General features: G+C 71.3%; 199 protein-coding genes, 1 tRNA gene, 3 pseudogenes and 1 riboswitch (2 of these 204 cut by a window edge). Of the genes and pseudogenes, 74 read left to right on the top strand and 129 right to left on the bottom strand.

The features are described from left to right. Nucleotides 1-253, bottom strand: the 5' end (the start) of a protein-coding gene (locus tag FHS39_RS10160) for a heme o synthase (protein WP_184348517.1). The gene continues 695 nt to the left of window position 1, outside the view; the window shows 253 of its 948 coding nt (coding positions 1-253); its start codon is at nt 251-253; its stop codon lies beyond the left edge, outside the window. A 401-nt stretch (nt 254-654) separates the two neighbouring features. On the opposite strand from FHS39_RS10160, the gene tkt reads away from it, so the two are divergent. From tkt to pgl, 5 genes are read left to right on the top strand one after another with little or no spacing between them, the layout of a single operon-like run. Further along, complete coding sequence (gene tkt, locus FHS39_RS10155; protein ID WP_184348515.1) at nt 655-2,736, top strand: transketolase; 2,082 nt, start codon at nt 655-657, stop codon at nt 2,734-2,736. A 35-nt stretch (nt 2,737-2,771) separates the two neighbouring features. Then, complete coding sequence (gene tal / locus FHS39_RS10150; protein ID WP_184348513.1) at nt 2,772-3,887, top strand: transaldolase; 1,116 nt, start codon at nt 2,772-2,774, stop codon at nt 3,885-3,887. A gap of 1 nt (nt 3,888) precedes the next feature. After that, the gene (gene zwf, locus FHS39_RS10145) at nt 3,889-5,412 is read left to right on the top strand and encodes a glucose-6-phosphate dehydrogenase (RefSeq protein ID WP_184348512.1); all 1,524 of its coding nucleotides are present in this window, start codon (nt 3,889-3,891) and stop codon (nt 5,410-5,412) included. Continuing rightward, the gene (gene opcA, locus FHS39_RS10140) at nt 5,409-6,449 is read left to right on the top strand and encodes a glucose-6-phosphate dehydrogenase assembly protein OpcA (protein ID WP_184348510.1); all 1,041 of its coding nucleotides are present in this window, start codon (nt 5,409-5,411) and stop codon (nt 6,447-6,449) included. Before zwf ends, opcA begins: the two co-directional genes overlap by 4 nt. Next, a complete protein-coding gene (gene pgl / locus FHS39_RS10135) occupies nt 6,446-7,225 on the top strand; it encodes a 6-phosphogluconolactonase (RefSeq protein ID WP_184348508.1) in 780 nt (259 codons plus the stop codon). Before opcA ends, pgl begins: the two co-directional genes overlap by 4 nt. Nucleotides 7,226-7,297: 72 nt before the next feature. Here the strand turns inward: pgl and pgi are convergent, their stop codons facing one another. From pgi to FHS39_RS10070, 13 genes and pseudogenes are all read right to left on the bottom strand, one after another. Beyond that, nucleotides 7,298-8,950, bottom strand: coding sequence for a glucose-6-phosphate isomerase (gene pgi / locus FHS39_RS10130; RefSeq protein ID WP_184348862.1), 1,653 nt, complete (start codon nt 8,948-8,950; stop codon nt 7,298-7,300). A gap of 129 nt (nt 8,951-9,079) precedes the next feature. Continuing rightward, on the bottom strand, nt 9,080-9,415 hold the full coding sequence (locus tag FHS39_RS10125) for an RNA polymerase-binding protein RbpA (RefSeq protein ID WP_079110552.1): 336 nt from the start codon (nt 9,413-9,415) through the stop codon (nt 9,080-9,082). A 187-nt stretch (nt 9,416-9,602) separates the two neighbouring features. After that, nucleotides 9,603-9,839 carry a preprotein translocase subunit SecG gene (secG, locus tag FHS39_RS10120; RefSeq protein ID WP_184348506.1) on the bottom strand — a complete coding sequence of 79 codons (237 nt, stop codon included), beginning with the start codon at nt 9,837-9,839 and terminating at the stop codon, nt 9,603-9,605. A gap of 110 nt (nt 9,840-9,949) precedes the next feature. Continuing rightward, the gene (gene tpiA, locus FHS39_RS10115) at nt 9,950-10,726 is read right to left on the bottom strand and encodes a triose-phosphate isomerase (protein ID WP_184348504.1); all 777 of its coding nucleotides are present in this window, start codon (nt 10,724-10,726) and stop codon (nt 9,950-9,952) included. Between the two features lie 6 nt (nt 10,727-10,732). After that, on the bottom strand, nt 10,733-11,944 hold the full coding sequence (locus FHS39_RS10110; RefSeq protein ID WP_184348502.1) for a phosphoglycerate kinase: 1,212 nt from the start codon (nt 11,942-11,944) through the stop codon (nt 10,733-10,735). Nucleotides 11,945-12,092: 148 nt separating this feature from the next. Next, nucleotides 12,093-13,097 carry a type I glyceraldehyde-3-phosphate dehydrogenase gene (gene gap, locus FHS39_RS10105; protein WP_184348500.1) on the bottom strand — a complete coding sequence of 335 codons (1,005 nt, stop codon included), beginning with the start codon at nt 13,095-13,097 and terminating at the stop codon, nt 12,093-12,095. Between the two features lie 257 nt (nt 13,098-13,354). Beyond that, a pseudogene (locus FHS39_RS10100) lies at nt 13,355-15,613 on the bottom strand (M14 family metallopeptidase); the annotation flags it as partial. Between the two features lie 152 nt (nt 15,614-15,765). After that, the gene (gene whiA / locus FHS39_RS10095; protein WP_071964484.1) at nt 15,766-16,773 is read right to left on the bottom strand and encodes a DNA-binding protein WhiA; all 1,008 of its coding nucleotides are present in this window, start codon (nt 16,771-16,773) and stop codon (nt 15,766-15,768) included. Continuing rightward, nucleotides 16,764-17,807 (bottom strand): uridine diphosphate-N-acetylglucosamine-binding protein YvcK, encoded by a 1,044-nt coding sequence (locus FHS39_RS10090; protein WP_184348488.1) that lies wholly within the window; start codon nt 17,805-17,807, stop codon nt 16,764-16,766. The genes whiA and FHS39_RS10090 overlap by 10 nt, the downstream gene beginning before the upstream one ends. Beyond that, nucleotides 17,804-18,736, bottom strand: a complete 933-nt coding sequence (rapZ, locus tag FHS39_RS10085; RefSeq protein WP_184348486.1) for an RNase adapter RapZ — start codon at nt 18,734-18,736, stop codon at nt 17,804-17,806. Before rapZ ends, FHS39_RS10090 begins: the two co-directional genes overlap by 4 nt. 94 nt (nt 18,737-18,830) lie before the next feature. Next, complete coding sequence (gene uvrC, locus FHS39_RS10080) at nt 18,831-20,804, bottom strand: excinuclease ABC subunit UvrC (protein WP_184348484.1); 1,974 nt, start codon at nt 20,802-20,804, stop codon at nt 18,831-18,833. 135 nt (nt 20,805-20,939) lie between these two features. Further along, nucleotides 20,940-21,803 (bottom strand): hypothetical protein, encoded by an 864-nt coding sequence (locus FHS39_RS10075; RefSeq protein WP_184348482.1) that lies wholly within the window; start codon nt 21,801-21,803, stop codon nt 20,940-20,942. 4 nt (nt 21,804-21,807) lie between these two features. Then, a complete protein-coding gene (locus FHS39_RS10070; protein ID WP_184348480.1) occupies nt 21,808-22,437 on the bottom strand; it encodes a papain-like cysteine protease family protein in 630 nt (209 codons plus the stop codon). A gap of 239 nt (nt 22,438-22,676) precedes the next feature. Here FHS39_RS10070 and FHS39_RS10065 point away from each other — a divergent pair, with 239 nt between their 5' ends. Further along, nucleotides 22,677-23,615 (top strand): hypothetical protein, encoded by a 939-nt coding sequence (locus tag FHS39_RS10065; RefSeq protein WP_184348478.1) that lies wholly within the window; start codon nt 22,677-22,679, stop codon nt 23,613-23,615. A 19-nt stretch (nt 23,616-23,634) separates the two neighbouring features. Here the strand turns inward: FHS39_RS10065 and FHS39_RS10060 are convergent, their stop codons facing one another. Further along, nucleotides 23,635-24,066, bottom strand: a complete 432-nt coding sequence (locus FHS39_RS10060) for a Rieske (2Fe-2S) protein (protein ID WP_184348476.1) — start codon at nt 24,064-24,066, stop codon at nt 23,635-23,637. Nucleotides 24,067-24,174: 108 nt separating this feature from the next. On the opposite strand from FHS39_RS10060, the gene FHS39_RS10055 reads away from it, so the two are divergent. Next, entirely contained in the window at nt 24,175-25,095 is a 921-nt protein-coding gene (locus tag FHS39_RS10055; protein ID WP_184348474.1) for a PfkB family carbohydrate kinase, read from the top strand. A gap of 74 nt (nt 25,096-25,169) precedes the next feature. Here the strand turns inward: FHS39_RS10055 and uvrA are convergent, their stop codons facing one another. After that, on the bottom strand, nt 25,170-28,202 hold the full coding sequence (gene uvrA / locus FHS39_RS10050) for an excinuclease ABC subunit UvrA (RefSeq protein ID WP_184348472.1): 3,033 nt from the start codon (nt 28,200-28,202) through the stop codon (nt 25,170-25,172). Between the two features lie 201 nt (nt 28,203-28,403). On the opposite strand from uvrA, the gene FHS39_RS10045 reads away from it, so the two are divergent. From FHS39_RS10045 to FHS39_RS10035, 3 genes are all read left to right on the top strand, one after another. Then, nucleotides 28,404-29,090: a maleylpyruvate isomerase family mycothiol-dependent enzyme gene (locus FHS39_RS10045; protein ID WP_184348470.1), complete on the top strand. Its 687-nt coding sequence runs from the start codon at nt 28,404-28,406 to the stop codon at nt 29,088-29,090. A 9-nt stretch (nt 29,091-29,099) separates the two neighbouring features. Then, nucleotides 29,100-29,756, top strand: coding sequence for an MBL fold metallo-hydrolase (locus tag FHS39_RS10040; protein ID WP_184348468.1), 657 nt, complete (start codon nt 29,100-29,102; stop codon nt 29,754-29,756). A 172-nt stretch (nt 29,757-29,928) separates the two neighbouring features. Beyond that, nucleotides 29,929-31,212 carry an MFS transporter gene (locus tag FHS39_RS10035; RefSeq protein ID WP_184348466.1) on the top strand — a complete coding sequence of 428 codons (1,284 nt, stop codon included), beginning with the start codon at nt 29,929-29,931 and terminating at the stop codon, nt 31,210-31,212. Between the two features lie 46 nt (nt 31,213-31,258). Here the strand turns inward: FHS39_RS10035 and FHS39_RS10030 are convergent, their stop codons facing one another. The 4 genes from FHS39_RS10030 to uvrB form a co-directional block, all read right to left on the bottom strand. Continuing rightward, nucleotides 31,259-32,260: a TerC/Alx family metal homeostasis membrane protein gene (locus FHS39_RS10030; RefSeq protein ID WP_184348464.1), complete on the bottom strand. Its 1,002-nt coding sequence runs from the start codon at nt 32,258-32,260 to the stop codon at nt 31,259-31,261. Nucleotides 32,261-32,364: 104 nt separating this feature from the next. Beyond that, the gene (locus FHS39_RS10025; RefSeq protein ID WP_184348462.1) at nt 32,365-34,251 is read right to left on the bottom strand and encodes a TerD family protein; all 1,887 of its coding nucleotides are present in this window, start codon (nt 34,249-34,251) and stop codon (nt 32,365-32,367) included. 127 nt (nt 34,252-34,378) lie between these two features. After that, nucleotides 34,379-34,957 carry a TerD family protein gene (locus FHS39_RS10020; protein WP_184348460.1) on the bottom strand — a complete coding sequence of 193 codons (579 nt, stop codon included), beginning with the start codon at nt 34,955-34,957 and terminating at the stop codon, nt 34,379-34,381. Nucleotides 34,958-35,099: 142 nt separating this feature from the next. Continuing rightward, the gene (uvrB, locus tag FHS39_RS10015) at nt 35,100-37,253 is read right to left on the bottom strand and encodes an excinuclease ABC subunit UvrB (protein WP_184348458.1); all 2,154 of its coding nucleotides are present in this window, start codon (nt 37,251-37,253) and stop codon (nt 35,100-35,102) included. Between the two features lie 243 nt (nt 37,254-37,496). On the opposite strand from uvrB, the gene FHS39_RS10010 reads away from it, so the two are divergent. From FHS39_RS10010 to FHS39_RS10000, 3 genes are all read left to right on the top strand, one after another. Further along, nucleotides 37,497-38,513 (top strand): glycerophosphodiester phosphodiesterase, encoded by a 1,017-nt coding sequence (locus FHS39_RS10010; RefSeq protein ID WP_184348456.1) that lies wholly within the window; start codon nt 37,497-37,499, stop codon nt 38,511-38,513. A gap of 87 nt (nt 38,514-38,600) precedes the next feature. Next, on the top strand, nt 38,601-39,179 hold the full coding sequence (locus tag FHS39_RS10005) for a methylated-DNA--[protein]-cysteine S-methyltransferase (protein WP_425507761.1): 579 nt from the start codon (nt 38,601-38,603) through the stop codon (nt 39,177-39,179). Nucleotides 39,180-39,224: 45 nt separating this feature from the next. Then, nucleotides 39,225-39,500, top strand: a complete 276-nt coding sequence (locus FHS39_RS10000) for a DUF6343 family protein (protein WP_184348454.1) — start codon at nt 39,225-39,227, stop codon at nt 39,498-39,500. 10 nt (nt 39,501-39,510) lie between these two features. Here the strand turns inward: FHS39_RS10000 and FHS39_RS09995 are convergent, their stop codons facing one another. The 4 genes from FHS39_RS09995 to FHS39_RS09980 all read right to left on the bottom strand — a co-directional run bounded on the left by FHS39_RS09995 (nt 39,511) and on the right by FHS39_RS09980 (nt 43,756). Further along, nucleotides 39,511-41,664 carry a TIR domain-containing protein gene (locus FHS39_RS09995; protein ID WP_184348453.1) on the bottom strand — a complete coding sequence of 718 codons (2,154 nt, stop codon included), beginning with the start codon at nt 41,662-41,664 and terminating at the stop codon, nt 39,511-39,513. A 700-nt stretch (nt 41,665-42,364) separates the two neighbouring features. Next, the gene (locus FHS39_RS09990; protein ID WP_184348451.1) at nt 42,365-42,685 is read right to left on the bottom strand and encodes a hypothetical protein; all 321 of its coding nucleotides are present in this window, start codon (nt 42,683-42,685) and stop codon (nt 42,365-42,367) included. Nucleotides 42,686-42,710: 25 nt separating this feature from the next. After that, entirely contained in the window at nt 42,711-43,409 is a 699-nt protein-coding gene (locus tag FHS39_RS09985; protein WP_184348448.1) for a hypothetical protein, read from the bottom strand. Between the two features lie 35 nt (nt 43,410-43,444). Beyond that, nucleotides 43,445-43,756 (bottom strand): hypothetical protein, encoded by a 312-nt coding sequence (locus FHS39_RS09980; RefSeq protein WP_184348446.1) that lies wholly within the window; start codon nt 43,754-43,756, stop codon nt 43,445-43,447. 116 nt (nt 43,757-43,872) lie between these two features. Here FHS39_RS09980 and FHS39_RS09975 point away from each other — a divergent pair, with 116 nt between their 5' ends. Further along, nucleotides 43,873-44,217: a hypothetical protein gene (locus FHS39_RS09975; protein WP_184348444.1), complete on the top strand. Its 345-nt coding sequence runs from the start codon at nt 43,873-43,875 to the stop codon at nt 44,215-44,217. Nucleotides 44,218-44,220: 3 nt separating this feature from the next. Here FHS39_RS09975 and coaE read toward each other — a convergent pair whose 3' ends face one another. From coaE to rpsA, 3 genes are all read right to left on the bottom strand, one after another. Further along, on the bottom strand, nt 44,221-44,835 hold the full coding sequence (coaE, locus tag FHS39_RS09970) for a dephospho-CoA kinase (protein WP_184348442.1): 615 nt from the start codon (nt 44,833-44,835) through the stop codon (nt 44,221-44,223). 25 nt (nt 44,836-44,860) lie between these two features. Then, nucleotides 44,861-45,805, bottom strand: coding sequence for a PAC2 family protein (locus tag FHS39_RS09965; protein WP_184348440.1), 945 nt, complete (start codon nt 45,803-45,805; stop codon nt 44,861-44,863). Nucleotides 45,806-45,982: 177 nt separating this feature from the next. Next, nucleotides 45,983-47,488 carry a 30S ribosomal protein S1 gene (gene rpsA / locus FHS39_RS09960; RefSeq protein ID WP_184348438.1) on the bottom strand — a complete coding sequence of 502 codons (1,506 nt, stop codon included), beginning with the start codon at nt 47,486-47,488 and terminating at the stop codon, nt 45,983-45,985. A 355-nt stretch (nt 47,489-47,843) separates the two neighbouring features. Between rpsA and FHS39_RS09955 the strand changes: the two genes are divergently transcribed. Both FHS39_RS09955 and hrpB read left to right on the top strand, forming a co-directional pair. Next, the gene (locus tag FHS39_RS09955) at nt 47,844-48,647 is read left to right on the top strand and encodes a methyltransferase domain-containing protein (RefSeq protein WP_184348436.1); all 804 of its coding nucleotides are present in this window, start codon (nt 47,844-47,846) and stop codon (nt 48,645-48,647) included. Nucleotides 48,648-48,687: 40 nt separating this feature from the next. Then, the gene (gene hrpB / locus FHS39_RS09950; RefSeq protein ID WP_184348434.1) at nt 48,688-51,222 is read left to right on the top strand and encodes an ATP-dependent helicase HrpB; all 2,535 of its coding nucleotides are present in this window, start codon (nt 48,688-48,690) and stop codon (nt 51,220-51,222) included. A gap of 97 nt (nt 51,223-51,319) precedes the next feature. Here the strand turns inward: hrpB and FHS39_RS09945 are convergent, their stop codons facing one another. The 4 genes from FHS39_RS09945 to polA form a co-directional block, all read right to left on the bottom strand. After that, a complete protein-coding gene (locus tag FHS39_RS09945; protein ID WP_184348431.1) occupies nt 51,320-51,511 on the bottom strand; it encodes a hypothetical protein in 192 nt (63 codons plus the stop codon). Then, a complete protein-coding gene (gene pgfA, locus FHS39_RS09940; protein ID WP_184348429.1) occupies nt 51,508-52,542 on the bottom strand; it encodes a cell envelope lipid trafficking protein PgfA in 1,035 nt (344 codons plus the stop codon). Before pgfA ends, FHS39_RS09945 begins: the two co-directional genes overlap by 4 nt. A gap of 15 nt (nt 52,543-52,557) precedes the next feature. Beyond that, nucleotides 52,558-52,692 carry an SPW_0924 family protein gene (locus FHS39_RS09935; RefSeq protein ID WP_184348427.1) on the bottom strand — a complete coding sequence of 45 codons (135 nt, stop codon included), beginning with the start codon at nt 52,690-52,692 and terminating at the stop codon, nt 52,558-52,560. Between the two features lie 154 nt (nt 52,693-52,846). After that, nucleotides 52,847-55,504: a DNA polymerase I gene (gene polA / locus FHS39_RS09930; protein WP_184348857.1), complete on the bottom strand. Its 2,658-nt coding sequence runs from the start codon at nt 55,502-55,504 to the stop codon at nt 52,847-52,849. A 219-nt stretch (nt 55,505-55,723) separates the two neighbouring features. Between polA and FHS39_RS09925 the strand changes: the two genes are divergently transcribed. The 8 genes from FHS39_RS09925 to FHS39_RS09890 all read left to right on the top strand — a co-directional run bounded on the left by FHS39_RS09925 (nt 55,724) and on the right by FHS39_RS09890 (nt 64,781). Beyond that, nucleotides 55,724-58,009 carry an FdhF/YdeP family oxidoreductase gene (locus FHS39_RS09925; RefSeq protein WP_184348425.1) on the top strand — a complete coding sequence of 762 codons (2,286 nt, stop codon included), beginning with the start codon at nt 55,724-55,726 and terminating at the stop codon, nt 58,007-58,009. A 115-nt stretch (nt 58,010-58,124) separates the two neighbouring features. Beyond that, nucleotides 58,125-58,586, top strand: a complete 462-nt coding sequence (locus FHS39_RS09920; protein ID WP_045934592.1) for a PaaI family thioesterase — start codon at nt 58,125-58,127, stop codon at nt 58,584-58,586. A 39-nt stretch (nt 58,587-58,625) separates the two neighbouring features. Next, complete coding sequence (locus FHS39_RS09915) at nt 58,626-59,015, top strand: hypothetical protein (protein ID WP_184348423.1); 390 nt, start codon at nt 58,626-58,628, stop codon at nt 59,013-59,015. 212 nt (nt 59,016-59,227) lie between these two features. Next, nucleotides 59,228-60,466 (top strand): ABC transporter substrate-binding protein, encoded by a 1,239-nt coding sequence (locus FHS39_RS09910; RefSeq protein WP_184348855.1) that lies wholly within the window; start codon nt 59,228-59,230, stop codon nt 60,464-60,466. A gap of 106 nt (nt 60,467-60,572) precedes the next feature. After that, complete coding sequence (locus FHS39_RS09905; RefSeq protein WP_045934594.1) at nt 60,573-61,505, top strand: branched-chain amino acid ABC transporter permease; 933 nt, start codon at nt 60,573-60,575, stop codon at nt 61,503-61,505. 5 nt (nt 61,506-61,510) lie between these two features. Beyond that, on the top strand, nt 61,511-63,235 hold the full coding sequence (locus FHS39_RS09900) for a branched-chain amino acid ABC transporter permease (protein ID WP_184348421.1): 1,725 nt from the start codon (nt 61,511-61,513) through the stop codon (nt 63,233-63,235). Next, on the top strand, nt 63,232-64,062 hold the full coding sequence (locus tag FHS39_RS09895) for an ABC transporter ATP-binding protein (RefSeq protein WP_184348419.1): 831 nt from the start codon (nt 63,232-63,234) through the stop codon (nt 64,060-64,062). The genes FHS39_RS09900 and FHS39_RS09895 overlap by 4 nt, the downstream gene beginning before the upstream one ends. Further along, nucleotides 64,059-64,781 carry an ABC transporter ATP-binding protein gene (locus FHS39_RS09890; protein WP_184348417.1) on the top strand — a complete coding sequence of 241 codons (723 nt, stop codon included), beginning with the start codon at nt 64,059-64,061 and terminating at the stop codon, nt 64,779-64,781. Before FHS39_RS09895 ends, FHS39_RS09890 begins: the two co-directional genes overlap by 4 nt. 84 nt (nt 64,782-64,865) lie before the next feature. Here FHS39_RS09890 and FHS39_RS09885 read toward each other — a convergent pair whose 3' ends face one another. Next, nucleotides 64,866-65,522 carry an ANTAR domain-containing response regulator gene (locus FHS39_RS09885; protein ID WP_045934419.1) on the bottom strand — a complete coding sequence of 219 codons (657 nt, stop codon included), beginning with the start codon at nt 65,520-65,522 and terminating at the stop codon, nt 64,866-64,868. A gap of 99 nt (nt 65,523-65,621) precedes the next feature. Here FHS39_RS09885 and FHS39_RS09880 point away from each other — a divergent pair. Both FHS39_RS09880 and FHS39_RS09875 read left to right on the top strand, forming a co-directional pair. Then, nucleotides 65,622-65,694: transfer RNA gene (locus FHS39_RS09880), tRNA-Leu, on the top strand. Between the two features lie 112 nt (nt 65,695-65,806). Then, a pseudogene (locus FHS39_RS09875) lies at nt 65,807-66,247 on the top strand (helix-turn-helix domain-containing protein); the annotation flags it as partial. Here FHS39_RS09875 and pyk read toward each other — a convergent pair. Together pyk and FHS39_RS09865 are read right to left on the bottom strand one after the other, a co-directional pair. Next, on the bottom strand, nt 66,244-67,668 hold the full coding sequence (gene pyk / locus FHS39_RS09870; protein WP_184348415.1) for a pyruvate kinase: 1,425 nt from the start codon (nt 67,666-67,668) through the stop codon (nt 66,244-66,246). The pseudogene FHS39_RS09875 and the gene pyk overlap by 4 nt on opposite strands. Nucleotides 67,669-67,825: 157 nt before the next feature. Beyond that, nucleotides 67,826-68,524 (bottom strand): SIMPL domain-containing protein, encoded by a 699-nt coding sequence (locus FHS39_RS09865; protein ID WP_184348413.1) that lies wholly within the window; start codon nt 68,522-68,524, stop codon nt 67,826-67,828. 156 nt (nt 68,525-68,680) lie between these two features. Here FHS39_RS09865 and FHS39_RS09860 point away from each other — a divergent pair, with 156 nt between their 5' ends. Beyond that, nucleotides 68,681-70,489: a 5'-nucleotidase C-terminal domain-containing protein gene (locus FHS39_RS09860; protein WP_184348411.1), complete on the top strand. Its 1,809-nt coding sequence runs from the start codon at nt 68,681-68,683 to the stop codon at nt 70,487-70,489. Here FHS39_RS09860 and FHS39_RS09855 read toward each other — a convergent pair. Continuing rightward, nucleotides 70,445-71,872 carry a lysine N(6)-hydroxylase/L-ornithine N(5)-oxygenase family protein gene (locus FHS39_RS09855; protein ID WP_184348409.1) on the bottom strand — a complete coding sequence of 476 codons (1,428 nt, stop codon included), beginning with the start codon at nt 71,870-71,872 and terminating at the stop codon, nt 70,445-70,447. The genes FHS39_RS09860 and FHS39_RS09855 overlap by 45 nt on opposite strands. Next, the gene (locus FHS39_RS09850; RefSeq protein WP_184348407.1) at nt 71,869-73,287 is read right to left on the bottom strand and encodes a pyridoxal phosphate-dependent decarboxylase family protein; all 1,419 of its coding nucleotides are present in this window, start codon (nt 73,285-73,287) and stop codon (nt 71,869-71,871) included. Before FHS39_RS09850 ends, FHS39_RS09855 begins: the two co-directional genes overlap by 4 nt. A gap of 216 nt (nt 73,288-73,503) precedes the next feature. Here FHS39_RS09850 and FHS39_RS09845 point away from each other — a divergent pair, with 216 nt between their 5' ends. Continuing rightward, nucleotides 73,504-74,043, top strand: a complete 540-nt coding sequence (locus FHS39_RS09845; protein WP_184348405.1) for a F0F1 ATP synthase subunit B — start codon at nt 73,504-73,506, stop codon at nt 74,041-74,043. A gap of 87 nt (nt 74,044-74,130) precedes the next feature. Here FHS39_RS09845 and pepN read toward each other — a convergent pair whose 3' ends face one another. From pepN to FHS39_RS09830, 3 genes are all read right to left on the bottom strand, one after another. Then, nucleotides 74,131-76,626: an aminopeptidase N gene (gene pepN, locus FHS39_RS09840; protein WP_184348403.1), complete on the bottom strand. Its 2,496-nt coding sequence runs from the start codon at nt 76,624-76,626 to the stop codon at nt 74,131-74,133. A gap of 74 nt (nt 76,627-76,700) precedes the next feature. Further along, nucleotides 76,701-77,021 (bottom strand): chorismate mutase, encoded by a 321-nt coding sequence (locus FHS39_RS09835; protein ID WP_045934579.1) that lies wholly within the window; start codon nt 77,019-77,021, stop codon nt 76,701-76,703. 11 nt (nt 77,022-77,032) lie between these two features. Continuing rightward, on the bottom strand, nt 77,033-77,923 hold the full coding sequence (locus tag FHS39_RS09830) for a helix-turn-helix domain-containing protein (protein WP_184348401.1): 891 nt from the start codon (nt 77,921-77,923) through the stop codon (nt 77,033-77,035). 122 nt (nt 77,924-78,045) lie between these two features. Between FHS39_RS09830 and FHS39_RS09825 the strand changes: the two genes are divergently transcribed. Continuing rightward, the gene (locus tag FHS39_RS09825; RefSeq protein ID WP_184348399.1) at nt 78,046-79,863 is read left to right on the top strand and encodes a beta-galactosidase; all 1,818 of its coding nucleotides are present in this window, start codon (nt 78,046-78,048) and stop codon (nt 79,861-79,863) included. A gap of 32 nt (nt 79,864-79,895) precedes the next feature. Here the strand turns inward: FHS39_RS09825 and FHS39_RS09820 are convergent, their stop codons facing one another. Next, entirely contained in the window at nt 79,896-82,970 is a 3,075-nt protein-coding gene (locus FHS39_RS09820) for an endo-alpha-N-acetylgalactosaminidase family protein (protein ID WP_184348397.1), read from the bottom strand. 97 nt (nt 82,971-83,067) lie between these two features. Next, nucleotides 83,068-83,616 carry a TetR/AcrR family transcriptional regulator gene (locus tag FHS39_RS09815; RefSeq protein WP_184348395.1) on the bottom strand — a complete coding sequence of 183 codons (549 nt, stop codon included), beginning with the start codon at nt 83,614-83,616 and terminating at the stop codon, nt 83,068-83,070. Nucleotides 83,617-83,718: 102 nt separating this feature from the next. On the opposite strand from FHS39_RS09815, the gene FHS39_RS09810 reads away from it, so the two are divergent. Then, nucleotides 83,719-84,225 carry a hypothetical protein gene (locus tag FHS39_RS09810; RefSeq protein WP_184348393.1) on the top strand — a complete coding sequence of 169 codons (507 nt, stop codon included), beginning with the start codon at nt 83,719-83,721 and terminating at the stop codon, nt 84,223-84,225. Nucleotides 84,226-84,230: 5 nt separating this feature from the next. On the opposite strand, the gene FHS39_RS09805 is transcribed toward FHS39_RS09810, so the two are convergent. The 3 genes from FHS39_RS09805 to FHS39_RS09800 are packed head-to-tail and all read right to left on the bottom strand — an operon-like array spanning nt 84,231 to nt 85,244. After that, a complete protein-coding gene (locus FHS39_RS09805) occupies nt 84,231-84,785 on the bottom strand; it encodes a maltose acetyltransferase domain-containing protein (RefSeq protein ID WP_184348391.1) in 555 nt (184 codons plus the stop codon). After that, nucleotides 84,751-84,927 carry a DUF6255 family natural product biosynthesis protein gene (locus tag FHS39_RS26025; protein ID WP_221462494.1) on the bottom strand — a complete coding sequence of 59 codons (177 nt, stop codon included), beginning with the start codon at nt 84,925-84,927 and terminating at the stop codon, nt 84,751-84,753. Before FHS39_RS26025 ends, FHS39_RS09805 begins: the two co-directional genes overlap by 35 nt. Next, complete coding sequence (locus tag FHS39_RS09800; protein WP_184348388.1) at nt 84,924-85,244, bottom strand: hypothetical protein; 321 nt, start codon at nt 85,242-85,244, stop codon at nt 84,924-84,926. Before FHS39_RS09800 ends, FHS39_RS26025 begins: the two co-directional genes overlap by 4 nt. A 141-nt stretch (nt 85,245-85,385) precedes the next feature. Here FHS39_RS09800 and FHS39_RS09795 point away from each other — a divergent pair, with 141 nt between their 5' ends. Next, nucleotides 85,386-86,216: a Scr1 family TA system antitoxin-like transcriptional regulator gene (locus tag FHS39_RS09795; RefSeq protein WP_184348386.1), complete on the top strand. Its 831-nt coding sequence runs from the start codon at nt 85,386-85,388 to the stop codon at nt 86,214-86,216. Continuing rightward, the gene (locus tag FHS39_RS09790; RefSeq protein ID WP_184348384.1) at nt 86,213-86,419 is read left to right on the top strand and encodes a DUF397 domain-containing protein; all 207 of its coding nucleotides are present in this window, start codon (nt 86,213-86,215) and stop codon (nt 86,417-86,419) included. Before FHS39_RS09795 ends, FHS39_RS09790 begins: the two co-directional genes overlap by 4 nt. Here FHS39_RS09790 and FHS39_RS09785 read toward each other — a convergent pair. Then, nucleotides 86,406-86,663 carry a hypothetical protein gene (locus tag FHS39_RS09785; protein WP_184348382.1) on the bottom strand — a complete coding sequence of 86 codons (258 nt, stop codon included), beginning with the start codon at nt 86,661-86,663 and terminating at the stop codon, nt 86,406-86,408. The genes FHS39_RS09790 and FHS39_RS09785 overlap by 14 nt on opposite strands. A gap of 151 nt (nt 86,664-86,814) precedes the next feature. Further along, nucleotides 86,815-87,459, bottom strand: a complete 645-nt coding sequence (locus tag FHS39_RS09780) for a LysE family translocator (protein ID WP_184348380.1) — start codon at nt 87,457-87,459, stop codon at nt 86,815-86,817. A gap of 135 nt (nt 87,460-87,594) precedes the next feature. Here FHS39_RS09780 and FHS39_RS09775 point away from each other — a divergent pair, with 135 nt between their 5' ends. Beyond that, nucleotides 87,595-88,092: a cupin domain-containing protein gene (locus FHS39_RS09775; protein ID WP_184348378.1), complete on the top strand. Its 498-nt coding sequence runs from the start codon at nt 87,595-87,597 to the stop codon at nt 88,090-88,092. Here the strand turns inward: FHS39_RS09775 and FHS39_RS09770 are convergent. Beyond that, nucleotides 88,082-88,690 (bottom strand): GNAT family N-acetyltransferase, encoded by a 609-nt coding sequence (locus FHS39_RS09770; RefSeq protein WP_184348376.1) that lies wholly within the window; start codon nt 88,688-88,690, stop codon nt 88,082-88,084. The two genes, FHS39_RS09775 and FHS39_RS09770, sit on opposite strands and share 11 nt — an antisense overlap. Nucleotides 88,691-88,813: 123 nt before the next feature. On the opposite strand from FHS39_RS09770, the gene FHS39_RS09765 reads away from it, so the two are divergent. Beyond that, nucleotides 88,814-90,022: a glycosyltransferase gene (locus FHS39_RS09765; protein ID WP_343069489.1), complete on the top strand. Its 1,209-nt coding sequence runs from the start codon at nt 88,814-88,816 to the stop codon at nt 90,020-90,022. An 18-nt stretch (nt 90,023-90,040) separates the two neighbouring features. Here FHS39_RS09765 and FHS39_RS09760 read toward each other — a convergent pair. Next, nucleotides 90,041-90,469, bottom strand: a pseudogene (locus FHS39_RS09760) (PucR family transcriptional regulator); the annotation flags it as partial. On the opposite strand from FHS39_RS09760, the gene FHS39_RS09755 reads away from it, so the two are divergent. Beyond that, nucleotides 90,434-90,742, top strand: a complete 309-nt coding sequence (locus FHS39_RS09755; RefSeq protein ID WP_184348372.1) for a hypothetical protein — start codon at nt 90,434-90,436, stop codon at nt 90,740-90,742. The pseudogene FHS39_RS09760 and the gene FHS39_RS09755 overlap by 36 nt on opposite strands. Here FHS39_RS09755 and FHS39_RS09750 read toward each other — a convergent pair. The 5 genes from FHS39_RS09750 to FHS39_RS09730 form a co-directional block, all read right to left on the bottom strand. After that, nucleotides 90,726-91,427, bottom strand: a complete 702-nt coding sequence (locus tag FHS39_RS09750; RefSeq protein ID WP_184348371.1) for an MBL fold metallo-hydrolase — start codon at nt 91,425-91,427, stop codon at nt 90,726-90,728. The two genes, FHS39_RS09755 and FHS39_RS09750, sit on opposite strands and share 17 nt — an antisense overlap. An 81-nt stretch (nt 91,428-91,508) precedes the next feature. Then, nucleotides 91,509-92,660: a histidine kinase gene (locus FHS39_RS09745; protein WP_184348370.1), complete on the bottom strand. Its 1,152-nt coding sequence runs from the start codon at nt 92,658-92,660 to the stop codon at nt 91,509-91,511. Continuing rightward, nucleotides 92,657-93,340: a response regulator gene (locus FHS39_RS09740; RefSeq protein WP_184348369.1), complete on the bottom strand. Its 684-nt coding sequence runs from the start codon at nt 93,338-93,340 to the stop codon at nt 92,657-92,659. The genes FHS39_RS09745 and FHS39_RS09740 overlap by 4 nt, the downstream gene beginning before the upstream one ends. Before the next feature lie 86 nt (nt 93,341-93,426). Next, nucleotides 93,427-94,095, bottom strand: a complete 669-nt coding sequence (locus FHS39_RS09735; RefSeq protein ID WP_184348368.1) for a hypothetical protein — start codon at nt 94,093-94,095, stop codon at nt 93,427-93,429. Between the two features lie 285 nt (nt 94,096-94,380). Beyond that, nucleotides 94,381-95,181 (bottom strand): S1 family peptidase, encoded by an 801-nt coding sequence (locus FHS39_RS09730; protein ID WP_184348367.1) that lies wholly within the window; start codon nt 95,179-95,181, stop codon nt 94,381-94,383. Between the two features lie 215 nt (nt 95,182-95,396). Between FHS39_RS09730 and FHS39_RS09725 the strand changes: the two genes are divergently transcribed. Next, complete coding sequence (locus FHS39_RS09725; RefSeq protein ID WP_184348366.1) at nt 95,397-96,272, top strand: hypothetical protein; 876 nt, start codon at nt 95,397-95,399, stop codon at nt 96,270-96,272. Nucleotides 96,273-96,296: 24 nt separating this feature from the next. On the opposite strand, the gene FHS39_RS09720 is transcribed toward FHS39_RS09725, so the two are convergent. From FHS39_RS09720 to FHS39_RS09710, 3 genes are all read right to left on the bottom strand, one after another. Then, a complete protein-coding gene (locus tag FHS39_RS09720) occupies nt 96,297-96,965 on the bottom strand; it encodes a calcium-binding protein (RefSeq protein ID WP_184348364.1) in 669 nt (222 codons plus the stop codon). Beyond that, complete coding sequence (gene wecB, locus FHS39_RS09715; protein WP_343069468.1) at nt 96,962-98,155, bottom strand: non-hydrolyzing UDP-N-acetylglucosamine 2-epimerase; 1,194 nt, start codon at nt 98,153-98,155, stop codon at nt 96,962-96,964. The genes FHS39_RS09720 and wecB overlap by 4 nt, the downstream gene beginning before the upstream one ends. Nucleotides 98,156-98,230: 75 nt before the next feature. Beyond that, the gene (locus FHS39_RS09710) at nt 98,231-99,484 is read right to left on the bottom strand and encodes a glycosyltransferase (protein ID WP_184348362.1); all 1,254 of its coding nucleotides are present in this window, start codon (nt 99,482-99,484) and stop codon (nt 98,231-98,233) included. 527 nt (nt 99,485-100,011) lie between these two features. Here FHS39_RS09710 and FHS39_RS09705 point away from each other — a divergent pair. After that, entirely contained in the window at nt 100,012-101,838 is a 1,827-nt protein-coding gene (locus FHS39_RS09705) for a DUF2334 domain-containing protein (protein ID WP_246470009.1), read from the top strand. Between the two features lie 5 nt (nt 101,839-101,843). Continuing rightward, nucleotides 101,844-102,887 (top strand): glycoside hydrolase family 113, encoded by a 1,044-nt coding sequence (locus FHS39_RS09700; protein WP_221462641.1) that lies wholly within the window; start codon nt 101,844-101,846, stop codon nt 102,885-102,887. A gap of 64 nt (nt 102,888-102,951) precedes the next feature. Here the strand turns inward: FHS39_RS09700 and FHS39_RS09695 are convergent, their stop codons facing one another. From FHS39_RS09695 to FHS39_RS09670, 6 genes are all read right to left on the bottom strand, one after another. Continuing rightward, on the bottom strand, nt 102,952-104,481 hold the full coding sequence (locus tag FHS39_RS09695) for a glutamate synthase subunit beta (RefSeq protein WP_184348357.1): 1,530 nt from the start codon (nt 104,479-104,481) through the stop codon (nt 102,952-102,954). Then, on the bottom strand, nt 104,474-109,024 hold the full coding sequence (gene gltB / locus FHS39_RS09690; RefSeq protein WP_184348356.1) for a glutamate synthase large subunit: 4,551 nt from the start codon (nt 109,022-109,024) through the stop codon (nt 104,474-104,476). Before gltB ends, FHS39_RS09695 begins: the two co-directional genes overlap by 8 nt. Nucleotides 109,025-109,380: 356 nt before the next feature. Then, nucleotides 109,381-110,112 (bottom strand): VIT1/CCC1 transporter family protein, encoded by a 732-nt coding sequence (locus FHS39_RS09685; RefSeq protein WP_184348354.1) that lies wholly within the window; start codon nt 110,110-110,112, stop codon nt 109,381-109,383. Between the two features lie 131 nt (nt 110,113-110,243). Next, nucleotides 110,244-111,104: a prolipoprotein diacylglyceryl transferase gene (lgt, locus tag FHS39_RS09680; RefSeq protein WP_184348352.1), complete on the bottom strand. Its 861-nt coding sequence runs from the start codon at nt 111,102-111,104 to the stop codon at nt 110,244-110,246. A gap of 144 nt (nt 111,105-111,248) precedes the next feature. Next, nucleotides 111,249-111,452 carry a DUF397 domain-containing protein gene (locus FHS39_RS09675; protein WP_246470008.1) on the bottom strand — a complete coding sequence of 68 codons (204 nt, stop codon included), beginning with the start codon at nt 111,450-111,452 and terminating at the stop codon, nt 111,249-111,251. A gap of 98 nt (nt 111,453-111,550) precedes the next feature. Further along, nucleotides 111,551-112,312: a helix-turn-helix domain-containing protein gene (locus FHS39_RS09670; RefSeq protein ID WP_343069467.1), complete on the bottom strand. Its 762-nt coding sequence runs from the start codon at nt 112,310-112,312 to the stop codon at nt 111,551-111,553. A 256-nt stretch (nt 112,313-112,568) separates the two neighbouring features. On the opposite strand from FHS39_RS09670, the gene FHS39_RS09665 reads away from it, so the two are divergent. Further along, entirely contained in the window at nt 112,569-112,976 is a 408-nt protein-coding gene (locus FHS39_RS09665; RefSeq protein WP_184348350.1) for an ATP-binding protein, read from the top strand. Between the two features lie 287 nt (nt 112,977-113,263). Then, nucleotides 113,264-113,938 (top strand): transposase, encoded by a 675-nt coding sequence (locus FHS39_RS26020; RefSeq protein WP_425507760.1) that lies wholly within the window; start codon nt 113,264-113,266, stop codon nt 113,936-113,938. Nucleotides 113,939-114,012: 74 nt separating this feature from the next. Here the strand turns inward: FHS39_RS26020 and FHS39_RS09655 are convergent, their stop codons facing one another. The 11 genes from FHS39_RS09655 to hisI all read right to left on the bottom strand — a co-directional run bounded on the left by FHS39_RS09655 (nt 114,013) and on the right by hisI (nt 133,087). Continuing rightward, nucleotides 114,013-114,648, bottom strand: a complete 636-nt coding sequence (locus tag FHS39_RS09655) for an SMI1/KNR4 family protein (protein ID WP_184348346.1) — start codon at nt 114,646-114,648, stop codon at nt 114,013-114,015. Nucleotides 114,649-114,653: 5 nt separating this feature from the next. Next, the gene (locus tag FHS39_RS09650) at nt 114,654-125,237 is read right to left on the bottom strand and encodes a LamG-like jellyroll fold domain-containing protein (RefSeq protein WP_246470006.1); all 10,584 of its coding nucleotides are present in this window, start codon (nt 125,235-125,237) and stop codon (nt 114,654-114,656) included. A gap of 181 nt (nt 125,238-125,418) precedes the next feature. Continuing rightward, the gene (locus FHS39_RS09645; RefSeq protein ID WP_184348341.1) at nt 125,419-126,201 is read right to left on the bottom strand and encodes a thioredoxin domain-containing protein; all 783 of its coding nucleotides are present in this window, start codon (nt 126,199-126,201) and stop codon (nt 125,419-125,421) included. 65 nt (nt 126,202-126,266) lie between these two features. Beyond that, nucleotides 126,267-127,094: a tryptophan synthase subunit alpha gene (gene trpA / locus FHS39_RS09640; RefSeq protein WP_184348339.1), complete on the bottom strand. Its 828-nt coding sequence runs from the start codon at nt 127,092-127,094 to the stop codon at nt 126,267-126,269. Then, on the bottom strand, nt 127,094-128,338 hold the full coding sequence (gene trpB / locus FHS39_RS09635; RefSeq protein ID WP_184348337.1) for a tryptophan synthase subunit beta: 1,245 nt from the start codon (nt 128,336-128,338) through the stop codon (nt 127,094-127,096). Before trpB ends, trpA begins: the two co-directional genes overlap by 1 nt. A gap of 292 nt (nt 128,339-128,630) precedes the next feature. Further along, entirely contained in the window at nt 128,631-129,440 is an 810-nt protein-coding gene (trpC, locus tag FHS39_RS09630; protein WP_184348335.1) for an indole-3-glycerol phosphate synthase TrpC, read from the bottom strand. A 139-nt stretch (nt 129,441-129,579) separates the two neighbouring features. After that, nucleotides 129,580-129,987 (bottom strand): DUF2752 domain-containing protein, encoded by a 408-nt coding sequence (locus FHS39_RS09625; RefSeq protein ID WP_425507759.1) that lies wholly within the window; start codon nt 129,985-129,987, stop codon nt 129,580-129,582. A 98-nt stretch (nt 129,988-130,085) separates the two neighbouring features. Continuing rightward, nucleotides 130,086-130,325, bottom strand: coding sequence for an HGxxPAAW family protein (locus FHS39_RS09620; RefSeq protein WP_184348331.1), 240 nt, complete (start codon nt 130,323-130,325; stop codon nt 130,086-130,088). A 145-nt stretch (nt 130,326-130,470) separates the two neighbouring features. After that, nucleotides 130,471-131,109, bottom strand: coding sequence for a TIGR02234 family membrane protein (locus FHS39_RS09615; RefSeq protein ID WP_184348329.1), 639 nt, complete (start codon nt 131,107-131,109; stop codon nt 130,471-130,473). 69 nt (nt 131,110-131,178) lie between these two features. Then, complete coding sequence (locus FHS39_RS09610) at nt 131,179-132,708, bottom strand: anthranilate synthase component I (protein ID WP_184348327.1); 1,530 nt, start codon at nt 132,706-132,708, stop codon at nt 131,179-131,181. Between the two features lie 10 nt (nt 132,709-132,718). Beyond that, entirely contained in the window at nt 132,719-133,087 is a 369-nt protein-coding gene (gene hisI, locus FHS39_RS09605) for a phosphoribosyl-AMP cyclohydrolase (protein ID WP_184348325.1), read from the bottom strand. A gap of 72 nt (nt 133,088-133,159) precedes the next feature. Here hisI and FHS39_RS09600 point away from each other — a divergent pair, with 72 nt between their 5' ends. The 3 genes from FHS39_RS09600 (at nt 133,160) to FHS39_RS09590 (ending at nt 135,220) form a co-directional block, all read left to right on the top strand. Continuing rightward, nucleotides 133,160-133,939, top strand: coding sequence for a hypothetical protein (locus FHS39_RS09600; RefSeq protein ID WP_184348323.1), 780 nt, complete (start codon nt 133,160-133,162; stop codon nt 133,937-133,939). Between the two features lie 66 nt (nt 133,940-134,005). Further along, complete coding sequence (locus tag FHS39_RS09595) at nt 134,006-134,638, top strand: TIGR03085 family metal-binding protein (RefSeq protein ID WP_184348321.1); 633 nt, start codon at nt 134,006-134,008, stop codon at nt 134,636-134,638. Between the two features lie 42 nt (nt 134,639-134,680). Further along, nucleotides 134,681-135,220, top strand: coding sequence for a DoxX family protein (locus FHS39_RS09590; RefSeq protein WP_184348319.1), 540 nt, complete (start codon nt 134,681-134,683; stop codon nt 135,218-135,220). Between the two features lie 24 nt (nt 135,221-135,244). Here FHS39_RS09590 and hisF read toward each other — a convergent pair whose 3' ends face one another. Genes hisF through hisD form a run of 8 tightly spaced genes read right to left on the bottom strand, consistent with a single transcriptional unit; the run spans nt 135,245 to nt 140,978 of the window. Next, a complete protein-coding gene (hisF, locus tag FHS39_RS09585) occupies nt 135,245-136,000 on the bottom strand; it encodes an imidazole glycerol phosphate synthase subunit HisF (RefSeq protein WP_184348317.1) in 756 nt (251 codons plus the stop codon). After that, complete coding sequence (locus tag FHS39_RS09580; RefSeq protein WP_184348315.1) at nt 135,997-136,401, bottom strand: RidA family protein; 405 nt, start codon at nt 136,399-136,401, stop codon at nt 135,997-135,999. The genes hisF and FHS39_RS09580 overlap by 4 nt, the downstream gene beginning before the upstream one ends. After that, nucleotides 136,398-137,123, bottom strand: a complete 726-nt coding sequence (gene priA, locus FHS39_RS09575) for a bifunctional 1-(5-phosphoribosyl)-5-((5-phosphoribosylamino)methylideneamino)imidazole-4-carboxamide isomerase/phosphoribosylanthranilate isomerase PriA (RefSeq protein ID WP_184348313.1) — start codon at nt 137,121-137,123, stop codon at nt 136,398-136,400. The genes FHS39_RS09580 and priA overlap by 4 nt, the downstream gene beginning before the upstream one ends. Further along, entirely contained in the window at nt 137,123-137,773 is a 651-nt protein-coding gene (gene hisH / locus FHS39_RS09570; protein WP_184348311.1) for an imidazole glycerol phosphate synthase subunit HisH, read from the bottom strand. Before hisH ends, priA begins: the two co-directional genes overlap by 1 nt. After that, entirely contained in the window at nt 137,770-137,937 is a 168-nt protein-coding gene (locus tag FHS39_RS09565) for a hypothetical protein (RefSeq protein ID WP_184348309.1), read from the bottom strand. Before FHS39_RS09565 ends, hisH begins: the two co-directional genes overlap by 4 nt. Further along, the gene (gene hisB, locus FHS39_RS09560) at nt 137,934-138,527 is read right to left on the bottom strand and encodes an imidazoleglycerol-phosphate dehydratase HisB (RefSeq protein WP_184348307.1); all 594 of its coding nucleotides are present in this window, start codon (nt 138,525-138,527) and stop codon (nt 137,934-137,936) included. The genes FHS39_RS09565 and hisB overlap by 4 nt, the downstream gene beginning before the upstream one ends. Continuing rightward, nucleotides 138,524-139,630, bottom strand: coding sequence for a histidinol-phosphate transaminase (locus tag FHS39_RS09555; RefSeq protein WP_184348305.1), 1,107 nt, complete (start codon nt 139,628-139,630; stop codon nt 138,524-138,526). Before FHS39_RS09555 ends, hisB begins: the two co-directional genes overlap by 4 nt. Before the next feature lie 4 nt (nt 139,631-139,634). Then, nucleotides 139,635-140,978 carry a histidinol dehydrogenase gene (gene hisD, locus FHS39_RS09550; RefSeq protein ID WP_184348303.1) on the bottom strand — a complete coding sequence of 448 codons (1,344 nt, stop codon included), beginning with the start codon at nt 140,976-140,978 and terminating at the stop codon, nt 139,635-139,637. A 183-nt stretch (nt 140,979-141,161) separates the two neighbouring features. Between hisD and FHS39_RS09545 the strand changes: the two genes are divergently transcribed. From FHS39_RS09545 to FHS39_RS26095, 4 genes are all read left to right on the top strand, one after another. Then, nucleotides 141,162-142,766, top strand: a complete 1,605-nt coding sequence (locus tag FHS39_RS09545) for an oxidoreductase (protein WP_184348301.1) — start codon at nt 141,162-141,164, stop codon at nt 142,764-142,766. A 44-nt stretch (nt 142,767-142,810) separates the two neighbouring features. Next, entirely contained in the window at nt 142,811-143,548 is a 738-nt protein-coding gene (locus FHS39_RS09540; protein WP_184348299.1) for an LON peptidase substrate-binding domain-containing protein, read from the top strand. Nucleotides 143,549-143,558: 10 nt separating this feature from the next. Then, on the top strand, nt 143,559-144,059 hold the full coding sequence (ybaK, locus tag FHS39_RS09535; protein ID WP_184348849.1) for a Cys-tRNA(Pro) deacylase: 501 nt from the start codon (nt 143,559-143,561) through the stop codon (nt 144,057-144,059). Nucleotides 144,060-144,155: 96 nt separating this feature from the next. Further along, the gene (locus FHS39_RS26095) at nt 144,156-144,230 is read left to right on the top strand and encodes a 50S ribosomal protein bL37 (protein WP_466319588.1); all 75 of its coding nucleotides are present in this window, start codon (nt 144,156-144,158) and stop codon (nt 144,228-144,230) included. A gap of 3 nt (nt 144,231-144,233) precedes the next feature. Here the strand turns inward: FHS39_RS26095 and FHS39_RS09530 are convergent, their stop codons facing one another. The 4 genes from FHS39_RS09530 to FHS39_RS09515 all read right to left on the bottom strand — a co-directional run bounded on the left by FHS39_RS09530 (nt 144,234) and on the right by FHS39_RS09515 (nt 148,226). Continuing rightward, complete coding sequence (locus FHS39_RS09530) at nt 144,234-144,893, bottom strand: ABC transporter permease (RefSeq protein WP_184348297.1); 660 nt, start codon at nt 144,891-144,893, stop codon at nt 144,234-144,236. A gap of 59 nt (nt 144,894-144,952) precedes the next feature. Then, complete coding sequence (locus FHS39_RS09525) at nt 144,953-145,786, bottom strand: ABC transporter permease (RefSeq protein ID WP_425507758.1); 834 nt, start codon at nt 145,784-145,786, stop codon at nt 144,953-144,955. Between the two features lie 43 nt (nt 145,787-145,829). Beyond that, the gene (locus FHS39_RS09520; protein WP_184348839.1) at nt 145,830-146,801 is read right to left on the bottom strand and encodes an ATP-binding cassette domain-containing protein; all 972 of its coding nucleotides are present in this window, start codon (nt 146,799-146,801) and stop codon (nt 145,830-145,832) included. Between the two features lie 144 nt (nt 146,802-146,945). Then, nucleotides 146,946-148,226 carry an NYN domain-containing protein gene (locus FHS39_RS09515; RefSeq protein WP_184348295.1) on the bottom strand — a complete coding sequence of 427 codons (1,281 nt, stop codon included), beginning with the start codon at nt 148,224-148,226 and terminating at the stop codon, nt 146,946-146,948. A 255-nt stretch (nt 148,227-148,481) separates the two neighbouring features. Here FHS39_RS09515 and FHS39_RS09510 point away from each other — a divergent pair, with 255 nt between their 5' ends. Continuing rightward, complete coding sequence (locus FHS39_RS09510; RefSeq protein WP_184348293.1) at nt 148,482-148,655, top strand: hypothetical protein; 174 nt, start codon at nt 148,482-148,484, stop codon at nt 148,653-148,655. An 81-nt stretch (nt 148,656-148,736) separates the two neighbouring features. On the opposite strand, the gene dnaE is transcribed toward FHS39_RS09510, so the two are convergent. Then, nucleotides 148,737-152,288, bottom strand: coding sequence for a DNA polymerase III subunit alpha (dnaE, locus tag FHS39_RS09505; RefSeq protein ID WP_184348291.1), 3,552 nt, complete (start codon nt 152,286-152,288; stop codon nt 148,737-148,739). A gap of 166 nt (nt 152,289-152,454) precedes the next feature. On the opposite strand from dnaE, the gene FHS39_RS09500 reads away from it, so the two are divergent. The 5 genes from FHS39_RS09500 (at nt 152,455) to FHS39_RS09480 (ending at nt 157,448) form a co-directional block, all read left to right on the top strand. Continuing rightward, nucleotides 152,455-153,111 (top strand): hypothetical protein, encoded by a 657-nt coding sequence (locus FHS39_RS09500; RefSeq protein WP_246470005.1) that lies wholly within the window; start codon nt 152,455-152,457, stop codon nt 153,109-153,111. Between the two features lie 49 nt (nt 153,112-153,160). After that, entirely contained in the window at nt 153,161-154,006 is an 846-nt protein-coding gene (locus FHS39_RS09495; RefSeq protein WP_184348289.1) for a thioredoxin domain-containing protein, read from the top strand. A gap of 99 nt (nt 154,007-154,105) precedes the next feature. Continuing rightward, nucleotides 154,106-154,795: a hypothetical protein gene (locus FHS39_RS09490; protein ID WP_184348287.1), complete on the top strand. Its 690-nt coding sequence runs from the start codon at nt 154,106-154,108 to the stop codon at nt 154,793-154,795. A gap of 57 nt (nt 154,796-154,852) precedes the next feature. After that, on the top strand, nt 154,853-155,713 hold the full coding sequence (locus FHS39_RS09485; protein WP_184348284.1) for a thioredoxin domain-containing protein: 861 nt from the start codon (nt 154,853-154,855) through the stop codon (nt 155,711-155,713). Between the two features lie 82 nt (nt 155,714-155,795). After that, complete coding sequence (locus FHS39_RS09480; protein WP_184348282.1) at nt 155,796-157,448, top strand: alkaline phosphatase D family protein; 1,653 nt, start codon at nt 155,796-155,798, stop codon at nt 157,446-157,448. Between the two features lie 57 nt (nt 157,449-157,505). On the opposite strand, the gene FHS39_RS09475 is transcribed toward FHS39_RS09480, so the two are convergent. Further along, the gene (locus FHS39_RS09475; RefSeq protein ID WP_184348280.1) at nt 157,506-158,138 is read right to left on the bottom strand and encodes a dienelactone hydrolase family protein; all 633 of its coding nucleotides are present in this window, start codon (nt 158,136-158,138) and stop codon (nt 157,506-157,508) included. Nucleotides 158,139-158,223: 85 nt separating this feature from the next. Here FHS39_RS09475 and FHS39_RS09470 point away from each other — a divergent pair, with 85 nt between their 5' ends. Next, the gene (locus FHS39_RS09470; protein ID WP_184348835.1) at nt 158,224-159,327 is read left to right on the top strand and encodes a mechanosensitive ion channel family protein; all 1,104 of its coding nucleotides are present in this window, start codon (nt 158,224-158,226) and stop codon (nt 159,325-159,327) included. 4 nt (nt 159,328-159,331) lie between these two features. On the opposite strand, the gene FHS39_RS09465 is transcribed toward FHS39_RS09470, so the two are convergent. The 4 genes from FHS39_RS09465 to FHS39_RS09450 all read right to left on the bottom strand — a co-directional run bounded on the left by FHS39_RS09465 (nt 159,332) and on the right by FHS39_RS09450 (nt 163,562). Continuing rightward, the gene (locus tag FHS39_RS09465) at nt 159,332-160,924 is read right to left on the bottom strand and encodes a Na+/H+ antiporter (RefSeq protein WP_184348278.1); all 1,593 of its coding nucleotides are present in this window, start codon (nt 160,922-160,924) and stop codon (nt 159,332-159,334) included. Nucleotides 160,925-160,994: 70 nt separating this feature from the next. Then, entirely contained in the window at nt 160,995-161,936 is a 942-nt protein-coding gene (locus FHS39_RS09460) for an RluA family pseudouridine synthase (RefSeq protein WP_184348276.1), read from the bottom strand. A gap of 53 nt (nt 161,937-161,989) precedes the next feature. After that, the gene (gene lspA, locus FHS39_RS09455) at nt 161,990-162,547 is read right to left on the bottom strand and encodes a signal peptidase II (protein ID WP_184348274.1); all 558 of its coding nucleotides are present in this window, start codon (nt 162,545-162,547) and stop codon (nt 161,990-161,992) included. A 76-nt stretch (nt 162,548-162,623) separates the two neighbouring features. Beyond that, the gene (locus FHS39_RS09450; RefSeq protein ID WP_184348272.1) at nt 162,624-163,562 is read right to left on the bottom strand and encodes a TraR/DksA family transcriptional regulator; all 939 of its coding nucleotides are present in this window, start codon (nt 163,560-163,562) and stop codon (nt 162,624-162,626) included. A 451-nt stretch (nt 163,563-164,013) separates the two neighbouring features. Between FHS39_RS09450 and ileS the strand changes: the two genes are divergently transcribed. Beyond that, nucleotides 164,014-167,160 (top strand): isoleucine--tRNA ligase, encoded by a 3,147-nt coding sequence (gene ileS / locus FHS39_RS09445; RefSeq protein ID WP_184348270.1) that lies wholly within the window; start codon nt 164,014-164,016, stop codon nt 167,158-167,160. 140 nt (nt 167,161-167,300) lie between these two features. Here ileS and FHS39_RS09440 read toward each other — a convergent pair whose 3' ends face one another. The 16 genes from FHS39_RS09440 to rsmH all read right to left on the bottom strand — a co-directional run bounded on the left by FHS39_RS09440 (nt 167,301) and on the right by rsmH (nt 185,240). After that, the gene (locus FHS39_RS09440) at nt 167,301-168,467 is read right to left on the bottom strand and encodes a DivIVA domain-containing protein (RefSeq protein WP_184348268.1); all 1,167 of its coding nucleotides are present in this window, start codon (nt 168,465-168,467) and stop codon (nt 167,301-167,303) included. A 61-nt stretch (nt 168,468-168,528) separates the two neighbouring features. Next, entirely contained in the window at nt 168,529-168,813 is a 285-nt protein-coding gene (locus tag FHS39_RS09435) for a YggT family protein (protein WP_086567466.1), read from the bottom strand. Between the two features lie 70 nt (nt 168,814-168,883). Next, nucleotides 168,884-169,492 carry a cell division protein SepF gene (locus tag FHS39_RS09430; protein WP_184348266.1) on the bottom strand — a complete coding sequence of 203 codons (609 nt, stop codon included), beginning with the start codon at nt 169,490-169,492 and terminating at the stop codon, nt 168,884-168,886. Nucleotides 169,493-169,612: 120 nt separating this feature from the next. Beyond that, nucleotides 169,613-170,335 carry a YggS family pyridoxal phosphate-dependent enzyme gene (locus FHS39_RS09425; protein WP_184348264.1) on the bottom strand — a complete coding sequence of 241 codons (723 nt, stop codon included), beginning with the start codon at nt 170,333-170,335 and terminating at the stop codon, nt 169,613-169,615. Beyond that, on the bottom strand, nt 170,332-171,144 hold the full coding sequence (pgeF, locus tag FHS39_RS09420) for a peptidoglycan editing factor PgeF (protein ID WP_425507757.1): 813 nt from the start codon (nt 171,142-171,144) through the stop codon (nt 170,332-170,334). Before pgeF ends, FHS39_RS09425 begins: the two co-directional genes overlap by 4 nt. 38 nt (nt 171,145-171,182) lie before the next feature. Continuing rightward, nucleotides 171,183-172,436: a cell division protein FtsZ gene (gene ftsZ, locus FHS39_RS09415; protein WP_184348260.1), complete on the bottom strand. Its 1,254-nt coding sequence runs from the start codon at nt 172,434-172,436 to the stop codon at nt 171,183-171,185. Between the two features lie 240 nt (nt 172,437-172,676). Continuing rightward, a complete protein-coding gene (locus FHS39_RS09410; protein ID WP_184348258.1) occupies nt 172,677-173,531 on the bottom strand; it encodes a cell division protein FtsQ/DivIB in 855 nt (284 codons plus the stop codon). A gap of 29 nt (nt 173,532-173,560) precedes the next feature. Further along, nucleotides 173,561-174,655: an undecaprenyldiphospho-muramoylpentapeptide beta-N-acetylglucosaminyltransferase gene (murG, locus tag FHS39_RS09405; protein ID WP_184348256.1), complete on the bottom strand. Its 1,095-nt coding sequence runs from the start codon at nt 174,653-174,655 to the stop codon at nt 173,561-173,563. A gap of 6 nt (nt 174,656-174,661) precedes the next feature. Further along, the gene (gene ftsW / locus FHS39_RS09400; protein ID WP_184348254.1) at nt 174,662-176,038 is read right to left on the bottom strand and encodes a putative lipid II flippase FtsW; all 1,377 of its coding nucleotides are present in this window, start codon (nt 176,036-176,038) and stop codon (nt 174,662-174,664) included. A 59-nt stretch (nt 176,039-176,097) separates the two neighbouring features. Then, complete coding sequence (murD, locus tag FHS39_RS09395) at nt 176,098-177,540, bottom strand: UDP-N-acetylmuramoyl-L-alanine--D-glutamate ligase (protein ID WP_343069464.1); 1,443 nt, start codon at nt 177,538-177,540, stop codon at nt 176,098-176,100. After that, entirely contained in the window at nt 177,537-178,601 is a 1,065-nt protein-coding gene (gene mraY / locus FHS39_RS09390; RefSeq protein ID WP_184348249.1) for a phospho-N-acetylmuramoyl-pentapeptide-transferase, read from the bottom strand. Before mraY ends, murD begins: the two co-directional genes overlap by 4 nt. Next, a complete protein-coding gene (locus tag FHS39_RS09385; protein WP_184348247.1) occupies nt 178,601-180,022 on the bottom strand; it encodes a UDP-N-acetylmuramoyl-tripeptide--D-alanyl-D-alanine ligase in 1,422 nt (473 codons plus the stop codon). The genes mraY and FHS39_RS09385 overlap by 1 nt, the downstream gene beginning before the upstream one ends. 65 nt (nt 180,023-180,087) lie before the next feature. Beyond that, complete coding sequence (locus FHS39_RS09380) at nt 180,088-181,803, bottom strand: UDP-N-acetylmuramoyl-L-alanyl-D-glutamate--2,6-diaminopimelate ligase (RefSeq protein WP_184348246.1); 1,716 nt, start codon at nt 181,801-181,803, stop codon at nt 180,088-180,090. A 12-nt stretch (nt 181,804-181,815) separates the two neighbouring features. Next, nucleotides 181,816-183,723 carry a penicillin-binding transpeptidase domain-containing protein gene (locus tag FHS39_RS09375; protein ID WP_184348244.1) on the bottom strand — a complete coding sequence of 636 codons (1,908 nt, stop codon included), beginning with the start codon at nt 183,721-183,723 and terminating at the stop codon, nt 181,816-181,818. 9 nt (nt 183,724-183,732) lie between these two features. Continuing rightward, nucleotides 183,733-184,284 (bottom strand): cell division protein FtsL, encoded by a 552-nt coding sequence (ftsL, locus tag FHS39_RS09370; RefSeq protein WP_184348242.1) that lies wholly within the window; start codon nt 184,282-184,284, stop codon nt 183,733-183,735. Beyond that, on the bottom strand, nt 184,281-185,240 hold the full coding sequence (gene rsmH, locus FHS39_RS09365) for a 16S rRNA (cytosine(1402)-N(4))-methyltransferase RsmH (protein WP_184348240.1): 960 nt from the start codon (nt 185,238-185,240) through the stop codon (nt 184,281-184,283). The genes ftsL and rsmH overlap by 4 nt, the downstream gene beginning before the upstream one ends. A 451-nt stretch (nt 185,241-185,691) precedes the next feature. Between rsmH and FHS39_RS09360 the strand changes: the two genes are divergently transcribed. The 4 genes from FHS39_RS09360 to FHS39_RS09345 all read left to right on the top strand — a co-directional run bounded on the left by FHS39_RS09360 (nt 185,692) and on the right by FHS39_RS09345 (nt 191,174). Further along, nucleotides 185,692-186,240 (top strand): beta-class carbonic anhydrase, encoded by a 549-nt coding sequence (locus tag FHS39_RS09360; protein ID WP_184348238.1) that lies wholly within the window; start codon nt 185,692-185,694, stop codon nt 186,238-186,240. A 157-nt stretch (nt 186,241-186,397) separates the two neighbouring features. Further along, entirely contained in the window at nt 186,398-187,432 is a 1,035-nt protein-coding gene (locus FHS39_RS09355; RefSeq protein ID WP_425507756.1) for an AAA family ATPase, read from the top strand. Continuing rightward, nucleotides 187,432-188,766 (top strand): DUF58 domain-containing protein, encoded by a 1,335-nt coding sequence (locus tag FHS39_RS09350; RefSeq protein ID WP_184348236.1) that lies wholly within the window; start codon nt 187,432-187,434, stop codon nt 188,764-188,766. Before FHS39_RS09355 ends, FHS39_RS09350 begins: the two co-directional genes overlap by 1 nt. After that, the gene (locus FHS39_RS09345) at nt 188,763-191,174 is read left to right on the top strand and encodes a transglutaminase TgpA family protein (RefSeq protein WP_184348234.1); all 2,412 of its coding nucleotides are present in this window, start codon (nt 188,763-188,765) and stop codon (nt 191,172-191,174) included. The genes FHS39_RS09350 and FHS39_RS09345 overlap by 4 nt, the downstream gene beginning before the upstream one ends. An 89-nt stretch (nt 191,175-191,263) precedes the next feature. Here the strand turns inward: FHS39_RS09345 and FHS39_RS09340 are convergent, their stop codons facing one another. The 3 genes from FHS39_RS09340 to FHS39_RS09330 all read right to left on the bottom strand — a co-directional run bounded on the left by FHS39_RS09340 (nt 191,264) and on the right by FHS39_RS09330 (nt 193,238). Beyond that, nucleotides 191,264-191,659: a DUF3040 domain-containing protein gene (locus FHS39_RS09340; RefSeq protein ID WP_184348232.1), complete on the bottom strand. Its 396-nt coding sequence runs from the start codon at nt 191,657-191,659 to the stop codon at nt 191,264-191,266. A 236-nt stretch (nt 191,660-191,895) separates the two neighbouring features. Next, nucleotides 191,896-192,651 carry a methyltransferase gene (locus FHS39_RS09335; protein WP_184348229.1) on the bottom strand — a complete coding sequence of 252 codons (756 nt, stop codon included), beginning with the start codon at nt 192,649-192,651 and terminating at the stop codon, nt 191,896-191,898. Nucleotides 192,652-192,770: 119 nt separating this feature from the next. Next, the gene (locus tag FHS39_RS09330) at nt 192,771-193,238 is read right to left on the bottom strand and encodes an SAV_6107 family HEPN domain-containing protein (protein WP_184348227.1); all 468 of its coding nucleotides are present in this window, start codon (nt 193,236-193,238) and stop codon (nt 192,771-192,773) included. A 196-nt stretch (nt 193,239-193,434) separates the two neighbouring features. On the opposite strand from FHS39_RS09330, the gene FHS39_RS09325 reads away from it, so the two are divergent. The 5 genes from FHS39_RS09325 (at nt 193,435) to FHS39_RS09305 (ending at nt 199,519) form a co-directional block, all read left to right on the top strand. After that, the gene (locus tag FHS39_RS09325) at nt 193,435-194,265 is read left to right on the top strand and encodes an ATP-binding cassette domain-containing protein (protein ID WP_184348225.1); all 831 of its coding nucleotides are present in this window, start codon (nt 193,435-193,437) and stop codon (nt 194,263-194,265) included. Beyond that, nucleotides 194,237-196,390, top strand: a complete 2,154-nt coding sequence (locus tag FHS39_RS09320) for a YhgE/Pip family protein (RefSeq protein WP_184348223.1) — start codon at nt 194,237-194,239, stop codon at nt 196,388-196,390. Before FHS39_RS09325 ends, FHS39_RS09320 begins: the two co-directional genes overlap by 29 nt. A 35-nt stretch (nt 196,391-196,425) precedes the next feature. Then, nucleotides 196,426-197,049 (top strand): TetR/AcrR family transcriptional regulator, encoded by a 624-nt coding sequence (locus FHS39_RS09315; RefSeq protein ID WP_184348221.1) that lies wholly within the window; start codon nt 196,426-196,428, stop codon nt 197,047-197,049. A gap of 305 nt (nt 197,050-197,354) precedes the next feature. Further along, entirely contained in the window at nt 197,355-197,954 is a 600-nt protein-coding gene (locus tag FHS39_RS09310) for a DUF4126 family protein (protein ID WP_184348219.1), read from the top strand. Between the two features lie 35 nt (nt 197,955-197,989). Next, a complete protein-coding gene (locus tag FHS39_RS09305) occupies nt 197,990-199,519 on the top strand; it encodes a phytoene desaturase family protein (RefSeq protein ID WP_184348217.1) in 1,530 nt (509 codons plus the stop codon). 24 nt (nt 199,520-199,543) lie between these two features. Here FHS39_RS09305 and FHS39_RS09300 read toward each other — a convergent pair whose 3' ends face one another. The 5 genes from FHS39_RS09300 to FHS39_RS09280 all read right to left on the bottom strand — a co-directional run bounded on the left by FHS39_RS09300 (nt 199,544) and on the right by FHS39_RS09280 (nt 204,023). Then, the gene (locus FHS39_RS09300) at nt 199,544-200,494 is read right to left on the bottom strand and encodes a chromosomal replication initiator protein DnaA (RefSeq protein WP_184348215.1); all 951 of its coding nucleotides are present in this window, start codon (nt 200,492-200,494) and stop codon (nt 199,544-199,546) included. 41 nt (nt 200,495-200,535) lie between these two features. Further along, a complete protein-coding gene (gene metF / locus FHS39_RS09295; protein WP_184348214.1) occupies nt 200,536-201,453 on the bottom strand; it encodes a methylenetetrahydrofolate reductase [NAD(P)H] in 918 nt (305 codons plus the stop codon). Nucleotides 201,454-201,575: 122 nt separating this feature from the next. Next, a complete protein-coding gene (gene thiE, locus FHS39_RS09290; protein WP_184348213.1) occupies nt 201,576-202,229 on the bottom strand; it encodes a thiamine phosphate synthase in 654 nt (217 codons plus the stop codon). Between the two features lie 110 nt (nt 202,230-202,339). Then, complete coding sequence (locus FHS39_RS09285; RefSeq protein ID WP_184348212.1) at nt 202,340-202,705, bottom strand: Rv2175c family DNA-binding protein; 366 nt, start codon at nt 202,703-202,705, stop codon at nt 202,340-202,342. A 91-nt stretch (nt 202,706-202,796) separates the two neighbouring features. Beyond that, on the bottom strand, nt 202,797-204,023 hold the full coding sequence (locus FHS39_RS09280; RefSeq protein ID WP_184348211.1) for an FAD-dependent oxidoreductase: 1,227 nt from the start codon (nt 204,021-204,023) through the stop codon (nt 202,797-202,799). 153 nt (nt 204,024-204,176) lie between these two features. Continuing rightward, nucleotides 204,177-204,289: riboswitch (TPP riboswitch) on the top strand. Here FHS39_RS09280 and thiO point away from each other — a divergent pair. The 5 genes from thiO (at nt 204,281) to FHS39_RS09255 (ending at nt 209,520) form a co-directional block, all read left to right on the top strand. Continuing rightward, nucleotides 204,281-205,495 (top strand): glycine oxidase ThiO, encoded by a 1,215-nt coding sequence (gene thiO / locus FHS39_RS09275; RefSeq protein ID WP_184348210.1) that lies wholly within the window; start codon nt 204,281-204,283, stop codon nt 205,493-205,495. (Overlaps the previous riboswitch by 9 nt.) Then, complete coding sequence (gene thiS, locus FHS39_RS09270) at nt 205,492-205,716, top strand: sulfur carrier protein ThiS (RefSeq protein ID WP_184348209.1); 225 nt, start codon at nt 205,492-205,494, stop codon at nt 205,714-205,716. Before thiO ends, thiS begins: the two co-directional genes overlap by 4 nt. A 9-nt stretch (nt 205,717-205,725) precedes the next feature. After that, a complete protein-coding gene (locus FHS39_RS09265) occupies nt 205,726-206,520 on the top strand; it encodes a thiazole synthase (RefSeq protein ID WP_184348207.1) in 795 nt (264 codons plus the stop codon). 136 nt (nt 206,521-206,656) lie between these two features. Next, nucleotides 206,657-208,612 carry a Stk1 family PASTA domain-containing Ser/Thr kinase gene (pknB, locus tag FHS39_RS09260; RefSeq protein ID WP_184348205.1) on the top strand — a complete coding sequence of 652 codons (1,956 nt, stop codon included), beginning with the start codon at nt 206,657-206,659 and terminating at the stop codon, nt 208,610-208,612. Between the two features lie 2 nt (nt 208,613-208,614). After that, on the top strand, nt 208,615-209,520 hold the full coding sequence (locus tag FHS39_RS09255; RefSeq protein WP_184348203.1) for a deoxyribonuclease IV: 906 nt from the start codon (nt 208,615-208,617) through the stop codon (nt 209,518-209,520). A gap of 7 nt (nt 209,521-209,527) precedes the next feature. On the opposite strand, the gene FHS39_RS09250 is transcribed toward FHS39_RS09255, so the two are convergent. Beyond that, on the bottom strand, nt 209,528-210,160 hold the full coding sequence (locus tag FHS39_RS09250) for a sulfite oxidase-like oxidoreductase (RefSeq protein WP_184348201.1): 633 nt from the start codon (nt 210,158-210,160) through the stop codon (nt 209,528-209,530). A gap of 151 nt (nt 210,161-210,311) precedes the next feature. Between FHS39_RS09250 and bfr the strand changes: the two genes are divergently transcribed. Beyond that, nucleotides 210,312-210,800, top strand: coding sequence for a bacterioferritin (gene bfr / locus FHS39_RS09245; protein ID WP_184348199.1), 489 nt, complete (start codon nt 210,312-210,314; stop codon nt 210,798-210,800). A gap of 10 nt (nt 210,801-210,810) precedes the next feature. On the opposite strand, the gene FHS39_RS09240 is transcribed toward bfr, so the two are convergent. Further along, on the bottom strand, nt 210,811-211,068 hold the full coding sequence (locus tag FHS39_RS09240) for a (2Fe-2S)-binding protein (protein ID WP_184348197.1): 258 nt from the start codon (nt 211,066-211,068) through the stop codon (nt 210,811-210,813). A gap of 121 nt (nt 211,069-211,189) precedes the next feature. Further along, nucleotides 211,190-212,539, bottom strand: coding sequence for a class II 3-deoxy-7-phosphoheptulonate synthase (locus FHS39_RS09235; RefSeq protein WP_425507755.1), 1,350 nt, complete (start codon nt 212,537-212,539; stop codon nt 211,190-211,192). 292 nt (nt 212,540-212,831) lie between these two features. On the opposite strand from FHS39_RS09235, the gene FHS39_RS09230 reads away from it, so the two are divergent. Then, a complete protein-coding gene (locus tag FHS39_RS09230) occupies nt 212,832-214,724 on the top strand; it encodes an anthranilate synthase family protein (protein WP_184348194.1) in 1,893 nt (630 codons plus the stop codon). Between the two features lie 50 nt (nt 214,725-214,774). Here FHS39_RS09230 and FHS39_RS09225 read toward each other — a convergent pair whose 3' ends face one another. Genes FHS39_RS09225 through FHS39_RS09210 form a run of 4 tightly spaced genes read right to left on the bottom strand, consistent with a single transcriptional unit; the run spans nt 214,775 to nt 218,565 of the window. Then, nucleotides 214,775-215,806: a 6-phosphofructokinase gene (locus FHS39_RS09225; protein WP_184348192.1), complete on the bottom strand. Its 1,032-nt coding sequence runs from the start codon at nt 215,804-215,806 to the stop codon at nt 214,775-214,777. Nucleotides 215,807-215,852: 46 nt separating this feature from the next. Further along, nucleotides 215,853-216,497: a response regulator gene (locus FHS39_RS09220; protein WP_184348830.1), complete on the bottom strand. Its 645-nt coding sequence runs from the start codon at nt 216,495-216,497 to the stop codon at nt 215,853-215,855. A gap of 47 nt (nt 216,498-216,544) precedes the next feature. Continuing rightward, a complete protein-coding gene (gene macS, locus FHS39_RS09215) occupies nt 216,545-217,768 on the bottom strand; it encodes a MacS family sensor histidine kinase (protein ID WP_246470004.1) in 1,224 nt (407 codons plus the stop codon). A gap of 26 nt (nt 217,769-217,794) precedes the next feature. Continuing rightward, complete coding sequence (locus tag FHS39_RS09210; protein WP_184348190.1) at nt 217,795-218,565, bottom strand: lysophospholipid acyltransferase family protein; 771 nt, start codon at nt 218,563-218,565, stop codon at nt 217,795-217,797. 125 nt (nt 218,566-218,690) lie between these two features. Between FHS39_RS09210 and FHS39_RS09205 the strand changes: the two genes are divergently transcribed. Both FHS39_RS09205 and FHS39_RS09200 read left to right on the top strand, forming a co-directional pair. Next, a complete protein-coding gene (locus tag FHS39_RS09205) occupies nt 218,691-219,482 on the top strand; it encodes an alpha/beta fold hydrolase (RefSeq protein ID WP_184348188.1) in 792 nt (263 codons plus the stop codon). Next, complete coding sequence (locus FHS39_RS09200) at nt 219,475-220,053, top strand: hypothetical protein (RefSeq protein WP_184348186.1); 579 nt, start codon at nt 219,475-219,477, stop codon at nt 220,051-220,053. The genes FHS39_RS09205 and FHS39_RS09200 overlap by 8 nt, the downstream gene beginning before the upstream one ends. Before the next feature lie 4 nt (nt 220,054-220,057). Here FHS39_RS09200 and FHS39_RS09195 read toward each other — a convergent pair whose 3' ends face one another. From FHS39_RS09195 to FHS39_RS09170, 6 genes are all read right to left on the bottom strand, one after another. After that, nucleotides 220,058-220,831 carry an endonuclease/exonuclease/phosphatase family protein gene (locus FHS39_RS09195; RefSeq protein ID WP_184348184.1) on the bottom strand — a complete coding sequence of 258 codons (774 nt, stop codon included), beginning with the start codon at nt 220,829-220,831 and terminating at the stop codon, nt 220,058-220,060. A 37-nt stretch (nt 220,832-220,868) separates the two neighbouring features. Further along, nucleotides 220,869-221,810: an ROK family glucokinase gene (locus FHS39_RS09190; RefSeq protein ID WP_184348182.1), complete on the bottom strand. Its 942-nt coding sequence runs from the start codon at nt 221,808-221,810 to the stop codon at nt 220,869-220,871. A 56-nt stretch (nt 221,811-221,866) separates the two neighbouring features. Next, nucleotides 221,867-222,334, bottom strand: coding sequence for a DUF5304 domain-containing protein (locus tag FHS39_RS09185; RefSeq protein WP_184348172.1), 468 nt, complete (start codon nt 222,332-222,334; stop codon nt 221,867-221,869). A gap of 56 nt (nt 222,335-222,390) precedes the next feature. Continuing rightward, nucleotides 222,391-223,620 carry an ArsA family ATPase gene (locus FHS39_RS09180; protein ID WP_184348170.1) on the bottom strand — a complete coding sequence of 410 codons (1,230 nt, stop codon included), beginning with the start codon at nt 223,618-223,620 and terminating at the stop codon, nt 222,391-222,393. 51 nt (nt 223,621-223,671) lie between these two features. After that, the gene (locus FHS39_RS09175; protein ID WP_184348168.1) at nt 223,672-224,121 is read right to left on the bottom strand and encodes an SRPBCC family protein; all 450 of its coding nucleotides are present in this window, start codon (nt 224,119-224,121) and stop codon (nt 223,672-223,674) included. A 69-nt stretch (nt 224,122-224,190) separates the two neighbouring features. Then, entirely contained in the window at nt 224,191-224,952 is a 762-nt protein-coding gene (locus tag FHS39_RS09170) for a metallophosphoesterase family protein (protein ID WP_184348166.1), read from the bottom strand. Nucleotides 224,953-225,221: 269 nt separating this feature from the next. Between FHS39_RS09170 and FHS39_RS09165 the strand changes: the two genes are divergently transcribed. Next, a complete protein-coding gene (locus tag FHS39_RS09165; protein WP_184348164.1) occupies nt 225,222-227,018 on the top strand; it encodes an AMP-dependent synthetase/ligase in 1,797 nt (598 codons plus the stop codon). A gap of 101 nt (nt 227,019-227,119) precedes the next feature. On the opposite strand, the gene FHS39_RS09160 is transcribed toward FHS39_RS09165, so the two are convergent. Beyond that, a protein-coding gene (locus FHS39_RS09160) for a glycosyltransferase family 4 protein (RefSeq protein WP_184348162.1) crosses the window boundary here: on the bottom strand, nt 227,120-228,151 show its 3' portion. Its footprint extends 111 nt past the window's final position; only the last 1,032 of its 1,143 coding nucleotides appear in the window; its start codon lies off the right edge, out of view; the stop codon is at nt 227,120-227,122.

Below are 228,151 nucleotides of genomic sequence, written 5' to 3'. Positions count from 1 at the left end.
CGATGTACATGTTGTACGCGCCGGCGCCGCCCGCGGACAGGTAGCCGCCGATGCACGTGGCCAGGACCAGCCACAGGTCGGGCACGCCCTGTGCGGCGAGGAACATCACCGGCACCGTCGTCATCAGCAGCAGCTCGATGATCCGCGGCTTGGTCAGCGCCACGAAGGCCTTGGCACGGGCACCGAACGGCCGGTGACCGGGGCTCTCGCTCTCGGCAAGCAGCCCCGCAGGACGGGATTCGACGGCCGTCACGCACACCCCTGACAGAGATAAGGCCAGCAAGCATGTCCGGGGGGTCGAGAGCCCGGCGAAGGCTTGCGCGTACCACGCCACTTTAGACGCAGGGGACAGCGCGCCCTCCGCCGGGGTGGTGTCGTGTTGAGGGCGTACGGAACCCGGTCCGGGGCCCGGGCGTGTGTGACGCAAGGGGCGGGGAACCTGACAGAACGGTCGCGTTCAGGAGGCGGCCCGCCGGTATGACCGGCAGGCTGGACGCGAGGACCATCCGAGGGCACTCAAATGAGAGCCCCACAGCCCGCCTGATACGTCGAAAAGATGCGCGCCCAGCGGGGGTAGGCTCGTCACCGCCGCGTCGTGGCGGAACATACCGCCCCCGGCAATCAGAACCATGTGGAGAGGAGCCCTGACCCAGGGTGAGCAACAAGCCGACCACCACAGACCTGGAATGGACCGAACTGGACCAGCGGGCCGTCGATACAGCCCGCGTCCTGGCCATGGACTCCGTGCAGAAGGTCGGCAACGGCCATCCCGGCACGGCCATGAGCCTCGCGCCCGCCGCGTACCTGCTCTTCCAGAAGCTGATGCGGCACGACCCGAGTGACGCCGACTGGACCGGCCGCGACCGATTCGTCCTCTCCCCCGGCCACACCAGCCTGACCCTCTACGTCCAGCTCTTCATGGCCGGCTACGGCCTGGAGCTGTCGGACCTCAAGGCCTTCCGCACCTGGGACAGCAAGACCCCGGGCCACCCGGAGCACGGCCACACCCGCGGCGTGGAGACCACCACCGGCCCGCTCGGCCAGGGCATCGCCAACGCGGTGGGCATGGCCATGGCCGCCCGCTACGAGCGCGGTCTGTTCGACCCGGAGGCCCCGCAGGGCGAGTCGCCCTTCGACCACACCATCTGGGCCATCGTCTCCGACGGCGACCTGGAGGAGGGCATCTCCGCCGAGGCGTCCTCGCTGGCCGGCCACCAGAAGCTGGGCAACATCGTCGCGCTCTACGACGACAACCACATCTCGATCGAGGGCGACACCGAGACGGCGTTCTCGGAGGACGTCCTCAAGCGGTACGAGGCCTACGGCTGGCACGTGCAGCGCATCGAGCAGGGCGCCAACGGCGACTTCGACGTCAAGGCGCTGCACGCCGCCTTCCAGGCCGCCAAGGCCGAGACCGAGCGCCCCTCGATCATCGCCGCCCGGACGATCATCGCCTGGCCCGCGCCGAACGCCCAGAACACCGAGGCCTCCCACGGCTCGGCGCTCGGCGAGACCGAGGTCGCCGCGACCAAGCGGGTCATGGGCTTCGACCCCGAGCAGCACTTCCAGGTCGAGGACGAGGTCTTCACGCACGTCCGCAAGGTCGTCGACCGCGGCCGCGAGGCGCACGCCGCCTGGGACAAGCAGCTCCAGGAGTGGCGCCAGGCCAACCCCGAGCGCGCCGCCGAGTTCGACCGCATCAACGCGGGCGAGCTGCCCGACGCCTGGGAGAAGGCCGTCCCGGTCTTCCCGGCGGGCAAGGACGTCGCGACCCGCAAGGCGTCCGGCGAGGTCCTCAAGGCGCTCGGCGCCGTGGTCCCCGAGCTGTGGGGCGGCTCCGCCGACCTCGCCGGCTCGAACAACACCACGATCGACGCGTCGTCGTCCTTCCTCCCGGTGGGCAACCCCCTGCCGGAGGCGGACCCCTACGGCCGCACGATCCACTTCGGCATCCGCGAGCACGCCATGGGCTCGACCATGAACGGCATCGCGCTGCACGGCAACACCCGCGTCTACGGCGGCACCTTCCTGGTGTTCTCCGACTACATGCGCCCGGCCGTCCGCCTCGCCGCCCTGATGAAGCTGCCGGTCACCTATGTGTGGACGCACGACTCCATCGGCCTCGGCGAGGACGGCCCGACCCACCAGCCGGTCGAGCACATGGCCGCGCTGCGCGCCATCCCGGGCCTGAACATGGTCCGCCCGGCCGACGCCAACGAGACGGCGATCGCCTGGCGCGAGATCTTCAAGCGGCACACCAGCCACCCGGCGCCGCACGGCCTGGCCCTCACCCGCCAGAACGTGCCGACGTACGAGGCCAACGAGGGCGTCGCCAAGGGCGGCTACGTCCTGTTCGAGGCCGAGGGCGGCCGGCCGCAGGTGATCCTGATCGGCACCGGCTCCGAGGTCCAGCTGGCCGTCGAGGCCCGCGACATGCTCCAGGCCGAGGGCATCCCGACCCGCGTGGTCTCGATGCCGTCCGTCGAGTGGTTCGAGGAGCAGGACCAGGCCTACCGCGACGGCGTGCTGCTGCCCGACGTCAAGGCCCGGGTGGCCGTCGAGGCCGGTATCGGCCTGACCTGGTACCGCTACGTCGGCGAGGCCGGCCGGATCGTCTCCCTGGAGCACTTCGGCGCCTCCGCCGACTACAAGGTGCTCTACCGCGAGTTCGGTCTGACCTCCGACGCCGTCGTCGAGGCCGCCCGCGAGTCCATCGCCGACGCCAGCCGCCGCTGACGCCCGCACACGATCCAGTAGGAGATGCAGAACCCATGACAGACGCACTCAAGCGCCTCTCCGACGAGGGCGTCGCGATCTGGCTGGACGACCTGTCCCGCAAGCGCATCACGTCCGGGAACCTGGCCGAGCTGATCGACCAGAGCCACGTCGTGGGCGTCACGACCAACCCGTCGATCTTCCAGAAGGCGATCTCCGGCGGCGAGGGCTACCAGCAGCAGCTCGCCGACCTCGCGGCCCGCAAGGTCACCGTGGACGAGGCCATCCGCATGATCACGACGGCGGACGTCCGCGACGCCGCCGACATCCTGCGCCCGGTCTTCGACGCCACCGACGGCCAGGACGGCCGGGTCTCCATCGAGGTCGACCCGCGCCTGGCGCACGACACGGTCGCCACGGTCGCCGAGGCCAAGCAGCTGGCCTGGCTGGTGGACCGGCCCAACACCCTGATCAAGATCCCGGCCACCAAGGCGGGCCTGCCGGCCATCGCCGAGGTGATCGGCAAGGGCATCAGCGTCAACGTCACGCTGATCTTCTCCCTCGAGCGCTACCGCGCCGTGATGGACGCCTACCTGACCGGCCTGGAGAAGGCGAAGGCCGCGGGCCTGGACCTGTCGCTGATCCACTCGGTCGCGTCCTTCTTCGTGTCCCGCGTGGACACCGAGATCGACAAGCGTCTGGACGCCCTGGGCACCGAGGAGGCCAAGGCGCTGCGCGGCAAGGCCGCCCTCGCCAACGCCCGCCTGGCCTACCAGGCGTACGAGGAGGTCTTCTCCTCCGACCGCTGGGCCGCCCTGGAGAAGGCCGGCGCCAACAAGCAGCGTGCGCTGTGGGCCTCGACCGGCGTCAAGGACCCGGCCTACAAGGACACCCTGTACGTGGACGACCTGGTGGCGCCCAACACGGTCAACACCATGCCGGAGGCCACCCTGGAGGCCACCGCCGACCACGGGCAGATCACCGGTGACACCGTGCGCGGCACCTACGAGCAGGCCAAGGCCGAGCTCGACGCCCTGGCCAAGCTGGGCATCTCGTACGACGACGTCGTCCAGCTCCTGGAGGACGAGGGCGTCGACAAGTTCGAGCAGTCGTGGAACGACCTTCTGAAGTCCACCGAGGCGGAGCTCAAGCGCCTCGCTCCGGAGGCATGAATTGAGCAGCAGCAATCCGCTGCGTGACGCTCAGGACCGACGGCTCCCGCGCATCGCGGGGCCGTCGGGCCTGGTCATCTTTGGTGTCACGGGCGATTTGTCCAGGAAAAAGCTGATGCCGGCGGTCTACGACCTGGCCAACCGGGGACTGCTTCCGCCGGGTTTCTCCCTGATCGGCTTCGCCCGCCGCTCCTGGGCCGACGAGGACTTCGCGAGCGAGGTGTACGCGGCCGTCAAGGAGCACTCGCGCACCCCCTTCCGCGAGGAGGTCTGGCAGCAGCTGGTGCAGGGCTGCCGCTTCGTCGAGGGCGACTTCGACGACGACGAGGCCTTCGACACCCTCAAGACGACCATCGAGGAACTGGACAAGGCGCAGGGCACGGGCGGCAACTTCGCCTTCTACCTGTCCGTACCGCCCAAGTTCTTCCCCAAGGTCGTCCAGCAGCTGAAGAAGCACGGCCTGGCCGACCAGAAGGAGGGCTCCTGGCGGCGCGCCGTCATCGAGAAGCCCTTCGGGCACAACCTGGCCAGCGCCCAGGAGCTCAACCGGATCGTCCACGAGGTCTTCCCGCCTGAAGAGGTCTTCCGGATCGACCACTACCTGGGCAAGGAGACGGTCCAGAACATCCTGGCGCTGCGCTTCGCCAACACCCTCTTCGAGCCGATCTGGAACCGGTCCTTCGTCGACCATGTGCAGATCACCATGGCCGAGGACATCGGCATCGGCGGCCGCGCGGGCTACTACGACGGCATCGGCGCCGCCCGTGACGTCATCCAGAACCACCTGCTGCAGCTGCTCGCGCTGACCGCCATGGAGGAGCCCGCCTCCTTCGACGCGGACGCGCTGGTGGCGGAGAAGACCAAGGTGCTGGGCGCCGTCCGGCTGCCCAAGGACCTCGGCAAGGAGACCGTGCGCGGCCAGTACGCCCACGGCTGGCAGGGCGGCGAGGAGGTCGTCGGCTACCTCGAGGAAGACGGCATCGACGCCAAGTCGAAGACCGACACCTATGCCGCGATCAAGCTGGAGATCGACAACCGCCGCTGGGCGGGCGTCCCCTTCTACCTGCGCACCGGCAAGCGGCTCGGCCGCCGCGTCACCGAGATCGCGGTCGTCTTCCAGCGCGCCCCGCACTCGCCCTTCGACCACACCGCGACCGAGGAGCTGGGGCAGAACGCCCTGGTCATCCGGGTGCAGCCGGACGAGGGCGTCACCATGCGGTTCGGCTCCAAGGTGCCGGGCACCTCGATGGAGGTCCGGGACGTCTCGATGGACTTCGCCTACGGCGAGTCCTTCACCGAGTCCAGCCCGGAGGCGTACGAGCGGCTCATCCTCGATGTGCTGCTCGGCGACGCCAACCTCTTCCCGCGCCTCACGGAGGTCGAGCTGTCCTGGCGGATCCTCGACCCGATCGAGGAGTACTGGGACAAGCACGGCAAGCCCGCGCAGTACCCGGCCGGCACCTGGGGGCCGGTCGAGGCGGACGAGATGCTCGCACGAGATGGACGGAGCTGGCGTCGGCCATGAAAATGGATCTCACGGACACCACGGCCAGCAAGATCAACAATGCGCTGGTCGAGGGGCGGCGGGCGATCGGCACCCCCGCCATCGGCATGGTGCTCACCCTCGTCATCGTCACCGACGAGGAGCACGCCTACGACGCGCTCAAGGCGGCCAACGAGGCCTCCCGCGAGCACCCCTCGCGCAAGCTGGTCGTCATCAAGCGGGTGAGCCGCTCGCCGCGCGACCGCGCCCAGGCCCGGCTCGACGCCGAGGTGCGGGTGGGCGCGGCGGCCGGCACCGGCGAGACGGTGGTGCTGCGCCTGTACGGCGAGGTGATAGACCACGCCCAGTCGGTGGTGCTGCCCCTGCTGCTGCCGGACGCGCCCGTCGTCGTCTGGTGGCCGGTCAACTCTCCGCTCAACCCGGAGAAGGACCCCCTCGGTGCGCTCGCCCAGCGCCGGGTCACCGACACCTACGCCGCCGAGGACCCGGTCTCCGAGCTCTCGGCCCGCGCGGCCAACTACGCGCCCGGCGACACCGACCTGGCCTGGACCCGGATCACGCCGTGGCGCTCGATGCTCGCGGCGGCCCTGGACCAGCAGACCGTCGAGGTCACCTCGGCGGAGGTGGAGGGCGAGGCCTACAACCCCAGCGGCGAACTGCTGGCCATGTGGCTGGCGGACCGGCTCGGGGTGACGGCCCGCCGGACCGTCTCCGAGGGGCCGGGCCTGACGGCCGTCCGCCTGGAGACCAAGAACGGTCCCGTCACCCTGGACCGTCCCGACGGCTCGCTCGCCAAGCTCACCATGCGCGGCCAGCCGGACCGCGCGGTGGCGCTCAAGCGCCGGGACACCGCCGAGCTGCTCGCGGAGGAGCTGCGGCGGCTGGACCCTGACACGGTCTACGAGTCGACGCTGAAGTACGGCGTCGAGCGGCTCGGCGACGCCGGGGCGCCCGCGGCGGACTCCGGGAAGGCCGAGGAGCAGGACGCCTCCGAGGCGTCCGGGGCCAAGCCCGCGGCGGCGAAGAAGGCACCCGCCAAGAAGGCGGCGACCAAGTGAGCACGCCTCAGATCGTCGTCCACCGGGACAAGGAGCTGATGGCGCAGGCCGCGGCAGCCCGGCTGATCACGAAGATCGTGGACGCACAGGCCGCGCGCGGCTCGGCGTCCGTGGTCCTCACGGGCGGCCGCAACGGCAACGGGCTGCTCGCCGCCCTGGCCGCCGCGCCCGCCCGGGACGCCGTCGACTGGTCGCGGCTGGACCTGTGGTGGGGCGACGAGCGGTTCCTGCCGGAGGGCCACCCGGAGCGCAACGACACACAGGCCCGGGCGGCGCTGCTGGACTCGGTGGACGTCGATCCGGCGCGGGTGCACTCCATGCCGTCGGCGGACGGCCGCTACGACGACGCGGACGCGGCGGCCGAGGCATACGCGGCCGAACTGGCCGCGGCGGCCCGGCCCGAGGACCATGCGGCGGTGCCGTCCTTCGACGTACTGCTGCTGGGCGTCGGCCCGGACACGCACGTGGCGTCGCTCTTCCCCGAGCTCCCGGGCGTCCGGGAGACCGAGCGCACGGTCGTCGGCGTCCACGGCGCGCCCAAGCCGCCGCCGACGCGGGTGTCGCTGACCCTGCCGGCGATCCGCTCGGCGCGCGAGGTGTGGCTGCTGGCGGCGGGCGAGGACAAGGCGGGGGCGGTGGCCCTGGCCCTCAGCGGTGCCGGCGAGGTCCAGGCCCCGGCGGCCGGCGCCCGCGGCTCGCGCCGCACGCTGTGGCTGCTGGACGCCGCCGCTGCCGCGAAGCTCCCGCGGGACCTGTATCCCCCGGCATCGCCCTGACGCTGCCGCATACGGCGATGGGCCCGGTCTCCTCTCGGAGGCCGGGCCCATCGCCGTATGTGCCGGTAGCGCCTAGCGCCCCCGCAGCTCGCGGTAGCGCGAGACCAGGGTGGCCGTGGACGCGTCCAGCCCCGGCACGTCCGCGCCCTCCGTGAGCGCGGGCTCGACCCGCTTGGCGAGGACCTTGCCGAGCTCGACGCCCCACTGGTCGAAGGAGTCGATGTTCCAGATGGCCCCCTGCACGAAGACCTTGTGCTCATACAGGGCGATCAGCTGACCCAGCACCGACGGGGACAGCTCGTTCGCCAGGATCGTCGTCGTCGGGCGGTTGCCGGGGAACGTCTTGTGCGGGACCAGCTCCGCCGGTACGCCCTCCGCCGCGACCTCCTCCGGCGTCTTGCCGAAGGCGAGCGCCTGGCCCTGGGCGAACAGGTTGGCCATCAGCAGGTCGTGCTGGGGCACCAGCCCCTGCGGCAGGTCGGCCACGGGACGGGCGAAGCCCAGCAGGTCCGCCGGGATCAGCTTCGTCCCCTGGTGGATCAACTGGTAGTAGGCGTGCTGCCCGTTCGTCCCCGGGGTGCCCCAGACGACCGGACCCGTCTGCCAGTTGACGGGGTTTCCGTCGCGGTCCACGGACTTGCCGTTGGACTCCATGTCCAGCTGCTGCAGATACGCGGCGAACTTCGACAGGTAGTGGCTGTAGGGCAGCACCGCATGCGACTGGGCGTCGTGGAAATTGCCGTACCAGACGCCCAGCAGAGCGAGCAGCACCGGCGCGTTCTCCTCCAGCGGCGCCGTGCGGAAGTGCTCGTCGACGAGGTGGAAGCCGGCGAGCATCTCGCGGAAGCGGTCCGGGCCGATGGCGAGCATCAGGGACAGCCCGATGGCCGAATCGTAGGAGTAACGCCCGCCGACCCAGTCCCAGAACTCGAACATGTTGGCCGTGTCGATGCCGAACTCGGAGACCTTCTCCTCGTTCGTCGACAGCGCCACGAAGTGCTTGGCCACCGCCTCCTCGCCCGCCTGCAGCCCGGCCAGCAGCCAGTTGCGCGCGGACGTGGCGTTGGTGATGGTCTCGATCGTCGTGAAGGTCTTGGAGGCGACGATGAAGAGCGTCTCGGCCGGGTCCAGGTCCCGCACGGCCTCGTGCAGATCGGCACCGTCCACGTTGGAGACGAAACGGAACGTCAGGTCACGGTGGGTGTAGGCGCGCAGCGCCTCGTACGCCATCGCCGGACCGAGGTCGGAGCCGCCGATACCGATGTTGACGACGTTTTTGATGCGCCGGCCCGTGTGGCCCTTCCAGTCGCCCGACAGGACCCGGTCGCAGAAGACCTGCATCTTGCGCAGGACGGCGTGCACGGCGGGCACCACGTTCTGCCCGTCGACCTCGACGACGGCCGACTCCGGGGCGCGCAGGGCGGTGTGCAGCACCGCGCGGCCCTCGGTGGTGTTGATCTTCTCGCCGCGGAACATGGCGTCACGCAGCTCGGTGACACCGCGGGCCGCCGCGAGCTCGCGCAGCAGGCGCAGGGTCTCGTCGGTGACAAGGTGCTTGGAGTAGTCGAGGTACAGGTCGCCGACGGTGAGCGCGTAGCTCTCCGCGCGTCGCGGGTCGTCGGCGAAGAGCCGGCGCAGCTGCACCTCCCCCAGTTGCTCCCGGTGCTTGGCCAGCGCGTTCCACTCCGGAGTCCGGTCCAGCCCGGTGCGGCCTTCTGCGTTCATCTCGGACATCAGCCCACTTCTACTCGGTAGCTGCCTCGCACACCCAACCTAAAGGATGAAAGCGGCCCGGCCGCACACCTGCGTCAGGTGTGCGGCCGGGCCGCTTGGCGCTGTTCGGCTGTCGCCGTCTCAGATCTCCCCGCGGAGCTTGGCGAGCGCCTCCGCGAGGATCGCCTCGCCGTCGGCGTCGCTGCGCCGCTCTCGGACGTAGGCGAGGTGCGTCTTGTAGGGCTCGGTGCGGGGCGGGTCCGGCGGGCTGTCCCGGTCCTGGCCGGCCGGGAAGCCGCAGCGCGGGCAGTCCCAGGTGTCCGGCACCTGTGCGTCGCTGGCGAAGCTCGGCTGCGTCTCGTGCCCGTTAGAGCACCAGAAGGAGATGCGGAGGCGCGGCGCGGACTCGCCCCGCTCGGCCTCGCCCATCGGCCCCGCCCCGACCCGGCTTCCCCGGATCGCGTTGCCACTTGCCACGGTCGTAACTCCCTGCGTGATGGTGCTGCACTGTGCCGGATAGCGGCTGCGCGCCGCGGCGTCGCTCTGGACGGCTTCGCTGCGGGCGCCCCAGTCTACGTAAGGCCCAACGCGCGTCCAGTGGCAGGAGTTACAGCCCGGCCGCGAGGACGCGAGCCCAATAATAGGCCGCGCCCACGACGGTACGTCAGCTATGGAGCTTCATCAGCAGGCCAAGCGCGACAATGCACGCGAACCAGAGCAGTCCGACAACGATGGTGATGCGGTCGAGGTTGCGCTCGGCCACCGAGGAACCGCCGACCGAGGACTGCATGCCACCGCCGAACATGTCGGACAGACCGCCGCCCTTCCCCTTGTGCATGAGCACCAGCATCATCATCAGCAGGCTGAAGACGATGAGGGCGATCGAGAACCCCAAGACCACGGCTGGACCAACTCTCTCGGATCTGTGAACGAAAGTGGGGCCGGGTGGCGCGAACACGCCGGTCCCGGCCCCGACAGGGTACGACGGCGGGGGGCCGTCGTCATAGCCGTCTACTGATCGCGGAAACGGACGATCTTGACGAACTCGTCGGCGTCCAGTGCGGCACCGCCGATCAGCGCGCCGTCCACGTCCGGCTGCGCCATGATCGCGGCGACGTTGGAGGCCTTGACCGAGCCGCCGTACTGGATGCGGACCTTGTCGGCCAGCTCGGGGCTGTACAGCTCGGCCAGGCGGCGGCGGATCGCGCCGCACACTTCCTGCGCGTCCTCGGGCGTGGCGACCTCGCCGGTGCCGATCGCCCAGACGGGCTCGTAGGCGATGACGACGGTCTCCGCGTGCTCGGCCGGGACGTCCTTGAGGGCGCCGTCGACCTGCGCGAGGGTGTGCGCGACCTGGTTGCCCGCCTTGCGGACCTCCAGGCCCTCGCCGACGCACAGGATCGGGGTCAGGCCGTGCCGGTAGGCCGCCTTGACCTTGGCGTTGCACAGCTCGTCGGTCTCGCCGTGGTACTGGCGGCGCTCGGAGTGCCCGACCGCCACGTAGGTGCACTTGAGCTTGGCGAGCATGGCGCCGGAGGTCTCGCCGGTGTACGCACCGGAGTCGTACGCCGAAAGGTCCTGGGCCCCGTACTTGATCTTCAGCTTGTCGCCGTCGACCAGGGTCTGCACCGAGCGGAGGTCGGTGAAGGGCGGCAGGACGGCGACCTCGGTGGCCTCGTAGTCCTTGTCGGCGAGGGTGAAGGCGAGCTTCTGGACGTGCGCGATGGCCTCGAGGTGGTTGAGGTTCATCTTCCAGTTGCCCGCCATCAGCGGGGTGCGTTCACTCACGGTGGTTCAGTCCTCCAGTGCGGCGAGGCCGGGGAGCGTCTTGCCCTCGAGGTATTCGAGGCTGGCGCCGCCGCCGGTCGAGATGTGGCCGAAAGCGTTCTCGTCGAAGCCAAGGGTGCGCACGGCGGCGGCCGAATCGCCACCACCCACGACGGTGAAGCCGGAGCAGTCGACGAGCGCCTGCGCGACGGCCTTGGTGCCGCCCGCGTAGTCGGGGTGCTCGAAGACGCCCATCGGACCGTTCCAGAAGACGGTGCCCGCGTCGGCGAGCTTCGCGGCGTAGAGCTCGCGCGTCTTCGGGCCGATGTCCAGGCCCTCCTTGTCGGCCGGGATGGCGTCCGAGGAGACGGTCTCCGGGTTGGCCGGGGCCTTGGTCTTCAGGTCCGGGAATTCGGCCGAGACCAGGACGTCGACGGGGAGCACGAACTCCACGCCGCGCTTCTCCGCCTCGGCCAGGTAGGCCAGGCAGGTGTCCTTCTGGTCCTCCTGCAGCAGCGAGATGCCCACCTCGTGGCCCTTGGCGGCCAGGAAGGTGTAGGACATGCCGCCGCCGATGAGGATCCGGTCGGCCTTCTTCAGCAGGTTGTCGATGACGCCCAGCTTGTCGGAGACCTTGGCGCCGCCGAGGACCACCACGTAGGGGCGTGCGACGTCCTCGGTGAGCTTCTTCAGGACGCCGACCTCGGTGGCGATCAGACCGCCCGCGGCGTGCGGCAGGCGCGCCGGCAGGTCGAAGACCGAGGCGTGCTTGCGGTGCACCGCACCGAAGCCGTCGCCCACGTAGAGGTCGGCCAGCGACGCGAGCGCATCGGCGAAGGCGCCGCGCTCCGCATCGTCCTTGCTGGTCTCGCCCGCATTGAAACGGAGGTTCTCCAGCAGCGTGACCTCGCCGTTCGCCATGGCGGCAACGGTGGCCTTCGCGCTGTCGCCGACCGTGTCGGTGGCGAACGAGACGTTCTTGCCCAGGATCTCGCCGAGCCGCTTCGCGGCCGGGGAGAGGGAGAACCGGGGCTCCGGGGCGCCCTTGGGACGGCCCAGGTGGGAGGCGACGATCACCTTGGCGCCCGCCTCGGCGAGCTTGGCGATGGTCGGGGCGACGGCGCGGATGCGGCCGTCGTCGGTGATGGTGGTGCCGTCGAGCGGCACGTTGAGGTCGGCGCGGACGAAAACCCGCTTGCCCTCGACGCCGTCCTGGACGAGTTCGTCGATCGTCTTCATGCAGTGACTCCGGTTGGGGGCCGACTCCCAGCGGTGGCTGGGGGATTCCATGAGTGACAGTCATAGGACGGGGCTCGTACGGCGCACCGTCGCGCCGTACGAGCCCCGTCCCTACATCTCGGTGCCTGTGACAGCCGTCAGGCAGCCGTCAGAGCTTGCCGCCGACGAACACGGTCAGGTCGACCAGGCGGTTGGAGTAACCCCACTCGTTGTCGTACCAGCCGACGACCTTGACCTGCTTGCCCTGGACCATCGTGAGCTGCGAGTCGAAGGTGCAGGAGGCCGGCCAGTTGACGATGTCGGAGGAGACGATCGCGTCCTCGGTGTACTCGAGGATGCCCTTGAGCTCGCCCTGGGCGGCCTTCTGGAAGGCGGCGTTGATCTCGTCCTTGCTGACCTCGCGGTCGAGCTCGAGGACCAGGTCGGTGACCGAGCCGGTCGGGACCGGCACGCGCATGGCGATGCCGTCCAGCTTGCCCTTGAGCTGCGGGAGGACCAGGGCGGTGGCCTTGGCGGCACCGGTGGAGGTCGGGATGATGTTCTCCGCGGCGGCCCGCGCACGGCGCAGGTCCTTGTGCGGGAAGTCCAGGATCCGCTGGTCGTTGGTGTACGCGTGGACCGTGGTCATCATGCCCTTGACGATGCCGAAGTTCTCGTCGAGAACCTTGGCCATCGGCGCCACGCAGTTGGTGGTGCAGGAGGCGTTGGAGATGACGTGGTGGTTGGCCGCGTCGTACTTGTCCTGGTTGACGCCCATCACGATGGTGATGTCCTCGCCGGAGGCGGGGGCGGAGATCAGGACCTTCTTGGCGCCGGCCTGGATGTGCTTCTCGGCGTCGGCCTTCTTGGTGAAGATGCCGGTCGACTCGATGACGATGTCGGCGCCGAGCTCGCCCCACGGGAGGGCGGCCGGGTCACGCTCGGCCATCGTCTTGAAGGTCTGGTTGCCGACAGTGATCGTGTTGTCGGTGTGGCTGACGTCCTGCTTCAGACGGCCCAGGATGCTGTCGTACTTCAGCAGGTGAACCAGGGTGGCGTTGTCGGTCAGGTCGTTGACGCCGACGATCTCGATGTCCGCACCCTGCTCCAGGAGCGCGCGGAAGTAGTTACGACCGATACGGCCAAAGCCGTTGATGCCTACGCGGATCGTCACGAACCGATCTCCTCGTTGGTGTGCCGGGCTGTCCGCCGGCGGGTGTATGGGATGTCCCCGACCACCACCGACCCTACCTCTAACAAGGGAGGGACGTGACATTGGCGGCGCCTGCCCGCACCCCCTCGGAGGGCAAGCGCGGGCAGGCATCCGGGCTCTCGGCGTCAGCCGCGCACAGCGTGCAGGAGGGCGCTCATAAGTGCAGTGCGCTCTCGGGCATCCGGGACATTCTCCAGACCGAAGCCGAGGAGCGCGGTGTCACGCGTAGTGACAGCCGCGGCACGGTGCACGGGCCCGGCCGAGCCGTCACGGAGAGTGACCTTGCCGGTGTAGTCGCCCGCGGCGGCGCTGCGGAACTGCGGGAAGCGGTCGGGCGGCAGCTCGTCCGAAACGGGGCGGTAGGCACCGCCCGCTCCGGTGGTCAGGGCGACCGTCACCCCGGTGAGCTCACCGGCCCCGGTGAAGCGCGACGGGGCGGCGACGGTCGTGCGGTCGCCCGCGCCGAGGTAGTACTGCGCGAAGTCGTCGGTGTCGGCGTCGCCGACCTTCGACTCGCCGCCGGCCTCGACCCCCGTGGCGATCAGCTTGCCGCCTTCGTTGACGAAGTCGCGTACGGCCAGCAGCGTGGCGCCGTCGGGGTGGGCGGTGCCGGAGTTCCACACGACGGTGTCGAAGCCGGAGAGCACGCCCAGCGCATGCGGTGCGCCCTGGGTCGCGACGTCCCAGACGGCCGCGGTGCGGCCGTTGTCGGCGAGTGCCGCGGTGTAGTCGGCGGAGTGCCGGCCGGCAGTGGTGCCGCCCTCGTCGGAGATGACCAGGGTGTCGGCGCCGCGCGGCCGCTCGGCCACGGTGAAGGTGAAGGGCTCGCTCGCGGTCGGCTTGCCCTCGCGGGTGCGGCCGGTGAACCACACCCGCACGGTGGCGCCGGGGCGCGCGTCCTCGACGGTGGCGCGGTACCGGTCGAAGCGGAGGTTGTCCTCGCCGCCGTAGCGGTCGCCGCCGTCCCAGGCCCGCAGCTGCTCGGTGTGCGTACGGCCGCCGTCGACGGTGTAGTTGAGGCGCTTGTCGCGCACGCTCTTGCGGGCGGTGACGGCGACGGCCTGCTTACCGCCGCGCGCATAGGAGGCGGTGAAGACGTCGGGCGTGAAGTCCGGTGCGCTCAGACCGACCGAGGAGGAGGGGCGGTCGGCGTGGGCGGCGGTCTCGGCGACGGACAGGGCGAAGGGGAGGTTCTTCGTGAACTCGCCCTGGATCAGCTTCTCGTCGTCGGGGAAGTTGAAGGAGGACGGGCAGTCGGCCGGGTTCCAGCGGTCGTTGGGGTCGACGCGCGAGGCGGTCTCGCAGGTGGACATCTCCGGCGTGAACATCATCGTGCCGTTGACGTTGGCCGCATGGCCGTCGGCCTCGCCGTTGGTGGTGTACAGCTCGGAGGAGAGCTGCGGGCGGTAGCCGGGGATCGCGGACTTCTCGGGGGTGCCGGCCAGCGCCCGGTAGAGGACGTCGTCGGGGGTGGGGGTGGCCACCTGCCAGCCGACGCCGTAGAGCAGGAGCTCGGCGGCCGAGTGGTAGTTGACGGCGTAGGTGAAGTGGTGGCGCTTTTCGAAGGCGTCCAGGGCGCGCGTCTCGGGCTCGGAGGCGGGCGCGGGCCCGCGGTAGGTCTCGGAGCCGGGCCGGGCGGACGAACCCTCGTTGTCGTAGCCCCACTTGTAGGGGAAGTTGCGGTTGAGGTCGACGCCGTCGCCGGGGGTGATCTTCCCGTCGCCGTTGTTGTCCCGCAGGTTCTTGCGCCACAGCCGGCTGGCAGGGCTCTCGAAGGTGAAGTCGTAGCCGTCGGGGTTGGCCGAGAGGACGAACCACAGCTCGGTGCGGTCCATGATCTTGGTGATCCGCTCGTCCTTGCCGTAGCGGTCGAGGTAGTGGTGCATCAGCCGTCGGGTCATCTCCGGGGTGATCCACTCGCGGGCGTGCTGGTTGGACATGTAGAGCACGGCGGGCTTGGCGCCGTCGGGCGTCCTGGCCGCGTCCTTGCCTATCTTGACGGCGAGGATGTCCTGGCCGCGCACGGTCTTGCCGATGGCGACGGCCTTGGCGAGGCCGGGGTGGCTGCGGGCGGTGTCGGTGATCTCCTGCTTGAGGCCGTTCTTCCCGCTGTACGGGCGGAAGACGCCGTCGCCCGCGGCCGCGAGGCGCTTTCGGGTGCGCTCCGGCAGGCGCTTCTCGGTGAGGGCGATGCCCTGGCCGCGTAACTCGCGGGCCTGGTCGCCGGTCAGGTAGAGCTCGACCGGCGCAGCCTTGCCGTCGGCGGGGCGCTTGGTCAGTTCGTGTCCGTCGGCACCGGCCTTGAGCAGGATGGGTATCTGCTCGGCGGTGACCTGGGCGGTCCATACGGACAGGGCGGCGGAATCCGCCCCGGCCGGGCCGTCCGGCCGTGGTTGTGCGTGGGTGTAGGGCGCCGCCGCGAGCCCGCCGAGGAACAGCGAAGCCGCCGCGAGAACCGTGCCCGCTCTGCGTCTCATGAGCCCCCCTTGCTGTAGTCCGTCACGTCAGTGCACGGACGCCAGGCTGGTGACCCAACATGATCATGTCAACAGCGCAAGAACGGCCATACGCGGCCGCCCCCGCACCCTTGCGGGTCGCGGGGGCGGTGCACGCCGGGAGTCGGCCGAGATCAGCCGACCATGCCCTCGGCCATCTCCTCGGAGAGGTCGGACAGGTCCGAGAGGTTGGACTCCGTGCCGGGGATGCCCAGGTCCTGGGCGCGCTTGTCGGCCATGGCCAGCAGCCGGCGGATCCGCCCGGCGACCGCGTCCTTGGTCAGCGGCGGGTCGGCGAGGGCGCCCAGCTCCTCCAGGGAAGCCTGCTTGTGCTCCATGCGCAGCCGGCCGGCCGCGGCGAGGTGCTCGGGCACCTCTTCGCCGAGGATCTCCAGCGCCCGCTGGACGCGGGCCCCCGCGGCGACGGCGGCCCGCGCCGAGCGGCGCAGATTGGCGTCGTCGAAGTTGGCCAGGCGGTTGGCGGTGGCCCGCACCTCGCGGCGCATCCGCCGCTCCTCCCAGGCCAGCACCGACTCATGGGCACCCAGCCGCGTCAACAGCGCGCCGATCGCATCACCGTCACGGACGACGACGCGGTCCACGCCGCGGACCTCGCGGGCCTTGGCCGCGATCTGCAGCCTGCGGGCCGCACCGACCAGCGCCAGGGCCGCCTCGGGGCCCGGGCAGGTCACCTCCAGGGAGGAGGAGCGGCCGGGCTCGGTGAGCGAACCGTGGGCGAGGAAGGCCCCGCGCCAGGCGGCCTCGGCATCGCAGGTGGCCCCGGAGACCACCTGCGGGGGCAGCCCGCGGATCGGCCGGCCGCGGCCGTCGACCAGGCCGGTCTGGCGCGCCAGCTGATCACCGCCCGCCACCACCCGCACCACGTACCGGCTGCCTCTGCGCAGCCCGCCGGGGGCCATCACCACCAGGTCGGACGCATGCCCGAAGATTTCCAGGATGTCCTTGCGCAGCCGCCGGGCGGCGATCCCGGTGTCCAGCTCCGCCTCGATCACGATGCGCCCGCTGACCAGGTGCAACCCGCCCGCGAACCGCAGGATGGCCGAGACCTCCGCTTTCCGGCAGCAGGTCCGGGTGACGGGGAGCCGGGAGATTTCGTCCTTCACCGCTGCCGTCATCGCCATGGGCCGATCCTTCCATGCATCCGAAAAATACGGTCGTACGCGGCGGCCAACAGCTCCGGATCGTGCGTCGGGGAGCCGTCGGGCGAGGCGACCGGCGCCAGCTCGACCGTGGCCCCGAGCCGCTTGGCGGCATCGGTGAGGCTCTCCCGGTCGAGCACGGCGGCCTCGTCGGCCAGCACCACGTCCAGGGCGAGTTTAGGGGCGTGTCGGGCCAAAACCTCCAAATGACGCTGCGGGGAGAAGCCATCGGTTTCCCCTGGTTGTGGTGCAAGGTTCAACGAAAGCACCCGGCGGGCCTTGGTCTCCTGCAGCGCATCCAGCAGCTCGGGCACGAGCAGGTGCGGGATGACGGAGGAGAACCAGGAGCCCGGACCGAGCACCACCCAGTCGGCGTCGAGCACCGCCTCCACGGCCTCTGGCACCGCGGGCGGGTCCTCCGGCACGACGTGCACGGACTGCACCTCGCCCGGGGTGAGCGCCACCGTGGCCTGGCCCCGCACCGTGGTCACGGCGTCGGGCGCGGCCGGGTCGTGGCCCCGGACCAGCGCCTGGAGCTCCAGCGGGACCGCGGACATCGGCAGCACCCGGCCGTGCGCGCCGAGCAGCTTGCCCACCAGGTCCAGCGCCTGGACGTGGTCGCCCAGCTGCTCCCACAGGGCCACGATCAGCAGATTGCCGACGGCGTGGCCGTGCAGCTCGCCCTGGCTCTCGAAGCGGTGCTTGACGACCCGGGCCCAGGTCCGGCCCCAGTCGTCGTCGCCGCACAGCGCCGCGAGCGCCTTGCGCAGGTCGCCGGGGGGCAGCACGCCCAGCTCGTCGCGGAGCCGGCCGCTGGAGCCCCCGTCGTCGGCGACGGTCACGACCGCCGTCAGGTCGCCGGTGATGCGGCGCAGCGCGGCGAGCGAGGCGGACAGCCCATGGCCGCCGCCGAGGGCGACGACCTTGGGCTGGGTGCCGCGGTGCGTACGGGCCTCACGGCCGCGCCCCGGGACGAGCTTGCGGACGCGGCGCATCCGGAAGGTGCGGCCGGTCACTCGCGCCCCATGTCCCGGTGGACGACGACGGTCTCGACACCCTCCGAGACAAGACGGTGGGCGAGCTTCTCCGACATGGCGACGGAGCGGTGCTTGCCGCCGGTGCAGCCGACCGCGATCGTCACATAGCGCTTGCCCTCGCGGCGGTAGCCCGCGGCGATGAGCTGGAGCAGCTCGGTGTAGCGGTCGAGGAACTCCTTGGCGCCGGGCTGGTTGAAGACGTAGCCGGACACCTCCTCGTTGAGGCCGGTGAAGGGGCGCAGCTCCGGGACCCAGTGCGGGTTGGGCAGGAAGCGGCAGTCCACGACGAGGTCGGCGTCGACGGGCAGGCCGTACTTGTAGCCGAAGGACATGACCGTGGCGCGCAGCTCCGGCTCCTCCTCGCCCGCGAACTGGGCGTCCATCTTGGCGCGCAGCTCGTGGACGTTGAGGCTGGAGGTGTCGATCACCAGGTCGGCGTCGCCGCGCAGCTCGCGCAGCAGGTCGCGCTCGGCGGCGATGCCGTCGACGATGCGCCCGGAGCCCTGCAGGGGGTGCGGGCGGCGCACCGACTCGAAGCGGCGCACCAGGGCGTCGTCGGACGCCTCCAGGAAGATCACCCGCCGCTTGACCTTCTTGGCGGCGAGGTCGGCGAGGGATTCGCGAAGGTTGTCGAAGAACCGCCTGCCGCGCACGTCCACGACCACGGCGATCCGGGCCACGTTGCCCTGGGAGCGGGCGCCGAGGTCGACCATGGTGGGGATCAGCGCGGGCGGCAGGTTGTCGACGACGAACCAGCCGAGGTCCTCCAGACACTTGGCGGCGGTGCTGCGCCCCGCCCCCGACATGCCGGAGATGATCACCAGCTCGGGGATGCCCGCCGTCTCGCCGGCCGCATCCGCCGTCGTGCCCGTACTCACCTGTGCTCCGTCCCGCTCGGTGCCGTTCATCGTGCGTTCCCCCGTTCCTCGGACGGCGGGGTCGATGCCGTCCGCTCTTCCATACTGCGGCGTGTGCGGGCCCGCGGCCCGCCTGCGACGTCCATCATTCCTCCGCCTCGTCCATGATCTCGCCCGTCGCCATGTTGACGGCCGGGGCGGGCGGGGCCGCCTGGGCGAGCGCCGCGGCAATGGTCTCGGCCGTCTTGCGGCCGATGCCGGGCGTCTCGCAGATCTGCTCGACGGTCGCGGCGCGCAGCCGCTTGACCGAGCCGAAGTGCTTGAGCAGCGCCTGCTTGCGGGTGCCGCCGAGGCCGGGGACCGCGTCCAGCGGCCCGGCCTTCATGGTCTTGGTCCGCTTGCTGCGCTGGTAGGAGATGGCGAAGCGGTGCGCCTCGTCGCGCACGCGCTGCAGCAGGTAGAGGCCCTCGCTGGTGCGCGGCAGGACGACGGGGTCGTCCTCGCCGGGCAGCCAGACCTCTTCCAGTCGCTTGGCGAGGCCGCAGACGGCCACATCGGTGACGCCGAGCTCCTCCAGCGCTCGCCGGGCGGCGGCGACCTGGGGCTTGCCGCCGTCGACGACGACGAGCTGCGGGGGGTAGGCGAAGCGCTTGGGGCGGTCGTCCTCCTCGGGGCGCGCCTGGTCGTCCGGGCCCTCCTCCTGCCACTCCCCCGTCTTCTGCTTCTCCTGCAGATAGCGGCGGAAGCGCCGGCCGACGACCTCGTGCATGGAGCGGACGTCGTCCTGCCCCTCGAAGGTCTTCATCTGGAAGCGGCGGTACTCGCTCTTGCGGGCCAGGCCGTCCTCGAAGACGACCATGGACGCCACCACGTCCTGGCCCTGGAGGTGGGAGATGTCGAAGCACTCGATGCGCAGCGGCGCGGAGTCCAGGCCGAGCGCCTCGGTGATCTCCTCCAGGGCGCGGGAGCGGGTGGTCAGGTCGGAGGCGCGCTTGGTCTTGTGCAGGACGAGGGCCTGCTCGGCGTTGCGCTGGACCGTGGCCATCAGGTCCTTCTTGTCACCGCGCTGGGGGATGCGCAGGTCCACGCGGGCGCCGCGGCGCTCGGCCAGCCACTGGGCGACGGGCCCTGCGGGCTCGGGCATGGCCGGGACCAGGACCTCCTTGGGGACCGCGTCGCCGCTCTCCTCGCCGTAGAGCTGCTGGAGGGCGTGTTCGACGAGGCCGGCCGTGTCGACCGCCTCGACCTTGTCCGTCACCCAGCCGCGCTGGCCGCGCACCCGGCCGCCGCGGACATGGAAGATCTGCACGGCCGCTTCGAGCTCGTCCTCGGCGACCGCGATCAGATCGGCGTCGGTGGCGTCGGCGAGGACGACGGCGCTCTTCTCCATGGCGCGGCGGAGCGCCTCTATGTCGTCCCGCAGCCGGGCTGCCTTCTCGTACTCCATCTCCTCGGCGGCATCGTGCATCTGCTGTTCCAAACGGCGGATGTACGCGCCGGTACGCCCGGCCATGAAGTCGCAGAATTCTTCGGCCAGTTCGCGGTGCTCCTCGGCGGTCACCCGGCCGACGCAGGGGGCGGAGCACTTGCCGATGTAGCCGAGCAGGCAGGGTCTGCCGATCTGGGCGGAGCGCTTGAACACCCCGGCCGAGCAGGTGCGTACGGGGAAGACCCGCAGCATCAGGTCGACCGTCTCGCGGATGGCCCACGCGTGCGCGTACGGGCCGAAGTAGCGCACGCCCTTCTTCTTGGGGCCGCGCATGACCTGCACGCGCGGGAACTCCTCGCCCATGGTGACGGCCAGTGAGGGGTAGCTCTTGTCGTCGCGGTACTTCACGTTGAACCGCGGGTCGTACTCCTTGATCCAGGAGTACTCCAGCTGGAGCGCCTCGACCTCGGTGGAGACGACCGTCCACTCCACGGAGGCGGCCGTGGTGACCATGGTGCGGGTGCGCGGGTGCAGGCCTGCGAGGTCCTGGAAGTACGAGGAGAGCCGCTGGCGCAGGCTCTTCGCCTTCCCGACGTAGATCACGCGGCCGTGCTCGTCACGGAATTTGTAGACCCCCGGCGAGTCGGGGATCTGTCCCGGCTTGGGTCGGTAGCTGCTGGGGTCGGCCATGTCACACACCCTACTTGCGGGCAGTGACAATCGGTGTCCGCCCAGGGCAGGGAGCGGCTCCGGCCCCGGCAGCGGTGGCTGCCGGGGCCGGAGGGGAAGGGCGCGTCCCGTGGGGGTTGCGGCCCGAAGGGGCCGTCAGCGGCGGCGCAGCCTGCGCACCGCCGCACCGCCCAGGCCCAGGGCCGCAAGGGCCGCCCCGCCCGCCGTCGCGGCGAAGGCCACGGCCGGCGAACCGCCGTCACCCCGCGGCGCCGCGGCCGCCGGCCGGTCCGCACCGGCCTTCTGCACGGACGGCTGCTCCGCACTGCCCGCGTATCCGCCCGCCAGCCCCTTCCTGTCATAGGCGGTGCCGGGCAGCTTGTCGCCGTAGGCCCGGTGGACCCGGGCCCGGTAGGCGTCCAGGGTGGTGCCGCCCTCGCCGACCGCGCGGACGGCGTCCGCGTCGAGCGGCAGCACCTTCTCGCCGCGCTGCACGTACCAGGCGTTGATCTGGGGTTCGCGGAAGACGGTGCCGCCGCTGAGCTTCCTGGCGCCCTCGGCGGCGTAGCGCGTCTCGTCGTCGCCGGTGGCGATGTTGACGACCTTCCAGGTGTCGCCGGTGCGGGCCGTCCACACCGACGCCTTCTGCCCGTCGGCCGAGACCGCCGCGCTGGCCAGGAATTCAAGTTTGGCCACCGGGGCGTCCGCCGTGCCCGCCACGAACTCCGGGGAGAGCGTGTACACCGGCACGGACGCGCCCTCGATCCGCGGCTGCGCCTTGTCCTCGGCGATGGCGCCGTCGCGGGCGAAGAAGCGGGAGAGCGTCTTGAGCGTCGCGGGCGCCTGTGCCACCTCGTGTGCTGCGGCGAGGCCGGAGGCGGGCGGCGCTACGGGGGCCGGGGGCTGTGCCGCGTGGGCGAGCGGGGCGAGGCCCAGCAAGCCGGCGGTCAGCGCGCCGGCGGCCGCGGCGCGGGCCGCGTTCCGGCGCGAGTGGCTGCTGGAGCGCTGGTGAGCGTTCATGCCCTCACGCCCCGATCCGGTAGAGCGAGTGGGTCCAGGAGAACTCGTCGTTGCCCACGTACCAGCTGTGCGAGGCCCAGTTGTAGCGGTCGCTGGAGGGCCACGGGTCGCCCCAGTACACCCAGCTGTTGGATTCGTCGTAGCCGTAGACGACGTGCATGTGACCGCCGCCGGACGACCACTGGATGCGGGTCTCGATCGGCCGGTTGTTGTCGATCTCGGTCTTGACGGTCGGGTAGCGCAGCCATCCACTCACGTACGAGCCGGAGTTGATGCCAGCCCAGTCCAGGGCGTTCTGCACATTGCCCAGGGTGGCCTGGTTGTTGGGGCACGTGGTGCCCTGCTGCCGGTTGAAGGCGGCGTTGCAGAACTGGTTCTGGCTGTAGGTGCGCCCGAACCAGGTGGCGATGGTGTTTCCGGAGCCTGCCCAGCACCAGTTGGTCTTCTGCTGCGCCTGCATGGTGATGCCGAGTTGCTTGGCGGAGCGCAGGGACGCCGCCGCGTGGTCGCCGGTGGCCGCGCTCGCCGTGGTGGGGACGGCGAGCAGGGCGGAGGCGACGAGCGCCGCTACGGACAGCCGTCTGCCGCGTATGCGGTTCTTTTCTTGGGGTGCCGATGCCGAAGCACGGGTCATCTTCGCGTTCCTCCCGTGGCGGGGGGGTTGAGGTGGAGGAGCGCGTCCGGACGCGTGCCAGGAGCATCAGGTGTTGTCGGGGGTGGGTCAACCGGCTTCAATGCTCGGTGAGAGCGCGGTGTGAACAGATCGAATCGGTTGTGAACGGCCGATGCCCGCCCAGGAGGAACAAGGCACTCCAGGCCACCGAAGCTTCTGCCACCGTTTGTGAATATTCACCTTCACAAGGGAGCGAGCGGATGGAAGACGGCAGCACGGCCGCCGCCGAGGCCGAGTTGGCCCAGGCGCTGCGCACGGGCCCCTTCCACCTGGCGCTGCGCACCGCGCTGTCGGCCCGCGGACTCGCCCTGCACCGGGTGCAGCACCGGCTGGCGCAGCGCGGCGTCAAAGTGGGTGTGACCAGCCTCAGTTACTGGCAGCAGGGTGCGCGGCGGCCACAGCGGCCGGAGTCGCTGAGGGCCGTCCGCATGCTGGAAGAGGTTCTGGACCTGCCCGCGCACGCCCTGACCCGGCTGCTCCAGCCGCAGGGTCGCGCCTCGACCGAGCGGCCGGCCGCCCGCTCCTACCGCTCCCTCCTGGAGGAGTCCCACGCCTTGGAGCTGCTGCTCGCCGAGCTGGAGTCACCGGCCGACGGAGGGCTGCACACGGTCTGTCATCTGGAGCGCGTCCTGATAGGCGCGCGGCGCGAGTTGCGCGGGCGCGACTCCCACCATGTGGTGCGGGCGCACCGGGACGGCGTGGACCGCTACCTGGCCATCCACCACGGCGACACCGGCTGCGACCCGGGTCTGGTGCGGGTGCGGGCGACCGAGAACTGCCGGGTGGGGCGGGTGCGCTGGCACGCGGCGGCGGGCGTGCTCGTCGCGGAGCTGCTCTTCGACGCGCGGCTGCGGGCCGGGGAGACCTATGTCTTCGGCTACGGCTTCGACGACGGCACGGGCGGTACGAGCAGCGAGTACGTGCGCGGTTTCAGCTTCGCGGGCGGGCAGTACGTGCTCCAGGTCCGCTTCGACGACGCCGCGCTGCCGGTGCGCTGCCGCCGCTTCACCCGGGCCTCCGCGGGCGCCCCGCGCAGCGGGCAGCGGGAGCTGACGCTGGCGGGGCGGCATCCGGGTGTGCATCTGGTGGAGCAGGGGGTGCGGCCGGGGATCCTGGGGATCGCCTGGGACTGGTCGTGAAGGGCGGCGGGAGGGGCCCTCAGGCCTCCGGGCCGGCCACCAGCTTGCCGCCGTCCGCCTTCACGGGGACGGAGGGCAGCGGCGCGCCCGCCGGGCCCTGGAGGACCTTGCCCGTGGCGGCGTCGAACTTGCTGCCGTGGCAGGGGCAGCTGATCTTGCCGTCCTCGATCTTGTCGACGACGCAGCCCGCGTGCGTGCACACCGCGCTGAACGCCTTGTACTCCCCCTGCGCGGACCGGCAGACGACCACGCGCTGTTCGCGGAAGAGCTTGGCCCCGCCGGCCGGGATGGCGTCCGCGGCCCCGAGGTCCACCGGCGCGGTGGGGGTGGCGGGGCCCTTGCTGCCCGTACCGCCGGTGCAGGCGGTGGCGCCGAGCCCGGCGGCGCCTGCCAGGGCGGCACCGCGCAGCACGGTGCGGCGGGACGCCGGCGGAACAGAGGGGCTGGGCATGGCGGTCTCCAACGGGCAAAGGGCTCGGGTGCAGCCCCGACCCTACCGGCAGGGGTTGTTCCGCTTGCTGCGTGGGAGGCTGAGGGCACCTGCGGAAGGAGTGCTTACGTGATCGTGGTGGCCGGTGAAGCACTGATCGACCTCGTGCCCGGCGGCCCGGGCGGCGACGACGGGCTGCCTGCCCTGCTGCCGCGGCTGGGCGGCGGCCCGTACAACACGGCCGTGGCGCTGGGGCGGCTGGGCGCGAAGGCCGCCTTCTGCTCGCGGGTGTCGGCGGACGGCTTCGGCGAGGCGCTGCTCGGCGGGCTGCGAACGGCGGGCGTGGACGTCTCGCTGGTGCAGCGGGGGCCCGAGCCGACGACGCTGGCGGTGGCCGCCGTCGGGGCGGACGGTTCGGCGGGCTACGGCTTCTACGCGGGCGGCACGGCGGACCGGCTCTTCGAGCTGCCCGGCCCGTTGCCGGACACCACGCGGGCCCTGTGCCTGGGGACGTGCTCGCTGGTCCTGGAGCCGGGCGCGAGCGCGTACGAGGCGCTGCTGCGGCGGGAGTCGGGGCGTGGGGTGTTCACCCTTCTCGACCCCAACATCCGCCCCGGCCTGATCCCCGACGCACCGGCCTACCGGGCCCGGTTCCGCTCCTGGCTGCCGTATGTGTCGCTGCTGAAGCTGTCGGCCGAGGACGCGGCGTGGCTGGGCGGCAGCCCGCGGGAGTGGCTGGCGGCGGGCCCGTCCGCGGTCGTGGTCACTCATGGCGCGCAGGGGCTGTCGGTGCACACCCGGGACGGGGACGCCACGTGTGCCGTGCCGGGGGAAAGCGTCGAGGTCGTGGACACGATCGGCGCGGGCGACACGGTGAACGCCGCGCTGCTGCACCGGCTGTCGGAGTACGGCGCGCTCTCCGGCGAGGAGGTCGCCGCCCTGCCGGAGCCCGCGTGGCGCGCGATCTTGGCCTACGCGGCCCGTGCGGCGGCCGTCACCTGCTCCCGCGGGGGTGCACAGCCGCCGTACGCGGCGGAACTGGCGGGGTAGCGCGCCGGGCCGTCACAAGGTTGCAGTCAGGCGGTGCCGGGCCCCTCCAGGGGCTCGGCACCGCCTGACTCCGCTCAGACGCGGCGCGCCCGCGTCGTCTTCTTCGCGGCGGTCGTCTTCGCGGCGGTCGTCTTCGCAGAAACGGTCCGCTTCGCCGCAGTCGACTTCGCCGCGACCGTCTTCTTGGCGGCGGCCTTCTTCGCCGGCTTGGCCGCGGCGGCCCGCTTGCCTCCCTTGGGGGCGGCGAGCGGGGCCGCATCGCTGACGCGGTCACCGAGCATCTCCCGCAGGAACTTGCCCGTGTGGCTGGCCGGGATCGAGGCGACCTCCTCCGGCGTGCCCTCCGCGACGACCAGGCCGCCGCCGGAGCCGCCCTCGGGGCCCATGTCGACGACCCAGTCGGCGGTCTTGATCACATCGAGGTTGTGCTCGATGACGATCACCGTGTTGCCCTTGTCGACCAGCCCGGACAGCACCGAGATCAGCTTGCTGATGTCCTCGAAGTGCAGACCGGTGGTCGGCTCGTCCAGCACGTAGACGGTCCGGCCGGTGGAGCGCTTCTGCAGCTCGCTGGCGAGCTTCACGCGCTGCGCCTCGCCGCCGGAGAGCGTGGGTGCGGACTGGCCGAGGCGGACGTAGCCCAGGCCGACCTCGGTGAGGGTGCGCAGGTGGCGTGCGATGGTCGGCACGGCCTCGAAGAAGGCGAGCGCCTCCTCGATGGGCATGTCCAGCACCTCGGCGATGGACTTGCCCTTGTAGTGCACCTCCAGGGTCTCCCGGTTGTAGCGCGCACCGTGGCAGACCTCGCACGGCACGTACACGTCCGGCAGGAAGTTCATCTCGATCTTGATGGTGCCGTCGCCGGAGCAGTTCTCGCAGCGGCCGCCCTTGACGTTGAAGGAGAAGCGGCCGGGCAGATAGCCGCGGACCTTCGCCTCCATCGTCTCCGCGAAGAGCTTGCGGACGTGGTCGAAGACGCCGGTGTACGTGGCGGGGTTGGAGCGCGGGGTGCGGCCGATGGGCGACTGGTCGACGTGGACGACCTTGTCGACCAGATCGTCGCCGTCGACCCGGGTGTGACGGCCCGGGACGGCCCGCGCACCGTTGAGCTCGCGTGCCAGGTGGGTGTACAGGATGTCGTTGACCAGCGTCGACTTGCCGGAGCCGGAGACTCCGGTGACGGCCGTGAGCACCCCGAGGGGGAAGGACACGTCGATGTCGCGCAGGTTGTTCTCCCGGGCCCCGCGCACCGTCAGGCGGCGGGAGCCGTCCACGGGGCGGCGGATGTCGGGGATGGGGATGGACCTCTTCCCGGACAGGTACTGCCCGGTCATGGACGCCTCGGTGCGCAGCAGCTCCTTCAACGGGCCGCTGTGCACGACCTTGCCGCCGTGCTCACCGGCGCCCGGGCCAATGTCGACGACCCAGTCGGCGACCTTGATGGTGTCCTCGTCGTGCTCGACGACGATCAGGGTGTTGCCCATGTCGCGCAGGCGGACGAGGGTCTCGATGAGGCGGTGGTTGTCGCGCTGGTGCAGGCCGATGGACGGCTCGTCCAGGACGTAGAGCACGCCGACGAGGCCGGAGCCGATCTGGGTGGCGAGCCGGATGCGCTGGGCCTCGCCGCCGGAGAGGGTGCCCGCGGCGCGGTTGAGCGAGAGGTAGTCCAGGCCGACGTCGACCAGGAAGCGCAGCCGCTCGTTGACCTCCTTGAGCACCCGCTCGGCGATCTTCTTCTCGCGGCCGGTGAGCGTCATCTCCCGCAGGAAGTCGGCGCACTCGCTGATCGACATCGCCGAGACCTCGGCGATGGAGCGGCCCTGCACGGTGACGGCGAGCACGATCGGCTTGAGCCGGGTGCCCTCGCAGGTGGGGCAGTGCACCTCGCGCATGTAGCCCTCGAAGCGCTCCCGGCTGGAGTCGCTCTCCGCCTCGGAGTGCCGCCGCTTGACGAACGGCACGGCGCCCTCGAAGGCGGTGGTGTAGGCGCGCTCGCGCCCGTAGCGGTTGCGGTAGCGCACCTCGATCTGGGTGCGGTGGCCGTTGAGCAGCGCCTTCTTGGCGCGCTGCGGCAGGCCGGCCCAGGGGATGTCCGTACGGAAGCCCAGCTCGTCGGCGAGGGCGCCCACCAGGCGGCTGAAGTAGTCCTTGGTGTGACCGTGGGACCAGGGGCTGATCGCGCCCTCGTCGAGCGACTTGTCCGGATCGGGGACGATCAGCTCCGGGTCGACCTCCATGCGGGTGCCGATGCCGGTGCAGTCCGGGCAGGCACCGAAGGGCGAGTTGAAGGAGAAGGAGCGCGGCTCCAGTTCCTCGAAGGACAGGTCGTCGTAGGGGCAGTAGAGGTGCTCGGAGTACATCCGCTCACGCTCGGGGTCGTCCTCGGGGAGGTCGACGAAGTCGAGGATGACCATGCCGCCGGACAGGCCCAGCGCGGTCTCCACCGAGTCGGTGAGCCGGCGCTTGGCGCTCTCCTTGACGGTGAGGCGGTCGACGACCACCTCGATGGTGTGCTTCTCCTGCTTCTTGAGCTTGGGCGGGTCGGTGAGCTGGATCGTCTCGCCGTCGACCCGGGCCCGGCTGTAGCCCTTGGTCTGGAGGTCGGAGAAGAGATCGGCGAACTCGCCCTTGCGCTCGCGCACCAGCGGCGAGAGCACCTGGAAGCGGCTGCCCTCCGGCAGCTCCAGCACCCGGTCCACGATGGCCTGCGGGGACTGCCGCGAGATCGGCCGGGAGCACTCGGGGCAGTGCGGCTTGCCGATCCGGGCGAAGAGCAGGCGGAGGTAGTCGTAGACCTCGGTGATGGTGCCGACCGTCGAGCGCGGGTTGCGCGAGGTCGACTTCTGGTCGATGGAGACGGCTGGGGACAGGCCCTCGATGAAGTCCACATCGGGCTTGTCCATCTGGCCGAGGAACTGCCGTGCGTAGGAGGAGAGCGACTCCACGTAGCGGCGCTGCCCCTCGGCGAAGATCGTGTCGAACGCGAGGGACGACTTGCCGGATCCCGAGAGCCCGGTGAAGACGATCAGGGAGTCGCGGGGAAGGTCGAGCGAGACGTTCTTGAGGTTGTGCTCGCGAGCGCCACGGACGATGAGACGGTCTGCCACGCCGGTCGGCACCTTTCTTGAGAGTCGGCTCTGGTGGAGAGCTGCGGGGGTGGGCCGCTGCCCCCGATCCAGAGTACGGGGAGCGTCTGACACCCGGATGTCGTAAGCGATGCCACCCACGACCATATAGCACGTGTATTCGATTTACGGCGGAAAGCGGAGACCTTCACCCGAAGGAGTGGCGGAGGCTATGGTCGGCACATGAGTGATCATGTGCACGATCTGGCATCCCTGCGCGAAGCAACGGACCGGCTGCTGGACGCGGCCGCCAAGCTGGACAACGCCGCCGTCGCCGAGCCGTCACGGCTGCCCGGCTGGACCCGCGGCCATGTCTTCGCCCACCTCGCCCGCAACGCGGACGCCCTCGTGAACGTCCTGGAGGGCCGCCCCATGTACGCGAGCGCCGAGGTCCGCGACGCGGACATCGAGCGCGACGCGCCCCGCCCCCTGGACGTCCAGCTCGCCGACGTGCGCGAGACCTGGGGCCACCTCCTGGAGGTGGCCGCCGCCCCGGCCGACTGGACCCGCACGGTCACCCTGCGCAACGGCGTCACCGACAGCGCCTCCCGCATCCCCTTCCGCCGCCTGGTCGAGATCGAGCTCCACCACGTCGACCTGGGCATCGGCTACGAGCTGGAGGACCTCCCGGCCGAATTCACCGCCCGCGAGATCGAGTTCCTCGCGGACCGCTTCTCGGGCCACGACGGCCTCCCGCCGCTGCGCCTGGCCGCCCCCGGCGGCGCCGGCTGGGCCACGGGCCGCGCCGAAGGCGAACCGCTGACCGTCACCGGCACCGCCCCCGACCTGCTGGGCTGGCTCGCCGGCCGCCGCGACGACTCGGCGCTGCAATGCACCGGCGGCCCGCTGCCCGCCCTGCCCCCGCTATAGGCTGGGATCATGACGTACAGCGGAGATGTGAAGGTCGGCGGACCTGCGGACGTACACGAGTTGACCGATCTGATGATCTCCAAGGTCGCGGTCGGTCCCATGAACAACAACTCCTATCTGCTGCGCTGCCGGGCCACCGACGAGCAGCTGCTGATCGACGCCGCGGCGGAGCCGCACACCCTGCTCGGACTGATCGGCGACAGCGGCATCGCCTCGGTCATCACCACCCACCGGCACCAGGACCACTGGGGCGCGCTGCGCGAGGTCGTGGACGCCACCGGCGCCCGCACCTACGCCGGGGCGTACGACGCCGAGGGCATCCCGGTGCCGACGGACGTGCCGGTGGCGGACGGCGACACCATCCGGGTCGGCCGCGTCGAGCTCACCGCGCGGCACCTGGTCGGCCACACCCCGGGCAGCATCGCCCTGGTCTACGACGACCCGCACGGCCATGCGCACGTCTTCACCGGCGACTGCCTCTTCCCCGGCGGGGTGGGCAACACCCACGACGACCCCAAGGCCTTCGCCAGCCTCATCGACGACGTCGAGACCAAGCTCTTCGGCCAACTGTCCGACGAGACCTGGGTCTACCCCGGCCACGGCAACGACACGACGCTCGGCGCGGAGCGACCGCACCTCGCGGAGTGGCGCGAGCGCGGCTGGTGAGACGGCAGTGACGCCCGGGGGCGGGCCACCCCTACAGGGGTAGCGCGCCGTCCGCACGCCAGGCGGACGGCGCGGTTCCGCCACGCCCCCGGCAACGCTTCCGCACGCCCCGTTTCCTGTACTCGCCCTGGAAGTTGGGCAGTACATGCATCGTCGTGAACGCATTCCGGGCATGTTCCGTCTGGCGGCCGCCTCCATGGTCGGCACCGCCATCGAGTTCTACGACTTCTTCACCTACGGCACCGCCGCGGCGCTCGTCCTGGGCCCGCTCTTCTTCCCCACCGTCTCCCCCCTCGTCGGCACACTCGCCGCCTTCGGCACCTTCGGTGTCGGGTTCATCGCCCGCCCGCTGGGCTCGATGCTCTTCGGACACATCGGCGACCGCCGCGGCCGCCGCCCCGTCCTGATCTCCTCCCTGCTCCTCACCGGCATCGCCACGGTCGCCGTCGGCCTGGTGCCCACTTACGACCGCATCGGCGTCGCCGCCCCGCTGCTCCTGCTCGTCCTGCGCTTCCTCCAGGGCCTGGGGCTCGGCGGCGAATGGGGCGGCGCCGTGCTGCTCACCACCGAACACGCGCCACCCCACCGCCGCGTGCTGTGGTCGAGCTTCCCCCAGGCCGGACCGTCCGTGGGCTTCCTGCTCGCCAACGGCATCACCCTGGCCCTGTCGGCCACCCTCACCGACGCCCAGTTCCTCTCGTGGGGCTGGCGGGTGCCCTTCTGGGCGGCCGGGATCCTCGCGGGCGCCGGCCTGCTGCTGCGCAGCCGGCTCGCCGAGACCCCGGACTTCCGCGCGCTGGCCGCCGACGACACCCGCGCCTCGCTGCCCCTCGCCGAGGTCTTCCGCAGCCACTGGCGGCTCGTTCTGCTCACGGCAGGCGGGCTGTCCATCGGCTACTCGGTCTTCTACACCGTCACCACCTGGTCCCTGGCCTACGGCACCGAACAACTGGGCATCGACCGCACGATGATGCTCGGCTGCATCATGGTCGCGATCGCCGTCTCGGGCGTGGCCACCCCGCTGGTCGGCCTCGTCGGCGACCGCTTCGGCCGCCGCCCGCTGTGCCTGGCCGGCTGCGCGGCCGTGGCCCTGTGGACCTTTCCGCTGGTCGGGCTGTTGCACACCGGGCGCCCGGCACTGATGCTGCTGGGCTTCGTCGTCGCGATGCTGGCCTTCGTCACCGCCTTCGCCGTCGTGGGCGCGTACCTCCCCGAGCTGTACGAGGCCCGGGTGCGCTGCACCGGCGCCGCCGTCGGCTACAACCTGGCGGGGGTGCTGGGCGGCGCCATCACCCCGCTGGTCGCGACCGCGACGGCCCGCGGCGACGGCCCGCCCTGGGGCGTCGCCGTCTATCTGACCGGCATCGCCCTGCTCAGCCTCTCCTGCTTCCTCATGCTCCCCGAGACCCGCCCCGCGACGGCCGCCCCCGCGGCCACCGATCCGGCACCGGCCTGATCCGGAGCCCCGGCACCCGGCCCTCCATCGAGGGCCCCGCAGTCCGTCAGACGCCGGCCTGCGCCCGGTCCTTCTCCTCGCCCGCCTCCGCGACGGCCGCCCGCTCCTGCCGGGCGGACGCCCGGAGGCTGGTGACCGTGGTGACGGCCAGCACCGCGCAGATGACACCCAGCGAGACGGGGATGCTGATCTCGGGGACGGCGACACCGCTCTCGTGCAGGGCGTGCAGCACGAGCTTGACGCCGATGAATCCGAGGATCACCGACAGGCCGTACGAGAGGTGGACCAGCTTCCGCAGCAGGCCGCCGATCAGGAAGTACAGCTGCCGAAGGCCCATGAGCGCAAAGGCGTTGGCGGTGAAGACGATGTACGGGTCCTGGGTGAGGCCGAAGATCGCCGGTATGGAGTCGAGCGCGAACAGCACGTCGGTGGTGCCGATCGCCAGCATGACGATGAGCATCGGCGTCATCAGCCGCTTGCCGTTCTCCACGATGAACAGGCTGGTGCCGTGGTACCGATCCGTTGAGGGGAAGCGCCGCTCGACCAGCTTGAGAAAGCGGTTCTCCTCGAACTCCTCTTCCTCCTCGCCCGCACGCGCCTCCTGGATGAGCTTCCAGGCCGTCCAGACGAGGAAGGCCCCGAAGATGTAGAAGATCCAGGAGAAGTTGGCGATGACCGCCGCCCCGGCGCCGATGAACACGGCCCGCAGCACGAGGGCTATGAGCACGCCGACCATGAGCACGCGCTGCTGGTACACCGGCGGCACCGAGAACTTCGCCATGATGAGCACGAAGACGAAGAGGTTGTCGACGCTCAGCGACTTCTCGGTGATGAAGCCCGCGAAGAACTCACCGGCCGGCCGGCCGCCACCGAAGACCAGCAGCCCCAGCCCGAAGAGCCCGGCCAGGGCGATCCAGACCGCCGTCCACACTCCGGCCTCCTTCACGGAGACCTCGTGCGGCTTGCGGCCTCCGATGAAGAAGTCGGCGGCGATGAGGGCGCACAGACCAAGGATGGTCAGCGCCCACAGGGTCAGGGAAACGTCCACTGTTCCTCCGGCACGTCGTCACGGCGTACGGCAGTCCTCACAAACAGTACAGGAAGAACCAAGGAACAGTAAAGGAAATGCCAAAAGCCCAGGTCGTCGCCGCTTTAGATGCCGTACGCCCGGCGCGCCTGCCCCACCCGCCCCAGCACCTGCCGCATCACGTCGCTCCCCGCGGGGACCGCCGAAGGCTCGTACGTCCACGCGTGGCCCACCCAGGGGTCGGCGAGGTGGTCGTCCGCCACCGGCGTGATCCTCAGCAGGGACCGCCACAGCGGGTCCAGCACCGGCCCGTAGGCCCGCGCGTCGTCCCGGTCGGCGACCATCATCAGGTGCACCCCGACGGACGGCCCCTCGTCCGCGAGATACCGCAGCTGGGTGACGGAACGGTCGTCGAAGCCGTGTGGGAAGTCGTTGACGATCAGCAGCTGCTCGGCCGTGTCCACATCCGCCGGGAGGGAGTCGACCGCGCCGCTGCGCACAGCCATCTGCACCAGGTCGACGCGCCGCGTCAGCCCCGCCAGCACCTCGCCGACGCCCTGGGCCCCGGCCGCGGGCGGCTCCCGCAGCGCACCGGCCTCCAGCAGGGGCGCCAGCGCCGTCGCGGCCGAGCCCGCGGGGTCGATGACGTGCACCCGGTAGTCGCCGACGGGGTGGACGGCCAGCAGCCGCACGGCGTGCGCCACCGCGCACTCCACGGCCAGCCTGCGCAGCTCGGCCGAGTCCGGGACGGCCGTGTCGAGGCCGCCGGAGTTGCGGCCGCTGTCGATCCACAGCCCGCGCTCCAGCGGCAGCCGCACCAGCATGGGGATGCGCAGGTCCTTGCGCTCCGGCAGGTGCAGGTCGCCCAGCCGCAGCGCCATCGGCGTCTCCAGCGGCACCTGGTAGGCCTGCCAGACGGGGTTGTCCCAGCGGGCGTAGGCGGGCGGCAGGGCGTGTTCGACGACCTCGGTCTCCGCGACGAGCCTGCCGAGGTCCCGGTCGAGCACGGCCCTGGCCTGCTGCACCAGCTCGGCGTGCTTGGCGCGGGCTTCCTCACGGGCCGCATCGGCGGCGGGGCCGACCCGGGTGGCCGGGTCGGCGAGCACCCGGTCGAGCTCCTGCTCCAGGCGGGATTCCGCGAAGTCCACGGCGCTGCGGTAGGCGGCGGTCGCCCGGGCCAGGTCCTCGAACATGCCCCAGACCTGGTTGTAGAGCCGCTCGTTCATCGTCCAGCCGCTGGCGTCGCCCGCCACGGGCACGGGCTCCCCGTCCCCGGACGGCTCCTCGCCGGGCGTGCCGGGGCTCACTGCGGGCACGGGCGCCGGACCGGCGTCGGAGACGGGCGCAGCGGCAGCGGAGGCGGCTTCGGGGGCCGGGGCGGGCGGGGTCTGGGTGCGGCGGCCGGGGTGCCGGTAGCTGATGGCCGTGGTCTCCGGGGGCGCCGACGCGACCGCGCGGGCCATGCCGCAGGCGACCGCCTCCTCGATGCCCGCCGCCATCTCGACGGCCTCCGGCAGCCCCTGGTCGTGCAGCATCGCGGCGAGCCCGCCCGCATAGCCCTGGCCGACGGCCCGCGCCTTCCACGCGTCCTGCCTGCGGTACAGCTCCAGGGCGACGACAGCGGACTCGGCGTCCAGGCCGGCGACGGTGTAGGTGACGGCCTCCGCGCCGTCCGCCCCGACGACTGCCAGGAACGGCGCCGCCAGCTCACCGAAGCGCGCCGGGCCATCCGCGCCGGACGGCAGGGCGAGGAGGATGCTGACGCGATGGGCCGTCTCCGGGACCGCTTCCAGGTCGACGGCCAGCCGGTGCTCTGCGGCCGCCTGCACGGACACCTCGAGGCCGGGCAGTTTCGGCGATGCGGGGTGGGCGACCCAGTCGGCACCGGGCACCTTGCCCTCCGCGTCGCCGAGCGTCGCCCCCGCCAGTACCGGGTGGGCCGCTGAGATCCGGATCTCCAGCCGGGTCCCGGGAAGCGGGTGGTTCTGCCCCCGCACCAACTCGGCCGTCATCGCCGTTCCCCCTTGTTTCCTGTGCTCACTGTGCTTGTGCGTCACCGTGCCGTCGGGCCCGGCGGTTGCTCCCCGCCGGGCCCGTTGGTCACGTCGTCTGCTCCGGCCGGTCCGGCCGGGAGAGGCCCTACAGGACCGTCTGGATCTCCGAGAGCAGGTCCTGGAAGGTGCGGCCGTTGGCCGGGGTGCCGATGGCCGTCATCTGCCATCCGGTCGCCGTCCGGTGCACCTTGGCCATGATCTGCGCGGTGTAGGGACCGCCGCCGTCCAGGGTGTAGCGCGCGAGCTCCTGGCCGGTGGTCTCGTCGACCAGCCGGCAGAAGGCGTTCTGCACCTCGGCGAAGGTCTGGCCGGTGAAGGAGTTGACCGTGAAGACGATCTGGTTGACGTGCACCGGGACGCGCTGCAGGTCGACGATGATCGACTCGTCGTCGCCGCCCTGGCCCGCGCCGCCGACCACGTTGTCACCGGTGTGCCGGACGGAGCCGTCCTTGCTGACGAGCTGCTGGAAGAAGGCGACGTCGACCGGCTGCTTGTCGGCGAAGAGCACCGCCGACGCGTCCAGGTCGATCTCCCGGGTACGCGAGCCGAACAGTCCGCGGCGAGGGGCCGCCTTCCAGCCGAGCCCCATCCGCACCGCGGTCAGGGTGCCCCCGTCGGCCTTCTGCAGGCTGATGCCCTGGCCCTTGGACAAGTTGACCGTCACGTGCAGTCCCTCTCTCGTTTCGTTCTTTCCCCCGTGACCACGCGTCCGCGAGGTCGTGATGGAACGACCCTATGCACTGTCAGGGACCGTACCCGCACCGGAGGCGGGTTTGTGGCGGTCTTGCAACATGCCCGGCCGGCCGTCAGGCCAGGCCCGCCTCCCGCATCTGCCGCAGCTCCTTCTTCAACTCGCCCACCTCATCGCGCAGCCGGGCGGCGACCTCGAACTGCAGCTCCGCGGCGGCGGCCCGCATCCGGTCGGTCATGTCCTCGATGAGCTGGGCCAGTTCGGCGGCCGGACGGTCCGTCGGCACCGTCTCCTTCGCCTTGCCCTTCGCCCTGCCCTTGGCGCCGGCCCCCTTCGCGCCGGAGGCCGCCGTCGGCACCGGGGCCTTGCCCTTGCCCTGGTCCTTCTCCTTGCCGCCCTGCCGGTAACCGCTGCCCAGGAGCTCCTGGGTGTCGATCTCCTCGCGGGCCAGCGAGGCGACGATGTCACCGATCTTCTTCCGCAGCGGCTGCGGGTCGATGCCCCGCTCCTTGTTGTACGCGATCTGCTTCTCGCGGCGCCGGTTGGTCTCCTCGATGGCCTTCTCCATCGCCGGAGTGATCTTGTCGGCGTACATGTGCACCTGGCCGGAGACGTTGCGCGCGGCCCGGCCGATCGTCTGGATCAGCGACGTGCCCGAGCGCAGGAAGCCCTCCTTGTCGGCGTCCAGGATGGCCACCAGGGACACCTCGGGAAGGTCGAGGCCCTCCCGCAGCAGGTTGATGCCGACCAGCACGTCGAACTCGCCGGCCCGCAGCTCGCGCAGCAGCTCCACACGGCGCAGCGTGTCGACGTCGCTGTGCAGATAGCGGACCTGGATGCCGAGCTCCAGGAAGTAGTCCGTGAGGTCCTCGGCCATCTTCTTCGTCAGCGTGGTGACCAGCACGCGCTCGTCGCGCTCGGTGCGCGTACGGATCTCGTGCACCAGGTCGTCGATCTGGCCCTCGGTCGGCTTGACGACGACCTCGGGGTCCACCAGGCCGGTGGGCCGGATGATCTGCTCCACGAAGCCCTTGCCGCGCGAGAGCTCGTACTTGCCGGGCGTCGCCGACAGGTAGACGGTCTGGCCGATGCGCTCGGTGAACTCCTCCCATTTCAGCGGCCGGTTGTCCATGGCCGACGGGAGCCGGAAGCCGTGCTCTACCAGCGTGCGCTTGCGGGAGGCGTCGCCCTCGTACATGGCGCCGATCTGCGGGACGGTGACGTGCGACTCGTCGATGACGAGGAGGAAGTCCTCGGGGAAGTAATCGAGCAGGGTGTTCGGCGGGGAGCCGGGCTCGCGGTCGTCCATGTGCAGCGAGTAGTTCTCGATGCCGGAGCAGGAGCCGACCTGGCGCATCATCTCGATGTCGTAGGTGGTGCGCATGCGCAGCCGCTGTGCTTCGAGGAGCTTGCCCTGCTTCTCCATCTTGGCGAGCGTCTGCTCCAGCTCGGCCTCGATGCCCGCGATGGCCTTCTCCATCCGCTCCGCACCGGCGATGTAGTGGCTGGCGGGGAAGACGTACAGCTCCTGGTCGTCGGAGATGACCTCGCCGGTGAGGGGATGGAGGGTGGACAGGGCCTCGATCTCGTCGCCGAACATCTCGATGCGGACGGCCAGCTCCTCGTAGACCGGGAAGATCTCGATGGTGTCGCCGCGGACCCGGAAGGTGCCCCGGGTGAAGGCCAGGTCGTTGCGCGTGTACTGGATCTCCACGAAGCGGCGCAGCAGCTCGTCACGGTCGATCTCCTGGCCGACCTTGAGCGGCACCATGCGGTCCACGTACTCCTGCGGCGTGCCCAGGCCGTAGATGCAGGAGACGGACGCCACCACGATCACGTCGCGCCGGGTGAGCAGCGAATTCGTCGCTGAGTGGCGCAGCCGCTCCACCTCCTCGTTGATCGAGGAGTCCTTCTCGATGTAGGTGTCCGACTGCGGGACGTACGCCTCCGGCTGGTAGTAGTCGTAGTAGGAGACGAAGTACTCGACGGCGTTGTTGGGCAGGAGCTCGCGGAATTCATTGGCGAGCTGCGCCGCGAGGGTCTTGTTCGGCGCCATGACGAGCGTCGGCCGCTGCAGCTTCTCGATCATCCACGCGGTGGTCGCCGACTTGCCGGTGCCCGTCGCACCGAGCAGGACGACATCCTTTTCACCGGCGCGGATGCGCCGCTCCAGATCCGCGATGGCCGTGGGCTGGTCACCGCTGGGCTGGTAGGGGCTGACGACCTCGAAAGGTGCCACCTTGCGTTCGATCTTCGATACGGGCCGCATGTGACCACCGTACGGCCCACCACTGACAACAGGCCGGTCCCGGCCGTTCCGCCCCGGTTTTCCGGGCGAACGGCGGGCGAAGATCCGGCAAAGGGTCACCTGCTCTGGGTGCCCCGGCGGTCGCGATCACGTACTTGTTTCCTGTACGCCTTTCCGTGCACCCGGTACGACGTTCCGTAGCCCGGGCCGGGACGCCACGGCGCCCCGGCCCCGACGTGATCACGACGCCGCGAGGAGCCCTTGATGCGCATCCGCCCCGCCTCCACCGTGACCAGCGCGCTCGTCGGTGCGTCCCTGGGCGCGCTCGCCGTCCTGTCCTCGCTCGGCCTGACCACGCCCGCCGCGCTGGCCGCCGAGGACACCGCCGTACGGGCCTCGCACGACCCCGTCGTCATCGGACACCGCGGACTGCCGTCCGAGGCCCCGGAGAACACCCTGGCCTCCATCGACAGAGCGTCGAAGAAGGGCGTGCGGTGGGTGGAGAACGACGTGCAGCGCACCAAGGACGGCGCGCTGATCGTCATGCACGACACCACGCTGGAGCGCACGACCGACGCCAAGCAGCGCTATCCGCGCCGCGCGCCGTGGAAGGTCTCGGACTTCACGCTCGCCGAGATCGAGAAGCTCGACGCGGGCAGCTGGTTCGACCGCCGCTTCACGGGCGAACGGGTGCCCACCCTGGACCGCTATCTGCGCCGGGTCGACCACAACCGGCAGAAGCTGCTGCTGGAGATGAAGGCGCCCGAGCTGTACCCGGGCATCGAGCGGCAGATAGTGGACGGACTGCGGCGCGCCGGATGGCTCGACCAGCGCCACGTCCAAGGCGGCCTGGTGGTCCAGAGCTTCAACGCGACGTCCCTGAAGACGCTCCATCACCTCCGCCCGGACCTCAAGGAGGGCTTTTTGGGTGCCCCCAAGGCCACGGAGCTCCGCTCCTACGCGGCCTTCGTCGACCAGATCAACCCCAGCTACGAGAAGGTCACCCCCACCTGGGTCCGCGCCGTCCACGCGCTCAAGGGACCGCACGGCAGGCGGCTGGAGATCTCCGCGTGGACGGTGGACGACGGCGATCGGGCGGTCGCCCTGGCGCGGCTCGGCGTGGACGGCATCATCAGCAACTCCGCGCACGACATCGCCGACGCCCTGGACGAGGACTCGGACGACCCGTCCTTCCTGAGCGACAGCGACCAGGACACCGACGTGCAGACGGGCACCGACTTGTTCGGCAGCGCCCTGCCGTCCCTGCGTAAAGCGCCCTGACCCGTAAGGCCCGAAGCCCCTGCGAGCCCGTAAGGGCCCGCAGGGCACGGCCGCAGCCACCGGCAGGGCACGCTCTACGCTGGACGCGTGACGGACTCCCAGCGCCCCCTTCCGGGCGATCCCACGGCCTGGGCCTGGGCCGCGGTCGACACGCCTGTCTGCTCCATAGGCATGGCGGCCACGCCCACCGGCCTGCTCAACGTCGTCTTCCACACCGGTGGTGAGCGCACCGCGGAGCAGGCCCGAGCCCGCCTGACCCGCCAACTCGGCGCCGCACCTGCCGACGGCCCCGCCGCGCCCTGCCACGACCTGCTCACCGAGGCCACGGCCCAGGTCCAGGCATACTTCGCGGGCCGCCTGAGGACCTTCTCGCTGCCCCTGGACTGGTCCCTCACCACCGGCTTCAACCGGCGCGTCCAGCGCGAACTGCTCGAACACGTCCCCTACGGCACCGTGGTCGCCTACCAGGACCTCGCCAACCTCGTCGGCGAGCCCGGCGCCGCCCGCGCCGTCGGCGTGGCCATGGGCGCCAATCCGCTGCCCCTCGTCGTGCCCTGCCACCGCGTCGTCGAGAGCGGCGGCGGCCTGGGCGGCTTCGGCCCCGGACTGGAGGTCAAGCGCAAGCTGCTGGCCCTGGAAGGGTTCCTGCCCGAGCCCCTCTTCTGACATCCGCCCCGCGGGTGGATCCTGGGGGCGAGGAGATGGTGTGCCTTGCGTACCGGCAATGAACCGATGACCGCACGCAGCCCGCTGCGGCTCCGGTGCGCGCTCGCCTCCTGGGGTCTGGTGTGCACCGCGGGCGGCACGGCGCTGTTCGCGCTGGCGGGCCGCACAGGATGGGCCCTGGCCTGCGGATTCCTGGCCCTGGTGACCGCCGTGGACCTGGCCGTGGTCGTACGCCACATCCGCCAGGGACCGCACTACCAGCCGGGGCGCGACGTGCCGCCCTACGAGCCCGTCGACGAACACAAACGACCGCCTACCTAGTCCACCTTGACTAGCTGGCGCGGCTCGTCGGCGGAAGACCGAAATCCGCCCCCGAGATCGTGGCGAGGTCACCGACGATCCGCAGCAAGGGCGTACGCAGCCCGGCGAGCGCCGCCCGCATCGCGGGCGCATCGGGCCAGGACTGTTCGTGGGCGACGGGGCTCGTCCCCTCGGGCCGCAGCGCCTCGTGGGCGGCGAGGCGGGGGTGCCACTCGCTGGTGAACGGCCGCAGGGTCCCGTTCAGCAGCTCGTAGGCGATCGCGTGCACGGTCGGGGTGCCCGGCGCGGCGGGCTGGTCGGCGAGGTTGATGCTGTACTGCCGCAGCGTGGTGCGCGTGAACTCGAACATCGCGTGCAGGGAGCCCAGCGCCTCGCGCAGGCTCCCGCTGCCCGGAGCGAGCTCCTGGACGCCGATGCGGGTGGCGAGTTCGACCTGGATGTCGAAGGCGGCCATGCGTTCCAGCTCACTGGGCGCGCTGTCCAGGGGCGCGGTCGTCCGGGACTTCATCTGCGGCTCCCTCGTACTCGTGCCGGTCCTGCCGGGGCGGGCTCCGATGCGGCCCAGAGTAGTGGCGCCGTCGGTGCGCAGGGTCTTCATCACGGCGTGGCGCAGCTGCTCGGCGCGGGCCGGTTCGGGGTCGTGGCGCAGCCAGGCGTGGACGGTCAGCGGGTGGGCCGACCAGGCGCGGCTGCCGGCGGGCACCAGCAGGCCGCGGCCGCGGAGCGCGGCGATGCCGGTGTCGAGGCGCCGGGCGGTGGCGATGTCGGGCACGGTGGCCGCCAACGACAGGGCCCGCACCGCGTCGTCCCTGGTCAGCGGGGTTGGCGAAAACGCCGCGGCGAGCCGGAGGGCGTCCATGGCGCTGCGCCCGGCGGACGGTACGTCCCGGACGAGGGCGGCCGTCACCGCGGCCGGATACCCGGTCGGCAGGACACAGCCGCGGGCGAGCACGTCCAGCAGTGAGCGGCCGGGCGTGTGGAAGCGGTCGTGCAGCGCGGTGTAGCCGTCGTCGGCCGCCGACGCCAGCAGGGCCAGCGCGAGGGGGTGTCCGGCGACCGCCGCGCACAGCGCCTCGGCGGCCGCGCGCTCGTCGGCGGCGGCCGGTTCGGAGTCGTGGGTGAGCAGGGCGTAGGACTCGTCCGCGGCGAGCGGGCCGAGCTCCACGGGGGTGGCGAAGGCGTCGTAGCGGCGGCTGCGGGTGGTGAGCAGGGTGCGGCCGAGGGGATGCGGGGCGCAGAGCCTGGCCACCTGCTGGGTGGTCAGCTGGTCGGGCAGGTCGTCGACGACCCACAGGAAGGGCCGCCCGTCGTGGGCGAAGTGGGCGCGCAGCCGGGCGACGACGTCCTCGGCGGTGCCTCCGTCCGGCAGGCCGTGGGCGGCGGCGACGGCGCGCAGCGCCTGCTCGTAGGGCTGGTACGGCTCGTACGGGCCCTCGGCGCCGGTGCCTGCGTCGCGGGCCAGCCAGTGGATGCCGCTGGGGTGGGCGGCGGCGAACCGCGTCGCGTACTCCTGGGCGAGCAGCGTCTTGCCGATGCCCGCCATGCCGCGGATCTGCACCGGCCGGGCGGCGGTGTGACCGGTGGTCAGGGGCGCGGCGTGCCGGTGCAGGGAGCTGTGCACCTGCCACAGGGCGGGCAGCCGCCCCGTGAAGGCGGGGGCGGGCGAGGGCGCCGGGCCGGGGAGCCAGTAGGGGGCCGGGGATGGTTCCGTGGCTCCGATGGGGCCCGTGAGGCCGGCGACGTGTGCGCGTACGTCCGCGACGAGAGCGTCCAGGGCCGCTTCACCGGCCGGGAGAGGCCAGTGTTTCGCGTCGCGCAGTTCCACAGGATGGATGTGATCGGCCGTCGGCTCGGGGTTGACGACCATCACCCGGCGGCGGGGGTCGCCCTCGCGCAGACCCGCCAGGTAGGCGGCGGTCAGCTCCCACTGGCAGGCCTGCCGCTCGGGGTATGCGGCGGAGTAACAGGCCAGCAGGGCCCTGGAGCGGGCCAGGCCGTCCCGGATGGCGTCGCTGATGCCGGCGAACCCGGCGACGGTGACCTCGTCGATGAAGACCCGCAGCCCGGAGGCGAGGAGTCGGTGGCGCAGGGGCGCGATGCGGTGGGCGTCGCCGCGGCTGTAGCTGAGGAACACGTCCCAGACACGGGAGTCCTGTCCCTCCACGCCCGTATCTCCTTCGCTTCCTCGCCGCTCCCTTGCCCGCGCAGGCGGGTCCTACCCTACTGTGGGGGCTCGGGGAGGAAGATCATGCGACGTATACGCAACGCCGCGGGGCGGGCCAGGCCGAAGCAGATCACCGTGCGGGTGACGATCCCGATGCTCGGCGAGGTCACGGGCCTGTGGGAACCGGTCGAAGCCGAGCGCAAGGCCGCCTGGGAGCTCTACGCGGAACTGGCCACCCGCGTCTCGACGGTCGAGCTCGGCCCCGGCGAGGGCTTCCTGAGGGAGGCCCTCACCTCCTTCTACAGCCTCTTCGCCACCACCCGCGACATCCTGCGCCGCTACGGCCCCGACGTCGCCCCGCGCCGCGGCCCGGACCACATCACCTTCGGCGCCCTGGCGGTGACGGTCCTCAACCAGGCCCTGCGCCCCCTCCTCGCCGCCTGGCACCCCCGCCTGGCGGCGTACGAGGCGCTGCGCCCGTCGGACGTGGACCCGGTGGCCTACGAGCGGGGCTGGGAGCACGCGCAGGAACTCCGCGAGGAGATCTCCCGCGTCCGCGGCGTCCTGGTGGAGCTGGCGAAGGCACTGGCGGAGGTGGCGGGCTCGGCGGACCTGTTGCGACCGGCCACACACGCATACCCCCCCCCGGAGCGGGGACGGGGTGAGGTGAGGGTGGCCGCATTTACCAGGTGCGGTGCCCTTACCGGGTGTGGCGTCCGTCGTCGGTGTCCAGGAAGCGGCGGGCCTGTGCCACCTGTCGTTCACGCTCGGGGGCCGGGATGCGCTCCCACTCGGCGAAGGCGGTCTCCACGCGTTCGCCGAGCTCATCGGCGTATGCACGCATGCGCATGGCGTCCTTCAGACCGATCCGGCCGGAGAGGACTTCACGCGCCATCTCCTTGAGGACGGGCCCGCCCGCGCCGTCGGACAGCTGCCGAAGCGCCTCGTGGACCACCCGGGCCCGGGACGGACCGCGGCCCGGGGCGAGGAACTCCTCGTGTCCCACTTCTCGTTCACGCATGCGCGTTGCCTTTCCGCCTCGGGACTCAGACGGCGGGGTGGTCGTAGGCGGATCGCGGCAGCGGGAATCCGTTCAGCGCACCGGTCATTTCGCCCCCCAGGTTCGCCACCTGTCCGTAGGCTGCGTCGATTTTGAGTTGCAGGGCGTTCACCAATGCGGTCGCCTCGCCCCAGAGTTCGGCCATGCGCATCAATTCCGCGGCGCCCACCGCATAGCCGGCCGCGGCTCCCATTCCGGTCCAGGAGGCACAGGCGCCGACCGCCCAGGAGACGGCCACGGTCGCCGCACAGTCGCCGATCTCCCCAAGTACTTGACCGACGGCCTCGGCGGTCGACCAAATGCCGTGGGACGCCACCAGGTACTCCCTGCGCATCTCCTCCAGCGAGTGCTGGATGTCGCGCAGGTTTCCCTGCATCGCCTGGAAGTAGGCGTAGGCGGCGTCCGCGGCCCGGCCGTCCCACGTCGTGTCCAGTTCGCGATTGCCCGCATCGATGTTGGCGGCGAGATCGGCGCAGAACTTTCCCAGGTTTCCCCACACTTCGGCGCATCGGGCGTACGCCTCCCAGTCCCCGGCGAACCACTTTTCCGCCGTTTCCATCGGGTCGCACTCGAAGACGAGCCTCACGGCCTTCGCCGCCCAGGACGTCGGGCTGACGAGGTCTCCCGCGTCGTTGAGCACCTTCAGCGGCGATGCGAATTCCTCGGGAGCGGCAGGGGGTGTCAACCGACTGACGGGGCGGGCCTCGTCATGGAAGCCCGTCACCGCGGGCCCCGATAGACGGCGTCCATCTTCGCCGCCTCCGCGAGGTCGGTCCGCCGGTAATAGCGAGCCGCTTCGACGACCTCGTCGGCCGAGGCCGCCAAGAGTTCCTGCAGCCGTCGCAGCGTCTGCGTCACCGTCTCCTCGAGTTCACCGTGGAGATCGATGAGCCTGGTGAACAGGCCTTGATCGAAGAACCCGATCGCACCGTGCTTTCCGACGTAGGCCCGTGCCTCCGTCGTGTCGTCCGCGGCGCGGCGCACCAGTCGCGCGAAACTCTCCAAGTCGCCTGCCGTGACCCGCAGGTCCATCCGGTGGCCTCCGCTTCCGTGATTGTCGAGTGCCGACGGCGCGGCATGCTAACAACCGAGCGACACCGGCCGGACACGGAACGTTCCCGGCTGCCCGCGAAATGTTAGGAGCGCTCATGCTCGACAGGCACCCGGAGCTGGACGCCGAGGGCAGGCGGTTGCTCTTCCTGACCACTCCTGAGGAGGAACGGAAGCGGGAGCTCCGCGCAAAGTTCCTTCACTCGATCGAAGGAAGTGCGCTGTGGGGCACGGCCTTCCTCGCCGTCATGTTCCTGAACGTCACGTTGATCGGCGTGGCGCTCGGCGGCGCAATCCGGTGGCAGGCCGTTGCCGGCTTCGTGATCTGCGGAGCGGGCCACGGCTCGGCCCGGTACGGCAGGCGCCGTCAACGCGCCGCGGCCACCTGGGTCGCTCTCGCCCTGGCCGCCGGCGGAATGGCCCTCACCCGCCTCCTCATCTGACGGTCAGGCTTCGCTCCGGCCGTCCGAGGCCCGCCCCCGCAGCCCTTCCCACACCTCGCGGACCCGGGGTTCGAGAGCCTCCAACGGTCCGTCGTTGTCGATGACGATGTCCGCGACCGACAACCGGGCCTCGCGCGTCGCCTGGGCGGCCATACGGGCCCGGGCCTCGGCGGGGGTCATGCCGCGAAGGCCGACCAGGCGCTCCAGGCGGGTTTCCGCGGAGGCGTCCACGACCACCACCAGGTCGTAGAGCGGGGCCAGGCCGTTCTCCGCCAGGAGGGGGACGTCGTGGACGACCACCGCATCGTCGGCCGCGGCCGATTCCAGCTCCGCGGAGCGGGCGCGGACCAGGGGGTGGACGATCGCGTTGAGCGCCGCAAGGCGCGACTCGTCGGCGAAGACGATCGCGCCGAGCTTGGGGCGGTCCAGGGCGCCCTGCGGCGTCAGGACACCGGGGCCGAACTCGGCGACCACCGCCGCCAGTCCGGGCGTGCCCGGCTCCACCACTTCGCGCGCGATCTTGTCGGCATCGACGACGACCGCCCCGTACCAAGCGAGCAGCCGCGACACCTCGCTCTTGCCCGCACCGATTCCGCCCGTGAGGCCCACCTTCAGCATGGGCCCCACGCTATCGGGCCGGCGGTCAGCGGCCGCCGTCGCCCTCCCTGTCGGCAAGGAAGCGCTCGAATTCCGCGCCCAGTTCATCGGCGGACGGCAGGTCGACCGGCTCGGCGACGAGATTGCCGCGCGTCTCGGCACCGGCCACGGCGTCGTACTGGTGCTCAAGGCCCCGGACCAGGGCGACCAGCTCCTCGTCGCCCTCGGCGAGCTGCCGCTCGATCTCCTCCTGCGTCCGCAGGGCGTCCGTGCGCAGCGCGTGTGCGACGTTCGGCAGGACCAGACCGGTGGCGGCGGTGACCGCCTCCAGGGCCGTCAGGGCCGCGTCCGGATACGGCGAGCGGGCCACGTAGTGCGGGACGTGCGCGGCGACGCCCAGCACATCCTGCCCCGCCTCCGCCAAGCGGTACTCCACCAGCGACTCCGCGCTGCCGGGCACCTGCGCCTCGTCGAAGTAGCTGCGGTGCCCCGGCATCAGGTCCGTGCGATTGCCGTGCGGCGTGATACCCACGGGGCGGGTGTGGGGCACGCCCATGGGGATGCCGTGGAAGTTGACGGACAGCCGCACCCCGAGCCGCTCCACCAGCTGCCGCACCGCCGCCGCGAAGCGCTCCCACTCCACATCCGGCTCGGGGCCGGTGAGCAGCAGGAACGGCGCGCCCGTGGTGTCCTGCACCAGGTACAGCTCGATCTTCGGCGTCTCGTAGGCGCTCCAGCGGTCGCGCTGGAAGGTCAGCAGGGGACGGCGCGCCCGGTAGTCGATGAGCCTGTCGTGGTCGAAGCGAGCGACGACCTGGTGCGGCAGGCCGTCCAGCAGCCGCTTGACGATCTGGTCGCCCGCCTCACCCGCGTCGATGTACCCGTCGAAGTGGTAGAGCATGACCAGACCGGCCGTGTCCTGGGCCAGGGCCAGGTCGGCCACGGCGAGCCCCTTGGGCTCCCATTCGTACAAACCCTGCGGATCCAACACAGTGACCGCTCCTCCTCATGTTCCGTACGGGGGAACGTCCTTGAGGGGGCCGGCCATTCCCGCGGCGCGCCGGGAACACGGGAAACGCCGGGCATGAGTCCGGGCATGAGTAAGGCCCGCTCTCCAAGGAGAGCGGGCCTTACATCAGTCAGCTGTCAGCTGCTGCCGGTCAGAGCCTCAGCTCTGGCCGCCGGCGAGCTTCTCGCGGAGCGCGGCGAGCGCCTCGTCCGACGCCAGGGCGCCGGAGGTGTCGGCCGACTCCGAGGAGTACGAGCCGCCGGAGACGGTGCCGGCACCCGAGGCGGCGGCCGGAGCGGCAGCGCCCTCGGCAGCGGCCTGCTCGTCGGCCTCGCGGGACTTGATGACCTGCGCCTGGTGCTGCTCGAAGCGCTGCTGCGCCTCGGCGTACTGGCGCTCCCACTCCTCGCGCTGCTTCTCGTAGCCCTCGAGCCAGTCGTTGGCCTCGGGGTCGAAGCCCTCGGGGTAGATGTAGTTGCCCTGGTCGTCGTAGGACGCGGCCATGCCGTACAGGGTCGGGTCGAACTCGACCACGGACGGGTCGGCACCGAAGGACTCGTTGGCCTGCTTCAGCGAGAGGCTGATGCGACGGCGCTCGAGGTCGATGTCGATGACCTTGACGAAGATCTCGTCGTTGACCTGGACGACCTGCTCCGGGATCTCCACGTGGCGCTCGGCCAGCTCGGAGATGTGGACCAGGCCCTCGATGCCCTCGTCGACGCGGACGAACGCACCGAACGGAACGAGCTTGGTGACCTTACCCGGGACGACCTGACCGATCTGGTGGGTCCGGGCGAACTGCTGCCACGGGTCTTCCTGGGTCGCCTTGAGCGACAGGGAGACGCGCTCGCGGTCCATGTCGACGTCGAGGACCTCGACCGTGACCTCCTGGCCGACCTCGACGACCTCGGAGGGGTGGTCGATGTGCTTCCAGGACAGCTCGGAGACGTGGACGAGACCGTCGACGCCGCCCAGGTCCACGAAGGCACCGAAGTTGACGATGGAGGAGACGACGCCGGAGCGCACCTGACCCTTCTGCAGGGTGGTGAGGAAGGTCTGGCGGACCTCGCTCTGGGTCTGCTCCAGCCAGGCACGGCGGGACAGGACCACGTTGTTGCGGTTCTTGTCCAGCTCGATGATCTTGGCCTCGAGCTCCTTGCCCACGTAGGGCTGGAGGTCGCGCACGCGGCGCATCTCGACCAGGGAGGCCGGCAGGAAGCCACGGAGGCCGATGTCGAGGATGAGACCACCCTTGACGACCTCGATGACGGTACCGGTGACGATCCCGTCCTCTTCCTTGATCTTCTCGATGGTGCCCCAGGCGCGCTCGTACTGGGCGCGCTTCTTCGAGAGGATCAGGCGGCCTTCCTTGTCCTCCTTCTGGAGAACCAGGGCCTCGATCTCGTCGCCGACCTTGACGACCTCGTTCGGGTCGACGTCGTGCTTGATCGACAGCTCGCGGGAGGGGATGACACCCTCGGTCTTGTAACCGATGTCGAGCAGGACCTCGTCCCGGTCGACCTTCACGATGACGCCGTCGACGATGTCGCCGTCGTTGAAGTACTTGATCGTCTCGTCGATCGCGGCGAGGAAGGCTTCCTCGTTACCGATGTCGTTGACCGCAACCTGCGGGGTGGTGGCGGTGGTCTCGGTGCTGCTCGTCATGTGGGAAAGGGCTCCGGTACGGACATTGAGTCGTAGGTACTGCTACGCCGAGAGCCCGTATCGCACCGCCGAAGCCGGACAGCCTTGGAGGCGCACCTTCCGGAATTCCGGAAAGAGCCCGAAGATCCGAAGAAACCGGGAACGCCTCGACGACCGAGGGGACATACAACAAGTGCGAGCGCGGCCTGCTCCGTCTGAGGCGCGCAGGCTCGCAGCGCAACTTGTAGCATACGGGGGCAGCCGGACACGGTCAATGCGCGAAGGCGCACACCAGGGATAAAACACCTCGAATCCGGCACAACTTAGGTTTTGCGAGGCCACGAGGGCCCCGCCGGACCCCGTAAAGTGCCGGTTCGTGATCCAAGAGTACGAACCGGAAGCGACCCGCCGCGACACCGGAGATGCGGAGAGCAGCCGGGCCAGCCGCGGCTGGTGGGACCGCAACGCGGACGAATACCAGACCGAGCACGGCGGCTTCCTCGGCGACGACCGCTTCGTCTGGGGCCCCGAGGGGCTGGACGAGGCGGATGCGGCCCTGCTGGGCCCGGCCAGCGGCCTGCGCGGCCTCGATGTGCTCGAGATCGGCGCCGGCGCGGCCCAGTGCTCGCGCTGGCTGGCCGCGCAGGGTGCACGACCCGTGGCCCTGGACCTCTCCCACCGGCAGCTCCAGCACGCCCTGCGCATCGGCACCGGCTTTCCGCTGGTGGAGGCCGATGCCGGGGCGCTGCCCTTCGCCGACGCCTCCTTCGACCTGGCGTGCTCGGCCTACGGCGCCGTGCCCTTCGTGGCCGACCCGGTACAGGTGATGCGTGAGGTGCACCGGGTGCTGCGGCCCGGCGGACGCTGGGTCTTCTCGGTCACCCACCCCATCCGCTGGGCGTTCCCGGACGAGCCCGGCCCGGAGGGCCTGTCGGTCGCCGCCTCCTACTTCGACCGCACGCCCTATGTGGAGCAGGACGAGACGGGACGCGCCGTCTACGTCGAGCACCACCGGACGCTGGGCGACCGGGTGCGCGACGTGGTGACCGCCGGGTTCCGCCTGATCGACCTGGTCGAGCCGGAGTGGCCGGAATGGAACCAGCAGGAGTGGGGCGGCTGGTCCCCGCTGCGCGGACACCTGATCCCGGGGACGGCGATCTTCGTCTGCGAGCGGGGGTAGCCGCACCCCTCCACGGCGCCCCTCCTCCAGACTGGGACCCGTGAACCGCACCGACGCCCTCGCACAACTGCCCGTACGGACCGCCCTGCCCGCGCTCACGCGCGCCCTGGACGAGCACGGCGCAGTAGTACTGTGCGCGCCGCCCGGCACCGGCAAGACGACGCTGGTCCCGCTCGCCCTCGCCGGGCTGACGGGAGCCGGCGCCGGGCAGGGGCCCGTACGACGGGTGCTGGTCGCCGAGCCCCGCCGCATCGCCGCCCGCGCCGCCGCCCGCCGGATGGCGTGGCTGCTCGGCGAGGAGGTCGGCCGCAGCGTCGGCTTCACCGTGCGCGGGGAGCGCCGCGCGGGGGCCTCGACCGTGGTCGAGGTCGTCACCACCGGCGTCCTGCTGCAGCGCCTCCAGCGCGATCCCGAGCTCGCCGGGGTCGACGTCGTCGTCCTCGACGAGTGCCACGAGAGGCATCTGGACGCCGACACCGCCGCCGCGTTCCTGCTGGACGTGCGGGCGGCCCTGCGGCCGGAGCTGCGCCTGGTGGCGGCCTCCGCGACCACCGACGCCGAGGGCTGGGCGCGGCTGCTGGGCGGCGCGCCGGTGGTCGAGGCGCAGTCGGTCTCGCACCCGGTGGGCGTGGCGTGGGCGCCGCCGGAGCGGCCCGTACGGCCGCCGCACGGCCTGCGCGTGGATCCCGTGCTGCTCGACCACGTCGCCGCGGTCGTCCGGCGGGCGCTGCGCGAGCAGCAGGGCGATGTGCTGTGCTTCCTGCCCGGCGTCGGCGAGATCGGCCGGGTGGCCGGGCTGCTGGCCTCCGTGGACGCCGAGGTGCTCCAGGTGCACGGCCGGGCTCCGGCGGCCGTGCAGGACGCGGTGCTGGAGGGCGGCCGCGGGGTGCGACGGGTGGTGCTGGCGACGTCGGTGGCGGAGTCGAGCCTGACGGTGCCGGGGGTGCGGGTCGTGGTGGACTCGGGCCTGGCCCGCGAGCCACGTACCGACCATGCGCGGGGGCTGAGCGCGCTGACGACCGTACGGGCCTCCCGGGCCTCGGCCCGGCAGCGGGCGGGCCGGGCGGGGCGCGAGGCGCCGGGAACGGTGTACCGCTGCTGGGCGCAGGCGGAGGAAGCGCGGCTGCCCGCGTTCCCGGCCGCGGAGATCACGGTGGCCGATCTGACGGCGTTCGCCTTGCAGACGGCGTGCTGGGGCGATCCGGACGCCTCCGGCCTCGCACTGCTCGACCCTCCCCCGCCGGGTGCCCTCGCGGCGGCCAGGACGGTGCTGACGGCCACGGGCGCGATCGGCCCCGACGGCCGTCCGACGGAGCGCGGCCGGGCGATGGGGCGCATGGGCGTACACCCGCGACTGGCGCGTGCGCTGCTCGACGGCGCGCGGGAGATAGGCGCGCGCCGTGCGGCCGAGGTCGTGGCTCTGCTGAGCGAGGAGCCCCCGAGGGAGTACGGCGACGATCTGGCGGCTGCCTGGCGGGCGGCACGCCGCGGCGGTGACGCCTACGCGGGGCGCTGGCGGGCGGAGGTGCAGCGCCTGGAGCGAGCGGTACGCGCGGAGGTGCGCGAGGGAGCGCCTGCCGGCCGCGGCGCGGTCGGCGATGATCTCGCGGCCGGGCTGGTCGCCGCTCTGGCGTTCCCCGAGCGGGTGGCGCGGGCGCGGGGTGAGCGCTCCTGTCTGATGGTGTCGGGGACGCGGGCCGAGCTGGCAGACGGGTCCCACCTGGCGGGTGCGCCGTGGCTGGCGGTGGCGGTCGCGGACCGGCCGGTGGCGGCGGCTTCGGCGCGGGTGCGGCTGGGCGCGGTGATCGACGAGGAGACGGCGCGGCTGGCCGCGGGTGCGCTGTTCGCCGAGGGCGAGGAGGTGCGCTGGTCCGAGGAGCGGCGGGACGTGGTGGCCCGGCGCGTGCAGCGGCTGGGCGCCGTGGAGCTGACCGCCGGTGCGCTGCCGGCGCCGGACCCCGTCCTCGTACGGGCGGCACTGGTGGAGGGCCTGCGGCGCGAGGGCACGGGGCTGCTGCGGTGGAGCGAGCAGGCGGCCGGGCTCCGGCAGCGGCTGGCGTTCCTCCACCGTGCGCAGGGGGAACCCTGGCCGGACGTGTCGGAGGCGGCCCTGCTCGAACGCGTCGAGGAGTGGCTCGGCTGGGAGCTGGAGCGGGCGGGCAGACGGAGCGATCTGGAGCGGGTGGACGCGGGGAAGGCGCTGGAGCGGCTGCTGCCGTGGGCGAGCGGTGACGCGGCGCGGCTGGAGGAGCTGGCGCCGGAGCGGATCGAGGTGCCGAGCGGTTCGCGGGTGCGGGTGGAGTACGGCGGGGAGCAGCCGGTGCTGGCGGTGAAGCTGCAGGAGCTCTTCGGGATGGAGCGCACGCCGCGGGTCGCGGGCGGCCGGGTGCCCGTGCTCGTCCACCTGCTCTCGCCCGCGGGGCGGCCCGCGGCCGTGACGGCGGATCTGGCGTCGTTCTGGAAGGACGGCTACCGCTCGGTACGGGCGGAACTGCGCGGCCGCTACCCGAGGCACCCCTGGCCGGAGGACCCGACCACAGCGGTGGCAACACGGCGCACAAACGCACGCCGCTAGGCCATGCCCCAGCAGCCCTGATCCCTGCGGCCGTCATGCCTCACCGCCGCGGTGGTTTCCGGCCGGCCGCGGCGGCAAGGGTTCTGGGAAGCCCGGCTCAGGGGAGGTAGCGCTCTATGGCCGCGGCCCCCTTCTCCTCCATGAGGCGCTTGGCCATCTCTACCCGTTCCGGGGTCACGTCACGGCCGGAGGCCATGACCAGGTCCTCGGGATCGAACGGCCGCTCGCTTCCGGTGAAGAGGCGGCGTGGCCTGGACGTGGTGGACTGCTCCTCGGGACTCTCCTTCACGGCGAGCCTCCTCTGCTCAGCGGCTCCCCGGCGGGGGCCGGCCGTGCGGGTTTCCCTCCATCGTGTGCCCTTTTCCCGCCGAACGCACGACGATCTCGGCTCCGGCCGCGTGCTTCGAGGACGAGGGAGAGGGCGAGCAGGCCCGTGCCCAGGCCCGCGAAGGCCCACGGCAGATAGTCGGTGAGCAGGAGCACCAGCTGCCGCTGGGATTTCACGAGGCTGACGGCGGCGTCGACGTAGTCCGGCCGCATCCTCACGTGCCCGTCGAAGGCGGTGATCGGTTTCTTCTCCGGGTGGCCGGTCCAGCGCATCTCCTCGCGGTGGATCTCCTCGCCGTTGACGGGGGCGCCGGTGACGGGGTCGACCCAGAACATGCGCTGGGTGGTGTACCAGCGCTCCAGGCCCAGCTGCCGGACGGTGTCGGGGCTGATGCCCAGCGGCAGCTGCCGCGGCAGGGGCACCTGGGTCCAGGGGATCGTCTGCTCGAAGTAGTAGACGTCCAGGCCGTGGAAGGAGCGGGTCCCCCGGTAGTGGATGGGGGCGGTGGTGCGGGTCATCATGTCGAAGTAGCGGTAGTCGCGCTTTTCGACGAGGAACGGCCACTTGTACTCGATGCCGTCGCGCCGCACCGGTGTCCCGTCGACGTTCTCGCCGCCCGCGTGCACCGGCTGCTGGGTGTGGGCGTCGAAGACATAGCGCTCGGGGATGCGGGTGACCATCCGCCCGTCCGGCCCGGCCGCGTAGGTGAGGGTGTCCCAGACGACGACGTCGCGGCCGGTGGCCTCCTTGACCTTGTCGGCCTGGCCGACGTTGCCCTTGAGCGTCTGGATCATGGTGAGGCGGGAGACCCGCCGCGGCTCGAGCGTCGCGTAGTCGATGAGGGTGGCGTCCTTCGCCTCCAGGACGACGGCCTGGTAGCGGCCCGCCGGGACCTTGGCCATGCGCGGGAAGACGTACCAGCGCAGCAGCGGCGCCAGTGCGGTGAGGAACACGGCCAGAGCCAGGAGCACCAGGCTCGCCCTGCGGCGCACGGTGGCGTCCCGCCGCTAGGGGTGGGCGGGAGCGGAGGTGAGCAGGGGTTCGGGGGAGGTCGTGCCGCGGGGCGGGCCGATGGCGGTGACGGCGAAGACGAGGGTGAGGGCGGCGGCCAGTCCGATGGCCGCGGCGGCCAGTGCGCGCATGCCCGTCCTTTCCCGTGCACGACAGAGCTGACGCTGCGTCAGGAATAGAGGGGCACGCTAGCAACAGCGGCCGCAGATGAGAACACGTCGGACGGGCCCGCCCCCACGGCACACACCGCGGGAGACGGGCCCGGAACGCAGCACCACCGGCGGCTCAGTGCGCGGCGGACTCCCAGTCGCCGCCGACACCCACCGACACATCCAGCGGAGCGCGCAGCTGCACGGCCCCCGCCATCTCCCGGCGGACCAGCTCCTCGACCTTCTCCCGCTCCCCCGGCGCGATCTCCAGCACGATTTCGTCGTGCACCTGCAGCAGCATCCGCGAGGACAGCTCCTGTGCGCGCAGCGCCTCCGCCACCCGCAGCATCGCGATCTTCACGATGTCCGCGGCAGTGCCCTGGATCGGCGCGTTGAGCGCCATCCGCTCGGCCATCTCCCGGCGCTGGCGGTTGTCGCTGTTGAGGTCCGGCAGATAGCGGCGGCGGCCGAGCATCGTCTCGGTGTAGCCCGTGGCACGGGCCTCCTCCACCACGCGCTGCAGATAGTCGCGGACCCCGCCGAACCGCTCGAAGAACGTGTCCATCAGACGCCGCGCCTCGTCCGGCATGATGTTCAGCTGCTGCGAGAGCCCGAACGCCGACAGGCCGTACGCCAGGCCGTACGACATGGCCTTGATCTTGCGGCGCATCTCGGGATCGACCTCGCTCTTGGCGACGCCGAAGACCTGCGAGGCGACCGTCGTGTGCAGGTCCTCACCCGAGGTGAACGCCTCGATCAGGCCCTCGTCCTCCGAGAGGTGGGCCATCACCCGCAGCTCGATCTGGCTGTAGTCGGCGGTCATCAGCGACTCGTAGCCCTCGCCGACGACGAAGCCGCGGCGGATCGCCCGGCCCTCGTCCGTGCGCACCGGGATGTTCTGCAGATTCGGATCCGTGGAGGACAGCCGGCCCGTCGCCGCCACCGTCTGGTTGAAGGTGGTGTGGATCCGCCCGTCCGCAGTGATGCACTTGATCAGGCCCTCGACCGTGGAACGCAGCTTGGACTGCTCACGGTGACGCAGCATGATCACCGGCAGCTCGTTCTCCGTCTGCGCGGCCAGCCACGCCAGCGCATCGGCATCCGTGGTGTAACCGGTCTTCGTCTTCTTCGTCTTCGGCAGCCCCAGCTCGCCGAAGAGCACCTCCTGCAGCTGCTTGGGCGAGCCCAGGTTGAACTCCCGGCCCGCGGCCAGGTGCGCCTCCTGCACGGCCTGCTGCACGGCGGCCGCGAACTGCTGCTCCATGCGCTCCAGCCAGCCCCGGTCGGCGGCGATGCCCGCCCGCTCCAGACCGGCCAGCATGGCGCTCGTCGGCAGCTCCACATCCGCCAGCAGCCCGGCCGCACCCACGTCCTTGAGCCGTGCCTCGAACGCGGACCCCAGGTCGAGGACGGTACGGGCCTGGCCCATCAGCGCATCCGCCTCGGCCTGCTCATCGGCACCGAAGGCCAGCTGCCCGTCACTCGCGGCGGCCGTCGCCAGCTCACGGCCCAGATACTCCACCGACAGCGCATCCAGAGCGAACGAGCGGCGGCCGGGCTTGACCAGATACGCGGCCAGCGCCGTATCCATGGTCACCCCGCCCACCGACCAGCCGTGCTCGGCGAAGACCCGCATCACGGACTTCGCGTCATGGATCACCTTGTGCCGGCCGGCATCCGCGATCCACGCGGCGAACGCCCGCTCATCGGCCTCGTCCAGCTCGGCCGGGTCGATCCAGGCCGCAGGCCCCTCGTCCGTGGCCAGCGCGATCTCGGCCACCCGGCCGCTGCCCCGCGACCAGCTGTCGACCACCGCCACACCCAGCGTCCGACCGCCGTGCTCGGCCAGCCACGCGGCCACCTCACCCGTGGCCAGCACCTCGCCCTCCACCTCGGCCCCGGCAGCAGGCGGCGCCTCCTCGGCGGACTCCGCACCCGGGTCGGCAGCCAGCAGCCGGTCCCGCAGCCCCTGGTTACGGATCTCCAGCCGCTCCAGGAAAGACGCCAGCGCCAACCGGTCGTAGGCCGCACGCACCAGACCCGCAGGGCCCGTGGACAGCTCCACATCCCGCACCATCTCGGTCAGGCGGCGGTTGAGCTTGACCGACTCCAGGTGGTCGCGCAGATTCTGCCCGGCCTTGCCCTTGACCTCCTCGACCCGCTCGACCAGCTCCGCGAACGAACCGAACTGATTGATCCACTTCGCGGCCGTCTTCTCACCCACGCCCGGGATGCCCGGAAGGTTGTCCGACGGGTCACCGCGCAGCGCCGCGAAGTCCGGATACTGCTGCGCCGACAGCCCGTACTTCTCCAGCACCTTCTCGGGCGTGAAACGCGTCAGCTCCGAGACGCCCTTGGTCGGATACAGCACCGTGACCGCATCGCTGACCAGCTGGAAGGAGTCACGGTCACCCGTGACGATCGAGACCTCGAAACCCTCCGCCTCGGCCTGCGTGGCCAGCGTGGCGATCACATCGTCGGCCTCGAAACCGTCCACGGCGAACCGCGGCACGCTCATCGTGTCCAGCAGCTCGCCGATCAGCTCGACCTGGCCCTTGAACTCGTCCGGCGTCTTCGAACGCGTCGCCTTGTACTCCGGGAACTCCTCCGACCGCCACGTCTTGCGCGACACATCGAAGGCCACCGCGAAATGCGACGGCCGCTCGTCACGCAACGTGTTCGCCAGCATCGACGCGAAGCCGTACACCGCGTTCGTCGGCTGGCCCCCGGCGGTGGTGAAATTCTCCACGGGCAGCGCGAAGAACGCCCGGTACGCCATCGAGTGCCCGTCCATCAACAGCAGACGGGGACGCCCTCCCTCCGCTGCCTCGGTGCCGGTCGGTTCGTTCGTCTTCGATGCCTTTGCTGCCACGCCCCCGATCCTGCCACGGCCCACTGACAATCCCGACCGCCGCAGGACAGGGTCACCCTCCCCACACCCGCTGTCGGACCCCCGTGACAGGATCGGCCCGTACCACCTCCGCGCACCACCGACCGCTCAAGGGGGAGCGAGATGGCAGGCAAGCCGCCCACCGGTGATCCCGTACAGGACGCACCCGACGTCACCGCCCCGCAGCACGCCGCCGCCGGGCTCCCCGCCATCGCCCACTCACTGCGCGTAGCCCACGAGCAGATGGGCGTGCGCCGCACCGCGCTCACCCTCCTCAAGGTCAACCAGAAGGACGGCTTCGACTGCCCCGGCTGCGCCTGGCCCGAGCCCGACAAGCGCCACGCCGCCGAATTCTGCGAGAACGGCGCCAAGGCCGTCGCCGAGGAAGCCACCCTCCGCCGGGTCACCCCCGCCTTCTTCGCCGAACACCCCGTCGCCGACCTCGCCGAGCGCAGCGGCTACTGGCTCGGCCAGCAAGGCCGCCTCACCCAGCCCATGTACCTGGCCGAAGGCGCCGACCGCTACGAGCCCGTCACCTGGGACCGCGCCTTCGACGTCATCGCCGGCGAACTCCAGGCCCTCACCACCCCCGACCAGGCCGTCTTCTACACCTCCGGCCGCACCAGCAACGAAGCAGCCTTCCTCTACCAGCTCTTCGCCCGCGAATTCGGCACCAACAACCTCCCCGACTGCTCCAACATGTGCCACGAGTCCTCCGGCTCCGCACTCACCGAGACCATCGGCATCGGCAAGGGCAGCGTCCTGCTGGAGGACCTCTACAAGGCCGACCTGATCATCGTCGCCGGACAGAACCCCGGCACCAACCACCCCCGCATGCTCAGCGCCCTGGAAAAGGCCAAAGCCGGCGGCACGAAGATCATCACGGTCAACCCGCTGCCCGAAGCCGGCCTGGAGCGCTTCAAGAACCCCCAGAACGTCCGCGGCCTCGCCGGCGGCGGCACCGCCCTCACCGACCTCTTCCTCCAGATCCGCCTCGGCGGCGACCAGGCCCTCTTCCGCCTCCTCAACCGCCTCGTCCTCGAAACCGAAGGCGCCGTCGACACCGCCTTCATCGCCGAGCACACCCACGGCTACGCCGACTTCGAGCGCACCGCCCGCACCGCCGACTGGGACGAGACCCTGCGCGCCACCGGACTGCGCCGCGAAGAGATCGAATCCGCGCTGCGCATGATCCTCGCCTCCCGGCGCACCATCGTCTGCTGGGCCATGGGCCTCACCCAGCACAAACACGCCGTCCCCACCATCAAGGAAGTCGTCAACTTCCTGCTCCTGCGCGGCAACATCGGCCGCCCCGGCGCCGGCGTCTGCCCCGTACGCGGCCACAGCAACGTCCAGGGCGACCGCACCATGGGCATCTTCGAGCGCCCCGCCCCCGCCTTCCTCGACGCCCTCGAGAAGGAATTCGGCTTCGCCCCGCCCCGCGAACACGGCCTCGACGTCGTCCGCGCCATCCGCGCACTCCGCGACGGCCAGGCGAAGGTCTTCTTCGCCATGGGCGGCAACTTCGTCTCCGCCACCCCCGACACCGACGTCACCGAAGCCGCCGTCCGCCGGGCCCGCCTCACCGTGCACGTCTCCACCAAGCTCAACCGGTCCCACGTCATCACCGGCGCCCACGCCCTGATCCTGCCCACCCTCGGCCGCACCGAGCGCGACCGGCAGCACACCGGCGAACAGTTCGTCACCGTCGAGGACTCCATGGGCATGGTCCACGCCTCCCGCGGACGCCTCGCCCCCGCAAGCCCCCACCTGCTCTCCGAACCGGCCATCGTCTGCCGCCTCGCCCGCCGCGCCCTCGGCCCCACCAGCACCACCCCGTGGGAAGACTTCGAGAACGACTACGCCGCCATCCGCGACCGCATCTCCCGCGTCGTCCCCGGCTTCCACGACTTCAACACCCGTGTGGCCCGCCCCGGCGGCTTCACCCTCCCCCACGCCCCCCGCGACAACCGCACCTTCCCCACCACCACCGGCAAGGCCAACTTCACCGCCGCCCCCGTCGAATACCCCACCGCCCCCGAAGGCCGCCTCCTGCTGCAGACCCTGCGCTCCCACGACCAGTACAACACCACCATCTACGGCCTCGACGACCGCTACCGCGGCATCAAGAACGGCCGCCGCGTCGTCCTCGTCCACCCCGACGACGCCACCGCCCTCGGACTGCCCGACGGCACCTACGCCGACCTCGTCAGCGAATGGACCGACGGCAGCGAACGCCGCGCCCCCGGCTTCCGCGTCGTGCACTACCCCACCGCCCGGGGCTGCGCCGCCGCCTACTACCCCGAGACCAACGTCCTCGTCCCCCTGGACCACACCGCCGACACCAGCAACACCCCGGCCAGCAAATCTCTCGTCGTCCGCCTCGAACCCCAGCAGGCCCCCGCCTGAGCAAGCCCCCAAGGGCCGAGGGACGTTCATCACGTTGACAGGACGATCACCCGGCAACAAACGTTCAAGGCGCACACACCACACGAGCCACCGAGGACGAACGGAGCCGCGACGCATGGGCGAGCACAGCAAGACCAGGTTCCCGCAGGAAATCCTGGACCAATGGGCGGACAGCGGCCTCGACCTGAGCGCCCTCTTCTCCGCCGGGCACCTCGGCGAACGCATGAGCGTCACCGTCGTCGAAGCCTCCCCCGAGCGCGTCGTCGGCACCATGCCCGTCGAAGGCAACACCCAGCCCTACGGACTCCTGCACGGTGGCGCCTCCGCCGTGCTCGCCGAAACCCTCGGCTCCGTCGGCGCCATGCTGCACGGCGGCCCCGGCCGGATCGCCGTCGGCGTCGACCTCAACTGCACCCACCACCGCGGCGTACGCTCCGGCCTGGTCACCGGCGTCGCCACCCCCGTCCACCGGGGCCGCACCACCGCCACCTACGAGATCGTCATCACCGACGAACAGGACAAGCGCGTCTGCTCCGCCCGCCTGACCTGCCTCATCCGCACGGCAGAAGCAGCCTGACGCCTTCCCTCCCCCGACGGCCCGCCCTAACGTGCCGTCATGAGGGCCGCGCACCGCACCACCCCAAGGCGCCTCGCCTGCGCCGCCGCACTGTTGACCGCCGTCAACACCCTGGCCGGCTGCGGCCATTCCGCAGCCGGCCCCGCACAGCACACCGACTCACCCGTCCAGCTGTGCACCAACCTCGTCTCCTACTGGGCCGACCAGACCATCACCAACGGCAAATGGGCCGGACTCGACTGGGAACAGAAGGGCCTGTCCAACGCCCAGTACGAGCTCTACGACGACATCGTCAAGGCCGCCCGCACCGAACAGGGCCGCCACGGCACCGCCGCCGCCCGGACATTGATCCAGCGTCAGTCCGCCCAGCGCTGCAAGGACACCGACGGCGCCACCTACAGCTCAGAGAACTGGCGTCCGCCCGACTGACAAGCGGAACGTGATCTGCGTCATAACAAGACAGTCACATCATCGTCGGCACCTCTGCCCCGAATCGCCCCACCCCCCTAGAGTCACGCCCCATCACGACCCCGCCGGGCGGCTCACCCACCCATCACCGCATCCCTCCCTGTGCCCGGCGAGCGACACGGCACCCCCAAGCAGCGGCCGCCGCGCCAGGGAAAGGATTCACCGTGCACCTCGTGAAACACCGTTCCTTCCTCCTCCTCACCACCGCACTCGCCACCGGAGCCCTCACCCTCACGGCCTGCGGATCACGCGACGACGGCAAGGACAGCAACGACAACGGCGGGGGCTCGAAGACCACCGTGGTGATAGGCGTCGACGCACCGCTCACCGGCTCGCTCTCCGCCCTCGGCCAAGGCATCAAGAACTCCGTCGACCTCGCGGCCAAGACCGCCAACAAGAACAACGAGGTCAAGGGCGTCACCTTCACCACCGGGCCCCTCGACGACCAGGCCGTCCCCGGCACGGGCCAGCAGAACGCCACCAAACTCGTCGCCGACAAGAACGTCCTCGGCGTCGTCGGCCCCCTCAACTCCGGCGTCGCCCAGTCCATGCAGGGCGTCTTCGCCAAAGCCGGCCTCACCGAGGTCTCCCCCGCCAACACCAACCCCGCCCTCAGCCAGGGCGACAACTGGGCCAAGGGCGAGAAGAACCGCCCCTTCAAAACCTACTTCCGCACCGCCACCACCGACGTCATCCAAGGCCGCTTCGCCGCGCAGTACTACCACAACGACGCCAAGAAACAGAAGGTCTTCGTCGTCGACGACAAACAGACCTACGGCGCCGGACTCGCCACCATCTTCACCCAGGAATTCAAACGCCTCGGCGGCGAGGTCGTCGGCACCGACCATCTCACCGTCAAAGAAACCGACTTCTCCGGCATCGCCAACAAAATCAAGAACTCCGGCGCCGACTCAGTCTACTTCGGCGGCCAGTTCCCCGAAGGCGGTCTCCTCTCCGACCAGGTCAAGAAAGCCGGCGCCCACATACCCCTCATGGGCGGCGACGGCATCTACGACCCCGGCTTCATCAGCGCCTCCGGCGAAAGCAACGACGGCGACCTCGGCACCTCCGTCGGTTACCCCGTCGAACAACTCCCCTCCGCCCAGACCTTCGTCAAGAACTACCAGGCCGCGGGCTACAAAGACCCCTACGCCGCCTACGGCGGCTACTCCTACGACGCCGCCTGGGCCATCATCCAGGCCGTGAAGAAAGCCGTCGAGGACAACAACGGAAAACTCCCCTCCAACGCCCGCGCCGCGGTCGTCGACGCCATGAGCAAGATCTCCTTCGACGGCGTCACCGGCAAGGTCTCCTTCGACCAGTACGGCGACACCACCAACAAACAGCTCACCGTCTACCAGGTCGTGGGCGGCGTCTGGAAATCGGTGAAGAGCGCCACCTTCCAGGACTGACGCCACCGCCCCACCGGCACCGCCCGTACACCACCACACCCCGCGCGAGGACCCCCGAAGGCCCTCGCGCGGCGCCACATCCCACACCCTCAACGGGGAGGCCGCGGTGCACGAACTGCCGCAAACGCTCGTCAGCGGACTCGCCCTCGGTGCCCTCTACGGCCTCATCGCCATCGGGTACACCATGGTCTACGGCATCGTCCAGCTCATCAACTTCGCCCACGGCGAGATCGTCATGATCGGAGGCTTCGGCGCCCTCACCATCCGCCTCTGGCTCCCCGGCTCCGTCCCCCTCGGCGCCGCCCTGCCCCTGATGCTCCTCGGCGGCGCCCTCACCTCCGTCGCCGTCGCCACCGCCGCCGAACGCTTCGCCTACCGCCCCCTGCGAGGCGCACCCCGCCTCGCCCCCCTCATCACCGCCATCGGCCTGTCCATCGCACTCCAGCAAATCGTCTGGGCCTTCTACCCCGACGCCAAGAAATCCCGCAGCTTCCCCCAGTTCGGCGGCGACGCCTTCGAAATAACCGGCAACATCCACATACAACGCGACGACCTCTTCGTCCTCATCGCCGCACCCCTGTGCATGCTCGCCCTCGGATTCTTCGTCGCCAAAAGCCGCACCGGCCGCGCCATGCAAGCCACCGCCCAGGACCCCGACACCGCCAGACTCATGGGCGTCAACACCGACCGCATCATCGTCCTGGCCTTCGCCATCGGCGGCGCCTTCGCCGCCGTCGCCGCCGTCGCCCAAGGACTCCGCGCAGGCCAGATCAACTTCGAAATGGGCTTCATCCTCGGCCTCAAAGCCTTCACCGCCGCCGTGCTCGGCGGCATCGGCAACATCTACGGCGCCATGCTCGGCGGAGTCGTCCTCGGCATCGCCGAAACCGCCTCCACCACCTACATCCAGGACATCCCCGGAATGCAGCAACTCGGCGGCGGAGGCTGGAAAGACGTCTGGGCCTTCGTCCTCCTCATCGTCGTCCTCCTCGTCAGGCCCCAGGGCCTGCTCGGCGAACGCGTCGCGGATCGGGCGTGAAACCCATGACCACACCCACACCAGCCACTCCCCTCATACCCCTCCCCCTCACCATCGCCCGCGCCCTCACCACCGCAGGCGCCGCCCTCACCGCCCTCTCCACCTTCCTCGCCTGGACCTGGACCAAAGCCTTCCCCGGCAACCTCACCGTCACCGGCTACCCAGGCGGACTCCAACTCCTCACCCTCACCGGAGCCCTCCTCACCCTCATCCAACTCCTCGCCACCTGGAACACCCCCGGACTCCGCTGGCTCAGCCCCACCCGCAGCCACACCCCCACCACCTACCTCGCCGCAGGCACCCTCGCCACCACCTGGTACACCCTCATCGCCATCTCCGTACAACTCGGCGGCCTCGCCAACCTCGAACCCGGCGGATACCTCGCCGCAGCCGCCGCACTCCTCACCCTCGCCGGCGCCCTCGCCCTCCCCTTCGAACGCCGCCCCACCCACGCCGCCCGCACCCCCCTCCCTCCACCGCGCCCCCTGCCCGCCTGGGCCGAAATCCTCATCATCGCCGCGGCGTTCGCCCTCGCACTCAGCGTCCTCACCTACGGCATCGGCACCGCCTACGGAGAACTCTTCACCGGCTTCCTCCTGCTCACCGGCTTCGCCACCGCCGCCCTCTTCGCCGCCGGCCTCATCACCCGGCTCTCCGCCCTCACCCACAAACACCGCAACATCACCGTCACCGCGGCCTTCATCGCCGCCGCCGCATTCCCCCTCACCCAGGACACCGACGAATACACCCTCATCGTCGTCAACATCCTGATCTTCTCCACCGTCGCCCTCGGCCTCAACGTCGTCGTCGGCCTCGCCGGACTCCTCGACCTCGGCTACGTCGCCTTCCTCGGCGTCGGCGCCTACACCGCAGCCCTCGTCTCCGGCTCCACCGCCTCCACCCTCCACATCCACTTCCCCTTCTGGGCCGCCGTCCTCACCGGCGCCGCAGCCTCCCTCGTCTTCGGCGTCGTCATCGGCGCACCCACCCTCCGCCTGCGCGGCGACTACCTGGCCATCGTCACCCTCGGCTTCGGAGAAATCTTCCGCATCACCGTCGGCAACCTCAACGGCGAATCCGGACCCTCACTCACCAACGGCCCCAACGGAATTCCCAACATCCCAGACCTCGCCATCGGCAACTACAACTTCGGAGAAAAACAAAAACTCGGCTTCATCACCCTCAACCCCTTCGCCAACTACTACCTCCTCATGCTCCTCGTCACCGTCCTCGTCGTCCTCGTCTTCAGCCGCGCAGGAAACTCCCGCATAGGCCGCGCCTGGATCGCCATCCGCGAAGACGAAACCGCAGCCACCGCCATGGGCATCAACGGATTCCGCCTCAAACTCCTCGCCTTCGCCCTCGGCGCCACCCTCGCCGGACTCGCCGGCACCGTACAGGCCCACGTCGCCTACACCGTCGTCCCCGAACAGTACGTATTCGCCGGCCCCGTACCCCCCAACTCCGCCTTCCTCCTCGCCGCCGTCATCCTCGGCGGCATGGGCACCATCACCGGCCCCCTCCTCGGCGCCGCCCTCCTCTACCTCATCCCCGCCAAACTCCAATTCCTCCAGGACTACCAACTCCTCACCTTCGGTATCGCCCTCATCCTCCTCATGCGATTCCGCCCCGAAGGCATCATCCCCAACCGTCGACAACAACTCGAATTCCACGAACCCACCACCACCGCCACCCCACCGGCCCCCAAGGCGGAGGCACAGACCTCATGACCACCACGTCCGATGCCCCCGCCGCGCCCCTCCTCGCCGCCACCGGCGTCACCATGCGCTTCGGCGGACTCACCGCCGTACGAGCCGTCGACCTCACCGTCCACCCCCACCAAATCGTCGGCCTCATCGGACCCAACGGCGCCGGAAAAACCACCTTCTTCAACTGCCTCACCGGCCTCTACACCCCCACCGAAGGCACCGTCACCTACCGCGGCACCCGCCTGCCCCCCAAACCCCACCTCGTCACCACCGCAGGCATAGCCCGCACCTTCCAGAACATCCGCCTCTTCGCCAATATGACCGTCCTCGAAAACGTCCTCGTCGGCCGCCACACCCGCACCAAAGAAGGCCTCCTCGCCGCCCTCCTCCGCGGCCCCCGCTTCCACCGCGCCGAAAAAACCTCGGAAGAACGCGCCATGGAACTCCTCGAATTCACCGGCCTCGCCAACAAACGCCACCACCTCGCCCGCAACCTCCCCTACGGCGAACAACGAAAACTCGAAATCGCCCGCGCCCTCGCCAGCGAACCCGGCCTGCTCCTCCTCGACGAACCCACCGCCGGAATGAACCCCCACGAGACCCGCACCACCGAACAACTCGTCCTCGCCATCCGGGAAAAAGGCACCGCCGTCCTCGTCATCGAGCACGACATGCGCTTCATCTTCAACCTCTGCGACCACGTCGCCGTCCTCGTCCAAGGCCAAAAACTCGTCGAAGGCACCCCCGACACCGTCCAGAGCGACGAACGCGTCATCGCCGCCTACCTCGGCACCCCCCTCGAAAACCCACCCGGCGACGACACCGACCCCACGGGGGACGCCACATGACCGGCACCGCACTTCTGGAAGTCAAAGACCTCCGCATCGCCTACGGAAAAATCGAAGCCGTCAAAGGAATCTCCTTCACCGTCCACACCGGACAGGTCGTCACCCTCATCGGCACCAACGGCGCAGGAAAGACAACCACCCTCCGCACCCTCTCCGGACTCCTCACCCCACTCGCCGGCACCATCCACTTCGACGGCCGCCCCATCACCGGAATCCCCGCCCACCGCATCGTCGCCCTCGGCCTCGCCCACTCCCCCGAAGGACGACACATATTCCCCCGCCTCACCATCGCCGAAAACCTCCAACTAGGCGCATTCCTCCGCAAGGACACTCACGGAATAACCCAGGACATCCAACGCGCCTACGACCTCTTCCCCATCCTCGGCGAACGCGCCAAACAAGCCGCAGGCACCCTCTCCGGCGGCGAACAGCAAATGCTCGCCATGGGCCGCGCCCTGATGTCCCGCCCCAAACTCCTCATGCTCGACGAACCCTCCATGGGTCTCTCGCCGATCATGATGCAGAAAATCATGACCACCATTGCCGAACTCAAGGCGAACGGCACCACCATCCTCCTCGTGGAACAGAACGCCCAGGCGGCACTCACCCTCGCCGACCAAGGCCACGTCATGGAAACCGGCACCATCGCCCTCTCCGGCACCGGAGCCGAACTCCTCCACAACGAATCCGTCCGCAAGGCCTACCTCGGCGAGGACTGACCCCGGCCCACACCCGGAAACGAAAACGAAAAGGGCCCGCGCCCCGAACGGGACGCGGACCCCTTGAAACTCCGGCCGAGGCGGCTACTGCTCCTTGGCCTTCTTGTCCTGCTTCTCCTGCGCATCCTCGATGACCGCCTCGGCCACCTGCTGCATCGACATCCGGCGATCCATCGACGTCTTCTGGATCCACCGGAACGCGGCGGGCTCGGTCAGCCCGTACTGCGTCTGCAGAATGCTCTTCGCGCGGTCCACCAGCTTGCGCGTCTCCAGCCGCTGGGAAAGATCGGCGATCTCCCTCTCCAGCGCCTTCATCTCCGTGAAGCGCGAGACGGCCATCTCGATCGCCGGCACGACGTCGCTCTTGCTGAACGGCTTCACCAGGTACGCCATCGCACCCGCGTCCCGGGCACGCTCGACGAGGTCGCGCTGCGAGAAGGCGGTGAGCATCAGGACGGGGGCGATCGAATCGGCCGCGATCCGCTCCGCGGCGGAGATCCCGTCGAGCACCGGCATCTTCACATCGAGGATGACCAGGTCAGGCTGGTGCTCCCGCGCCAGCGCCACGGCCGTCTCGCCGTCGCCCGCCTCGCCCACGACGGAGTAGCCCTCTTCTTCGAGCATCTCCTTGAGGTCGAGCCGGATCAGGGCCTCGTCCTCGGCGATCACGACACGGGTGGTGTGCGGAGGGGTGTGCTGCGGCTCGTCGTCGACGGGCGGCTGGGGCTCGGCGGCGGTCACGGGACTCCTCTTTAAGGGAAGGTGGTGCCCCACGAGCCTACCTACGTCCTGTAGGTTTGATACACGACCTAGTTACGCTAACCTTGGTTTCATAGGCCAGCCTCGGTAGTCCAGCGGGAGAGACACGGTGCTCAAACCACCGACAGCGTGGGTTCGAATCCCACCCGGGGCACTTTACCTTCATTTCGAAGGTCGGGGAATGCTTGGCGATCTTCACTCGCCTTGATGAACAACCCTTCGAATCGGCCCGTGATGGCAGCGTTCCAGCCAAGCTCGCGGGGGCGGTGATGCCGATGCCCAGCGTGAAGCGTCGGCAGAAGCAGGGCTGCGCCGAGGTGAAGTCCTACAGCCAGCACTGGCCGTGCATGTTCCCCCAGCACGGCCCCGGCAAGAAGCATGAGCGGCGCATCGTCCTGGAGCCCTGGCAGCAGGAGATCGTCGACGCGTACCCCTGGGAGTTCATACGCGGTCTCTTCCACTCCGACGGCTGCCGGATCACCAACTGGACCACACGCCTGGTCGGCGGCGAGCGCAAGCGCTACGAGTACCCGCGGTACTTCTTCACCAACAAGTCCGACGACATCCGGAAGCTGCACTCCGACACCCTGGACAAGGTCGGCGTCGAGTGGAAGATGACCCGACGCGGCAGCGACCCATTCAACATCTCCGTAGCCCGCCGCGCCTCCGTCGCCCTCATGGACGCCCACGTCGGCCCGAAGTTCTAGTCCCCTTCCCCGATGTGGTGCACCCGCACCAGGTTCGTCGTGCCCGCCATCCCCGGCGGGGAGCCCGCTGTGATGATCACCATGTCGCCCTTGCGGCAGCGCCCGATGCGGAGGAGGTATTCGTCGACCTGGTCGACCATCTCGTCCGTCGTCTGGACCATGGGGCCCAGGAATGTCTCCACACCCCACGTCAGGTTGAGCTGCGAGCGCGTCGCCGGCTCGGGGGTGAAGGCCAGCAGGGGGATCGGCGAGCGGTAGCGCGAGAGGCGGCGGACCGTGTCACCGGATTGAGTGAAGGCGACCAGGAACTTCGCGCCGAGGAAGTCGCCCATCTCCGCGGCGGCGCGGGCGACGGCGCCGCCCTGGGTGCGGGGCTTGCTGCGTTCGGTCAGCGGTGGGAGGCCCTTGGCCAAGACGTCCTCCTCCGCCGCGGCCACGATGCGGCCCATGGTCTTGACGGTCTCGACGGGGTACTTGCCGACGCTCGTCTCGCCGCTGAGCATCACCGCATCCGTGCCGTCGATGACCGCGTTGGCGACGTCCGAGGCCTCGGCCCGGGTGGGGCGGGATACGTCGATCATCGAGTCGAGCATCTGGGTGGCCACGATGACCGGCTTCGCATTGCGCTTGGCCAGCTTGATGGCGCGTTTTTGAACGATCGGGACCATTTCCAGGGGCATTTCGACGCCCAGGTCACCGCGGGCGACCATGATGCCGTCGAACGCGGCGACGATGCCGTCGAGGTTCTCGACCGCCTGCGGCTTTTCGATCTTGGCGATGACGGGCAGGCGGCGGCCTTCGTCGTCCATGACGCGGTGGACGTCGGCGATGTCCGCGGCGCTGCGGACGAAGGAGAGGGCGATGATGTCGGCGCCGGTGGTGATGGCCCAGCGGAGGTCTTCGACGTCCTTTGCGGAGAGGGCGGGGACGGAGACGGCGACGCCCGGGAGGTTGAGGCCCTTGTGGTCGGAGACCATGCCTCCTTCGAGGACGAGCGTTTTGACGCGTGGGCCGCTGACCTCCACGACCTCCAGGGTGACGCGGCCGTCGTCGACGAGGATGCGTTCGCCCTTGGTGACGTCGGCGGCCAGTCCGTCGTAGGTGGTGCCGCAGCGGTGGCGGTCGCCTTCGATCTCCTCGACGGTGATGGTGAATTCGTCGCCGCGTTCAAGGAGTACGGGGCCTTCGCGGAATCGCCCGAGGCGGATCTTCGGGCCTTGAAGGTCGGCGAGGATGCCGATGTTGCGGCCGGTCTCCTCGGCCGCCTTGCGTACTCGCTCGTACCGGGCCTCGTGGGCGGCGTAGGTGCCATGGCTGAGGTTGAAGCGGGCAACGTCCATGCCGGCTTCGACGAGGGCCTTGATCTGCTCGTATGAGTCGGTCGCGGGGCCCAGGGTGCAGACGATTTTGGCTCGGCGCATGTCTCGACCTTATGACCTACCGGCGAGTAGAGAATTGGCCTGCCGTATCTCGCCAACGTCCGTTGAGTGAAAGCTTGTTGACACCTTGTGAAACGTGCAGAGGGGTGCTCCGATGAGCATCCGGAAGGCGCCGGGAGCACCCTTCGCCGCGGCTGGTTCAGAGAGTGGGCCGGGTCATCGTAAAGCGGGCGTTGACGTGGGCGTAGACGGTCTGGCGCTGGGGTTCGAGATCGAGGGCGGGCGCGGGGGCGGCGGCTCCGCCGTATGCGGCGCGCATCATTCCGCCGGGGGCGGGCGGCAGGCCGGGGACGGCGTTTTCGGCGCCGGTGTCGGCGATTTCTACGACGGCCGCGAGTTCGGCGCCGAGCGCGGCGGCGTATTCGCGGGCACGCTGGACGGCTTCGCGTACGGCTTGCTGCCGGGCTTCGCGGTGGGCCGGCGAGTCGGGGCGCAGTGTCCACCAGGGTCCGTCGACGCCGGTGAGGTCGAGGTCGGCGAGGCGGGTGGTGAGTTCGCCGAGGGCGGTGAAGTCGTTGAGGGTGGCGGTGAGGCGGACGGTGCCGTGGTAGGCGCGGATGCGTTCGTGGCGGCCTTTTTCGGTGAGTTGGGGGGTGATGGAGAAGGTGCCGGTTTCGAGTTTTTCGACGGCGTGGCCGTAGGTGCGGATGAGGTTGAGGACGTGGTTGTTGCGGTTGGTGAGGTCTTCGAGGGTGTTGCGGCGGTCGGTGTTGCGGGCGTTGACAGTGATGGTGATGCGGGCGATTTCGGGGTCGACTTCGAGGCGGGCTTCGCCGCGGACGGCGACGCGGGGGGCGTCGGGGGTTCCGTAGGGCAGGGGTTGGCTGGGTGTGGTCATGGGATCAGCGTCTCAGAGGCTGTGTCGGAGGTCATCGGATCGCAACCTTGCAAGGCTGTTGCGGGTGCGGCTCGGGAGGTCAGAATCTACGCGCGTTGGTATGCAACAACGCTGATCTGACTGACCATCAGTTTCCAAGTGGGGAGAACAGAACATATGCCGCTCAACCGGAGGAATTTCCTGGGGAGTACCGCGGTGACGGGTGCGGGGGTGGCTCTTGCCGGGACGGTGGGTGCCGGCTCTGCCGAGGCTGCGGGGGCCGCGGAGCCCGCGGCCCGGCGGAAGAAGCGCTATTCCTTTACGGTCATGGGTACTACGGATCTGCACGGCAATGCCCTGAACTGGGATTATTTCACCGATGCGGAGTTCGACGACAAGGCGCACAACGATGTGGGCCTGGCAAAGATTTCCACGCTGGTGAACAAGGTGCGTGCGGAGAAGGGGCGCCATAACACCCTGCTCATCGATGCAGGTGACACGATTCAGGGTACGCAGCTGTCGTACTACTACGCCCGGGTGGATCCGATCACGCGGGCGCACGGTCCGGTGCATCCGATGGCGCGGGCGATGAATGCGATCGGCTACGACGCGGCGGCCCTGGGGAATCACGAGTTCAACTACGGCATTCCGACGCTGCGGAAGTTCGAGGAGCAGTGCCACTTCCCGATCCTGGGGGCGAACGCCCTGGACGCGAAGACGTTGCGGCCGGCGTTCCCGCCGTATGTGATCAAGAAGGTGCACACGCCGCACGGCCGTGATGTGCGGGTGGCGATCCTGGGGCTGACGAATCCCGGTATCGCGATCTGGGACAAGGCGAATGTGCAGGGGAAGATGGTGTTCCCGGGCCTGGAGGAGCAGGCGGCGAAGTGGGTGCCGAAGCTTCGCTCGATGGGGGCGGACGTGGTGATCGTGGCCGCGCATGCGGGTGCGAGCGGTACGTCGTCGTACGGTGACCAGTTGCCGTACATCGAGAATTCCGCGGCGTTGGTGGCGGAGCAGGTGCCCGGCATCGATGCGATTCTGGTGGGGCATGCGCACACGGAGATTCCCGAGTACCGGGTGGCGAACAAGAAGACCGGCAAGCAGGTGGTGCTGTCGGAGCCGTTGAAGTGGGGGCAGCGGCTGACGCTGTTCGACTTCGCCCTGGTGTGGGACCGGGGGCGCTGGCAGGTGGAGTCGGTGTCGGCGAAGGTGCTGAATTCCAATACGGTGGCGGAGGACCCGAAGATCACGGGGTTGCTGCGGGATCAGCATCGCAAGGTCGTGACGTATGTGAACCAGGTGATCGGTACGTCGTCGGCGGCGATGAGCGCGGCGGAGGCGGCGTACAAGGACACCCCGGTGATCGATTTCATCAATCATGTGCAGGCCGAGACGGTGAAGGCGGCGCTGGCGGGTACGGCCTACGCTTCGCTGCCGGTGGTGTCGCAGGCCTCGTGCTTCTCACGGACCGCGGGGATTCCGGCGGGCAAGGTCACGATCCGCGAGGTGGCCGGTCTGTATCCGTTCGAGAACACCCTGGAGGCGCGGCTGTTGACGGGTGCGCAGCTGCGTGCGTATCTGGAGTTCTCGGCTCATTACTATGTGCAGACGCCGGCGGGTGCGCCGGTGGATCCGGCGAAGCTGACGAATGCGGAGAGCATTCCGGACTTCAATTACGATGCGGTCAGCGGCCTCTCGTACGAGATCGACATCGCGAAGGCGCCGGGTTCGCGCATCGTGAATCTTTCGTTCGACGGGAAGCCGCTGGTGGATTCCGCGCAGTTCGTGCTGGCGGTGAACAACTACCGGGCGAGTGGTGGCGGTAATTTCCCGCATGTGGCGCGGGCCAAGCAGGTGTGGGCGAACTCCGAGGAGATCCGTAACACGATCATCGCTTGGGTGAAGGCGAAGGGGGCCATTGACGTGGGGACGTTTGCGTCAGTGGACTGGAAGCTGACGCGGGATGGTGTGCCGGTTTTCTGAGGTGTGGTTCTGGGGCCGTGGCTGTGGCCGCGGCTCCAGGCCGAAGGTGGTGAAGGCGGTGCGGTCGGGCAGGGGGTAGGGGTCTTTGCCCGTGATGGCGTTGAGGATGACGGCGCTGCGCCAGGCGGCGAGGCCGAGGTCGGGGGCGCCGACGCCGTGGGTGTGGGTTTCGGCGTTCTGGACGTGGACGGCTCCCTTGACGGAGGGGTCGAGGACGAGCCGGTGGTGTTCGTCGATGCGGGGGCGGCCGCCCGAGTCGCGGCGGATGTAGGGGTCGAGGGCGGCGAGCAGGGTGTCGACGCGGCGTTCGCGGTAGCCGGTGGCGAGGACGACGGCGTCGGTGGTGAGGCGGGAGCGGGTGCCTTGCTGGGTGTGTTCGATGTGGAGTTCGACGCGGGTGGTGCCGACGCGGCCTGCGGTGCGGACGAAGACTCCTGGGGTGAGGACGGTGTCGGGCCAGCCGCCGTGGAGGCTGCGGCGGTAGAGCTCGTCGTGGATGGCGGCGATGGTGTGGGCGTCGATGCCTTGGTGGAGCTGCCATTGCCGGGGCAGGACCTGGTCGCGTACGGATTCGGGGAGTGCGCGGAAGTAGTGGGTGTAGTCCGGCGTGAAGTGTTCGAGGCCGAGCTTGCTGTATTCCATGGGGGCGAAGGCGGGGCTGCGGGCGAGCCAGTGGAGCTTTTCGCGGCCTTCGGGGCGGTGGCGCAGGAGGTCGAGGAAGACCTCGGCGCCTGATTGTCCGGCGCCGATGACGGTGATGTGTTCGGCCGCGAGGAGTTTCTCGCGATGGTCGAGGTAGTCGGCGGAGTGGACGACGGGGACGCCGGGGGCTTCGGCGAGGGGGCGCAGGGGTTCGGGGATGTAGGGGGCGGTGCCGACGCCGAGGACGAGGTTGCGGGTGTAGGCGCGGCCGAGGGCGTCGGCTTCGCCTTCGGGGTCGAGCTGGGTGTAGTCGATTTCGAAGAGGACGCGTTCGGGGTTCCAGCGGACGGCGTCGATGTGGTGGTTGAAGTGGAGGCCGGTGAGGTTCTGGCTGACCCAGCGGCAGTAGGCGTCGTATTCGGCGCGATGGATGTGGTGGCGCTCGGCGAAGTAGAAGGGGAAGAGGCGTTCGCGTGTTTTGAGGTAGTTGAGGAAGCTCCAGGGGCTGGTGGGGTCGGCGAGGGTGACGAGGTCGGCGAGGTGGGCGACCTGGAGGGTGGTGCCGTCGATGAGGAGGCCGGGGTGCCAGTGGAAGGCGGGGTTCTGGTCGTAGAAGGCGGTGCGGAGCTCTCCGAGGGGCGCGGCGAGGGCTGCGAGGGAGAGGTTGAAGGGGCCGATGCCGATGCCGACGAGGTCGAGGGGTTGGTCGACGGCGGAGGCGGCGGGCTGGGGGGTGGTCATCGAGGGGTGTGGCCTTCCACGAGGTTCAGGAGGTGCTGGAGGTCTTCGGTGCGGGTGTGGGGGTTGAGGAGGGTGGCTTTGAGCCAGAGGCCTTGGGGGGTGGTGGTGCGGCCGAGGACGGCGTGGCCGGTGCGTAGGAGGCGGCGTCGGGTGCGGGCGGTGGTGCGGTCGTCGGCGCCTTTGGGGCGGAAGAGGACGGTGCTGATGGTGGGGCGGGAGTGGAGTTCGAGGGTGGGGCGGGCGTCGATGAGGTCGGCGAGGTGGTGGGCGGTGGCGCAGACGCGTTCGACGAGGTCGGCGATGCCGCGGCGGCCGAGGGCGCGGAGGGTGACGGTGATTTTGAAGATGTCGGGGCGGCGGGTGGTGCGTAGGGAGCGGTGGAGGAGGTTGGGAAGGCCGGCTTCGGTGTCGTCGGGGGCGTTGAGGTAGTCGGCTTGATGGGTGAGGTGGTGGTGGAGGGGGGTGGTGTCGGGGAGGGCGAGGAGGCCGGCGGAGATGGGCTGCCAGCCGAGTTTGTGGAGGTCGAGGGTGACGGTGGTGGCGCGGTCGAGGCCGGTGAGGGCGGTTTTGAGGGTGTGGCTGAAGAGGAGTGGTCCGCCGTAGGCGGCGTCGATATGGAGGGGGGTGTGGTGGGTGTCGCAGAGGTCGGCGATCTGTGGGAGGGGGTCGATGCTGCCGGTGTCGGTGGTGCCGGCGGTGGCGATGACGAGGGTGGGGGTGGCGTGGAGGCGGGTGAGGGCGGTGTGGAGGTCGGCGGGGTCGAGGGTGCCGGTGGGGGTGGGGATGGCGTGGGGGGCGGGGAGGCCGAGGAGCCAGGCGGAGCGGTGGATGCTGTGGTGGGCGTTGGCTCCGCAGATGATCTGGAGGGGGGTGTGGGTGGTGGTGCGGGCGGCTTCGCGGGCGAGGAGGAGGGCGAGCTGGTTGGACTCGGTGCCGCCGGTGGTGACGAGGGCGTCGGCCGTGGGGTGGTCGGGGTAGGCGAGGGCGGCGAGGGCCCGGGTGGTGAGGGCTTCCAGTGCGGTGGCGGAGGGTGCCTGGTCCCAGGAGTCGAGAGAGGGGTTGAGCGCTCCGGCGGCGAGGTCGGCTGCGGTGGCGAGTGCGAGGGGCGGGCCGTGGAGGTGAGCGGCGCAGCGGGGGTCGGCGGGGTCGGCGGCGCCTTCGGCGAGGGTTTGGACGAGGGTGTGGAGGGCTTCGTCGGGGCCGGTGCCGTGTTCGGGGAGGACGGGGGTGGCGGCGGCTTGGACGCGGGCGGCGACGGCGTCGGGGCCGCCGGTGGGCAGGGGGCCGCCGCGGGCGGTTGCGCCGCGGGCGAGGGCGTGGAGGGTGGTGTCGAGGAGGGGGCGCAGGGCGTGGGTGCCTTGGGTACCGCCCGCGAGTGCCGTGGGTGCGGGGTGGGCTGAGGGCGGCGCAGGCATGGGTGTGCCCCTTTTTTGTTGATTTCCTGGTGGTGGCGGGTCCGGGCCGACACCGGCCGCCCAAGCTACCGGCTGTGCACGCTGTGTGACCTCGAGTGGGGAAGGGTTCGCCCGATGGTGGTATCGCCCGGGTTCATGCCTTGTGGCGGGGCGGAGTTGGGATGTTCGGTGGGTGCCGGGCCCGGGTGCGGTCGGGCTTCGGGGTACCCTGCACCCATGAACTTTGCTATCGACGTCGGACCGCTCAAGCCCGAGCCCGCGCCGCTCGTGCTCGGGTTCGTCCTCTTCTTCGTCGTCTTCGCGGTGATGGCGAAGGTGATCCTGCCCCGGATCAACAAGGTCCTGGTGCAGCGCGAGAAGGCCACCGAGGGTCGTTTCGAGGAGGCCGAGGAGACGCGCGCCGAGGCGGCGCGGGTCCACGCCGAGTACCAGGCGCTGCTGGCCGAGGCCCGTCATGAGGCGGCCCGGCTGCGTCAGGAGTCGGTGGAGCAGGGCACGGCGATCATCGCGGAGCTGCGGGCCGAGGGCCAGCGGCAGCGTGAGGAGATCATCTCCGCCGGTCACGCGGTGATCGACGCCGAGCGTGCGGTCGCCGAGGCCGAGCTGCGCGAGCAGGTCGGTGCGCTGGCGACGGAGCTGGCGGGCAAGATCGTCGGCGAGTCCATGGCGGACTACGCGCGGGAGAGCGGGATCGTCGACCGCTTCCTGGAGGAGCTGCGTACGGCGGAGGCGGCGGCGCCCGAGGCGCGCGACTGACCGTTTCCCGGTCCTTAAGATCCGTACGAACGGCCCCGCACCCTGGAAAGGGTGCGGGGCCGTTTGCATGCCTGCTTTTCGGACGTCTCAGGCGTGGGCGGCCCGGATGGTCAGGGCGCGGCGCAGGTCGTCGAGCTGGTCGGTGAGTTTGCGGCGCAGCGCGGGGGTGATGTCGGGGTGGTGCAGGCTCTCTTCGCCCAGGCTCAGGGTGGTGTCGTCGGCGAGGGCGAGGGGGAAGGCGTAGCGGCCGGCGGCGTCGGCGAGGGCGGGGCCGCGGCGGGCGGCGAGGGCGATGGCGTCGGGGAAGTAGCGGGTGAGGTAGGGGGTGAGGATGTCGCGCTGTTCGGGCTGCCAGAAGCCGGTGGCGGTGGCGGTGAAGAGGTAGTTGGACAGGTCGTCGGTGGCGAACATGGCGTGCCAGGCGGCTTCCTTGGCCGCGGGGTCGGGGAGGGCGGCGTGGCAGCGGGCGGCGCCTTCGCGGCCGGTGGCGCTGGGGTCGCGGGTGAGTTCGGCGTCGATTTCGGTGTGGTCGGTGGCGCCGAGGACAGCGAGGCGGGCGAGGATGCGCCAGCGCAGTTCGGGGTCGAGGGCGGGGCCGTCGGGGACGGTGCCGGCGTCGAGCCAGGTGCGCAGGGTGGTGGGGGTGGTGGCGCTGCTGACGAGGGCGCGGACGGCGGTGAGGCGGGGGCCCTGGCCGGGTGTGGTGCGGTCGAGGATGTCGCGGCAGAGGGCGTCGAGGGTGGCGAGGGCCCGGGTGCGGGCGGTGCCGGTGAGGTAGAGGTCGGCGATCTGGGTGCGGGCGAAGGACAGGACGCCTTGGACGAGGGCGTTGTCGGTTTCGTGGGGCAGGTGGGTGCGGGCGGCGTCGAGGTAGGCGGTGGGGGCGAGCTCGCCGTCGCGGACCATGTCGCGGGCGGCGTTCCAGAGGACGGCGCGGGTGAGGGGTTCGGGGAGGCCGGACAGGGCGCGCAGGGCGGTGTCCCAGGAGGCCGGGTCGAGGCGGACCTTGGCGTAGGTGAGGTCGTCGTCGTTGAGCAGGAGCAGGTCGGGGCGGGGGCCGGTGAGGGTGAGGGGGTGGGCGGTGCCTTCGGCGGGCAGGTCGAGCTCGGCGCGTTCGCGGGGGACGAGCCGTGTGGGGTCGGCGGGGTCGTGGTCGTAGAGGCCGAGGGCGATGTGGTGGGGCCGGGTGCCGTCGTGGTCGACGGTGAGCTGCCACTGGTCGTCGGCGGTGGTGACCTGGGGGGTGAGGGTGTCGACGCCGGTGGTGCGCAGCCAGTGGGCGGCCCACGTGTGCACGTCGCGGCTGGTGGTGCGGGCGAGGGAGTCGAGGAAGTCGGCGAGGGTGGCGTTGCCGAAGCGGTGGCGGGTGAAGTGGTCGTTGATGCCGGCGAGGAAGTCCTTTTCGCCGAGCCAGGCGACAAGTTGGCGCAGGGCGGAGGCGCCCTTGGCGTAGGAGATGCCGTCGAAGTTCAGCAGGGCGGAGGCGGTGTCGGGGACGGCGTCGGGGTGGGGGGCGACGGCGTGGGTGGAGGGGCGCTGGTCGGCGTCGTAGCCCCAGCCCTTGCGGTTGACGCCGAAGTCGGTCCAGGTGTCGCGGAAGGCGGTGGCTTCGGTGAGGGTCTGGAAGCCCATGTATTCGGCGAAGGACTCGTTGAGCCAGATGTCGTCCCACCATTGGAGGGTGACGAGGTCGCCGAACCACATGTGGGCCATTTCGTGGGCGACGACCATGGCGCGGGTCTGGCGTTCGGTGTCGGTGACGGCGGAGCGGTAGACGAATTCGTCGCGGAAGGTGACGAGGCCGGGGTTTTCCATGGCGCCGGCGTTGAATTCGGGGACGAACGCCTGGTCGTAGGAGTCGAAGGGGTAGGGCTCGGTGAATTTCTCGTGGTAGCGGTCGTAGCAGGCGCGGGTGATGCCGAGGATTTCCTCGGCGTCGGCGTCGAGGTAGGGGGCGAGGGAGCGGCGGCAGTGCAGGCCGAAGGGGCGGCCGTCGTGTTCGGTGCGGACGGAGTGCCAGGGTCCGGCGGCGACGGCGACGAGGTAGGTGCTGATCAGCGGGGTCTCGGCGAGGCGCCAGCGGCCGTCGCCGAGGGGGTGGGCGATGCCGTTGCCGAGGACGGTCCAGGCGGGCGGCGCGGTGACGGTGAGCGCGAAGACGGCCTTGAGGTCCGGCTGGTCGAAGGCGGTGAAGACGCGCTGGACGTCGTCCATGAACAGCTGGGTGTAGAGGTAGGTCTCGCCGTCCTCGGGGTCGGTGAAGCGGTGCATGCCTTCGCCGGTGCGTGAGTAGGGCATGTCGGCTTCGGCGTGCAGCTCGTGTCCGCCGGGGGTGAGGGTGAGCGGGAGGCGGTTGTCGTCGAGGGCCGCGGGGTCGAGGGGCTGTCCGTCGAGCGTGACGCGGTGGAGGGTGGCGGGTTTGAGTTCGACGAAGGTGGTGCCGGCGGTGCGGGCGGTGAAGCGGATGGTGGTGGCGGACCGGAAGTGGTCGTCGCCGGTGGTGAGGTCGAGCTCGATGTCGTAGTGGTGAACGTCGAGGAGTCGGGCTCGGGTCTGCGCTTCGTCGCGTGTGAGTGCGGGCATGGGTGGCATCCTGCCCTGACCCGCTGCGTCCTGTAACCGGGGCGGTGCCCCCGGTCCCAGGACGGGTCGGTCCGCTACGCCCGTGCGATCGTCTCGTGGTGGCGGATGACCTCGGCGATGATGAAGTTCAGGAACTTCTCGGCGAAGGCGGGGTCCAGCTTCGCGTTCTCCGCGAGCTGTCGCAGGCGGGCGATCTGGCGGGCTTCGCGGGCCGGGTCGGCGGGCGGCATCTTGTGGGCGGCCTTGAGGTGGCCGACCTGCTGGGTGCACTTGAACCGCTCGGCGAGCATGTGGATCACTGCGGCGTCGATGTTGTCGATGCTGTCGCGCAGTCGGCTCAGCTCGGCGCTGACGGCCTCGTCGGTGGTGTTGCTGTCGTGGGCACTGGTGCTCATGAGTACCGAGCCTATGCGTACGGGCGCGATCGTATGACCGGTGGGTGCTCCGGATCGGGGATGTGGTGGCTCCAGCCGCCGGGCACCGCCTGGCCTTGGCGTTGCCGGAAGCGGATGGGGGCGGTGCCCACCCTCCGGGTGAAGAGGCGGCTGAAGTAGGCGGGGTCGTCGTAGCCGACGCGGCGGGCGACGGCGGCGACGGGCAGCTCGGTGGCGGCGAGGAGTTCCTTGGCGCGGCCCAGGCGGATGCCGAGGAGGTAGTCCTTGGGGCTGCAGCCGGCGCTGCGGCGGACGGCGGTGCGCAGCTCGGCGGGGGTCATGCCGTGGCGTGCGGCGTGCTGGGTGACGGACAGGGGCAGGAAGGCGTCGCGGGCGAGGGCCGTAAGGACGGGGTCGGTGTCGGGGCCGGTCGTGGTGCGGGCGCGGCGCAGGGCGACGAGGAGTTCGTGGACGGCGGCGGAGGTTTCGACTTCGAGGAGGGGGTTGCCGCGGCGGGCGGCACGGGCGATGCGGGCGATGGCGGTGCGGGCCGCGGTGGTGTCGGCGAGGGGGACGAGGGGGTGGTCGGGCTGGATGTAGCCGAGTTCGGTGTAGGCGGTGACGGCGGTGCCGGTGAAGTCGGCGAAGGCTTCGTCCCAGCCGCTGCCGGGGGCGGCGCCGTAGTGGTGGGGGATGCCGGGGGTGAGCCAGAGGAGGGCGGGGGCGGTGACGGAGTGGGTGTGGCCGTCGGGGGTCTGCAGCCAGCCGGTGCCGGCGCTGATGACGACGGCCACGTGGTGGTCGAGGGTGCGGGGGCCGACGGGGGGCAGGGCGCCGTGCTGGAGGCCGACGCCGAGGCAGACGAGGCCGAGGCGGTGGTGGACCGGTCCGGGGGTGAAGTAGCGCATCCAGGTGTGGTACACGCGTGCCTGCCTTTCGGGGCGCCGCCTGCTTCGTCCAATCAGCGCCGATCTTCGTCCATGGCTCCCGGGGCCGCCAGGGGGCGAGGATGGCTGGGGCGTATCGGGGAGCGGGGGCGAGGGCTGTGGCGCGGTTCGTGGTGGGGGACGGCTCGTTCGAGGTGGACGGGCGTCCGGTGCGGCTGCTGTCGGGGGCGTTGCATTACTTCCGGGTGCACGAGGGGCTGTGGGGGCACCGGCTGGGGCTGCTGCGGGCCATGGGTCTCAACTGTGCGGAGACGTATGTGCCGTGGAACTGGCACGAGCCGGCGCCGGGGCGGTGGCGGGATCCGGGGGCCGTGGGGCGTTTCCTGGATGCGGTGGCGGCGGCGGGGCTGTATGCGGTGGTGCGGCCGGGGCCGTACATCTGCGCGGAGTGGGAGAACGGCGGGCTGCCGTCGTGGCTGACGGGGCGGCTGGGGGCGCGGGTGCGTACGCGGGACGAGGAGTTCCTGCGTGCGGTGGGTGCCTGGTGGGACCGGCTGCTGCCCGAGGTGGTGGAGCGGCAGGTCGACCGGGGCGGTCCGGTGGTGTTGGTGCAGGTGGAGAACGAGTACGGGTCGTACGGCAGCGACGGGGTGTACCTGCAGGCTCTGGCGGACGGGCTGAGGGCGCGCGGGGTGAGCGTTCCGCTGGTGACGTCGGACGGGCCGGAGGACCACATGCTGTCGGGTGGTTCGGTGCCGGGGGCGCTGGCGACGGTGAACTTCGGGTCGGGGGCGCGGGAGGCGTTCGAGGTGCTGCGGCGGCATCAGCCGAAGGGGCCGCTGATGTGCATGGAGTTCTGGTGCGGATGGTTTACGCACTGGGGCAGCCGGGAGCCGGTGGTGCGGGAGGCCGGGGAGGCGGCCGAGGCGTTGCGGGAGATCGTGGAGTGCGGGGCGTCCGTGAATCTCTACATGGCGCACGGGGGCACGAATTTCGGGGGGTGGTCGGGCGCCAACCGGGCCGGTGACGATCACCGGGGGGAGCTGTGTCCGACGCTCACGTCGTACGACTACGACGCTCCGGTGGACGAGTTCGGGCGGCCGACGCGGAAGTTCTGGGCGTTCCGGGAGGTGCTGGCGGAGTTCGGTGACGGGCCGCCGCCCGCTCTGCCGCCCGCGCCGCCGATGCTGGCCTCGCCGGTGCGGGCGCAGGTGGCCCGGTGGGCGCCGCTGGGCGAGGTGATGGAGGTGCTCGGCGGTGCGGAGGCCGAGGGGGCGCTGCCGCCGACGTTCGAGGAGCTGGGGGTGGAGCGGGGCGTGGTGCGCTACCGCTTCGAGGTGGCGGGGCCGCGGCGGGCGTATCCGCTGCGGCTGGCGGGGCTGCGGGATATGGCGGTGGTCCGGGTGGAGGCCGTCGGGGAGGAGGGGGTGCGTACGGCCGTGGTGGGCACGGAGGCGGGGTGTGCGGGGGACGTGCCGGGGCCGGCGCGGGTGGAGGTGTGGGTGGAGTCGCTGGGCCGGGTCAATTACGGGCCGCGGCTGGGCGAGACCAAGGGGCTGACGGGCGGGCTGCTCCACGAGCGGCAGTATGTGCACGGGGTGCGGGCGCGGGGGCTGCGGCTGGAGGCGCTGGAGGAGCCGGGGGCGCTGGAGAGGGTGCCGTGGCGGGCGGCGGGCGGGGCGCCTGCCGGGGCGGCGGGGCTCTACCGTGCGGTGGTACGGGTGGCGGGTGCCGGGGATGCGGAGCTGGAGCTGCCGGGCTGGGTGCGGGGCTTCGTGTGGGTCAACGGCTTCTGTCTGGGCCGGTACTGGGACCGGGGGCCGCAGCGGTCGCTGTATGTGCCGGGCCCGGTGCTGTGCGAGGGGGAGAACGAGGTGGTGGTGCTGGAGTACGAGCGGGCGGGCGAGCCCGCTCTGCCGCTGGGCCGGCCCCGTGTGCCCGGGGGGCCGCCCGGCCCGCTGGTCACCGGCCGATGACGGTGGCCAACGGGACGGACCCCCGTGATGGTCTATTGCCCTGGCTCGTGCACGGTGAAGCCATCCAGACAGAATTCGGCGGTCCCACTGTCACCTGTCTTCCGCAGACCCACCCACGCCTCTCCCGTTGCGGGGGTGGTGAATTCGTAGGTGTGCGTCGTGGGCGTGGTGGCGGCCGGCAGGGGCGTACGGGACAGTTCGCGGGCGTGTGGGGCGTCCACGGCCGTGACCCAGGCGTACTGGTCCGCCTGTTCGTTCTCGTAGCGGAACGAGACCCGGTAGCGGCGGCCGGGTCTCAGGCGCACCGTGTGGGGGACGGTGCGGTAGACGAGGCCGGTGTTCTCGCCGCGGGATTTCAGTGACCGGGTCCCGTCGATGACGTCGTCGACGGCCTTGCCGTTCCAGCCGCGCTGCGTGTAGAGGGCGTGGCGTTCGGCGATGTGGGTGCGCGGGTCGGTGGCGCCGCCCGCGTCGCCTTTGACGAAGGGTCCCCAGCCTTGGGGTACGTGCTCGAAGTCCTCGTGTACGAGGGTGCCTTGGGGCAGTTCGGGGCGGTGGGCGGGTACGACGCGCAGGGCGGCGAACCGTACGGGCGCCCGGCCGGCCCGTACGGTCAGCGACAGGGTCACGGGCCCGCCCGTGCCGGGCACGGTGAAGTGGGTGAACATGCGCTGGAAGCGGGTGCCGTGCCGGGCGTCGGCGGCCACGTAGTTGACGGCGGTGGAGGTGTCCGTCCAGTTGGCGGCGGTGACGCCGTCGGCGGTACGGACTTCCAGCGCGGCCCTGCGCCGCTCCCCCGCGACGGCGCCGACCTCGACCTGCACGGAGGCGGCGTAGGTGCCGGGGCGCAGCCGGGCCAGGCGTTGACTGACGGTGGCGGCGCTCCCGGCGGGGATGCACAGTTCGGGGTGGCCGAGGGGGCTGGTGGCGAGGTGTGCGGGGCCGGTGACGTGCCAGGCGTGCAGGGTGCCGGAGTGGAAGCCGGGGTCGCGCAGGGGGGTGCCTTCGCCCCAGGCGGGGTCGGCGGGGGGTGTGCGGGCGAGGGCGGGAGTGAGGACGTAGGGCTGTGCGGGTGCGGCGTGCAGGGTGACGGTGCCGTGGCGTACGGGCACGGTGACGGGGTCGGTGCGGCCGTGGTCGGTGAGGCGGTGCAGGACGACGGTGCGGCGGTGGGACCAGGCGCGGGGCAGGGTCCATGTGGTGGGGCCGCCATGGGGGTTGTAGTGGTAGAGCTTGGCGGGGTCGGTGGCGTGGCGGGGTTCCCAGGGCAGGAGGTAGGTGCCTGCGGTGCAGACGAGCCGGCCGTCGGTGGTGATCTTCCTGGTGCCGTCGGCGTCGGTGACGGTGGTGATGAGGCCGTGGGGTCCGGCGAGGGTGATGGTGTGCTCGTCCCAGGTGTGGACGGGGAAGGCCTGCAGGTATTTGGCGGGGAGGTTTTCGGTCCACAGCTGCCGGTAGAAGGCGTTCCAGTCGGTTTTGCCGCGCCAGCCTTCGAAGTTGCCGAGTTTGGCGGTGCCCAGGAGGGGCCATTTGTCGGCGAAGACGTCCTTTTGGTGGTGCCGGAGGAAGCGGATCAGCTGTGAGTTGATGCCGCGGGAGGTGTCGGGCCCGTAGTCGGTTTCGGTGGCCCAGTGGGACCACAGGCTGGAGCGTTCCAGGCCGTGCCCCCATTCGCTGGTGATGTGCCAGCCCTGTGCGCGCAGGATGCGTTGGAGGCGGTCGGAGTTCCAGCCGGATTCGCGGAAGACGTCGACGTAAAGGGTATTGAGAGCCGGGTCGGTTTCCTCGCGCAGCTGCTTGAAGCGGCGGGCGATGTCGCCCGAGACCAGGTCGCGGCGGGCGTTGATCCGGTAGGACTGGTCCAGCCAGTCCCACTGCCGGTCGCCGGTGTCGACGAGCTTCTCGGAGAAGGCGTGTGCCACCGGATACGCCTCGGTGGTGTTGACGTGCACGGCGAAGTCGCTGTTCCACTTCTTTCCGGCGCGCAGCAGCGTGTTGAGGTCGTCCAGCCCGCCTGCTCCGGTGTTGTGGTTGCCGCCGTAGTCGGGGTGGGCGGAGTCGTGGCCTTCGGACTGGTAGCCCTTGAGGAGGGTGAACTGGCGCAGTCCGTCGGTGGCCAGGTGGATGCGTTTGACGTTGTCGAGGGTGGCGAGGAAGGGGTTGGTGGCCTGGCTGGCGAAGTTGAAGGCGATGTGCGGGACGACGCGCAGGTGCTGTTCGTCGGCGCCGGGCGGGTTGGTCATGATGTCGCGCAGGGCGATCGCGGCGTCCTGCCAGTCGGTTCTGCCGTCGCCGTTGCGGTCCCGGGTGAGGATGACGGTGGCGCGCGGCAGGGGTTCGGTGTCGTGTACGGGGGCGGTGGCGGCCCGGTGTGTCCACTGGCCGCAGGTGAGCTGGGCTTTGGTGTAGCCGGGGCGGGTGAGGGTCTGCCGCCACAGCCGTCCGTTCTCCCATGCGGTGGCCGCGGTCGGCCGGTCGTAGACGGTGTTCGTCTCGATGGCGGCGGCGAGGGCGTCGGTGGAGACGACGGCGTAGGCGCAGCCGGTGGGTTCGGCCTCGGCGGGGGTGTCCGGTGTGACGCGCAGGAGCGTGTCGCCGTTCTTGGCGGCGTCCAGCTGGATGCGGGCGGCCAGCAGCGTGGCTCCCGGCTGGGTGCTGCGGACGCTCAGCAGCGCAAGGTCGGGGATCCGCAGGGTGCCCACGGGCAGGGCGGGGGTGTCGGCGATGCGGGTGACTTTCCAGTCGACGCGGGGGCCGGTGGCACGGATCTCGACGTCGATGCGGGTGCCGCCGGTGAAGGTGAGGGTGTAGGCGGCGTGATCGTCTGCGGTGGTGCAGGTGACGTGCGGGGTGTGCGGGGTTTCGTCGACGAGCAGCGAGGTGACCGGGTCCTCCTGCCCGTACAGCACGGCCCCCGTGGCCCGGTGGGTGTACGAGACGATCCGCGGGAAGGCGGTGTCGACGCGGACGTCGAGCGCGGTGGACCGGATGACGGCTTCCGGCGCGCTGCGGGGTGCTGCGGTGGCGCGGCCGGTCGCGGCGCCGATGCCGATTCCGGCCAGGGCCGTGGTGGCGAGGACGGTCCGCCGGGTGGGGTGGGGGTGCACGTTGCTCGTTCCTCCTCGTGCCGGTTGCTACGGCAGCCACCTTGCGGTGGCGGGAGGGGGCGGCACATGGACAAAGGGGCGCGTGGTGTTGGACTAGTCAGGCCAAGAGCAGCCGGGTGGCCGTGTCGAGCACGTCGGCGCGGCTGCGTGTGCCGTGGTCGGCGGCCAGGAAGTGTTTGCCGACGGCGAGGGAGAAGGCGAGCAAGCTGCGGGCCTCGACATCATCTTGGTCGCCGCAGAAGGTGCTGAACAGCGAACGCGCGTAGTCCATCCTGCGGTTGTCGACGCGCCGGAGGCGTTCGGCGACCGCAGGATCGCGCCGGGCCCAGTCGCGGACGGCGAGGTCGATCGGCAGCAGGGTGTCGGAGAAGGTGAGCGCGCCCGCGCGCCGTACCTTGTCCCTGGCATCACCGCCCTCGGTCTCGACGCGCTCGATCGCCTCATCGGTGCTCATCCTCTCCCAGGTGTCGAGCATCTCCTCCAGCAGCGCGCCCCGGTCCTTGAAGTGCCAGTAGAAGCCGCCTCGGGTCACGCCCAGCTCTTTGGCCAGCGGCTCGACCCGCACGGCGTCCGGACCACCCGTGGCAAGGGCCCGTAGCCCGGCTTCGATCCACGTGCTGCGGGGGGTGCGCGTCGGTGCCGCCATCAGTTTCTCCTCGTCGGTGTTGCATCCGTCACGGAGCCTGCCCCTTCCGCTGCGTGACTGCTACCGTCCATCCATACATCACTGTATGGATGGGGAGCATCAATGGTTGATTCCACGTCCCATGGGCGGGCCCCGCACGGAGTGCGCCATGTCCCGGTGCCACCCGCCGCGCAGGCGCTCAGCACGCTCGCCCGGATCGACTACGCCAACGCCTTGCTCGCCGACGTCGGCCCGGCTGCTGGGGACCGCACCGCCGAGCAATGGGCGCGAGCCGTCATGGAAGACGCACCCGCCGACACGCGGCAGGCCCTCACGCAGGGGTGGACTTCGCTGGGCCTGCAACTCGGGCCGGCCCGATCCGACGGATTCGTGCTCGGCTGGCCGGTGCGGCACAGCGCACCCGACATCGTGCTCCTCTCCGCCGACCCCACCCTCGGACTGCACGGCCAGCTGCTCCTCCAGCGCGAGGAGCGCACGCTGCTGATGGCCTGCTTCATCCAGCTGGACAGCAACCAAGCACGCGCCCTGTGGGCTCAGGCCGAGAGCCGACACCCCGAGGTCATGCACCAACTGCTCGAACAGGCCGTCTCCCGGGCGGCGCCGGCCTGACCGGCTCACGCCTCCAGTGTGCGGATGACCTTGGCCGGGTTGCCGACGGCGAGGACGCCGGCGGGCAGATCCTTGGTGACGACGGCGCCCGCGCCGACCACGGTGTTCTCGCCGATGCTCACCCCGGGGCAGACGATGGCGCCGCCGCCCAGCCAGACGTTGTCGCCGATCGTCACGGGGCGCGCCCGCTCCCAGCCCGCCCGGCGGCGCTCCGCGTCCAGTGCGTGCTCCGGGGTGAGCAGTTGCACGTTCGGGCCGATCTGCACGTCCGCGCCGATCGTGATCGGCGCCGCGTCGAGGAAGACGGCGCCGAAGTTCACGAACGTGCCGGAGCCGATGCGGAGGTGGTAGCCGAAGTCGCAGTGGAACGGGGCTCTTATGCGGACGTTCTCGCCTGCGGCGCCCAGGAGTTGCTCCAGGACCGCGCGGCGTTCCTCGGGGGCAGTGGCCGCGTTGTAGCGGGCGCACAGCTCGGTGCGGCGCCGGGTGTCCGCCGCGAGTTCGGGGTCGTCGGGCAGGTACCAGTCACCGGCCAGCATCCGCTGTTTGTTTGCGCCCACGGCCCCGAACATACTCGCCGTTGTCCCGCCACAGGGCTCCGTAATGGTGAAAGCGGCGCACGCCGCATGCGGTGCAGGTGGCGATGCCGCGGGTGACGGTCCAGCCGGTTGCGGGGTGCGCGCACTTGGCGCGGCCGCTCATGAGTGGGCCGCTCTCTGGTGCAGGCCCATTTCGGTGGCCGCATGGGCGGCAGCCTTCCGGTCGCCGGTGCGCTCCGCCTCGTACCGCTCGGCCTTGATCCTCCTGCACTGCGGGCAGGGCGCTTGCCGCGCCTGGGTCGGGCTGACGTTCTCGGGTGCGGCGTGCCACTCGGTGCCGCCGCCGGGGGGCCGGAGCTGGTAGCGGGACCAGCGGTGGTCCATGACCTGGCCTACGCGCTTGCTGGCGGCGTCCCAGACGAGGTCGCCTACGGCGGGTTGGTAGGGGGCTTCGCTGGTTTGTTCGGGGGTATGGGGCATGGGGGCAACCTCTGTTTGGCCGTCGCTCACTCACGCGAGCGATGTTCACGGGGTGTGCTTCCAGGGTTGCCGTGCGCTCGTACGCTGAACAGGTAGGCCGCCTGGACAGACGCAACTGTCCAACCAGCGTCGGGAGTTTGCGTGAGCGTCGAACACGATGAAGTCGACCCAGCCGACCCTGCGGTGTCGCCGCTGGCGCACTTCGGCGCAGAGGTACGGCTTGAGCGCGAGCGGCTCGGCCTCTCGCGGGAGGAGCTCGGCAAGAAGGCCCACTGCGGCTACTCGCTGGTGGCAAAGATCGAGGCGGGCCAGCGCGTGCCGACGCTGGAATTCGCCGAAGCCTGCGATGCGGCGTTCCCGCATGCCAACGGGCGCTTTGCGAGGCTGCGGCCGCTGGCTTTGCGGTACGCCTTCCCGCCTTGGTTCCGCAGGTATGTCGAACTGGAGTGGACCGCCACGGCAATCCGAATGTTCAACGCACATCTCGTGCCAGGAATCGCACAAGTCGACGTCTACGCCCGCGCGATCCTGGGCACCGAGCGGCCGGCGAACCTGGACGACCTGGTGACTGCCCGGATGGAGCGGCAGCGGGTTCTGACGCGTGACACGCCACCGAAGCTATGGCTGATCCTCGATGAGGGTGTCCTTCGACGCCCGGTCGGCGGCTCGCAAGTCATGCGGGCCCAACTGGAGCGCCTTCGGACGCTCGCCGAGAGCCCACCCCACGTCGTCCAGGTCATCCCGCAAACAGTGCAGGCATACCCGGGATCCGGCTGCCCATTCGGCCTCTTGTCCTTCCGCGAAGGCTCCGACGTCGTACACGTCGACGGCTTCCCCAAGGGCTACGTACTGGCCGAGCCAGATCACGTGGCACAAGCGGCCAATGCCTATGATCTGCTCAGGGCCATGGCGTTGCCTCCGGACAAGTCCGCTCCCCTGATCGACTCCATCTTGAAGGACGGCTATTCATGACTGGCATCCCGGACGCAGCATGGCGCAAGTCCAGCTACAGCGGCAGCAACCAGGGTGAGTGCGTTGAAATAGCCGACGGCACACCCGGAGGGGTCCCCGTCCGCGACAGCAAGCACCCCGACGGCCCCGCCCTCACATTCGAGCCCGCCGCATGGCGCACATTCGTCGCCGCCGTGAAGAACCGCGGCATCATGCCTTCGTGATCGCCAAGGCGAGGTTGTCGATGACGTGCTGGAGTACGGAGACCGCCGTCGCGTACTCCCCCTCCGTGATGGCGCCGACGAGCTCCGCGCGCACCCGGTCCATGCGTTCCTTTCCCGACGCCAGGCCCTCGTGGCCCTGTTCCGTGAGGGTCAGCCGGCCGTCCGCGCCGACGCCGAGCCAGCCCCGGTGCACGAGGGCGTCGGCGGCGTGGACGATCACCTGGGCGCCCATGCCGTAGGGCACGTCCAGAGCGCGGATCTCCTCCCTTCAAGGCAGGTTCAGATCAGCGCCACCGCGCATGCAGACCGACTACCACGCACGCGCAGGGTCCACGCCCTCCGGCAACGGCGGCAATCTGTTGGAGCCGACAGGGGCGAAGGCCAGAACGGCACCGTCAGTCGGCGCGGCCCGTCGCCGCCACCGTCACGCCCAGGCCGATCATCGCGAAGCCGCCCGCCCCGCCGATCATCGACAGGCGGCGGGGTGAGCGGGCGAACCAGGAACGGGCCGCCGAGGCGCCCAGGCCCCACAGGGTGTCCGTGATCAGGCCGATGGCGACCGGGACCAGGCCCAGCACCATCATCTGGAAGGGGACACGGCCCGCCGAGTGGTCGACGAACTGCGGGAGCACCGCAGCGAAGAAGACGAGGCCCTTCGGGTTGGTGACGCCCACGAACACACCGTCCACGATCGTGCGCAGATCACCGCGTCGCTCACCGACCGGGGCACCCATGTCCGCCGCGCGCATCTCCTTGCGGTGCCGGAACGCCTGGACGCCCAGATGGACGAGATACGCCGCGCCGGCCAGCTTCACGCCCGTGAACACGGCCGCCGAGCTCTCCACCAGCGCGCCGAGGCCCCACGCCACGGCGATCACCAGGACGTAGGAACCGACCAGGTTGCCGAGGACCGTCGCGAGCGCCGCGCGGCGGCCGTGCGCGAGGGCTCTGCCGATCACGAACAGTACGCTCGGCCCCGGAATGACGATCACCAGCAGCGACACCGCCGCGAACGCGAGAATGCTCTCCGTGGACACCATGGGCCCGCCACCTCCTGAAGTTGCTGTTCAGGAGGCATACAAGCAGGTGGCGGCGTGCCCGCTCCAGGATCGCCCACATGCCGAAACCGGCCCGGCCGACGGTCCGTCGGGCAGGCCCTGGGTCACAATGCCTCCATGACTGGTGATCAGGCCCGCATTCCCGCCCGTCCGCTGCTGCGTCGCCCCCAGGACGGTGAGCTCATCGACGTCGCCGGTGTCGCACACTTCTTCCGGCTCACCGGCGAGCACACGGGCGGGCACTTCTCCTTCGAGGAGTTCAGCCTCGCCCCCGGCACCATCGGCGCCAGGCCGCACGTGCACGAGGGGCACGACGAGTACTTCTACGTCCTGGAGGGCGAGTTGACGCTCCACACCGGGGACGGCGAGGTGACGGCCCGCCCCGGGGATCTGCTCGCCGCAACCCGCGGCACCCCGCACGGCTTTCGCAACGCGGGCGCGGTCCCCGCACGCGCCCTGTGCCTCTACACCCCCGCCGGCTACGAGAACTACTTCCGCGACGTCCACGCCGCCGTGAGCGCCGGGGCCGAAGCAACCGACGAGCTGCTGGCCGAATTCCGCAGCCGCTACGGGACCAGCTCCTACCAGGTCCCGTCGGACACGCCTAGGCCTTGACCGGATGGCGCGGCTCGCGCCACATCGTCCACAGCATCGGCCCGTCCTCCGGCAGCTGCAGCTCCTCACGCACGGTGAAGCCGAAGTGTTCGTAGAAGGGGAGGTTGGATGCCTTGGAGGACTCCAGGTAGACGGGCAGGCCCACCGCATCGGCCTTGGCCAGGCCCGAGCGCAGCAGAGCGGCTCCATGCCCCTGGCCCTGGGCAGCGGGGTCGGCGCCGAGCAACGCGAGGGACCAGTGCGGTTCCTGGGGCGCGTGCGCGGCGGCCATCTCGACGGTGTCCCTGAACAGCCCGGCCCGCTCGCCGAGGATGTTCAGCAGCTCCTGAATGGTTTCCGCGTCGGGAACGGCCTTGTCCTGCGCCTCCGCAGGTACCCAGAAGGCGGCCGCCGCGTCGGTGCACTCGCACACGCCGTTGTGGACGTACTGCCGGGTGAAGATCGTGGTGAAGTAACTGCCCAGCGACCCCTCGCGCGAGGAGTCGTCGGGGAAGAACCAGCGCATCATCGGGTCACCGTCGAAGGCACGGGCCAGAGAGCGGCTGATGGATGCGGCATCGTCGGTCACTGCCGTCTTGGGCATGTTCGTCATCGCCATACGTGCATTCTGCATCCAGTGATCTTGGACGACAGAACCGGGGGGCTTGCGGCAAGTCCCCCGGCGTGGCGCAGAATCGCCGGTCTGAGCAAGGATCTGCGAAGTGGGAGTCGCCAAGTGCGTGTGTTGTTGTCGACGTATGGGTCGCGCGGGGACGTCGAGCCGTTGGTGGGGCTCGCCGTGCAGTTGCGGGCGCTTGGTGCCGAGGTGCGGGTGTGCGCACCGCCGGACGAGGATTTCGCGGAGCGGTTGACCGGTGTCGGCGTGCCGTTGGTGCCGGTCGGCCCGTCGGCGCGGGCGCTGACGACCGGAGCGCCGCCGTCCGCGGCGAACCTGCCCCAGCGCGCAGCCGCGTTGATCGCCGGCCAGTTCGACGTGATCCCCGCGGCGGCCGAGGGATGCGATGTGCTGGTGGCGACCGGCATGATGCCTGCCGCGGCCGGCGCGCTGTCGGTGGCCGAGAAACTGGGCATCCGCTCCGTGTCCGTGACGTTCCAGCAGCTCACCCTGCCGTCTCCGCACCACGCGCCACTGGCGTATCCGGGCCGGCCGTTCCCGCCGGAGGTGACCGACAACCAAGCGCTGTGGGACCTGGACGCCCAGAGCATCAACGTCCTGTTCGGTGCGGCGCTCAACACGAACCGGGCGTCGATCGGCCTGCCGCCGGTGGACCACGTCCGCGACTACGTCATCGGCGACCGGCCGTGGCTGGCGACGGACCCGGTCCTTGATCCGTGGCGGGAACCGGCGTACCTCGACGTCGTCCAGACCGGCGCGTGGATCGTGCCCGACGAACGCCCGCTCCCGGCCGAGCTGGTGGAGTTCCTGGACGCCGGTGAACCGCCGGTGTTCGTGGGCTTCGGCAGCATGCCCATGCGCTCCTCGACGGACGTCGCCCAGGTGGCCGTCGAGGCGATCCGTGCGCAGGGCCGCCGCGCACTCGTCAAGCGCGGCTGGGCCGGCCTGTCCCCGATCGACGACCGGGACGACTGCTTCGTCGTCGACGAGGTCAATCAGCAGGCACTGTTCGGCCGGGTGGCCGCCGTCGTGCACCACGGCGGCGCGGGCACCACGACGACGGCCACCCGGGCCGGCGCGCCCCAGGTGGTGGTACCGCAGGCGGCGGACCAGCCGTACTGGGCCGGCCGGGTGGCCGACCTGGGCATCGGTGCGGCGCACGACGGTCCGACTCCGACCTTCGAGTCCCTGTCGGCCGCGCTCACCATCGCCCTGACCGACGAGACCCGCGCACGAGCGACCGCCGTGGCCGGCACGATCCGCACCGACGGGGTGGCGGTGGCGGCGAAACTGCTGCTCGACGAGCCGGCCTGAGCCGGGCGGTCCGCGCGTTCAGAGGGGGCGCGTCGGCCAGTCCAGCAGGCGCGCGCCGATGACGGCCGTCTGGAGGGTGTAGCGGTGCAGGGGGTCCGAGGGGTCCGCCCCCGTGTACTGGTGGATCCGCTCCAGGCGGTATGTGAAGGCCCGTACGCTCAGGGAGAGCCGGCGGGCAGCCTCGGCGGCGACGCAGCCCGAATCGAAGTAGGCGACCAGCGTCTCCAGCAGCGGCTGCACGCCGCCGCGCGCCTGCCGGAGGGGGCCCAGGGCGCTGCGCACCAGGTCGGCCATTGCCTGCCGGTCGCGGGTGAGGACCGGGAAGACCAGCAGGTCGGCGGTGCGCAGGACCGGCGCGTCCAGGGCCACCTTCGCGCCGAGTTCGAGGGCGCCCAGGGCTTCCTCGTAGGAGTGGACGACGCCGCCCGCGCCGGGGTGGGGGCGGCCGGCAAGGGGTCCCCGCCCGCGGTGACGGGTGCGACGGGGGCCGTGTCCCTGGTGATCGCGGCAGCTTCGCTCGTGGTGGCGACCCGCTTTGCTTCCGGGGGGCCGGGGGTGCGCACGGGAGCCATGGTGATCGGCGGGTTCATGGTGGCCGATGCGCTGGTCGCTTTGGTGATGGGGCAGGCCACCGGTGGTGTGGGGGTGGCGCTCGGTGCAATGCTGCTGGCCAACTGCCTGGCCAAGGAGTCCGCCGAGTGGTTCAGGCAGGCGCGCTGAACGCGACCTTGCGCAGCGCCTGACCGGCGCCGCCGATCAGCGGATCCCCGTGTCCGAAACAGGCCGTCTCGACGTCGAGAGCCGCCTGCTTGCGGAACGAGGCCTCCGCCTGCTTCCGGTCCACGTTGAACACCCCCAGCATGAGCTGTCCGACGTTGGCGACGGTGTCGCCGGTGAAGAGCACGCCCGAATCCGGCAGGTGGCAGGCGATGCTGCCCGCCGTGTGGCCGGGGACGTGGATGATGCGCACTTCCTCGCCCCAGTCCAGCGTGTCCCCGTCGGACAGTTCGCGGTCCACCGGGCACGGCGGTGCCAGGGGCAGGGCCGGGGAGCAGGCGACGAAGTCGTAGAGGGGGCGCTCCCAGTCTTCGAGGACCGGCGGGGTTTCGGGGATCCCGCCGCGGATCACGGGGGCGTCGGCCGCGCCCGCGAGCACCCTCGCTCCCGTCGCGGCGGCCAGGGCCGCGGCGGAGCCGGTGTGGTCGTTGTGGGAGTGGGTCAGGACGATCTCCCGCAGGTCGCCCGGGTGGGCGCCCAGCGTCCGCAGACCTTCGAGGATGTCGGCGGCGAATCCGGCCGACCCCGTGTCGACCAGGGCCCATCCGGCGCTCCCCCGTATCGCGTACGCCTGCCCGACCGGGAAGCGCAGCATCCAGATGGTGTCGCTGACGCGTGATGTTTCCATGTCCCGACGCTAACCAGCGTTCCACCTGGACCCAAGCGCTTTGTGCCGTCGGCGAATTGAGCCCGGGGCGAACGTCCCGCCTTACTGCCGCCCTTCGACCGGGAAGAGCGCCGTGACCTGCCAGCCGCCCTCGGGGGCGGGGCCCGCGTGCAGCCGGCCGCCCATGGCCTTGGCGCGTTCGGCGAGGCCGACGAGGCCGAAGCCGCCGCCCCGGGCCTGTTCGGCGAGGGCCGCGGCCTGCCTGCCGTCGTCGGCGATGCGCAGCTCGACGCCGTCGTCGACGCCGCGCACGCCGATGCGGACGGCCGTGGCGTCGGCGGCGTGTTTGCGGATGTTGGTGAGCGATTCGCGTACGACGCGGTGGACGCCGGCCGCGACCTCGGCGGGGATCCAGGCGTCCATGCCCTTTTCGATGTAGAGGGCGACGGGCGGGCCGGTGCGGGCGAAGGAGTCGGCCAGGTCGCGGACCTCGGGCAGGCCGGCGACGGGCTCGGTCTCGGCTTCGCCTTCGCGCAGGACGCCGACCAGGCGGCGCATCGCGCCGAGCGCCTCGCTCGCCGAGGTCTCGATCCGTTCGAAGGCGTGCGCCGCGGCGGGGCCGTCCAGCGAGGTGAAGCGGGCGGCCTGGGCCTGGACCGCGATGCCGGTGACGTGGTGGGCGACGAGGTCGTGCAGTTCGCGGGCGAGTTCGAGGCGCTCGGCGGTGCGGACGGCGGCCATGTCGCGGATCCGCTGGACGGCTTGGCTGCGCAGCAGCAGCGAGTAGGTGCCGACGACGACGGTGAGGACCGCGAAGAGCACGGTGAAGCGGCCGGGGTCGATGTCGCGGACGGGGGCCGCTGCGGTGGTCAGGGCGAGCAGCGGGCCGAGGACGGCGACGGCGCGGCGGGAGGAGTGCTGCACGACGGCGGTGAGGAGGACGAGCAGGGCGATGGCCTCGCCCATGCCCCAGACGACGGTGGGGTGCTGTCCGGTCATCAGGAGGATGGAGGCGGATCCGGAGACGGCAACGGCGATGCTCGCGCGGAGGTTCAGCGGGATCCAGCGGTAGGGGACGGCGCAGAGGCAGACGATCACGCCGGCGGCGAGGACGACGGCGTGCGGTCTGCTGGGCTGGCGGGCCAGGGCGCCGCCCTCGAAGCCGACCAGGCAGAGCAGGAAGGCCCCGAGGGCGGCCTTGGCCGCCACGGCCCGGCGGGGGTGCCGGACGGCCCATCCGGCCCATCTGTTCACGGGCCGCCCGTGGCCAGTCCGCTCTCCCAGGCCCAGGCGGCGATCTCGACGCGGTTGCGGGCGGCGAGCTTGAGCTGCACGTTGGCCAGGTGGGTCTTGACCGTGGACAGCGAGACGTAGAGCTCGGCGGCGATCTCGGCGTTGGTGGCGCCGCGGGCGGCGCAGCGCACGACGTCGGCCTCGCGGTCGGTCAGCGGCTCGGCGGGCTGCTTGACGGGCTCGGGCGGGCCGGAGCCGGTGTGGGCCATGTCGCGCAGCAGCCGGACGGTGATCGCGGGCGAGATGAGGGAGTCGCCGACGGCGGCGGCGTGCACGGCTTCGACGAGCATGGCGGGGCTGGCGTCCTTGAGCAGGAAGCCGGAGGCGCCGTTGCGCAGCGCGGTGTGGACGTATTCGTCGAGGTCGAAGGTGGTGACGATGACGATGCGGGGGCGTTCGCCGCGCTCGGGGTGGGCGGTGGCCAGGGCGGACAGGCGGCGGGTGACTTCCAGGCCGTCGAGCTTGGGCATGCGGATGTCGAGGAGGAGGACGTCGGGGCGGTGCCGCTCGACCGCCTCCAGGGCCTCCTCGCCGTCCACGACGTCGGCGACGACGTCGATGTCGGGCTGGCTTTCGAGGATCATGCGGAATCCGGTGCGGACCATTTCCTGGTCGTCCGCGATGATCACGCTGACCGCCATGACGTGCCTCGTCCTTCGCGCTGGTCTTCGGATCTCATGTCACCGGGGGTGCCCCGGCGCCGCAACCGCAGCGGGCCCGGCCCGGCTCAGTCGTCCGTGCGGCCGTTGCGCCGCAGTGCGACGTGCACGCCGTAGGCTCCGCCGCCCGCCAGGAGCAGCGCCGTGCCGCCCGCGAGGGCGGGGGTGAGGAGGTCGTGGCGGTCCTTGATGACCTGGCCGGCCTCGACGACGCGCTTGACGGGGTTGCCGGAGGAGTCGTGGGGCGGCTTGGCGTGGGCGGCGGCGGGGCGGGAGGTGCCGGCGCCCGCGCCCTGGGCGGTGGTGGGGGTCCGGTGGAGGTTCTTGCGGTGGTCCTTGGCCGTGCCGTCGCCGTCGGGGGTGTGCCGCAGGGAGCCGGAGGCGAAGTCGTAGTAGTTGGTCAGCCCGGAGCCGTCGAGCTGGACGCGCAGGGTGGGGCGGGTGCCGTTGCCGTCGATGATCCGCAGGTGGAGGCGGTCGAGGTCGGCGGTGGGGTGCGCGGCGTCCAGGGTGCGCTGCTGTTTGCCGTGCCGGCTGACGGTCACGGTGGTGCCGCCGCTGCCGGAGCTGAGGCGGGCCCGGCTGCCGTCGGGGAGCTGCACCTGCTGGACGGTGCCGGCCGGGTGGCCGGGGCGGGTGTCCTTGTCCGCCGCGAAGGCGCTCGCCGCCGGGTAGACCACGGCAGCGGCGGCCGCGGTGAGCAGGGCGACGGCGGCGAGTCGGGACTGCACGGACACGAGCGGTGCCTTTCCATAACGGGCGGCTCGGGCTGTGGGCGCCGCCAGTTTTCCGGATATCCGGCGCTCTTCGTCCCGAACAGTTGCAATCATGCCCATTACGTTACGGACGTTTACGCGCTCCACACCTCGGCTGTCCGACCATTCCCGTCTCGGCCGAAAGGATGACGCGGGCCCGTCCACGTCATACCGGAGTCATACCGGCGGGGGCGTGGACGGGCCGTCGGAAGGCCGGGGCGGGGCTGGTCCGTACGGGTCAGCCGGCGCCCCGGCGGGCGGTGGCCGTCAGCCGCCCAGGCTCGCCGCGGCGGCCCGGATGTCCGCGGCGAAGGTGCTCACCTCGGTGTAGACGCCGGGGTAGCCGGGCCGGGCGCAGCCCTGGCCCCAGCTGACGATGCCGACCTGGATCCAGGCGCCGGAGTCGTCCTTGCGGAACATGGGGCCGCCGGAGTCGCCCTGGCAGGTGTCGACGCCGCCGGTGTCCAGGAAGCCGGCGCATATCTCTTCGCCGGGGGTGAGGCTGTCGCCGTAGGCGCCCTGGCAGGTCTGGTCGTCGACGAAGGGGACGGTGGCCTTGAGCAGGTAGCGCTGCTGTCCGCCGCCTTCGGCCGCGGCGCCCCAGCCCGCGATGGTGAAGGTGCCGTCGTTGTAGGCGGTGGTGTCGGCGATCTTGAGGGTGGGCTGGTCGATGGGCTTGGCGAGCTTGATCAGGGCCCAGTCCTTGCCCTTGCCGTTGTAGCCGGGGGCCTGCAGGACCTGGGTGGAGTTGACCTTGACGGCCTGAGAGGAGTCGAGGTCGACGACGCCGGTGGTGGCGGTGATGGAGGTGTTGGGTCCGCTGCCGTCCACGCAGTGGGCGGCGGTGAGGACGATCTGCGGGGTGTAGAGGGCGCCGCCGCAGCCCATGGAGAGGCGGACCATCCAGGGGAACTCGCCCTGTGCGGCGGGGGTGCCGCCGACGACGCTCGGGGCGGGGTGGGGGCCGGGGTCCTGGGCCTGTGCGGTGCCGGGCTGGAGGCTGACGGCGGCGAGTGCCACGGCGCCGACGGCCGCGCATCTCTGGAGCGCCTTGAGGTGGTTGCGCAACGGACTTCCCTTCGTGGAGGGTTGCGCGCTTTTGTCAGGCTCATGCCAAGTCGCAACGCACAAGGGTGCTCCGGGCCGAGCCCAGTAAGCGCGGTGCGATTATGAGAGCGGGCGACGGCGGTCACAAGGACGGCCTTTCGGCCATCCCGGCACCCTGCCCACGGCTCCCCACCGCCCGTACGATGGAAGCAGCCGGCACCGACGGGGGTGGTCGCATGGGCTCGGACGCCGGGATCGTGCATGGATTCCCGCACCTTCCCACCGTGCGGTCGGCCATCACGGCGCTGTACAAGCGGCTCTCCTGCGACGGCGTGCGCGCCTTCGCCCTCAGCATGCCGCCGGTCGACGTGGCCTTCTCCGACGACGAGGATCCCTACCTGGGCGTCCAGCGCATCGCGGGCGAGATGGTCCGGCACCTGCGGCTGCCCGACGCCCGGATGATCGTCAGCTTCCGGGAGATGCGGCACGCCGGAAGCATCGAACTGGCCGCCGGGCCCGAGTACTTCATCGAGCTCAACACCCGCTTCAAGTCCCACCGCAAGGACATCGGGGCCGCGCTCTCGCACGAGGTCATGCACGTCTTCCTGCACCGGCTCGGCCTGGAGTTCCCCGGCACCCGGGACAACGAGATCCTCACGGACACGGCCGCCGCCTACCTGGGGGCGGGCTGGCTGCTGCTCGACGCCTACCGGGAGTCGTCGGTCTCCACGCAGAAGCTCGGCTACCTCACGCCGGAGGAGTTCGGCTACGTGCTCGCCAAGCGGGCCGAGGCCTTCGGAGAGGACCCCTCCCCCTGGTTCACCAGCCCGCAGGCCTACGACGCGTACGTACGGGGCCGCGAGCAGGCCCGGCACGACGCCCGCAGGCCGCCGCTGGCCGCGGCCGGCCGGCTGGGCCGCCACCGGTACGCGCGCGACCGCCGGACGGGAGTGGCCGAAGCCGGGGCCGCGTACGCCTTCGAGGGGCGGGATCCGGTGGCACGGGTGAGCTTCCCGTGCCCCACGTGCCAGCAGCGGATCCGGGTGCCGGTGCGGGGGCGCTGCCGGGCGCGGTGCGGGCTGTGCGGATCGGTGCTGGAGTGCGACACCTGACCGCGAGCAGCCGCAGCGCCCTGGTCACTCCTCCGGTGCATCGGCCGTGATCGCGCTGAACACCACGCGTGCGTCCTCGGTGTACACCCCGACGTTCCCCCTGAGGTACGGCCGCTCCCGGTCCTCGTAGGCGACCAGGCCCCGGCCGTCCACGCTCACCTCCATCCGCGCGCCCCGCTGCCCCACCCGTACGTCCGAGGTCTTGCCGACCGGGAAGCGGTCCCCGCCGGTCATCAGGAAGCGCTGCCCGCCGGGGTAGGCGGGATCGCGCTTGCCCAGCTCCCAGCCGTTGGGTTTGAGGGTGATGTAGTAGAAGTGCTCGGGGTCGCTGTACCCCCACACCAGCCACGGCACTTCCCAGGGGTTGGGCTTGGGGGTGCGCAGCTGAGCGAGGGTGCGCATCTTGGCCCGCAGGTTGACGTCGGTGTACTGCTGCGTGGAGACGATCAGGCCCGCGTGCGTCTCCCCCGCCTCCTTCGACGGTTTCGGGGAGAGGGCCAGGCCGTCGGGGCGGCCGATGTTCTCGCCGTGGCCGTCGAAGACCGACCGCCACGGGCCGTGGACCGATCCCTCGGCCCACGGCCGCTCCGGCTCCCCGCTGTCTTCCCAGATCGTGCTCACCGCATAAGCGATACCCGCCAGCACGGCGGCCGCGAGCACAGCGAGGGCGAGGAGCCGGCGAACTCTCGTCATGCCGTCGAGTATGACCCCGGTCCGTTGGACTGCGGGACGGCCAGCGCGTCGTCGGCGGCCGCCGCATCGGCATCGGCGCCGAAGTCCTCGGCGATCTGGGCCACGATCCGGTCGGTGGCGTGACCGTCCCCGAAGGGATTACCGGCCGTCGCCATGCGCTCGTACAGCTCGCGGTCGTCGAGGAGTTGGACGGCCGCGGCGAGGATGGCCTCCGGCTCGGTGCCCACCAGTTTCGCCGCGCCCGCCTCGACCGCTTCGGGCCGCTCGGTGGTGGACCGCAGGACGAGGGCGGGCTTGCCGAGGCTGGGCGCCTCCTCCTGGATGCCGCCGGAGTCGGTCATGACGAGGTCGCAGCCGGCGAGGGTGGCGGAGAAGTCGAGGTAGCCCAGGGGCTCCACGACGCGGATGTTGGGGTGGCCGGTCAGCTCCGGCAGCAGGGCCTCGCGCACGGCCGGGCTCTTGTGCAGCGGCAGCACGATCTCCACGTCGCCCCGGTCGGCCAGCCGCCACAGGGTCCTGCCCATGGCGCGCATCTTGTCGCCCTGGTTCTCGCGGCGGTGCAAGGTGACCAGAACGCGCCGCAGGCCGCTCTCGAAGTGATTGCGGCCGCCCCCTTCGCCGAGCACCCACAGCAGGTTGTCGATGACGGTGTTGCCGGTGACGAACACCTCGGCGGCGGGCACCCCTTCGCCGGTGAGGTGCTCGGCGGCGCGGGGCGTGGGGGCGAAGTGCCAGCGGGCCATGCGGCCGATGAGGCGGCGGTTGAGCTCCTCGGGAAAGGGGTTGTCGGCCACCCCGGTGCGCAGCCCGGCCTCCACGTGGGCCACGGGGATGTGTTCGTAGAAGGCGGCGAGCGCGCCGGTGAGGGCGGTGGTGGTGTCGCCCTGGACGACCACGACGTCGGGGTGTTCGGCGCGGACGACCTCGCCGAGGCCGTCCACCAGGCGCGCGGTGAGCGTGGAGAGCTCCTGGCGATCGCGCATCACGTCGAGTTCGGTGCGGGCCTCGATCTGCAGGAGCTCCAGCATCTGGTGGAGCATCTCGCGGTGCTGTCCGGTGGTGACGACGATCGGTTCGAAGAGCGGGGAGGCGGCCATGGCGCGGGCGACGGGCGCGAGTTTGATGGCCTCCGGCCGGGTGCCCAGGACGAGCATGGCGCGAACGGGCGTGGTGATGACGTTCGGGGACACGGGTCTCCCTAGGAAGGTGCTCGCATGCCGGGACGGTGCGTGCATGCTGGCGAATGAACGATTCGGTGGCGCGAATCAGGTCCGTGCCGTCTTGAGCCAGGTCTGCTTGCCTGTGAGCATCCGCCACAGGCCCCACCACCCGGCGGCGAACCAGATGTAGCCGTAGAGGACGAAGACGTGGGAGAGCAGGACCGCACGCGCGAGTCCCAGGTTCCGCTCGCGGCGGAAGTAGACCCAGCCGTAGGCGTAGGCGGCGGTGAAGGACAGGACGTACGGGCCGATGACCCACATCGGCGAGAAGAGCAGCCGTCCGGCCTCGACCGAGCCGATGACCGTGCCCCCGGTGGCGACGAGGAAGGACAGCGGCATCAGCGAGGTCAGCAGGATCAGCACGGGGCTGGAGAGGTGGTAGAGCAGATCCACCGCGGCCCTGGTGGGGACTTCGCGCAGGATCAGCGGGACCAGCCCGGCGGACTGCAGGTGGCCCTGGAACCAGCGGGAGCGCTGCCGCACCAGCCTGCGCACGTCGAGCACGGCCTGCTGGGAGACGGCGGCGGTGGTGCAGTGCTGGTTGGTCCAGCCGCGGGCGATCAGGCGCACCCCGAGGTCGAGGTCTTCGGTCAGGGAGTCGCTCCACGGTCCGCTGCCGTCGTACCCGCAGAGGGTGTCGAGCGCGGAGAGCCGCATGAACTGGCCGTTGCCGCCCATTCCCACGCTGCCGATGTAGCGGCGGGCGCTCTGGAAGATGTCGCCGTAGATGACGAATTCCATGTCCTGGAGGCGGGCCAGCAGCCCCTTGTTGCGGTTGTACATCCGCACGCCGATCTGGGTGGCGCCGGTGCGCGGATCGTCGAAGTAGGGGTCGACGGCCTGGACGACGTGCGGGTCGAGGCGGCCGTCGGCGTCCACGACGCAGACGATGACGTCGCGCGGGTGGTAGTCGTCGAGGACGCCGGACTGGCGCAGGTGCCGTATGCCGGCGTTGAGGGCGGCGCCCTTGCCCTTGCGGGCGTTGGGGAGCTGCCGCTGGAGGAGCCGGACCCGCTGGGGGTCGGCGGCTCGGGCGATGTCGGCCGTGCGGTCGTCCGACGCGTCGTCGATGACGAGGGCCAGGAAGTTTCCGGCCGGCAGTGCGGTGATGCGCGCCAGGCTCTCGGCGAGGACCTTCTCCTCGTTCAGACAAGCGAGGAGGAAGATGTAAAGCCGTTCGGCGCGGGGGCCGCGGGCGTGTTTCACGCGGCGCCTGGAGAGGGCGAAGAGGGTGGAGTTGTAACACCCGGCCATCACGATGATGGCGATGCTCGACCAGAGCATCACTTCGGTGATCATTACCGGTCACCGAAACTTCGAAGGACGAACCAGAACTTTGCCGAAAGCAATGCCGCGGCTATCGCGCAGTAGAGCAGAAAGCCGGCGCCGGCCGCTTCCTGCAGCCCCCTGGCAAAGGGTATGCCCGGCAGTACTTCTGGGGCTGCCGTCAGCCCGGCCAAAGGCATGACTGTCCCCAGTGCGGGTTTTCCGTACATGAGTTCCCCCCGGATTCCGCCTCGCTTGAGGCGTGCGGTCGGAAGGTACCAGACCCAACCCGGCCTGTTGTCAAACATGGTGAGAGTTGTTGGTTCGGAATCATGAATTCATAGAAACCAACCGGTAGTTATGCCTGCTGGACGCACTTGTGTTACGCATGTGGCGACAGGTCTGCACCAATTCGACTGTCGCTATTTGCCCGCTCCAGACCGCGGTTTTCTATTGACACCGTTCCGGGACCCCACCAGAATCAGCCAACTGTCGGGCCCCGCCCATTCGGTGGGGACCGGCAACTGCTCGTCATCCAGGGGGGATCGACAATGAAACAAATGAGGAAGAGATCAGGGCTTTCCCGGGTCTCTCTCGTCCTCGCCCTTATCGCCGCCCTTTTGGGCGGCTTCGCACTGTCGGCCGGTGCCGAGACCTCGATAGCCGCGCCGGTCAAACCCCGCCCCTCCTACGGCCTCAAAGGCGTGGGCGCCGCATCGGTCTCCGGGACGGCCACCAACGATCTGAAGGCCTGGGCCGCCGCCCGGCTGGCCAATGACGTCAAACGGCGGTCCCGCACCCTCGCCATCACCCCGGCACCGGTGACCAAGGCCGCCACCACCCAGGCGCTCGCGGCCCCGGCCCCCGGCACCTCCGCCCTCGTCCTCTACGACACCACCGGCCCCTACGGCTACCTGGGCGAGCTCTACGCCATGGCGGTCGCCAACCTGGCCGGCCACTTCGGCACCGTCACCTCCAAGCCCGTCTCCGCCTACACCAAGGGCATGGTCGAGCAGTACACCGCCACCGTCTACATCGGCTCCACGTACTACGGCGGCACCGTCCCGGACGCCATCCCCGCCGCCTTCTACCAGGATGTACAGGCCAGTTCACGGCCCGTCACCTGGATCGGCGACAACATCTGGTCCATGGCCAACACGGTCGGCATCCCGGCCTTCGAGCAGAAGTACGGCTGGGACCCCACCAACTCGTACTACGAGGTCGGCGGCAGCGTCGGGAACATCAACCAGGTCACCTACAAGAGCCAGCAGCTGACCCGGAAGATCCCCACCGGCTACGACGGCGGAGTGCTGCACCCCGCCATCCTGACCGGCGCCGGCTACCCCCAGGTCACCCAGCTCGCCGAGGCCACGGACGCCAACAACGGCGCCACCAGCCCCTGGGCGATCCGCTCCGGGAACCTGACGTACGTGGGCGAGATCCCCTTCACCTACGTCTCGGAGTCCGACCGCGTCATCGTCTTCGAGGACCTGCTCTTCGACGGCCTGGCCCCGCAGACCGCCGAGCGCCACCGGGCGTTCGTCCGGCTCGAGGACATCAGCCCCAAGTCGGACCCCACGCAGCTGCGGACCATGGCCGACTACCTCTACGGGCAGAAGATCACCTACGGGATCAACGTCATCCCCGTCTACACCGACCCCAAGGGCGTCTACAACAACGGGAAGGCCGAAACGGTCAGCCTCGCCCAGGCCCCACAGGTCGTCTCCGCGCTGAAATACATGCTCTCCCACGGCGCGGTCCTGATGAACCACGGCTTCACCCACCAGTACAGCAACGTCAACAACCCCTACACGGGCGTGACGGGCGACGACTTCGAGTTCTTCCGCGCCCACGTCGACGCCTCGGACAACGTGATCTACGACGGGCCGCCCGCCGAGGACTCCACCGTCTGGGCACAGTCCCGCGTCACCTCGGCCCTCGCCGCCTTCACCGCGGCCGGTCTGCCCAAGCCCACGCTCTGGACGACCCCGCACTACGCCGCCTCGGCCGCCGACTACAAGGTTTTCGGCCAGAATTACAGCGCACGCCTGGAGCGGTCGCTGTACTTCGCCGGAACCCTGAGCGGCCAGCCGGTTAACGCCGGCCGGTACATCGGTCAGTTCTTCCCCTACGCGGTGAAGGACGTCTACGGTACGACCGTGCTCCCCGAGAACATCGGCAACTACGAGCCCCTGCCCTACAACAACCACCCGGCCCGGCTGCCGGCCGACCTGATCGCCTCGGCCAAGGTCAACCTGGCGGTCCGTGACGGCGTGGCGAGCTTCTTCTACCACCCGTACTACGACGTGGCGCCGCTGCAGCAGACGGTCGACGGCATCCGTGCCCTCGGCTACACCTTCGTCGGCCCCACGGACCTGAACCAGTGAACGCGATGAAGAGGGCGGCCGCCGCGCTGGCGGCGGTGGCCGCCCTCTTCGTCGCCGGGTGCTCTTCCTCCGGCGACGACGGCACGCCCGGACCCAGCGGCCGGCCCGACGACAGGAAGGTGAGCGGCTTGCGCGGAATGACGCTCCCGTCGTGGAACACCGACGACTACAGCAGCCCCCAAGCAGCAACGTATCTGCGGCAGATCGCCGACACCGGCGCCCGGTGGGTGACCTTCACCCCCACCTGGTACCAGGACCGCGTCACGGACTCCGCCATCCGCACCACGGAGGAGACCGCCTCCGACGACAGCCTGCGCCACATCATCGCCCTGGCGCACTCCGCGGGCCTCAAGACCATGGTCAAGCCGCACGTCGACCTGGTGAAGGGCGGCGACCGGGCCGAGATCAGGCCCCGCGACACCGACGCCTGGTTCGACGCCTACCGGCGCTTCATCACCCACTACGCGCAGCTGGCCGCCGACACCGGGGTCGAACAGCTCGCGGTGGGCACGGAGCTGGCAGGCACCTCCGGGGACGGCGACCACTGGGGCGAGACCATCGCCGCCGTGCGCGAGCACTACAAGGGGCCGCTCACCTACGCCGCCAACTACGACGAGTACCGGAAGATCCGCTTCTGGAAGGACCTCGACCTCATCGGCATCGACGCCTACTGGCCGCTGGGCGACAAGGCGACGGCCGACACGGCGCGGCTGCGCCAGGCCTGGCAGCCGATCACCGACGAGCTCGCGGCCTTCTCCGCGAAGCAGCACCGCAAGATCCTCTTCACCGAGGCCGGCTACGTCAGCCAGCGCGGCACCACCACGGCCCCCTACTCCTGGACGGTCAGCAGACGCGACGGCGGCGCCGAACAGGCCGCGGCCTACGAGGCGTTGCTGGCGACCTTCGACGGCAAGCCCTGGTGGGCCGGGGTCTGCTGGTGGATGTGGGACGACTGGCCGGACAGCGGGGAGACCGCGAAGAAGCTGGCGTACACCCCGCACGGAAAGCCGGCGGAGAAGGTGCTGCGGCACTGGTGGGGAAAGTCGTGACGGCGCCTGCCCCGGATGGTCGGGGGGAGCAGGCGCCGGGCTCCACGTACGGCCGTGCGCGTCTTCAGACGCTCAGCGCACGGTCCGTCGGCCTGATGGGGGCGGGCAGGGTGCTCGCCCCGGTGAGGAAGCGGTCCACGCCCCGTGCCGCGGAGCGGCCCTCGGCGATGGCCCACACGATGAGGGACTGGCCGCGCCCGGCGTCCCCCGCGACGAACACGCCCGGCACGTTGGTGGCGTAGTCGGCGTCCCGCGCGATGTTGCCCCGCTCGTCGAGCTCCAGGCCGAACTGATCGACCAGCCCGTTGGCGCGGTCGGTGCCGGTGAAGCCCATGGCGAGCGTGACGAGCTGGGCCGGGATGCGGCGCTCGGTGCCGGGCTTCTGCTCCAGCTTGCCGCCCTTGAACTCCACCTCGATCAGGTGCAGCCACTGGACGTTGCCGTCCTCATCGCCCTCGAAGTGGGTGGTGGAGACGGAGTAGACCCGTCCCTCCTCGCCCGCCTTCGGCGAGGAGGGTCCCTCCACGGGGTTGGCCTCAGCGCGAAGGCGAGCCAGCACCGTGGTCTCCTCGTGGGCCGAGGTGACCTTGTAGAGCATGGGGAAGGTCGGCCACGGCTGGTTCGCGTTCCGCTCCTCCCCCGGCCTCGGCATGATCTCCAGCTGGGTGACGGAGGCCGCGCCCTGGCGGTGGGCGGTGCCCACACAGTCGGCGCCGGTGTCGCCGCCGCCGATGACGACGACGTGCTTGCCCTCGGCGGTGATCGGGGCGACCGTCAGGTCGCCCTCCTGCACCTTGTTGGCCATGGGCAGGTACTCCATGGCGAAGTGGATGCCCTTGAGCTCACGGCCGGGCACCGGCAGGTCGCGGGAGGTGGTGGCGCCGGCGGCGATGACGACGGCGTCGTAGCGCTTGCGCAGCTTGGCCGCGTCGATATCGCGGCCGATCTCCACCTCGGTACGGAACTTGGTACCCTCCGCGCGCATCTGCTCGATGCGGCGGTTGATGTGCCGCTTCTCCATCTTGAACTCGGGGATGCCGTAGCGCAGCAGCCCGCCGATGCGGTCGGCGCGCTCGTAGACGGCGACGGTGTGCCCGGCCCGGGTCAGCTGCTGGGCGGCGGCGAGGCCGGCCGGGCCGGAGCCGATGACGGCGACGGTCTTGCCGGAGAGCCGCTCGGGCGGCTGCGGGGTGACGTCCCCGGCCTCCCACGCCTTGTCGATGATGGTGACTTCGACGTTCTTGATGGTGACGGCCGGCTGGTTGATGCCGAGCACACAGGCGGATTCGCAGGGGGCCGGGCAGAGCCGGCCGGTGAACTCGGGGAAGTTGTTGGTGGCGTGCAGGCGCTCGCTGGCGGCACGCCAGTCCTCGCGGTAGGCGTAGTCGTTCCACTCGGGGATGAGGTTCCCCAGCGGGCAGCCGTTGTGGCAGAACGGGATGCCGCAGTCCATGCAGCGGCCGGCCTGCTTGCTGATGACCGGCAGGAGGGAGCCGGGGACGTACACCTCGTTCCAGTCGCGGACGCGCTCGGCGACCGGGCGGGTGCGGGCGACCTCGCGGTCGGTGGTCAGGAAGCCCTTCGGGTCAGCCATGGGTCGCCGCCTCCATCATCTTCTCGTGGGTCTCGGTCTCGGTGAGACCGGCTCGCTCGGCGGCGTCCTTGGCGGCGAGCACTGCCTTGTAGGTGATCGGCATGACCTTGCGGAAGCGGGTCACCGCCAGGTCCCAGTCGGCGAGGAGCGCGGCCGCGACGGTGGAGGCGGTCTCCTCGTGGTGGCGGTGCACCACGCCGTGCAGCCACTCCCGGTCGGCGGCGTCGAGGGTGTCGACGGCGGCGGCCAGGTCCTTGTTGACGTTGTCGGGGTCGAGGTCGACGACGTAGGCGACGCCGCCGGACATGCCGGCCGCGAAGTTGCGGCCGGTGGGGCCGAGGACGACGGCGCGGCCGCCGGTCATGTACTCACAGCCGTGGTCGCCGACGCCTTCGGAGACCACGGTGGCACCGGAGTTGCGGACGCAGAACCGCTCGCCGACGCTGCCGCGCAGGAACATCTCGCCGCCGGTGGCGCCGTAGGCGAGGGTGTTGCCCGCGATGGTGGAGTACTCGGCGAGGTGGTCGGCGCCGCGGTCGGGGCGGACGACGATCCGGCCGCCGGACAGGCCCTTGCCGACGTAGTCGTTGCCATCGCCCTCCAGGCGCAGGGTGACGCCGCTCGGCAGGAAGGCGCCGAAGGACTGGCCCGCCGAGCCGGTGAAGGTGATGTCGATGGTGTCGTCGGGCAGTCCGGCGCCGCCGTACTTCTTGGTCACCTCATGGCCGAGCATGGTGCCCACGGTGCGGTTGATGTTGCGGATGGGCAGGTGGGCGCGGACGGGCTGGGCCTCCTCGGCGCCGACGGTGTTGAGGGCGTCGGCGGCCAGCTTGATCAGCTGGTTGTCGAGCGCCTTGGCCAGGCCGTGGTCCTGTGCGGTGATGCGGTGCCGGACGGCGCCCTCGGGCAGGTCGGGGACGTGCAGCAGGGGTGCGAGGTCGAGGCCCTGGGCCTTCCAGTGGCCGACGGCCCGGGCCACGTCGAGGAGTTCGGCCTGGCCGACGGCCTCTTCGAGGGTGCGGAAGCCCAGCTCGGCGAGGAGCTCGCGGACCTCTTCGGCGATGAACTCGAAGAAGTTGACGACGAAGTCGGCCTTGCCGCTGAACCGCTCGCGCAGCACGGGGTTCTGGGTGGCGATGCCGACGGGGCAGGTGTCCAGGTGGCAGACGCGCATCATGACGCAGCCGGAGACGACGAGCGGTGCGGTGGCGAAGCCGAACTCCTCGGCGCCGAGGAGGGCGGCGATCACGACGTCGCGGCCGGTCTTGAGCTGGCCGTCGGTCTGCACGACGATGCGGTCGCGCAGGCCGTTGAGCAGCAGGGTCTGCTGGGTTTCGGCCAGGCCCAGCTCCCAGGGGCCGCCCGCGTGCTTGAGGGAGGTCAGCGGGGAGGCGCCGGTGCCGCCGTCGTGGCCGGAGATCAGCACCACGTCGGCGTGGGCCTTGGAGACGCCCGCGGCGACCGTGCCGACGCCGACCTCGGAGACCAGCTTCACATGGATGCGGGCCGCGGGGTTGGCGTTCTTGAGGTCGTGGATGAGCTGGGCGAGGTCCTCGATGGAGTAGATGTCGTGGTGCGGGGGCGGCGAGATGAGGCCGACGCCGGGCGTCGAGTGCCGGGTCTTCGCGACCCACGGGTAGACCTTGTGGCCGGGCAGCTGGCCGCCCTCGCCGGGCTTGGCGCCCTGGGCCATCTTGATCTGGATGTCGTCGGAGTTGACCAGGTACTCGCTGGTCACGCCGAAGCGTCCGGACGCCACCTGCTTGATGCTGGAGCGGCGGGCGGGGTCGTAGAGGCGCTCGGGGTCCTCGCCGCCCTCACCGGTGTTGGACTTGGCGCCCAGCCGGTTCATGGCGATGGCGAGGGTCTCGTGGGCCTCCTGGGAGATGGAGCCGTAGGACATGGCGCCGGTGGAGAAGCGCCGCACGATCTCGCTGACGGGCTCGACCTCGTCCAGCGGCACCGGGGTGCGGCCGGTCTTGAAGCCGAAGAGCCCGCGCAGGGTCATCAGCCGCTCGGACTGCTCGTTCACCCGCTGGGTGTACTGCTTGAAGATGTCGTAGCGCCGCTCGCGGGTGGAGTGCTGGAGGCGGAAGACGGTGTCGGGGTCGAACAGGTGCGGCTCGCCCTCGCGGCGCCACTGGTACTCGCCGCCGATGTCCAGGCGGCGGTGGGTGGCCGGGACGCCGGTGGCGGGGTAGGCCTTGGCGTGCCTGGCCGCGACCTCGCGGGCGACGACATCCAGGCCGGCGCCGCCGATCTTGGTGGCGGTGCCGTGGAAGTAGGTGTCGACGAAGGACTCGTCCAGGCCGACGGCCTCGAAGACCTGGGCGCCGCGGTAGGAGGCGACGGTGGAGATGCCCATCTTGGACATCACCTTGAGCACGCCCTTGCCGAGGGCCTTGATGAGGTTGCGGATGGCGTCCTCGGGGGCGGTGTCCGGCAGGAAGGTGCCCGCGCGGACGAGGTCCTCGACGGACTCCATGGCGAGGTACGGGTTGACGGCCGCCGCGCCGTAACCGATGAGCAGCGCGACGTGGTGCACCTCGCGGACGTCCCCGGCCTCGACCAGCAGGCCCACCTGGGTGCGCTGCTTGGTGCGGATGAGGTGGTGGTGGATGGCCGAGGTGAGCAGCAGTGAGGGGATGGGGGCGTGCTCGGCGTCGGAGTGCCGGTCGGACAGGACGATCAGGCGGGCGCCGTTCTCGATGGCCGTGTCGGCCTCGGCGCACATGGCCTCCAGGCGGTCGGCCAGCGCCGGGCCGCCGCCCGCGACGCGGTAGAGGCCGGAGAGGGTGGCGGCCTTGAGGCCGGGCAGGTCGCCGTCCGCGTTGATGTGGATGAGCTTGGCGAGCTCGTCGTTGTCGATGACGGGGAAGGGCAGGGTGACGCTGCGGCAGGAGGCGGCGGTGGGCTCCAGCAGATTGCGCTGCGGGCCGAGGGAGGAGATCAGCGAGGTGACGAGCTCCTCGCGGATGGCGTCCAGCGGCGGGTTGGTGACCTGCGCGAAGAGCTGGGTGAAGTAGTCGAAGAGCAGCCGGGGCCGCTCGGAGAGCGCGGCGATCGGCGAGTCGGTGCCCATCGAACCGATCGGCTCCGCACCGGACTTGGCCATGGGGGCGAGGATGACGCGCAGCTCTTCCTCGGTGTAGCCGAAGGTCTGCTGGCGGCGGGTGACGGAGGCGTGGGTGTGCACGATGTGCTCGCGCTCGGGGAGGTCGGCCAGGTCGATCAGGCCGGCTTCCAGCCATTCCGTGTAGGGCTGTTCGGCGGCGAGGTCGGCCTTGGTCTCGTCGTCCTCGATGATGCGGCGCTCTTCGGTGTCGACGAGGAACATCTTGCCGGGCTGCAGGCGGCCCTTGCGGACGACCCGGGCGGGGTCGATGTCGAGCACGCCGACCTCAGAGGAGAGCACGACGAGGCCGTCGTCGGTGACCCAGTAGCGGCCGGGGCGCAGGCCGTTGCGGTCGAGAACAGCGCCGACGAGGGTGCCGTCGGTGAAGGTGACACAGGCCGGGCCGTCCCAGGGCTCCATCAGGGTGGAGTGGTACTGGTAGAAGGCGCGGCGGGTCGGGTCCATGGAGGCGTGGTTCTCCCAGGCCTCGGGGATCATCATCAGCACGCTGTGCGGCAGCGAACGCCCGCCGAGGTGGAGGAGTTCGAGCACCTCGTCGAAGGAGGCGGAGTCGGAGGCGTCGGGGGTGCAGACGGGGAAGATGCGCTCCAGGCTCTCGCCGTCCCCGAACAGCCCGCTGGCCAGCTGGGATTCGCGGGCCCGCATCCAGTTGCGGTTGCCCTTGACGGTGTTGATCTCACCGTTGTGGGCGACGAAGCGGTAGGGGTGGGCGAGCGGCCAGGAGGGGAAGGTGTTGGTGGAGAAGCGGGAGTGGACGAGCGCGATGGTGGTGGCGCAGCGCCGGTCGGAGAGGTCGGGGAAGAACGGCTCCAGCTGCCCCGTGGTGAGCATGCCCTTGTAGACGATGGTGCGGGCGGAGAGGGAGGGGAAGTACGTGTCCGCCTCGCGCTCGGCGCGCTTGCGCAGGACGAAGGCCTTGCGGTCGAGGAGGAGGCCGGTGCTCGCGCCGTCGGTGACGAACAGCTGCCGGAAGGCGGGCATGGTGGCGCGGGCGCCGGTGCCGAGCAGCTCGGGGGCGACGGGGACCTCGCGCCAGCCGAGGACGGCGAGGCCCTCTTCGGCGGCGATCGTCTCGATCCGCGAGACGGCGTCGGCCGCTTCCCGGGCGTCGGCCGGGAGGAAGGCGATGCCGACGGCGTAGGCGCCGGGCTCGGGCAGGGGGAAGGCGACGCTCTCGCGCAGGAAGGCGTCGGGGATCTGCATCAGGATGCCCGCGCCGTCGCCGGAGTCGGGGTCGGAGCCGGTGGCGCCGCGGTGCTCCATGTTGCGCAGGACGGTGAGCGCCGCTTCCACGAGCTCGTGGCTCGCCTCGCCGGTGAGAGTCGCGACGAAGCCGACGCCGCAGGCGTCGTGCTCGTTGCGCGGGTCGTACATCCCCTGCGGGGCGGGGTGGGATGCGGATCGCATCGGCGCTCCCGTCGTCGTTCTTGGCAGTCATGACAAGTGCATGTGCCGAGGGACGACGTTGGCCCTCCGCGAAAAATTTTGTGCAGGTTACATGATGGCCCGCTTCTCAGAAAGCGGAAGCGTCATTTCACCATGTGGACACCGGAGCATTGTGGACACCGGAGCCTGTGGACAACCGGAGACATGCGGTCTTTGGGGCGAGGCACTCCGGAAGCCGCGGGGTCACCCGGCCCGGCCGCGCCGGACACAGCGCGGGGCGGGCTGCGTCGCCCGCCGCGCTTGTCGGATTGTGCCCCTTGGAAAAGGGATTGAAACCGCACAGCCATACGGACGTTATACGACCGTGCGCATAAGCATCACCCGACGGCGGTGCCGAACGCAATACCGAGGAGGTAAGTCACACCCGCCGCGGCCCCGCCCAGCAGCAGCTGCCGCAGTCCGCTGAACCACCAGGAGCGCGCCGTCACCCGTGCCACGACGGCCCCGCAGCCAAACAGGCCGAGCAGCGCCAGCAGCACCGCGGGCCACAGCTGGGTGGCGCCGAGCAGGTACGGCAGGACGGGCAGCAGGGCGCCCAGCGCGAAGGAGCCGAAGGAGGAGGCGGCCGCCACCATGGGCGAGGGCAGGTCGGAGGGGTCGATGCCGAGCTCCTCGCGGGCGTGGATCTCCAGCGCCTGCTCGGGGTCGTGCGAGAGCTGCCGGGCGACCTCGCGGGCCAGCTCGGGCTCCACGCCCCGCGACTCGTAGAGCGCGGCGAGCTCCTCCAGCTCGTCGGCGGGGTGCTTGCGCAGCTCGCGGCGCTCGACGTCCAGCTCGGCCAGCACGAGCTCGCGCTGCGAGGCCACGGAGGTGTACTCGCCGGCCGCCATGGAGAAGGCGCCGGCGGCCAGGCCCGCAAGGCCCGTTATCACGACGGTCTGGGGCGAGGCGGAGCCGCCCGCGACGCCCGTCATCAGGGCGACGTTGGAGACCAGCCCGTCCATCGCACCGAAGACGGCGGGGCGCAGCCAGCCGCCGTTCACATCGCGGTGCGTGTGGTTGTCGCGGTGCGCTACGTGCGGTACGGCAGCCGCATCGAGGACAGCCATGCTCTCGGATACCCCTCATCCCCGAGGGCACGGCCGGGCGCCGCACCCTTCTCAGGGTTCGAAGGTACGCACGACTGCCGGTGATCCGCTAGCAAGGAAGGCCGAACTAACCACGCTGACCTGCGGTTTTGTCAGGCGACCTTTTCGTCGGTGGGTTCCTTGTCGGCTTCCTGTGCCCCCGGCTCCACCACGGTCTCGCGGCCCGGGGCCCGCTTGGCAGAGATGATCATGTAGGCCACGGCGGCCAGGAAGAGCAGGATCGCCGTCCAGTCGTTGAGCCGCAGGCCCAGGATGTGGTGGGCCTCGTCGACGCGGAGGTACTCGGTCCAGAAGCGGCCGACGGTGTAGGCGGCGACGTAGAGCGCGAAGGCGCGCCCGTGGCCCAGCGTGAAGCGGCGGTCGGCCCAGATGACCAGGGCGGCCACGCCCAGGCACCACAGGGACTCGTAGAGGAACGTCGGGTGGTAGGTACCCGCGACGCGCCCGATGGCGGGGTCCGCGGAGATCTTCAGGGCCCAGGGCAGATCGGTGGGCTTGCCGTAGAGCTCCTGGTTGAACCAGTTGCCCCAGCGGCCGATGGCCTGGGCCACGGCGAGGCCGGGGGCGAGGGCGTCCGCCCAGGCCGGCAGCGGGATGCCGCGGCGGCGGCAGCCGATCCAGGCGCCGACCGCGCCGAGCGCGACCGCGCCCCAGATGCCGAGGCCGCCCTCCCAGATCTTGAAGGCGTTGACCCAGTTCCGGCCCTCACCGAAGTACAGCTCGTAGTCGGTGATCACGTGGTAGAGCCGGCCGCCGAGCAGTCCGAAGGGCACCGCCCAGACGGCGATGTCGGCGACCGTCCCGGCCCGTCCGCCCCGTGCGATCCAGCGTCGGTTGCCGAGCCAGACGGCGACGAAGACGCCGATGATGATGCAGAAGGCGTAGCCCCGCAGCGGAATCGGTCCGAGGTGGACCACGCCGGTGGACGGGCTGGGAATGAATGCGAGAGTCATGGCAGCTACGAACTTACAGGGTGCGGCGCCCGAGTCCCAGAGTGGCCATTCCGGCCCGTGATCCACGGCAGCCCCGCGGGTGCGCTCAGCCGCTGACCGAGGCCTGGTGACACGTGCCACGCGGACGTGCGGGTGAGCCCTTGATCACGAAACGGGGGCCTTGCGCAGGCGACCGTCCTTGACGGCCACCAGGAGTGCGTGGGCGCTTCTCGGGGCGGCGGCGATCACGAGGTCCGGGGCGTCGCTCTCGCGTATCAGGACCGCGCCGGAGCGTGTGGCCACCTCGACGCAGTCCTGGTTGTCGTCGGCCCCCGAGTAGGAGGACTTCTTCCAGAGTATTTCGGCCATGGTCAGTGTGCTCACAAATCCTGTGCGATGCGTTGAATGAATTTTCTCGACTCTTTGGCGCCGAGTGCGACCTTCTCGACGGCATCGAACAGTGCACGCTACCGGGCCAACTGGGCCTCCGCATCAAGGAATCCGCCATCGAAGGCGCTGTCGAGCTGGACGGTGTCCAGCTGAGGAATGGGGCCACCCAAATGGAGCACCGAATGAAGCGATCCCGTAACGTATGCGTCGAATGGAACAATGTGGACCTGGACGCTCGGCCATCTCGAAACCTCTTGCAGAAGTGCGAGTTGTGACCGCATGACATCGCTGCTGCAGTACCGCATGCGCAGCGCTGCCTCGTGAATGTAGGCATCGAACCTCGGCGGTGCCGGTCGGTCGAAGATCTCGCGACGCTGCACGCGGTACTCGACGCGTGCAGCCACCTCTTCATCAGGCAGGCCCGATACGGCGCTTGTGATCAGCTCGCGGGCGTAGTCCGGCGTCTGGAAGATGCCCGGCACATGCAACATACGGATTGAACGCAGGAACGTGGCGTGATGTTCGAGTTCGGCGATGTCGAGGAACCCCGGTGACAGGACGCCTCGGTATGCCTCCCACCATCCTTTGCCGCGTTCATCAGCCATCTGCGCGAGTGCGTCAACAAGGTGTTTATTCGCCGCCGAGTAGAAAGCGGCCAGTCGACGTACCCGCTCGGCGCTGATGCCGTAGCGGCCCGATTCCAGGTGACTGACCTGTGCACGTTCGCCACCCAGGTAGGCGGCGGCCTGACTGCCGGTCATGCCGGCTTTCTCGCGGAGCTTGCGAAGCTCAGCCCCGAGACGCGCCTGGCGCGCAGTCGGACGACTCCGTGGCGGCATGGATCCCCTCTCCAACAAGGTGACTACGAGTGTGCCGCCCTCCGCGCCGCAGGTCCACTCACACGGGTGGGACGCACGTCCCACTGTTGCACCGTCCCAATGGTGTCCTCTACGGTCAAGTCAGCACCACGCATCACGCCTCGGGAAGACCCGAAGTGCAGCTGCCTGCCAGTCAGTTGAGGCAATCACAAGGTGGCCGAGCCACGGACGACGTGACGCGTGGAAGCGCATCGGCAGACCACGTTGGGAGCGACCCATGCGTACCGCTACTGCGGAGTTCTACGAGCTGACCGCACCGGCCAGCGTCACCACCCCGCGCCTCGCCCGCCAGTTCGTCACCGGTGCGCTGCAAGCGACCGGGCACTCCGGCCTCGTCGACAACGCCTGCATCTGCGTCTCCGACGCCGTCACGAACGTCATCCAGCACGCCCGTGTGCCCACGCTCCAGGTAGAGATCACCACCCGCACGGGCTGCGCCGTTATCGCCGTACGGGATGGCGATGCGAACAGACAGCCGTACCGCCGCCAGGCCGGCACCGACGACGAACGGGGCCGTGGACTCGCGCTCGTACGCGACCTGTCGCACTCCTGCGGCGTGAGCCTCGTCTGGGACGGACTCAACATCATCGGCAAACGCGTCTGGTTCGAACTCCGCGACCGGTGACCGAAGACGGGCCCGAGCCCCGCGTGATCACGCAGCAGTACCGACGCCATTGCGGCAGACGTGGGTGCAGCAGTTCCAGTACATCGACGGTGTCGTGCGCTGGCGCGAGCCTAAGAACACCCCGCCCGGTCTGATCCGGTTACGCACTCCGTATGAGCCCGATGCCCGGACCGGATCGAAGCGGGAGGTGGACTGGTCCGGCTACAAGATCCACCTCAGCGAGACCTGCGAGCCGGACACGCCGCACCTGATCACCCACATCCACACCACCCCGGCGCCGGTCACCGATGTCGTCGTCCTGGAGGACATCCACACCGCGCTGGCCGACCGAGGGCTTCTGCCCGAAGAGCACCTCGTGGATGCCGGATACGTCGATGCCGGGCAGATCCACCATGCCCACCGCGATCATCACGTGGAACTGGTCAAGCCGGTCAAGGCCACCACTGTCAAGGGGCAGGCGACCGCCGACGTCTTCGACAACACCCGCTTCACCATCGACTGGGACCAGCGCCAGGCCCTGTGTCCGGGCGGGCAGACCCAGCGTCGAGTGGCGAGAAGGCCGAAGCCAGGCTGGCACTGCGGTCACCCGTGTCCGTTTCGCCGCCCGACACTGCGGCCCCTGTGAACTGCGAGCCTCGTGCACCAATGCCAAGACCGGCCGCAACCTGACCCTGAGATCCAAAGCCGAGCACGACATCCTCCGACACGCCCGCATCGCGCAGGAGACCGACGACTGGCGCCGTCGCTACAAACACCGCGCTGGCGTCGAGGGCACTATCTCCCAAGCCGTCCACGCCTTCGGCCTGCGCAGATCCCGTTACCGCGGACTCGCTAAAACCCGGCTTCAGCACCACCTCACCGGCGCCGCCATCAACTTCGCCCGCCTCGACGCCCACCTCACCGGCAGACCCCTCGCCCGCACCCGCGTCTCACCCTTCGAAGCACTCCGCCCCGCTGGATGAGATCCAGCGGGGCGGAATTTGCCAACAGGGTCCGATTATCCGGAGCGGGCCGTCATGGGGTCAACGGGTCAGGATCAGTCCCATTCCCTCCCCGCATAGGGGTCGGGCTCCCCCGTCCACGGATCGATTCCCGCGTCCAGGAGCCGCTTCTCCTCCTTCCAATGGAGGAACTTCGGAGATTCGACGCCCCAGAGATGTAGCCCACTCATCGGACACTCCTCGAAGTCCGCCAGGAATACCCGCCGCAGAAACTCGACCATGCCGCAGTCGTAAACCGTTACGGGTGATTCCGTATGGCGACCTATCACGACTACAGGCCATCGATCTGGGTCGTCATCAGTGGTCTGCCAGCACAGGATGTCGGGGCCTGCGGTGACGCCCCAGGCGATCAGCGGAACAGGGCATGGATCGCGCAGCTCGGCTGGGCCTGTCACTTCGGTGACGAAACCACGCGCATTCTCTGTTTCGAAGCGCATCCCGTAAGCCGAATGATGATAAGCAGTCGACAAGGGCTGGAAGACGCTCAGGAAATTATCGATTCCACCCTCTCCATACGCCGCTATAAATGCAACGTAGTCCCGAGGGAATTTCACCCCCCATACCCTCTTGGCAGCCGACCAGTCGACGTCGTCGCCGGCGTTCTCATGCGGCGGCAGGATGGCGCGGAGAGCCGCAAGCCCCGTCGCACCGGCTTCTTCTTGATTCTGCATCGAGCTCAACGCACCCCACTAGTCGGCTCTTGATTGCCTCGGTAGGTAACGGTTCCCAGGTTTCGCCACTGGTTAAGTTTTGGAACCCACAGAGAATTAGGCACTACCTCGTCGAACCTAATGCCTGGACTGCCGTCTCCGTATGATCCCACGGCAGACATTTCGAAGGAAGCCGGGACCGTACGGGAACCAGAATATTTCGGTGTCACCTGATATCGGACAACCTGGCCGTCGTCGATCGCATCCTTCACTTGAACTTCATACTTGCGCATATTGTCCTCAAGTCGCCCCTCACCCTTTGAATAGGTGTTCGCCTGGCGAGAGCAAGTAGCAAGATTGTCCAAGTCGGTACCCGACCCGCTGAGCTCTCTTGCTAGGAGATGACAGTTATTTATCGCAAACGGGGGAGCAAGTTCCAGATATCCAGCGTACTTGCCTGCCCATTCATACCCTGGTGGCCTGACTTCAGATGTCGCGTAGCTGCCCGGGTTCGCCTCCAGAAAAGCAGTATCGAGGCAAGCATCGATACCGGTGGCTCGATCACCGTTGTCGGCATCCCGCTCACCGTAGTGCCGCCACCCGGCGCCACCACGGCGGCAGTCCGACTGACCGTCCGACCGAGTACCACTGCCTGGGCCCGTGCCCGGCGCCGAGTGGGGGTTTGCCTGCTGCGACTGGTTCGGATGGAACTGTCCGTTACTGAACAGGTCGAGCATCTTCGCCGCAGTGACAACCACCTTTACGACATCGCCGGGCTTCCAGCCGCCACGGTTCGGATCCCAGTCCGGCTTCAGCGGCGGGCGCTTGGGCGCGGGCCTCGGGAAGCGGCCGCGGTTCGGGTTCTGCTGGATGCGCGGGCGCGGGGGGCGAGTCGGACGGGTTCGGGCGCTGGTCCGGCCGCTTTCCCGGTAACTGGAGCGGTAGGAGGGTTCGTCGTAGCCACCCTCGTCGCCGTCTCCTCCGTCATAACCGCCGTCGTCATAACCGCCGTCGTCGGCTCCGTCGTAACCGCTGTCATTGTCACCGGCGGCCTCATCTTCTGCCTGACCCTCAAATTCGTCGGCCTGCTCCAGCAAGCGGGCGCTCAGAATGTCATTCTCGGCCTCCATGGTCCCGCTGAAATCAGCCTCGCCGGCATATCCTCCGGAGTCCGTGTCGTCACTGTTCCACCAGTCGCGCACCTTCTCGCGGGTCCAGTCCACGGTGTCGCGCAGACTGTCCGACAGGCCCTGGCAGTAGGCGGCACATGTCTCGGAGAGCCCCCAGGCCGCACCGGAGATGACAATGCCCTCACCGATGCACAAGTCAAAGCAGTGCCCCGAAGGGTCGGTGCCATTAAGAGGAGAAGCGTTCCCGTACCCGTACCGGTTCGCCTGTGCCGCAGGCGACGGCTCCAGCTGCCACGTGTCGCGCGACGCGAAACGTCCCGTCCCCGGTTGGTACCAGCGCGCAGCCATGTTGACGTCACCGCTCTGCGGATCCGTCCAGCCGGACTGGTAGCCAAGGGAGGAGCGGGAGCCGCCCTTGGCTCGCACGGTGCCGAACGGGTCGTACGCCGTCGAGCCCATCAGCTTTGTGCCGTCGGCCGAGAGGCCGGCCGTCACATCCGAGTGGCCGTCGGTTATCGCGCGCTGGGCTGTTTTGCCGTCGGTGCTCGCGAGCAGCCCACCGCCGGGAGTGCGGCTGTAGGTGTTCGCACCGTCGGACACCAACGAGTTGGAACCGCCGTCATAGGTGAAGGCGGTGTCACCCCGCTGTTTCACCCGGTCCAATGAGTCGTAGGCGTACGTGGTGTCGCCGTCGCTGATCCGGCGCTCGAAGGCATCGGAGCGCAGCTTGCGCGGGGTGCCGCTGCCCGTGTCGGCCGAGGCCAGGGTGCCTCGGGGGGTGTACGAGTAGCGCCCGGCGCCATCGCTGAGCAGACGGTTCCGCTCGTCGTATGCCGACTGTGTGTCACCGGCCTTGACGCGGTTGCCCGACTCGTCCCAGGCGTAGAGAGTGGTCTTGCCGTCCGCCGTCCAAGAGGTCATACGGCCCGACTGGTCGTAGCCGTATTCGTTGGCCCCGGCACCGGCGGTACCGCTCATGACCTTCTTCGTCAGTCGGCCGTCCGCGTCATAGCCGTAGGTCGTCGACATGACCTCGGACTTGCCGTCGGCACTGGTGACCTTGTCAGTCGCAAGGCGACCGAGCGCGTCGTAGTCATACGTGCGCTTGGCGCCGACTCCCCAGTCGCCGCCTCCGGCCGGCTTGGTCGCGTACTGCTCCTGGCTCGGGCGGCCCGCCGCGTCGTAGTCGGTCCATGTCTGGGCACCGGTGACGGCGTCCTCGGTCCGGGCGAGACGACCCTGACCGTTGTAGACGTACGTCGTCGTACCCGACTTGTCCGTGCGCGACGTCATGTTGCCGTCGTCGTCATAGGCGTAGACGGACTTGCCGCCGGGACCGTCGCTGGTGAGCAGCTGGCCACGGTCGTTGTAGGTGTAGGTGTTCTGGTTGAGCGGGTCGCCCGTGCCAGCGGTCATGAGGCGGCCTGCAAGGTCGTGCTTGAGGAGGCGGTCAATGGTGTCGGCTTCGGCACCGGTGCCGGTCTCCTTCGTCAACTGCCCGTAGACGTCGTATGTGCGGTGGCGCTGCACGCCACCCGGAAGCAGTTCGGCCACGCTCTGGCCGGCCGCGTCATACACAGACGTCCACGTGCGGTCCTCGGGCTTCGGGTGGTCCTTGGTCACGGGCTCGACCGTGGATTCGGGAAGACCCCACGGCGTGAAGGAATAGGTGGTGACGTTGCCACGGCCATCGGTCAGGCGCGTACGGTGGCCCGCCGCGTCGTAACCGAAACCTGTGGTGATGGACTTGCCATCGGCGACCGGCTCCACCCGCTGGGTCAGGCGGCCCAGGGCGTCGTAGGTGAGAACGGTTTTCGCCCCTGTCGCCGCCGTTACGGACGTGGGGTGACCGTCGGCGTCGTACTCGGCAGCGGTCGACCTCAGAGCGGTGTCGCCCGTGCCGAAGTCCGCGGTGCCGACCACCTCGCCGAAGCCGTCGTAGCGTGTCGTGCTCTTACGGCCCGTCGCGTCGACGACGTCGGTCCTGCGCCCCAGTGCGTCATACGCGAACTTCGTCGCTCCGCCACCGGGCGTGGTGACCGTCAGCGCCTCGCCTGCCGCGTCGTAGGTGGCCGACGCGACGCGGCCCGCGGGGCTGGTGGACGCGGTCTGGTGCCCCGCGTCGTCCCAGGCGTAGCGCATGGTCAGGTTCGCCGGAGCCGGGTATCGCTCGACGGTCGTCGCGGTCATCTGCCGACCGAGCTCGTCATACGTGGCTTCGGTCCGCGCACCGGTGGGGCCGGTGGCGGAGAGCTGCAGACCCGTGGGCGTCCAGGTGTAGCGGTTCGCCTTGTCGTCGAGAGGCGACGACTGGGCCCGGTCCAGCAGGCTCGTGACCGGCAGTGCCTGCCGGATCAGGTGCCCCAACTGGTCGTAGGCGTAAGTCACGGTCCGGCCCAGCGGATCGATGGTGGTCGTTCTGCGGCCCAGGGCGTCGTACGCGAACCGGGAAACGGCAGTGATCTTGTCTCCTCCCGGAGGGGTGTAGTCGGGCAGGGTCATCGTGGTGGCGCGGCCGAGCCTGTCGACTGCGGTGCGCGTCACCGAACCGTTCGGGTCCCGGCTTTCGGTGGCCTCGCCGAAGGTGTTGTAGCCGGTGCCTGTGGAAGGTCTGACCGCTGCGGTCGGCTTGCCCGGCTTCTCCTCCTTGACCTGTGGGGCAATCCGCTCCACGAGGCGGCCCAGGGGGTCGTAGCGGTATGTGGTGGTGAAGGCGGCGGCGTCCGAGCCGTCGTCCGTACCGCGTGGGCTGGTCGCCGCGGTGCGCAGGCCGCGCTGATCGTAGGCGAACTTTGCCGTGCGCGGATGCGATCCGTCGTCGATGGTCCGGGTGAGGGTGTCGCCTGCCTTGTCGTAGGTGAAACGCTCCGAGTTGAGCGCGGTCTTCTGCTCGACCGGCCGGTCCTCGTCGTCGTACTTGTACTCGGTCCAGCGGTTGAGTCCATCAGGGTCGAGGACGCTGCGAGTCACGCGGCCGGTGATATCCACGTCACTGGTGACGGTGGTGGCACCGCCGCCCGTGGTCCGCTTGGTCATATGGCCGGCTCCGTCGTAGGAGTCGGCTTCCAGCACGATGTCGTGTTTGCTGCCGTCGGCCTGGGTAACGCCCTTGGCCGTCTTCGTGGCGGGGGTTCCGTCGTCGTAGTAGGTGTAGGCGGTGGTGGCGCCCATGGCGTCGGTCGTGGTGGCCAGTCGGCCGGCCGGGTCATAGGCGTTGGAGACGAGTACCAGGTCCTTGGTGGTACTGGAGGGGTCGCCCTTCCAGTCCTTCAGTACGGTCGCGGCCCGGCGGCCGGCCGGCGTGTACTGGAACTCGTAGCTGGTGCCGACAGCGTCGGTCGTACGGGACGTGCGGCCGAACGCATCGTGGGCGAAGGTCGTCTCATTGCCCTCGGCATCGGTGCTCTTGTCCTCCAGGCCGTGGTCGTCGTAGTGATGAGTGAGGGTGCGCTTGGCATCGCCGCCTGTGACGTCCTCGGCCGACTCCGTCAGCAGCTTGCCGTCAGGGTCGAAGTCACGAGTGATCCGGGAGCTGTGGGCGGTGCCGGTGATCTCGTTTTTCACGGCGGTGCCGGTCTCCGAGACGACCCGGGACATGGCGTCGTACGTGAAGGTGGTCGTCACACCCTGCGGGTAGCTGTCGGAAACCTGGGTCTCCGATATTTTCCGGCCTATGCCGTCGTACGTGTAGCGCGTGATCAGTCCGGACGGTGCTGTCGTCTGGACCAGGTCGCCACGGGAGTTGTAGTTGTACGTGGTGACACCGCCGCCGGGCGTGGTGACGGTATCGACCAGTCCGGCCGGGACGGTCCCGCCACCGACAGCCGCTTCCCTGCCGGTGGTGTAGGCCGTGGCGGACTTCCGTCCGTCCGCGAGCGTCGTCGTGTCCGGCAGGCCGAGCGCCGTGTAGCTCAACGATGTGCGGTAGCGGTCGTCGGCGGTGCTCGTGGAGCGGGCGTCGCGCACGGCCGTCGGCTTGTCGTTGCGCGGGTCGAGCGGGTCCTTGTCGTTGAAGTAGTAGTCGGTGAACGACGTCCAGCAGGAGTTCGCGTCCCGGCAGGTGGTCCGGGAGACGGTATTGCCGCGCGTGTCGTGTCCTGTGACGGTGATGTGCCCGTTGGGGTCGGTCACCGTGTGCAGGAAGCCACCGGTGTCGTACGCGTAGGTGGTACGACCGCCTTCGGCATCGGTGGACGACAGCAGCCGCTGGCCGCGCAGGGCATCGTAGGAGACGCTGCGGGTGCCGCCGGCAGGGTCGGTGACGGTGACCGTCGAGGTGAGCGAGGATGCGCTGGAGTGGCGCATGGCGCTGTAGTGCTCGGCAACCTGGTCCTCGGTCAGTGCCTTTGGGTAGACGGCGAATTCGTCGAGTTGCCCCGTGAAGTAGCGGGTTCCGGGCTTCTGCCCGTCCCAGCCCTCACTGGAGAAACCGGCACCGAGATAGGCATGCGCCAGCGTCTCCGGCTTGGAAGCCGCATTGAGGTCTCCGACCTTGGTTCCGTCCAGGTACAGGGACTGACCGGTGCCGGCGCCGGTGATCACCACATGGTGCCACTCGTTGTCGGTGACCGAAGCCGGCGAAATGATCGGCTTCCCGGTGCCACCGTGCCACAGCTGGCCGCGCAACTTGCCGTCGGCGTCCACCAGCAGACTCGGATTCCAACTCGTGGGTGTGTTGCCCAGCGCTGCGTCCTGAAGCCCGAGCAGTACGCCGTTCGCCTTGGCCGTGCGGAACCACAGTTCCGCCGACATCGAGGCCGTGTTGCCCATGACCCGATAAGGCAGTTCGATGAAACCGTCTCCGTTCAGAGCCACGGCGGTGTTGTCACCGGGGCCGAAGGCGCCGGTCGCCCCCAGCGTGGCCTTGCTGTACGTGCCGTCCCCGGCATATGCCGCTGCCTGGCTGTGCGCCTTGTCGCCGCTGGTCTCGTCCAGGCGCCAGTAGCCCGTGGGCGCGTCCGCGGTGACCGTGCCCCGGTAGTGGGTGCCGTCCCCGGAGACCAGCGCGGTACGCGAACGGTAGTGCTCGGCGACCGTGCTGTCGGTCAGTTCCTTGGTGTAGAAGGCGGCTTCGTCGAGCTGCCCGGTGAAGTAGCGGGTTCCGGGCTTCTGTCCGTCCCAGCCCTCACTGGAGAAACCGGCACCGAGATATGCCCGGGCCAGCGTCTCCGACTTCGACGGCTCGTTGAGGCTGCCGACCTTTGTACCGTCCAGGTACAGCGACTGACCGCTACCGGAACCGGTGAGCACGGCGTGGTGCCAGGCGTTGTCCGTGACCGTCGACCCGGAGACGATGGGCTTCCACGAGCCGCCGTGCCACAGCTGACCGCGCAGCTTGCCGTCGGCGTCCACCAGGAGGCTCGGATTCCAGTCCTTCGGTGTCGCTCCGAGATCCGCGTCCTGGAGGCCCAGCAGCACACCGTTCGGCTTGCCCGTGCGGAACCACAGCTCGAAGGAGAGAGCGGCGGCGTTCTTGAGCGGGTCGGTCGGGACCTGTACAGCGCCTGCCGAACCGTCGAGCGTCGCCGAGCCGTCGTCACCGTCAGCGAAGGCTCCGACCGCACCGAGCGTCACCCCGTCGCGGTAGGCACCGTCAGCTCCTCCATTGATGTCGTTCGCCGCGGTGGAACCGCTGCGGTCTCCCAGCCGCCAGTATTCGACCGGGCCCGCCGTGCGTACCGCGTCGGCGTAAGCAGCCGATCCGGCGGAGTAAGCGGGCGCGGAGATCTTCCAGGTGCCGCCATGGTCGTCGGCGGTCTGGACGACCCGTCCGGTGCTCCCGTCGTAGGTGACCTGGGCGTGGACGCGCCCCGAGGGGAGCGTGACCTTGGTCAGCCGTCCCGAGGCGTTTCGGGCGCGATAGTGCTCGGCAACGGCCGTGGCGTCGAGAGCCTGGTGATAGACGGCCACCTCGTCCATGAGTCCGGTGAAGTGCCGTACGCCGTCGGCCTGTCCGTCCCAACCGGCACTGGAATATCCGGCGCCGAGGTAAGTGAAAGACTGCTTGCGATGATCAATGGGGCCGGCCAGCGTGCCGACCAGAGAGCCATCGAGGTAGAGGGACTGCGCGGTGCCGGCCGCGGTGAGCGCGACGTGGTGCCAGGCGTCGTCGGTGACGGCGGTGGTGCTGACGATGGGCTGAACGTGACCCGTCCAGTACTGCCCGATCAGCTTGCCGGACTTGTCGATGGACAGAGCGGGGGTCCAGTCGTCGGGTCGGCCGTCGGCCAGGCGCCCGTCCTGGAAACCGACCAGAACGCCGGGCTTGGTGGTCTTGAACCACAGCTCGGTCGTCAGGAGGGTCGAGGTGCGGATCGTGTCCTCGGGAAGCTCGACATAGGAGTTGGTGCCATCGAACGAAGCAGCCGTGTTGCTCGTGCCGGATACCGATCCTGCGGAGCCCAGCTTCACGTCCCGGTAGACGGCTTGGTTCAGGCCGGTACCGGAGGGGGCGTCACTGGCGGCCACAGGGCCCGTCGTCTCCCCCAGCCGCCAGTAGGACACCGGGTTCTGGTCGAGCACCATGCTGCGGTACAGCGAGCCGTCGCCGTACTCGTACACGGTGCACTTGTCCGTGGAGGCGGGTGGGCAGACCTTGGCCAGACGGTTACCGGTGTAGTTGTAGGTCCACTTCAGCCCGGCGGTTCCGGGTCCGGTCTCGTTCGTGGTGACCGAGGCGACTCTGCCGTCACTCCAGGAGAAGCTCAGCGCCCGTCCGGAGAGCACGTCCCGGGCTTCGGTCAGCTTGCCGTCGGTGTAGGTCAGCCGCTGTTCCCGGCCCGATCCGTCGACAATCTTGGTCAGGCGCCCAGAGGAGTCAAAGGAGTACGTGGCAGCCGACTTGTCGCGTAGCACCCAGCCGCCACCGTTGTCAGCGGTAAGTGTGGTCAGACTGCCTGCCGGTGCGGCGTAGCCGCCGTCCGCGTTTCGGCCATAGCGTATGCGGCTTCCGTCCTTCGTGGTGACGATGACGCTGCCGGTGTCCTCGGCGACAGCGCGCATGTCCCAGCGGGTCGACCAGCCGGTGCCGAAGACGTTGTCGGTCCGGGGGTCGAGCGAGTTGTAGTTGCGGACGACCGACAGCTCGGGCCCGACCGTGGGTATCGCCGCGTCGGTGGCGGCGGTGGAGTAGTTCCCGGCCCGTGTGCCGAATTCGCGATCGCCGTCGCCACCGAGGTGACCTGTCACGGCCGGCTGGGGCACCTGGGTGCTGAAATATGCGGGAGCAGGCTGGGATGAGGTGTCCTTGCCGTCGTACGCGTAGGCGTACCAGGCGTAGGTCTTGCTCCATGACAGCCAGCCGCTCGGAACCGTCCACTGCTCGGCGGTGCCGCGGGAACCGCTGCGGCAGTTCTTGCGGGCGTCCTTACCTTCGACCTCGCAGACCTCGAAGGTGTACTGCAGTGCGCCGGACGGGGAGCGGTCCGCATCCTTGCCCGTGGCCCACAGGGTCGGGGTCAGCGAGGAGAGCACCGCGCCGCTGGCCGGTGATTCGGCCGTCAGCTGCGGAGGGAGGTTCACCGCGGCGAACTTGATGGCCGGGCCCGGTACGCCCTCGGAGGTGAACCTGGGGCCGTCCAGGACGTCCATGGTCCACACGAGCGTGTAGGTGGCGGGCTGGAGTGGCGCGATCTTGGCGTCGAGCGTGATGCTGCGGCCCGGTGCGATGTCGTCCGGCATGGGGGTCCAGGCGATCTTCGACTGGTCGTTGATCTCCTTGCCCGATTCGTCGTAGAGGTTGTAGCGCAGCTGGATGTGTCCGCCCTTGGTCCAGGTGTCCTGGCCCTGGTTGGTGACGGTGACCTTCATCGAGCCCTGGGAGGTGGCCGTCACCGGCTGGGTGAAGTCACCGACGTCGTACGTCGCTCCGTACTTGGTCCAAGTGACGTCCAGGCTGGGCTTGCCGTTCGGGTAGTTGTCGGAACCGAACTGCTTCCATGCCTTGGAATCCGACTCCGAGGCCTTGACGGCGAGACCGTAGTTTTTCTTGCGCCCGTGCGTCCAGTCGTCGACGAGCTGACGACCGCCCGAGCCGAGCCCTACCGCCTCCCATGCCGGATCGCAGGACCAGGAGTTGGTGTCCGGCGGCCGCCAGCCGTGCGCGAAGCTCTTGGACACCAGGGAGGGTCCGGTGTCCGGACCGGGGTACGACCTGACCGACGACTCGGACCAGTCCGAGGTGATCGCGTGCACCGTCACCGGCCGCGCGTCGCACGAGTACGACCAGGTGTTGTACAGCGCCAGTTTGGCATCCAGCACCCACGCGTTCTTCAGCGAATTCTCGACGCCGTTGAAGCGGAGAAACGACGCGGCCTTGTGCGCACCGCCATCGTAGCTTCCGGCCTTGAGGATGGTGTCGCTGGAGAAGTCCTGGCTGTAGGGGGTCTGGACATAGGTGCCGGCGGTGGCGTCGATGCCGTTGACCGACGGGTCGACCTTGACGGGGAAGATACGTTCCGGCGCGCTCAGCCACTCCTTGTCGAGCGATACGACGAGGACCTGGCGGCCGTTCTCCGTGTCGAGGCGGTAGCGGACGCCCGAAGAGATCTCGCCTTGGTTGGCGTTCTCCGCGAGGTGGGAGTCCTCCATCCAGCCTGCGGGCATCCGGGCACGCTGCTTGCCGTCCTTGTCCGCGAAGACGACAGCACCCCGGTCGTCGAGTCGGGCGGCCAGGCCGTCCGTACGAAGCGGAAACCGCCACTCGGTCGGAGCGCCCTTGCTCTTGAGGATCAGTGTCTCCTTCACGGAGTCACTGCCCGCGACGTATCGAATATCCGCGGAAGGCCGCACATCCGGGTAGGTGATGACGCTGCCGTCAGCCTTCCCCATAGCGTGAGCGCCGCCCGCGAGGCCGTAGCCCAGCGAGGGGCCGTCGCTCAGTTTCATGCTCACCACGGGATCGGCGTCTGCCGACGACGCGAAGGTGATGTCGGCAGCGGTCGAACGGGTCTCCCAAATGGGGCCATCCGCGACGGCGGTCCGAGCGCTACGGTTGGGGCGAACCAGCGTCGCATCGATCGGCTTCCAGGTGCCGTCGCGGCCGAGAAAGTTGACGGGCTGGTTGTAGAAACGAGTGGTATACGTGCCGTCCTCGTTGCGGAAGGTGCGCTGCCGCTCCTTGCGCGCCGAAGGCACTTCCTGGCTCTTCTTCTCCGAGAAGCCCTGCGGAATCGGCAGTTTGGGGCTCTGGGCCCTCTTCGCTGCCCCCATCTTGGGCTTCTTGGGGGTGCCGACCAGTTCCCGCTGCGACAGCTTGTGCTCCTGCGGCAACTGGCCCGGCGCCTCCAGCGCTCCACGGTGACCGCCCGCGGCAGACGCTTCCGTCGCGCCTCCGGTCGTCCGGTGGCCGCGGCCTGCGGCAGAACCCCAGTGCTGGTCGGGTCTTTCGCCCGGATCTCGTCCGGACGTACTGCGGCTCCATTGAGCAACGGCCAGCGCAACCTGTTCGGTTCCGCATAGCACGGCCATGGTCAGAGCCATGACAAACGCTATATAGCGTGAAAAACGCATGAGTATCCCCACGACATGAGTGAAAGCTTGTCATGTCTACAACCTCACGCGATCTTTACTCAAGTAAAGATGTAGGCATACCCGTGCGCGGCGTGGTGAAGGTGGTACCTCAGGGCACGAGGGACAGACCTAACTGTTCCGGACCCGACTCTCAGCCCTTCTGCGCCTCTGCCACCAGCTTGCGCAGCTTGTCCGGGGTGAGGGGGTTGTTCTGGTCGCCGTAGAGGCTCTTGCCGTTCAGCAGGATGGTGGGGGTCGCGCGGTAGGAGGAGGAGCCGAACGCCTCCTGGGACTTCTTCACCCAGCTGTCGTGCGTGCCGTCGTTCACACACTTCTCGAAGGCGGGGGTCTTCAGGCCCGCGACCTGGCCGGAGAGGTCGAGGAGGCGGGACTTCTTGCCGAAGGCGTCGTCGGTCTCCATCGGCTGGTTCTTGTAGAGCAGGTCGTGGTACTCGGCGAACTTCCCGGCGTCCTGGGCACAGGCCGCGGCGTTGGCCGCGTTGAGCGAGCCGGTGCCGCCGAGGTTCTTGTCGATCAGCGTGACCAGGTGGTACTCGGCCTTGAGCTCGCCCTTGCCCTCCAGGGAGTGGATGGTGTCCCGGAAGCCGTTCTCGAACTGGCCACAGCCGGGGCAGCGGAAGTCCTCGTAGACGGTGAGGGTGGCCTTGGCGGGGGTGGTGCCCACGGGGATCACCAGGTTGTCCTTGCCCATGGCGCCCTGGGGGGCCATGAGCGGGCCGGACGCCTGCTGCTTGCCGTGCTTGGCCGCGGTGGTGGCCCACAGCGCGATCCCGCCGCCGATGACGAGCACCCCGAGCACGGCGCCGCCCACCAGCAGCTGCCGTTTGACCTTGCCGCGCGCCTCTTCTTGCCGGCGCTGTTCCTGCAGCCGCTCGCGGGCGCTGCGCTTTCCGTCGCTGTTCTTCTGGCTCACGTCCCCGTACAACGAACCGGGGGTGCGCGGCAGCGCACCCCCGGCCGAGGTTTCCGTCGAATGAGTTACGCGTCGGCTCGACCGCGCGCCCGCACGCCTTCCGCGAGCTCGCCCGCGAGGGCGCGGACCGCGTCCAGGCCGGACTCCAGGTCGGGGGCGTCCAGCAGCCGCTTGACGAAGGCGGAGCCGACGATGACCCCGTCGGCGAAGGCGGCGACCTCGGCCGCCTGGGCGGGGTTGGAGACGCCGAGGCCGACGCAGACGGGCAGGTCGGTGACGGCGCGGGTGCGCTCCACCAGCTCCCGGGCCTCCTGGCCGACCGATTCGCGGGTGCCGGTGACGCCCATCAGGGAGGCCGCGTAGACGAAGCCGCTGCCCGCCGCCGTGATCTTGGCGAGGCGCTCGTCGCGGCTGCTGGGGGCGACCACGAACACGGTGGCCAGGCCGTGCTGTTCGGCTGCCTTCCGCCAGACCTCGGACTCCTCCACCGGCAGGTCGGGCAGGATGCAGCCCGCTCCCCCGGCGGCGGCCAGGTCGGCGGCGAACCGCTCGGTGCCGTAGCGGTCGACGGGGTTCCAGTAGGTCATGCAGAGCACCGGAGCGCCCGTCGCCTCATGGGCCTCGCGGACCGTGCGGATGACATCAGGGATCTTGATGCCGCCGCGCAGGGCGATGTCGTCGGCGGTCTGGATGACGGGGCCGTCCAGGACCGGGTCGCTGTGCGGCAGCCCGACCTCGACGACGTCGCAGCCGCCGTCCAGCATCGCCGTGATCGCCCGTACCCCGTCGGGGACGGTGGGGAACCCGGCGGGGAGGTAGCCGACGAGTGCGGCCCGGTTCTCCGCCTTGGCCACGGCCAGTACGGAGCTCAGCAGCTCGATGTTGCCCGCCATCACTTCGCCCCCTCGGCGCCGTCGTCGTAGAGCCCGAAGTAGCGGGCGGCCGTGTCCATGTCCTTGTCGCCGCGGCCGGAGAGGTTGACCAGGACGATGCCGTCCGGGCCCAGCTCCTTGCCGACGTCCAGCGCGCCCGCGAGCGCGTGTGCGCTCTCGATGGCCGGGATGATGCCCTCGGTGCGCGAGAGCAGGCGCAGCGCCTGCATGGCGGCGTCGTCGGTGACGGCGCGGTACTCGGCGCGGCCGATGTCCTTGAGGTAGGAGTGCTCGGGGCCGATGCCGGGGTAGTCCAGGCCCGCCGAGATCGAGTACGGCTCGGTGATCTGGCCGTCCTCGTCCTGCAGGACGTACGACCGCGAGCCGTGCAGGATGCCGGGCGTGCCCTGGGTGAGGGTGGCCGCGTGCTCGCCGGTCTCCACGCCGTGGCCGCCCGGCTCGCAGCCGATCAGGCGGACGCCCTCGTCGGGGAGGAAGGCGTGGAAGAGGCCGATGGCGTTGGAGCCGCCGCCGACGCAGGCCACGGCCGCGTCCGGCAGCCGGCCGGCGCGCTCCAGGATCTGGCGGCGCGCCTCGACGCCGATGACCCGGTGGAAGTCGCGGACCAGGGCCGGGAAGGGGTGGGGGCCGGCGACCGTGCCGAAGAGGTAGTGGGTGCGGTCGACGTTGGCGACCCAGTCGCGGAACGCCTCGTTGATGGCGTCCTTGAGGGTGCGGCTGCCGGACTTCACGGAGATGACCTCGGCGCCGAGCATCCGCATGCGGGCGACGTTGAGCGCCTGGCGCTGGGTGTCGACCTCGCCCATGTAGATGGTGCATTCGAGGCCGAAGAGGGCGCAGGCGGTGGCGGTGGCGACGCCGTGCTGGCCCGCGCCGGTCTCGGCGATGACGCGGGTCTTGCCCATGCGCTTGGTGAGCAGCGCCTGGCCCAGCACGTTGTTGATCTTGTGGGAGCCGGTGTGGTTGAGGTCCTCGCGCTTGAGGAAGACGCGGGCGCCGCCCGCGTGTTCGGCGAAGCGCCGCACCTCGGTCAGGGCGCTGGGGCGCCCGGTGTAGTTGACCATCAGGTCGCCCAGCTCGGCGGCGAAGGCGGGGTCCGCCTTCGCCTTCTCGTACTCGGCGGCGACCTCGTCGACGGCGGCGACGAGGGCCTCGGGGATGAACTTGCCGCCGAACGCGCCGAAGTAGCCGGATGCGTTCGGCACCCGGCCTTCGGGGTCGGGAACGAAGAATTCGGAGGACACGGACGTATCTCCTCGATGACGGATGAACGGAAACGGTGTTATCGGTGCCCGTTCCGTCGCCATCGGCGTCCGTTGACCTGCCCCGGCTCGCAGCCGATGTGGTACCGCACGCGGCGGCCGCGCACGCGCCGCGCCGGCGCGCGGCAGCCCCGGGGGCGGCATCCCCGGGCGAGGCCCGCGTAGGGCTCTTGGGCCGGCAGCCCGGCCGCGCGCACGCCGACGGGGGCTGGTCGCCCAGGGGACGGCAGCCCCGGGCCCCTGCGGCGGATGCGGCGGCGGGTCATCCGGGGCGTCAGCCCCGTCCGTGCCGCAGCGCCGGGTGGGCGCCGGCGGCGACCAGGTCGGCGACCGCGCCCTTCGGGTCGCGGCCGGTGACCAGGGACTCGCCCACCAGCACGGCGTCGGCGCCGTCGTTGGCGTAGGCGATCAGGTCGTGCGGGCCGCGCACCCCGGACTCGGCGATCTTGACGATGCCGTCGGGGATCTCGGGCGCGACCCGGGCGAAGGTGCCCCGGTCCACCTCGAGGGTCTTGAGGTTGCGGGCGTTGACGCCGATGATCCGCGCACCCGCGTCGACGGCGCGCTGGACCTCCTCCTCGTCGTGCACCTCGACCAGGGGGGTCAGGCCGATGGACTCGGCCCGCTCGATGAGGGAGACCAGCGCCTCCTGTTCGAGGGCCGCGACGATCAGCAGGGCCAGGTCGGCGCCGTAGGCGCGGGCCTCCCACAGCTGGTAGGAGGTGACGATGAAGTCCTTGCGCAGGATGGGGATGTCGACCCGGGCGCGGACGGCCTCCAGGTCGGCGAGCGAGCCACCGAAGCGCCGCTGCTCGGTGAGGACGCTGATGACGGACGCACCGCCCGCCTCGTAGTCCGCGGCGAGACCGGCCGGGTCGGCGATGGCGGCCAGCGCGCCCTTGGAGGGGCTGGACCGCTTGACCTCGCAGATCACGCCGACGTTCTCGCCGCGCAGGGCGGCCGCGCCGTCCTTGGCCTGGGGGGCCTTCGCCGCCCGCTCCTTGAGCTCGTCGAGGGTGACGCGCGCCTGCCGCTCCGCGAGGTCGGCACGGACTCCGTCGATGATCTCGTCGAGCACACTCACGCGAGCGGCCCCCTTCCGGACTCGGATGGTCTGGGCTGGTGCGGTGACCTCACCAGGCAATGCGATGGTACTTGCCGGAAGGCGAAGGTTTCGCATCCGGTTGACGCAGGTCCCGCCCTTCGGACCGGCGCGGGGAGGCTCACGGCGCGAGCGCCGGCCCGAAGGGCAGGTTCCGCACGACGGTGAAGAGCAGCACGAGCCCGCCCAGCGCCCACCACGCCGCTGCCCGCGCGGGCAGCGGCATGCCTCCGCCCCGGCGCGCCGCCCGGACCAGCCAGACGGCCCACAGCACGGCGAAGGCGGCGTACGCGGCGACCGCGAGCGCGTTGGCCCGCAGCGCCCCGGCGAGATCGCCGTGGGCGAGCGCGTACAGGCCCCGCAGGCCGCCGCAGCCGGGGCAGTACAGGCCCGTCCAGCGCAGCAGCGGGCAGGCGGGGTAGTGACCGGGCTCGTTGGGGTCGACGGCGCGGACGCAGAGCAGGGCCGCGGCCGGCACGGCGGCCACGCACAGCGGCGGCAGGAGGCGGCGCACCCGGGGCTCGGTCACAGGCCGAGTGTCCACCGCACAGCACGAAGGCGCAGCTCAGAGCCGCGTACGGGGGGCCGTACGGGTCCGGGCCGCGCCTTGGAGCGTTGAGGTGCGGGTCAGCTCTCGGCCCGCATCCGCACGGGGGCCTGGGGAGCCTGGCCGTAACCCATGGACCGCATGATCATGCCGACGACACCGCCGAGGGCGACCACGGCCATGCCCACCCAGAAGCCGACCGGCTTGGCCATCACGATGAAGGCGCCGGCGACACAGAAACCGATGAAGGCGATGACGACACCGGTCCAGGCGGCCACAGTGTGTCCGTGACCGTTGTGTCCGTGGCTGCTACCCGACATGAGTTTGACTCCTCGTTGCTGTATCGCGCCTGCGGGCGCAGAGATCACTCGCGGTCATTGTCCCCGACGCGCCGGTGCGGGATGGACCTGGGGTGGGCGTGTCCCGTCCTTCCCGGCGGGATGCGCGGGCCGGGGCGGGGGTGGTTCAGCCGCCGGTGGGGTCCTCACCGCGGTCGAGGGCCTTCCACAGCTCCTCGGGGCGGTCCGGGTCGGGGGCGGTGCGCGCCCGGCGCGGGCGGGGCGCGCCGTCGCGTTCGTAGCGGCCGGACATGGCGGGCCAGTGGCGGCCGTAGCGCAGGGCGAGCAGCCCGGCGAGGAAGAGCAGGACACCACCCACGGCGGCCGCCCACGGCCAGCCGGTGTGGCTGACGTGGTCGACGGCGGCCCTGGTCAGGCCGTTGACCTTGCCGGCCTTCTCCTCCAGCGCCGTGGTGTCGTGCACGCCCAGCAGCGCCGCCGCGACGACGCCCGCGCCGCTGAGGGCCAGCAGCGCGGCGACGAGCAGCCGCCCGGCGCGGCGCACGGCGAAGACGGCGACGAGCGCGGCGAGGCCCACGATGGCGAGGGCGCCGGGCAGGGCGGTGACGTCCTGCCCGCTGGCCTGCTGCGGAAGGGTGCCCTGGGCGACGTCGGCGGTGGCCTTCGACCAGGTGCGGCCCGCCGCGAGGAGGACGAGCGCGGCGCCCGCGGCGCCCAGCAGCAGAGCGGCGGCGACGCTGCGCCTCCCGCTGCGCGGTACGGGCTCGGTGTGGGTGCGGGGGTGGGGTACGGCTGCGCTGCTCACGGATACCACTATCCCTTGCCGTCGGGGCCGGGCGTGGCGCGGGGGTGCCCGGCGGGCACCCCCGGCCGCCTAGCCGATGCGGTTGGCCGCGTGCACCGCCCGCAGCACGGCTGCCGCCTTGTTGCGGCACTCGGCGTCCTCGGCCGCCGGGTCGGAATCGGCGACCACGCCCGCGCCCGCCTGGACGTAGGCGGTGCCCTCGCGGAGCACGGCGGTGCGGATGGCGATGGCGGTGTCGGAGTCCCCGGCGAAGTCGAGGTAGCCCACGCAGCCTCCGTAGAGGCCGCGGCGGGCCGGCTCCAGCTCCTCGATGATCTGCATGGCGCGGGGTTTGGGCGCGCCGGAGAGGGTGCCGGCGGGGAAGCAGGCGGTGAGCACGTCGAAGGCCGTGCGCCCCGGGGCCAGGCGCCCGGTGACGGTGGAGACGATGTGCATCACGTGGCTGTAGCGCTCGATGGACATGAAGTCGACGACCTCGACGCTGCCGGGCTCGCAGACCCGGCCGAGGTCGTTGCGGCCGAGGTCGACGAGCATCAGGTGCTCGGCGCGCTCCTTGGGGTCGGCCATCAGCTCCTCGGCGAGCGCGGCGTCGGCCTGCGGGGTGGCGCCGCGCGGGCGGGTGCCGGCGATGGGGTGCACCATCGCCTGCCCGTCCTCGACCTTGACCAGCGCCTCGGGGCTGGAGCCGACGACGTCGAACCCGTCGAAGCGCAGCAGGTACATGTAGGGGCTGGGGTTGGTGGCCCGCAGCACCCGGTAGACGTCGAGGGCGGAGGCGGTGCAGGGGGTCTCGAACCGCTGCGAGGGCACGACCTGGAAGGCCTCGCCCGCGCGGATGCGCTCCTTGATGTCCTCCACGGCCGCCATGTAGTCCGGGCCGCCCCAGCGGGCGGTGTACTCGGGCAGCTCGGAGGGGGGCAGGGCCGTGGGGTGGGCGGTCGCGGGCCGGTGCAGGTCGGCGGTCATGGCGTCGAGGCGGGCGACGGCGTCCGCGTAGGCCTCGTCGACGCCCGTTTCGAGGTCGTTGTGGTTGATCGCGTTGGCGATCAGCAGGACCGTGCCGTTCCAGTGGTCGAGGACGGCGAGGTCGGAGGTGAGCAGCATGGTCAGCTCGGGCAGGCCCAGCGTGTCGTCGCCGTGCTCGCCGATCTTCTCCAGGCGGCGGACGACGTCGTAGCCGAGGTAGCCCACCATGCCGCCGGTGAAGGGCGGCAGTCCGGTGCCCTCTATGAGGTCGCGCGGGGTGTGCAGGGCCTGCACGGTCTCGCGCAGGGCGTGCAGCGGGTCGCCGTCGGTGGGGACGCCGACGGGCGGGGTGCCGAGCCAGTGGGCCTGTCCTTCGCGGACGGTGAGGGTGGCGGCGCTGCGGACGCCCACGAAGGAGTAGCGGGACCAGGTCCGGCCGTTCTCCGCGGATTCCAGCAGGAAGGTGCCCGGCCGCTCGGCGGCGAGCTTGCGGTAGAGGCCCACGGGCGTGTCGCCGTCCGCAAGGAAGCGGCGGACGACCGGGATGACCCGGCGGTCCTTGGCGAGCATGCGGAAGGTCTCGGCGTCGGGGACGACTTCCCCGTGGGTGGCGGATGCGGACGTGGCGGCCATGGCGCGGAGCCTACTGGCCCAGGGGCAGCTGGTCGGAATCGAAACAGGTGCGCGTCCCGGTGTGGCAGGCCGGGCCGGTCTGGTCGACCTTGACGAGGAGGGTGTCCGCGTCGCAGTCCAGGGCCACGGACTTGACGAGCTGGACGTGTCCGGAGGTGTCGCCCTTGACCCAGTACTCGCTGCGGCTGCGGCTCCAGTAGGTGCAGCGGCCGGTGGTCAGCGTGCGATGGAGGGCCTCGTCGTCCATCCAGCCGAGCATGAGCACCTCGCCGGTGTCGTACTGCTGGGCGATGGCGGGGACCAGTCCGTCGGCGCTGCGCTTGAGGCGGGCGGCGATGGCGGGGTCGAGGGCGGAGGCGGGGCGGGCGTTGCCGGTCATGAGCCCCATTCTGCCCGGCGGTGGGGCATCCCCCCGACAAGGCTGTCAGAGCCATACGGCATGCTTCGGCCCATGAGCTCTCCGCCTCCACAGCAGCCCCCGCAACCGCCCGGCCAGGGCGGCGGCTTCGGTCCGCCGCAGGGATTCGGGCAACCCCAGGGCCCGTACGGGCAGCAGCCCGGCTACGGACAGCAGCAGCCCTACGGCGCGCCGGGCCCGTACGGCTACGGGCAGCCGCCGATGGGCCCGCCGCAGCCGCCGCGGACCAGCGGGGCGAAGGTCGCCGGGATCGTGGTCGCGTCGGTGCTGGTGGCGGGTGTGGCGGTCGGCGGTCTCGTCCTGGCCACCAAGGACGGCGGCGGCAGCAAGAAGGCCGCGGGGCCGTCGGCGAGCCCGTCGGTGCCCTCGTCGTCGTCCTCGTCGTCCTCGTCGCAGAGCCCCTCGCTGCCGTCGGGCTCGCCCACGGGCCCGATGTTCGACTCCCCCGCCCAGGTGCCGTACGTGGTGCTCAAGCCGGGCACCTGCTTCGACCACCCGAAGCTCGACCCTTCGGTGAAAAAGGTGGAGAAGCGCTCGTGCGACGAGCGGCACGACGGCGAGGTCATAACCAACGAGACCCTGAGCGGCACCTACACCGACAGCACCGACCTGGCCGAGAAGGTCAAGGGGATGTGCGAGGCGGATGTGACCAAGCGGCTGCAGGGCATCGCCGACGGCCATCAGTACTACTACTACGCGATCTTCCCGACCCTGGATGCGTACAAGCAGCTGGGCCAGAGCGAGGTCACCTGCTCGGTGAGCCGCAGCGCCGGTCCCGGTGGCGAGAAGATGACGGCGCCGTTGCCGAGCTGAGCGGGGCCCGTGGGGCGGGAGCGCGGCGCCGTGGCCTACGGGCGGCGCCGCCCGTAGGCTGACGCCATGTCAACCCATGCCCAGCGTGAACGTCTGCTCCTCGCCGATCTGTTGGAGACCGTGGGCCCCGACGCCCCGACCCTCTGCGACGACTGGCGGGCCCGGGATCTCGCCGCGCACGTGGTGGTGCGCGAGCGCCGGTCCGACGCGGCCGCCGGCGTGCTGTTCAAGCCGCTGGCGGCGCGGCTGGAGCGAGTACAGGCGGAGTTCGCCGCCAAGCCGTACGAGGAGCTGATCCAGCTCATCCGCACCGGGCCGCCCAGGCTGTCGCCGTTCGCGCTCAAGCAGGTGGACGAGGCGGCCAACACCGTCGAGTTCTATGTGCACACCGAGGACGTGCGGCGGGCCCAGCCGCAGTGGACGCCGCGCGAGGTGGACCCGGTCTTCGCCGACGCCCTGTGGAGCCGGCTGGAGCGCTCGGCCCGGATGCTGGGCCGCAAGTCGCCGGTGGGCCTGGTGCTGCGCCGGCCCGACGGCCGCACGGCGGTGGCCCACCGGGGCGCCCCCGTGGTCACGGCCACCGGGGAGCCCGGGGAGCTGACCCTGTTCCTCTTCGGCCGCCAGGACGCGGCCCGGGTGGAGCTGGACGGGGAGCAGGGCGCGCTTGCGAAGCTGCGGGGAGCGACACTGGGTATCTAGAGGCTCGGGAGCCGCTCTCTCTCCAGGGAAGAGGTGCCCACCATGGCTTTCCGCAGCAAGACCAACGCCTTCCTCGAGCCCGCGCACGCACCGCCTTGGATCGGTTACTCCGTGGGGCTGATGCTGCTGCGCATGATGGTCGGCATCATCATGATGGTGGCGGGCACGGGGAAGCTGTTCGGCTGGTTCGGCGGCATGGGCATCAACGGCACGGCGAAGGGCTTCACCGCGCTGGGCTACCCGGCGCCGAAGATGATGGCCGTCATCTGCGGGCTCAGCGAGGGGCTGGGCGGGGCGGGGCTGTTCGTCGGCCTGCTCACGCCGCTGGCCGCGGCGGCGGTGCTGGGGACGATGGTCAATGCACTCGGCGTCACGTGGGACAACGGATTCCTGCTGCCCAAGGGCGTGGAATTCACCCTTTTGGTGGCCATCTCGGCGACGGCGCTGGCGCTGACCGGGCCGGGAGAATACGCGCTGGACCGCTTTGTGCCGGGGCTGCGGGAGCACCGGGTGACGTATGGGGTGGGTGCGATTGCGCTGGCGTTGGTGACGGGGGCGGTTTTCTTGCTGATCCGGCACTAGGGCCGGATCAGCAGCGGTGCCTGCTTACCGCACCGGGTGCCCCGCCTCGCGCAGTGCGCCCTTGACGTCCCCGATGCGCAGGTCGCCGAAGTGGAAGACCGACGCGGCCAGGACAGCGTCCGCGCCCGCCTCGACCGCCGGGGCGAAGTGCTCCAGGCGGCCCGCGCCGCCGCTGGCGATGACCGGGACCCGGACGTGCGCGCGCACCGCCGTGATCATCTCCGTGTCGTAGCCGTCCTTCGTGCCGTCGGCGTCCATCGAGTTCAGCAGGATCTCCCCCGCGCCCAGCTCGGCCGCGCGGTGGGCCCATTCGACGGCGTCCAGGCCCGTGCCGCGCCGTCCGCCGTGCGTGGTCACCTCGAAGGAGCCGGACGGGGTACGGCGGGCGTCCACCGACAGCACCAGCACCTGGCGGCCGAACCGCTCGGCGATCTCGCGGATCAGATCCGGCCGCTCGATGGCCGCGGTGTTGACGCCGACCTTGTCGGCACCGGCGCGCAGCAGTTTGTCGACGTCCTCGGCGGTGCGCACGCCCCCGCCCACGGTCAGCGGGATGAAGACCTGCTCGGCGGTGCGGCGGACCACGTCGTAGGTGGTCTCGCGGTTGCCGGACGAGGCGGTGATGTCGAGGAAGGTCAGCTCGTCGGCGCCCTCCCGGCCGTAGAGCGCGGCCATTTCGACGGGGTCGCCCGCGTCGCGCAGGTTCTGGAAATTGACGCCCTTGACGACCCGGCCGTTGTCCACGTCCAGGCAGGGGATGACTCGCACGGCGAGGGTCACGCCGGTTCTCCTCCGAAAGCTTCTACTTCTACTTCGACCAGCACGCGCGAGTCGACGAACCCGGAGACCACGACCAGGGTGGCGGCGGGCCGCACCGCGTCGAAGAGCTCCTTGTGGGCGCGGCCGACCGCGTCCACGTCACGCGCGTGGGTGAGGTACATACGGGTGCGGATGACGTCCTCGGGGCCGAGCCCGAAGGGTTCGAGCGCCTGCAGCGCGTTGCCGAAGGCGGCCAGCGCCTGTTCGTAGGGGTCGCCCTCGCCGTGCAGCACGCCCGCCACCAGCGGCATCGTGCCGGCGACGATGACCCGGTCCCCGGCCGCCACGGCACGTGCGAAGCCGATCGACTCCTCCCAGGAGCTGTCTGTCTGCACACGCCGCGGGGCTCGGGTTTCGGTCATACGGACACTGCCTCCAGGGCCTCTTCCAAGGTGAACGCCTTGGCGTAGAGGGCCTTTCCGACGATGGCGCCTTCTACACCCTCCGGTACCAGGGTGGCGATCGCCCGCAGATCGTCAAGAGAGGAGACTCCACCGGAGGCCACGACGGGCTTGTCGGTGGCGGCGCAGACGTTCTTCAGCAGCTCCAGGTTGGGGCCCTGGAGCGTGCCGTCCTTGGCGATGTCGGTGACGACGTAGCGGGCGCAGCCCTCGGAGTCCAGGCGGGCCAGGGTCTCGTAGAGGTCGCCGCCGTCGCTGGTCCAGCCGCGGCCGCGCAGGGTGGTGCCGCGGACGTCCAGGCCGACGGCGATGCGGTCGCCGTGCTCGGCGATGACCTTGGCGACCCACTCGGGGGTCTCCAGGGCGGCGGTGCCGAGGTTGACGCGGGTGCAGCCGGTGGCGAGGGCGGCGGCGAGCGAGGCGTCGTCGCGGATGCCGCCGGAGAGCTCGACCTTGATGCCCATGGTGCGGACGATCTCCGCGACCTGCGCGCGGTTGTCGCCGGTGCCGAAGGCGGCGTCCAGGTCGACCAGGTGCAGCCATTCGGCGCCCGCCCGCTGCCAGGCGAGGGCGGCGGAGAGCGGGTCCCCGTAGGAGGTCTCGGAGCCGGACTCGCCGTGGACGAGGCGGACGGCCTGGCCGTCGCGGACGTCGACGGCGGGCAGCAGTTCAAGCGTGGGCATCAGAGCGTCTCGATCCAGTTGGTCAGCAGCGCCGCTCCCGCGTCGCCGGACTTCTCGGGGTGGAACTGGGTGGCCCACAGCGGCCCGTTCTCGACCGCCGCGACGAAGGGCTCGCCGTGCGTGGCCCAGGTGACCTTGGGGGCGCGGATGTTGGGGTTGCCGACCTCGAGCTGCCACTCGCGCACGGCATAGGAGTGCACGAAGTAGTAGCGGGCGTCCGCGTCCAGGCCGGCGAAGAGCCGGGAGCCCTCGGCCGGGGTGACGGTGTTCCAGCCCATGTGCGGGACGACGTCGGCCTTGAGCGGCTCGACGGTGCCGGGCCACTCGTCGAGGCCGTCGGTCTCCACGCCGTGCTCGATGCCGCGCTCGAAGAGGATCTGCATGCCGACGCAGATGCCCATCACCGGGCGGCCGCCGGACAGCCGGCGGCCGACGATCCAGTCGCCGCGGGCGGCGCGCAGCCCCTCCATGCAGGCGGCGAAGGCGCCGACGCCGGGGACGAGCAGGCCGTCGGCGTTCATGGCCGCATCGAAGTCGCGGGTGATCTCGACGTCCGCGCCGACGTGGGCGAGGGCGCGCTCGGCGGAGCGGACGTTACCGAAGCCGTAGTCGAAGACGACGACCTTCTTGGCGGGGGTGGCGGTGCTCATGCCCACAGCCCTTCCATGCGCAGGAGACCGGCGGTCAGGGACATCGCGGCGCCGATGCCGAGCAGCACGATCACGCTCTTGGGCATGCCCTGCTTGAGGAACGAGATGATGCCGCCCACCAGGAACAGCCCCACGACGATCAGTACGGTGGAGAGGCTGTTCACAGGGCGCCCTTCGTCGACGGGATGATTCCGGCGGCGCGCACGTCGCGCTCGCAGGCGTAGCGCAGGGCGCGGGCGAGCGCCTTGAACTGGCACTCCACGATGTGGTGGGCGTTGCGCCCGTACGGGACGTGGACGTGCAGGGCGATCTGGGCCTGGGCGACGAAGGACTCCAGGATGTGCCGGGTCATCGTGGTGTCGTACGTGCCGATCATCGGCGCCATGTTCTCGGGCTCGGTGTGCACGAGGTAGGGGCGGCCGGAGAGGTCCACGGTGACCTGGGCGAGGGACTCGTCCAGGGGGACGGTGCAGTTGCCGAACCGGTAGATGCCCACCTTGTCGCCGAGGGCCTGCTTGAAGGCGGCGCCCAGCGCGAGGGCGGTGTCCTCGATGGTGTGGTGGGTGTCGATGTGCAGGTCGCCGTCGGTCTTGACGGTGAGGTCGAACAGGCCGTGGCGGCCCAGCTGGTCGAGCATGTGGTCGTAGAAGCCGACCCCGGTCGACACGTCGACCTGTCCGGTGCCGTCGAGGTCTATCTCGACCAGGACGGAGGTCTCCTTGGTGGTGCGCTCGACGCGCCCAACGCGGCTCATGGGTTGTTCTCCTTGCGAATGGCGCGGACCGCGTCCAGGAACGCGTCGTTCTCCTGCGGGGTGCCCGCGGTGACCCGCAGCCACCCGGGTACGCCGTTGTCCCGTACCAGGACACCGTGGTCGAGGATGGCCTGCCAGGCGGCGTGGCTGTCGGGGAAGCGGCCGAACTGCACGAAGTTGGCGTCCGAGTCGGTCACCTCGCAGCCCATGGCGCGCAGCTCGGTGACGATGCGGTCGCGCTCGGCCTTGAGCTGTTCGACGTAGCCGAGCAGGGTGTCGGTGTGCTCCAGCGCGGCCAGTGCGGTGGCCTGGGTGACGGCCGAGAGGTGGTACGGCAGGCGGACCAGCTGGACGGCGTCGACCACGGCCGGGTCGGCGGCCAGGTAGCCCAGGCGCAGCCCGGCCGCGCCGAAGGCCTTGGACATGGTGCGGGAGACGACCAGGTTCGGGCGGCCCTCGATGAGTGGGAGCGGCGAGGGGTGGTGGCTGAACTCGCCGTACGCCTCGTCGAGCACCACCAGGGAGGGCTTCGCCGCCTGCGCCGCGTCGTACAGGCGCAGGACGGTTGCGGGGTCCACGGCCGTGCCGGTGGGGTTGTTGGGCGTGCAGATGAAAAGCACGTCGGGCCGGTGCTCGGCGATGGCGGCGACAGCCGCGTCGACGTCGATGGTGAAGTCGTCGCGGCGCGGGCCGGAGAGCCAGCCGGTGCCGGTGCCGCGCGAGATCAGCGCGTGCATGGAGTAGGAGGGCTCGAAGCCGAGGGCGGTGCGGCCGGGGCCGCCGAAGGTCTGCAGCAGCTGCTGGAGGACCTCGTTGGAGCCGTTGGCGGCCCAGACGTTCGCCTTGGTGACCTCGTGGCCCGCGGTACGGGTGAGGTAGGCGGCGAGTTCGGTGCGCAGCTCCACCGCGTCCCGGTCGGGGTAGCGGTTGAGGTGCCGGGCGGCCTCGGCGACGCGCTCGGCGATGCGGGCGACGAGGGGCTCGGGCAGCGGGTAGGGGTTCTCGTTGGTGTTCAGCCGGACGGGCACGTCGAGCTGGGGGGCGCCGTACGGGGACTTGCCGCGCAGTTCGTCCCGGATGGGGAGGTCGTCGATGCGGGTCACGTGCTTACGGAACCTTCCAGCCACTGCGACTTTTGGGTTCGCCTCCGGCAAAACGCGCCTTGACCGCCGCGCCGTGCGCCGGCAGGTCCTCGGCCTCGGCGAGCGTCACCACGTGCCCGGCGACCTCGGCGAGCGCGTCGCGGGTGTAGTCCACGACGTGGATGCCGCGCAGGAAGGACTGCACGGACAGGCCGGAGGAGTGGCAGGCGCAGCCGCCGGTGGGCAGCACGTGGTTGGAGCCCGCGCAGTAGTCGCCGAGCGAGACGGGCGCGTACGGGCCGACGAAGATCGCGCCCGCGTTGCGCACCCGGGCGGCGACGGCGGCGGCGTTCTCCGTCTGGATCTCCAGGTGTTCGGCGGCGTAGGCGTCGACGACCTTGAGGCCGTCGTCGATGCTGTCGACCAGGACGATCGCGGACTGCTTGCCGGCCAGGGCCGGGACGATCCGGTCCTCGGCGTGCTTGGCCGCGGCCACCTGGGTCTTGAGCTCGGCCTCGGTCGCCTCGGCGAGCTCGGGCGAGTCGGTGACGAGGACGGCGGCGGCCATCGGGTCGTGCTCGGCCTGGCTGATCATGTCGGCGGCGAGGTGCACCGGGTCCGCGGTCGCGTCCGCGAGGATCGCGATCTCGGTCGGGCCGGCCTCGGCGTCGATGCCGATGCGGCCCTTGAGCAGGCGCTTGGCGGCGGCGACGTAGATGTTGCCGGGGCCGGTGACGAGCTGGGCGGGGCGGCACTCGTCGGTGCCGTAGGCGAACATGGCGACGGCCTGGGCGCCCCCGGCCGCGTACACCTCGTCGACGCCCAGCAGCGCGCAGGCGGCCAGGATCGTGGGGTGCGGCAGGCCGCCGAAGTCCCTCTGCGGGGGCGAGGAGACGGCCAGCGAGGGCACGCCGGCCTCCTGGGCGGGGACCACGTTCATCACGACGGACGACGGGTAGACGGCGCGCCCGCCCGGGACGTACAGCCCGACGCGGTCGACGGGCACCCAGCGCTCGGTGACGGTGCCGCCGGGCACCACGGTGACGGTCTTGTCGGTGCGGCGCTGCTCGCGGTGGACCAGGCGGGCGCGGCGGACGGACTCCTCGAGGGCGGCCCGGACGGCCGGGTCGAGCTCGGCGAGGGCGCGGTCGAGGGCCTCGGCCGGGACCCGGACCTGGGTGATCTTCACACCGTCGAAGCGCTCCGCGTAGTCGATCAGGGCCGCGGTGCCGCGATGATGCACGTCGTCGCAGATGGGCCGCACCTTCTCCAGGGCGGCCTCGACGTCGAGCTCGGCACGGGGCAGCAGGTCGCGGTCGATGCCATTTTCCAGGGAGGCGTCGCCGCGCAGATCGATTCGGGAGATCACACGGCCAATTGTCTCAGACCCGTCCCGCCGCACGGCTCCCCGTACCACTCAGTGATACACGGCCAAAGAGTTGATCTTTGGCGGTCCGGACACCGACAATCGGCACCTCACGGCTGGTGTCCGGCCGGTCACAGGGGGAATGGGGCCCGTACGGGGCAGTACGGGTGACGGGAGGGGCATACCGTGACCGAGCCGCACGACGGCGAGCCGCCCGGCGGGCTCGACCTCACCACTGCCGAATGGGGCATGTGGCAGGCGTTCCGCACCGGCAGCACCCACGATCTGCGCACCCCCTATCCCGAGCGCAACGACCCCAGCGGGCCGCACGTGTGGGGGCCCGAGCGCAGTGTGCGCGCCGAGATCGTCGCCCTGCTGCTGCTGGACGGCCCGCCCGCGCTGCCGGGCCGGGTCGCGGCACTCAAGCTCAACGGCGTACGGATCACCGGCACCCTCGACTTATCCGGTGGCACCGTCGTCCCCTACGTCGAGCTGCACAACTGCCGCTTCGAGCAGCAGCTGCTGCTGCCCGAGAGCCACTTCACCACGCTGCGCCTGGTGGGCTGCGCCATCCCGCGCGTGGAGGCCGCCCGGATCAGCACCGAGGGCGATCTGCACCTGCCGCGCTGCGTCGTGCGGCACGGCATCCGGCTGACCGACGCGCATATAGGCACCGACCTGCTGCTCAACCAGCTGCTGGTGCGCCGGGACCGGCGCGGGGTGTCGATAGCCGCCGACGGGCTGACGGTCGGGCAGGACCTGCAGGCCGAGATGATGCGTTCGCACGGCGAGCTGAGCATGCGCGGCGCGACCATCGGCGCCTCGCTGAGCCTGCGCGGCTCCGCCCTGCACAACCGCTACGGCCGGCGCGCCCTCAACGCCCCGCAGCTCACCGTCGAGCGCACCCTCTACCTGACCGCGGCCGGCGTCAGCGGCGCCTCCTTCTCCGGCGGCGCCACTCCCCCGTACGGCATCGCCACGAGCACCCCCGAGCACGGCACCCGCGTGCAGCGCTTCGAGTGCCACGGCGGGGCCCGGCTGGACGACGGGCGGTTCGGGGACGCCGTCGACCTCAGCCAGGCGCAGTGGGTGATGGAGGCGGACCAGGAGCTGTCGCTGCGCCGCATCCAGACGCCCGAGCTGCGCTTCCTCGGCGAGCGGCAGCAGGGCGGCCGGGTGGTGCTGTCGGGGGCGCGGGTGGTCAACCTCGTCGACCGCTACGACAGCTGGCCGGGCCCCGGCGGCCTGGTGATGGCCGGGTTCGCCTACGAGAACCTGATACCGGTGGGCCACTTCCCGCTTGCCCGGCGCCTGGACTGGGTGGCGGCGGCCACGCCCGAGTACGCGCCCGAGCCGTACGAGCGCCTGGCGGGCGCGCTGCGCACCAGCGGCGAGGACGCGGAGGCCCGCGCGGTGCTGCTGGCCAAACAGCGCCGCAGACGCGAGACGCTGCCGCCGGCCGGGAAGGCCTGGGGCCATCTGCAGGACTGGACGGTGGCCTACGGCTACCGCCCCGGGCAGGCCGCCGTATGGATGGCGGTGCTGTGGGCGCTGGGCACCGTCTACTTCACCTGGCACCCGCTCCACCCGCTCAAGGAGGGCGAGGGGCCGGCCTGGAACCCCGAGCTGTACACCCTGGACCTGCTGCTGCCGGTCATCGACCTGGGCCAGGGCGGGGCCTGGCGGCCCACCGGGGCCGCCCAGTGGATCGTCGCCGCGCTGACCCTGCTCGGCTGGGTGCTGGCGACCACGGTGGCCGCCGGGGCCTCGCGGCTGCTGCGCCGCCAGTGAACGCACGGGCGCAGTGTCTGTATCGGCCATTAGGCTTACCGCCCGTGACCACCGCGCGCCTCCCGCTCTTTCCGCTGAACTCGGTGCTGTTCCCGGGCCTCGTGCTGCCGTTGAACGTCTTCGAGCAGCGGTACCGCGCGCTGATGCGCGACCTGTCGCAGCTGCCGGAGAGCGAGCCGCGCCGCTTCGGCGTGGTCGCCATCCGCGACGGCCACGAGGTGGCGCCCAGCTCCCCCGGGCTGCCCGAGGACGCCCGGCCGGAGCCGGGCCCGGCCTCCGGCTTCGGTGCCGACCCGCTGCGGGCCTTCCACTCCGTGGGGTGCGTGGCGGACGCGGCGGCCATCCGGCCGCAGCAGAACGGCACGTACGAGGTGCTGGCCACCGGCACCACCCGGTTCCGGCTGCTGTCCGTCGACGCCTCCGGCCCGTACCTGGTGGGCGAGGTCGAGGAGATCCCCGAACAGCAGGGCGAGGGTGCCGGGGCGCTCGCGTCCGGGGTGGTCCGGGCGTTCAGGGCGTACCAGAAGCGGCTGGCGGGGGCGGCCGAGCAGTCGCTGGCGGGCCAGGCGGACCTGCCGGGCGATCCGTCGGTGCTCTCCTATCTCGTCGCCGCGGCCGCCGTCCTGGACACCCCCGCCAAGCAGCGGCTGCTCCAGGCCCCGGACACCGCCTCCCGGCTGACGGAGGAGCTGCGGCTGCTGCGCGCGGAGACGGCCGTGATGAGCAAGTTGCCGTCGCTGCCCGCGGTGGACATCACCCGGCGGCCGACGAGCCCCAACTGAGCGAAGGCACCTGGTGAAGAAGTCCAAGAAGCAGCAGTCCGGCTCCACCCCCGCGATCACCGCCCTGGAGAAGGCGGGCACGGACTTCACCGTGCACGCCTACGAGCACGACCCGGCGGCCCCCTCCTACGGCGAAGAGGCCGCGCAGGCCCTGGGCGTGGCCCCGGAGCGGGTCTTCAAGACGCTCGTCGCCGACGTGGACGGCGCGCTGACCGTCGCCGTCGTCCCGGTCTCCGGTTCGCTGGACCTCAAGGCGCTGGCCGCGGCGGTGGGCGGCAAGCGGGCCGCGATGGCCGACCCGGCGGCCGCCGAGCGCACCACCGGCTACGTCCGCGGCGGGATCTCCCCGCTGGGCCAGCGCAAGCGGCTGCCGACCGCGCTGGACGCCTCCGCGCGCAACCACCCGACCATCTGTGTGTCGGCAGGCCGCCGGGGCCTGGAGGTCGAGCTCTCCCCCGCCGACCTGGCCGCACTCACCGGTGCCGTCGTCGCGCCGATCGCCCGCGGCTGAGCCTTGGCCCGTGCCGGGGCTGGACGGCCGTCCGCCCTTCAAGTACGACCGAGGGGCGGGCCGCCGTACGCGCGTCCCGTACAGGGAGGGACGCCCATGTCGAAGCGCACCCGCAAGCGCCGCTGGCGGCTGAAGAAGGGCCGGGCCAACCACGGACGCCGGCCGGCGTAACCGCTACTCCTGCGTGTCGGGGGCCTCGGGGCCGGGCCAGTGCGGCACGGGCTCGGGGTCCCGCGGGCCGAACAGTGCGGTCAGTCCCAGGTGCACGGCCATGGCCGCCAGCGGCCACGCCAGCAGGACGCCCTTCGCCCCGATCCGCAGCGGGGCGTCGAAGACCACGCCCTGGCCCACCGCCTTGGCGTGCGCGACCACGTCCGAGGTCGGGCCGAGCCGGATGCCCAGCCGCCAGCCGATCACGGAGGCGGCCAGCGAGCCCGCGGCGAGGGCGACGACCAGCGCGATGCCGCCGCTGCGCCGCAGCAGGAAGACCGCACCGGCACTGAGCGCCCCGAAAGCCAGCCCGAGGATCGCGAACCAGCCGTCCGCGCCGATGGCCTGCTCGCCCTCGGTGTTCTTGAGGTAGACGGCCTTGCCGTCGGAGATCAGCGGCACCCTCGGGGCCAGCCATGCCCACAGCAGCCCCAGCAGCACCCCGGCCGCCGCGACCGCCACCGCGATGAGCACGGACCGCGCGATCTCGGCGGTCAGGGCGGGGGCGGGCTGCCCGGACTTGCCGGGCCGCTCCTGCGCGTCGTGCGCGCTCTCGCTCCCGGGCCCGGTGGGCGCGTCGTCGGATTCGGAGGGCTTGCCGTGCGGCGTCAGCGGTGCGGTCACCCCGCCATCGTGCCAGGTGGCCGGGGACGCCTCGGCGCCAGGACCGGCGCTGCGGCGCGTCACCGCACGGCGGCCCGGCGGTAGGCCCAGGTCGCCGCGGCCAGCGACACCACGCCGACGGCCGCGCACACCCCCAGGTCGGCCGCCACCAGCAGCCAGTCGGGGCGGGCGTCGAAGCTGTGGACGAGCGCCTCCACGCCGTAGGTGGAGGGCAGCAGATCACGCGCGTAGGCGATCGGCGCGGGCATGTGGGCGGCCGGCAGCACGCCCAGCAGCAGCGCCGCGGACATGCCCAACTGCCCGCACAGCGTCGCCAGTTCCTGCCGGGGCGCCAGCAGCCCCAGGGCCGCGCCGAGCCCGGACAGCGCCGCGCCGGACAGCGGGATCACCCCGGCGAGCACCCACAGGTGTGCCATCGGCAGCTTGAACAGCATGCTGCCCACCACCGCCGTGACGGCCGCGCCGGGCACGGTGAAGGAGGCGTACGCCCCTGCCGCGCCGAGCACCACGGCCGCGGGCGGCACCGGCAGCGTCGCGTAGTGGTCCAGGCCGCCGCCCGCGCGCAGCTGCCCGAAGTACTGGGCGAGCAGGTTGAGCGCGACGAACGCCACGACCAGCACGCTGGATCCGGCCACCACGGCCCGCGCGTCGTCGCCGCCGTCCACGACACCGCGCATCATGACCATGATGCCGAGGGACTGGAAGGTGGCCACGAACAGCAGCGGGATGCGGGCCACCCGGGCGCGCGAGAGCTGCGCCCGGTAGACGGCCGCCAGCGCGGGCAGCAGGTGGGCGCGCGGCGCCAGCGGGGCGGCCGCGTCGTCCCCGGCCCGCGTCCGGCCGCCGTCGGTGAAGGCGTCCTGGGTCACCGCTTCTGCGGACACAGCGCTCACGCGGCACAGCTCCTGTTCGCTACGGACCGCAAGGCTTGGTCCCTCACCCCTTCACCAGCCCCTCCGCCCGGCCGCCGAGCGCGAGGTAGACGTCCTCCAGGCTCGGGGTGGCGAGGGTGAAGTCGTCGAGCGCGGCGAACGCCGGGCCGCCGGTGACGGCCGCGACGGCGGCCCGGGCCTCGGCGGGCGCGAGCCGCAGGGACCAGCGGCGGCCGGTCTCACGGGCGGCGCCGCGCAGCGCGGCGACCTCGGGGACGTCCAGCGGCGGCGCGTCGCGCCAGACGAGGTCGACGCGGACCTCGTCGGCCACCAGCGCCTTGAGGCCGGCCGGGGTGTCGCAGGCGATGATCCGGCCCTGTTCGAGCACCGCGACCCGGTCCAGCACGGTCTCGGCCTCGATGACGTTGTGGGTGACCAGCAGCACGGTGGTGCCGCGCTCGGCGCGCCGGCGGTCGACGGCGGCCCACACGGCGCGCCGCGCCACGGGGTCCATGCCGGTGGTCGGCTCGTCCAGGACGAGCAGCGGGCGGTCGCCGACGAGGGCGGCGGCGAAGCAGGCGAGGCGGCGCTGGCCGCCGGAGAGCTTCTTCAGCGGCCGTCCGGCGAGGGGGGCGAGCCCGAGCTCGTCGAGGACGGCGTCGCGCTCGGCGCGGGCCGTGCGCAGGTCCAGGCCGCGCAGCCGGCCGGTGGTCTCGGCGGCGAGGGCGACGGTCAGCTCGTCGAGCGCGGTCGACTCCTGACCGAGGTAGGCCAGCAGCCGGGAGGCGCGCTCGGGGTGGCGCACCAGGTCGTGGCCGAGGAGCTCGACGGTGCCCGCGTCGGGGCGGAGCAGTCCGGTGAGCTGGCGCACGAGCGTGGTCTTGCCGGCGCCGTTGGGGCCGAGCAGGCCGAAGACCTCGCCGCGCCGGACCTCGAGGTCGATGCCGTCGCTGGCCTTCACGGCCGCGGCGGCGGGCGCGCCGCGGCGGCCGCGCCCGGCGGGGTAGGTCTTGACCAGGCCGCGCACGGTGCACACGGCTCGGTCTGCCGCCCGCCCCGCGGAGCCGTACTCCGCCTGTTTCGCGCCCGTTCTCACGAGCTATGAGGGTACGCGTCCGAAAGCCCACGGTTCGCTCGGGGGTGCCGGGGCGGGAGCGTGCCGATTCATGGGATGGAACGTCTAGTCGCCCGCCGGGGCGTGTTCGGCGGCGGTGCGGGCGTCGATCTCGCGCCAGAACCCGGCGCGGATGGCATAGCGGTCGTGCTCGTCGATCTGGTCGTCCTTGTGGGCGAGCAGTCCGAAGCGGGCGGCGTAGCGCAGCAGCTCGCCGTCGATGCGGTGCGGGATACGGGGGTATTCGGTGGAGAGGTGCTGGAGGTGGACGGAGTCGGTGATGCGCTCGGTCCAGCGGCGGGCGAAGACCTGGCCGACCTCGAAGGGGTCGCCGCCGACGGTGGTGATGTCCTCCTCGCGGTCGGCCCAGCGCTGCTCGGCACTGGTGAGCTGGGCGAGGGTGGGCAGGGAGGCGGTTTCGGGAGGTTCACCGAGGGCGTTGCCCGCGCCCCGCTCGACCCAGCCCTTGTCGGAGGACCAGCGCAGGGTGGCGTTGGCGACGGACACCGCCTTGGCGTCGCCCGCCGGCTGTGCGGCGCCCGGGCCGCCGGGGCCGCGGCCGGCGAGCCCGGCGAGGTCCTTGGGGGTGGGCACGCCCCGCCCGGCGGGGGTGTCCTCGGCGCGCTCGGCGGAGGTGCAGGAGGCGACGGCGGCGCGGCTGCCGTTGCGCTCGGCCGGGGCTGCTTCGGCGGGGCGGCTGACGGCGGCGGCCGCGGCGGCCGTCTCGGGCAGAGGGGCGGAGAGGATGGCGGCGATCTCGGGGCGGGGCGCGGGCTGCGGGGCGCAGACGCCGGTGAGCTCCTTGGCCCGGACCGCGCGGGTGATCCAGGTGCGGTCCAGCACGCGCCGCTCGTCGGCCTCGGCGACGAGGTCCTCGGACTGGTTGTAGTCGCCGTCGGCGGCCTGGACGGCCCACAGGTGGACGGCGACGCCGTGTTCCTTTGCGGACATCAGGCCCGGCAGCAGGTCGCCGTCGCCGGTGACGAGGACGATGTCGGAGCAGGCGCGGTTGCGGGCGAGCTCGGTGAGCTCGGCGTGCATGGCGGCGTCGACGCCCTTCTGCGCCCAGCGGCCGTCGGTGCGGGTCAGGGCGCCGAGCCGGACGGTGACCCGGGGCATCACGCGCAGCCTGCGGTGCTCGGGCTGCGGGACGCGGTCGGGGGCGCCGTCGAACCAGTAGATCCGCAGCAGCGGCCGCTCCGTCTCGTCCTCGGCGCGCTCGCGCAGGCTCTGGATGAGGGTCGCGTGGTCGACGGTGATGCGCGACCGGGCGGGCTCCCCGGCCAGCAGGCTCGCGGCGGCGCCCAGCAGATAGCCGGCGTCCACCAGGACGACGCAGCGGTCCACGGTCCACCCTCTTTCTGTCAGTCCAGAAGTGCGGTCGCCCCCCGGCCCGGGCGTGCCCCGGTTTCCTTGGCTTTCCCAGGAGTCTGCCCGACGCCGCGGGGGTTATCAGTCCGAACTGGATCATCGGCGTGGCGGATACGGGGTGCGGCCGATAAGTACCCCTGTCACCCAGGGTAATTACCCGAAATGCGTGGTTCGAGAGTGCATGTCAGGGTGGTCGGGCGGGGGGTCACCCCGACTGGAGGCAGCAGCAGCATGGCCAAGAACAAGAAGCAGGATCGCAGCCGACAGCAGAGCAGCACGGCAGAACGCAGCTCTCAGCAGGCGAGAAGCAGCTCGATCGAGTCGCAGACCGAGCGGCGGCAGTCCCAGGTCACGCCTGCGGATGTGGCTCACAAGGGCAAGCAGAAGCGCTTCGGGCACAACTGACCGGCGCTTTGGTGTGATTGAGGGGCGCGTCCGCTGGTGCGGGCGCGCCCCTCGGGCGTACGGAGCCGGTGGTGCGGTGTCTCAGCCCGCCAGGCAGGAGGGGCCGAGGAGCTGTTTCAGGTCACCGAAGAGCGCCGGGTCGGGCGTCACCCGGTGGCGGTCCAGTCGCAGCACGGTGGTCTTGCGGGCGCCCTGGAGCTTGATGCGCACCTCGGTGGAGCCGCGGTGGTGCGTGAGCACCTGGCCGAGCCGCTCCACCAGCGGCGGGGTGACCTTCACCGTGGGGATGGTGATGATCACCGGCGCATTGGTGCCGGCGTTGGACAGGTCGGGGACCATCAGCTCCATCGCGACCAGGCGCGGGATGTCCTCGCGCTTGTCGAGCCGCCCCTTGACGAAGACGACGGCGTCCTCGACGAGCTGGGTGGAGACCAGCTGGTAGGTGGCGGGGAAGAACATGCAGTCGATGGAGCCGGCCAGGTCCTCGACGGTGGCGATGGCCCAGGCGTTGCCCTGCTTGGTCATCTTGCGCTGGAGGCCGGAGATGATGCCGCCGATGGTGACGATCGCGCCGTCGGCGTGCTCGCCGCCGGTGAGCTGGGAGATCGAGGCGTCGGCCTTGTCGTTGAGGACGTGCTCGATGCCGAAGAGCGGATGGTCGGACACATAGAGGCCGAGCATCTCCCGCTCCTGGGCGAGCAGATACGACTTCTCCCACTCGACGTCGGAGAACTCCACGTCCAGCCCGAAGCCGGGGCCGTCGTCGGCGCTCTCGTCGCCCATGCCGCCGAAGAGGTCGAACTGGCCCTCGGCCTCCTTGCGCTTGACCTGCACCACGTTGTCGATCATCGGTTCGTAGTGCGCGGTGAGGCCCTTGCGGGTGTGCCCCATCTCGTCGAAGGCGCCGGCCTTGATCAGCGATTCGACGGTGCGCTTGTTGCAGACGACGGCCTCGACCTTGTCCAGGAAGTCGGGGAAGGAGCTGTACTTCCCCTTGGACTTGCGGCACCGGATGATCGAGTCGACGACGTTGGAGCCGACGTTGCGGACGGCGGTGAGGCCGAAGAGGATCACGTCGTCGCCCTGGGCCGCGAAGTTGGCCTCGGACTCGTTGACGTTCGGCGGGAGCACCTTGATGCCCATGCGGCGGCACTCGTTGAGGTACGTCGCCGACTTGTCCTTGTCGTCCTTGACGGAGGTCAGCAGGGCCGCCATGTACTCGGCGGGGTGGTTGGCCTTGAGGTAGGCCGTCCAGTAGGAGACGAGGCCGTAGGCGGCGGAGTGGGCCTTGTTGAAGGCGTAGCCGGCGAAGGGGACCAGGACGTCCCACAGGGCCTGGATGGCCTGGTCGCTGTAGCCGTTCTTCCGGGCGCCGCCCTGGAAGATGGTGAAGTTCTTCGCCAGCTCGTCGGGCTTCTTCTTGCCCATCACGCGGCGGAGGATGTCGGCCTCGCCGAGCGAGTACCCGGCGATGATCTGGGCGGCCTTCTGGACCTGCTCCTGGTAGACGATCAGGCCGTAGGTGACGGCCAGGACCTCCTGGAGCGGCGCCTCCAGCTCCTTGTGGATCGGGGTGATCTCCTGCTGGCCGTTCTTGCGCAGCGCGTAGTTCGTGTGCGAGTTCATGCCCATCGGGCCCGGCCGGTACAGGGCGGACACGGCGGAGATGTCTTCGAAGTTGTCGGGCTTCATCAGCCGCAGCAGCGAGCGCATGGGGCCGCCGTCGAACTGGAAGACGCCGAGGGTGTCGCCGCGCTGGAGCAGTTCGAAGGTCGTCGGGTCGTCGAGCGGCAGGCTCAGGAGGTCGATGTCGATCCCCTTGTTGGCCTTCACCATCTTGACGGCGTCGTCCATGATCGTGAGGTTGCGCAGGCCGAGGAAGTCCATCTTCAGCAGGCCGAGCGACTCACAGCTCGGGTAGTCCCACTGTGTGATGGTCACGCCGTCGGAGTGCCGGACCCAGACCGGGACGTGGTCGGTGATCGTCTCGCTGGACATGATCACGCCGGCCGCGTGCACGCCCATCTGCCGGACCAGGCCCTCGACGCCGCGCGCGGTGTCGATCACCTTCTTGACGTCCGGCTCGTTCTCGTACATCCCGCGGACCTCGCCGGCCTCGCTGTAGCGCGGGTGCTGGGGGTCGGTGATGCCGGAGAGCGGGATGCCCTTGCCGAGGACGTCGGCGGGCATGGCCTTGGTGATGCGGTCGCCCATCGCGTACGGGTAGCCCAGGACGCGGGCGGAGTCCTTGATGGCGTTCTTGGCCTTGATGGTGCCGTACGTGCCGATCATGGCGACCTTGTCGGCGCCGTACTTCTCGGTGACGTAGCGGATCACCTCGGCGCGCCTGCGCTCGTCGAAGTCGATGTCGACATCGGGCATCGAGACGCGCTCGGGGTTGAGGAACCGCTCGAAGATCAGGCCGTGCGGGATGGGGTCGAGGTCGGTGATGCCCATCGCGTACGCCACGATCGAGCCGGCCGCGGAGCCACGGCCGGGGCCGACCGCGATGCCGTTCTTCTTCGCCCACATGATGAAGTCGGCGACGACGAGGAAGTAGCCCGGGAACCCCATCTGGATGATGACGTCCATCTCGTACTCCGCCTGCTTCTGGCGGTCGTCGGGCACCCCGCCGGGGAAGCGGCGGGCCATGCCGCGCTTGACCTCCTCCTGGAACCAGGTGACCTCCGAGTACCCCTCGGGCACGTCGAACTTCGGCATCAGGTCGCGCTTCTCGAACCAGCCGGTGGTGTCGATCTGCTCGGCGACCAGGAGGGTGTTGGCACACCCCTCCTGCCAGGCGTCGGAGGAGTCGATGGCGTACATCTCGTCGGTCGACTTGAGGTAGTAGCCGGAGCCGTCGAACTTGAAGCGGTCGGGGTCGGAGAGGTTCTTGCCGGTCTGGATGCACAGCAGCGCGTCGTGCGCGCCCGACTCGTGGGCGTAGGTGTAGTGCGAGTCGTTGGTGACCAGCGGCGGGATGCCGAGCTCCTTGCCGATCTTCAGCAGGTCCTCGCGGACCCGGCGCTCGATCTCGATGCCGTGATCCATCAGCTCCAGGAAGTAGCGGCCCTTGCCGAAGATGTCCTGGTAGTCGGAGGCGGCCTGGCGGGCCTCGGCGTACTGGCCGAGGCGCAGCCGGGTCTGGAGCTCGCCCGAGGGGCAGCCGGTGGAGGCGATCAGGCCCTCGGACCACTGGGCGATGGTCTCCTTGTCCATCCGCGGCCACTTGGTCAGCCAGCCCTCGGCGTAGGCGTCGGAGGAGAGCCGGAAGAGGTTGTGCAGGCCCGTCCTGTTGGCCGCCCAGATGGTCTTGTGCGTGTAACCGCCGGAGCCCGAGACGTCGTCGCGCTTCTGGTGCGGCTGGCCCCACTGGATGCGCCGCTTGTTGCGCCGGGACTCGGGGGCGACGTACGCCTCGATGCCGATGATCGGGGTGATGCCCGCGCCCTTGGCCTGGTGGAAGAAGTCGTACGCCCCGTGGAGGTTGCCATGGTCGCTCATGGCGATGTGTGTCATGCCCATCTCATTGCAGGCATTGAACATGTCCTTGAGCCGTGCCGCACCGTCGAGCAGCGAGTACTGCGTGTGAACGTGCAGGTGCGTGAAGGGAGGCCTGGACGAGGCGGACACGGTGGGGGACCTCCGGCAGGGGTGCGGCGGGCGGGACGGGACAGTTTCGAAGGTTACCGGCCCCCACTGACAGCCGCGGGCGCATGCCGGGCGGCCTCGCCCTTCGGGGGCGGCAGCACATCTGTCCGCCCGGTGACCCGGCCTTAGGGACGCCATACGGGGCGGCATGGCAGACTCGGCCCCCATGGACATATCGGCGGCACGGTTGCGGGCACTGCGCGCAGCGCTCTTCACGGCGCTGTGCGTGCTGCTGTCCGCCGCCTCCCACGTGCTGCTGTCCGGCAGGCCCCTGCCCGTGCCGACCGTCGCCGCGACCACCGCGGCCGTCTTCGCCCTCGCCTACGCCCTGGCCGGCGAGGAGCGCGGCTACGGGCGCATCGCGGCCCTGCTGGTGCCGGTCGAGCTCGCCGCCGCCGCAGTCTTCACCGCCGGGCAGGACACCTGCTATGGCCACGACGGCCGCCCCACGCCCGGGGCGCTGACCTGGCTGTGCAGCGGCAGCATGGGCGGACCCCTGGCCAAGGCCGTCACCGGCACCGGCATCAGCGGCCCGTGGCTGCTGCTCGCCGGGCACGTCGCAGTCGGCCTGCTGGCCGCCGCCTGGCTGCGCCGCGGCGAGGCGGCCCTGGGCGGGCTGCTGCGCGCCGCGGCGGCGGCCGCCTTCCGCCCGCTGCTGCTGGCCGTCGCCGCCGTGACCGGGGCCCGGCCGCAGGGCGCGCCTGTACGGCCGGTGCGCCCCGCACCCACGCCCCGGCCGCAGCCGCCGTTCTTCCTGCACTCCGTCGTACGCCGGGGCCCGCCGCCCTACCCTGCCCTCGGCTGAACAGGCGGGATCCCCGCACCACGTACGACGCACCACGGAGAAGTCAGCGATGAGCACTCGCAACAACTGGGACAACAAGCAGTCGGCCCGCGACCGGCTGCGCGCCGAGCGCGAGCGGCAGGCGAAGAAGGACAAGACGAAGCGGCAGCTGGTCGTGGCCGGCGCGATCGTCGGCGTGCTGGCGATAGCCGGCGGCATCGGCTTCGCCGCCACGCAGATGGGCGGCAAGAGCAGCAGCAAGGGCATGGACGCCGACTGGAAGGCGGCCTCGGCCAAGACCCTCGTCACGCCCGCCAACACCGCCGGCGACAAGGGCACCGAGGTCGTCCTGGGCAAGAAGGACGCCAAGCACACCCTGGAGGTCTACCAGGACATGCGCTGCCCGATCTGCTCGGTCTTCGAGCAGAACGTGGGCGAGACGATCGAGAAGGACGTCAAGGACGGCAAGTACAAGGTCTCGTACCACATCGGCACCTTCCTCGACCGCAACCCGCAGATCGCCGGCACCGGTTCGAAGAACGCGCTCAGCGCGCTGGGCGCCGCCCTGAACGTCGGCACCGACGCCTTCCAGGCCTACAACAAGGCGCTCTACTCCAAGGCCAACCACCCGGACGAGACGAAGGACGACTTCTCCGACGACGCCGTCCTGCTGAAGGTCGCCCAGCAGGTCCCCCAGCTCAAGGGCAACGCCAAGTTCGAGAAGGACGTCAAGGACGGCACCTTCCGCAAGTGGGCGCTGGGCATGTCCGACAGCTTCGACCAGGCCAAGGACGTCACGGGCACCCCCACCCTGAAGTTCGACGGCAAGAAGCTGCAGGTGGACACCCCCAACGGCAAGGGCACCCCGATGACCGCCGACCAGTTCAACTCGGCCGTCACCGACGCCCTCAAGTAGCCGTCAAGTAGCCCGCGGCGCGGGGGAGTCGGAGCGTCCCCCCATCGATGCCGAATCTTGACACGCCGCTTACCGGCGGCCGTGGCACACTTCGGCGTCATGGAGGGGACGGCTGTTCGTTTCAGGGCGATGCGCGCGGCATTGTTCACCGCGCTCTGCGTCACCTTGTCCTCGGCCTCCCACGTCCTGCTCTCCCGGATGCCGCTGCCGCTGCCGACGGTGGCCGCACTGGCCGCCGCGTTCTTCGCGATCGCCTACGCGCTGGCCGGCGAGGAGCGCGGCTACGGCCCCATCGCCGCCCTGCTGATCCCGCTGGAGCTGGCGGCGGACACCGTCTTCACCACCGGCCAGCACGCCTGTTACGGACAGGCGGGCGGGCCGGTGGCCGGGCCGCTGCACTCGATGGGCGTCGATCTGGTCTGCAACCGGGGCCAGTTGGGCGGCCCGCTGGCCCGGATGGCGGCCCAGAGCGGCTCCGGCCCCCTGCCGGACGGCCTGGCCGCCCAGTCCGCCGCCCCCTGGCTGCTGCTGGCCGCGCACATCGCCGTCGGCCTGCTGGCCGCCGCCTGGCTGCGCCGCGGCGAGGTGGCGCTGGCCAGGCTGCTGCGCGCGGTGGCCTCCTTCGCCTTCCGGCCGCTGCTGCCGGCCGTCGCCGCGCTCGGCGCGGCTGCCGACCCCGGTGCGCCGCGCGTACGGCGCGCACGTGACACCTTCCCGGCCCCGGCCCTTCCGCTGCTCGTCCACTCCGTCGTACGACGGGGACCGCCGCTGTGCCCGGCAACCGCCTGAGCGCACAGCACCACTCCGGTCCACCGTCCGTACCTTCATCACCGCGGAGTCGACACCATGAGCAACCGGAACCAGCAGCAGAACAAGCAGGCCGCCCGCGAGCGGCTGCGCGCCGAGCGCGAGCGGCAGGCGAAGAAGGACAAGACCAAGCGCCGGCTCCTGGTCGGCGTCGGCATCGTCGCCGTGCTGGCGGCCGCCGCGGGCATCGGCGTGGCCGTCACGAACGCCACCAACGGCAGCAAGAACTCCAAGGTCAGCAGCGAGGACTGGGAGGCCGCGGCCAAGAAGACGACCTTCACCCAGCCCGCCAACACCACCGGGGACAAGGGCACCACCGTCCTGATCGGCAAGAAGGACGCCAAGGACACCCTGGAGGTGTTCGAGGACATGCGCTGCCCCATCTGCTCGCAGTTCGAGCAGAACACCGGCGAGACGATCCGGGGGGACCTCAAGAACGGCAAGTACAAGGCCGAGTTCCGGATGGGCGCCTTCCTGGACCGCAACCCGATGATCAAGGGGTCGGGCTCGCGCAACGCGCTCAGCGCGCTGGGCGCGGCGCTCAACGTGAGCACGGACGCCTTCCTCGACTACAAGAAGGCGCTCTACTCCGAGAAGAACCACCCCAAGGAAGACGACGACGCCTTCTCGGACGACGCGAAGCTGCTCGACATCGCGCAGGAGGTCCCGGCGCTCAAGGGCAACGCGAAGTTCAAGAAGGACGTCGAGGACGGCACCTTCGACAAGTGGGCGATGGCCATGTCCGACGCCTTCGACAAGGTCGTCGGCCAGGGCAAGGACATCACCGGCACCCCGGGCTTCAAGCTCGACGGCAAGGTGCTGAGCCTGGGCCCGAACAAGGCGATCGTGACGCCGGACCAGTTCGGCGGGCTGGTCGACGAGGCGCTCAAGAAGAAGTAACACCGAACCGTCGGCGAACACTTGGGGACGGCCGGTGCACGACCTTACTGCCGCGTTTTACCGGGCAGTAAGGTCGTGGCCCGTGACCTCACACGACATATCCCGCCGCACCGCCGTCACGGCCGCCGCCACCGTGACCGCCGCAGCCCTGCTGCCCCTGTCCGCAGCGTCCGCCGAGGGTTCGGGCGCCTCTTCCGGCCCGGCCTTCCTGCACGGCGTCGCCTCCGGCGACCCGCTGCCCGACGGCATCCTGCTGTGGACCCGCGTCACGCCCACCCCGGACGCCGTCCCGGGCTCCGGGCGCGGAGGAGCCGTCGAGGTCGGCTGGCAGGTGGCCGAGGACGCGGACTTCGCCCGGGTCGTCGCACACGGCACGGCCACGGCGACGGCCGCCGCCGACCACACCGTCAAGGCCGACGTGCGCGGACTGCGCCCGGCCACCGGCTACTTCTTCCGCTTCACCGTGGCCCGCGGCAACGACGCCGTCCACTCGCCGACGGGCCGCACCCGCACCGCTCCCGCGCACGACGCCGCCACCGCGGGCCTGCGCTTCGGCGTGGTCTCCTGCGCCAACTGGGAGTCCGGCTGGTTCTCCGCCTACCGCCACCTCGCCGCCCGCCGCGACCTGGACGCGGTGTTCCATCTCGGCGACTACATCTACGAGTACAAGTCCGGCGAGTACCCGGCCCTCAAGTACGGGGTGCGCAAGCACTCCCCCGAGCACGAGATCATCACGCTGGCCGACTACCGGACCCGGCACGGCACGTACAAGACGGACCCCGACCTCCAGGCCGTGCACCACGCGCACCCCTTCGTCGCCATCTGGGACGACCACGAGTTCGCCAACGACTCCTGGTCGGGCGGCGCCGAGAACCACACGCCCGGCGTGGAGGGCGACTGGGCGGACCGGATGGCCGCCGCGAAGCAGGCGTACTTCGAGTGGATGCCGGTGCGCCCCTCGATCGAGGGCACCACCTACCGGCGGCTGCGCTTCGGCAAGCTCGCCGACCTGCACCTGATGGACCTCAGATCGTTCCGCTCGCAGCAGGTGAAGGCCGGCAACGGCTCGGTGGACGACCCGGACCGCACCATCACCGGCCGTGCGCAGCTCGACTGGCTCAAGGAGGGGCTGTCGGCCTCCGACACCACCTGGCGGCTGGTCGGCAACTCCGTGATGATCTCGCCGTTCGCCTTCGGCGCCCTGCCCGCCCACATCCTGGAGCCGCTCACCAAGCTCTTGGGGCTCCCCGCGGGCGGCATCGCCGCCGAAACCGACGACTGGGACGGCTACACCCACGACCGGCGCGAGCTGCTCGGCCACCTCTCGGACCACGCCATCCGCAACACGGTCTTCCTCACCGGCGACATCCACATGGCCTGGGCCAACGATGTGCCGCTGGAGGCCGCGACCTACCCCCACTCGCCTTCGGTGGCCGCCGAGTTCGTGGTCACGTCGGTGACCGCGGACAACCTCGACGACACGCTGCACGTCCCGCAGCACACGGTCTCCCTCGCCGCGGTGGCGGCCGTCAGGGCCGCGAACCGGCACGCGAAGTGGATCGACATGGACGCGCACGGCTACGGCGTGCTGGACGTGACGGCCGAGCGGGCGCAGATGGACTACTACGCCCTGTCGGACAAGAAGGACCCGAAGGCGACGGCCTCGTGGGCCCGCTCGTACCGGACCCTGTCGGGGTCGCAGCGGGTGGAGCGCGTCAACGCGCCGGTGAAGTGACCCCGGACGCCGGACGGGCCGGCATCGGCCCGTCCGGCACGTTGATGCGCAAAGCCGTCACTCGCCGCTGACGTCCGCCAGGAACCCGAGCGCCACCCGCCACGCGGCCTCCGCCGCCTCCTCGTCGTAGTCCGGCAGGTCCGGATCGGTGAAGAGGTGCCCCGCCCCCCGGTAGCGGTGGACCTCCACGTCCGCCCCGGCCCGCTGCATCCGCAGGTACCACGCGTTCAGCCAGTCGTGCGGCTCGAACGGGTCCGGGTCGGCGACGTGCAGCTGCACCGGCAGCTCGTCCACCGCCGCGTCGTCGGGCAGGTCGGACGTACCGTGCAGGAGCAGCAGGCCCCGCGCCCGGTCGTCGCCCAGCGCCAGGTTCTGCGCAATGGAGCCGCCGAGCGAGAAGCCCGCGTAGACCAGCCCCCGCTCGGACAGCGGCGCGACGGCGGTCACCGCGCGGCGCAGCAGCTCGTCCCGGCCGATCTCGTCCTTGATCGCCATGCCCTCCTCGACGGTCTCGGCCGTCCGCCCGTCGTAGAGGTCCGGTACGTGCACCTCGTACCCGGCCTCCCGCAGCCGCTCGGCGGCCGCGTGCACCGCGGGCCTGGGTCCGTAGGCCGAATGAAACAGAACAATCGTGGTAGGGGACGCCACTGGGGTCACTTCCTTACAGCTGGATCGCGTGCCGCCACTCATCGTGCCAGCTACGGTCGGAAGGGGTGCCCACCGGACCGGGCCACGGACGAAGGCCGTCATGCCGCCGGAAGGAGCCGGAATGCACCTGGAAGACGTGCTGCGCCCGCTCGCGGTCCTGGGCGCGGCCGTGATCGTCACCCTTCTGGTCGGCTGGGCCGCCGACCAGATCGTGCGCCGGATCGACGCCCGCCGCCCCGAGACGCCGCTGTGGGGCCTGCTGGGCCGCTGCCGGATACCCCTGCGCCTGGTGCTGTGCGCGGCGCTGCTGCGCGCCGGCTACCCCTCGGCGCAGCTGTCGAAGAAGCACGAGGCCGCGGTGGCGCAGGTGCTGACCCTGGTGCTCATCGGTGCGTGCGCCTGGCTGGTGGTGCGGGTGGCGGCGGCCGTGGTGGAGTCCGGCTACGCCCGCTACGCCGCGGCGGCCCAGGACCAGGCGCGGGTGCGCCGGGTGCGGACGCAGGTGACGCTGATCCAGCGGGTCGTGACCGCCGTGGTGTGCGTGGTGGCGGTGGCGGCGATGCTGCTGACGTTCCCCGAGATGAAGGCCGTGGGCGCCTCGGTGCTGGCCTCGGCCGGTGTGATCGGCATCGTGGCCGGTGTGGCCGCGCAGTCGACGCTGGGCAACATCTTCGCCGGGCTGCAGATCGCCTTCGGCGACATGGTGCGCATCGGCGACACGGTGGTGGTGGGCGGCGAGTGGGGGAAGGTCGAGGAGATCACGCTCACCTATCTGGTGGTGACCACGTGGGACGAGCGGCGCATCACCATGCCGGTCTCCTACTTCACCGGACGCCCGTTCGAGAACTGGTCGCGGGGCGATCCCCGGATGACCGGCACGGTCTTCTTCCACCTCGACCACGCGGCCCCCATCGACCTGATGCGCGAGCGGCTGCACGAGGTGCTCAAGGAGTCCCCGGCGTGGGACGGCCGGGCCTGGAGCCTGGTGGTCACCGACACCACCCCGACCACCATCCAGGTGCGGGCACTGGTGACGGCGAAGGACGCCGACGACGTCTGGACGCTGCGCTGCGTGGTGCGGGAGGCCCTCGTGGCGTGGCTGCGGCGCGAGCATCCGTACGCGCTGCCGCGGGTGAACACCGCGCCCGCGCCGGGGCTGGAGGAGGTCCCGGACCGCCGCCAGGCCACGCCGACCTCCGGGGACATCGGGCCGGGGCCGGGGACGTCGTAGGGGCTCAGCCGCCGCGCAGGGTCCGCTCGTCCATGTGCCGCAGCACCCTGTCCACCGCCTCGGGGTCCACCCCCGGCTCGCTGCGCGCCGCCAGCACCTCGTGCCGCGCCGCCGACAGCAGCTCCCCCTGCAGCCGCTGGAGCGTCTGCAACCGCTCCACGCGCTGCGCGTGCGCATCGCGGCGCTCCTCGTCGACCATGTCGGGGCTGATCCTGGCGCCCATGTCGTAGGCGCGCCGGCCCAGCATCTCCATCAGGTCCTCGGGGAGGTCCTCCTGTTCCAGGATCTCCAGCAGGCGGTGCCGGGCCGCCTTCGCCGCGCGGACCGCCAGCTCCCGCTCCGCCTCCCGGGTCGCGTCGATGTCGACGCGCACCCTCAGCCACTTGACCAGCCAGGCCAGGGTCAGGCCCTGGACGACGAGGGTGGAGATGATCACGGCGAAGGCGATGAAGAGGATCTCGTCGCGGGCGGGGAAGCGCACCCCGCTGCTGGTGCGCAGAGGGATGGCCAGGGCGAGCGCCACGGAGGCCACGCCGCGCATCCCGGACCACCACATCACCACGGTCTCGCGCCAGCTGGTCAGGATCTCCTCGTCCACGTCCCGGCGCTTGTGCAGCTTCCTCGCGAGCTGGGCGGCGGGCAGCAGCCACACCAGCCGTACGCCCACCACGACCGCGACGACGATGCCGCCGATGCCCAGCATCTCGCCCCAGCGGCCGGAGGCGGTACCGAGGGCGTTGTGCAGTTCCAGGCCGACGAGGCCGAAGGCGACGCCGGTGACGAGGGTGTCGACGATCTCCCAGAAGGTGTGGTTCGCCAGCCGGCCCAGGACGTCGTCGGCGTCGGTGGCGTACTCGGCGAGGAAGAGCGCGGTGGTCAGCACCGCGAGCACCCCGGAGCCCTTGAACTCCTCGGCAAGGACGTAGGACACGAACGGCACCAGCAGGGTGAGCCCGATCTGGAGTGTGGGGTCGCCCAGGACGTGCATCAGCCGTTTGGCGGCCCAGCCGAGCGCGAGGCCGACCGCGACGGCCACCACGGCGGAGAGCACCAGCTCGGCGAACGCCTTGGGCAGCGAGAAGCTGCCGCTGACGGCTGCCGCGACGGCCACGTGGTAGAGCACGATGGCCGTCACGTCGTTGAAGAGCCCCTCGCCCTCCAGGATGGAGACCAGGCGGCGCGGCAGCCCCACGGAGCCCGCGACGGCGGTGGCGGCGACGGGGTCGGGCGGGGCGACGAGCGCGCCCAGCACCACGGCCGCGGCGAGCGAGATGCCCGGCACGATCGCGTGGGCGACGGCGGCGACGGCCGCGGTCGTCACGAACACGAGGGCGACCGCCAGCAGGAAGATCGGCCGCCGGTTGGCGTGGAACTGCCGCCAGGAGGTGCGCTGCGCCGATGCGTAGAGCAGCGGCGGCAGCACCATCGGCAGGATGAACTCCGGCGGGATGTTAACGCTCGGGACGAACGGGAGCAGGGCGAGGACGATCCCGCCCAGCGTCATCAGCACCGGGGGCGGCAGCCCCGTCCGGTCACCCAGCGGCACCGTGACGAGCGCCCCGAGAAGGAGCACGAACAGCAGGGCCAGCTGGTCCACGGCGCCCTCCGGGCCGGGTGGGGCAACGGTCGTTCAGGCCCCAGCCTGCCCTACGGGCCCTTGGTCCGCCTTACGAGCTCTCGGCCCGCACCGTGTCCAGCGCGTACTGGAGGTCGTCGGGGTAGGCGCTCTCGAACTCCACCCAGCGCCCGTCCTCGGGGTGCTCGAAGCCCAGCCGCACGGCGTGCAGCCACTGGCGGGTGAGCTTGAGCCGCTTGGCGAGCGTCGGGTCGGCGCCGTAGGTGATGTCGCCGGCGCACGGGTGGCGGTGGGCGGCCATGTGGACCCGGATCTGGTGCGTGCGGCCGGTCTCCAGCTTGATGTCGAGGAGGCTGGCGGCCCGGAACGCCTCGATGAGGTCGTAGTGGGTGACGGACGGCTTGCCCTCGGCGGTCACCGCCCACTTGTAGTCGTGGTTGGGGTGGCGGCCGATGGGGGCGTCGATGGTGCCGCTCATCGGGTCGGGGTGGCCCTGGACCAGCGCGTGGTAACGCTTGTCGACCGTGCGCTCGCGGAACTGCTGCTTGAGCAGGGTGTAGGCGCGCTCGGACTTGGCGACGACCATCAGCCCGGAGGTGCCGACGTCCAGCCGGTGCACGATGCCCTGGCGCTCGGAGGCGCCCGAGGTGGAGATGCGGTACCCGGCGGCGGCGAGGCCGCCGATGACGGTGGTGCCCGTCCAGCCGGGGCTGGGGTGGGCGGCGACGCCGACCGGCTTGACGATCACGACGATGTCCTCGTCGTCGTGGACGATCTCCATGCCCTCGACGTGCTCGGCGACGATCTGCACCGGCGCGGGCGGCGCGGGCATCTCGACCTCGAGCCAGGCCCCGCCGGTGACCCGGTCGGATTTCCCGGCCTCGGCCCCGTCCAGCTGGACCTTGCCCGCGGCCGCCAGCTCGGCCGCCTTGGTGCGGGAGAAGCCGAACATACGGGCGATCGCGGCGTCGACGCGCTCGCCCTCCAGGCCGTCGGGAACGTGCAGGGCGCGGATCTCGGGAATGGTGCTCACCCGTCGAGTATGACGGACTGCGACGACGGGCCCGTACGCGCGGGCCCCGGCCCTCAGTCCTGGTGGACCGTGCCGTCCGGGTCCAGGCCGCGGAAGGAGAGGATGACGATCAGGAAGCCGCCGCAGACGATTGCGGAGTCGGCGAGGTTGAACACCGCGAAGTGCGGGACGGCGATGAAGTCCACCACGCCGCCCTCGAACCCGCCGGGCGAGCGAAAGAGCCGGTCGGTGAGGTTGCCGAAGGCGCCGCCGAGCAGCAGGCCGAGCGCGATCGCCCAGGGCAGGCTGTAGAGCTTGCGGGCGATCCGGGCGATGGCGACGATCACGGCGGTGGCGATGACGGTGAAGACGATCGTCATCGCCTCGCCGATGCCGAAGGCCGCGCCGCGGTTGCGGATGACCTCCAGCTGCAGCCAGGTGCCGACCACCTGGATCGGGTCATGGTGCTCCAGCCGGGCCACCACGGCGAGCTTGCTGCCGAGGTCGACGAGGTAGGCGAAGGCGGCCACCAGGAGCAGCGCCGCGATGCGCCGCCTGCCCCGGGGCGCGCTCTTCCCGTCGGCCGTCGTCGTCACCCCGGCCGGGCGTCCGGCCTGTTCCGCCTCTGTCACGTGAGTCCCTCGACGTCGTCCCGCATCAGGCTCTGCCTGACTGAGGACGAGGGTACGGCAACCGGCGCGCCTCGGTTCAGCGGCGTTCCTGCCGCTGCTTGCACTCCACGCACAGCGTCGCCCGGGGAAATGCCTGCATACGGGCCTTGCCGATCGGTTTGCCGCAGTTCTCGCAGAGACCGTAGGTGCCCGCGGCCAACCGGTCGAGGGCACGCTCGGTCTGCAGCAGCATCTCGCGCGCATTGGCGGCCAGCGCCAGCTCGTGTTCACGGGTGATGTTCTTGGTGCCGGTGTCCGCCTGGTCGTCGCCCGCCCCGTCGCCGGAGTCGCGCATCAGACCGCTGATCGCCTCCTCTGCGGTCTGGATCTCCCCGCGCAGCCGCAGCACCTCGCTCTGCAGCCCGTTGCGGGCGTCGGCGACCTCGGCGGGCGACCAGGGCTCCTCCCCCGGCCGTACGGCGAGCCCCCCGGCCCCGGCGGGCCCGGTCCGGGCCCCCGGCACCTTCTTCGCGGCCTGTGCCTCACCCATGGTCTTCTTCGCAGCCACCGTCCGGGCTCCCGTCTCCTCAGCGCGCACCGGCGTCCTGGCCGGTGCGGGGTTATTGGCTGGTGCGGTCTTCTTGGCTGGTGCGGCGCTCTCCGAGGGATCGGCCGTTTTCGTGGGTGCGGCCCTCTTCGCAGAGGCAGTCTTCTTCACCGGAGCGGTATGTTTCGCCTCCGGCGCTTTCTTGGCCGATACGGCCTTCTTGCCGGGCGCCTTCTTGGTAGGGGCCGTCTTGGCCGTGGTCTTGGCGGCGGTCTTGGCTGCGGTCTTCTTGGCCGGGGCGGCCTTGGTGGCGGCCGCCTTCTTGGCCGGCGGTGCCTTCTTGGCCGGCGCCTTCTTGGCCGGTGCTTTCTTCGCCGCCGGTGCCTTCTTGGCCGCTGTCTTACCGGCGGCTGTCTTGCCGGCTGCCGCCGCCGTGGCGGACTTCTTCGCAGGCGCCTTGGCAGCGGTCGTGGACTTCTTCGCCACCATGGCCGCGATCCCTTCACATTTTATGATCTTGCGCGCGAATCGTGCGGGAACGATAAATCGGCTCAGGGCACGCGGCAACGGGGCACGCCGGTCTCATCCGTTGTGCCCCGCCTCCGGCCCTGTAACCCGGACCCTTTATCCGGTCGGCCGGTACCGGCTGTGCCCCGTACACTGGGCGCAGCGAAAGGTGTGGAAGGGACGAGTAGCTCCGCACGCAGCCATGAGCGACCCGGGGACGGTGCGAGCCCGGGGGTGTGCGCGGCGCGAAGATCAGCCCGGAGCCGCCGGAAGAACGCCCCTCGGGGTCAGTAGAACCGGTATCGCGACCCTAATGAGGGGGCCGGAGGCGATGCATGCCTGCGGCCAAGGAGGGTGGTACCGCGGGAGTCGGCGCAAGCGCTCTCGTCCCTCCGACGGACAGCGCACGACGTCCCGCCGGAGGTAGCCCCTGATGAGCAGCCCGCAGCCGCAGTACCGCCAGGTCCCCGCACAGGTCGACCTGCCCGCCCTGGAGCACGCCGTGCTCGAGTTCTGGCGTGAGCAGAAGGTCTTCGCCCGCTCCGTCGAGCAGTCCGAGGGCCGCCCCGAGTGGGTCTTCTACGAGGGCCCGCCCACGGCCAACGGCATGCCCGGCGCCCACCACATCGAGGCCCGCGTCTTCAAGGACGTCTTCCCGCGCTTCCGCACGATGCAGGGCTACCACGTCGGCCGCAAGGCCGGCTGGGACTGCCACGGCCTCCCGGTCGAGCTCGCCGTCGAGAAGGAGCTGGGCTTCTCCGGCAAGCAGGACATCGAGCGGTACGGCATCGCCGAGTTCAACGCGAAGTGCCGCGAGTCCGTGACCCGGCACACCGACGCGTTCGCCGAGCTCACCACCCGCATGGGCTACTGGACGGACCTCGACGGCGCCTACCGCACGATGGACCCGGAGTACATCCAGTCCGTCTGGTGGTCGCTCAAGGAGATCTTCGGCAAGGGCCTGCTGGTCCAGGACCACCGCGTGGCCCCCTGGTGCCCCCGCTGCGGCACCGGCCTGTCCGACCACGAGCTGGCCCAGGGCTACGAGACGGTCGTCGACCCCTCCGTCTTCGTCCGCTTCCCGCTGACCTCCGGCCCGCTGGCGGGCGAGGCCTCGCTGCTGGTGTGGACGACCACCCCGTGGACCCTGGTCTCCAACGTCGCGGCCGCCGCCCACCCCGACGTCACGTACGTCGTCGCCACCGACGGCAACGAGCGGCTGGTCGTCGCCGAGCCGCTGCTGGAGAAGGCGCTGGGCGAGGGCTGGACGGCCACCGGCCAGTCCTTCACCGGCCGCGAGATGGAGCGCTGGACGTACCGCCGCCCGTTCGACCTGGTCGAGGTGGAGAACGCCCACTACGTCGTCAACGCCGAGTACGTCACCACCGAGGACGGCACGGGTCTGGTCCACCAGGCACCCGCCTTCGGTGAGGACGACCTCAAGACCTGCCGCGCCTACGGCCTGCCCGTGGTCAACCCCGTCCGCCCGGACGGCACCTTCGAGGAGGACGTGGACCTCGTCGGCGGCCTCTTCTTCAAGAAGGCCGACGAGAAGCTCGTCGCCGACCTGTCCGAGCGCGGCCTGCTCTTCAAGCACATCGCGTACGAGCACAGCTACCCGCACTGCTGGCGCTGCCACACCGCGCTGCTGTACTACGCCCAGCCGTCCTGGTACATCCGGACGACCGCGGTCAAGGACCGGCTGCTCGAAGAGAACGAGAAGACCAACTGGTACCCCGATTCGGTCAAGCACGGCCGCTTCGGCGACTGGCTGAACAACAACATCGACTGGGCGCTCTCCCGCAACCGCTACTGGGGCACCCCGCTGCCGATCTGGCGCTGCGAAGAGGACCACCTCACCTGCGTCGGCTCGCTGGCCGAGCTCTCCGAGCTGACCGGCACCGACCAGAGCGCCCTCGACCCGCACCGCCCGTTCATCGACGACGTCACCTTCGGCTGCACCGCCGAGGGCTGCGGCCACACGGCCGTCCGGGTGCCCGAGGTGATCGACGCCTGGTACGACTCCGGCTCGATGCCCTTCGCCCAGTGGGGCTACCCGTACAAGAACAAGGACGTCTTCGAGCGGCGCTACCCGGCGCAGTTCATCTCCGAGGCCATCGACCAGACCCGCGGCTGGTTCTACACCCTGATGGCCGTCGGCACGCTCGTCTTCGACAAGTCGTCGTACGAGAACGTCGTCTGCCTGGGCCACATCCTGGCCGAGGACGGCCGGAAGATGTCCAAGCACCTGGGCAACATCCTCCAGCCGATCCCCCTGATGGACGAGCACGGCGCCGACGCCGTCCGCTGGTTCATGGCGGCCGGCGGCTCGCCATGGGCCGCGCGCCGCGTGGGCCACGGCACGATCCAGGAGGTCGTGCGCAAGACCCTGCTGACGTACTGGAACACGGTCGCCTTCCAGGCGCTCTACGCCCGTACGACCGGCTGGGCGCCCAGCGCCGCCGACCCGGCCCCGGCCGACCGGCCGCTGCTGGACCGCTGGCTGCTCGGCGAGCTGAACGCACTGACCGACCAGGTCACGCAGGCCATGGAGGCCTACGACACCCAGCGCGCGGGCAAGCTGCTGTCCGCCTTCGTCGACGACCTGTCCAACTGGTACGTGCGCCGTTCGCGCCGCCGGTTCTGGCAGGGCGACGCGTCCGCGCTGCGCACGCTGCACGAGGTCATCGAGACGGTCACCCGGCTGATGGCCCCTCTGGTCCCGTTCATCACCGAGCGGGTCTGGCAGGACCTCGTCGTCCCGGTCGCCCCCGAGGCCCCGGAGTCGGTGCACCTGGCGACGTGGCCGGTGGCGGACACCTCGCTCGTCGACCCGGAGCTGTCCCGGCAGATGCTGCTGGTCCGGCGCCTGGTCGAGCTGGGCCGCGCGACGCGCGCCGAGTCCGGCGTCAAGACCCGCCAGCCGCTCTCGCGCGCGCTGGTCGCGGCCGCCGGCTTCGAGACGCTGGGCGCGGAGCTGCGGGCGCAGATCGCGGAGGAGCTGAACGTCTCCTCGCTGGCCTCGCTGTCGGAGGTCGGCGGCTCGCTCGTCGACACCACGGCGAAGGCCAACTTCCGTGCGCTCGGCAAGCGGTTCGGCAAGGGCGTGCAGGCGGTGGCCAAGGCGGTCGCCGCGGCCGACGCGGCGGCGCTGTCGCTGGCCCTGCGCGAGGGCACGGCCTCGGTGGTCGTCGACGGCGAGACGGTTCCGCTCGCCGCCGATGAGGTGATCATCACGGAGACGCCGCGCGAAGGCTGGTCGGTGGCCTCGGACTCGGGCGCGACCGTCGCGCTGGACCTCGAGATCACTCCGGAGCTGCGCCGGGCGGGCCTGGCCCGCGACGCGATCCGGCTGATCCAGGAGGCGCGCAAGAACAGCGGCCTGGACGTGGCCGACCGGATTGCCCTGCGCTGGCACTCGGCGAACGAGGAGACGCTCACCGCGCTCACCGAGCACGCGGGGCTCATCGCGGACGAGGTCCTCGCGACGGACTTCGCGACCGGCGAGGGTGACGACACGTTCGGCGAGCCGTTCGAGGACGAGGGTCTCGCCCTCACCTTCCGCCTCCGCAAGGCGTAACACGTAAGGCACAAGGCATCAGCCCCGGCGCTCCGCGCCGGGGCTTTCGCTTACCCAAGGCTGATGGGGGAAGCAAATGGGCCGGGCCCCTGGGGAATCCCAGGGGCCCGGCCCATGTACCGACGGTGGAAAACCGTCCGTCAGTTGTCGTCCTCGTCGATGAGGAAACCGCGCATCGGCGAAGGCGCCTGCTGCATCGGCTGCGGCGCCTGCGGCCGCACCGGTGCCATCGGCTGGGTCATCGCCGGCGACATCTGCTGCTGACCGCCGTAGGACGGCGCCGACGGACCGCCGTGGCCGCCCATGGTCTGGTTGCCGCCCATGGAGTGACCCCCCATGCCCGCACCGGCCGAGGCCATCGACCCGCTCATCGAGGGGGCCGGCGGCAGCGACGCGGTCGCCGGGGTGCGCGGCGGGGCCAGCGAGTCGTCCGCCTGGTTCTCCAGCTGACGCAGCTGGCTCTCCAGGTAGGACTTCAGCCGCGTGCGGTACTCGCGCTCGAAGCCGCGCAGGTCCTCGACCTTGCGCTCCAGCGTGGCGCGCGCGGACTCCAGCGAGCCCATCGCCACGCGGTGCTTCTCCTGCGCGTCCCGCTCCAGGGCGTCCGCCTTGGCACGGGCGTCCCGCTCCAGACCCTCGGCACGGCTGCGCGCCTCGCCGACGATCTTGTTGGCCTCGGAACGGGCCTCCGCGATCGCCTGGTCGGCGGTCTGCTGTGCGAGCGAAAGGACTCGGGCAGCGCTGTCACCACCGGGGCCCTGCCCCGGCTGCGGCAGCTGCGGGCCGCCCATGGGGCCGTTCTGCCCCATGGGGTTCTGGCCCATCGGGCCGTTCTGCCCCATGGGGTTCTGCCCCATCGGTCCGTTCTGTCCCATGGGTCCGCCCATCGGGCCACCCATCGGACCGTTCTGTCCCATCGGGCCGGGACCGTGCGGGCCCTGGGGACCGTGGCCGTGTCCGCCTGGTCCGGCCGGCAGCTGCGGGGCACCGCCCGGAAGCTGCGGCGGACCCCCCATCTGCTGCTGGTTCGGCGGCACCGGCTGCGGGCCGGATATGGCGGCGGGCACGGGAGCACCGGGCCGCCCGTCCTGGGGCTCCGGCTTCCGCATGTTCTGCTGCTGGTTCTGCGCGGCGGCGCGCGTGGCGGCGGCCAGCTTGGCGCGCAGGTCCTCGTTCTCCCGGAGCAGGCGGGTCAGTTCGGCCTCGACCTCGTCGAGGAAGGCATCGACCTCGTCCTCGTCATAGCCTTCTCGGAGGCGGACGGTCGTGAACTGCTTGTTCCGCACGTCCTCGGGGCTCAGCGGCATCTCTTCTTCACCTCAACGTAGTCGTCGGCAATCGGCAAGACCGTATCGTTCACAGCCGCGTTCACAGCCGGCTCACGACGGTGATCAGGATGTAGACGATGATCATCAGTACGAAGAAGGACAGGTCGAGCGCCACGCCCCCGAGACGCAGCGGCGGGATGACCCGCCGCAGAAGCTTGAGTGGCGGATCGGTGACAGTGTAGGTGGCCTCCAGGAGGACCACCATCGCCTTACCGGGTTGCCACGAGCGGGCGAACTGGAAGACGTAGTCCATCACCAAGCGGAAAATCAGCACGATCAGGAAGCAGTACAGCGCGATGTAGATCACCTGCTGTGCGATGCCCATCCCGCGCTTCCCTCTCCCCTTGCTCGTACCAGGCCGGTTGGCCGTTGTCCGGTTTGCCCGGTGTTGCGTCTCAGCTCTGGTTGAAGAACCCACCCTCTGCGATGCGGGCCTTGTCCTCCGCCGTGACATCGACGTTAGCAGGAGACAGCAGGAACACCTTCTGCGTCACCCGCTCGATGCTGCCGTGCAGCCCGAAGACCAGGCCGGCCGCAAAGTCGACAAGCCGCTTCGCGTCGGTGTCGTCCATCTCGGTGAGATTCATGATCACCGGGGTACCTTCGCGGAAGTGTTCCCCGATGGTACGGGCCTCGTTGTAGGTCCGGGGGTGCAATGTCGTGATGCGGTAAGGCTCCCGCTCGGACACAACCTTGGGCATGATCACCGGTGCGTTCTTCTCCAGAGAGTGGCGTTCGGGTGTGATGGACGACACGGGGGCGATTCGGGCGGGTCGTCCCGTTTCCGCTACGAGCGGAGCGGGTTCACGCTGCGCGGGCGGCTGGGCGACTCGAACCGGTTCGTCCGATTGTGTCGGTTGAGCTTGGTGCGTTTGGTGCTGCCGGCGCCGGTCCGGCTCCGGCTCGGGCTCGAACTCGTCGTCGGGGTCGAACCCCGGGCCGTCGTACCCATCGTCCTCCACGAGGCCGAGGTAGACCGCCATCTTGCGCATCGCGCCGGCCATTCTCTGCGTCCTCCGCTCTGTGGTGGATCGGCTCCGTCAACGGCGCTGGATCCACGTGGCCTGCCCGCCTTTTGACGGGAATGACCATATTTTCTGCTGTGGTCCGACTTCTTGGCGACGTTACCCGAGCCCGGGGCGGACTCCGAGTACCGCTGAGCCGACACGTACATGTGTCGCACCGGCTGCAACGGCCTCCTCGAGGTCCGCGCTCATACCTGCTGACACCATGTTCGCAGCAGGATGGACCGCGCGCAGGTCCGTTGCGATTTCCATCAGCCGGTCGAACGCCCCTCTCGCCCTGCCCTCGTACGGGCCCGTCAGCGGAGCCACCGTCATGAGACCCACCGGTCGCAGGCCTTCGGCGGCGGCGAGCGCGTCAGCCAGAGCCGGCACCCCGTCGGGAGCGATCCCGCCTCTGGCGCCCCGCTCGCCCGACTCCGCGTCAAGCGCCACCTGGATCAGGCAGTCCAGCTTCCGGCCCGCCCGGACGGCCGCGGCCGAGAGCGAAGTCACCAGTCGCTCGCGGTCAATGGAGTGCACCAGATCGGCGTAATTCACCACCGATCGCACCTTGTTTGTCTGCAGCTGACCGACAAAGTGCCAGGTAAGGGGCAGATCCGAGCACTCGGCGGCCTTCGGGGCGGCGTCCTGGTCGCGGTTCTCCGCGACATGACGGACCCCCAGGTCGGCGAGGAGGCGGACATCGCTCGCGGGGTAGGTCTTGGTGACCACGATGAGGGTCACCTCTTCCCGCCCGCGGCCCGCCGCGGCACACGCGGCGGAGATACGTTCCTCCACCCGGGCGAGGTTGTCCGCCAACTGGGTTCTGCGGTCCGTCGTCACGCCCGTCCTCCCCCGGCGTCCCCGACGCCCTCGACGCCTCCGACCGAAGGTGTCCCCCCGAGCCACACGTAGCTCGCGAGCCGGCCAGTGGTGCGCTCGCGCCGGTAGGAGAAGTGGTCGGCCGACTCCAGTGTGCAAATGTGAGATTTGCCGCTGATGCTGACACCCATTCGACCGAGCTGCGCCACGACCCCGGCCGCGACGTCGACCGCCGGCGTGCCCTGCCGGGTGGTGGCCCAGGCCTCGGGCACCGCCTCGGCGACCTCGGCGCGCATCGCCTCCGGCACCTCGTAGCACAGGCCGCACACCGAGGGGCCGATGCGGGCGACGATCCGGTCCGGCTCGGCGCCGAGCCGCAGCATCTCCCCGACGACCGCCGGGACCACGCCCGCGAGAAGTCCGGGCCGGCCGGCGTGGGCCGCGCCCGCGATCCCCGCGACCGGGTCGGCCAGCAGCACCGGGGTGCAGTCCGCGGTCAGCACCGCGAGGGCGAGCCCCCGACGCGCCGTCACCACGGCGTCCACCGCCGGGACCTCCGACGTCCGCCAGGGGCCGTCGACCACCGCGACATCCCGGCCGTGCACCTGGTTCATCCAGACGACGTCCGCCGGGTCGAGGCCCAGCGCCCGGGCGGCCAGCTCCCGGTTGGCCCGTACGGCCGCCGGGTCGTCGCCGACCGCGCCGCCCAGATTGAGCTCCGCATACGGAGCGGCGCTCACCCCGCCCCACCTGTCGGTGAAGGCGAAGTGCGCGCCGCTCGCGTGTTCCACATGTTCTACAGGGGGCACTGTGTGCTGTTGCCCTATCACTGGGGGCCGCTCACGTTCCTTGTGGATTCAGGGCAGTGTCACTTCAGGAAGTCGGGAACGTCCAGTTCCTCGGCGGTGGAGTCCTGGTACGGACGGGCCGGCGGGACCTGCGGGGAGGCGACCGGCGGCGGGGGGACCTCGCCGGCCGGCGCCGGGTCGGGCACCGTGGCGGGCTCCTCGGTCCGCGGGGTCACATTGCCCAGGCCGCCGAAGGAGGGCCGGGACGGCTCGGCCGGAGCCGACGCCGAGCGGCCGGGCGAGGCGGCCGGGCTGCTCTCCTCGCGGCCCGAGCCGTAGGAGGAGGAGCCGCCGAGCACCTTGTCGCGGCTGCCCTTGGCGGGCGGCTGGCCGCCGTCGAAGCCGGCCGCGATGACCGTGACGCGGACCTCGTCGCCGAGGGCGTCGTCGATGACGGCGCCGAAGATGATGTTGGCCTCGGGGTGGGCGGCCTCGCTGACCAGCTGGGCGGCCTCGTTGATCTCGAAGAGGCCGAGGTCGGAGCCGCCGGAGATGGAGAGCAGCACACCGCGGGCGCCGTCGATGGACGCCTCCAGCAGCGGCGAGGAGATGGCCATCTCGGCCGCGGCCACCGCGCGGTCGTCGCCGCGGGCCGAGCCGATGCCCATCAGCGCGGACCCGGCCTCGGACATCACGGACTTGACGTCGGCGAAGTCGAGGTTGATCAGGCCCGGCGTGGTGATCAGGTCGGTGATGCCCTGGACGCCGGAGAGCAGCACCTGGTCGGCCGACTTGAAGGCGTCGAGCACGCTCACCTGGCGGTCCGAGATGGACAGCAGGCGGTCGTTGGGGATCACGATGAGGGTGTCGACCTCTTCGCGCAGGCCCGCGATGCCGTCCTCGGCCTGGTTGGCGCGGCGGCGGCCCTCGAAGGTGAACGGGCGGGTGACCACACCGATCGTCAGGGCGCCCAGCGAGCGGGCGATGTTGGCCACGACGGGCGCGCCGCCGGTGCCGGTGCCGCCGCCCTCGCCCGCGGTGACGAAGACCATGTCGGCCCCCTTGAGGACCTCCTCGATCTCCTCGCGGTGGTCCTCGGCGGCCTTGCGGCCGACATCGGGGTTGGCGCCGGCGCCGAGGCCACGGGTGAGCTCACGGCCGACATCGAGCTTCACATCGGCGTCGCTCATCAGGAGGGCCTGTGCATCGGTGTTGATCGCGATGAACTCGACGCCCTTGAGACCGACCTCGATCATCCGGTTGATGGCGTTCACGCCACCGCCGCCGATGCCGACGACCTTGATGACTGCGAGGTAGTTCTGCGGTGCTGCCACGTCGAAGGCCTCTCGCCTCGAGTTACGTATGCCTGGGGGGCGGTTCCGAACGCCGACCCGAACCCTAACGTTGAAGTTTAGGGTTACTGGTGTCACTGTTCCCTTGTTCTCTGAAGCAGGACACTAAGTCGACAAGCGGCGCGTGTTCAACGAACACGCCGAACCTCCCGTTTTTCTTTTCACCCTATGTGATCACCCATAGCCGTAGCCAACCAGGGTGCTGTCCGGCCCTCATCGGCGTCAACTCCCGGACACCGCGGGGGCCCCCGGAGCGCTGACGTCGAAGTGGCGGGCGTCCGGAGCGGCCTTGAGCAGTGCGGTGAGCGTACGGGCCTTCGCCTCGCCCCGTTCGCCACTCCCCCACACGACGGACCGGCCCCCCGCCAGCTCCACGGTGATGGAGTCGTACGAACGCACCCGGACGACCTGCAGGTCCCGGCGGATCGCCGCAGGCAGGGCGGCGGCGACCCGGACGCCCTCCTGTTCGAGGCGGCCGGCGCCGAACCGCCGGGTGCTGGGCGAGTCCTGGGCCTCCATCACCAAGCGCGGGACCCCGGACGGAGCCTGATCGACTGTGGCGAACCGCACGCCGGAACCGTCGATCTCGACAAACTTCCCGCCTCTTTCGAAGAGCACTTCCGGCTGTCGCTCGGTCACTTTCAGACCGATTCCATGTGGCCAGGACCGTACGACCTCGACCTCGCGGATCCTCGGCAGCCGGGTGCGCAGCCGCTCCTCGATGCCGTCGGTGTCCACGGCGGCCAGCGGTTCGCCGAGCGGGACGGCGGCCGCCGCGCGCACCTCGGCGGGCGTCAGCGTCTTGGTGCCGCTGACATCCACTCGGGTGACGCACAGCCAGCCGGAGCCGTAGAGCAGCCAGATGACGGCCGCTCCGCCGAGCGCGGCGGCCGCCGACCAGAGCAGCAGGCGGCGCCGCCTGGAGGGCCGGGAGGCGGCGGCCCCGCCTTTGCGGGGCCCACCGCCCGGCCGGGGACGGCCGGACGACGACCGCGGCTTCGACGGCTTGGACGATCCGCCCGCCTTGGACTTCCCGTTCTTCTCGCCACCGCGCCGGGCGGTCGTCGGTCCGGCCACGCTACCCAGCCTCCTGCTCCTGCGGGCCGTCAGCCCGCTCTGCGTGCGGCAATCGCCTCGTACACCATGCCGACCAGGAGCTCGTCGGCGTCGCGCCGGCCGAACTCGGCGGCGGACCGGGACATCTCGTACAGCCGGTGCGGGTCGGAGAGCACCGGGAGCACGTGGTTCTGCACCCACTCGGGGGTCAGCTCGGCGTCGTCGACCAGCAGGCCGCCGCCCGCCTTGACCAGCGGCTGGGCATTGAGCCGCTGTTCGCCGTTGCCGATGGGCAGCGGGACGTAGGCGGCCGGGAGGCCGACGGCGGACAGCTCGGCCACGGTCATCGCGCCCGCGCGGCAGAGCATCATGTCGGCCGCGGCGTACGCGAGGTCCATCCGGTCCACATACGATACCGGGACATAGGGCGGCATTCCGGGCATGTTGTCCGCGCGCGGCAGCTCGTTCTTCGGGCCGACCGCGTGCAGGATCTGCACGCCCGAGCGCTGGAGCACCGGGGCGACGGCCTGGACGACCTCGTTCAGCCGCCGGGCGCCCTGGGAGCCGCCGGAGACCAGCAGCGTGGGCAGGTTGGGGTCGAGCCCGAAGGCGGCCCGCGCCTGGGGGCGCATGGCGGCGCGGTCCAGGGTGGCGATGGTGCGGCGCAGCGGGATGCCGACGTAGCGGGCGTTGCGCAGCTTGCTGTCGGGGGTGCTCACGGCGACCCCGGCGGCGTAGCGCGAGCCGATCTTGTTGGCGAGGCCGGGGCGGGCGTTGGCCTCGTGGACGATGATCGGCACGCCGAGCCGCTTGGCGGCCAGGTAGCCGGGCAGCGCCACATAGCCGCCGAAGCCGACCACGCAGTCCGCCCGGGTTCGCTCCAGGATCTGCTCGGCGGCCTTGATGGTGCCGCGCAGCCGCCCGGGGACGGTGATCAGCTCCGGGGTGGGCTTGCGGGGCAGCGGTACGGCGGGGATCAGCCCCAGCTCGTAGCCCCGCTCGGGCACGAGGCGGGTCTCGAGGCCCCGCTCAGTGCCGAGCGCCGTGATCCCCACGGTCGGGTCCTGCCTGCGCAGGGCGTCCGCGAGGGCGAGCGCGGGCTCGATGTGGCCGGCGGTCCCCCCGCCGGCGAGTACGACATGCACCGAAATTCACCGCTCTCCGGACGGCCGCTTCTTGACGCGCCGTCTCATCGTCTTCCATCTCACCCCAGGCTGCCGCATGGCGAGCGCTGCCCGCGCACCGGGTTCGTCGCGCGCGAAGGCGATCAGCAGCCCGATGGCGAACATGGTCGGCAGCAGGGCGGACCCTCCGTAGGAGAACAGCGGGAGCGGGACTCCGGCGATCGGCAGCAGGCCGAGCACCGCACCGATGTTGACCACGGCCTGCGCCATGATCCAGGTGGTCACGCTTCCCGCGGCGTACCTCACGAAGGGGTCCTCCGTGCGTCCGGCCACGCGGATACCCGCATAGCCTAGAGCCGCGAACAGGGCGAGCACCGACAGCGTCCCTGCCAGGCCCAGTTCCTCGCCGGTGATGGCGAAGATGAAGTCGGTGTGGGGCTCGGGCAATTCACCCCATTTTTCCACACTCGCCCCGAGTCCGGCCCCGAACCAGCCGCCATTGGCCAGCGCGTAGATGCCGTGCACGGCCTGCCAGCACTGGTCGTGGGTGCCCGGGTCGGTCGCGCCGATGCAGGCCAGCCGGGACATGCGGTTGGCGCTGGTCTTGATGAACAGTACGGCCAGCGCGGCCGTGACGCCGAACACGCCGGCGAAGAGCCGGGTCGGGGCGCCCGCCACCCAGAGCATGCCGAGCAGCACGGCGGTGAGGACGACGGTGGTGCCCATGTCGCCGCCGAGCATGATCAGGCCGAGCAGCATGAAGGTGACGGGCACCAGCGGGACCAGAAGGTGCTTCCACTGGGAGAGCAGCTTCTTGGACTGCTTGCGGGCCAGCAGGTCGGCGCCCCACAGCACGAGCGCGAGCTTGGAGAACTCGCTGGGCTGGAGCTGGAAGGGGCCGCCGAGCGAGATCCAGTTGGTGTTGCCGTTGATGGTCTGGCCGACGCCGGGCACCTGGACCATGCAGAGCAGGAATACGGAGGCGGCCAGCAGCGGGTAGGCCAGGGCGCGCAGCAGTCTGACGGGCGTGCGGGCCGCGGCGAGCAGCAGCACGGTGCCGATGGCGGCGGCCAGCAGCTGCTTGCGGAAGAAGTAGCTGGGGGCGAGGCCGTTCTGCATGGCCTTGATCTGGGAGGCGGAGTAGACCATTACCAGGCCCAGCACGGTGATCAGCAGGGAGCCGCCCATGACCAGGTAGTACGCGGTCAGGGGGCGGTCCCAGGCCCGTTTGGCCCGTAGGTGCAGCCGGCGCAGCCCACGAGGCCCGCCGCGCGGGGCGCGGGGGGCTCGCGGGCTGCGCGGGCGTGCCGTCGGGCGGGGGGCTCGTACGGGCCGGGAGCGCGCGGGGGAACCGCGCAGGGCGGGCCGTGCGCCGATCGGCGCCGCGCTGTGGTCGGCGTGCATCCGGGTGTCCCCTCCGGTGGTCTCCCGCGCCGCCGGCCCGCGCCGCGGGGTTCCGGCGGCTACTCGTCGGCGCCGCGGCCTTCGGCCAGGGTCCGGACGGCCTCGGCGAAGGCCTCGCCGCGCTTGTTGTAGTTGGTGAACATGTCCATGGAGGCACACGCCGGGGCCATCAGGACGGTGTCCCCGGGCCGGGCCAGTCGTGCCGCCTCGCGGACGGCCGCGGCCATCGCCCCAGTGTCGGTCCGGTCGAGGTCGACCACCGGCACATCCGGGGCGTGTCGCGCCAGGGCTTCCCTGATCAGCCCCCGGTCGGCCCCGATGAGGACGACGCCGCGCAGCCGTCGTGCGGAGGCGCTGACGAGCTCGTCGAAGGTCGCGCCCTTGGCGAGGCCGCCCGCGATCCACACGATGGGCTCGTAGGAGGCCAGGGAGGCCTGTGCGGCGTGGGTGTTGGTGGCCTTGGAGTCGTCCACGTAGCGGACGCCGTCGACGTCGGCGACGTGCGCGATGCGGTGGGCGTCCGGGCGGAAGGCGCGCAGCCCGTCGCGGACGGCCGCGGGCTCCACGCCGAAGGCGCGGGCGAGGGCGGCCGCGGCCAGGGCGTTGGCGATGTTGTGCGGGGCGGCCGGGCCGGCGGAGGGCGCGATGTCGGAGACCTCGGCCAGCTCCTGGGCGTTCTTCTGCCGGTCGGCCACGAAGGCGCGGTCGACCAGGATGCCGTCGACGACGCCGAGCATGGACAGGCCCGGGGTGCCCAGGGTGAAGCCGATGGCCCGGCAGCCCTCCTCGACGTCGGCCTCGCGGACCAGGGCCTCGGTGGCCGGGTCGGCGGCGTTGTAGACGCAGGCGACCTTGTTGCCCTCGTAGATCCGGCCCTTGTCGGCCGCGTACGCCTCCATCGAGCCGTGCCAGTCGAGGTGGTCGGGCGCGAGGTTGAGGACGGCGGCGGAGTGGGCGCGCAGCGAGGGCGCCCAGTGCAGCTGGTAGCTGGAGAGCTCGACGGCGAGGACGTCGTAGGGCTCCTGGGAAAGCACCACGTCGATGATGGGGGTGCCGATGTTGCCGACGGCGGCGGTGCGCAGTCCGGCGGCCTCCAGGATGGAGGCGAGCATCTGGACGGTGGTGGTCTTGCCGTTGGTGCCGGTGACGGCGAGCCAGGGGGCGGCCCCCTCGCCACGCAGCTGCCAGGCGATCTCGACATCGCCGACCACACCCACGCCCGCCGCGGCCGCGGCCGCGAAGAGCGGGCTGGTGGGCTTCCAGCCGGGCGAGGTGACGACGAGGTCGGTGCCCTCGGGGAGGGTGTCGGCGTCGCCGAGGCGGACGGTGACGCCCTGCTGGGCGCCGAGCACGCCGGCGCGCTCGCGCAGGGCCGGGGTGTCGCCGCCGTCGACGACGGTCACCTTCGCGCCGAGGCCGGCCAGGGCGCGGGCGGCGCTGATGCCGCTCACGCCGAGACCGGCGACGGTGATGTGCTTGCCCGTAAAGCTCACGAGGCTCACTTGATGGCCAACCATCCGGCGTAGAAGATTCCGAGTCCGACGGCCACGCACAGGCCCTGGATGATCCAGAAGCGGACCACCACAAGGACTTCGCTCCACCCCTTGAGTTCGAAGTGGTGCTGGAGCGGGGCCATCCGGAAGACCCGCTTCCCGGTCATGCGGAAGGAGCCGACCTGGATCACCACGGACATGGTGATGAGCACGAAGAGGCCGCCCAGCAGGGCGAGCAGCAGCTCGGTGCGGGAGCAGATCGCGAGGCCTGCGAGGGCGCCGCCGAGGGCGAGCGAGCCGGTGTCACCCATGAAGATCTTGGCGGGCGAGGTGTTCCACCACAGGAAGCCGAAGCAGGAGCCCATCAGCGCGGAGGCGACGACCGCGAGATCGAGCGGATCGCGCACCTCGTAGCAGGCGGCGCCCGCGGTCAGCGGGTTGGCGCAGGACTGGCCGTGCTGCCAGGTGCCGATGAAGACGTAGGCGCCGAAGACCATCACCGAGGCGCCGGTGGCCAGGCCGTCGAGGCCGTCGGTGAGGTTCACGCCGTTCGACATCGCGAGGATCATGAACAGCGCCCACACCACGAAGATCACCGGGCCGACGGACCAGCCGAAGTCCTGGGTGAAGGAGAGCCGCGTGGAGGCCGGGGTCTGGCCCCGGGTGTCGGCGAACTGCAGCGCGAGGACCGCGAAGGCGATGCCGACGATCAGCTGGCCGGCCATCTTCGCCTTGGCGCGCAGGCCCAGGCTCCGCTGCTTGACGATCTTGATGTAGTCGTCGAGGAAGCCGACCAGGCCCATGCCCGCGGTCAGGAAGAGCACCAGCAGGCCCGAGGTCGTCGGCGAGTGGCTGGTGATCACCTTGGTGACGGCGTACGCGATCAGCGTGGCCAGGATGAAGGCGATGCCACCCATGGTGGGCGTGCCCTTCTTCCCCGCGTGGCCGCGCGGGCCGTCGTCACGGATGAACTGGCCGTAGCCCTTGCGGGCGAGGAACTTGATCAGCAGCGGGGTGCCGATGAGGGTCAGGAACAGACCGATGACACCCGCGAAGAGGATCTGGTTCATCAGCCGGCGACCTCACCGTCGACGGCGAGCAGCTGCTCGGCCACCCGCTCCAGCCCCACCGACCTGGACGCCTTCACCAGTACGACGTCTCCCGGGCGCAGCTCGCTGCGCAACAGGTCGACCGCCGCCTGCGCGTCGGACACGTGCACCGACTCCTCACCCCACGAACCCTCGTTATAGGCGCCCATTTGCAGCCAGGCCGCTTCCCTGCCCCCGACTGCCACGAGCTTGCCGACATTGAGCCGGACGGCGAGCCGCCCGACCGCGTCGTGCTCGGCCAGCGACTCCCCGCCGAGCTCGGCCATCCGGCCGAGTACCGCCCACGTGCGTCCCCCTCTTGCCCGAGCGGCTTCGCCCATGGCGGCCAGCGCGCGCAGCGCGGCTCTCATGGACTCGGGGTTCGCGTTGTAGGCGTCGTTGACGATCGTCACGCCGTCCGCGCGCTCGGTGACCTCCATCCGCCAGCGGGAGAGCTGGCCCGCGGCGGAGAGCGCGGAAGCGATCTCGTGCACGGGCATGCCCAGCTCATGGGCGACGGCGGCCGCGGCGAGCGCGTTCGACACGTGGTGCTCACCGTACAGCCGCATGGTCACTTCGGCGCACCCGGTGGGTGTGTGAAGCGCGAAGGAGGGCTGTCCTGCCGCGGTGAGCCGGACGTTCTCGGCGCGTACGTGCGCGTCGGCGGCCTCGCCGAAGAGGACCGTACGGGCCTTGGTGCGGCTGCTCATGGCGCGCACGAGCGGGTCGTCGGCGTTGAGCACGGCTACGCCGCCGTCCTCGGCCGGGGGCAGCGCCTCGACGAGCTCACCCTTGGCCACCGCGATCTGCTCGCGGCCGCCGAACTCGCCGACGTGGGCGGTGCCGACGTTGAGCACGACGCCGATGCGCGGCGGGGTCAGCTCGGCGAGGTAGCGGATGTGGCCGATGCCGCGGGCACCCATCTCCAGCACGAGATGGCGGGTGCCCTCGTCGGCGCGGAGCGCGGTCAGCGGCAGCCCGATCTCGTTGTTCAGGGAGCCCGGCGTCCACACGGTGGGGCCCAGGCGCTCCAGCAGCTGGGCGACCAGGTCCTTGGTGCTGGTCTTGCCCGCCGAGCCGGTCAGGCCGATCACGGGGGTGCCGAGCCGGTCCACGACGGCGCGGGCGAGGGCGCCCAGGGCGCTCACCACGTCGTCGACCACGATCGCGGGGACGCCGACGGGGCGGGCGGCCAGCACGGCGGCGGCGCCCGCGGCGACGGCGCGCTCGGCGAAGTCGTGCCCGTCGACGTGCTCGCCCGGCAGTGCGGCGAAGAGGCTGCCGGGCCGCACCTCACGGGAGTCGATGACCACCGGGCCGGAGGCCGTGCGCCCGGGGTCCGGTATGTCGTGCTGCTGACCGCCCACGATGGCGGCGATCTCGGCGAGGGACAGATCGATCAACGGGATTCACCTCCGGCCGTTCGGGAGGGCTTCCGGGGGGAGGGTTGTGCGCGCATGGCGGTCTGTCATCCCTGGTCGTTCCGGTGCTTGTTCGACGAGCGCAGCTGCTCTGCCTCGATGGCCTCGCGCAGCACCTGGCGGTCGTCGAAGGGGCGTACCACTCCGGCGATGTCCTGGCCCTGTTCGTGGCCCTTGCCCAGGACCAGGACGGTGTCGCCGGGTTCGGCACGGGCGACGGCGGCGGCGATGGCGGCGGCCCGGTCCTCCAGCAGGAGGACGGTGCCGCGCTCGGCGGCGGGCACCTCGGCGGCGCCCGCGAGCATGGTGGCGAGGATCGCGAGCGGGTCCTCGGAGCGGGGGTTGTCCGAGGTCAGCACGGCGGTGTCGGCGAGCCGGGCCAGCGCGCGGCCCATCGGGGCGCGCTTGGTGGTGTCGCGGTCGCCGCCGCAGCCGAGCACGGCGTGGATCCGGCCGGGGCCGGTCTTGCGCAGCGCGCGGAGAACCGATTCGACGGCGTCCGTCTTGTGCGCGTAGTCGACGACGGCCAGGTAGGGCTGGCCCGCGTCCACGCGCTCAAGCCTGCCGGGCACGCCGGGGACGGCCGCGACGCCGTCGGCGGCGGTCTGCGGGTCGATCCCGGCGGCGGTGAGGGCGACGATGGCGGCGAGCGCGTTGGCGACGTTGAACGGGCCGGCGAGCGGCGCCCTGGCCGTGATCGTGCGGCCCTCCGGGCCCAGGACGGTGAAGGCGGAGTCGAACGGGCCGATCTCCACGTCCACGGCGCGCCAGTCGGCGTCGGGGCGGCCCTCGGCGGAGAAGGTGGTGACGGGGACCTCGGACTCGCCCTCGGCGAGGCGGCGCCCGTACTCGTCGTCGAGGTTCACCACGCCGACGCGGCTGCGCTCCTTGGTGAACAGCTCGGCCTTGGCCGCGAAGTAGTCCTCCATGCCCGTGTGGAACTCCATGTGCTCCGGGCTGAGGTTGTTGAAGACGGCGACGTCGAAGACGCAGCCGTCGACGCGGCCGAGGCGCAGCGCGTGGCTGGAGACCTCCATGGCGACCGAGCGGACCCCGCGCTCGCGCATGACGGCGAAGATCGCCTGCAGGTCCGTGGCCTCGGGCGTGGTGCGCTCCGATTTCAGGCGCTCGTCGCCGATGCGGGACTCGACGGTGCCGATCAGGCCCGTGGGCCCGCCGACGGCGCGCAGGCCGCCCTCGATGAGGTAGGCGGTGGTGGTCTTGCCGGAGGTGCCGGTGATGCCGATCTGGAGCAGGTCGCGGCCGGGCTCGCCGTAGATCGTGGCGGCCAGCGCGCCCATGCGGTCGCGCGGGCTGTCGACGGTGAGCACGGGCAGGCCCGTAGCCGCGGCGCGGTCGGCGCCGGAGGGGTCCGTCAGCACGGCGGCGGCGCCCTGGCCCGCGGCCTGGGCGGCGAAGTCGGCGCCGTGGAAGCGGGCGCCGGGCAGGGCGGCGTAGACGTCGCCCGGGCGCACGGCCCGCGAGTCGTGGGTGATGCCGGTGACGGCGACGCCCGCGGCGCCGTGGGGAGCGGCAATGCCCAGCTGACCGGCCAGCTCCGTGAGCGGCACGGGCCGGACCCGGGTCGGGCGGGGCGCTCCCGGGTTGGTGACGGACGGGGTCACGGCGGGGGCGTCCTGGTGGCTGGTGTGGGACTGATCAGCGTGGGGCACGGCGGTGAGCGTACCGGGCGCACCCGCTTCGTCGCGAAGCGAGGGGCGCGCCGGGCCGGGGTTCCCGGCATCGGGAGTGATCGTCGTCACGGCGGGCCCGGCTCATTGCCCGTCGTAGCTCACCGGCAGCCGGGGCGGCTGGGAGCCCGACGGCGGCACCTGGAGGGTTTTCAGCGCGAACTCCATGACCTGCTTGAAGACCGGCCCGCAGATCTGCCCGCCGAAGTAGCTGCCCTTGGTCGGGTTCTGGATGGCGCAGTAGACGGTGAGGCGGGGCTGGTCGGCGGGGGCGTAGCCGGCGAAGGAGGCGGTGTAGCCGTGGTAGCGGCCTGTCGTGGGGTCCACCCGGTTGGAGGTGCCGGTCTTGCCGGCGACGCGGTAGCCGGGGATCTTCGCCTTGATGCCGGTGCCGTCCTGGTCGTCGACCACCGACTCCAGCATGTCGGAGAGCTGCCGGGCGGTCTTCTCGCCGACCACCCGGGTGCGCGGCGGGGCAGGTGCGGGGGTGAAGCGGCCGTCGGGGCCCTTGATGCCGCGGACCAGGCTGGGCTGTACGCGCTCGCCGCCGGCCGCGATCGTGGAGTAGACGGAGGCGGCTTGGACGGCGTTGAGGGACAGGCCCTGGCCGAAGGGGACGGTGAAGGCCTGGGAGGCGCTCCACTGCGAGGGCTTGGCGAGGATGCCGGGGGTCTCGCCGGGGAAGCCGAGGCCGGTGGGGCGGCCGATGCCGAACCTGCGCAGGTAGGTGTAGAGGGTCTGGTCGGCCTCTTCCCGGCTCTTGCCGAGCTGCTCGCTGGCGAGGATCGTGCCGATGTTGCTGGACTTGGCGAGGACGCCGTTGAGGGTGAGGTGCCAGGTGGGGTGGTCGACGTCGTCGGCGAAGGAGCGGTCGGCACGCGCCAGCCGGTTGGGCACCTCGACGTGGGTGTCGGGGGCGGCGACGCCCTCTTCGAGGACGGCGGCCATGGTCATGACCTTGCTGACGCTGCCGGGCTCGTAGGCGTCCTGGAGGGCGGCGTTGCCCATGGCGGCGCGGTCGGCGTGCTCGAGGTCGTTGGGGTCGTAGCCGGGGGCGTCGGCCATGGCCAGGATCTCGCCGGAGCGGGTGTCCTGGACGACCACGTAGCCGCGGTCGGCCTGGGAGTCGCGCACCTGGCTCGCGATGGCGTTCTGCGCGGCCCACTGGATGTCGCGGTCGATGGTGAGCTCGACGTCGGAGCCGGGCACGGCGGCCTGTTCCTTGACGTCTCCGGTGGGCACCTGGCGGCCGCCGGACTGGGCGTAGACGCGCTTGCCGTTCTTGCCCGCGAGCGCCTCGTTGAGCTGAGCCTCCAGGCCGCCGCCGCCCTGGCCCTCGCTGTTGACGAAGCCGAGCAGCCCGGCAGCCAGGTCGCCGTTGGGGTAGACGCGCTTGCTGTGCGATTCGCGGTTGACGCCGGCGAGGACGTTGACACCCTGCTGGTGCTTGGCCTTCTCCTGCTGGGCCTTCTTCAGCTCGGCGATCTTCCGCCAGACCTGCGGGGTCTGCCGGCGGGCGAGGACGACGTACTTGGACTTGGGGTTGGCGGTGAGCTTCTCCTCCAGCGCGTCGGCCTTCTCGCCGAGCACGGGCGCGAGCAGGCCGGCGGCCTGCCGGGCGGCGCCCTCGGCCTTGATCCGCTCGGGGGTGAGCAGGTCGGGAGCGGCCGTGATGTCGTAGGCGTCGACGGTGGTGGCGAGGTCCACGCCGCCGCGGTCGGTGATGGCGCCGCGCTCGGCGGCCAGCGTGACCGGGATGTAGCGGTTGAGGTTCGCCCTGGCCGCGTAGGCGCTGGCGTCGACGGCCTGCACCTGGAGCAGCCGCACCGTGAAGATCAGCAGGACGACCGCCAGTCCGAAGCCGATCAGCCGCAGCCTCGGCCGGGGGTTGCCCAGCCGGATCGGCCGGCCACTCCCCCGCAGGCGGGCCGGGCGCGCGACGGGGCGCGCGGGCCGGGGCACGGGGCGCCGGGGCTGCTTGGGCGCGGTCACTTACGTCACCTACCTGACCTGCCTGGGGGTCCCGCCCGCCGGGGGCGGGGGAAGGGCCGGAACGGTCCGCGCCGCCGGACGGGCGGGGACGGGGGCTACGGGGACGGGGGCCGCAGGGACATGGGGAGCCGGGGGGACGGGTCCGGGTGCCATGGGTACCGGGAGCGGGGGGACGTAGGCCGCCGGTGCGGCGGGGACGTCGGAGGAGGCCGGGGAGGGGACGCCCCGGACGGTGCCGTCGGGATTGAGGAAGGCGGGGCTGCCGCCGGGCACCATGCCCAGCTCGCGGGCGCGGCGTTCGAGCGCGTCGGGGGCGGCGAGCCGGTCGACTTCCTGCTGCAGTGCCTGCTGTTCGTCGGTGAGCTCGGTGGTCTTGCGCTGGAGGCGGCTGAGCTCGAAGGAGCCTTGGTTGAGCGAGGAGTTCAGCAGTAGCAGCGAGATCAGGCCGGAGCCGAGCAGCACCACGGTCAGCAGGACGAACGGGGTGCGTTTCGCCCCGCCGGGCCCCAGTGGCAGGAGTCCGGCCAGCCGGGAGCCCCGGCCGCGGGCGGCGGCCGTCACAAGATGTCCTCGCGGATGCGCTCGGCGCCGCGCAGCCGGGCGGGGGCGGCCCGCCGGTTCTCGGCGACCTCTTCCTCGGTGGGCAGCTCGGCGCCGCGGGTGAGCAGCTTCAGGCGCGGCTGGTAGCGCTCGGGCACGACCGGCAGGCCGGCCGGCGCGGTGCTGGTGGCGCCCGCCGCGAAGACGGCCTTGACGATGCGGTCCTCCAGCGACTGGTAGGACAGCACGGCGATGCGGCCGCCGACGGCCAGGGCGGCCACGGCGGCGGGGATGGCCCGCTCGACGCTGACCAGCTCGCCGTTGACCTCGATGCGCAGGGCCTGGAAGGTGCGCTTGGCGGGGTTGCCGCCGGTGCGCTTGGCGGCCTGCGGCAGGGCGTCACGGATCAGCTCGACGAGCCGGGCGCTGTTGGTGAAGGGCTCCTTCTCACGCTCCCGGACGACGGCCGAGACGATCCGCTTGGCCTGCTTCTCCTCGCCGTAGGCGCGCAGGATGCGCACGAGCTCGCCGGGCGGGTAGGTGTTGAGGACCTCGGCGGCGCTGATGCCGGTGGTCTGGTCCATGCGCATGTCCAGCGGCGCGTCCTGGGCGTAGGCGAAGCCGCGGTCGGCCTCGTCGAGCTGCATGGAGGAGACGCCGAGGTCGAACAGGACGCCCTGGACGCGGGGGATGCCGAGCCGCTCCAGCACCTCGGGGAGCTCGTGGTAGACGGCGCGTACGAGGGTGGCGCGGTCGCCGAAGCGGGCCAGGCGCTCGCCGGCGAGGGCGAGCGCGGTCGGGTCGCGGTCCAGGGCGACGAGGCGGGCCTCGGGGAATCTTTCGAGCAGCGCCTCGCTGTGCCCGCCGGCGCCCAGGGTGCAGTCGACGACGACGGCGCCGGGCTCGGTGAGAGCGGGAGCGAGCATGTCCAGGCAGCGCTGGAGCATGACGGGGACGTGTCGCGCGTTGCTGCTCATGCGCCCTTCTGAGTGCGGGAAGGCCGGGCGGCCGGCGGGAAACACTGCCGTGGGCGGTGGGCACGTACCGCCGGGTCCCCGCCCGCTCGAAGGGGAAGCGGTCGCTTCGGCGCCGGGGAAGTGACGCCAGGGCGACCGGGAGCGGGAGGAGGCCGAGGGGTACGTGCGCAGGGCGCACGTGGTGCATCTTCGGTTCCAAGGGGAGCGTCACGCCTCCCACTTCGCGCCACTTTAGTCCACTCGTCCCCTCGGTCAACCAACTGGCCAGCGCGTCACGCGACCGGTGGGGGCCGGGTGGCGGACGGGTGGGGATGGTCACGGACAGCGACGGCGTCACCCGTGCGGCGGAGCGGTCGATGACCTGTGGCATACCTCACATCACGCCACGTTGACCAGATTTTGCCCTCCATCGGAAGGGCCGACGGGCCCGTGGCCGATTACCGTCGTGCATATGTCGATATCCGCGTCCCAGCCGATGAGCCCCGACCACGGCCGCACCCAGCCCACGGTCACCGACCGACTGGTGCAGGCCAACGCGGAGTACGCCGCCGCGTTCACCGATCCGGGCATGGACGCCCGGCCCGTCCTCAAGGTCGCCGTCGTGGCCTGCATGGACGCCCGACTGGACCTGCACGCCGCGCTGGGCCTGGAGCTCGGCGACTGCCACACCATCCGCAACGCGGGCGGCGTGGTCACCGACGACATCATCCGTTCGCTGACGATCAGCCAGCGGGCGCTGGGCACCCGCTCCGTCGTACTGATCCACCACACCGGCTGCGGCCTGCTCAGCCTCACCGAGGACTTCCGGCACGAGATCGAGGCCGAGGTCGGCCAGCGCCCGCCGTGGGCGGTGGAGGCGTTCAAGGACCTCGACCAGGACGTACGCCAGTCGATGCAGCGCGTGCGCACCTCCCCGTTCCTGCCCCACCGCGACGACGTGCGGGGATTCGTCTTCGACGTCTCGACGGGCCTGCTGCGCGAGATCGACCCGCAGCGGTGACCGACCGGTTATCCACAGCCGGTGACGGAAGAGCCCACGGGCGGCAAGAATGCGTACGGGGGCACGGCCGCGACCACCGCGGTGCGGTGTCCCCGCATCGGGGTGGGCCGGTCCGTGTCACGGACCCCGGCCCGGGATACGGGCCGAGGAGGGCCGGGTGACCACGTATGACGAGCGAGCGAGCCATGGGGGTCCCCCCACTCGAGCGGAGTCGAGAGCAGGGGGAGATCTGACCGCCACCGCGGAGCGCGTCCGCAGGTCGGTGGAGGGTGTGATCGAGGGCAAGCCGGAGGTCGTACGGCTCGCGCTGACCGTCCTGCTCGCCGAGGGGCACCTGCTCATCGAGGACGTGCCGGGGGTGGGCAAGACCATGCTCGCCAAGGCGCTGGCGCGCTCCGTCGACTGCTCGGTCCGGCGCATCCAGTTCACCCCGGACCTGCTGCCGTCCGACATCACCGGGGTGAGCGTCTTCGACCAGCAGCGGCGGGACTTCGAGTTCAAGCCCGGCGCCATCTTCGCCCAGATCGTCATCGGCGACGAGATCAACCGCGCCTCCCCCAAGACCCAGTCGGCGCTGCTGGAGTCGATGGAGGAGCGGCAGGTCACCGTCGACGGGCACAGCTATGAACTGCCCAGCCCCTTCATGGTGGTGGCCACGCAGAACCCGGTGGAGATGGAGGGCACCTATCCGCTGCCCGAGGCGCAGCGGGACCGCTTCATGGCGCGGGTGTCCATCGGCTATCCCAGCCCGGAGGCGGAGCTGCGGATGCTGGACACCCACGGCTCGATCTCCCCGCTCGACGACATGCAGCCCGTCGCGCACGCCCACGAGATCGTGAAGCTGGTCGAGGCGGTGCGCACGGTGCACGTCGCCGACTCCGTGCGGCGGTACGCGGTGGAGGTGGTCACCGCGACCCGGCACCATCCGGAGCTCAGACTCGGCGCGTCGCCCCGTGCGACGCTGCATCTGCTGCGGGCGGCGAAGGCCGCCGCGGCGCTGGCGGGCAGGGAGTTCGCCCTCCCCGATGACGTGCAGTCCCTTGCGGTGGCCGTGCTCGCACACCGACTGCTGCCCACCGCCCAGGCCCAGCTGAGCCGCCGCACGTCCGAGCAGGTCGTCCACGACATCCTCCAACGCACCCCGGTGCCGGACCCGTTCGGGCACCAGCCGCCGGGCGCGCGGAGGCTGTGATGCCGCTCCAGGAGCACCGGGCGGAGGACGGCGGGGACGGCCTGTGGGCGGCGCTCGGGGGGCTGACCACCCGGGGCCGCTCGTTCCTGGCGGCGGGCGTCGCCTCGGCGGGGTGCTCGTATGTCCTGGGCCAGGCGGGGCTGTTGCGGGTCGGGCTGCTCCTGGCCGTGCTGCCCCTGGTGTGCGTGCTCGTCCTCCACCGCACCCGCCACCGGGTCACCGCCAGCCGGCGGCTGTCGCCCACGCGGGTGCAGGCCACCGGGGAGGCCCGAGTCGGGCTGCGCATCGACAGCGTCTCCCGGCTGCCCACCGGCCTGCTGATGCTCCAGGACCGGGTGCCCTACGCCCTCGGCCCGCGGCCGCGGTTCGTGCTGGACCGCATCGAGCCGGGCGGGCGGCGCGAGGTGTCCTACCGGGTCCGCCCGGAGCTGCGCGGCCGCTATCCTCTGGGCCCGCTCCAGCTGCGGCTGACGGACCCGTTCGGGATGTGCGAGCTGACCCGGGGCTTCGGCGCCCACGACACCCTGACGGTGACGCCGCGCGTCGAGCCCCTGCCGCCGCTGCGGCTGGGCGGCGAGGCGTCGGGCTTCGGCGACGGCCGGCACCGCTCGCTCGCCCTGGCCGGTGAGGACGACGTCATTCCGCGCGGCTACCGGCACGGGGACGACCTGCGCCGGGTGCACTGGCGCTCCACCGCCCGCTACGGCGAGCTGATGGTGCGCCGCGAGGAGCAGCCGCAGCGCGCCCACTGCACGGTGCTGCTGGACACCCGCGCGGCCGCCTTCGACGGCTTCGGGCCCGACTCGCCCTTCGAGTGGGCGGTGTCCGGGGCCGCCTCCACCGCCGTGCACCTGCTGGAGCGCGGCTTCTCGGTGCGGCTGGTGACCGACACCGGCAGCTGTGTGCCGGGGCCGGACGGCGCCGGCGGCTACGCGGGCTCCTCCCACGACTCGGCGGAGGCGGCCGGGCTGATGCTGGACACGCTGGCCCTCGTGGACCACTCCGCGGGCGTGAGCCTCTCCCCCGCCTGCGACGTGCTGCGCGGCGGCGGCGAAGGGCTGCTGGTGGCCTTCTTCGGCGAGCTGGACGAGGAGCAGGCCGTGCTGGCCGCCCGGATGCGCCGGCGCGGCGGCACGGCGCTCGCCTTCGTGCTGGACCGCGCCTCCTGGGCGGGTGCGCCCGGCGCCGGTGCCGAGCAGCGGCTGCAGCTGCTGCGCGAGGCGGGGTGGACGGCGCTGCCCGTCGCCCCCGGCGCCTCGCTGCCCGGCCTGTGGCGGCTGGCGGGCGCGAGCGGCCTGGCGGCCACCGCGGACACGGCGGGAGGCCGGGCATGAGCGGCAGCGCACGGCTGGCGATCTGCGCCGTGGTGGCCACGCTCGGTGCGACCTGCGCCCTGCTGCCCCTGGTCGACCGCACCACCTGGATCGTGCAGGCCGCCCTTCTGCTGTCCGTGCAGGCGGCGGTGGGCGCCCTGGCCCGCCGGATCCCGCTGGCCGCGCCGGTGACGGTGGCGGCGCAGGTGCTGGCCGCGGTGCTGATGCTCACCCTGGTCTTCGCCGGCGGACAGGCAGTCGGCGGGGTGCTGCCGGGCCCCGCCGTCTTCCGCGAATTCGCCCAACTCCTGCAGGAGGGCGCCGACGACGTCGGGCGGTATGCGATCCCGGCCCCGGCCACCCCGGCGATCAGGCTGCTGCTGGTCGGCGGCGTCCTGCTCGTCGGGCTGGCCGTCGACGCACTGGCGGTCACCTACCGCACCGCGGCGCCCGCCGGACTGCCGCTGCTCGCGCTGTACTCGGTCGGCGCCGGGCTGTCCCACGGCGGCGGCGACTGGCTGTGGTTCCTCGCCGCCGCGAGCGGATATCTGCTGCTGCTCCTGGCCGAGGGCCGCGACCGGCTCTCGCGGTGGGGCCGCGTCTTCGGCGGCGGCACGCGGGCGGATTCGGCCGGTGTGCTCGCCGCGGGCGGCCCGGCCCTCGCCCCGGTCCGCACCGGGCGGCGCATCGGTGCGCTCGCGCTGGGCATCGCCCTGCTCGCGCCCGCCGTGCTGCCGTCCATCTCGGGCGGGCTCCTCGGCCCGCGCGGCGAAGGCGAGGGCGCGGGCGACGACGGCGGCACGATCTCCGCCGTCAATCCCCTGGTCTCCCTGCAGAACAGCCTCAACCAGCCGGAGAACCGGGAGGTGATGCGCTATCGCACCTCCGCGGAGAGCGCGCAGGACATGTACCTGCGCATCGTCGCCCTCGACCGGTTCGACGGCGCGTCATGGCGGGCCTCCGAGCGCCGCGTCACCGACGTCCCCGAGCCGCTGCCCACCCCCACCGGCCTGATGCCCGGGGTGCGCACGGACCCGGTCAACACCTCCGTCTCGGCCGCCTCGGGCTACGGGCAGGACTACCTGCCGCTCCCCTATCCGGCCGAACGGGTCCGGATCGGCGGCCAGTGGCGCTACGAGCCGGAAGGCCGGACGCTGGTCGGCGACCACGGGCAGACCACCCGCGGGATGCGCTACCAGGTGGAGAGCCTGATGGTGCAGCCGACCGCCGCCCAGCTCGCCGCCGCACCCGCGCCGCCCGCGCCACTGCTGCGCGAATACACCCAGGTGCCCCCGTCCCTGCCGAAGTCGGTCGAGACCACGGCCCGGAAGGTGACGGCCGGCGCGGCCAACGCCTACCAGCAGGCCGTCCGGCTCCAGGACTGGTTCTCGACGAGCGGCGGCTTCCGCTACGACACCCAGGTGCAGTCCGGCAGTGGAACGGGCGCCATCGAGCGGTTCCTCGAAGACAAGCGGGGCTTCTGCGTCCACTTCTCCTTCTCGATGGCCGCCATGGCCCGGACCCTGGGCATCCCCGCCCGGGTCGCCGTGGGCTTCACCCCGGGCACCCCGCAGGCCGACGGCACCGTGTCGGTCGGCTCCAAGGACGCCCACTCCTGGCCCGAGCTGTACTTCGAGGGCACCGGGTGGACCAGGTTCGAGCCCACGCCGAGCCGGGGCTCGCAGCCGGAGTACTCGGTCGCGCCGTCGCCCGCCACCACCGACCCCGGCGTACCGCTGCCGCTGCCCGGCCGCTCCCACGCACCGACGGCGTCGCCGTCCACCGGCGGCGGCTGCCCACCGCAGCTCAAGAAGGCCGACGGCTGCCCCGGCACGCCCGTCCAGGCGGATTCCGGGAGCTCCGGCGGCGGCCCGTCCGCCACCACCGTGGCGCTCGCCGCGGGCGCCCTGGCCGCGCTGGTGCTGCCCGTGCTGCCCGTGCTGTGGCGGAGCCGGATACGGGCCCGGCGGCTGGGCGGCACGGGAGAGCCCGCGCAGCGGACGCTGGCCGCCTGGCGCGAGCTCATCGATTCCGCGTGGGACCACGGCATCCTTCCGGAGGAGTCCCACACCCCCCGGCAGGCCGCCGCGCGCATGGTGACGGCCGGCCGTCTGGAGGGCCCGCCCGCGCAGGCCGCGGAGCGGCTGGCCACCGCGGTCGAGCAGGTGCTGTACGCCCCGCAGCCGGGGCCGTCCGGGGATCCGGCGGCCGACGCCGGGACGGCCGTGGCCGGGCTGGGAGCCGCCGCGGGCCGGTGGGTGCGGCTGCGGGCGCGCCTGGCGCCGCGGTCGGCGGCACGGCTGCTGTGGGCGGCCCACCGGCGCCGGTCGCAGGCGGCGGTGCGGCTGCGGTCCGGGCGGGCGGCCGCGGCGGCCCGCCGGGTGGCCCGGGCGGCCCAGGCGCTGCGCCCGAGGGGCCGGCGGGCCTGAGAGATGCCTCAGGGGGCCAGGACGGGTGTCCTGGCCCCCTGGGGAAGCCTTCGGCGGCGCGGTGTGCGCGAGTCTGGCGGCGCTTCGGGTCAGCGGCCCTGCTCGTCGCGGCGGCGCTGCCAGCGCTGCTCGATGCGGTCCATCATGGTGCGGCGCTGCCGTACCTGGCGCCGGCCCAGCCCTCCGACCGGACCGCCGCGCTGGGCGCCGGGCCTGGGCGCCTTGCGCCACCCCGTCACCGCGAGCACGGCACAGGCCAGCATGACGAGGAAGCCCGCCACGCTGATCCAGATCAGCTGGGCGACCATACCGGCCATCAGGAGCCCGATACCCACCAGAAAACCCGCGACCGCCTGGTAGACCCGTCGCCGGGTGTACGTACGCAGGCCGCTGCCCTCGAGCGCTGTCGCGAACTTGGGATCTTCGGCGTACAGCGCTCGCTCCATCTGCTCGAGCATGCGCTGCTCGTGCTCCGAGAGCGGCACGGAGTCCTCCTACTCGTCGGTCGCGGGGGGCGACCGGGGTGCGACCCTTTCAGGATAGGCAGGGAATCGCCCCCGTGAAACCCGCCCCTCTGCGCCAATTCGCCCACCGGGTCCCGGTGGCGGGCGATGACGTCGGGACGTACATTCCCTGCCCGCCGACCCGCCATGCCGGGCGGTGTCACCCGATCATACGGGGCGAAGGGCCTGATCGGGTGGCCCGTGCCCGACGCGGGAATTCAGTCGCGCTCGGCCAGGACATGCAGCTGAGTGGCCACCGAGTGGAAGGCGGGCAACTCCGCTGCCGCGGCCTCCAGGCGCAGCAGTGCGTCCATGGCGCCGGGCTCGGTGTCGACGAGGACGCCGGGCACCAAGTCGGCGAAGACGCGCACGCCGTGCACGGCGGTGACGTCGAGCCCCGCGTCGGTGACGAACGCGGACAGCTGGTCGGCGGTGAAGCGGCGGGTGAGTGGGTCACCGGCGCCCCAATGGCCCGCGGGGTCGGTGAGGACCTGGTGGGCCTCGGTGAAGTGCCCGGCCAGGGCGCGGGCGAGCACGGCACCGCCGAGGCCGGCCGCGAGCAGGCTGAGGGTGCCGGACGGGCGCAGGGCGTCGGCCGCGTTGCGCACGGACTCGGCGGGGTCGTCGACGTACTCCAGCACGCGGTGGCACAGGACGGCGTCGTAACGGCCGCGCTCGACCACGTCGAAGAGGCCGTGCGCATCGCCCTGGACGCCCTGCACGCGGTCCGCGACATCGGCCTCGGCGGCCCTGCGCTCCAGCGCGAACAGCGCATTGGGGCTGGGGTCGACGACGGTGACCCGGTGCCCGAGCTCGGCGATGGGCACCGCGAACTTGCCGGAGCCGCCACCGGTGTCGAGGACCTCCAGCACGTCCCGGCCCGCGGCCTTGGCCCTGCGGTCGAGGGCCTCTCGCAGGACCTCCCAGACCACGGTGGTACGGAGGGACGCCCGGGGGCGCAGCGGGTCGGACACGGCAGGTGGCTCCTCGGCACGGTGCCGCCGGGCGGGCGGCGGCGACGGTAACTGACGTCTGCGGCCTCCAGCCTAGTGGGCCGTGCGGCGGCGGCGCGCAACCGTCCGCGCAGGGCCCGTCAGCCCGCCCGGCCGTGCTCCGCCGCAGGCTGCCGGGGCAGCCTCGGCTGGAGGACGAGCATCCGCTCGGCCAGCCGCAGGAACGCCGCCGCGTCGCGCAGCAGGTCGTCGGCCTCGCGGGGGCTCGCGGCGGTCCGTATGCCCGCCTCCGCCCGGGCGCGACGGGCGGCGCCCGCGGCGAACAGGGCGCTCCACTCCGTCAGTTCGGGGGCGACTTCGGGCAAGAGCTCCCAGGCGCTGCGGATGCGGCGGCGGCGCCCGGGCGGCTCGGGGCGGGCGCGGGCCGCGAGCACGGCGGCCGCGGTGCGCAGGGCGGCGAGGTGGGCGGTGGCATACCGCTCGTGGGGGGCGTCCAGGGCGGCGGCTTCCAGCAGGCCGTCGTGGGCCTGGGTGAGCAGATCGAGGGCGGCGGACGGGGCCGGGGCACGGTGGGGCACACGGTGGACGTCGCTCACAGGTGCGGCCATGACGAACCTCCATCGTCGGTCCGGGCGGCCCGCCGACCAGCGGAGCCGCCGTATGCGCCCATCGTCGGGCACCCCACTGACAATCGGCCGTGACCTGCGCGAACGCCCACTGGGCCACCCCGGGTTGACGGGGCCGGGCGGGGCTGCGGCATACTTTTTGCACTGACTGGTCAGTTCAAGATCGTTGGAGGCAAGTGTGGACGGCACCCCGCACGGAGCCGCGATCACGGCGAAGGGCTTCGGCGTCCGGGGACCGCGCGGCTGGGCGTTCCACGACGTCGGCATCGACGCCGGACCCGGCTCGCTCGTCGCGGTCGAGGGCCCTTCGGGCTCCGGCCGTACCTGTCTGCTGCTCACTCTCACCGGACGTATGCGTCCCTCTGCCGGACAGGCGACGGTGGCGGGCCTGCCGCTGCCGGGGAAGATGGCGGCCGTCCGCAGAATCAGCGCGCTCGCCCACGTCCCCGGCGTCGCCGAACTCGACGCGTCCCTCACCGTCGAGGAGCACCTGCACGAACGCGCGCTGCTGCAGCGCCGGTTCGGCGGCTCCCTGCGCGGCCTGCTCCGCCCCCGCGAGCGCGCCACCGAGGCGCAGGCGGCCGCCGACGCGGCGTTGGAGTCCGCCGGGCTCGGCCTGGCCGCCCTGCCCAAGGGCGGCCGGACGCCCGTGCGCGACCTGGGCCGACTGGAGGCGCTGCGGCTCTCGGTGGCGCTCGCCCTGACCGGCGGCCCGCGGCTGATCGCGGTGGACGACACCGACCTCAAGCTCTCCGACGCCGAGCGCGAGAGCGCCTGGGCCCTGCTGCGCTCGCTCGCCGCGGCGGGCACGACGGTGCTGGCGGTGTGCAGCCAGGCGCCCGAAGACGCGGTCGTCGTCCGCACTGCCCCCGCCACCGGGAACGCGCCGAAGGCCGAACGGACCGAAGAAGCAGAAGCCGAAGAAGCGGAAAAGGCCGAAAAGGCAGCTACGGAAGACACGGCAGAGGAAGGAGCAGCGGATGCGCTCGCCGAAACTGGCCGCGCTTGAGCTCAAGCGGTTCGGCAGGGGGAGGCTGCCGCGGGCGGCCATGGTCGCGCTCCTGCTGCTGCCGCTGCTCTACGGCGCCCTCTACCTGTGGTCCTTCTGGGACCCGTACGGGCGGCTCGACAAGGTGCCCGTCGCGCTCGTCAACGCCGACGAGGGCACCACCGCGGACGGCAAGCACCTGGCGGCGGGCGACTCGATCGTCGACGGGCTGCGCGACAGCAAGTCGTTCCGGTGGCACGAGACGAGCGCCGCCGAGGCGCGCAAGGGCGTCGAGAACGGCACGTACTACCTCTCGCTGACGATTCCGGCCGACTTCAGCCGGCGGGTCGCCTCCAGTTCGGGCGCCACCCCGCAGACAGGCGCGCTCCAGGTCCGTACGAACGACGCCAACAACTACATCGTGGGGCAGATTTCCCGCACGGTCTTCTCCGAGGTCCGGGCGGCTGCCTCACGCAAGACCTCGCGCACCTTCTACGACAAGATCTTCGTCTCGTTCTCCGACCTCCATGGCAAGACCAAGGAGGCGGCCGAGGGCGCCGACAAGCTCGGCGACGGCATAGGCAAGGCGGGGAAGGGCGCCGGGGACCTCAAGAACGGGCTGGCACAGGCCAAGCGCGGCAGCGGAGACCTCGAGGACGGGGTGGACGAGCTGCACACCGGGGCGGGCACCCTGGACGGCAAGTCGCAGGAACTGGCCACCGGCGCCCGGCAGGTCGCCGACGGCACCCAGGCGCTGGCCGACAAGGTCAACGGCGTGGCGGACAAGGAAGGCGCCTTCGTCAAGGACAACGCCGACGACATCGGCCGGACCGCCCGCGCCGTGGCCAAGGAGACGAAGACGCTCCGGGAGCACCTGGACGACCTTCCGTCCGCGGCCACGACCGCGGCGCTCGCCAAGGGCAGCCGCCTGAGCGCGGACGCCCTGTCCGGCACGTACGCCACGTACTGCGAGAAGGACGGGAAGGACGGCAAGGACGGGAAGGAGCCCGCGCCCTTCTGCCCCGCGCTGAAGAAGGCCGTGTTCGCCGCCGGGCAGTCGGCCGACGGCGCCCAGCAGCTCGACACGCTCGTACAGAACAAGAACGGCGAACTGGACAAGCTGCCCGGACAGCTGGACACCCTGCACACCTACGCCGGCCGGCTCGCCGATGAGGCACCCAACCTGGCGCAGGACATCGACGGTGCGGTCAAGAAGGTCAACGCCCTCAACGACGGCGCCCAGAAGGTCGCCGACGGCGCCGGGCTGCTGCACACGGGCGCCGGGAAGCTGCACACCGGGCTCGGCACCGCCAAGGAAGGCGCCGCGCATCTCGACGGCGGCATCGAGAAGTTGCGTGACGGCGCCGACACCCTTCAGGGCGGCATCTTCAAGCTGTCCGACGGCTCCGCCAAGCTCGCCGACGGGCTGCACGACGGCGTGGCCAAGATCCCCGACTACGGCAAGCAGGACCGCGACGCCCGCACCCGGGTGATGGCCGACCCGGTCCAGCTCGCCTCGCAGTCGCTGCACAAGGCGCCCAACTACGGCACCGGCTTCGCCCCCTACTTCATCCCGCTCTCCCTCTGGGTGGGCGCGATGGTCGCCTACATGCTGATCCAGCCGCTCAACCGGCGCGCCCTGGCCGCCGGTGCCTCCGCCTGGCGGATCGCCGTGGCCGGCTGGCTGCCGGTGGTCGCGGTCGGGGTGCTGCAGGCGGGCGCGCTGCTGGCCGTACTGCACTGGGCGCTCGGCCTGCAGCTGACGCGCGCCGCGGGCACCATCGGCTTCCTGGCCCTGGTCACCGCGTGCTTCGCCGCGATCGTGCAGTGGCTGAACGCCCGCTTCGGACCGGCCGGGCGCATTCTCGTCCTCGCGCTGCTGATGCTCCAGCTGACGTCGGCAGGCGGCACGTATCCGGTGCAGACCAGCCCCGGCTTCTTCAACGCCATCCATCCCTTCCTGCCGATGAGTTACGTGGTCGAGGGGTTGCGGCACCTGATCACCGGCGGCGGCCTGGCCCCGGTGTGGCAAGCGTGCGGCGTACTGGCGGCGTTCACCGCCGGGACGCTGGCGCTGACCGCCCACGCCGCGCGCGGCAAACAGGTGTGGTCCGTGGACCGGCTGCACCCGGAGCTGAGTCTGTGAGCGCGAGCACGCCGGGTACAGGGAGAATCACCCTCATGGACAGCAGCAGTACGCGCCGTCAGAACACGCGACGGAAGCTCTTCGAGGCAGCGGTCACCCTCATCGCCGAACAGGGGTTCTCCTCCACCACAGTGGACGAGATCGCCGAGCGGGCCGGAGTGGCCAAGGGCACGGTCTACTACAACTTCGCCAGCAAGACCGTCCTCTTCGAGGAGCTGCTGCGGCACGGCATCGAGCTGCTGACCGACTCGCTGCAGCGGGCCGCGGACGAGACGGCCGAGCGCGGCGGCAGCCGGATCGACGCGCTGGACGCGATGGTCCGGGCCGGGCTGGACTTCATCAGCCGCTACCCCGCGCTCACCCAGCTCTACGTGGCCGAGCTGTGGCGCACCAACCGGGCCTGGCAGTCGACGCTGATGCAGGTGCGGCAGAAGGCGATAGCGGTGATCGAGTCCGTGCTGCACGAGGCCGTCACGACGGGCGAGCTCAGCGACGAGATCGACATCCCGCTGACGGCGTCCGCCCTGTTCGGCATGGTGCTGGTGGCGGCGCTGGACTGGCAGTCCTTCCAGCCGGAGCGGTCGATCGACGAGGTGCACTCGGCGCTGTCCCGGCTGCTCCAGGGCCGCGTCGGAGGCGACCGCAAAGACATCGGCTGACGCCGGGCGAAGCCGCTGCGCCGGTGCGGACCGATCCCCCTCGGCCCGCACCGGCGCGGCGCTCCCCCGTACCTCCCCCGGGCTCCCGTGCTCTCCCCCGCGGAGCCCCCGTACCCCCCGGCACTTGAGGGGCCGCCGGCCCGTACCGCCGCCCCGTGTCGGCGGTGCGGTCCGGCGTCCCCTTCCGTGGTCACCACTCTCCCGTCCGCGGGCTGCTCCTCCCATCCGTGCGGGTACTCATCTCGGCGTCTGAGTACGCGTACTCAGAACCGGGGCATGCCCCCGCCGCGGTTACGATCTTCCGCGTGTCAGTGCTCCCGTTGGTTTTCACAAGTGGCTGGGCGAGCGGTATCAACGCCTATGCCGTGGTCCTGCTGCTCGGCGTGCTCGGCGCGACGGGGGTCAGCGACGACGTCCCGAGCGCCCTGCAGCGCCCCGACGTGCTGATAGCCGCGGGGGTGCTGTTCCTCTGCGAGGCCGTCGCCGACAAGATCCCCTACGTCGACTCGGTCTGGGACGCGGTGCACACCGTCATCCGGCCGGTGGCCGGAGCCGTGGTGGGCGCGCTGCTGGCCGGGCAGGACGGCTCGCTCTCCCACCTGGCGGCCGGGGCCGTCGGCGGCTCGGCGGCGCTGCTGAGCCATCTGGTCAAGGCGGGCACGCGCATGGCGGTCAACACCTCGCCCGAGCCCGCCAGCAACATCGTGCTGAGCCTGGCGGAGGACCTGGGCGTCGCCGCGATCGTCGTCTTCGCGCTGTTCCATCCGGTGGCCGCTGCGCTGATCGCCGGGTCGCTGCTCGCGCTGGGCATCGCCCTGGTGGTGTTCCTGTGGAAGAAGGTCCGCGCCTTCCTTCGGCGCAGGAGGGAGCGGCGGGCGGCCGCCGTCAGCCCGTCGGGCTTCTGAACCAGGCTGTCAGTGCTGCCGGATACAGTCTCCGCATGGCACGAATTGCGGTGATCGGCGCCGGGATGGGCGCCATGGCGGCCGCCGCCCGGCTGGCCGTCGCAGGCCACCAGGTGGCGGTCTACGAGCGCGGGCGGACCCACGGCGGCGGTCTCGGGCGCTTCGCGCGCGACGGCTTCGTCTTCGACACGGGCCCGGGGCTGCTGCATCTGCCCGCCGTCTACCGCGACCTGTTCGTCAAGACCGGCAAGGAGTCCCTGGAGCAGAGCGTGGAGCTCTTCCAGGTCGACCCGGCGAGCCGGCACGTCTTCGCGGACGGCACGGACGTCTCGCTGCCCAATGCCTCGCGGGCCGGGGTCGTCGCGGCGCTCGATACCGCCGTCGGCCCGGGCGCGGGCGAGCGCTGGAGCGAGCTGGTCAACCGCGCCCGCGAGGTGTGGGACGCCACGCGCCGCCCGCTGCTGGAGGAGCCGCTGCGCGCCGAGCGCATCGAGGCCCTGGGCCGCGACCCCTATCCGGCGCCGCCCAAGCGCGGCCTCTTCCGCCGCGCCGCGCCGCGCACCCTGGAGGCCGCGGCGGCGCGCGAGTTGAAGGACCCCCGCCTGGCGGCCCTGCTGGAGAGCCACGCCCTGGCCTACGGGCTCGATCCGCGCCGCGCCCCCGCCGGCGCCGCGGTGCTGCCGTACATGGAGCAGACCTTCGGCAGTTGGTACGTGCGCGGCGGGATGCGGGGTCTCGCGGACGCGCTGTACGAGCGGTGCCTGGCGCGGAAGGTCGCGTTCTCCTTCGGCGCCGAGGTCGTGCGCATCCTGGAGAAGGACGGCCGCGCGGCGGGCGTCGAGCTCGCCGACGGCACCGTCGCGGAGGCGGATGCGGTCGTCTCCGCCGTCGACCCGGCGCTGGTGCCGGGGATGCTCGGCGGCACGGCGCCGTGGCGGGAGGGGGACATCCGGCCGCAGTCCGGGAGCCCGGCGCCGGGGCGCTTCACGGTGCTGCTGGCGCTGCGCGGCACCCGGCCCGAAGGGACCGTCCACCGCACGGTGGTGCACACCCCCGACCGGGCCGGCGAGCTGGCGGCCGTCTTCGGCGACGGCCCGGGCCTGCGCGCTCCGCACCCCCGCCCGACGGTCACCGTGCTGCGGCCCGACGATCCCGCGACCCGGCCCGACGACGGCCACGAGGCGGTGACCCTCACCGTCACCGTGGCACCGCACGGACCGGTCGACTGGGTGGACGGCACGGCCGCCGAGGAGTATGCCGACCACGTCGTGGCCATGGCGGAGGCGGCCGTACCGGGGCTGCGGCAGCGGACGCTGTGGCGCGAGGTGCGCACGCCTGCCGACACGGCGGCCGCTACCGGCGCCGAGGGCGGCGGCGTGCCCGCGCCCGTACTGGCCGGCGGCGGAGGCGCGTTCCTGCGGCCCGGCAATGCCACCCGGCTGCCGGGGCTCTATCTGGCCGGCGGCTTCGCCCACCCCGGCGGCGGGCTGGCGCACGCCGGGATGTCGGGGGCCCTGGTCGCCGGTCTCATCGTGGAGGGAGCCGACTGGCGCGGCTCGCAGTGAGCCGCGTGTAGCGGCACGGCCCGGTCAGTAGCGGTAGCGCTGCTCGTCGAAGCCCTGGCCGGGCAGTTGCTGCGGCGGGTAGGGCTGTTGCTGTCCGGGCGGGGCCGGGGGGACGTCGCCCTCGCGCTGCTGCGGCACCCAGACGCCGCCGGGCGGGGTGTCCATGTCGTACTGGGGGGAGTACGTCTCCGCGGAGTAGGCGCCCACGCCGTACTGCTGCTGCGGGTAGGGCTGCTGCTGGCCGTAGGCGTCGTACTGCTCGTAGGACTGCGGACGGTTGCCGATGTACGGGTCGGAGTACGAGGCGTACTGCCCCTGCCCGTAGTCGAATTGTTCCGCGTAGCCGCCCTGGGCCGGGGCCTGGGTGTGCTGCTGGCCGTAGGTGTCGTACGCGGCGAAGCCGTCGGCCTCCGGGCCGGTGCCCGAGACGGCCGGGAATGCGGCGGTCTGCTCGTAACTGCCGGGCGTGGCGGGCTCGCTGTCCGGCTGCTGCGGCATGCCCGGCATCTGGCCGGGGCCGCCGGCGTCGACGTCCGGCAGAGGGGCCAGGGCGTCGGGGCCGGAGGCCGGCAGGGTCATGTCGGAGACGGGCGCAGGGGCCGGGGCGCCGCCCGCGGTCTTGCGGCGGCGCCCGGCCCGCGACTTGCCGCCGCCCGCGCCGCGGCCCTTGGCCGTGTCCTTCGCGGCCTTGGGTGCGCTCTCGGACGCGCCCTCCTCGTCCTTGCGGCGGATCGCCCAGCCGCGGGAGAAGCCGCGCCGGAAGGAGAGCGTCACGAAGGTCTGCCCGACACCGAAGGCGATCGCGCCCACGATGATGACCGCCACGGACGGGATGGCCACGCCCGCGACGACCCCGAGGAAACCGGCGAAGGCCAGCAGCCGCCAGCGCAGCCGCGCCTTGTACTGCAGCAGCACCTCGCCGAGCAGCCAGAGGGCCACGACGCCGAACGCGATGTAGAGGACCGTCCAGCCCATTAACGCCCCTCTCGGTTCGGCCACCGTCCGCCGGCAGGCCGTCAGGACCGCTGGTGCAGTCCCAGATTCTCGTAGATTTCCAACGTGGCCGTGGAGTGGTTCAGGGTAATGAAGTGCAACCCGGGAATCTCCTCGCCCATCAACCGAGCGCACAGGTCCGTTGCGTACTCGATCCCGACCGAGCGTACAGCGGCCGGATCGTGCTGCACCGCGAGGATCCGCTCCGCGAGGTCCGGAGGGAAGGCCGCGTTGCTGAGCTGCGCGAATCGTTCGATCTGGCGCACATTGGTGACCGGCATGATTTCCGGAATGATCGGGGTCTGGCAACCTGCTGCCGCAACCCGGTCACGCAGCCGGAGATAGTCCTCGGGATAAAAGAACATCTGCGTGATGGCGAAGTCCGCGCCCGCCCGGCACTTGTCGACGAAGTGACGGACGTCGGTCTCCCAGTCGGAGGAGCGGGGGTGCATCTCGGGAAAGGCCGCGACGCCGACGCAGAAGTCGCCGGACTCCTTGATCAGCCGCACCAGGTCGGCGGCGTACGCCACGCCGTCGGGGTGGCGCACCCACTCGCCCATCGGGTCGCCGGGCGGGTCGCCGCGCAGGGCGAGCATGTTGCGGATGCCGACGTCGGCGTACTGGCCGATGACGTTGCGCAGCTCGGCGACGGAGTGGTTGACCGCCGTCAGGTGGGCGACGGGTGTGAGGGTGGTGTCGGTGGCGATGCGCTCGGTGGCCCGTACGGTGCCTTCACGCGAGGAGCCGCCCGCGCCGTAGGTGACCGAGACGAAGGTCGGGCCGACGGCCTCGATGCGCCGGATGGCGTCCCACAGCGTCCGCTCACCCCGCTCCGTCCTGGGGGCGGCGAACTCGAACGAATACGAGCGCTCGCCGGAGGCGAGCAGCTCACGTACGGTGCGCGCGTGGTCTGTCCTGGTGGAGGCAGTGCCAAGGGCCATACCGGCAAGTTAACCAGCGCGGTGGCGGGCCCCCAAGCTTCATTTGCGAAATGCCCTTTTCGCCCGACCGGTGTCCATCACGTGGACAACCGGCCCTTTTTCCGGCGGGGATTTCGCTTCGGCTACGCCTGGTACGCCCGTATCCGCCGGGCGAAATGCGCGGCCGCCTCACCCGGGTCGTCCGCCTCGGTGATGGCGCGCACGACGACGACGCGGCGCGCTCCCGCCTCCAGGACCTGCTCCAGATTGCCGGCGTCGATCCCGCCGATGGCGAACCAGGGCCGCTCGGGCCGGAGGGACGCGGCGTAGCGCACGAGGTCCAGGCCGGGGGCGTGGCGGCCGGGCTTGGTGGGGGTCGGCCAGCAGGGGCCGGTGCAGAAGTAGTCCACGCCGGGCTCGGCGACGGCAGCGTCCACCTCGGACTCGGCGTGGGTGGAGCGCCCGATCAGCACATCCGCACCGAGGATCGCGCGGGCCACGGGCACCGGCAGGTCGCCCTGGCCCAGGTGCAGCACGTCGGAGCCGGCTGCGTGCGCGACGTCCGCGCGGTCGTTGACGGCGAGGAGCTTGCCGTGGCGGCGGGCGGCGTCGGCGAAGACCTCAAGGTGCTCCAGCTCTTCGCCGGCCTCCATGCCCTTCTGCCGCAGCTGCACGATGTCCACGCCGCCGGCCAGGACCGCGTCCAGGAACTGCGGCAGGTCGCCCTGGCGCGTGCGGGCGTCGGTGCACAGGTAGAGCGCGGCGTCGGCGAGCTGCTCGCGCACGGTGACGGGCATCGGGTGTTCTCCCCCGGGGGGTCGGCGGTGTACGGGCGCGGGGCGGCCCCGCGCCCGTACACCGGACGGTTTTCTCAGCACGCCGCAAGGGCGTGCGCGTTACGGGCGGGTCAGACGGCGAGCGCCTGGGCGCGGCGCTTCACCTCCGTGCCGCGATTCTCGCGCAGCGCCTGTGCGGGGGTGCCGGGCAGGGTCGGGTCGGGGGTGAAGAGCCACTCCAGCATTTCCTCGTCGCTGAAGCCGTCGTCCCGCAGGAGGGTCAGGGTCCCGGCGAGGCCCTTGACCACCTTGCCCTCGCCGATGAAGTCGGCGGGCACCATGAGCACTCGGTTCTCGCCACGGCGCACGGCGATCAGCTGACCCTCCTTGATCAGCTGCCGGACGCGGGTCACCTCCACGTCGAGCATCTCTGAGATGTCGGGGAGGTTGAGCCAGGCGGGGACGAGAGCATCGGTCTTTGCGTCAATCTCGGTCACGGGACAAGCCTGCCATCCGGGACTGACAGCCGGTACCCGGGCCACCCCCGGCCGGGCCGGGAGCGGTACCGGAGGTCACTCCTGTGGACGCTCAGAGCGCCGCGGCCTTGAGCGGAACGGCGGCATCCGCGGCCAGCTCCCGGTCGATGCGGGCACCGCGCTCGATGAGCTTGCGGCCCTGCGCGAGGTCGCGCGGGCGCCCGACGGCCAGCAGCGCCACCAGCACGCCCGCGCGCAGCCAGCACACCGTCCAGGCGGCGCTGTCCGGGCTGCCCCGCCAGACGAGCTCGTCGGCGGCGGCGTGGTGCCCCGCGTACTGCACGAAGCGGCCGAACTGCTCGGACCAGAAGTACGGCACCGGGTCGTACACGGGCCCCTCGGCCGGGCCGTGGACGATGTTCTCCGCGACCGTGCGCGGCCCCTGCAGGGCGTTGTCCCAGTGGTGCACCAGCAGCCGCTCCCCGTACCGGGCGGAGGGGAAGGAGGCGCAGTCGCCGACCGCGTAGACGTCCGGCAGGGAGGTGCGCAGGCGGTCGTCGGTCGCCACGGAGCGGTCCGGGGCGAGCTCGATGCCGGAGCCGGCCAGCCAGCCGGTCGCGGGCCGCGCGCCGATGCCGACGACGATCGCGTCGGCGGGGATGCGGGTGCCGTCGTCCAGCACGACCGCGCCGGGCTCGACGGCGGCCACATGGGCGCCGGTGACCAGGTGGGCGCCGCTGTGCTCGTACCAGTCGGCCATGTGGGCGGCGACCTCGGCGGGCAGGGCGCCCGCCAGCGGCCGGTCGGCGGCCTCGACGACGGTGACCTTGCAGCCCGCTTCACGCGCGGCGGTGGCGAACTCGGCGCCGATCCAGCCCGCACCGACGGCGACGACGTCGCGCTGGCCGGCCAGCACGGGGCGCAGCCGCTCGGCGTCATCCATGGTGCGCAGCACGTGGACGCCGGGCATGCCCTCGCTGCCGGGCAGTGCGACGGGGTCGGCGCCGGTGGCGATGACCAGCACGTCGTAGGGCACGGGACCGGTGTCGGTGTCCAGGATGTGCTCGGCGGCCCGCAGCCCGGTGGCCTCGCGGTCCAGCTCCAGCGCGATGACCAGCGAGTCGAAGTCGACCTCGAAGGCCGAGCCCTCGGCCTTGCCGAGCAGGACGGCCTTGGAGAGCGGCGGCCTGTCGTAGGGGCGGTGGGGCTCGGCGCCCAGCAGCCGGATCTCGCCGTCCCAGCCCTGCTCCCGCAGTGCGACGGCGGTCTGCACCCCGGCCATGCCGGCGCCGACGATGACGACACGCCGGTCACTGGAGGTATTCGTCTGCTCGCTCACCCGATCAACTGTAGGCCGGTGGCCTGCGTGCGCCAGAGCATTCTGTGACGAGACCTCTGACACAGCGTCACGATGTTTGAAGGCCGGGCGCGCGCCCACTGGCGCCGGACGCCCTTCCGGGCCTTCGGCGGGCCGTACTAGGGTGGCTTTTCGCAACGCACTCGCGGGAGCCCGGACGCACCGGGCTGAGAGGGAGGCTGGACGGCCTCCGACCGTACGAACCTGATCCGGGTCATGCCGGCGAAGGGAGGGGCTGGATGCCCATGCACGCGCAGCACCAGCACGCGCACTTCTGCGACGTCCTCGTCATCGGCGGTGGTGTCATCGGCCTGGTCACGGCCTGGCGCGCGGCCCAGCGCGGGCTGCGCACGGCCGTCGCCGACCCGGCGCCGGGCGGCGGCGCGGCGCAGGTCGCGGCCGGGATGCTGGCCGCGGTGACGGAGCTGCACTACGGCGAGGAGGCGCTGCTCGCCCTCAATCTGGCCTCCGCCCGGCGCTATCCGGCCTTCACGGCCGAGCTGGAGGAGGCCAGCGGCGTGGACACCGGCTACCGCGCCTGCGGGACGCTCGCCGTGGCCCTCGACTCCGACGACCGGGAGCACCTGCGGGAGCTGCACGCCCTCCAGCAGCGCTGCGGCCTGGACGCGCAGTGGCTGACGGGGCGCGAATGCCGCCGTCTGGAGCCGATGCTCGCGCCGGGCGTGCGCGGCGGGCTGCGGGTGGACGGCGACCACCAGACCGACCCGCGCCGGCTGGCGCGCGCCCTGCTGACGGCCTGTGAGCGGGCCGGGGTGGTCTTCCACCGCACGGAGGCCGTCCGTCTCCTGTCGGCCGGGGACCGGGCCGCGGGCGCGGAGCTGGCCGACGGCAGCCGGGTCACGGCGGAGCAGACGGTGCTGGCCGCGGGCAGCCTCAGCGGCAGGCTGGCCGGTGTGCCCGAGGACGTGCTGCCCCCGGTCCGCCCGGTCAAGGGCCAGGTCCTGCGGCTGCGGGTGCCTTCGGCGTACCGCCCCTTCCTGTCCCGGACGGTGCGGGCGGTCGTGCGCGGCGGACACGTCTACCTGGTGCCGCGGGAGAACGGCGAGCTGGTGGTCGGCGCGACCACGGAAGAGCTGGGCTGGGACACCACCGTCACCGCGGGCGGCGTCTACGAGCTGCTGCGCGACGCCCACGAGCTCGTCCCCGGCATCACCGAGCTGCCGCTGGTCGAGACGCTGGCCGGGCTGCGCCCCGGCTCTCCCGACAACGCGCCGCTGCTGGGCCCGACCGCCCTGCCGGGGCTGCTGGCCGCCACCGGACACCACCGCAACGGCGTGCTGCTCACCCCGCTCACCGGCGACGTCATGGCCGAGGCGCTGACGACCGGACGGCTGCCCGAGGAGGCCCGCCCCTTCTCCCCCGGCCGCTTCACCCCCTCTTCCCTTGCCCCACCGGCATGGGAGGTACCCCCATTCCAGGAGCAACCCGCATGACCGGCAGCGCAGCGACGACCCACACCATCAGTCTCAACGGCGAGCCCCGCGCCATCCCGCGGGGCACCACGCTGGACGGTCTCGTCGCCACTCTCACCCATGCCCACAGCGGCGTCGCGGCCGCCGTCAACGAGGCCGTGGTGCCCCGCGGCCAGTGGCCGCTCACCGCGCTCGGCGACGGCGACCGGGTCGAGGTCCTCACCGCGGTACAGGGAGGCTGATCAGCACAGATGGCAGACGATCTGCTCACCATCGCCGACACGCCCTTCACCTCCCGGCTGATCATGGGCACGGGCGGCGCACCCAGCCTGGACGTGCTGGAGCGTGCGCTGCTGGCCTCGGGCACCGAGCTGACCACGGTGGCCATGCGCCGCCTGGACGCCTCCGTACGGGGCTCGGTGCTGTCCGTGCTCGACAAGCACAGCATCCGGGTGCTGCCGAACACGGCGGGCTGTTTCACCGCGGGCGAGGCCGTCCTCACCGCACGGCTGGCCCGCGAGGCGCTCGGCACGGACTGGGTCAAGCTGGAGGTGATCGCCGACGAGCGCACCCTGCTGCCCGACCCCATCGAGCTGCTGGACGCCGCGGAGATCCTGGTGGACGACGGCTTCACCGTGCTGCCGTACACCAACGACGATCCGGTGCTGGCGCGCAAGCTGGAGGACGTGGGCTGCGCCGCGATCATGCCGCTGGGCGCGCCGATCGGCTCGGGGCTGGGCATCCGCAATCCGCACAACTTCCAGCTGATCACCGAGCGGGCGGCCGTCCCGGTGATCCTGGACGCGGGCGCGGGCACCGCCTCGGACGCCGCGCTCGCCATGGAGCTGGGGTGCGCGGCGGTGATGCTCGCCTCCGCCGTGACACGCGCGCAGGAGCCCGTACTGATGGCCGAGGCGATGCGGCACGCCGTGGAGGCCGGGCGGCTGGCGCACCGGGCGGGCCGGATCCCGCGCCGTCACTTCGCGGAGGCATCGTCTCCGGTAGAGGGCATGGCCCGACTCGACCCGGAACGTCCCGCTTTCTAACGGTCCGCCCGCGCCCCGAAACCGCCCTCCGGCGAACGGATATGCGGGCGGACGTGTCACTGTTCGGCTGCAAGTGGGACCGCGCGGACCTGTAGGACGTACTGGCTGTCGGTCCTGGCTCGTAGACTCGTGTGCCGTGGATACGACCTTGCCGGACCCCCTTGTCGATCATCTGCTCGACGGTCGCTACCGCGTCGAGGCGCGGATCGCCGTGGGCGGCATGGCCACGGTCTACCGTGCCATGGACACCCGGCTCGACCGGGTGCTCGCCCTGAAGGTGATGCACCCCTCGCTCGCCGCCGACGAGGCCTTCGTCGAGCGGTTCATCCGCGAGGCCAAATCCGCGGCCCGGCTCGACCATCCCAACGTGGTCAGCGTCTTCGACCAGGGCACCGACGGCCACTACGTGTATCTGGCGATGGAGTACGTCGCCGGATGCACCCTCCGTGACGTGCTGCGCGAGCGCGGGGCCCTCCAGCCGCGCGCCGCCCTCGACATCGCCGAGCCCGTGCTGGCCGCGCTCGGCGCGGCGCACCGGGCGGGCCTGGTGCACCGGGACATGAAGCCGGAGAACGTCCTGATCGGCGACGACGGCCGGGTCAAGGTCGCCGACTTCGGGCTGGTGCGCGCGGTGGACACCAAGACCACCACCAGCACCGGCGCCGTGCTCGGCACCGTCTCCTATCTGGCCCCCGAGCAGCTCGCGGACGGCGCGGTCGACCCCCGGGCGGACGTCTACGCCTGCGGCGTCGTGCTCTACGAGATGCTCACCGGCAGCAAGCCGCACACTGGCGAGACCGCCGCCCAGGTGCTCTACCAGCACCTCCACGAGAACGTGCCGCCGCCCTCCGCGGCGGTCCCGGGCCTGGCCGCCGAGCTGGACGCAGCGGTCGCCTCGGCCACCGCCCGCGACCCACAGCTGCGCCCCGCCGACGCGGTGGCCCTGCTGGGCCGGGTCCGCGCGGTGCGCGCCGCCCTGACCGACGCCCAGCTGGACGCCGTGCCGCCGCGCGCCGCCGGGCAGGCGGGCCACGTCGGGTCCGAGGACCGCACGAGCGTGATCCCCCGGCCCTCCGGCGCCCAGCCGCTGCCCCCGCCCGCCGTCGACGACCCGCTGAGCCACACCACCAGGCTGGAGCATCCGGCGGCGCCTCCCGCCGGTCCGGGCCGCCCCGCGGACCGCAGTCGGCGGCCCGCGCGCCGGCTGCCCAGGCGGTGGCTGCTCTCGGCGGTCGCGGCGCTGCTGGTGCTGATCGGCGGCACGGGCGTCTGGTACATCAACTCCGGCCAGTTCACCTCCGTCCCGGCCGTGCTGGACATGACGCAGGACAAGGCCGTGGGAGAGCTGGAGAAGGCCGGGCTGCGGGTGACGACCGCGCAGGCGTTCAGCGACACCGTCGAGCGCGGCCATGTGATCTCCACCGACCCCGAGCCGGGCGAGCGCATCCGCAACACCGGCAAGGTCACGGTCACCGTCTCGCGGGGCCCGGAGAAGGCCGAGGTGCCCAACGTCGTCGGGATGACCTTCGACGACGCCAAGCGGAAGATCGAGGCCCAGGGGCTGACGGTCGGGGACGTCGGCCGGCAGTTCAGCGACGAGACGCCCAAGGGCTCCGTGCTCGCCACCGACCCCAAGCCGGGCGAGAAGCGCAGGCCCGACTCGCCGGTGGCGCTCGTCGTCAGCAAGGGCCGGCAGCTGACCGTGCCGGACGTGACGGGGCTGTCCCTGCCCGACGCCACGTCCGCGCTGCGCGACGCCGGATTCCGGATCAAGGTCTCGGACGGCCAGGTCTACTCGGACAAGCCGAAGGGCGCGGTGGCCGAGCAGTCCCCGGGCAAGGGCGCCAAGGCCGGCGAGGGCGACACCGTCACGGTCACCGTCTCCAAGGGCAAGGAGATGATCCCGGTGCCGGACGTCACCGGGAAGAGCGAGGCCGACGCCAAGCGGGCGCTGGGGGACGCGGGCTTCACCGTGAAGGTGGAGCGGCCCTTCTTCTTCCCGCAGGACTCCGTCGAGAGCCAGTCGGTGCGCGGCGGCGACCAGGCGGCCAGGGGCGACACGATCATCATTCGGCTGAAGAGCGGTTTCTGAGCATGCGGCACGAGCAGAGCGGTCCCGGGGCGGTGGATTCCCCCGGGCCCGGGCGCAATCCCGTCGGCGGGCACATCCCTGTGGCGGGCGGCCTGGCCAGGGTGGGGCTCCCGTACGCCCGGGAGATGGGCGCCGAGGCCGTCCAGGTCTTCGTCGCCAACCCGCGCGGCTGGGCCACGCCGCCGGGCGACCCGGGGCAGAGCGAGGCCTTCCGCGACGCCTGCGCGCAGCAGTCCCTCCCGGTCTACGTGCACGCCCCCTACCTGATCAACTTCGGCTCGCACACCGAGGCGACGGTGGAGCGGTCGGTGGAATCGCTGCGGCACTCGCTGCGCCGCGGCCGGGAGATCGGCGCACGCGGCGTAGTGGTGCACACCGGCTCCGCCACGGGCGGGCGGCACCGCCGCGAGGCGCTGGCGCAGGTCCACGAGCGGCTGCTGCCGCTGCTGGAGGAGCTCACCCACGACGACGACCCGGCGCTGCTGCTGGAGCCGACGGCAGGTCAAGGGGCTTCGCTGTGCTCACTGGTGGCGGACCTCGGCCCGTACTTCGAGGCGCTGGAGCGGCATCCGCGGCTCGGCATCTGCCTGGACACCTGCCACCTCTTCGCCGCGGGCCACGACCTGGCCGCGCCCGGCGGGGTGAAGCAGACGCTCGACGAGCTGGTCGACGTGGTGGGCGAGGGGCGGCTGGGGCTGATCCACGCCAACGACTCCAAGGACGTCGTCGGCGCACACAAGGACCGGCACGAGAACATCGGCTCCGGGCACATCGGGGCCGAGCCGTTCGCGGAGCTGTTCGCGCATCCGGCGACGCGCGGGGTGCCGCTGACGATCGAGACGCCCGGCGGCAAGGAGGGCCACGCGGCCGACGTGGCCCGGCTCAAGGAGCTGCGGGACCGGGGCTAGGAGCCCCCTAGAGCTCCGGTCCTTCGCCCGGCTGCTCCTGGTAGGAGTAGCGCTGTTCGCGCCAGGGGTCACCGATGTTGTGGTAGCCGCGCTCTTCCCAGAAGCCCCGCCGGTCGGCGGTCATGTACTCCACGCCCCGCACCCATTTGGGCCCCTTCCAGGCGTACAGGTGCGGCACCACCAGCCGGACCGGGAAGCCGTGCTCGGCGGTGAGGAGCTCGCCGTCCTTGTGGGTGGCGAAGATGCTCTTCTCGGCGGTGAAGTCGGCGAGCCGGAGGTTGGAGCTGAAGCCGTACTCGGCCCACACCATCACATGGGTGACCTCGGGTGCGGGCGGGGCGAGTTCGAGGATCGTACGGGCGGAGACCCCGCCCCACTCCGCGCCGAGCATGCTGTACTTCGTGACGCAGTGCAGGTCCGCCACCACGGTCGTGTACGGCAGGGCGGCGAACTCCTCGTGCGTCCAGCAGTGTTTGCCGCCGTCGGCGGTCGAGCCGAAGACGCGGAACTCCCACCGCTCCGGCCTGAACTTCGGCACCGGACCGTAGTGCGTCACCGGCCATCCGCGCTGAAGCCGCTGCCCCGGGGGCAGCTGAAGATGATCCCCTTTGCGGCTTTCGGTGTTCTTGGAGGGCCCCATGGGTCAATGGTGTCAGACCGTGAGGGGTGGTAATGACCAGGGTCCGCACAATCCGGACAACTGCCACTAAGTGTGTACTTACTGGACGGGTTCCCAGGTCGGTGCAAGGATGCGCGCAACTTGCCGGATCCGGTTGGAAGGAGCCTGCGCGATGCAGGGCGACCCCGAGGTCATCGAGTTCCTCAATGAACAGCTGACTGCCGAGCTGACCGCCATCAACCAGTACTTCCTGCATGCGAAGCTTCAGGAGCACCACGGCTGGACGAAGATCGCCTCGCATACGCGCGCCGAGTCGTTCGACGAGATGAGGCACGCGGAGGTCCTCACCGACCGGATCATCTTCCTGGAGGGGCTGCCCAACTACCAGCGCCTGTTCCACGTCCGGATCGGGCAGACGATCACCGAGATGTTCCAGGCCGACCGGCAGGTGGAGGTCGAGGCCATCGACCGGCTCAGGCGCGGCGTGGAGGTCATGCGGGCCAAGGGCGACATCACCTCGGCCAACATCTTCGAGTCGATCCTCGCCGACGAGGAGGACCACATCGACTACCTGGACACCCAGCTGGAGCTCATCGAGAAGCTCGGCGAGCCGCTCTACCTCGCTCAGTTCATCGAGCAGGAGAACGGGCAGAGCACGTGAGGCGCGCGCCCTAGGCCGCGCGGGCACCCGGAGACGGGGCCGCCAGCAGGGTCACTTCCGCGCCCAGCACGCCGGGCTCCCCCTGGTCGGCCAGCTCCCGGCGCGGGCAGGCGCCACGGCCGAGCAGTGCCTGGATGCGGCGCACACAGCCGCCGCAGTCGGTGCCGGCCTTGCAGGCGGAAGCGATCTGCCGGGGGGTGCACGCCCCCTTGTCCGCGTGGTCACGCACCTGCTGCTCGGTGATGCCGAAGCATGAGCAGACGTACACGCGGTCACCGCCTCACCGGGGTTGATCAATAAGGTAACCCTTACCTTACCCGTCCCGACCGGCGGACCACAACGCAGTGGGGCGCGGATCACGTCGATCCGCGCCCCACCGTCACGTCCTGCTACTGGTCCCGGTACATCTCCGCGACCAGGAACGCCAGGTCCAGGGACTGGCTGCGGTTGAGGCGCGGGTCGCACGCCGTCTCGTAGCGCTGGTGCAGGTCGTCGACGAAGATCTCGTCGCCGCCGCCCACGCACTCCGTGACGTCGTCGCCGGTCAGCTCCACGTGGATGCCGCCCGGGTGGGTGCCCAGGCCCTTGTGGACCTCGAAGAAGCCCTTGACCTCGTCGAGCACGTCGTCGAAGCGGCGGGTCTTGTGGCCCGAGGCCGCCTCGAAGGTGTTGCCGTGCATCGGGTCGCAGACCCAGGCCACCTGCGCACCGGAGGCGGTGACCTTCTCCACCAGCTCCGGAAGCCGGTCACGGATCTTGTCCGCGCCCATGCGGGTGATGAAGGTGAGCCGGCCGGCCTCGCGCTCGGGGTCGAGCCGCTCGATGAGGGTCAGCGCCTCCTCGGAGGAGGTCGTCGGCCCGAGCTTCACCCCGATGGGGTTGCGGATCTTCGAGGCGAACTCGATGTGCGCCCCGTCCAGCTGCCGGGTGCGCTCGCCGATCCACACCATGTGGCCCGAGACGTCGTACAGCTGCCCGGTGCGCGAGTCGACGCGGGTCAGCGCCGACTCGTAGTCGAGGACGAGCGCCTCGTGGGAGGCGTAGAACTCGACGGTCTTGAACTCCTCCGGGTCCACCCCGCAGGCGTTCATGAAGTTCATCGCGCGGTCGATCTCGCGGGCCAGCTGCTCGTAGCGCTGTCCGGAGGGCGAGGAGCGCACGAAGTCCTGGTTCCAGGCGTGCACCTGGCGCAGGTCCGCGTAGCCGCCGGTGGTGAAGGCGCGCACCAGGTTCAGCGTGGAGGCCGAGGCCTGGTACATCCGCTTGAGCCGCTGCGGGTCCGGGGTACGGGCCTCGGGCGTGAAGGCGAAGCCGTTGACGGAGTCGCCGCGGTAGGTCGGCAGGGTCACGCCGTCGCGGGTCTCGGTCGGCTTCGAGCGCGGCTTGCTGTACTGGCCGGCGATGCGGCCCACCTTCACGACCGGCACGGAGCCGGCGTAGGTCAGCACCGCACCCATCTGGAGCAGGGTCTTGAGCTTGTTGCGGATCTGGTCGGCGCCCACGGCGTCGAAGGCCTCGGCACAGTCGCCGCCCTGGAGCAGGAACGCCTCTCCACGGGCGACGGCTCCCAGACGCTGGCGCAGCTGGTCGCACTCGCCCGCAAAGACGAGAGGCGGATAGGACTCGAGCTCGGCGATCACATCGCGCAGAGCCTCTTGGTCCGGCCAGTCAGGCTGCTGCGCCGCGGGAAGGGAGCGCCAGGTGTTGCCACCGGCGTGGAGTTCAGCGTTCACGGTCACGCTCTCAACCCTACGGGGTCGAGGCGGCGTCCCCGGCGATCGACCGGAGTGTGAGACGCCGCATGAGACACCATTTCGGAAATTCCGGGACGTGGCCCGGAGGGCTCGGGTAAGGTGCCGACCGTGTACGTGCTCATGAAGCAGCAGTGGTGGTGGACCGCTCCTCCGGCGGCCCACTGATCGCGCGTACGCACCTGACGATCGCGAAGGCCGCCCCGAGGGGCGGCCTTCGGCGTCGACGGCGCCGCAGCCCACAGGCCGTTCCTCCCCCTGACGGAAGGAACACCCCGCCATGAACGTCGACACCGCCGCCCTGCTCGCGCGGCTGGCCGGCCCCGCCTGCCCGCCCTTCGCCCTGCTCCACCGCCGCACCCCGGGCCACGCCGAGGACATCGTCGAGCTGCTGCTCGGACCCGTCACCGAAGCGGACAGCCTCGCCGGGATCCCGCTGCCCGACGGTCCGCCCGCACCCGGCGGCCCGGTCCACGACGCGCTGGCCGTCGTGCCCTTCCGGCAGATCCGTGAGCGCGGCTTCGACGTCCGCGACGACGGCACCCCACTGCTCGTCCTGCGGCCCGAGGAGGCCCACGACCTGCCGCTCGCCGAGGTCATGGCTGCGCTGCCGGCCCACGACGTACGGGTGGAGGGCGGGGCCTTCGACGTGGACGACGAGGAGTACGCGCGCATCGTCGAGCGCGTCGTCGAGGACGAGATCGGCAGCGGTGAGGGGGCCAATTTCGTCATCCGGCGCACCTTCGAGGGCGAGATCCTTGGGTTCCGCGCCGCCGACGCGCTGGCCCTCTTCCGGCGGCTGCTGGCCGGCGAGCGCGGCGCCTACTGGACGTACGTGCTGCACACCCCCGGCCGCACCCTGGTCGGCGCCAGCCCTGAGGTGCACGTGCGGATGACCGGCGGCACTGTCGTGATGAACCCCATCAGCGGCACCTACCGCTACCCCGCCGAGGGGCCCACCGCCGAGGGCCTGCTCGCCTTCCTCCACGACCGCAAGGAGGTGGAGGAGCTGTCCATGGTCGTGGACGAGGAGCTCAAGATGATGTGCACGGTCGGCGACATGGGCGGCGTGGTCGTCGGCCCCCGGCTGCGCGAGATGGCCCACCTCGCGCACACCGAGTACGAGCTGCGGGGCCGCTCCTCGCTGGACGTGCGGGAGGTGCTCAGGGAGACCATGTTCGCGGCGACCGTCACCGGCTCGCCAGTGCAGAACGCCTGCCGGGTCATCGAGCGGTACGAGCCCGGCGGCCGCGGCTACTACGCGGGCGCCCTCGCCCTCATCGGCCGGGACGCGGGCGGGGCCCAGACCCTCGACTCGCCGATCCTCATCCGCACCGCCGACATCGACCGCCACGGCCGGCTGCGGGTGGCGGTCGGCGCCACGCTCGTCCGCCGCTCCGACCCCCGCGCCGAGGTCGCCGAGACCCACGCCAAGGCGGCGGGCGTGCTCTCGGCGCTGGGGGTGCGCCCGGCCGCCGTACGCCGGACGGCCGCCGCGCCCCTCCTGCTCGGCGACGATCCCCGGGTACGGGCCGCACTGGACGCCCGGCGCGCGGATCTGGCCCCTTTCTGGCTCCGGATGCAGACCCCGGACCCCGCCCCGGCGCCGAGGGGACACGCGCTGGTCGTCGACGGCGAGGACACCTTCACGGCGATGCTCGCCCACGTGCTGCACACCACGGGGCTGGCGGTGACGGTGCGCCGCTACGACGAGCCGGGGCTGCGGGAGGCCGCCCTGGCGCACGAGGGTCCCGTGGTGCTGGGGCCCGGCCCCGGCAACCCTGGCGACGCGGCCGACCCGAAGATGCGGCTGCTGCGCGGGCTGGCGGCGGACCTGCTGCGCGAGCACCGGCACGGGCTGCTGGGCGTGTGCCTGGGCCACGAGCTGATCGCGGCGGAGCTGGGGCTGGAGATCGTCCGGAAGGCGGTGCCCTGCCAGGGGGCGCAGGAGCGGATCGACTTCTTCGGGCGGGAGGAGGTCGTGGGCTTCTACAACACGTTCGCCGCGCGGGGTGAGACCGATGCCGCCGAGCTGTGCCGGGATCCCGGCACAGGGGATGTGCATGCCCTGCGGGGGCCGGGATTCGCCGGCATGCAATTCCACCCGGAGTCGGTGCTGACGCTGAACGGTTCGGCGATCGTGGCCGAGCTGCTCGCGGCGGTGCTGGTCTGAGCTCGCCCACCCACCCGCTTCCGGCGGGTGGGTGGGCCATGGCCCCGGCCTCAGCCGAAGAACACCTTCGCCTCCTCGTACAGCGCGGCCGGCACGGTCTTGAGCTGCGCCGTCGCCTCCGCCAGCGGCACCCGCACGATGTCCGTGCCCTGGAGGGCGACCATCGTCCCGAAATCCCCGTCGTCGACGGCGGCGATCGCATGCAGCCCGAACCGCGTGGCCAGCCACCGGTCGAACGCGCTGGGCGTCCCGCCGCGCTGCACGTGCCCCAGCACGATGGTGCGCGCCTCCTTGCCCGTACGGCGCTCGATCTCCTTCGCGAGCCACTCGCCGACCCCGGAGAGCCGGACGTGGCCGAAGGAGTCCTGCGCCGCGGCGTCCTTGAGGACGAGGTCGCCGTCCTTGGGCATGGCGCCTTCGGCGACCACGACGATCGGCGCGTAGCTGGCGCGAAAGCGCGAGGTGACCCAGCCGCACACCTCGTCGAGGTCGAAGCGCCGCTCGGGGACGAGGATGACGTTGGCGCCGCCGGCCAGGCCGGAGTGCAGGGCGATCCAGCCCGCGTGGCGGCCCATGACCTCCACCACCAGGACGCGCATGTGCGATTCGGCGGTGGTGTGCAGCCGGTCGATGGCCTCGGTGGCGATGTTGACGGCCGTGTCGAAGCCGAAGGTGTAGTCGGTGGCGGAGAGGTCGTTGTCGATGGTCTTGGGCACGCCGACGCAGCGGATGCCGTGCTCCTCGTGGAGGCGGGAGGCGACGCCCAGCGTGTCCTCGCCGCCGATCGCGATGAGGGCGTCCACCTCGTACTTGGCCAGACTGTCCAGGATCCGGCGGACGCCGTCCGGCTCCTTGAAGGGGTTGGTCCGCGAGGACCCGAGCACCGTGCCCCCGCGGGGCAGGATGCCGCGCACCGCGGGGATGCCGAGCTGTACCACCGCTCCGTGGAGCGGGCCGCGCCAGCCGTCCTTGAAGCCGATGAAGTCGTGACCGTGGTCCTGGACGCCCTTGCGGACGACGGCCCGGATGACCGCGTTGAGGCCGGGGCAGTCGCCGCCGCCGGTGAGCACTCCGATCCGCATGACACCTTCCCTTCGAGTACGCCGGACGCCGCCCGGCCGCGAAGGGTCAGGCGCCGTCGAGACCTCGCTCTATCGCGTAGCGCACGAGCTCCACGCGGTTGTGCAACTGGAGCTTGCCCAAGGTGTTCTGAACATGGTTCTGCACCGTGCGGTGGGAAATAACCAGCCGTTCCGCGATCTGCTTGTAGGACAGTCCCTTGGCGACGAGGCGCAGCACCTCGGTCTCGCGGTCGGTGAGGCGGGGGGTGTCCGGCTTGTCGCGGGCGGCGGGGGCCGGGTCGGCGGCCAGCCGCCGGTACTCGCCGAGGACCAGCCCGGCCAGGCCCGGGGTGAAGACGGGGTCGCCGGCCGCGGTGCGGCGCACGGCGTCCAGCAGTTCCTCGGTGCTGGCGGACTTCAGCAGGTAGCCCGTGGCGCCGGACTTCACCGCCTCCAGGACGTCGGCGTGCTCGCCGCTGGCGGAGAGCACCAGGACGCGCAGGCCGGGGCGGTCGGCGACGAGCTCCTTGCAGACGGCGACGCCGGGCAGGCCCGGCAGATTGAGGTCCAGGACGAGCACGTCGGGGACGGCGGCCTTGGCGCGGCGCACCGCCTGGGGTCCGTCCCCGGCGGTGGCCACCACGTCGAATCCGGCGCCGTCCAGGTCCCGGGCGACGGCATCGCGCCACATCGGGTGGTCGTCGACCACCATGACCCTGACCGCGCGGGCCCGCTCTTCGCCGCTGCCGTGTTCTTCGCTCACTGTCCGACCCCACTCCCCCGAGGAACCCTCAATTCGACTTCGGTGCCCTGTCCGGGCACCGACACCACGTCCGCACTGCCGCCCAGGTCCCGCAGGCGGCCGCGGATCGACAGGGCGACGCCCATGCGCCCCTCCCGCTCCGCGTCCGCGAGCCGTCCCTCGGCGATGCCCGGACCGTCGTCCCGCACGGTGACGATCACCTCGGCGGGCTCGTCCTCCAGCAGGATCCAGGCCCGCGCGCCCTCGCCCGCGTGCTGGGCGACATTGTCCAGGGCGGCGCCGACGGCCGCCGCCAGCTCCGCCGCCGCGGCGGCCTCCAGCAGGACGGGGGTGCCGGGCGCGGCGAGGGAGACGCCCGCCCCTTCGTGCGGCGTGAGCAGCGCCCGCAGGTCGCAGGGGCCTGCGGGCGGCTGGGGCGCCAGGTGGACGCTGCGGACCAGTTCGGCGTCCTCGGCGAGCTGCTCGGCGGAGCGCCGGGGCGGCAGCAGGCCGCCCGCGACCAGCGTGCGCAGCGCTATCTCCTGTTCGCCCGCCATCCGGCCGAGCTCGGCGGCCTCGCCGCCGAGGGCCGCGCCGCGGCGCTGCACCATGGCCAGCACCTGGAGCACGCTGTCGTGGATGTCCCGGGCCAGCCGCTCCCGCTCGCGGGTCGCCGCCTCGATCTGCAGGGCGCGGGCGAGCGTGCGCTCGCTGGCCCGCGCCACCTCGACGATGTAGCCGATGGCGACGCTGGAGACCCACACCAGCAGGACGTTGTGCACGGTGTCGCGGGCGAGGGCGCCGCGCTCGACGAGGTTGGCGGCGGCCACCAGCGTCGAGCCGGCCGCCGCCCACCGCCAGCCGCCCTTGATGGCCAGCCCCAGCACGGCGCCGCCCGTCCAGATGGACGGCAGGGTGGCCGCGCCTCCGGCGATGCGGGCGGGGGTGTCGACGACGGCGCTGAGCAGCACCCCGCACAGCGCGATGGCCAGGTCGGCGATCAGGAACGGGCGGGTGCAGCGCTCGGGCGCGGTGACCCGGTTCCAGGTCAGCAGCATCCACAGGGTGAGTACGCCCATGTAGAGGGCGGCTCCCGGCGGATGCGCGTACCGGTGGTAGTTCAGGAAGAACAGCCCGAGCGCGTAAGCGAGCGTGAGAATGCGGTAGCCGGTCAGGGCGCGCCACAGGGGCAGCTCCACCGACATCCGCACGGCACGCGGGCGCCTGGTGCCCTGTGTCATGCCCAACCCCTCAAGCCGGGCGCGCCTTACGCCTCCGGGTCCTGCTCCGCCTCGTCCGCCTTGCCGAGGCCTGCGGCCTTGGCCGCCTTCTCCTCCTCGGCCTTCCGCTTCGCCTCGTCCGCGATCTGGCGCTTGGCGGCGGTCGCGTAGATGTCGACGTACTCCTGGCCGGAGAGCTTCATGATCTCGTACATGACCTCGTCGGTCACCGAGCGGAGGATGAAGCGGTCGCCGTCCATGCCGTGGTAGCGGCTGAAGTCCAGCGGCTTGCCGATCCGGATGCCCGGCCGGATCATCTTCGGCAGGACCTTCCCGGGCGGCTGCACCTTCTCCGTGTCGATCATGGCGACCGGGATCACGGGGGCGCCGGTGGCCAGCGCGACCCGGGCGAGACCGCCGGGCTTGCCGCGGTAAAGGCGGCCGTCGGGGGAACGGGTGCCCTCCGGGTAGATGCCGAAGAGCTCACCGCGCTCCAGCACCTCGATGCCGCTCTTGATCGCGGCTTCGCCCGCGCCGCGCGCTCCCGAGCGGTCGACCGGGAGCTGGCCGACGCCCTTGAAGAAGGCGGCCGTCAGCTTTCCCTTGACTCCGGGGGAGGTGAAGTACTCCTGCTTCGCGATGAACGTGATCTTGCGGGTGAGCACCGCGGGCAGGAAGAAGGAGTCCGAGAACGACAGGTGGTTGCTCGCCAGGATCGCTGGCCCCTCGTCCGGGATGTTCTCCAAGCCCTCCACCCACGGCCGGAAGGCAAGCTTCAGCGACCCGCCGATGGACAGCTTCATAGCGCCGTAGAACAACCGAGAACCTCCTGTGTGTGACGAGGAGACCTTAACCTGCCTACCCGCCGTGCGGCGCTCCGCGTACGCTGAGGGGCAGACCCTGCTCGTCCCGTTGCCTTCGTGCCATTCGATCGGAGATCCCGGTGCCGCTCCTCCCCGGTGCCGAGCCGTTCCGCCATGACGGCGGAGAGGTCGGCGTCCTTGTGTGTCACGGCTTCACCGGTTCCCCGCAGTCCGTCCGGCCCTGGGCCGACCATCTCGCGGAGCGGGGCCTGACGGTCTCGCTGCCGCTGCTGCCGGGGCACGGCACCCACTGGCGCGACATGCAGCTCACCGGCTGGCAGGACTGGTACGCGGAGGTCGACCGCGAGCTGTGGGCGCTGCGCGAGCGCTGTGCCACGGTCTTCGTCTGCGGCCTGTCCATGGGCGGTGCCCTGGCACTGAGGCTGGCGGCGAAGCACGGAGACGCCGTTTCCGGCATCGTGCTGGTCAACCCCGCCAACAAGGTCCATGGTCTCTCGGCCCGGGCGCTTCCGGTGGTGCGCCACTTCGTGCCGACCACCAAGGGCATCGCGAGCGACATCGCCAAGCCGGGCGCCGCCGAGGTCGGCTACGACCGGGTGCCGCTGCACGCCGCGCACTCCTTCCGCCGCTTCCTGCGCATGCTGGATGCCGAACTGCCCCAGGTCACCCAGCCGTTGCTGCTGATGCACAGCCCGGAGGACCATGTGGTGCCGCCCGCCGACTCGGCGCGCATCCTCTCCCGGGTCTCCTCGCGCGACGTCACCGAGCGGCTGCTGGAGCGCAGCTACCACGTGGCGACGCTCGACCACGATGCGGAGTCGATTTTCGCGCGGACCGACGCCTTCATCGAGCGGCTCACGCCCGCCGCCGGGCCGGCCGCACACGAGCAGGGCACGGCGGCTCATGGCTGAGCGCGACGCGGACCGCGACGAGAGCCGCGACCCGCTCGACGAGGACGCGGCGTGGGCCGAGCTCGTGGCGGCGTACGGCGAGCAGCCGGACCCGGAGAAGGGCCGGTGGCCCGCCTCGGGTGACATCGTCGACGACGAGCCGGGCGCGGTCGCGGCTCCGCCCGGCGAGGAGCCTCCGCGCGCCACCCCGGCGCGGCCGGGCGGCTTCATCGTCTACGCACCCGGCGTCGGCCCCCGTGGCCGGGATGCGGAGAAGACCCCCGGCGACGCCGCGGATGCGACGGATGCGGATGCCGGTGACCGGGCCGACGAGCTCGACGAGGGCCACTTCGTACCGCCGGAGCCGCCGCCGCTGCCCACCGGGGACGTCACCTCGCGCTTCGCGTGGATCGCCGTGCTGGGCGGGCCGTTGCTGCTGCTCGTCATGGTGCTGCTGCGTCAGGAGCTGACCTGGTGGGTGACGACGCTGGGGGTCGGCGGTTTCCTGGGGGGCTTCGCCACGCTGGTGCTGCGCATGAAGGACGGCGACGGCGAGGACGACGACGATCCGGGGCGCGGCGCGGTCGTCTAGAGCGCTAGGGCGTTTTCGGAGCCGGGGCGGCGGGCACCCGTACCGCCGCCAGTACGGGCAGGTGGTCGGTCGCCGCCCTCAGGTCGGTCTCCGCGACGCCCGGCAGCCCCATCGGCACGCCGCAGCCCAGCACTTCCACGCCCGCGGTGGCGAACACCGCGTCGATCCGCTGCGGCGGATCGCCCAGCCGCGTCGTGTGCTCCTTGCCCCACGGCTTCGTGGCCCAGCCGTCCTGGAGCGAGGCGGCCAGCAGGCCGAACGTCCGGCCGCCGGGGCGGTCGTTGAGGTCGCCGGCGGCGACGGCGTACGGGACGTCCGGCCCGGTCATTCCGGCCAGTTGGTCCAGGAGCAGCTTGCCCTGCCCGTAGCGCTCGGCTTCATTGATGCTCAGGTGGCAGCTGAGGACGCCCAGCCGGGCCCGGCCGAAGCGCAGCACCGCCGTGGCGAAGCCGCGTTGGTGCAGGCCGGGGGTGCGGGGCAGCAGGACGTCCTCGGTGCGCTCCACGTGGGCGCGGAGCGAGGAGAGGACCATCGGGCCGGAGGCGGTGGCGCCGCCGGTGACGTGGACCAGCTCCGACGCACGAGCCAGGCGGGCCGCGGCCTTGCGCCAGCGGAAGAAGCGGGGGGCTTCCTGAATGCAGACGACGTCGGGAGCGCAGGCCCGGATGACCCGGGCCAGCGCCCCGACGTCGTCACGCATGGAGCGGATGTTGTAGGAGAGCACGCGGACCACGGACGCATCCGCTTCGGTCGAGGATTCCGGCAGGTCCGCGAGCATCGCCGCTCCGCTCAGAGGTGGGGTGAATCCTTAGGGTTCAGCCCTGGCGGGCCAGATCCGCGGCGCCCACCAGACCGGCCTTGCCTCCCAGCTGGGCGGCCAGCACCTGGGCGTGCGGGCGCCACTGGCTGCCGACCAGCCAGCGGCGGAAGGACTTGCGGATCGGTTCGAGGACGAGGTCGCCCTCGTCCGAGACGCCGCCGCCGACGATGAACGCCGAGGGGTCGAAGAGGGAGGCGAGGTCGGCCAGGCCCGCGCCGGCCCAGCGGGCCAGCTCGCGGAAGGAGTCGATCGCCACCGGGTCGCCCTGGCGGGCGGCGTCGCTGATGTGCTTGCCCTGGATGCCCTCGGGGGTGCCGTCGCCGAGGCCGAGGAGGATCTCCGCGTTCTCCGGGGTGGCCTGGGCGCGCTGGCGTGCGTAGCGGACGAGGGCGCGGCCGGAGGCGTACTGCTCCCAGCAGCCCTGACTGCCGCAGCCGCACTGCAGGCCGTCCGGCACCACGCGGATGTGGCCGAACTCGGCGGCCACGCCGAAGCGGCCGCGGCGCAGCTTGTTGCCGATGATGATGCCGCCGCCGAGGCCGGTGCCCAGCGTGATGCAGATGACGTCGTCGTGGCCCTGGCCGGCGCCGAAGCGGTACTCGCCCCAGGCGGCGGCGTTGGCGTCGTTCTCGACGACGACGGGGAGGCCGACGCGCTGCTCGACCTTGTCCTTGAGCGCCTCGTGCCGCCAGTTGATGTTGGGGGCGAAGAGGACGGTGGCCCGCTTGTCGTCCACGTAGCCCGCCGCGCCGATGCCGACGGCCTCGACCTCGAAGCCCTCGCTGACCGTGCGCACCGCGTCCGCGATGGCGTCGATGACCCCCTCGGGGGTCCCCGGGGTCGGCACCTTGCACGTCGCGAGGATCGAGCCCTCTTCGTCGACCACGCCGGCCGCGATCTTCGTGCCGCCGATGTCGACGCCGATGGTGAGTCCCATGTGTCCCTCAGTTATTCGCTCGAACCCCGCCGTGGTCAACCGTACCGGAGGCCAGGTCAGTCGAGGTCGATGCGTTCGGATCCGCCTGCGGCTCCGTCATCTTTGCCGGGGCCGGGGCGCTCGGTGCCCTCGCCCGTGGCCCCTCGCGTCCAGCGCTGCTCGTGGCCGTGGACGGCGGCGCGGCAGGCGGCCAGCAGCTCGGAGCCCGCGGCGGCGAGGTGGTCGAAGACCTCGGGGTTGCGCTCGATGACGGGCAGGGCGGCGGCCTTGGCCTGGGCGACGACCTGCTGGACGGCGCCCTGGACCGCCTCTCCGGCGAGCGGCAGCTGGAGCGAGGAGACCTTGTCGGCGACGGCGTCGACCAGCTTGCGCAGCTCCTCGGCGGCGGTGCCGGGCTGCTGTTCGTGCCCCTGCTGGGCCCGGCGGCGGGCCTTCTCCGCGGCGAGGTCCTCGGCGCAGGCCCGCTCCCATGCGTCGGGATCGGGCTCCGCGGCGGGACCGGGGCGCTCGGTGGCTTCGCTCATGACGGACTCCTGCAGCTGGACTTTCCCTCGACGTTACCCGACTGACCCGGCGCTGTTCAGGGAGTCCTTGGCCAGAGATCGGGATCGGGTATGAAGCGCACGCACAGCTCCCCGTCGCGCAGTCCGGCGCCGGCGACGCTGCAGCGGCGCAGGGCGGACGGCAGCGGCAGGACCCGCTGGAACGGGCCGATGCCGACGATCAGTTCGTCGCCGCGGCGGACCAGGCGCAGCCCGTCGCGCTCGGCGCCCGGCAGCGGGATGCGCCAGAGCAGCATGCCGTCCTCGGCCCGGCGGTCCTCCACGCTCCAGCCGTCGGTGACGGGCGGCCGCGGCGCGGAGTCGGGCAGGGCGGCGTGCGGGGCCAGTTCGGCGAGGTCCTCCCGGCCGCGCGGGGCGCGGCCGAGGTGGGGCAGGTCGCGCACGGTGACGCCGTCGGCCAGGAACTCCTCGCACAGCGCCTTGTGGGCGGTGCGCTGCTCGTCGGCGAGGGCGGCGAGCCAGGGGTCGGCCGGGGCGGCGGGCAGTATCCGGTTGGCCACGAGCGCGTCGACGCGGCAGCCCTGCAGGGCGAGCCCGGCGCGGGCGGTGCGCAGCACTTCGTTGCCGAGCGGGCCGGGTTCGGCGACCAGGCGCACGGTGGTGCCCTCGGCTTCGAGCACCTCGCGGACCGCCGAGAGCTCCTGCTGCCAGCGCTCCACGGTCTCGTAGAGCTTCTGGGCGGGCAGCGGCATCCCGGCGAGCTGGGCGAGCATCGGCCGCAGCGCGCGGGCGGCCTGGCGTTCGGCGGGCAGCAGGCGGCGCAGGTAGCGGCCGAGCTGTTCGGGCAGGGCGAGCAGCCGCACGGTCTCGTGGACGGGCGGCATGTCGGCGACGAGCAGGTCCCAGTTGCCGGCGTCGTGGGCGGCCCGCAGGGCGGCGAGGACGGCCAGGTGCTCGGCGCCGGGGAGTTCGGTGAGCTCCTCGGGGTCCAGCGGGGTGGCGCCGAGGAGGTCGAAGAGCGAGGTGCCGCGGTCCTGCAGATCGCGGGCGAGGGTGCGGAAGTGCTCGCCGACGGCCACGCGGGCGGCCCACAGCCCGGGGGCCACCGGGACGGGCGGGGCGCAGGCGCCGCTGCCGTCCTCCTCCGGGGCGGGCAGTGCGGTGCCGAGCACGGCGTCGGGGGCCGGGCCGCGGTCGCAGGTGAGCAGCAGGACGCGACGCCCGGCGGCGGCCGCGGCCAGTGCCGTGGCCGCCGAGACGGTGGTGCGGCCCGCGCCGCCGGGACCGGTGACGAGGACCGTACGCAAGGGGGAGCCTCCGGGCGGAAAGGTGTCAGGGCGTGGGGAGGACGCCCGGTGTCAGGACGTCACGCCGCTTTCCACGCGCGCCTTGAGGCCCTCCAGGGCGCGGTCGATGATGACCTTCTCCGCCTTCCGCTTGATCATCCCGAGCATGGGGATCTTGACGTCGACGGTGAGCTGGTACGTCACCTCGGTGTGCGCACCGCCCGCCGCCGGTGCCAGGCTGTACGAGCCGTCGAGCTGGCGCAGCATCTGGGACTTGTTCAGGGTCCAGGCGACGACGCCCGGCTCGGGCCAGCTGTAGTTGAGCGTGTGGTCGTCCTTGATGGCGCCGGCGTCCAGGACGAGGCGCACCTTCAGGGCGCGCCCCTGCTCGTCCTTCTCCAGCACCTCGGCCTGCTTGACCTCCCCGGTCCACTCCGGGTAGCGGTCGAAGTCGGCGATCACTGCCATCACCTGGGCCGGGGTCGCCTCGATCGTGATGCTCGAGCTGGTGTGTTCCGCCATCTGCGTGGCTCCTCCGTACCGGTCCGCGGCCTCGAATGTCTGCCGGTGAAGGCTACCTTGCGCGGCCCGTCACCACTCCAGCACCCACGGTGTAGCGGTCGATGCGAAGTGGCCGACGTTGACGCACTCGGTGGCGCCGATGCGCATCCGGCGGGCGAGCGGCTGGTGGACGTGGCCGAAGAGCGCGTATTTGGGGCGGATTGCGTGGATGGTCTCCAGCAGGGCGGAGCTGCCGCGCTCGAAGCGGCGGGCGACGGTGTCGTAGCAGAGCTCGGGCACGTCGGGCGGGATGTGCGAGCAGAGCACGTCGACGTCGCCGAGGGCGGCGAGCTTGGCGGCGTAGGCCTCGTCGTCGATCTCGTAGGGGGTGCGCATGGGCGAGCGCAGGCCGCCGCCGACGAACCCGAAGGCCAGGCCGCCGATCTCCACCCGCTCGCCGTCGAGCACCGTCGTGCCGGGCCGGGCGAATTCGGGCCAGAGGGTGGGGATGTCGACATTGCCGTAGGTGGCGTAGGTGGGGGTGGGGAAGGCGGCGAAGAGCTCGGCGTACTGCTTGCGGACCGCCGCCTCGACGGCCGACTCGCGGTCGATGCCGTCCCACAGCAGCCGCCCCAGCTCGCGGGCCTCCTCGAAGCGGCGCGCGGTGCGCAGCGCGACGATACGGTCGGCGTTCTCGACGCCGAAGAGCTCGGGGAAGATGCCGCGCGAGTGGTCGGCGTAGTCGAGGAAGAGCACCAGGTCGCCCAGGCACACCAGGGCGTCGGCGCCGTCGCCCGCCCGGGCCAGTCCTTCGGCGTTGCCGTGTACGTCGCTGACCACGTGGACTCGCATACGGATCACCCTAGGGCGTCCGTACTGGCCTTCGGAAGGCCCCCGACCTGCGGTTACTTCCGGGTCACCGAACGGAGGGGCTAGGGTGCGGGGAGCAGTCCCGTGGCATGTGACACATGGAACATCTGGGCACCACCCCCTATTCGAATGCAGTACTGGTGGGTAACGTCCGGGCAGTCCAGTCCCCCCCTTGCCTGATCATGGACCGCAGCCGACGCAGCGCCCCTCGAAGACGCGGCGGCGCCGGCGCCCGACGAGGAGCAGCAGTCTTGCGCGAGTTCAGCCTTCCGGCCCTGTACGAGGTCCCAGCCGACGGAAACCTGACGGATCTCATCCGCCGGAACGCAGCGCTTCACCCCGACGTCGCCGTCATAGGGCGCAAGGTGGACGGCCGCTGGCAGGACGTCACCGCGGCGGGCTTCCTCGCGGAGGTCCGGGCCGTGGCCAAGGGCCTGATGGCGTCGGGCATCGAGCCGGGCGACCGGATCGGGCTGCTCTCGCGCACCCGCTACGAGTGGGCCCTGCTGGACTTCGCCATCTGGAGCGCGGGCGCCGTGACCGTGCCGGTGTACGAGACGAGCTCGCCCGAGCAGATCCAGTGGATCCTCGGCGACTCGGGCGCCGTCGCCTGTCTGACGGAGACCCCGGCCCACGAGGCGGCCGTCGCCTCCGTGCGCGACCGGCTGCCGGATCTGGCCAACATCTGGCAGATCGAGCGCGGCGCCGTCGAGCGGCTGCGCGCCGCCGGTGAGCCGCTGACGGACGAGGCGGTGGACGAGCGCAGCGCGCTGGCGACCGCGGACTCCCCCGCGACCATCGTCTACACCTCGGGCACCACCGGCCGCCCCAAGGGCTGTGTGCTCACCCACCGCAGCTTCTTCGCCGAGTGCGGCAACGTGGTCGAGCGGCTCAAGCCGCTGTTCAACACGGGCGAGTCGTCCGTACTGCTCTTCCTGCCGGCCGCGCACGTCTTCGGCCGGCTCGTCGAGATCGCCTCCGTGATGGCGCCGATCCGCCTCGGCCTGGTCAGCGACATCAAGAACCTCACCGACGACCTGGGCAGCTTCCGCCCCACGCTGGTGCTGGGCGTGCCGCGGGTCTTCGAGAAGGTCTACAACGGCGCCCGCGCCAAGGCCCAGGCGGACGGCAAGGGCAAGATCTTCGACAAGGCCGCGGAGACCGCGATCGCCTACAGCCGCGCGCAGGACACCCCGGCGGGCCCCTCCTTCGGCCTCCGGATCAAGCACAAGGTCTTCGACCGGCTGGTCTACGGCAAGCTGCGCGCGGTGCTCGGCGGCCGCGCCACGCACGCCATCTCCGGCGGCGCCCCGCTGGGCGAACGGCTGGGCCACTTCTACCGCGGCATCGGCTTCACCGTCCTGGAGGGCTACGGGCTCACCGAGTCCTGTGCGGCGACCGCCTTCAACCCCTGGGACCGGGCGCGGATCGGCACGGTCGGGCAGCCGCTGCCCGGCTCGGTGGTGCGCATCGCGGACGACGGCGAGGTGCTGCTGCACGGCGAGCACCTGTTCTCGGGCTACTGGAACAACGAGGCGGCCACCGCCGACGCGCTGTCCGACGGCTGGTTCCACACCGGCGACCTGGGCACGCTCGACGAGGACGGCTTCCTGCGCATCACCGGCCGGAAGAAGGAGATCATCGTCACCGCGGGCGGCAAGAACGTCGCCCCCGCGGTGATCGAGGACCGCATCCGGGCGCACGCGCTGGTCGCCGAGTGCATGGTGGTCGGTGACGCGCGGCCGTTCGTCGGCGCGCTGATCACGCTGGACGAGGAGTTCCTGCCGCGCTGGCTGGAACAGCACGGCAAGCCGGCCGGGCTGACGGCGGCCGAGCTGGCGGACGACCCGGAGCTGCTGGCGGACGTCCAGAAGGCCGTGGACGACGGCAACGCGGCGGTGTCGAAGGCGGAGTCGGTGCGCAAGTTCCGCATCCTGCCCGCCCAGTTCACGGAGGCCTCCGGCCATGTGACGCCGTCGCTCAAGCTCAAGCGGAACGTGGTGGCGAAGGACTTCGCCGACGAGATCGAGGCGATTTACCGCGGGTAGCATTCCGGGTTCCCGGGGCTTCGCCCCGGACCGCGCTCCGCGCGGTGTCCTCAATCTCCCCCAGCTACCGCTGGGAGGTGCCCCCAGACGGGCTGAAACTGCTACAGCAGCTCCTTCAGCCGTTCCGCCAGCAGGTCCCAGCGCCAGCGCTCCTCGACCCACTCCCGGCCCCGCTCCCCCATCCGCCGCCGCAGCTCCGGGTCGCGCAGCAGTGTGACGATCCGGTCCGCCGCCTCGGCGGGGGAGCCGCCCCGGACCACGTACCCCGTCTCGCCGTCGAGGACCGCGTCCGGCGCCCCGCCCGAGTCGCCGGCCACCACCGGCAGCCCCGTCGCCGACGCCTCCAGGTAGACGATGCCGAGCCCCTCGACGTCCAGCCCGCCCCGCCGCGTACGGCACGGCATCGCGAAGACGTCCCCCGCGCCGAAGTGCGCGGGCAGCTCCTCCCACGGCACCGCGCCGGTGAAGCGCACCGCGTGCGCGACGCCGGCCTCCTCGGCGCGCTTGCGCAGCTCGCCCTCGTAGGGGCCGCCGCCGACGAGCAGCAGCACCGCGTCCGGCACCGCCGCCAGGATCCGGGGCATGGCCTCTATCAGGGTGTCCTGGCCCTTGCGCGGGACGAGCCGGGAGACGCAGACCACGACCGGGCGGTCCGCCAGGCCCAGCCGGGCGCGCACCTCGGCGCCGCCCGAGGAGGGGTGGAAGGTCTTCTCGTCCACGCCGGGCGGCAGTTGCACCATGCGGGCCGCCGCCCCCTGCGTCAGCGCGGAGGCGATCCGCGAGCGTGTGTACTCGCCCAGGTAGGTGATGGTGTCGGTGCCCTCGCCGATCCGGCGCAGCAGCTGCCGGGCGGCGGGCAGCTGGGCCCAGCCCGCCTCGTGCCCGTGGGTGGTCGCGACCAGCGTGCGGGCGCCGGCCCGGCGCAGGGCCGGGGCCATCAGGGCGAGCGGCGCCGCGGCCCCGAACCACACGGACGTACAGCCGTGCTCGCGCAGCAGAGTGGCCGCGCGCCGGGTGACCCGCGGCGTCGGCAGCAGCATGGTCGTCCGGTCACGGACCACAGTGAAGGGCTGCTCGGCGTCGAAGCGCGCGGTGGCCTCGGCACCTTCCCTGCCGCGCTTCCAGGTGGAGGC

Source organism: Streptomyces olivoverticillatus, assembly GCF_014203555.1.
Taxonomy (GTDB): Bacteria; Actinomycetota; Actinomycetes; order Streptomycetales; family Streptomycetaceae; genus Streptomyces; species Streptomyces olivoverticillatus.
Note: the sequence above shows the minus strand (reverse complement) of the source record. Positions and strands in the feature narration are given on the sequence as shown.

What these genes read in the sequence shown, in the direction of transcription:
- tal (WP_184348513.1), top strand. Translation starts at nt 2,772, where the DNA reads ATGACAGACGCACTCAAGCGCCTCTCCGACGAGGGCGTCGCGATCTGG.
- opcA (WP_184348510.1), top strand. Translation starts at nt 5,409, where the DNA reads ATGAAAATGGATCTCACGGACACCACGGCCAGCAAGATCAACAATGCG.
- pgi (WP_184348862.1), bottom strand. Translation starts at nt 8,950, where the DNA reads ATGAACGCAGAAGGCCGCACCGGGCTGGACCGGACTCCGGAGTGGAAC.
- FHS39_RS10110 (WP_184348502.1), bottom strand. Translation starts at nt 11,944, where the DNA reads ATGAAGACGATCGACGAACTCGTCCAGGACGGCGTCGAGGGCAAGCGG.
- whiA (WP_071964484.1), bottom strand. Translation starts at nt 16,773, where the DNA reads ATGGCGATGACGGCAGCGGTGAAGGACGAAATCTCCCGGCTCCCCGTC.
- rapZ (WP_184348486.1), bottom strand. Translation starts at nt 18,736, where the DNA reads ATGAACGGCACCGAGCGGGACGGAGCACAGGTGAGTACGGGCACGACG.
- uvrC (WP_184348484.1), bottom strand. Translation starts at nt 20,804, where the DNA reads ATGGCCGACCCCAGCAGCTACCGACCCAAGCCGGGACAGATCCCCGAC.
- FHS39_RS10075 (WP_184348482.1), bottom strand. Translation starts at nt 21,803, where the DNA reads ATGAACGCTCACCAGCGCTCCAGCAGCCACTCGCGCCGGAACGCGGCC.
- FHS39_RS10070 (WP_184348480.1), bottom strand. Translation starts at nt 22,437, where the DNA reads ATGACCCGTGCTTCGGCATCGGCACCCCAAGAAAAGAACCGCATACGC.
- FHS39_RS10065 (WP_184348478.1), top strand. Translation starts at nt 22,677, where the DNA reads ATGGAAGACGGCAGCACGGCCGCCGCCGAGGCCGAGTTGGCCCAGGCG.
- FHS39_RS10060 (WP_184348476.1), bottom strand. Translation starts at nt 24,066, where the DNA reads ATGCCCAGCCCCTCTGTTCCGCCGGCGTCCCGCCGCACCGTGCTGCGC.
- FHS39_RS10045 (WP_184348470.1), top strand. Translation starts at nt 28,404, where the DNA reads ATGAGTGATCATGTGCACGATCTGGCATCCCTGCGCGAAGCAACGGAC.
- FHS39_RS10040 (WP_184348468.1), top strand. Translation starts at nt 29,100, where the DNA reads ATGACGTACAGCGGAGATGTGAAGGTCGGCGGACCTGCGGACGTACAC.
- FHS39_RS10035 (WP_184348466.1), top strand. Translation starts at nt 29,929, where the DNA reads ATGTTCCGTCTGGCGGCCGCCTCCATGGTCGGCACCGCCATCGAGTTC.
- FHS39_RS10025 (WP_184348462.1), bottom strand. Translation starts at nt 34,251, where the DNA reads ATGACGGCCGAGTTGGTGCGGGGGCAGAACCACCCGCTTCCCGGGACC.
- uvrB (WP_184348458.1), bottom strand. Translation starts at nt 37,253, where the DNA reads ATGCGGCCCGTATCGAAGATCGAACGCAAGGTGGCACCTTTCGAGGTC.
- FHS39_RS10010 (WP_184348456.1), top strand. Translation starts at nt 37,497, where the DNA reads ATGCGCATCCGCCCCGCCTCCACCGTGACCAGCGCGCTCGTCGGTGCG.
- FHS39_RS09990 (WP_184348451.1), bottom strand. Translation starts at nt 42,685, where the DNA reads ATGCGTGAACGAGAAGTGGGACACGAGGAGTTCCTCGCCCCGGGCCGC.
- FHS39_RS09980 (WP_184348446.1), bottom strand. Translation starts at nt 43,756, where the DNA reads ATGGACCTGCGGGTCACGGCAGGCGACTTGGAGAGTTTCGCGCGACTG.
- FHS39_RS09975 (WP_184348444.1), top strand. Translation starts at nt 43,873, where the DNA reads ATGCTCGACAGGCACCCGGAGCTGGACGCCGAGGGCAGGCGGTTGCTC.
- coaE (WP_184348442.1), bottom strand. Translation starts at nt 44,835, where the DNA reads ATGCTGAAGGTGGGCCTCACGGGCGGAATCGGTGCGGGCAAGAGCGAG.
- rpsA (WP_184348438.1), bottom strand. Translation starts at nt 47,488, where the DNA reads ATGACGAGCAGCACCGAGACCACCGCCACCACCCCGCAGGTTGCGGTC.
- FHS39_RS09935 (WP_184348427.1), bottom strand. Translation starts at nt 52,692, where the DNA reads ATGCGCGCACTGGCCGCCGCGGCCATCGGACTGGCCGCCGCCCTCACC.
- polA (WP_184348857.1), bottom strand. Translation starts at nt 55,504, where the DNA reads ATGGACGGGCACTCGATGGCGTACCGGGCGTTCTTCGCGCTGCCCGTG.
- FHS39_RS09925 (WP_184348425.1), top strand. Translation starts at nt 55,724, where the DNA reads ATGGCAGGCAAGCCGCCCACCGGTGATCCCGTACAGGACGCACCCGAC.
- FHS39_RS09920 (WP_045934592.1), top strand. Translation starts at nt 58,125, where the DNA reads ATGGGCGAGCACAGCAAGACCAGGTTCCCGCAGGAAATCCTGGACCAA.
- FHS39_RS09915 (WP_184348423.1), top strand. Translation starts at nt 58,626, where the DNA reads ATGAGGGCCGCGCACCGCACCACCCCAAGGCGCCTCGCCTGCGCCGCC.
- FHS39_RS09900 (WP_184348421.1), top strand. Translation starts at nt 61,511, where the DNA reads ATGACCACACCCACACCAGCCACTCCCCTCATACCCCTCCCCCTCACC.
- FHS39_RS09895 (WP_184348419.1), top strand. Translation starts at nt 63,232, where the DNA reads ATGACCACCACGTCCGATGCCCCCGCCGCGCCCCTCCTCGCCGCCACC.
- FHS39_RS09890 (WP_184348417.1), top strand. Translation starts at nt 64,059, where the DNA reads ATGACCGGCACCGCACTTCTGGAAGTCAAAGACCTCCGCATCGCCTAC.
- pyk (WP_184348415.1), bottom strand. Translation starts at nt 67,668, where the DNA reads ATGCGCCGAGCCAAAATCGTCTGCACCCTGGGCCCCGCGACCGACTCA.
- FHS39_RS09865 (WP_184348413.1), bottom strand. Translation starts at nt 68,524, where the DNA reads ATGACCACACCCAGCCAACCCCTGCCCTACGGAACCCCCGACGCCCCC.
- FHS39_RS09860 (WP_184348411.1), top strand. Translation starts at nt 68,681, where the DNA reads ATGCCGCTCAACCGGAGGAATTTCCTGGGGAGTACCGCGGTGACGGGT.
- FHS39_RS09855 (WP_184348409.1), bottom strand. Translation starts at nt 71,872, where the DNA reads ATGACCACCCCCCAGCCCGCCGCCTCCGCCGTCGACCAACCCCTCGAC.
- FHS39_RS09850 (WP_184348407.1), bottom strand. Translation starts at nt 73,287, where the DNA reads ATGCCTGCGCCGCCCTCAGCCCACCCCGCACCCACGGCACTCGCGGGC.
- FHS39_RS09845 (WP_184348405.1), top strand. Translation starts at nt 73,504, where the DNA reads ATGAACTTTGCTATCGACGTCGGACCGCTCAAGCCCGAGCCCGCGCCG.
- pepN (WP_184348403.1), bottom strand. Translation starts at nt 76,626, where the DNA reads ATGCCCGCACTCACACGCGACGAAGCGCAGACCCGAGCCCGACTCCTC.
- FHS39_RS09835 (WP_045934579.1), bottom strand. Translation starts at nt 77,021, where the DNA reads ATGAGCACCAGTGCCCACGACAGCAACACCACCGACGAGGCCGTCAGC.
- FHS39_RS09815 (WP_184348395.1), bottom strand. Translation starts at nt 83,616, where the DNA reads ATGGCGGCACCGACGCGCACCCCCCGCAGCACGTGGATCGAAGCCGGG.
- FHS39_RS09810 (WP_184348393.1), top strand. Translation starts at nt 83,719, where the DNA reads ATGGTTGATTCCACGTCCCATGGGCGGGCCCCGCACGGAGTGCGCCAT.
- FHS39_RS26025 (WP_221462494.1), bottom strand. Translation starts at nt 84,927, where the DNA reads ATGAGCGGCCGCGCCAAGTGCGCGCACCCCGCAACCGGCTGGACCGTC.
- FHS39_RS09800 (WP_184348388.1), bottom strand. Translation starts at nt 85,244, where the DNA reads ATGCCCCATACCCCCGAACAAACCAGCGAAGCCCCCTACCAACCCGCC.
- FHS39_RS09790 (WP_184348384.1), top strand. Translation starts at nt 86,213, where the DNA reads ATGACTGGCATCCCGGACGCAGCATGGCGCAAGTCCAGCTACAGCGGC.
- FHS39_RS09780 (WP_184348380.1), bottom strand. Translation starts at nt 87,459, where the DNA reads ATGGTGTCCACGGAGAGCATTCTCGCGTTCGCGGCGGTGTCGCTGCTG.
- FHS39_RS09775 (WP_184348378.1), top strand. Translation starts at nt 87,595, where the DNA reads ATGACTGGTGATCAGGCCCGCATTCCCGCCCGTCCGCTGCTGCGTCGC.
- FHS39_RS09770 (WP_184348376.1), bottom strand. Translation starts at nt 88,690, where the DNA reads ATGGCGATGACGAACATGCCCAAGACGGCAGTGACCGACGATGCCGCA.
- FHS39_RS09750 (WP_184348371.1), bottom strand. Translation starts at nt 91,427, where the DNA reads ATGGAAACATCACGCGTCAGCGACACCATCTGGATGCTGCGCTTCCCG.
- FHS39_RS09740 (WP_184348369.1), bottom strand. Translation starts at nt 93,340, where the DNA reads ATGGCGGTCAGCGTGATCATCGCGGACGACCAGGAAATGGTCCGCACC.
- FHS39_RS09725 (WP_184348366.1), top strand. Translation starts at nt 95,397, where the DNA reads ATGGGCTCGGACGCCGGGATCGTGCATGGATTCCCGCACCTTCCCACC.
- FHS39_RS09720 (WP_184348364.1), bottom strand. Translation starts at nt 96,965, where the DNA reads ATGACGAGAGTTCGCCGGCTCCTCGCCCTCGCTGTGCTCGCGGCCGCC.
- FHS39_RS09710 (WP_184348362.1), bottom strand. Translation starts at nt 99,484, where the DNA reads ATGATCACCGAAGTGATGCTCTGGTCGAGCATCGCCATCATCGTGATG.
- FHS39_RS09705 (WP_246470009.1), top strand. Translation starts at nt 100,012, where the DNA reads ATGAGGAAGAGATCAGGGCTTTCCCGGGTCTCTCTCGTCCTCGCCCTT.
- FHS39_RS09700 (WP_221462641.1), top strand. Translation starts at nt 101,844, where the DNA reads ATGAAGAGGGCGGCCGCCGCGCTGGCGGCGGTGGCCGCCCTCTTCGTC.
- FHS39_RS09695 (WP_184348357.1), bottom strand. Translation starts at nt 104,481, where the DNA reads ATGGCTGACCCGAAGGGCTTCCTGACCACCGACCGCGAGGTCGCCCGC.
- gltB (WP_184348356.1), bottom strand. Translation starts at nt 109,024, where the DNA reads ATGCGATCCGCATCCCACCCCGCCCCGCAGGGGATGTACGACCCGCGC.
- FHS39_RS09685 (WP_184348354.1), bottom strand. Translation starts at nt 110,112, where the DNA reads ATGGCTGTCCTCGATGCGGCTGCCGTACCGCACGTAGCGCACCGCGAC.
- lgt (WP_184348352.1), bottom strand. Translation starts at nt 111,104, where the DNA reads ATGACTCTCGCATTCATTCCCAGCCCGTCCACCGGCGTGGTCCACCTC.
- FHS39_RS09675 (WP_246470008.1), bottom strand. Translation starts at nt 111,452, where the DNA reads ATGGCCGAAATACTCTGGAAGAAGTCCTCCTACTCGGGGGCCGACGAC.
- FHS39_RS09670 (WP_343069467.1), bottom strand. Translation starts at nt 112,312, where the DNA reads ATGCCGCCACGGAGTCGTCCGACTGCGCGCCAGGCGCGTCTCGGGGCT.
- FHS39_RS09665 (WP_184348350.1), top strand. Translation starts at nt 112,569, where the DNA reads ATGCGTACCGCTACTGCGGAGTTCTACGAGCTGACCGCACCGGCCAGC.
- FHS39_RS26020 (WP_425507760.1), top strand. Translation starts at nt 113,264, where the DNA reads ATGTCGTCGTCCTGGAGGACATCCACACCGCGCTGGCCGACCGAGGGC.
- FHS39_RS09655 (WP_184348346.1), bottom strand. Translation starts at nt 114,648, where the DNA reads ATGCAGAATCAAGAAGAAGCCGGTGCGACGGGGCTTGCGGCTCTCCGC.
- FHS39_RS09650 (WP_246470006.1), bottom strand. Translation starts at nt 125,237, where the DNA reads ATGGCTCTGACCATGGCCGTGCTATGCGGAACCGAACAGGTTGCGCTG.
- trpA (WP_184348339.1), bottom strand. Translation starts at nt 127,094, where the DNA reads ATGGCGGGCAACATCGAGCTGCTGAGCTCCGTACTGGCCGTGGCCAAG.
- FHS39_RS09620 (WP_184348331.1), bottom strand. Translation starts at nt 130,325, where the DNA reads ATGTCGGGTAGCAGCCACGGACACAACGGTCACGGACACACTGTGGCC.
- FHS39_RS09610 (WP_184348327.1), bottom strand. Translation starts at nt 132,708, where the DNA reads ATGGCCGCCACGTCCGCATCCGCCACCCACGGGGAAGTCGTCCCCGAC.
- hisI (WP_184348325.1), bottom strand. Translation starts at nt 133,087, where the DNA reads ATGACCGGCAACGCCCGCCCCGCCTCCGCCCTCGACCCCGCCATCGCC.
- FHS39_RS09600 (WP_184348323.1), top strand. Translation starts at nt 133,160, where the DNA reads ATGAGCTCTCCGCCTCCACAGCAGCCCCCGCAACCGCCCGGCCAGGGC.
- FHS39_RS09595 (WP_184348321.1), top strand. Translation starts at nt 134,006, where the DNA reads ATGTCAACCCATGCCCAGCGTGAACGTCTGCTCCTCGCCGATCTGTTG.
- FHS39_RS09590 (WP_184348319.1), top strand. Translation starts at nt 134,681, where the DNA reads ATGGCTTTCCGCAGCAAGACCAACGCCTTCCTCGAGCCCGCGCACGCA.
- FHS39_RS09580 (WP_184348315.1), bottom strand. Translation starts at nt 136,401, where the DNA reads ATGACCGAAACCCGAGCCCCGCGGCGTGTGCAGACAGACAGCTCCTGG.
- priA (WP_184348313.1), bottom strand. Translation starts at nt 137,123, where the DNA reads ATGCCCACGCTTGAACTGCTGCCCGCCGTCGACGTCCGCGACGGCCAG.
- hisH (WP_184348311.1), bottom strand. Translation starts at nt 137,773, where the DNA reads ATGAGCACCGCCACCCCCGCCAAGAAGGTCGTCGTCTTCGACTACGGC.
- hisB (WP_184348307.1), bottom strand. Translation starts at nt 138,527, where the DNA reads ATGAGCCGCGTTGGGCGCGTCGAGCGCACCACCAAGGAGACCTCCGTC.
- FHS39_RS09510 (WP_184348293.1), top strand. Translation starts at nt 148,482, where the DNA reads ATGGCCAAGAACAAGAAGCAGGATCGCAGCCGACAGCAGAGCAGCACG.
- FHS39_RS09500 (WP_246470005.1), top strand. Translation starts at nt 152,455, where the DNA reads ATGGCAGACTCGGCCCCCATGGACATATCGGCGGCACGGTTGCGGGCA.
- FHS39_RS09495 (WP_184348289.1), top strand. Translation starts at nt 153,161, where the DNA reads ATGAGCACTCGCAACAACTGGGACAACAAGCAGTCGGCCCGCGACCGG.
- FHS39_RS09490 (WP_184348287.1), top strand. Translation starts at nt 154,106, where the DNA reads ATGGAGGGGACGGCTGTTCGTTTCAGGGCGATGCGCGCGGCATTGTTC.
- FHS39_RS09485 (WP_184348284.1), top strand. Translation starts at nt 154,853, where the DNA reads ATGAGCAACCGGAACCAGCAGCAGAACAAGCAGGCCGCCCGCGAGCGG.
- FHS39_RS09475 (WP_184348280.1), bottom strand. Translation starts at nt 158,138, where the DNA reads ATGAGTGGCGGCACGCGATCCAGCTGTAAGGAAGTGACCCCAGTGGCG.
- FHS39_RS09450 (WP_184348272.1), bottom strand. Translation starts at nt 163,562, where the DNA reads ATGGTGGCGAAGAAGTCCACGACCGCTGCCAAGGCGCCTGCGAAGAAG.
- ileS (WP_184348270.1), top strand. Translation starts at nt 164,014, where the DNA reads ATGAGCAGCCCGCAGCCGCAGTACCGCCAGGTCCCCGCACAGGTCGAC.
- FHS39_RS09440 (WP_184348268.1), bottom strand. Translation starts at nt 168,467, where the DNA reads ATGCCGCTGAGCCCCGAGGACGTGCGGAACAAGCAGTTCACGACCGTC.
- FHS39_RS09435 (WP_086567466.1), bottom strand. Translation starts at nt 168,813, where the DNA reads ATGGGCATCGCACAGCAGGTGATCTACATCGCGCTGTACTGCTTCCTG.
- FHS39_RS09430 (WP_184348266.1), bottom strand. Translation starts at nt 169,492, where the DNA reads ATGGCCGGCGCGATGCGCAAGATGGCGGTCTACCTCGGCCTCGTGGAG.
- ftsW (WP_184348254.1), bottom strand. Translation starts at nt 176,038, where the DNA reads ATGCACGCCGACCACAGCGCGGCGCCGATCGGCGCACGGCCCGCCCTG.
- mraY (WP_184348249.1), bottom strand. Translation starts at nt 178,601, where the DNA reads ATGAACCAGATCCTCTTCGCGGGTGTCATCGGTCTGTTCCTGACCCTC.
- rsmH (WP_184348240.1), bottom strand. Translation starts at nt 185,240, where the DNA reads ATGAGCAGCAACGCGCGACACGTCCCCGTCATGCTCCAGCGCTGCCTG.
- FHS39_RS09360 (WP_184348238.1), top strand. Translation starts at nt 185,692, where the DNA reads ATGTCGATATCCGCGTCCCAGCCGATGAGCCCCGACCACGGCCGCACC.
- FHS39_RS09350 (WP_184348236.1), top strand. Translation starts at nt 187,432, where the DNA reads ATGCCGCTCCAGGAGCACCGGGCGGAGGACGGCGGGGACGGCCTGTGG.
- FHS39_RS09345 (WP_184348234.1), top strand. Translation starts at nt 188,763, where the DNA reads ATGAGCGGCAGCGCACGGCTGGCGATCTGCGCCGTGGTGGCCACGCTC.
- FHS39_RS09330 (WP_184348227.1), bottom strand. Translation starts at nt 193,238, where the DNA reads ATGGCCGCACCTGTGAGCGACGTCCACCGTGTGCCCCACCGTGCCCCG.
- FHS39_RS09320 (WP_184348223.1), top strand. Translation starts at nt 194,237, where the DNA reads ATGCGCTCGCCGAAACTGGCCGCGCTTGAGCTCAAGCGGTTCGGCAGG.
- FHS39_RS09315 (WP_184348221.1), top strand. Translation starts at nt 196,426, where the DNA reads ATGGACAGCAGCAGTACGCGCCGTCAGAACACGCGACGGAAGCTCTTC.
- FHS39_RS09305 (WP_184348217.1), top strand. Translation starts at nt 197,990, where the DNA reads ATGGCACGAATTGCGGTGATCGGCGCCGGGATGGGCGCCATGGCGGCC.
- FHS39_RS09300 (WP_184348215.1), bottom strand. Translation starts at nt 200,494, where the DNA reads ATGGGCTGGACGGTCCTCTACATCGCGTTCGGCGTCGTGGCCCTCTGG.
- metF (WP_184348214.1), bottom strand. Translation starts at nt 201,453, where the DNA reads ATGGCCCTTGGCACTGCCTCCACCAGGACAGACCACGCGCGCACCGTA.
- thiE (WP_184348213.1), bottom strand. Translation starts at nt 202,229, where the DNA reads ATGCCCGTCACCGTGCGCGAGCAGCTCGCCGACGCCGCGCTCTACCTG.
- thiO (WP_184348210.1), top strand. Translation starts at nt 204,281, where the DNA reads ATGCCCATGCACGCGCAGCACCAGCACGCGCACTTCTGCGACGTCCTC.
- thiS (WP_184348209.1), top strand. Translation starts at nt 205,492, where the DNA reads ATGACCGGCAGCGCAGCGACGACCCACACCATCAGTCTCAACGGCGAG.
- FHS39_RS09265 (WP_184348207.1), top strand. Translation starts at nt 205,726, where the DNA reads ATGGCAGACGATCTGCTCACCATCGCCGACACGCCCTTCACCTCCCGG.
- FHS39_RS09255 (WP_184348203.1), top strand. Translation starts at nt 208,615, where the DNA reads ATGCGGCACGAGCAGAGCGGTCCCGGGGCGGTGGATTCCCCCGGGCCC.
- FHS39_RS09250 (WP_184348201.1), bottom strand. Translation starts at nt 210,160, where the DNA reads ATGGGGCCCTCCAAGAACACCGAAAGCCGCAAAGGGGATCATCTTCAG.
- bfr (WP_184348199.1), top strand. Translation starts at nt 210,312, where the DNA reads ATGCAGGGCGACCCCGAGGTCATCGAGTTCCTCAATGAACAGCTGACT.
- FHS39_RS09230 (WP_184348194.1), top strand. Translation starts at nt 212,832, where the DNA reads ATGAACGTCGACACCGCCGCCCTGCTCGCGCGGCTGGCCGGCCCCGCC.
- FHS39_RS09225 (WP_184348192.1), bottom strand. Translation starts at nt 215,806, where the DNA reads ATGCGGATCGGAGTGCTCACCGGCGGCGGCGACTGCCCCGGCCTCAAC.
- FHS39_RS09220 (WP_184348830.1), bottom strand. Translation starts at nt 216,497, where the DNA reads ATGGTGGTCGACGACCACCCGATGTGGCGCGATGCCGTCGCCCGGGAC.
- macS (WP_246470004.1), bottom strand. Translation starts at nt 217,768, where the DNA reads ATGACACAGGGCACCAGGCGCCCGCGTGCCGTGCGGATGTCGGTGGAG.
- FHS39_RS09200 (WP_184348186.1), top strand. Translation starts at nt 219,475, where the DNA reads ATGGCTGAGCGCGACGCGGACCGCGACGAGAGCCGCGACCCGCTCGAC.
- FHS39_RS09195 (WP_184348184.1), bottom strand. Translation starts at nt 220,831, where the DNA reads ATGCTCGCGGACCTGCCGGAATCCTCGACCGAAGCGGATGCGTCCGTG.
- FHS39_RS09190 (WP_184348182.1), bottom strand. Translation starts at nt 221,810, where the DNA reads ATGGGACTCACCATCGGCGTCGACATCGGCGGCACGAAGATCGCGGCC.
- FHS39_RS09185 (WP_184348172.1), bottom strand. Translation starts at nt 222,334, where the DNA reads ATGAGCGAAGCCACCGAGCGCCCCGGTCCCGCCGCGGAGCCCGATCCC.
- FHS39_RS09175 (WP_184348168.1), bottom strand. Translation starts at nt 224,121, where the DNA reads ATGGCGGAACACACCAGCTCGAGCATCACGATCGAGGCGACCCCGGCC.
- FHS39_RS09170 (WP_184348166.1), bottom strand. Translation starts at nt 224,952, where the DNA reads ATGCGAGTCCACGTGGTCAGCGACGTACACGGCAACGCCGAAGGACTG.